General features: G+C 63.1%; 215 protein-coding genes and 4 tRNA genes (1 of these 219 only partly in view). 129 read left to right on the top strand and 90 right to left on the bottom strand.

The annotated features are described in order from the left end of the window. Together ileS and FJ973_RS18515 are read left to right on the top strand one after the other, a co-directional pair. A protein-coding gene (gene ileS, locus FJ973_RS18520) for an isoleucine--tRNA ligase (RefSeq protein ID WP_140557102.1) crosses the window boundary here: on the top strand, positions 1 to 2,958 show its 3' portion. Its footprint begins 6 nt before the window's first position; the window shows 2,958 of its 2,964 coding nt (coding positions 7-2,964); its start codon lies beyond the left edge, outside the window; its stop codon occupies positions 2,956 to 2,958. Positions 2,959 to 3,159: 201 nt separating this feature from the next. Continuing rightward, positions 3,160 to 3,837, top strand: coding sequence for a hypothetical protein (locus FJ973_RS18515; protein WP_140557101.1), 678 nt, complete (start codon positions 3,160 to 3,162; stop codon positions 3,835 to 3,837). 43 nt (positions 3,838 to 3,880) lie between these two features. Here FJ973_RS18515 and FJ973_RS18510 read toward each other — a convergent pair whose 3' ends face one another. Then, a complete protein-coding gene (locus FJ973_RS18510; RefSeq protein ID WP_140557136.1) occupies positions 3,881 to 4,330 on the bottom strand; it encodes a nucleoside deaminase in 450 nt (149 codons plus the stop codon). A gap of 182 nt (positions 4,331 to 4,512) precedes the next feature. Between FJ973_RS18510 and FJ973_RS18505 the strand changes: the two genes are divergently transcribed. From FJ973_RS18505 to FJ973_RS18485, 5 genes are all read left to right on the top strand, one after another. Continuing rightward, positions 4,513 to 6,537: a pseudouridine synthase gene (locus FJ973_RS18505; RefSeq protein ID WP_140521657.1), complete on the top strand. Its 2,025-nt coding sequence runs from the start codon at positions 4,513 to 4,515 to the stop codon at positions 6,535 to 6,537. Further along, positions 6,534 to 7,088 (top strand): 16S rRNA (guanine(966)-N(2))-methyltransferase RsmD, encoded by a 555-nt coding sequence (gene rsmD, locus FJ973_RS18500; RefSeq protein ID WP_140557099.1) that lies wholly within the window; start codon positions 6,534 to 6,536, stop codon positions 7,086 to 7,088. The genes FJ973_RS18505 and rsmD overlap by 4 nt, the downstream gene beginning before the upstream one ends. A 140-nt stretch (positions 7,089 to 7,228) precedes the next feature. Beyond that, positions 7,229 to 8,611, top strand: coding sequence for a pitrilysin family protein (locus FJ973_RS18495; protein ID WP_140557097.1), 1,383 nt, complete (start codon positions 7,229 to 7,231; stop codon positions 8,609 to 8,611). A gap of 2 nt (positions 8,612 to 8,613) precedes the next feature. After that, positions 8,614 to 9,990: a pitrilysin family protein gene (locus FJ973_RS18490; protein WP_181170922.1), complete on the top strand. Its 1,377-nt coding sequence runs from the start codon at positions 8,614 to 8,616 to the stop codon at positions 9,988 to 9,990. After that, positions 9,987 to 10,856 (top strand): patatin-like phospholipase family protein, encoded by an 870-nt coding sequence (locus FJ973_RS18485; protein ID WP_140494217.1) that lies wholly within the window; start codon positions 9,987 to 9,989, stop codon positions 10,854 to 10,856. The genes FJ973_RS18490 and FJ973_RS18485 overlap by 4 nt, the downstream gene beginning before the upstream one ends. A 97-nt stretch (positions 10,857 to 10,953) precedes the next feature. Here FJ973_RS18485 and FJ973_RS18480 read toward each other — a convergent pair whose 3' ends face one another. Together FJ973_RS18480 and efp are read right to left on the bottom strand one after the other, a co-directional pair. Next, positions 10,954 to 11,496: a dihydrofolate reductase family protein gene (locus FJ973_RS18480; protein ID WP_140557094.1), complete on the bottom strand. Its 543-nt coding sequence runs from the start codon at positions 11,494 to 11,496 to the stop codon at positions 10,954 to 10,956. Positions 11,497 to 11,686: 190 nt separating this feature from the next. Continuing rightward, a complete protein-coding gene (gene efp / locus FJ973_RS18475) occupies positions 11,687 to 12,256 on the bottom strand; it encodes an elongation factor P (protein WP_140494213.1) in 570 nt (189 codons plus the stop codon). Positions 12,257 to 12,379: 123 nt separating this feature from the next. Between efp and epmA the strand changes: the two genes are divergently transcribed. After that, positions 12,380 to 13,426 (top strand): EF-P lysine aminoacylase EpmA, encoded by a 1,047-nt coding sequence (gene epmA / locus FJ973_RS18470; protein WP_140557092.1) that lies wholly within the window; start codon positions 12,380 to 12,382, stop codon positions 13,424 to 13,426. 26 nt (positions 13,427 to 13,452) lie between these two features. Here epmA and FJ973_RS18465 read toward each other — a convergent pair whose 3' ends face one another. Then, complete coding sequence (locus tag FJ973_RS18465; protein ID WP_140494209.1) at positions 13,453 to 13,869, bottom strand: VOC family protein; 417 nt, start codon at positions 13,867 to 13,869, stop codon at positions 13,453 to 13,455. A 157-nt stretch (positions 13,870 to 14,026) separates the two neighbouring features. Between FJ973_RS18465 and FJ973_RS18460 the strand changes: the two genes are divergently transcribed. The 6 genes from FJ973_RS18460 to lpxK all read left to right on the top strand — a co-directional run bounded on the left by FJ973_RS18460 (position 14,027) and on the right by lpxK (position 19,625). Then, positions 14,027 to 15,370 carry a TldD/PmbA family protein gene (locus FJ973_RS18460; protein WP_140557090.1) on the top strand — a complete coding sequence of 448 codons (1,344 nt, stop codon included), beginning with the start codon at positions 14,027 to 14,029 and terminating at the stop codon, positions 15,368 to 15,370. Beyond that, positions 15,357 to 16,160: a 3'(2'),5'-bisphosphate nucleotidase CysQ gene (locus FJ973_RS18455; protein WP_140557088.1), complete on the top strand. Its 804-nt coding sequence runs from the start codon at positions 15,357 to 15,359 to the stop codon at positions 16,158 to 16,160. Before FJ973_RS18460 ends, FJ973_RS18455 begins: the two co-directional genes overlap by 14 nt. A gap of 76 nt (positions 16,161 to 16,236) precedes the next feature. Then, complete coding sequence (locus FJ973_RS18450) at positions 16,237 to 16,482, top strand: DUF4170 domain-containing protein (protein ID WP_140557087.1); 246 nt, start codon at positions 16,237 to 16,239, stop codon at positions 16,480 to 16,482. A gap of 5 nt (positions 16,483 to 16,487) precedes the next feature. Continuing rightward, a complete protein-coding gene (locus tag FJ973_RS18445) occupies positions 16,488 to 17,279 on the top strand; it encodes a lysophospholipid acyltransferase family protein (protein ID WP_140521674.1) in 792 nt (263 codons plus the stop codon). Beyond that, positions 17,276 to 18,592, top strand: a complete 1,317-nt coding sequence (waaA, locus tag FJ973_RS18440) for a lipid IV(A) 3-deoxy-D-manno-octulosonic acid transferase (RefSeq protein WP_140557085.1) — start codon at positions 17,276 to 17,278, stop codon at positions 18,590 to 18,592. Before FJ973_RS18445 ends, waaA begins: the two co-directional genes overlap by 4 nt. Before the next feature lies 1 nt (position 18,593). Further along, complete coding sequence (gene lpxK / locus FJ973_RS18435) at positions 18,594 to 19,625, top strand: tetraacyldisaccharide 4'-kinase (RefSeq protein ID WP_140515566.1); 1,032 nt, start codon at positions 18,594 to 18,596, stop codon at positions 19,623 to 19,625. Positions 19,626 to 19,717: 92 nt separating this feature from the next. Here lpxK and FJ973_RS18430 read toward each other — a convergent pair whose 3' ends face one another. Then, positions 19,718 to 19,951: a DUF2093 domain-containing protein gene (locus FJ973_RS18430; RefSeq protein ID WP_140494196.1), complete on the bottom strand. Its 234-nt coding sequence runs from the start codon at positions 19,949 to 19,951 to the stop codon at positions 19,718 to 19,720. A gap of 127 nt (positions 19,952 to 20,078) precedes the next feature. Between FJ973_RS18430 and FJ973_RS18425 the strand changes: the two genes are divergently transcribed. After that, positions 20,079 to 20,666, top strand: coding sequence for a hypothetical protein (locus FJ973_RS18425; RefSeq protein ID WP_140557083.1), 588 nt, complete (start codon positions 20,079 to 20,081; stop codon positions 20,664 to 20,666). A 116-nt stretch (positions 20,667 to 20,782) separates the two neighbouring features. On the opposite strand, the gene FJ973_RS18420 is transcribed toward FJ973_RS18425, so the two are convergent. Beyond that, positions 20,783 to 21,709 carry a LysR family transcriptional regulator gene (locus FJ973_RS18420; protein WP_140557082.1) on the bottom strand — a complete coding sequence of 309 codons (927 nt, stop codon included), beginning with the start codon at positions 21,707 to 21,709 and terminating at the stop codon, positions 20,783 to 20,785. 93 nt (positions 21,710 to 21,802) lie between these two features. On the opposite strand from FJ973_RS18420, the gene FJ973_RS18415 reads away from it, so the two are divergent. Continuing rightward, positions 21,803 to 22,696 (top strand): EamA family transporter, encoded by an 894-nt coding sequence (locus tag FJ973_RS18415; RefSeq protein WP_140521678.1) that lies wholly within the window; start codon positions 21,803 to 21,805, stop codon positions 22,694 to 22,696. A 909-nt stretch (positions 22,697 to 23,605) separates the two neighbouring features. Here the strand turns inward: FJ973_RS18415 and mutL are convergent. Next, positions 23,606 to 25,483 carry a DNA mismatch repair endonuclease MutL gene (gene mutL / locus FJ973_RS18410; RefSeq protein ID WP_140557080.1) on the bottom strand — a complete coding sequence of 626 codons (1,878 nt, stop codon included), beginning with the start codon at positions 25,481 to 25,483 and terminating at the stop codon, positions 23,606 to 23,608. 67 nt (positions 25,484 to 25,550) lie between these two features. Further along, positions 25,551 to 26,453 (bottom strand): LysR substrate-binding domain-containing protein, encoded by a 903-nt coding sequence (locus FJ973_RS18405; RefSeq protein WP_140557078.1) that lies wholly within the window; start codon positions 26,451 to 26,453, stop codon positions 25,551 to 25,553. Positions 26,454 to 26,545: 92 nt separating this feature from the next. Between FJ973_RS18405 and FJ973_RS18400 the strand changes: the two genes are divergently transcribed. The 5 genes from FJ973_RS18400 (at position 26,546) to FJ973_RS18380 (ending at position 33,113) form a co-directional block, all read left to right on the top strand. Further along, positions 26,546 to 28,093: a trimethylamine methyltransferase family protein gene (locus tag FJ973_RS18400; RefSeq protein ID WP_140515574.1), complete on the top strand. Its 1,548-nt coding sequence runs from the start codon at positions 26,546 to 26,548 to the stop codon at positions 28,091 to 28,093. 39 nt (positions 28,094 to 28,132) lie between these two features. Continuing rightward, positions 28,133 to 29,782 carry an ABC transporter substrate-binding protein gene (locus tag FJ973_RS18395; protein WP_140557076.1) on the top strand — a complete coding sequence of 550 codons (1,650 nt, stop codon included), beginning with the start codon at positions 28,133 to 28,135 and terminating at the stop codon, positions 29,780 to 29,782. Positions 29,783 to 29,900: 118 nt separating this feature from the next. Next, a complete protein-coding gene (locus FJ973_RS18390) occupies positions 29,901 to 31,883 on the top strand; it encodes an FAD-dependent oxidoreductase (RefSeq protein ID WP_140557134.1) in 1,983 nt (660 codons plus the stop codon). Positions 31,884 to 32,023: 140 nt separating this feature from the next. Beyond that, positions 32,024 to 32,503, top strand: a complete 480-nt coding sequence (locus FJ973_RS18385; protein ID WP_140557074.1) for a DUF3828 domain-containing protein — start codon at positions 32,024 to 32,026, stop codon at positions 32,501 to 32,503. A gap of 4 nt (positions 32,504 to 32,507) precedes the next feature. After that, positions 32,508 to 33,113, top strand: a complete 606-nt coding sequence (locus FJ973_RS18380) for a hypothetical protein (protein ID WP_140557072.1) — start codon at positions 32,508 to 32,510, stop codon at positions 33,111 to 33,113. Positions 33,114 to 33,122: 9 nt separating this feature from the next. Here FJ973_RS18380 and queF read toward each other — a convergent pair whose 3' ends face one another. Continuing rightward, positions 33,123 to 33,584 (bottom strand): preQ(1) synthase, encoded by a 462-nt coding sequence (gene queF / locus FJ973_RS18375; protein ID WP_140557070.1) that lies wholly within the window; start codon positions 33,582 to 33,584, stop codon positions 33,123 to 33,125. 141 nt (positions 33,585 to 33,725) lie between these two features. Here queF and FJ973_RS18370 point away from each other — a divergent pair, with 141 nt between their 5' ends. After that, positions 33,726 to 35,771 carry an NADH:flavin oxidoreductase gene (locus FJ973_RS18370; RefSeq protein WP_140557069.1) on the top strand — a complete coding sequence of 682 codons (2,046 nt, stop codon included), beginning with the start codon at positions 33,726 to 33,728 and terminating at the stop codon, positions 35,769 to 35,771. A gap of 126 nt (positions 35,772 to 35,897) precedes the next feature. Here the strand turns inward: FJ973_RS18370 and FJ973_RS18365 are convergent, their stop codons facing one another. Then, positions 35,898 to 36,305 (bottom strand): hypothetical protein, encoded by a 408-nt coding sequence (locus FJ973_RS18365; protein ID WP_140521694.1) that lies wholly within the window; start codon positions 36,303 to 36,305, stop codon positions 35,898 to 35,900. Between the two features lie 146 nt (positions 36,306 to 36,451). Between FJ973_RS18365 and FJ973_RS18360 the strand changes: the two genes are divergently transcribed. Continuing rightward, the gene (locus tag FJ973_RS18360) at positions 36,452 to 36,850 is read left to right on the top strand and encodes a MarR family winged helix-turn-helix transcriptional regulator (protein ID WP_224655784.1); all 399 of its coding nucleotides are present in this window, start codon (positions 36,452 to 36,454) and stop codon (positions 36,848 to 36,850) included. Between the two features lie 67 nt (positions 36,851 to 36,917). On the opposite strand, the gene FJ973_RS18355 is transcribed toward FJ973_RS18360, so the two are convergent. After that, positions 36,918 to 37,652, bottom strand: coding sequence for a polysaccharide deacetylase family protein (locus FJ973_RS18355; protein ID WP_140557067.1), 735 nt, complete (start codon positions 37,650 to 37,652; stop codon positions 36,918 to 36,920). Positions 37,653 to 37,724: 72 nt separating this feature from the next. Further along, a complete protein-coding gene (locus FJ973_RS18350) occupies positions 37,725 to 39,797 on the bottom strand; it encodes an EAL domain-containing protein (RefSeq protein WP_140494180.1) in 2,073 nt (690 codons plus the stop codon). A gap of 307 nt (positions 39,798 to 40,104) precedes the next feature. Between FJ973_RS18350 and FJ973_RS18345 the strand changes: the two genes are divergently transcribed. Both FJ973_RS18345 and tdh read left to right on the top strand, forming a co-directional pair. Beyond that, positions 40,105 to 41,292, top strand: coding sequence for a glycine C-acetyltransferase (locus FJ973_RS18345; RefSeq protein ID WP_140557066.1), 1,188 nt, complete (start codon positions 40,105 to 40,107; stop codon positions 41,290 to 41,292). Between the two features lie 52 nt (positions 41,293 to 41,344). Beyond that, positions 41,345 to 42,379 (top strand): L-threonine 3-dehydrogenase, encoded by a 1,035-nt coding sequence (gene tdh, locus FJ973_RS18340; protein WP_140494176.1) that lies wholly within the window; start codon positions 41,345 to 41,347, stop codon positions 42,377 to 42,379. A gap of 39 nt (positions 42,380 to 42,418) precedes the next feature. On the opposite strand, the gene FJ973_RS18335 is transcribed toward tdh, so the two are convergent. The 4 genes from FJ973_RS18335 to FJ973_RS18320 form a co-directional block, all read right to left on the bottom strand. Continuing rightward, positions 42,419 to 43,066, bottom strand: a complete 648-nt coding sequence (locus tag FJ973_RS18335) for a CDP-alcohol phosphatidyltransferase family protein (RefSeq protein WP_181165122.1) — start codon at positions 43,064 to 43,066, stop codon at positions 42,419 to 42,421. 4 nt (positions 43,067 to 43,070) lie between these two features. Then, positions 43,071 to 44,021, bottom strand: coding sequence for a phosphatidate cytidylyltransferase (locus FJ973_RS18330; protein ID WP_140494172.1), 951 nt, complete (start codon positions 44,019 to 44,021; stop codon positions 43,071 to 43,073). Continuing rightward, entirely contained in the window at positions 44,018 to 44,656 is a 639-nt protein-coding gene (locus FJ973_RS18325) for a lysophospholipid acyltransferase family protein (protein WP_140495013.1), read from the bottom strand. The genes FJ973_RS18330 and FJ973_RS18325 overlap by 4 nt, the downstream gene beginning before the upstream one ends. A 157-nt stretch (positions 44,657 to 44,813) precedes the next feature. Then, on the bottom strand, positions 44,814 to 45,257 hold the full coding sequence (locus tag FJ973_RS18320; protein ID WP_140494170.1) for a MarR family transcriptional regulator: 444 nt from the start codon (positions 45,255 to 45,257) through the stop codon (positions 44,814 to 44,816). A 99-nt stretch (positions 45,258 to 45,356) separates the two neighbouring features. Here FJ973_RS18320 and hmgA point away from each other — a divergent pair, with 99 nt between their 5' ends. From hmgA to FJ973_RS18305, 3 genes are all read left to right on the top strand, one after another. After that, on the top strand, positions 45,357 to 46,670 hold the full coding sequence (gene hmgA / locus FJ973_RS18315; protein WP_140557064.1) for a homogentisate 1,2-dioxygenase: 1,314 nt from the start codon (positions 45,357 to 45,359) through the stop codon (positions 46,668 to 46,670). Between the two features lie 119 nt (positions 46,671 to 46,789). Then, the gene (locus FJ973_RS18310) at positions 46,790 to 47,803 is read left to right on the top strand and encodes a fumarylacetoacetate hydrolase family protein (protein WP_140521711.1); all 1,014 of its coding nucleotides are present in this window, start codon (positions 46,790 to 46,792) and stop codon (positions 47,801 to 47,803) included. 19 nt (positions 47,804 to 47,822) lie between these two features. Continuing rightward, positions 47,823 to 48,359, top strand: coding sequence for a DinB family protein (locus FJ973_RS18305; RefSeq protein WP_140557062.1), 537 nt, complete (start codon positions 47,823 to 47,825; stop codon positions 48,357 to 48,359). A 9-nt stretch (positions 48,360 to 48,368) separates the two neighbouring features. Here FJ973_RS18305 and FJ973_RS18300 read toward each other — a convergent pair whose 3' ends face one another. The 3 genes from FJ973_RS18300 to hppD all read right to left on the bottom strand — a co-directional run bounded on the left by FJ973_RS18300 (position 48,369) and on the right by hppD (position 50,149). Next, the gene (locus tag FJ973_RS18300; protein WP_140494162.1) at positions 48,369 to 48,746 is read right to left on the bottom strand and encodes a type II toxin-antitoxin system VapC family toxin; all 378 of its coding nucleotides are present in this window, start codon (positions 48,744 to 48,746) and stop codon (positions 48,369 to 48,371) included. Then, entirely contained in the window at positions 48,743 to 48,967 is a 225-nt protein-coding gene (locus FJ973_RS18295) for a type II toxin-antitoxin system prevent-host-death family antitoxin (protein ID WP_140557060.1), read from the bottom strand. The genes FJ973_RS18300 and FJ973_RS18295 overlap by 4 nt, the downstream gene beginning before the upstream one ends. Positions 48,968 to 49,036: 69 nt before the next feature. Further along, positions 49,037 to 50,149, bottom strand: a complete 1,113-nt coding sequence (gene hppD / locus FJ973_RS18290) for a 4-hydroxyphenylpyruvate dioxygenase (RefSeq protein WP_140557058.1) — start codon at positions 50,147 to 50,149, stop codon at positions 49,037 to 49,039. A 138-nt stretch (positions 50,150 to 50,287) separates the two neighbouring features. Here hppD and FJ973_RS18285 point away from each other — a divergent pair, with 138 nt between their 5' ends. Then, entirely contained in the window at positions 50,288 to 50,755 is a 468-nt protein-coding gene (locus tag FJ973_RS18285; protein ID WP_140515609.1) for an Lrp/AsnC family transcriptional regulator, read from the top strand. Here FJ973_RS18285 and FJ973_RS18280 read toward each other — a convergent pair. The 4 genes from FJ973_RS18280 to aztA all read right to left on the bottom strand — a co-directional run bounded on the left by FJ973_RS18280 (position 50,752) and on the right by aztA (position 53,914). Next, positions 50,752 to 51,090: a TIGR01244 family sulfur transferase gene (locus tag FJ973_RS18280; RefSeq protein WP_140494156.1), complete on the bottom strand. Its 339-nt coding sequence runs from the start codon at positions 51,088 to 51,090 to the stop codon at positions 50,752 to 50,754. The genes FJ973_RS18285 and FJ973_RS18280 overlap by 4 nt on opposite strands. 144 nt (positions 51,091 to 51,234) lie before the next feature. After that, a complete protein-coding gene (aztC, locus tag FJ973_RS18275) occupies positions 51,235 to 52,176 on the bottom strand; it encodes a zinc ABC transporter substrate-binding protein AztC (RefSeq protein ID WP_140557056.1) in 942 nt (313 codons plus the stop codon). Between the two features lie 29 nt (positions 52,177 to 52,205). Beyond that, complete coding sequence (aztB, locus tag FJ973_RS18270) at positions 52,206 to 53,081, bottom strand: zinc ABC transporter permease AztB (RefSeq protein ID WP_140557055.1); 876 nt, start codon at positions 53,079 to 53,081, stop codon at positions 52,206 to 52,208. Beyond that, positions 53,081 to 53,914 carry a zinc ABC transporter ATP-binding protein AztA gene (gene aztA / locus FJ973_RS18265; protein ID WP_140494152.1) on the bottom strand — a complete coding sequence of 278 codons (834 nt, stop codon included), beginning with the start codon at positions 53,912 to 53,914 and terminating at the stop codon, positions 53,081 to 53,083. The genes aztB and aztA overlap by 1 nt, the downstream gene beginning before the upstream one ends. A gap of 220 nt (positions 53,915 to 54,134) precedes the next feature. On the opposite strand from aztA, the gene FJ973_RS18260 reads away from it, so the two are divergent. Further along, positions 54,135 to 54,479: a RidA family protein gene (locus tag FJ973_RS18260; RefSeq protein WP_056562755.1), complete on the top strand. Its 345-nt coding sequence runs from the start codon at positions 54,135 to 54,137 to the stop codon at positions 54,477 to 54,479. Positions 54,480 to 54,540: 61 nt separating this feature from the next. Here the strand turns inward: FJ973_RS18260 and hutC are convergent, their stop codons facing one another. Together hutC and FJ973_RS18250 are read right to left on the bottom strand one after the other, a co-directional pair. Next, the gene (gene hutC, locus FJ973_RS18255) at positions 54,541 to 55,287 is read right to left on the bottom strand and encodes a histidine utilization repressor (protein WP_140557053.1); all 747 of its coding nucleotides are present in this window, start codon (positions 55,285 to 55,287) and stop codon (positions 54,541 to 54,543) included. A 13-nt stretch (positions 55,288 to 55,300) separates the two neighbouring features. Continuing rightward, a complete protein-coding gene (locus FJ973_RS18250; RefSeq protein WP_140557052.1) occupies positions 55,301 to 56,656 on the bottom strand; it encodes a formimidoylglutamate deiminase in 1,356 nt (451 codons plus the stop codon). 96 nt (positions 56,657 to 56,752) lie between these two features. Between FJ973_RS18250 and hutI the strand changes: the two genes are divergently transcribed. The 8 genes from hutI to FJ973_RS18210 all read left to right on the top strand — a co-directional run bounded on the left by hutI (position 56,753) and on the right by FJ973_RS18210 (position 74,610). Further along, on the top strand, positions 56,753 to 57,988 hold the full coding sequence (gene hutI / locus FJ973_RS18245; protein ID WP_140557050.1) for an imidazolonepropionase: 1,236 nt from the start codon (positions 56,753 to 56,755) through the stop codon (positions 57,986 to 57,988). After that, positions 57,985 to 59,520 (top strand): histidine ammonia-lyase, encoded by a 1,536-nt coding sequence (gene hutH, locus FJ973_RS18240; RefSeq protein ID WP_140557048.1) that lies wholly within the window; start codon positions 57,985 to 57,987, stop codon positions 59,518 to 59,520. Before hutI ends, hutH begins: the two co-directional genes overlap by 4 nt. A 68-nt stretch (positions 59,521 to 59,588) precedes the next feature. Further along, positions 59,589 to 60,404 (top strand): N-formylglutamate deformylase, encoded by an 816-nt coding sequence (gene hutG / locus FJ973_RS18235; protein ID WP_140494141.1) that lies wholly within the window; start codon positions 59,589 to 59,591, stop codon positions 60,402 to 60,404. A 36-nt stretch (positions 60,405 to 60,440) separates the two neighbouring features. Next, on the top strand, positions 60,441 to 62,111 hold the full coding sequence (gene hutU, locus FJ973_RS18230) for a urocanate hydratase (protein ID WP_140521725.1): 1,671 nt from the start codon (positions 60,441 to 60,443) through the stop codon (positions 62,109 to 62,111). 11 nt (positions 62,112 to 62,122) lie between these two features. Further along, positions 62,123 to 62,710 carry a HutD family protein gene (locus tag FJ973_RS18225; protein WP_140557047.1) on the top strand — a complete coding sequence of 196 codons (588 nt, stop codon included), beginning with the start codon at positions 62,123 to 62,125 and terminating at the stop codon, positions 62,708 to 62,710. Between the two features lie 267 nt (positions 62,711 to 62,977). Further along, on the top strand, positions 62,978 to 71,554 hold the full coding sequence (locus tag FJ973_RS18220; RefSeq protein ID WP_140557045.1) for a glucoamylase family protein: 8,577 nt from the start codon (positions 62,978 to 62,980) through the stop codon (positions 71,552 to 71,554). Between the two features lie 354 nt (positions 71,555 to 71,908). Next, a complete protein-coding gene (locus FJ973_RS18215) occupies positions 71,909 to 73,681 on the top strand; it encodes a glucan ABC transporter ATP-binding protein/ permease (protein WP_140494133.1) in 1,773 nt (590 codons plus the stop codon). A gap of 164 nt (positions 73,682 to 73,845) precedes the next feature. Continuing rightward, positions 73,846 to 74,610, top strand: coding sequence for a heme ABC transporter permease (locus FJ973_RS18210; protein WP_140557043.1), 765 nt, complete (start codon positions 73,846 to 73,848; stop codon positions 74,608 to 74,610). Positions 74,611 to 74,634: 24 nt separating this feature from the next. On the opposite strand, the gene FJ973_RS18205 is transcribed toward FJ973_RS18210, so the two are convergent. Next, positions 74,635 to 75,693, bottom strand: coding sequence for a D-TA family PLP-dependent enzyme (locus FJ973_RS18205; protein WP_181170921.1), 1,059 nt, complete (start codon positions 75,691 to 75,693; stop codon positions 74,635 to 74,637). 186 nt (positions 75,694 to 75,879) lie between these two features. On the opposite strand from FJ973_RS18205, the gene FJ973_RS18200 reads away from it, so the two are divergent. Beyond that, on the top strand, positions 75,880 to 76,566 hold the full coding sequence (locus tag FJ973_RS18200) for a D-lyxose/D-mannose family sugar isomerase (RefSeq protein ID WP_140494127.1): 687 nt from the start codon (positions 75,880 to 75,882) through the stop codon (positions 76,564 to 76,566). A gap of 95 nt (positions 76,567 to 76,661) precedes the next feature. Here the strand turns inward: FJ973_RS18200 and FJ973_RS18195 are convergent, their stop codons facing one another. From FJ973_RS18195 to FJ973_RS18180, 4 genes are all read right to left on the bottom strand, one after another. After that, a complete protein-coding gene (locus FJ973_RS18195) occupies positions 76,662 to 77,666 on the bottom strand; it encodes a L,D-transpeptidase (RefSeq protein ID WP_140557132.1) in 1,005 nt (334 codons plus the stop codon). Positions 77,667 to 78,018: 352 nt separating this feature from the next. Further along, positions 78,019 to 78,513: a hypothetical protein gene (locus FJ973_RS18190; RefSeq protein WP_246675898.1), complete on the bottom strand. Its 495-nt coding sequence runs from the start codon at positions 78,511 to 78,513 to the stop codon at positions 78,019 to 78,021. 148 nt (positions 78,514 to 78,661) lie between these two features. Next, positions 78,662 to 78,735: transfer RNA gene (locus tag FJ973_RS18185), tRNA-Gln, on the bottom strand. A 123-nt stretch (positions 78,736 to 78,858) separates the two neighbouring features. Then, positions 78,859 to 79,791 carry a lysylphosphatidylglycerol synthase domain-containing protein gene (locus FJ973_RS18180; RefSeq protein ID WP_140494126.1) on the bottom strand — a complete coding sequence of 311 codons (933 nt, stop codon included), beginning with the start codon at positions 79,789 to 79,791 and terminating at the stop codon, positions 78,859 to 78,861. Positions 79,792 to 80,218: 427 nt separating this feature from the next. Here FJ973_RS18180 and FJ973_RS18175 point away from each other — a divergent pair, with 427 nt between their 5' ends. Both FJ973_RS18175 and FJ973_RS18165 read left to right on the top strand, forming a co-directional pair. Further along, the gene (locus FJ973_RS18175; protein ID WP_140557040.1) at positions 80,219 to 81,568 is read left to right on the top strand and encodes a Ppx/GppA phosphatase family protein; all 1,350 of its coding nucleotides are present in this window, start codon (positions 80,219 to 80,221) and stop codon (positions 81,566 to 81,568) included. 343 nt (positions 81,569 to 81,911) lie between these two features. Further along, the gene (locus FJ973_RS18165) at positions 81,912 to 82,625 is read left to right on the top strand and encodes an RlmE family RNA methyltransferase (RefSeq protein WP_140557038.1); all 714 of its coding nucleotides are present in this window, start codon (positions 81,912 to 81,914) and stop codon (positions 82,623 to 82,625) included. A gap of 56 nt (positions 82,626 to 82,681) precedes the next feature. Here FJ973_RS18165 and FJ973_RS18160 read toward each other — a convergent pair whose 3' ends face one another. Further along, positions 82,682 to 84,103 (bottom strand): MFS transporter, encoded by a 1,422-nt coding sequence (locus tag FJ973_RS18160; protein ID WP_140557037.1) that lies wholly within the window; start codon positions 84,101 to 84,103, stop codon positions 82,682 to 82,684. A 209-nt stretch (positions 84,104 to 84,312) separates the two neighbouring features. Here FJ973_RS18160 and FJ973_RS18155 point away from each other — a divergent pair, with 209 nt between their 5' ends. The 5 genes from FJ973_RS18155 to FJ973_RS18135 all read left to right on the top strand — a co-directional run bounded on the left by FJ973_RS18155 (position 84,313) and on the right by FJ973_RS18135 (position 87,673). After that, positions 84,313 to 84,558: a type II toxin-antitoxin system prevent-host-death family antitoxin gene (locus FJ973_RS18155; RefSeq protein ID WP_140521745.1), complete on the top strand. Its 246-nt coding sequence runs from the start codon at positions 84,313 to 84,315 to the stop codon at positions 84,556 to 84,558. Then, positions 84,555 to 85,004, top strand: a complete 450-nt coding sequence (locus FJ973_RS18150; protein ID WP_140515645.1) for a PIN domain-containing protein — start codon at positions 84,555 to 84,557, stop codon at positions 85,002 to 85,004. The genes FJ973_RS18155 and FJ973_RS18150 overlap by 4 nt, the downstream gene beginning before the upstream one ends. A 137-nt stretch (positions 85,005 to 85,141) precedes the next feature. Further along, on the top strand, positions 85,142 to 86,644 hold the full coding sequence (guaB, locus tag FJ973_RS18145; RefSeq protein ID WP_140494114.1) for an IMP dehydrogenase: 1,503 nt from the start codon (positions 85,142 to 85,144) through the stop codon (positions 86,642 to 86,644). Continuing rightward, on the top strand, positions 86,595 to 87,224 hold the full coding sequence (locus FJ973_RS18140; RefSeq protein WP_140494112.1) for a hypothetical protein: 630 nt from the start codon (positions 86,595 to 86,597) through the stop codon (positions 87,222 to 87,224). Before guaB ends, FJ973_RS18140 begins: the two co-directional genes overlap by 50 nt. A gap of 29 nt (positions 87,225 to 87,253) precedes the next feature. Next, positions 87,254 to 87,673, top strand: a complete 420-nt coding sequence (locus FJ973_RS18135; RefSeq protein ID WP_140557035.1) for an MAPEG family protein — start codon at positions 87,254 to 87,256, stop codon at positions 87,671 to 87,673. A 30-nt stretch (positions 87,674 to 87,703) separates the two neighbouring features. Here the strand turns inward: FJ973_RS18135 and rnd are convergent, their stop codons facing one another. The 3 genes from rnd to FJ973_RS18120 form a co-directional block, all read right to left on the bottom strand. Next, on the bottom strand, positions 87,704 to 88,855 hold the full coding sequence (rnd, locus tag FJ973_RS18130) for a ribonuclease D (RefSeq protein WP_140557034.1): 1,152 nt from the start codon (positions 88,853 to 88,855) through the stop codon (positions 87,704 to 87,706). 75 nt (positions 88,856 to 88,930) lie between these two features. Next, positions 88,931 to 90,175 carry an MFS transporter gene (locus tag FJ973_RS18125; protein ID WP_140557032.1) on the bottom strand — a complete coding sequence of 415 codons (1,245 nt, stop codon included), beginning with the start codon at positions 90,173 to 90,175 and terminating at the stop codon, positions 88,931 to 88,933. 99 nt (positions 90,176 to 90,274) lie between these two features. After that, positions 90,275 to 91,279, bottom strand: a complete 1,005-nt coding sequence (locus FJ973_RS18120) for a DMT family transporter (RefSeq protein ID WP_318012625.1) — start codon at positions 91,277 to 91,279, stop codon at positions 90,275 to 90,277. Here FJ973_RS18120 and FJ973_RS18115 point away from each other — a divergent pair. Together FJ973_RS18115 and aspS are read left to right on the top strand one after the other, a co-directional pair. Beyond that, entirely contained in the window at positions 91,279 to 92,145 is an 867-nt protein-coding gene (locus tag FJ973_RS18115) for a LysR family transcriptional regulator (protein ID WP_140557030.1), read from the top strand. The genes FJ973_RS18120 and FJ973_RS18115 overlap by 1 nt on opposite strands. Before the next feature lie 179 nt (positions 92,146 to 92,324). Beyond that, positions 92,325 to 94,115, top strand: a complete 1,791-nt coding sequence (gene aspS / locus FJ973_RS18110; RefSeq protein ID WP_181165169.1) for an aspartate--tRNA ligase — start codon at positions 92,325 to 92,327, stop codon at positions 94,113 to 94,115. Between the two features lie 123 nt (positions 94,116 to 94,238). Here aspS and FJ973_RS18105 read toward each other — a convergent pair whose 3' ends face one another. Next, positions 94,239 to 95,429, bottom strand: a complete 1,191-nt coding sequence (locus FJ973_RS18105; RefSeq protein WP_140557026.1) for a hypothetical protein — start codon at positions 95,427 to 95,429, stop codon at positions 94,239 to 94,241. Between the two features lie 312 nt (positions 95,430 to 95,741). Between FJ973_RS18105 and parC the strand changes: the two genes are divergently transcribed. Together parC and FJ973_RS18095 are read left to right on the top strand one after the other, a co-directional pair. Beyond that, the gene (gene parC / locus FJ973_RS18100; RefSeq protein ID WP_140557024.1) at positions 95,742 to 97,994 is read left to right on the top strand and encodes a DNA topoisomerase IV subunit A; all 2,253 of its coding nucleotides are present in this window, start codon (positions 95,742 to 95,744) and stop codon (positions 97,992 to 97,994) included. A 243-nt stretch (positions 97,995 to 98,237) separates the two neighbouring features. Further along, the gene (locus FJ973_RS18095; protein ID WP_140515657.1) at positions 98,238 to 99,437 is read left to right on the top strand and encodes an AI-2E family transporter; all 1,200 of its coding nucleotides are present in this window, start codon (positions 98,238 to 98,240) and stop codon (positions 99,435 to 99,437) included. Here the strand turns inward: FJ973_RS18095 and FJ973_RS18090 are convergent. From FJ973_RS18090 to FJ973_RS18080, 3 genes are all read right to left on the bottom strand, one after another. Beyond that, a complete protein-coding gene (locus tag FJ973_RS18090; RefSeq protein ID WP_140557023.1) occupies positions 99,425 to 100,321 on the bottom strand; it encodes a DMT family transporter in 897 nt (298 codons plus the stop codon). The two genes, FJ973_RS18095 and FJ973_RS18090, sit on opposite strands and share 13 nt — an antisense overlap. A gap of 126 nt (positions 100,322 to 100,447) precedes the next feature. Further along, positions 100,448 to 101,212, bottom strand: a complete 765-nt coding sequence (locus FJ973_RS18085) for an arginyltransferase (RefSeq protein ID WP_140494092.1) — start codon at positions 101,210 to 101,212, stop codon at positions 100,448 to 100,450. Positions 101,213 to 101,350: 138 nt separating this feature from the next. Then, complete coding sequence (locus FJ973_RS18080; protein WP_140521755.1) at positions 101,351 to 101,821, bottom strand: RDD family protein; 471 nt, start codon at positions 101,819 to 101,821, stop codon at positions 101,351 to 101,353. Between the two features lie 201 nt (positions 101,822 to 102,022). Here FJ973_RS18080 and sthA point away from each other — a divergent pair, with 201 nt between their 5' ends. Further along, entirely contained in the window at positions 102,023 to 103,411 is a 1,389-nt protein-coding gene (sthA, locus tag FJ973_RS18075; protein WP_140494088.1) for a Si-specific NAD(P)(+) transhydrogenase, read from the top strand. Positions 103,412 to 103,435: 24 nt separating this feature from the next. Here sthA and FJ973_RS18070 read toward each other — a convergent pair whose 3' ends face one another. Beyond that, entirely contained in the window at positions 103,436 to 104,626 is a 1,191-nt protein-coding gene (locus FJ973_RS18070) for a TCR/Tet family MFS transporter (RefSeq protein ID WP_140494086.1), read from the bottom strand. A 79-nt stretch (positions 104,627 to 104,705) separates the two neighbouring features. On the opposite strand from FJ973_RS18070, the gene FJ973_RS18065 reads away from it, so the two are divergent. Next, on the top strand, positions 104,706 to 105,326 hold the full coding sequence (locus FJ973_RS18065; RefSeq protein ID WP_140494084.1) for a TetR/AcrR family transcriptional regulator C-terminal domain-containing protein: 621 nt from the start codon (positions 104,706 to 104,708) through the stop codon (positions 105,324 to 105,326). A gap of 24 nt (positions 105,327 to 105,350) precedes the next feature. Here the strand turns inward: FJ973_RS18065 and FJ973_RS18060 are convergent, their stop codons facing one another. Continuing rightward, a complete protein-coding gene (locus tag FJ973_RS18060) occupies positions 105,351 to 106,010 on the bottom strand; it encodes an alpha/beta hydrolase (RefSeq protein WP_140515667.1) in 660 nt (219 codons plus the stop codon). Between the two features lie 201 nt (positions 106,011 to 106,211). Between FJ973_RS18060 and FJ973_RS18055 the strand changes: the two genes are divergently transcribed. After that, the gene (locus tag FJ973_RS18055; RefSeq protein WP_140557021.1) at positions 106,212 to 107,390 is read left to right on the top strand and encodes an OpgC family protein; all 1,179 of its coding nucleotides are present in this window, start codon (positions 106,212 to 106,214) and stop codon (positions 107,388 to 107,390) included. Between the two features lie 18 nt (positions 107,391 to 107,408). Here the strand turns inward: FJ973_RS18055 and FJ973_RS18050 are convergent, their stop codons facing one another. Beyond that, a complete protein-coding gene (locus FJ973_RS18050) occupies positions 107,409 to 108,485 on the bottom strand; it encodes a substrate-binding domain-containing protein (protein ID WP_140557020.1) in 1,077 nt (358 codons plus the stop codon). 164 nt (positions 108,486 to 108,649) lie between these two features. Between FJ973_RS18050 and FJ973_RS18045 the strand changes: the two genes are divergently transcribed. Together FJ973_RS18045 and FJ973_RS30965 are read left to right on the top strand one after the other, a co-directional pair. Continuing rightward, on the top strand, positions 108,650 to 108,793 hold the full coding sequence (locus FJ973_RS18045; RefSeq protein WP_140494076.1) for a hypothetical protein: 144 nt from the start codon (positions 108,650 to 108,652) through the stop codon (positions 108,791 to 108,793). A gap of 73 nt (positions 108,794 to 108,866) precedes the next feature. Next, the gene (locus FJ973_RS30965; RefSeq protein ID WP_181167406.1) at positions 108,867 to 109,007 is read left to right on the top strand and encodes a hypothetical protein; all 141 of its coding nucleotides are present in this window, start codon (positions 108,867 to 108,869) and stop codon (positions 109,005 to 109,007) included. Positions 109,008 to 109,022: 15 nt separating this feature from the next. Here the strand turns inward: FJ973_RS30965 and FJ973_RS18040 are convergent, their stop codons facing one another. Both FJ973_RS18040 and FJ973_RS18035 read right to left on the bottom strand, forming a co-directional pair. Continuing rightward, a complete protein-coding gene (locus tag FJ973_RS18040) occupies positions 109,023 to 109,388 on the bottom strand; it encodes a DUF423 domain-containing protein (protein ID WP_140521759.1) in 366 nt (121 codons plus the stop codon). A 36-nt stretch (positions 109,389 to 109,424) separates the two neighbouring features. After that, the gene (locus FJ973_RS18035; RefSeq protein WP_140557018.1) at positions 109,425 to 110,678 is read right to left on the bottom strand and encodes a multidrug efflux MFS transporter; all 1,254 of its coding nucleotides are present in this window, start codon (positions 110,676 to 110,678) and stop codon (positions 109,425 to 109,427) included. A gap of 118 nt (positions 110,679 to 110,796) precedes the next feature. Here FJ973_RS18035 and FJ973_RS18030 point away from each other — a divergent pair, with 118 nt between their 5' ends. Together FJ973_RS18030 and FJ973_RS18025 are read left to right on the top strand one after the other, a co-directional pair. Then, positions 110,797 to 111,462 carry a GntR family transcriptional regulator gene (locus FJ973_RS18030; protein WP_140494070.1) on the top strand — a complete coding sequence of 222 codons (666 nt, stop codon included), beginning with the start codon at positions 110,797 to 110,799 and terminating at the stop codon, positions 111,460 to 111,462. Between the two features lie 103 nt (positions 111,463 to 111,565). Beyond that, positions 111,566 to 111,826: a DUF982 domain-containing protein gene (locus FJ973_RS18025; RefSeq protein WP_140494068.1), complete on the top strand. Its 261-nt coding sequence runs from the start codon at positions 111,566 to 111,568 to the stop codon at positions 111,824 to 111,826. Between the two features lie 27 nt (positions 111,827 to 111,853). Here the strand turns inward: FJ973_RS18025 and FJ973_RS18020 are convergent, their stop codons facing one another. Both FJ973_RS18020 and FJ973_RS18015 read right to left on the bottom strand, forming a co-directional pair. After that, on the bottom strand, positions 111,854 to 112,000 hold the full coding sequence (locus FJ973_RS18020; RefSeq protein WP_140557016.1) for a hypothetical protein: 147 nt from the start codon (positions 111,998 to 112,000) through the stop codon (positions 111,854 to 111,856). A gap of 80 nt (positions 112,001 to 112,080) precedes the next feature. Beyond that, a complete protein-coding gene (locus FJ973_RS18015; protein WP_140515679.1) occupies positions 112,081 to 113,124 on the bottom strand; it encodes an aldo/keto reductase in 1,044 nt (347 codons plus the stop codon). A 233-nt stretch (positions 113,125 to 113,357) separates the two neighbouring features. Between FJ973_RS18015 and ppk2 the strand changes: the two genes are divergently transcribed. Further along, positions 113,358 to 114,278, top strand: coding sequence for a polyphosphate kinase 2 (gene ppk2, locus FJ973_RS18010; RefSeq protein ID WP_140494062.1), 921 nt, complete (start codon positions 113,358 to 113,360; stop codon positions 114,276 to 114,278). A 90-nt stretch (positions 114,279 to 114,368) separates the two neighbouring features. Here the strand turns inward: ppk2 and FJ973_RS18005 are convergent, their stop codons facing one another. The 3 genes from FJ973_RS18005 to FJ973_RS17995 all read right to left on the bottom strand — a co-directional run bounded on the left by FJ973_RS18005 (position 114,369) and on the right by FJ973_RS17995 (position 117,188). Next, positions 114,369 to 115,016 carry a dihydrofolate reductase family protein gene (locus FJ973_RS18005; RefSeq protein WP_140557014.1) on the bottom strand — a complete coding sequence of 216 codons (648 nt, stop codon included), beginning with the start codon at positions 115,014 to 115,016 and terminating at the stop codon, positions 114,369 to 114,371. A gap of 221 nt (positions 115,017 to 115,237) precedes the next feature. Then, positions 115,238 to 116,269 (bottom strand): porphobilinogen synthase, encoded by a 1,032-nt coding sequence (hemB, locus tag FJ973_RS18000; RefSeq protein ID WP_140521765.1) that lies wholly within the window; start codon positions 116,267 to 116,269, stop codon positions 115,238 to 115,240. Positions 116,270 to 116,357: 88 nt separating this feature from the next. Then, on the bottom strand, positions 116,358 to 117,188 hold the full coding sequence (locus FJ973_RS17995) for a DUF2066 domain-containing protein (RefSeq protein WP_140557012.1): 831 nt from the start codon (positions 117,186 to 117,188) through the stop codon (positions 116,358 to 116,360). A 195-nt stretch (positions 117,189 to 117,383) separates the two neighbouring features. On the opposite strand from FJ973_RS17995, the gene FJ973_RS17990 reads away from it, so the two are divergent. The 15 genes from FJ973_RS17990 (at position 117,384) to FJ973_RS17920 (ending at position 130,806) form a co-directional block, all read left to right on the top strand. After that, positions 117,384 to 118,427: an enoyl-CoA hydratase/isomerase family protein gene (locus FJ973_RS17990; RefSeq protein WP_140557010.1), complete on the top strand. Its 1,044-nt coding sequence runs from the start codon at positions 117,384 to 117,386 to the stop codon at positions 118,425 to 118,427. Continuing rightward, on the top strand, positions 118,424 to 118,846 hold the full coding sequence (locus FJ973_RS17985) for a DUF6163 family protein (protein ID WP_140557009.1): 423 nt from the start codon (positions 118,424 to 118,426) through the stop codon (positions 118,844 to 118,846). Before FJ973_RS17990 ends, FJ973_RS17985 begins: the two co-directional genes overlap by 4 nt. Positions 118,847 to 119,083: 237 nt before the next feature. Continuing rightward, positions 119,084 to 119,599, top strand: a complete 516-nt coding sequence (locus tag FJ973_RS17980) for a winged helix DNA-binding protein (RefSeq protein WP_013896002.1) — start codon at positions 119,084 to 119,086, stop codon at positions 119,597 to 119,599. 350 nt (positions 119,600 to 119,949) lie between these two features. Then, complete coding sequence (locus FJ973_RS17975; RefSeq protein WP_140557007.1) at positions 119,950 to 121,203, top strand: murein L,D-transpeptidase; 1,254 nt, start codon at positions 119,950 to 119,952, stop codon at positions 121,201 to 121,203. Between the two features lie 163 nt (positions 121,204 to 121,366). Beyond that, positions 121,367 to 123,007: a Na+/H+ antiporter gene (locus tag FJ973_RS17970; protein WP_140557006.1), complete on the top strand. Its 1,641-nt coding sequence runs from the start codon at positions 121,367 to 121,369 to the stop codon at positions 123,005 to 123,007. 181 nt (positions 123,008 to 123,188) lie between these two features. Then, on the top strand, positions 123,189 to 124,502 hold the full coding sequence (glyA, locus tag FJ973_RS17965; protein WP_140557004.1) for a serine hydroxymethyltransferase: 1,314 nt from the start codon (positions 123,189 to 123,191) through the stop codon (positions 124,500 to 124,502). A gap of 81 nt (positions 124,503 to 124,583) precedes the next feature. Continuing rightward, entirely contained in the window at positions 124,584 to 125,174 is a 591-nt protein-coding gene (locus FJ973_RS17960) for a hypothetical protein (RefSeq protein ID WP_140557003.1), read from the top strand. 139 nt (positions 125,175 to 125,313) lie between these two features. Further along, entirely contained in the window at positions 125,314 to 125,793 is a 480-nt protein-coding gene (gene nrdR / locus FJ973_RS17955) for a transcriptional regulator NrdR (RefSeq protein ID WP_010915593.1), read from the top strand. A 2-nt stretch (positions 125,794 to 125,795) separates the two neighbouring features. Further along, positions 125,796 to 126,920: a bifunctional diaminohydroxyphosphoribosylaminopyrimidine deaminase/5-amino-6-(5-phosphoribosylamino)uracil reductase RibD gene (gene ribD / locus FJ973_RS17950; protein WP_140557001.1), complete on the top strand. Its 1,125-nt coding sequence runs from the start codon at positions 125,796 to 125,798 to the stop codon at positions 126,918 to 126,920. Positions 126,921 to 126,931: 11 nt separating this feature from the next. After that, positions 126,932 to 127,549, top strand: a complete 618-nt coding sequence (locus FJ973_RS17945; RefSeq protein WP_140556999.1) for a riboflavin synthase — start codon at positions 126,932 to 126,934, stop codon at positions 127,547 to 127,549. A 49-nt stretch (positions 127,550 to 127,598) separates the two neighbouring features. Continuing rightward, the gene (locus FJ973_RS17940; RefSeq protein WP_140556998.1) at positions 127,599 to 127,901 is read left to right on the top strand and encodes a DUF1778 domain-containing protein; all 303 of its coding nucleotides are present in this window, start codon (positions 127,599 to 127,601) and stop codon (positions 127,899 to 127,901) included. Positions 127,902 to 127,903: 2 nt separating this feature from the next. After that, positions 127,904 to 128,416, top strand: a complete 513-nt coding sequence (locus tag FJ973_RS17935; protein WP_140556996.1) for a GNAT family N-acetyltransferase — start codon at positions 127,904 to 127,906, stop codon at positions 128,414 to 128,416. Positions 128,417 to 128,603: 187 nt separating this feature from the next. Further along, the gene (ribH, locus tag FJ973_RS17930) at positions 128,604 to 129,098 is read left to right on the top strand and encodes a 6,7-dimethyl-8-ribityllumazine synthase (protein ID WP_140494037.1); all 495 of its coding nucleotides are present in this window, start codon (positions 128,604 to 128,606) and stop codon (positions 129,096 to 129,098) included. After that, positions 129,095 to 129,595, top strand: a complete 501-nt coding sequence (gene nusB, locus FJ973_RS17925; RefSeq protein WP_140494035.1) for a transcription antitermination factor NusB — start codon at positions 129,095 to 129,097, stop codon at positions 129,593 to 129,595. The genes ribH and nusB overlap by 4 nt, the downstream gene beginning before the upstream one ends. Then, positions 129,592 to 130,806, top strand: a complete 1,215-nt coding sequence (locus FJ973_RS17920; RefSeq protein WP_140556994.1) for an MFS transporter — start codon at positions 129,592 to 129,594, stop codon at positions 130,804 to 130,806. The genes nusB and FJ973_RS17920 overlap by 4 nt, the downstream gene beginning before the upstream one ends. Positions 130,807 to 130,820: 14 nt before the next feature. On the opposite strand, the gene FJ973_RS17915 is transcribed toward FJ973_RS17920, so the two are convergent. Next, a complete protein-coding gene (locus FJ973_RS17915) occupies positions 130,821 to 131,393 on the bottom strand; it encodes an NADPH-dependent FMN reductase (protein WP_140494031.1) in 573 nt (190 codons plus the stop codon). On the opposite strand from FJ973_RS17915, the gene FJ973_RS30960 reads away from it, so the two are divergent. The 5 genes from FJ973_RS30960 (at position 131,310) to FJ973_RS17890 (ending at position 135,671) form a co-directional block, all read left to right on the top strand. Beyond that, on the top strand, positions 131,310 to 131,519 hold the full coding sequence (locus tag FJ973_RS30960) for a hypothetical protein (protein ID WP_181165181.1): 210 nt from the start codon (positions 131,310 to 131,312) through the stop codon (positions 131,517 to 131,519). The genes FJ973_RS17915 and FJ973_RS30960 overlap by 84 nt on opposite strands. Positions 131,520 to 131,598: 79 nt before the next feature. Next, on the top strand, positions 131,599 to 132,510 hold the full coding sequence (locus FJ973_RS17910; protein ID WP_140556993.1) for an ABC transporter substrate-binding protein: 912 nt from the start codon (positions 131,599 to 131,601) through the stop codon (positions 132,508 to 132,510). Between the two features lie 316 nt (positions 132,511 to 132,826). Next, positions 132,827 to 133,990 (top strand): ABC transporter permease, encoded by a 1,164-nt coding sequence (locus FJ973_RS17900; protein ID WP_140556991.1) that lies wholly within the window; start codon positions 132,827 to 132,829, stop codon positions 133,988 to 133,990. Beyond that, on the top strand, positions 133,987 to 134,925 hold the full coding sequence (locus FJ973_RS17895) for an ABC transporter ATP-binding protein (RefSeq protein ID WP_140515705.1): 939 nt from the start codon (positions 133,987 to 133,989) through the stop codon (positions 134,923 to 134,925). Before FJ973_RS17900 ends, FJ973_RS17895 begins: the two co-directional genes overlap by 4 nt. Further along, positions 134,922 to 135,671, top strand: coding sequence for an ABC transporter permease (locus FJ973_RS17890; RefSeq protein ID WP_140494023.1), 750 nt, complete (start codon positions 134,922 to 134,924; stop codon positions 135,669 to 135,671). The genes FJ973_RS17895 and FJ973_RS17890 overlap by 4 nt, the downstream gene beginning before the upstream one ends. 25 nt (positions 135,672 to 135,696) lie before the next feature. Here the strand turns inward: FJ973_RS17890 and FJ973_RS17885 are convergent, their stop codons facing one another. After that, complete coding sequence (locus tag FJ973_RS17885; RefSeq protein WP_224519177.1) at positions 135,697 to 136,038, bottom strand: hypothetical protein; 342 nt, start codon at positions 136,036 to 136,038, stop codon at positions 135,697 to 135,699. Between FJ973_RS17885 and FJ973_RS17880 the strand changes: the two genes are divergently transcribed. Together FJ973_RS17880 and FJ973_RS17875 are read left to right on the top strand one after the other, a co-directional pair. After that, positions 136,010 to 136,510, top strand: coding sequence for a DUF2165 domain-containing protein (locus FJ973_RS17880; RefSeq protein ID WP_140494019.1), 501 nt, complete (start codon positions 136,010 to 136,012; stop codon positions 136,508 to 136,510). The two genes, FJ973_RS17885 and FJ973_RS17880, sit on opposite strands and share 29 nt — an antisense overlap. A gap of 230 nt (positions 136,511 to 136,740) precedes the next feature. Then, on the top strand, positions 136,741 to 138,882 hold the full coding sequence (locus tag FJ973_RS17875) for a sodium-translocating pyrophosphatase (RefSeq protein ID WP_140494017.1): 2,142 nt from the start codon (positions 136,741 to 136,743) through the stop codon (positions 138,880 to 138,882). Between the two features lie 246 nt (positions 138,883 to 139,128). Here the strand turns inward: FJ973_RS17875 and FJ973_RS17870 are convergent, their stop codons facing one another. Beyond that, entirely contained in the window at positions 139,129 to 139,644 is a 516-nt protein-coding gene (locus FJ973_RS17870) for an outer membrane protein assembly factor BamE (protein WP_140494015.1), read from the bottom strand. 114 nt (positions 139,645 to 139,758) lie between these two features. Between FJ973_RS17870 and FJ973_RS17865 the strand changes: the two genes are divergently transcribed. The 7 genes from FJ973_RS17865 (at position 139,759) to FJ973_RS17835 (ending at position 144,614) form a co-directional block, all read left to right on the top strand. Next, positions 139,759 to 140,307, top strand: coding sequence for a ubiquinol-cytochrome C chaperone family protein (locus FJ973_RS17865; RefSeq protein ID WP_140494013.1), 549 nt, complete (start codon positions 139,759 to 139,761; stop codon positions 140,305 to 140,307). After that, positions 140,304 to 140,852: a DUF177 domain-containing protein gene (locus FJ973_RS17860; protein WP_140556990.1), complete on the top strand. Its 549-nt coding sequence runs from the start codon at positions 140,304 to 140,306 to the stop codon at positions 140,850 to 140,852. Before FJ973_RS17865 ends, FJ973_RS17860 begins: the two co-directional genes overlap by 4 nt. Before the next feature lie 119 nt (positions 140,853 to 140,971). Then, positions 140,972 to 142,042, top strand: a complete 1,071-nt coding sequence (gene plsX / locus FJ973_RS17855; RefSeq protein WP_140494009.1) for a phosphate acyltransferase PlsX — start codon at positions 140,972 to 140,974, stop codon at positions 142,040 to 142,042. A gap of 9 nt (positions 142,043 to 142,051) precedes the next feature. After that, entirely contained in the window at positions 142,052 to 143,023 is a 972-nt protein-coding gene (locus FJ973_RS17850) for a beta-ketoacyl-ACP synthase III (protein WP_140494008.1), read from the top strand. A gap of 100 nt (positions 143,024 to 143,123) precedes the next feature. Then, on the top strand, positions 143,124 to 143,447 hold the full coding sequence (locus tag FJ973_RS17845; protein ID WP_140494007.1) for an integration host factor subunit alpha: 324 nt from the start codon (positions 143,124 to 143,126) through the stop codon (positions 143,445 to 143,447). Between the two features lie 224 nt (positions 143,448 to 143,671). After that, complete coding sequence (locus tag FJ973_RS17840; protein ID WP_140494005.1) at positions 143,672 to 144,211, top strand: MerR family transcriptional regulator; 540 nt, start codon at positions 143,672 to 143,674, stop codon at positions 144,209 to 144,211. Positions 144,212 to 144,311: 100 nt separating this feature from the next. Continuing rightward, positions 144,312 to 144,614: a hypothetical protein gene (locus FJ973_RS17835; protein ID WP_140515713.1), complete on the top strand. Its 303-nt coding sequence runs from the start codon at positions 144,312 to 144,314 to the stop codon at positions 144,612 to 144,614. A 281-nt stretch (positions 144,615 to 144,895) separates the two neighbouring features. Here FJ973_RS17835 and FJ973_RS17830 read toward each other — a convergent pair whose 3' ends face one another. Next, positions 144,896 to 145,078 (bottom strand): hypothetical protein, encoded by a 183-nt coding sequence (locus FJ973_RS17830; protein ID WP_140521795.1) that lies wholly within the window; start codon positions 145,076 to 145,078, stop codon positions 144,896 to 144,898. Between the two features lie 220 nt (positions 145,079 to 145,298). Further along, positions 145,299 to 145,910 carry a hypothetical protein gene (locus FJ973_RS17825; RefSeq protein WP_140521797.1) on the bottom strand — a complete coding sequence of 204 codons (612 nt, stop codon included), beginning with the start codon at positions 145,908 to 145,910 and terminating at the stop codon, positions 145,299 to 145,301. A 285-nt stretch (positions 145,911 to 146,195) separates the two neighbouring features. On the opposite strand from FJ973_RS17825, the gene FJ973_RS17820 reads away from it, so the two are divergent. Together FJ973_RS17820 and FJ973_RS17815 are read left to right on the top strand one after the other, a co-directional pair. Further along, positions 146,196 to 146,480, top strand: coding sequence for a helix-turn-helix transcriptional regulator (locus FJ973_RS17820; protein ID WP_140521799.1), 285 nt, complete (start codon positions 146,196 to 146,198; stop codon positions 146,478 to 146,480). 138 nt (positions 146,481 to 146,618) lie between these two features. Beyond that, complete coding sequence (locus FJ973_RS17815) at positions 146,619 to 147,080, top strand: YbaK/EbsC family protein (RefSeq protein ID WP_140521801.1); 462 nt, start codon at positions 146,619 to 146,621, stop codon at positions 147,078 to 147,080. Positions 147,081 to 147,126: 46 nt separating this feature from the next. On the opposite strand, the gene FJ973_RS17810 is transcribed toward FJ973_RS17815, so the two are convergent. Beyond that, positions 147,127 to 147,203 (bottom strand) — tRNA-Pro (locus FJ973_RS17810). Between the two features lie 389 nt (positions 147,204 to 147,592). Between FJ973_RS17810 and FJ973_RS17805 the strand changes: the two genes are divergently transcribed. The 3 genes from FJ973_RS17805 to FJ973_RS17795 all read left to right on the top strand — a co-directional run bounded on the left by FJ973_RS17805 (position 147,593) and on the right by FJ973_RS17795 (position 150,269). Beyond that, on the top strand, positions 147,593 to 148,990 hold the full coding sequence (locus FJ973_RS17805; protein WP_140556988.1) for a cytochrome B6: 1,398 nt from the start codon (positions 147,593 to 147,595) through the stop codon (positions 148,988 to 148,990). 49 nt (positions 148,991 to 149,039) lie between these two features. Then, positions 149,040 to 149,642 carry a DUF4142 domain-containing protein gene (locus FJ973_RS17800; RefSeq protein WP_140493992.1) on the top strand — a complete coding sequence of 201 codons (603 nt, stop codon included), beginning with the start codon at positions 149,040 to 149,042 and terminating at the stop codon, positions 149,640 to 149,642. A gap of 117 nt (positions 149,643 to 149,759) precedes the next feature. Then, positions 149,760 to 150,269, top strand: coding sequence for a DUF892 family protein (locus tag FJ973_RS17795; RefSeq protein ID WP_140493990.1), 510 nt, complete (start codon positions 149,760 to 149,762; stop codon positions 150,267 to 150,269). Positions 150,270 to 150,349: 80 nt separating this feature from the next. Here FJ973_RS17795 and FJ973_RS17790 read toward each other — a convergent pair whose 3' ends face one another. From FJ973_RS17790 to FJ973_RS17775, 4 genes are all read right to left on the bottom strand, one after another. Continuing rightward, the gene (locus FJ973_RS17790; protein ID WP_140556986.1) at positions 150,350 to 151,624 is read right to left on the bottom strand and encodes an O-antigen ligase family protein; all 1,275 of its coding nucleotides are present in this window, start codon (positions 151,622 to 151,624) and stop codon (positions 150,350 to 150,352) included. Further along, positions 151,621 to 153,156 carry an undecaprenyl-phosphate glucose phosphotransferase gene (locus FJ973_RS17785; RefSeq protein WP_140493986.1) on the bottom strand — a complete coding sequence of 512 codons (1,536 nt, stop codon included), beginning with the start codon at positions 153,154 to 153,156 and terminating at the stop codon, positions 151,621 to 151,623. Before FJ973_RS17785 ends, FJ973_RS17790 begins: the two co-directional genes overlap by 4 nt. 93 nt (positions 153,157 to 153,249) lie before the next feature. Next, complete coding sequence (locus FJ973_RS17780; protein WP_140556984.1) at positions 153,250 to 154,380, bottom strand: glycosyltransferase family 4 protein; 1,131 nt, start codon at positions 154,378 to 154,380, stop codon at positions 153,250 to 153,252. A gap of 9 nt (positions 154,381 to 154,389) precedes the next feature. Beyond that, positions 154,390 to 154,953, bottom strand: coding sequence for a polysaccharide biosynthesis/export family protein (locus FJ973_RS17775; protein WP_140493982.1), 564 nt, complete (start codon positions 154,951 to 154,953; stop codon positions 154,390 to 154,392). Positions 154,954 to 155,206: 253 nt separating this feature from the next. Between FJ973_RS17775 and FJ973_RS17770 the strand changes: the two genes are divergently transcribed. Next, complete coding sequence (locus tag FJ973_RS17770; RefSeq protein WP_140556983.1) at positions 155,207 to 157,456, top strand: exopolysaccharide transport family protein; 2,250 nt, start codon at positions 155,207 to 155,209, stop codon at positions 157,454 to 157,456. 46 nt (positions 157,457 to 157,502) lie between these two features. Here the strand turns inward: FJ973_RS17770 and FJ973_RS17765 are convergent, their stop codons facing one another. Then, the gene (locus tag FJ973_RS17765; RefSeq protein WP_140556981.1) at positions 157,503 to 158,729 is read right to left on the bottom strand and encodes a GNAT family N-acetyltransferase; all 1,227 of its coding nucleotides are present in this window, start codon (positions 158,727 to 158,729) and stop codon (positions 157,503 to 157,505) included. A gap of 88 nt (positions 158,730 to 158,817) precedes the next feature. On the opposite strand from FJ973_RS17765, the gene FJ973_RS17760 reads away from it, so the two are divergent. Then, positions 158,818 to 159,876 carry a polysaccharide deacetylase family protein gene (locus FJ973_RS17760; RefSeq protein ID WP_140556979.1) on the top strand — a complete coding sequence of 353 codons (1,059 nt, stop codon included), beginning with the start codon at positions 158,818 to 158,820 and terminating at the stop codon, positions 159,874 to 159,876. 16 nt (positions 159,877 to 159,892) lie between these two features. Here FJ973_RS17760 and FJ973_RS17755 read toward each other — a convergent pair whose 3' ends face one another. Next, the gene (locus FJ973_RS17755; protein ID WP_140556977.1) at positions 159,893 to 160,108 is read right to left on the bottom strand and encodes a DUF2842 domain-containing protein; all 216 of its coding nucleotides are present in this window, start codon (positions 160,106 to 160,108) and stop codon (positions 159,893 to 159,895) included. A gap of 183 nt (positions 160,109 to 160,291) precedes the next feature. On the opposite strand from FJ973_RS17755, the gene FJ973_RS17750 reads away from it, so the two are divergent. Further along, positions 160,292 to 161,380, top strand: coding sequence for a COX15/CtaA family protein (locus FJ973_RS17750; protein ID WP_140515730.1), 1,089 nt, complete (start codon positions 160,292 to 160,294; stop codon positions 161,378 to 161,380). An 82-nt stretch (positions 161,381 to 161,462) separates the two neighbouring features. Here the strand turns inward: FJ973_RS17750 and FJ973_RS17745 are convergent, their stop codons facing one another. The 3 genes from FJ973_RS17745 to speB are packed head-to-tail and all read right to left on the bottom strand — an operon-like array spanning position 161,463 to position 164,265. After that, complete coding sequence (locus FJ973_RS17745) at positions 161,463 to 162,305, bottom strand: aminoglycoside phosphotransferase family protein (RefSeq protein WP_210239458.1); 843 nt, start codon at positions 162,303 to 162,305, stop codon at positions 161,463 to 161,465. Next, the gene (gene argC / locus FJ973_RS17740) at positions 162,302 to 163,228 is read right to left on the bottom strand and encodes an N-acetyl-gamma-glutamyl-phosphate reductase (RefSeq protein ID WP_140556975.1); all 927 of its coding nucleotides are present in this window, start codon (positions 163,226 to 163,228) and stop codon (positions 162,302 to 162,304) included. The genes FJ973_RS17745 and argC overlap by 4 nt, the downstream gene beginning before the upstream one ends. Positions 163,229 to 163,257: 29 nt before the next feature. Then, positions 163,258 to 164,265, bottom strand: coding sequence for an agmatinase (speB, locus tag FJ973_RS17735; protein ID WP_140493966.1), 1,008 nt, complete (start codon positions 164,263 to 164,265; stop codon positions 163,258 to 163,260). A 123-nt stretch (positions 164,266 to 164,388) separates the two neighbouring features. Between speB and FJ973_RS17730 the strand changes: the two genes are divergently transcribed. The 3 genes from FJ973_RS17730 (at position 164,389) to FJ973_RS17720 (ending at position 168,221) form a co-directional block, all read left to right on the top strand. Next, a complete protein-coding gene (locus tag FJ973_RS17730) occupies positions 164,389 to 165,597 on the top strand; it encodes an acyltransferase (protein WP_140556974.1) in 1,209 nt (402 codons plus the stop codon). A 95-nt stretch (positions 165,598 to 165,692) separates the two neighbouring features. Then, the gene (locus tag FJ973_RS17725; protein WP_140556972.1) at positions 165,693 to 166,751 is read left to right on the top strand and encodes a glycerophosphodiester phosphodiesterase family protein; all 1,059 of its coding nucleotides are present in this window, start codon (positions 165,693 to 165,695) and stop codon (positions 166,749 to 166,751) included. 81 nt (positions 166,752 to 166,832) lie between these two features. Then, positions 166,833 to 168,221: an MFS transporter gene (locus tag FJ973_RS17720; RefSeq protein ID WP_246675026.1), complete on the top strand. Its 1,389-nt coding sequence runs from the start codon at positions 166,833 to 166,835 to the stop codon at positions 168,219 to 168,221. A gap of 60 nt (positions 168,222 to 168,281) precedes the next feature. On the opposite strand, the gene rpsI is transcribed toward FJ973_RS17720, so the two are convergent. The 4 genes from rpsI to FJ973_RS17700 all read right to left on the bottom strand — a co-directional run bounded on the left by rpsI (position 168,282) and on the right by FJ973_RS17700 (position 170,661). Continuing rightward, positions 168,282 to 168,764, bottom strand: a complete 483-nt coding sequence (rpsI, locus tag FJ973_RS17715; protein WP_140493960.1) for a 30S ribosomal protein S9 — start codon at positions 168,762 to 168,764, stop codon at positions 168,282 to 168,284. A gap of 1 nt (position 168,765) precedes the next feature. Continuing rightward, positions 168,766 to 169,230, bottom strand: a complete 465-nt coding sequence (gene rplM, locus FJ973_RS17710; protein WP_010915638.1) for a 50S ribosomal protein L13 — start codon at positions 169,228 to 169,230, stop codon at positions 168,766 to 168,768. A gap of 274 nt (positions 169,231 to 169,504) precedes the next feature. Next, the gene (locus FJ973_RS17705) at positions 169,505 to 170,152 is read right to left on the bottom strand and encodes a LysE family translocator (RefSeq protein ID WP_140556970.1); all 648 of its coding nucleotides are present in this window, start codon (positions 170,150 to 170,152) and stop codon (positions 169,505 to 169,507) included. A 62-nt stretch (positions 170,153 to 170,214) separates the two neighbouring features. Continuing rightward, positions 170,215 to 170,661, bottom strand: a complete 447-nt coding sequence (locus tag FJ973_RS17700; RefSeq protein WP_140493956.1) for a PaaI family thioesterase — start codon at positions 170,659 to 170,661, stop codon at positions 170,215 to 170,217. Positions 170,662 to 170,813: 152 nt separating this feature from the next. On the opposite strand from FJ973_RS17700, the gene FJ973_RS17695 reads away from it, so the two are divergent. The 6 genes from FJ973_RS17695 (at position 170,814) to FJ973_RS17670 (ending at position 175,241) form a co-directional block, all read left to right on the top strand. Further along, entirely contained in the window at positions 170,814 to 171,635 is an 822-nt protein-coding gene (locus tag FJ973_RS17695; RefSeq protein ID WP_140556969.1) for an enoyl-CoA hydratase, read from the top strand. Positions 171,636 to 171,646: 11 nt separating this feature from the next. Continuing rightward, on the top strand, positions 171,647 to 172,069 hold the full coding sequence (locus FJ973_RS17690; RefSeq protein ID WP_140521831.1) for a VOC family protein: 423 nt from the start codon (positions 171,647 to 171,649) through the stop codon (positions 172,067 to 172,069). Then, a complete protein-coding gene (locus FJ973_RS17685) occupies positions 172,069 to 172,851 on the top strand; it encodes an AAA family ATPase (RefSeq protein ID WP_140556967.1) in 783 nt (260 codons plus the stop codon). The genes FJ973_RS17690 and FJ973_RS17685 overlap by 1 nt, the downstream gene beginning before the upstream one ends. Then, complete coding sequence (locus FJ973_RS17680) at positions 172,848 to 173,369, top strand: CoA-binding protein (protein ID WP_140521835.1); 522 nt, start codon at positions 172,848 to 172,850, stop codon at positions 173,367 to 173,369. Before FJ973_RS17685 ends, FJ973_RS17680 begins: the two co-directional genes overlap by 4 nt. Positions 173,370 to 173,526: 157 nt before the next feature. Further along, a complete protein-coding gene (locus FJ973_RS17675) occupies positions 173,527 to 174,807 on the top strand; it encodes an O-acetylhomoserine aminocarboxypropyltransferase (protein WP_140556966.1) in 1,281 nt (426 codons plus the stop codon). A gap of 83 nt (positions 174,808 to 174,890) precedes the next feature. Next, a complete protein-coding gene (locus FJ973_RS17670; RefSeq protein ID WP_181165167.1) occupies positions 174,891 to 175,241 on the top strand; it encodes a cupin domain-containing protein in 351 nt (116 codons plus the stop codon). A gap of 35 nt (positions 175,242 to 175,276) precedes the next feature. Here FJ973_RS17670 and FJ973_RS17665 read toward each other — a convergent pair whose 3' ends face one another. Beyond that, positions 175,277 to 176,527 (bottom strand): cytochrome P450, encoded by a 1,251-nt coding sequence (locus FJ973_RS17665; protein WP_140556964.1) that lies wholly within the window; start codon positions 176,525 to 176,527, stop codon positions 175,277 to 175,279. A 104-nt stretch (positions 176,528 to 176,631) separates the two neighbouring features. Between FJ973_RS17665 and FJ973_RS17660 the strand changes: the two genes are divergently transcribed. After that, entirely contained in the window at positions 176,632 to 177,735 is a 1,104-nt protein-coding gene (locus FJ973_RS17660; protein WP_140556962.1) for an FAD-dependent oxidoreductase, read from the top strand. A gap of 2 nt (positions 177,736 to 177,737) precedes the next feature. On the opposite strand, the gene FJ973_RS17655 is transcribed toward FJ973_RS17660, so the two are convergent. Further along, entirely contained in the window at positions 177,738 to 178,328 is a 591-nt protein-coding gene (locus FJ973_RS17655; RefSeq protein WP_140556961.1) for a hypothetical protein, read from the bottom strand. 338 nt (positions 178,329 to 178,666) lie between these two features. On the opposite strand from FJ973_RS17655, the gene clpP reads away from it, so the two are divergent. The 4 genes from clpP (at position 178,667) to FJ973_RS17635 (ending at position 184,019) form a co-directional block, all read left to right on the top strand. Beyond that, positions 178,667 to 179,296 carry an ATP-dependent Clp endopeptidase proteolytic subunit ClpP gene (clpP, locus tag FJ973_RS17650; protein ID WP_027028064.1) on the top strand — a complete coding sequence of 210 codons (630 nt, stop codon included), beginning with the start codon at positions 178,667 to 178,669 and terminating at the stop codon, positions 179,294 to 179,296. A gap of 295 nt (positions 179,297 to 179,591) precedes the next feature. Further along, positions 179,592 to 180,866 carry an ATP-dependent Clp protease ATP-binding subunit ClpX gene (gene clpX / locus FJ973_RS17645; RefSeq protein WP_140493939.1) on the top strand — a complete coding sequence of 425 codons (1,275 nt, stop codon included), beginning with the start codon at positions 179,592 to 179,594 and terminating at the stop codon, positions 180,864 to 180,866. A 272-nt stretch (positions 180,867 to 181,138) separates the two neighbouring features. Continuing rightward, on the top strand, positions 181,139 to 183,550 hold the full coding sequence (lon, locus tag FJ973_RS17640) for an endopeptidase La (protein ID WP_140493937.1): 2,412 nt from the start codon (positions 181,139 to 181,141) through the stop codon (positions 183,548 to 183,550). Positions 183,551 to 183,746: 196 nt separating this feature from the next. Continuing rightward, positions 183,747 to 184,019: an HU family DNA-binding protein gene (locus FJ973_RS17635; protein ID WP_006201846.1), complete on the top strand. Its 273-nt coding sequence runs from the start codon at positions 183,747 to 183,749 to the stop codon at positions 184,017 to 184,019. A gap of 93 nt (positions 184,020 to 184,112) precedes the next feature. Here the strand turns inward: FJ973_RS17635 and FJ973_RS17630 are convergent, their stop codons facing one another. Further along, positions 184,113 to 185,135 (bottom strand): aldo/keto reductase, encoded by a 1,023-nt coding sequence (locus FJ973_RS17630; protein ID WP_140556959.1) that lies wholly within the window; start codon positions 185,133 to 185,135, stop codon positions 184,113 to 184,115. 208 nt (positions 185,136 to 185,343) lie between these two features. On the opposite strand from FJ973_RS17630, the gene hxlB reads away from it, so the two are divergent. Together hxlB and FJ973_RS17620 are read left to right on the top strand one after the other, a co-directional pair. Next, positions 185,344 to 185,889, top strand: a complete 546-nt coding sequence (gene hxlB, locus FJ973_RS17625) for a 6-phospho-3-hexuloisomerase (RefSeq protein WP_140556958.1) — start codon at positions 185,344 to 185,346, stop codon at positions 185,887 to 185,889. Positions 185,890 to 185,893: 4 nt separating this feature from the next. Continuing rightward, entirely contained in the window at positions 185,894 to 186,637 is a 744-nt protein-coding gene (locus tag FJ973_RS17620) for a creatininase family protein (protein WP_140556956.1), read from the top strand. A 47-nt stretch (positions 186,638 to 186,684) separates the two neighbouring features. On the opposite strand, the gene FJ973_RS17615 is transcribed toward FJ973_RS17620, so the two are convergent. The 3 genes from FJ973_RS17615 to FJ973_RS17605 all read right to left on the bottom strand — a co-directional run bounded on the left by FJ973_RS17615 (position 186,685) and on the right by FJ973_RS17605 (position 190,489). After that, positions 186,685 to 187,602 (bottom strand): carbohydrate ABC transporter permease, encoded by a 918-nt coding sequence (locus tag FJ973_RS17615; RefSeq protein ID WP_140515758.1) that lies wholly within the window; start codon positions 187,600 to 187,602, stop codon positions 186,685 to 186,687. Positions 187,603 to 187,615: 13 nt separating this feature from the next. After that, positions 187,616 to 188,737, bottom strand: a complete 1,122-nt coding sequence (locus tag FJ973_RS17610; protein ID WP_140521848.1) for a sugar ABC transporter permease — start codon at positions 188,735 to 188,737, stop codon at positions 187,616 to 187,618. An 87-nt stretch (positions 188,738 to 188,824) separates the two neighbouring features. After that, complete coding sequence (locus tag FJ973_RS17605; protein WP_140556955.1) at positions 188,825 to 190,489, bottom strand: sugar ABC transporter substrate-binding protein; 1,665 nt, start codon at positions 190,487 to 190,489, stop codon at positions 188,825 to 188,827. Between the two features lie 289 nt (positions 190,490 to 190,778). Between FJ973_RS17605 and ugpC the strand changes: the two genes are divergently transcribed. The 3 genes from ugpC to rbsK are packed head-to-tail and all read left to right on the top strand — an operon-like array spanning position 190,779 to position 193,242. Beyond that, positions 190,779 to 191,828: a sn-glycerol-3-phosphate ABC transporter ATP-binding protein UgpC gene (gene ugpC / locus FJ973_RS17600; protein ID WP_140515762.1), complete on the top strand. Its 1,050-nt coding sequence runs from the start codon at positions 190,779 to 190,781 to the stop codon at positions 191,826 to 191,828. Between the two features lie 27 nt (positions 191,829 to 191,855). Further along, positions 191,856 to 192,308 carry an RbsD/FucU family protein gene (locus tag FJ973_RS17595; RefSeq protein WP_140515764.1) on the top strand — a complete coding sequence of 151 codons (453 nt, stop codon included), beginning with the start codon at positions 191,856 to 191,858 and terminating at the stop codon, positions 192,306 to 192,308. Positions 192,309 to 192,312: 4 nt separating this feature from the next. Continuing rightward, entirely contained in the window at positions 192,313 to 193,242 is a 930-nt protein-coding gene (gene rbsK, locus FJ973_RS17590; protein ID WP_140556953.1) for a ribokinase, read from the top strand. A 25-nt stretch (positions 193,243 to 193,267) separates the two neighbouring features. Here rbsK and FJ973_RS17585 read toward each other — a convergent pair. After that, a tRNA-Val gene (locus tag FJ973_RS17585) sits at positions 193,268 to 193,343 on the bottom strand. Between the two features lie 216 nt (positions 193,344 to 193,559). Here FJ973_RS17585 and FJ973_RS17580 point away from each other — a divergent pair. Next, positions 193,560 to 193,636, top strand: a tRNA-Asp gene (locus FJ973_RS17580). A 46-nt stretch (positions 193,637 to 193,682) separates the two neighbouring features. Here the strand turns inward: FJ973_RS17580 and FJ973_RS30955 are convergent. The 10 genes from FJ973_RS30955 to FJ973_RS17535 form a co-directional block, all read right to left on the bottom strand. Continuing rightward, positions 193,683 to 193,832, bottom strand: coding sequence for a hypothetical protein (locus tag FJ973_RS30955; protein ID WP_181165118.1), 150 nt, complete (start codon positions 193,830 to 193,832; stop codon positions 193,683 to 193,685). 129 nt (positions 193,833 to 193,961) lie between these two features. Then, entirely contained in the window at positions 193,962 to 195,713 is a 1,752-nt protein-coding gene (locus FJ973_RS17575; RefSeq protein ID WP_140556951.1) for a sulfatase-like hydrolase/transferase, read from the bottom strand. Positions 195,714 to 195,749: 36 nt separating this feature from the next. Next, complete coding sequence (locus tag FJ973_RS17570) at positions 195,750 to 197,156, bottom strand: 50S ribosomal protein L11 methyltransferase (protein WP_140556949.1); 1,407 nt, start codon at positions 197,154 to 197,156, stop codon at positions 195,750 to 195,752. After that, positions 197,153 to 197,362, bottom strand: a complete 210-nt coding sequence (locus tag FJ973_RS17565) for a hypothetical protein (protein WP_140495002.1) — start codon at positions 197,360 to 197,362, stop codon at positions 197,153 to 197,155. The genes FJ973_RS17570 and FJ973_RS17565 overlap by 4 nt, the downstream gene beginning before the upstream one ends. 850 nt (positions 197,363 to 198,212) lie before the next feature. Continuing rightward, positions 198,213 to 198,416 carry a CsbD family protein gene (locus FJ973_RS17560; protein WP_140493912.1) on the bottom strand — a complete coding sequence of 68 codons (204 nt, stop codon included), beginning with the start codon at positions 198,414 to 198,416 and terminating at the stop codon, positions 198,213 to 198,215. Positions 198,417 to 198,573: 157 nt separating this feature from the next. After that, positions 198,574 to 199,359: an SDR family oxidoreductase gene (locus tag FJ973_RS17555; protein WP_140522020.1), complete on the bottom strand. Its 786-nt coding sequence runs from the start codon at positions 199,357 to 199,359 to the stop codon at positions 198,574 to 198,576. Next, positions 199,356 to 200,351, bottom strand: coding sequence for an ABC transporter permease (locus FJ973_RS17550; protein ID WP_140556947.1), 996 nt, complete (start codon positions 200,349 to 200,351; stop codon positions 199,356 to 199,358). Before FJ973_RS17550 ends, FJ973_RS17555 begins: the two co-directional genes overlap by 4 nt. Positions 200,352 to 200,456: 105 nt before the next feature. Beyond that, a complete protein-coding gene (locus tag FJ973_RS17545; protein ID WP_140556945.1) occupies positions 200,457 to 201,497 on the bottom strand; it encodes a sugar ABC transporter substrate-binding protein in 1,041 nt (346 codons plus the stop codon). Positions 201,498 to 201,536: 39 nt separating this feature from the next. Then, positions 201,537 to 202,301: an ATP-binding cassette domain-containing protein gene (locus FJ973_RS17540; protein WP_140493903.1), complete on the bottom strand. Its 765-nt coding sequence runs from the start codon at positions 202,299 to 202,301 to the stop codon at positions 201,537 to 201,539. Next, positions 202,301 to 203,464, bottom strand: coding sequence for an ROK family transcriptional regulator (locus FJ973_RS17535; RefSeq protein WP_140556943.1), 1,164 nt, complete (start codon positions 203,462 to 203,464; stop codon positions 202,301 to 202,303). The genes FJ973_RS17540 and FJ973_RS17535 overlap by 1 nt, the downstream gene beginning before the upstream one ends. Before the next feature lie 149 nt (positions 203,465 to 203,613). Between FJ973_RS17535 and FJ973_RS30950 the strand changes: the two genes are divergently transcribed. After that, positions 203,614 to 203,781 (top strand): hypothetical protein, encoded by a 168-nt coding sequence (locus FJ973_RS30950; protein WP_181168489.1) that lies wholly within the window; start codon positions 203,614 to 203,616, stop codon positions 203,779 to 203,781. A gap of 36 nt (positions 203,782 to 203,817) precedes the next feature. Here the strand turns inward: FJ973_RS30950 and FJ973_RS17530 are convergent, their stop codons facing one another. Together FJ973_RS17530 and FJ973_RS17525 are read right to left on the bottom strand one after the other, a co-directional pair. Beyond that, positions 203,818 to 205,122 carry a M23 family metallopeptidase gene (locus FJ973_RS17530; RefSeq protein WP_140556941.1) on the bottom strand — a complete coding sequence of 435 codons (1,305 nt, stop codon included), beginning with the start codon at positions 205,120 to 205,122 and terminating at the stop codon, positions 203,818 to 203,820. Between the two features lie 160 nt (positions 205,123 to 205,282). Continuing rightward, complete coding sequence (locus FJ973_RS17525) at positions 205,283 to 205,750, bottom strand: peroxiredoxin (RefSeq protein ID WP_140493897.1); 468 nt, start codon at positions 205,748 to 205,750, stop codon at positions 205,283 to 205,285. Between the two features lie 95 nt (positions 205,751 to 205,845). Between FJ973_RS17525 and FJ973_RS17520 the strand changes: the two genes are divergently transcribed. Next, positions 205,846 to 209,235 (top strand): DUF3971 domain-containing protein, encoded by a 3,390-nt coding sequence (locus FJ973_RS17520; RefSeq protein ID WP_140556939.1) that lies wholly within the window; start codon positions 205,846 to 205,848, stop codon positions 209,233 to 209,235. On the opposite strand, the gene tyrS is transcribed toward FJ973_RS17520, so the two are convergent. After that, positions 209,210 to 210,496, bottom strand: a complete 1,287-nt coding sequence (gene tyrS, locus FJ973_RS17515) for a tyrosine--tRNA ligase (RefSeq protein WP_140556937.1) — start codon at positions 210,494 to 210,496, stop codon at positions 209,210 to 209,212. The two genes, FJ973_RS17520 and tyrS, sit on opposite strands and share 26 nt — an antisense overlap. 298 nt (positions 210,497 to 210,794) lie before the next feature. Here tyrS and FJ973_RS17510 point away from each other — a divergent pair, with 298 nt between their 5' ends. From FJ973_RS17510 to FJ973_RS17495, 4 genes are all read left to right on the top strand, one after another. After that, a complete protein-coding gene (locus tag FJ973_RS17510; protein WP_140556935.1) occupies positions 210,795 to 211,529 on the top strand; it encodes a glycosyltransferase family 2 protein in 735 nt (244 codons plus the stop codon). Then, positions 211,522 to 211,854 carry a lipid-A-disaccharide synthase N-terminal domain-containing protein gene (locus tag FJ973_RS17505; RefSeq protein WP_140493889.1) on the top strand — a complete coding sequence of 111 codons (333 nt, stop codon included), beginning with the start codon at positions 211,522 to 211,524 and terminating at the stop codon, positions 211,852 to 211,854. The genes FJ973_RS17510 and FJ973_RS17505 overlap by 8 nt, the downstream gene beginning before the upstream one ends. A 43-nt stretch (positions 211,855 to 211,897) precedes the next feature. Continuing rightward, positions 211,898 to 213,547 (top strand): glycosyltransferase family 39 protein, encoded by a 1,650-nt coding sequence (locus FJ973_RS17500; protein ID WP_181170920.1) that lies wholly within the window; start codon positions 211,898 to 211,900, stop codon positions 213,545 to 213,547. A 190-nt stretch (positions 213,548 to 213,737) separates the two neighbouring features. Then, the gene (locus tag FJ973_RS17495; protein ID WP_246675897.1) at positions 213,738 to 214,406 is read left to right on the top strand and encodes a phosphatase PAP2 family protein; all 669 of its coding nucleotides are present in this window, start codon (positions 213,738 to 213,740) and stop codon (positions 214,404 to 214,406) included. A 17-nt stretch (positions 214,407 to 214,423) separates the two neighbouring features. Here FJ973_RS17495 and FJ973_RS17490 read toward each other — a convergent pair whose 3' ends face one another. Together FJ973_RS17490 and FJ973_RS17485 are read right to left on the bottom strand one after the other, a co-directional pair. Further along, the gene (locus FJ973_RS17490; protein WP_140556931.1) at positions 214,424 to 215,074 is read right to left on the bottom strand and encodes an FMN-binding negative transcriptional regulator; all 651 of its coding nucleotides are present in this window, start codon (positions 215,072 to 215,074) and stop codon (positions 214,424 to 214,426) included. 15 nt (positions 215,075 to 215,089) lie between these two features. After that, positions 215,090 to 215,764, bottom strand: coding sequence for an alpha/beta hydrolase (locus tag FJ973_RS17485; RefSeq protein ID WP_140493883.1), 675 nt, complete (start codon positions 215,762 to 215,764; stop codon positions 215,090 to 215,092). A 241-nt stretch (positions 215,765 to 216,005) separates the two neighbouring features. Here FJ973_RS17485 and FJ973_RS17480 point away from each other — a divergent pair, with 241 nt between their 5' ends. The 7 genes from FJ973_RS17480 to sufA all read left to right on the top strand — a co-directional run bounded on the left by FJ973_RS17480 (position 216,006) and on the right by sufA (position 223,248). Then, entirely contained in the window at positions 216,006 to 217,169 is a 1,164-nt protein-coding gene (locus tag FJ973_RS17480) for a cysteine desulfurase family protein (protein ID WP_140557126.1), read from the top strand. 185 nt (positions 217,170 to 217,354) lie between these two features. Then, positions 217,355 to 218,872, top strand: coding sequence for a Fe-S cluster assembly protein SufB (gene sufB, locus FJ973_RS17475; protein WP_140493879.1), 1,518 nt, complete (start codon positions 217,355 to 217,357; stop codon positions 218,870 to 218,872). A 27-nt stretch (positions 218,873 to 218,899) separates the two neighbouring features. Further along, the gene (gene sufC, locus FJ973_RS17470; RefSeq protein ID WP_140556929.1) at positions 218,900 to 219,655 is read left to right on the top strand and encodes a Fe-S cluster assembly ATPase SufC; all 756 of its coding nucleotides are present in this window, start codon (positions 218,900 to 218,902) and stop codon (positions 219,653 to 219,655) included. Between the two features lie 25 nt (positions 219,656 to 219,680). Continuing rightward, positions 219,681 to 220,949 carry a Fe-S cluster assembly protein SufD gene (gene sufD / locus FJ973_RS17465; RefSeq protein ID WP_140556927.1) on the top strand — a complete coding sequence of 423 codons (1,269 nt, stop codon included), beginning with the start codon at positions 219,681 to 219,683 and terminating at the stop codon, positions 220,947 to 220,949. Between the two features lie 183 nt (positions 220,950 to 221,132). Further along, positions 221,133 to 222,368 carry a cysteine desulfurase gene (locus tag FJ973_RS17460; protein WP_140556926.1) on the top strand — a complete coding sequence of 412 codons (1,236 nt, stop codon included), beginning with the start codon at positions 221,133 to 221,135 and terminating at the stop codon, positions 222,366 to 222,368. 5 nt (positions 222,369 to 222,373) lie between these two features. Then, on the top strand, positions 222,374 to 222,766 hold the full coding sequence (locus tag FJ973_RS17455; RefSeq protein ID WP_140548939.1) for an SUF system Fe-S cluster assembly protein: 393 nt from the start codon (positions 222,374 to 222,376) through the stop codon (positions 222,764 to 222,766). A gap of 101 nt (positions 222,767 to 222,867) precedes the next feature. Next, complete coding sequence (sufA, locus tag FJ973_RS17450; RefSeq protein ID WP_006206001.1) at positions 222,868 to 223,248, top strand: Fe-S cluster assembly scaffold SufA; 381 nt, start codon at positions 222,868 to 222,870, stop codon at positions 223,246 to 223,248. 161 nt (positions 223,249 to 223,409) lie between these two features. On the opposite strand, the gene FJ973_RS17445 is transcribed toward sufA, so the two are convergent. Continuing rightward, entirely contained in the window at positions 223,410 to 223,907 is a 498-nt protein-coding gene (locus tag FJ973_RS17445; RefSeq protein ID WP_140556924.1) for a GFA family protein, read from the bottom strand. A 92-nt stretch (positions 223,908 to 223,999) separates the two neighbouring features. Here FJ973_RS17445 and FJ973_RS17440 point away from each other — a divergent pair. After that, positions 224,000 to 224,301 (top strand): TfoX/Sxy family protein (locus tag FJ973_RS17440; RefSeq protein ID WP_140556922.1); only part of this gene is annotated, 302 nt, incomplete at its 3' end.

Genomic DNA, 224,301 nt, shown 5'->3' with positions numbered 1-224,301 from the left:
GATACAGCTGAAACGATCGACTATTCCAAGACGCTTTACCTGCCGCAGACGGATTTCCCGATGCGTGCCGGTTTGCCCGAGAAGGAGCCGGTGCTGGTCAAGCGCTGGCAGGAGATGGATCTCTACCGCAAGCTGCGCGAGGCCTCCGCCGGTCGCCCGAAATACGTGCTGCATGACGGCCCGCCTTATGCCAACGGCAACATCCATATCGGCCATGCGCTGAACAAGATTCTCAAGGACGTCATCAACCGCTCCTTCCAGATGCGCGGCCGCGACGCCAATTACGTGCCCGGCTGGGACTGCCACGGCCTGCCGATCGAATGGAAGATCGAGGAGCAGTACCGCGCCAAGGGCAAGAACAAGGATGAGGTGCCGGTCAACGAGTTCCGCAAGGAATGCCGGGATTTCGCCGCTCACTGGATCGGCGTTCAGGGGGCGGAATTCCAGCGCCTTGGCGTCATCGGCGACTTCAAGAACCCGTATACGACCATGGCCTTCCACGCCGAGGCGCGTATCGCCGGCGAACTGTTGAAATTCGCCATGTCAGGCCAGCTCTATCGCGGCTCCAAGCCGGTGATGTGGAGTGTCGTCGAGCGCACCGCGCTCGCCGAGGCCGAGATCGAATACCAGGACTACGAGTCGGATACGATCTGGGCGAAGTTCCCGGTCGCCAGTCTGGTGCGCCCCGTGGCTGACGGAGAGGCCGCACTGACCGAGGGCGCTCTCGATCTGCTGCAGGCCCATGTCGTCATCTGGACGACGACGCCTTGGACGATCCCCGGCAACCGTGCCGTCAACTATTCGCCGCGCATCGACTACGGTCTCTACGAGGTCACGGCAGCCGAGAACGCCTTCGGCCCGCAGCCGGGCGAAAAGCTGATCTTTGCCGATACGCTGGCCGAAGAGGCTTCGGTCAAGGCCAAAGTCACCTTGAATCGTCTTCGCAGCGTGTCGGCGCAAGAGCTTGGAAGTCTTACGCTTTCGCATCCCTTCAAGGGTCTTGGCGGCGGTTACGAGTTTCCGGTGCCCATGCTTGCCGGCGACCATGTCACCGATGATGCGGGCACCGGGTTCGTTCACACGGCGCCGGGCCATGGTCGCGAGGATTTCGACGCCTGGATGGACGCGGCCCCGGACCTGCGCGCGCGCGGCGTCGACACCGCGATCCCGTTCACCGTCGACGATGCCGGCTTTTTCACCAAGGACGCGCCGGGCTTCGGTCCGGATCGTGAGGGTGGCGCGGCGCGCGTTCTTGACGACAACGGCAAGAAGGGCAATGCCAACCAAGCGGTCATCGATGAGCTGATCAAGCGCAACGCGTTGTTCGCGCGCGGTCGGCTGAAACACTCCTATCCGCATTCCTGGCGGTCGAAGAAACCGGTCATCTTCCGCAACACGCCGCAATGGTTCGTTTACATGGACAAGGACCTCGGCGACGGCACGACGCTGCGCAGCCGTGCGCTGAAGGCGATCGACGACACCCGTTTCGTGCCAGGGGCGGGGCAGAACCGCATTCGCGCCATGATCGAGGAACGGCCCGACTGGGTGCTGTCGCGCCAGCGCGCCTGGGGCGTGCCGATCGCGGTCTTCGCCGACGCCGACGGCAATGTGCTCCAGGACGAGGCGGTCAACCAGCGCATCATGGACGCTTTCGAGAAAGAAGGCGCCGATGCCTGGTTCGACGCCGGTGCCAAGGAACGTTTCCTCGGCAATCACGATGCCTCCAGATGGAAGCAGGTCACGGATATCCTCGACGTCTGGTTCGATTCAGGCTCGACCCACGTTTTCACGCTGGAGGATCGTCCCGATCTCAAATGGCCGGCCGACGTCTATCTCGAAGGCTCCGACCAGCATCGCGGCTGGTTCCACTCCTCACTGCTCGAAAGCTGCGGCACCAGGGGCAGGGCGCCCTACGATACCGTCGTCACGCATGGCTTCACCATGGACGAGGACGGCCGCAAGATGTCGAAGTCGCTCGGCAACACCGTCGTCCCGCAGGACGTGATCAAGCAGTCCGGCGCTGATATCCTGCGGCTCTGGGTGGTGACGACCGACTATTGGGAAGACCAACGGCTCGGCAAGAACGTGCTGCAGACCAACATCGACGCCTACCGCAAGCTGCGCAACACCATCCGCTGGATGCTGGGCACGCTCGCCCATGATGATGGCGAGGAGGTGCCGCTGGAAGGGATGCCGGAGCTGGAACGGCTGATGCTGCATCGCCTCGCCGAACTCGATGAGGTGGTGCGCCAGGGCTACGATGCCTTCGAGTTCAAGCGCATCACCCGTGCGCTCCTCGATTTCATGGTGGTCGAGTTGTCGGCCTTCTATTTCGATATTCGCAAGGACGCGCTCTACTGCGATGCGCCGTCGAGCGCGAAGCGCAAGGCCTCGGTGCAGGTGGTGCGCCACCTTTTCGACTGCCTGGTGAGATGGCTGGCGCCGATGCTGCCCTTCACCATGGAAGAGGCCTGGCTCGACCGCCATCCCGATGCCGTCTCGGTACATCTCGACCAGTTCCCGGCGATCCCGGAAAACTGGAAGAACGAGGCGCTGGCGGAGAAATGGCGTAAGGTGCGGCAGGTGCGCCGCGTCGTCACCGGTGCGCTGGAAATCGCGCGTGCCCAGAAGGTGATCGGCTCGTCGCTGGAGGCGGTGCCGGTCGTTACCATCGACGATGCGGCGCTCGAAGCCGCGATATCGGATGTCGACATGGCCGAAATGGCGATCACCAGCGATCTCGTCATCGCCCATGGCGAGGCGCAACAAGGCGCCTTCACGCTCGAAGACGTGAAGGGCATCGCCGTGGTGATCGAAAAGGCCGAGGACCGCGGCCTGGTCAAATGCGCGCGCTCGTGGCGTTACACCGCCGATGTCGGGCAGGATCCTGCCTTTCCCGATGTCTCGGCGCGCGACGCCGCCGTGCTGCATGAGCTTAACGCGCTCGGCCGGCTTTGAAGGCCAGGCATATCGGTGCACAAATGCCACGCCGGTCGGTGCAAATCCGTCCGCGCGTTGCCCTTAACGAGTGGTTGAGGTAAACACGCGAAACTCCGGAAGACAAATTGTCGCCGGATTTTCGTCGCAGTGCTTGGACACGGGGACCGGACCTTGGGGCCGGCGGCGATCGAGAGGCTGTCTAGAGTGGGACTTTTTGGCATGACCGAGAGATTTAACGCGCGCCTCGCGCTGTTGGCGCCGCTTGTCGCATCGGGGCTCGCTCTGTCCGGATGTGTCGGTTCTCCGACCTACGGCACCGACAAGACCGCCGGCGAACAATTGGCCGGCGATCTCACGGGCGCTTTTTCGTTCGCGCCGAAGCGCAAGGAACACATCGATTACAAGCCGCGTCCGACCCTGGTGAAGCCGGCGCCTGGTCAGAAGGAAGCGCTGCCGGCGCCACAGGATAGCATCGAGAGCGCAAGCGCCGAATGGCCAGAATCGCCCGAGCAGCGCCGTGCCCGCCTGCGCGCCGACGCCACCGCACACCAGGATGATCCGTCCTACCAGTCGCAGATCGTCGACGACGTGCAGACGGATCCCGCCTCGGTGAAGAAGGCGATGGAGGAATCCGGATCGAGTCACCCGCCGCGTTGGACGCCTGCCGATTCCGACAAGGGCCGCGCCGCCGATATCCAGCGCCGCCTTGCCGAAAGCAAGCAGGGCGATCCGAATACCCGCAAATATCTGAGCGAGCCGCCCCTTGCCTATCGCGTCGCATCCGGCACGGCGCCGCAAAACGAACTCGGCGAAGACGAGTACAAAAAGGAACGCCGCCTGAAGAGAGAGGCGGAAGGCAAGAAGGGCGGCTGGTTCGACTGGCTGCCGTCCCTGTAAAAAGCGGGGCGAATTTGCTTTGCTGACGGGTATCGCACCCCGTTCAGTCGCGGCGTTCCCGAAAGAAATCCTTCAGCAGCAGGGCCGATTCGGCCTCCGCGATGCCCGCATAGATGTCAGGCGTGTGATGGCAGGTCGGCGAAGCGAAGAAGCGCACGCCGTTGACCACCGCGCCGCCCTTTTCGTCCGCGGCGCCAAAGTAGAGCCGGCGCAACCTGGCGAAGGAGATGGCGCCGGCGCACATGGCGCAAGGCTCCAGCGTCACATAGAGATCGTGTCCGGTGAGCCGCTCGCTCGACAGCCTTCGGCAGGCTTCGCGGATGGCCAGCATCTCGGCATGGGCCGTCGGATCGGCAAGCTCCCGGGTGCGGTTGCCGGCACTGGCAATGACCGTGCCGGCGCTTGCGATGACGGCGCCGACCGGCACTTCGCCGCGCGAGGCTGCCGCTTGCGCCTCCTCCAGCGCCAGCGCCATGAAATCGGGCCGCTTCACGCGGGTTTCCATTCCGATTATCTCCTCGCCACTCGACGGTGATCCTGTTATTGAGCGCATAACCTCGAAAATCGGGTACGGTTTTCGGAAATGATCATGCGCCAAATCAAAAATGCTACAGCGTTCGTTGCGCGCCCGAAAGGATGCGCCACGCTGTAGCAGCGCAAACGGACAAAGGCCACATGGACGACAACGACAAGAAATCTCCGCGCCAGAAGGGTCCGGGCAAAAGCGGTCCGAAACCGGCGGCCGCGCGTGGGCGCGATGCCGGCAAAGGCGGCAAGCCGGCCTTCGGCGCCAAGAAACCGTTTGCCAAGCGTGGCGACGGCGGCAAGCCCTTCGAAAAACGCGAAGGGCCGCGCAAGCCCTACGCGCCGCGCGGCGAGCGGCCGATGGCCGCCGATGGCGAACGGCCCCAGAAGCGCGAGTACAAACCGCGCGAGGGCGGGCGCTCGGAGCGGCCGTTCAACAACGGTCCGCGTCCGGAAGGCAAACCTTATGAGAAGCGTGAAGGGCCGCGCAAGCCCTACGCGCCGCGTGGCGACCGTCCAATGACCGCCGATGGCGAACGGCCCCAGAAGCGTGAGTATAAGCCGCGCGAAGGCGGCGAAGGCGGGCGCTCGGAGCGGCCCTTCAACAAGGGTCCGCGTCCGCAAGGCAAGCCTTATGAAAACCGCGAAGGCCCGCGCAAGCCGTATGCACCGCGCGGCGAGCGGCCAATGGCGGCTGAAGGTGCGACGGGTGAAAGACGCTTCGATCGTCCTAAGCGTGATTTTGCCGATCGGCCCAAGCCCGACTTCTCTGACCGTCCGAAGCGCGATTTCGCTGCCGACCGGCCGCAAGGCGGTTTCAAGTCCCGTCCGCGTCCTGCGGAGGCGCCCGAGGAAGCCGGCGAGCGGATCGCCAAGCGGCTGGCTCGCGCCGGGCTTGCCTCGCGCCGTGACGCCGAGGAGTTGATCGCGGCCGGCCGCGTCAAGGTCAACGGCCGGGTTCTGTCTTCGCCGGCCTTCAATGTGATGCCGGGCGACATCATCCATCTCGACGGCATGGAGATCCCGCCGATCGAGCGCACTCGGCTGTTCCTGTTCCACAAGCCTGCCGGTGTCGTGACCACCAACCGCGACCCCGAGGGCCGCAAGACCGTCTTCGACGTGCTGCCGGCTGAATTGCCCCGGCTGATGACCATCGGCCGCCTCGACATCAACACCGAAGGCCTGCTGCTGCTGACCAATGATGGCGGCCTGTCTCGCGTGCTCGAACTGCCGGCCACCGGCTGGCTGCGCCGTTACCGCGTGCGCGTCCATGGCAAGGTCGAGGAAAGTGCGCTTGCGGGCCTGCGCGAAGGCATTGCCGTGGACGGCGTCTTCTATGGCGCCATCGAGGCGAGCCTCGACCGCGAGCAGGGCTCGAACGCCTGGCTGACGATCGGCTTGCGCGAGGGCAAAAACCGCGAGGTCAAGAACATTCTCGGCGCGCTCGGCCTCGACGTGACGCGGCTGATCCGCATCTCCTACGGCCCGTTCCAGCTCGACGAGCTCCCCGAAGGCCATGTGCTGGAGATCAAGGGCAAGGTGTTGCGCGATCAGCTCGGCGAACGCCTGATAGAGGAATCCGGTGCCAATTTCGATGCCGAGATAACAAAACCGTTTTCCAACCTGCCGGTGCGGCGGGTCGAGCCGCGCCGCGAGGAGGCCGAGCGGCCGAGATTTTCGCGCGAGGGTGACCACCGGCCGATCGGCGAGGGCGGCCTGATCAAGAACCGCAAGCGCCGCGAAGGCAGCCGTGACGAGGCGCTGGGCAAACTGTCGACCAGCCCCGACAGAGGCGCGAGGCCGGAAAAAAGCTTTGGCGACCGCGGCCCGAGACCCGAACGCGGTGGCTTCGGCGACAAGCCGCGCGGTGGTTTTGGCGGCAAGCCAGGCGGCAAGAAATCCGAGCGCGAGCAGCGGCCGATCGAGCCGCCCGGCCAGCGCAAGGCCAATGTCTGGATGGCGCCGGGCGCGCGGCCGATCGGCAAGGGCAGGGCGGAGGCGGATGCTGCCAAAGCCGCTGAAGCCAAGGCCCGCAAGGCGTCTTTCAAGCCGGCCTATGGCAAGCCCGGCGGCAAGCCGGGCGGCCCAAAGCCGTTCGGCAAGCCGCGTGGCGAACGTCCGGGTGGCGGCGGCGAGCGGCCGCGCGGCGGTTTCAAGGGTCCAAGGGCGAAATGAGGATCGTCGGCGGCGAGTTTCGCGGGCGCCCGCTGGCGACGCCCCGCGGCAGCGCCATCCGCCCCACCACCGACCGCACCCGCGAGGCTGTTTTCAATGTGCTGGCGCATCGCTTTGCCGATCGGCTGCAGGGCGCGCGCGTGCTCGACCTGTTCGCAGGCACAGGCGCGCTCGGGCTCGAGGCGCTGTCGCGCGGCGCGTCCTATGGCGTCTTCATCGAGGAGTCGGCCGAAGGCCGCGGCCTGATCCGCGACAATGTCGAGGCCTTCGGCCTGACCGGCCGCACCAAGATATTCCGGCGCGATGCGACGGCTCTGGGCGAGGCCGGCACGCTGGCGCCGTTCGAGCTCGTTTTCGCCGATCCACCTTACGGCAAGGGTCTTGGCGAACGCGCGCTGAGGTCGGCCAAGCAAGGCGGCTGGCTGCGTCCCGGCGCGCTGTGCGTGGTCGAGGAGGCAGCGGCGGCGCCTTTCGAGCCGGGACCGGGATTTTCAGTTGTCGACGAGCGCCACTATGGCGAGACGCTGATCCGGCTTGTCGAGGCCGCCTGAGTTAAGCTTCATTTGCGGGCGAAGATGGAACGCGAGCCCTCTTCCCAGGGGAGCAGGTCGTGCCATGCCGGTAATCAACAATTCACTTTCACAACATCGGCTCGCCGCCTATCGTCCGTCATGAGAAACCGGAGCCATTGATGACATTTCAGGCTGAATGGCTGCGCAAGACGCTCTTGGCCACATCGCTGGCTTTGGTCATTGCCGGACTGGCCCCGGCGACCTTCGCCGCCGACAAGCGGCCGGCCGAGTTCAAGGTAACGGATTTTCTGCTCGACAATGGCATGGAAGTGGTCGTCATTCCCGACCATCGCTCACCGATCGTCACCCATATGGTGTGGTATAAGGTGGGCAGCGCCGACGAGCCGCCAGGCAAATCCGGCATCGCCCATTTCTTCGAGCATCTGATGTTCAAGGCGACGGCCAATCACGCCGCCGGCGAGTTCGACCGCGCCGTCTCCGACATAGGCGGCTCCAACAATGCCTTCACCTCCTACGACTACACCGCCTTCCACGAGACGGTGGCGCCGTCGGCGCTCGAGCTGATGATGAGCTTCGAGGCCGACCGTATGCGCAACCTCATCCTCACCGACGATGTCATCAAGACCGAGCGCGACGTCATCCTGGAGGAGCGCCGTTCGCGCATCGACAACAGTCCCGAGGCAGTGCTCGAAGAGGAACTCGACGCCACGCTGTGGCAGAACCAGCCCTACCGAATTCCGGTCATTGGCTGGATGCAGGAGATGGAGCAGTTGAACCGCACCGACGCCATCGCCTTCTACAACAAATACTACCAGCCCAACAACGCGGTGCTGATCGTGGCCGGTGACGTCGAGCCCGACACGGTCAAGGCTCTGGCCGAGAAAACCTACGGCAAGATCGCGCGCGGGCCCGACCTGCCGCCGCGCGTCCGCCCGGTCGAGCCGGAGCAGAACACCAGGCGCACGGTGACGCTGTCCGACGCCCGCGTCAGCGTGCCGAATTTCTCCACCCAATGGGTGGTGCCGTCCTACCACACGGCCAAGCCCGGCGAAGCCGAGGCGCTCGACCTGCTGGCGGAAATACTGGGCGGCGGCAACCGCAGCCGGCTCTATCAGGCGCTGGTGGTCAGGCAAGGCATCGCTTCCAACGCCGGGGCCTATTTCCAGGGCACCATGCTGGACGACACCAACTTCACCGTCTATGGCACGCCGCGCGGCGACGCCAGGCTCGTCGATGTCGAGGCGGCCGTCGACGCGGAGGTCGTGCGCATCGCCAGGGAAGGCGTCACCGTCAAGGAGCTGGACAAGGCCAAGGACCGCTATGTCCGCTCGATGGTTTTCGCCCGCGACAAACAGGATTCGATGGCCAATATCTATGGCGCCGAGCTTGCCACCGGCGGCAATGTGCAGGACATCGAGCAATGGCCGGAGCGCATCCGCAACATCACTCCCGGCGAGATCAAGGCCGTCGCCGCGCGCTATCTGGTGCTGGCCCGGTCGACGACCGGCTATCTCTTGCCGCAGCAACAGGCGGGGAATTGATGATGAAGAGCGAGCAACACGGCTCTTTCCCGTCTCCCAAACGGGGAGAAGGGAGGGCACGCGCAGCGCTTGTCACTTTGCTCCTTTCCATCTTCTTCCTGGTCCTGCCGGCGCTTGCCGCCCGCGCCATGGACATCCAGCAGGTCACCTCGCCCAAGGGCGTCACCGCCTGGCTGGTCGAAGACTATTCGGTGCCGATGGTGGCCATCCGTTTCGTCTTTGGGGGCGGCTCGACGCAGGATCCGCCGGGCAAGGAAGGGCTGGCCAATCTGATGACCGGTCTGTTCGACGAAGGCGCAGGCCCTCTGGACAGCGACGCCTTCCAGGTGAAGCTCGACGACGCCGGCGCCGAGATGAGCTTCGAGGAGACCCGCGACGGCATCTACGGTTCCATGCGCATGTTGGCCGAGCAGCGCGACGAGGTGTTCGACCTGCTGCGGCTGGCGGTCAACGAGCCGCGTTTCGACCAGGCGCCGATCGATCGCATCGGCGCTCAGATCCTGTCCGGCATCATCGCCGGAGAGAACGACCCCGACACGATCGCGCAGGACAGATGGGCGCGCGCGCTCTATGGCGATCATCCTTATTCGCGCTCCGATCAGGGCACCAGGCAGAGCATCGCCGCCATCACGCGGGACGATCTGAAGGCGCTGCACAAGGCCGTCTTCGCGCGGAGCGGACTGCATGTCGCGGTGGTCGGCGCCATCGACCCGGAAACGCTGAAGAAGAAACTGGACATGGTGTTCGGCAACCTGCCGCAGAACCAGGCGCTCGCGCCGGTTGCCGACGTCGAGCCGAATCTGGCGCGGCATATCGAGGTCGACTACGACCTACCGCAGACCTCGCTTCAGCTTGCCTGGCCTGGCGTGAAGCGCAAGGCGGCGGATTTCTTCCCTGCGGTTCTGATGAACGAGATTCTCGGCGGCGGCACCTTCACCTCGCGCCTGTTCCAAGAGGTGCGCGAGAAGCGCGGGCTGGCCTACAGCGTCAATTCCTCGCTCATCAACCAGGACCATGCCGACGCTCTGATCGTCACCACCGGCACACGATCGGACCGGGCCGCCGAAACCCTTGGCATCGTGCGGGACGTGGTCAAGCGGCTTGCCGAGGACGGCCCGACCGACGCGGAACTGGCGGCGACCAAGAAATACATGATCGGCGCCTACGCCATCAACAACCTGGATTCCTCCAGCGCCATCGCCGCGACCCTGGTCGAGCTGCAGCTCGACGACCTCGGCGTCGATTACATTCAGCGCCGCACCGGCCTTATCAACGCGGTGACACTCGACCAGGTCAAGGCCGCGGCGAAGAAGCTTTTGTCGGCCGAGCCGACCATCATGGTCGTCGGACCGCCCTTGGCCGGAGCCAACAAGGGATGAGCCTCACCTTCGGCATCGCCTTTGGCGGCGGCGGCGCGCGCGGTCTGGCGCACATCCATGTCATCGAGGCGCTGGACGAACTGGGCATCAGGCCGGTCGCAATCGCCGGCTCGTCGATCGGCGCCATCATGGGCGCCGGGATGGCCTCCGGCATGACCGGCAAGGACATCCATGATTATGCCCGCTCGATCCTCGGCCGTCGCGCCGAGGTGGCGAGCCGCATGTGGCGGGCGCGGCCCGGCACGATCGCCGAGGCCATGCAGGCCGGCATCCGCGTCAGTCAGTTCAATGTCGAACGCATCCTCAAGGCATTCCTGCCCGAAGCCATTCCCGAAACCTTCGCCGAGCTGAAAATCCCGCTGAAGGTGACGGCGACGGACTATTTCGGCCACAAGCTGGCCGTGTTCGCCGAAGGCGACCTGCATTCGGCGCTAGCGGCTTCAGCGGCCATTCCTGCCGTGTTCCGCCCGGTGATGCGCGACGGCCGGCTGCTGATCGACGGCGGCATCTACAACCCCGTGCCCTTCGACCTTATCGAGGATGATGCCGACATCATCATCGGCGTCGACGTGGTCGGCGCGCCGGAAGAGGCCGACCACAGGCGGCCGACCTCCGTCGACCTGATGTTCGGCGCCACGCAATTGATGATGCAGTCGATCATCGCCAACAAGCTGAAGCAGTGCCAGCCCGATATCCTGATCCGCCCGGCGGTGTCCAAATACCGCGTGCTCGACTTCCTCAAGATCGAGGTCCTGATGACCGAGACGGCGGACATCAAGGATCAGCTGAAGCGCGAGGTGGAGAGGGTGGTGGAGGCTAGGGAAAGTGCTGCCGTCGAGCAAAGACGGGGAAAGCAGACCGGGTGACGCGAGGTCCACACGTTGCCTCACGTCACCGCTATAGCTTTGATCCCGAAAACCAGGCGCCCTCCAGTCCTCTCTGGAAGAAGGGCACTCTAACCGACTACGATTTCGCCAGCACCGGCGCATACTCCAGCGCCACCACGCCGTTGCTGAATGGCTTGACGGAAATCAACTCAAGCGACACCGGATCGTCGGCCGGAAACAGCTTTTTGCCTTGGCCGACGGTGCCGGGGTAGCTCAGCAGCCTGACGCGGTCGACCAGACCATGGCGCAACAGTTCCTGCGCGACGTTGAGGCTGCCATGCACATAGATGTTGCCGCCGCTACCTAGCTTCAGTGTCCTGACCGCCTCCGGCAGCGGCCCCCTGAGCAGCTCGGCCGGTTTCCAGTCGAGCACCTTCAAATTGCTGGACGCGACGTATTTCGGCAGCGCGTTGAACCGGTCGGCGAAGTCTCCGGTTTCGCTCGGCCACGAGCCGGCGAAAATCTCGTAGGTTGTGCGTCCCAAAAGCATGGCGCCGCTGTCAGCCAGCTCGTCCTCCTTGAACCTGTTCATCTCGTCGTTCCAGGTCACGCCAGGCAGTTTCTCGACTTCGGCGATGCCATCGACGCTGATGAATTCGGTGACGATAAGCTTTCTCATTGGCGTTCTCCTTTCCACAAGGACGAACGATGATGGCTTTGTGCGACACGCTTCTGGAAATAACGCTGCGCTTGTTGTTTGCCCGGGCAGCGCCGGCCTCGGCCGGCGCCAATTGGCGATGCCGCCGATCATCGTCAGCGGCTAAAAATAGGGTCCGGCTGAGAAGCTGGCGACGCCTGGCGCAGTGCTCTCAGTCCTTCGCGCGCTCCACATAGGACCCATCGGCCGTCATCACCACCACGCGGGTGCCTGGCGCGATATGCGGCGGCACGGCGGTGCGCACGCCGTTGGAGAGCAGGGCGGGCTTGTAGGAAGAGGACGCCGTCTGGCCCTTGGTCGTGGGCTCGGTCTCGACCACTTCGAAGGTGGCCCGCTGCGGCAGCACCAGGGAGATGGCGATGCCGTTGAACTGCGAGACCTGAACCGGCATGCCTTCCTGCAAATAGGGGGCGGCATCGCCGACCACGGCTTCCGACACCGCCACCTGGTCGTAGGTCTCGGGGTTCATGAAGTGATAGCCTTCGCCGTCGGCGTAGAGGAAGGTGTGCTCGCGCTCCTCGACATAGGCGCGCTCCACCTGTTCGGTGGTGCGGTAGCGTTCCGAAACCTTCACCCCGTCGCCGATGCGGCGCATGTCGAGCTGCGTCACCGGCGTACCCTTGCCTGGGTGGATGTTTTCGGCAAAGAGGATCACATAAAGCTTGCCGTCCTTGTCGACGACATTGCCTTTGCGGAGCGAACTGGCGATGACTTTCACCACGGTTTTTTATCCTGCGAGAGTTGACGGGCGTTTGCCGGCTTGCGCGGCGCTGGATGGGGGCCTAGCGCATCTCGGCGCGAACCGCCAGCCCCCAACGCGAACCAGCGCGCCTTCAAACCGCCCATGACCGCCGCTTCGCCCTGGTGGACGCCGCATGTGCATGCCGATCGCCGTTCGCGCCTGATGCTGCGCAACGGCCTTGCCGCCGCCTTGCGCGACTGGTTCGCCCGTCGCGATTTCATCGAGGTGCAGGCATCGGCCCTGCAGATATCGCCCGGCAACGAGGCGCATCTGGCGGCCTTCGCAACCGAGGCGGTCGCGCCGGACGGGCAGCGCAAGCCGCTCTATCTGCACACGTCGCCGGAATTCGCCTGCAAGAAGCTGCTCGCTGCCGGCGAGACCAGGATCTTCAGCTTCGGCCCGGTCTATCGCAACCGCGAGCGTGGCCCTTTGCACCATCCCGAATTCACCATGCTCGAATGGTACAGGGTCGGCGACACTTATGAGAGCCTGATGCGGGATTGCGCGGATCTGCTGGCGCTGGCCGCGACAAGGGCAGGGGCCACGCGCTTCAGCTTTCGCGGCCGCGACTGCGATCCTTTCGCGGAGCCGGAGCGGCTGACGGTGGCGGACGCCTTCGCCCGCCATGCCGGGATCGATCTGCTTGCGACGGTCAGCGCCGACGGCATCACCGACCGCGATTCGCTCCATCAGGCCCTGACCGGTGCCGGCCTGCGTACCGCGCCCGACGACGGCTGGGCCGACCTGTTCAGCCGGGTGATGGTGGAGAAGATCGAGCCCAATCTCGGTATCGGCCGCGCGACCATCCTTTGCGAGTACCCGGTCGCCGAGGCGGCTCTGGCGCGACCGAGCCCACGCGACCCCCGCGTCGCCGAGCGCTTCGAGCTCTATTGCTGCGGCGTCGAACTTGCCAACGGCTTCGGCGAGTTGACGGACGCCGAGGAGCAGCGCCGGCGCTTCATCATGGAAATGGACGAGAAAGAGCGCGTCTATGGCGAGCGCTATCCGCTGGACGAGGATTTTCTCGCGGCACTGGCGGTCATGCCACAGGCCAGCGGCATCGCGCTCGGCTTCGACAGGCTGGCGATGCTGGCCACGGGCGCGCAAAAAATCGAGGATGTGATCTGGACGCCTGTTGCCGGGTCCTGAGTCCGCGCGCCACGGCTTGCACCATGTCAATGCGCGAAAATCTGCTCCAGCGAACGAAAGCCCTTGAATTCCAGCGCGTTGCCCGAGGGATCGCGGATGAACAGCGTCGCCTGTTCGCCGGGCTCTCCCTTGAAGCGGATCATCGGCCGCTCCAGCCAGTCTATGTCGGCGCGTGCTTCCAGCCGCGCGGCAAGCCGCTGCCAGTCATCCATCAAAAGCACGGCGCCGAAATGCGGGATCGGCACCGCCATGCCGTCGACCTTGCCGTCGCTGGCAGCCGGCGCGGCCGGTGGCCGCAGATGCGCCGACATCTGGTGGCCGAACAGGTCGAAATCGACCCAGGTCTCCGAAGAGCGGCCGATGGCGCAACCCAGCACCTCGCCATAGAAAGCGCGTGTTTCATCGAGATCACGGACCGGGAAGGCAAGATGGAAAGGCGTCATTGGAAATGCTCCGTGCTGGCGATGCGGTGCCGCGCTTCGCGATGGGCGGCTGAACCGATGCATTTTGATTGAAGCTTGTGCCATTGCACAAGCCGGACCGGAACAATAGATGGGGGACGGCGGCTCTCGGGCCAGCCGCAACAGCAGGATCACGCGCATGAGCGATATATCGGACGCATCAAGATTGACCGACCGCGTCGCGGCCCTGGTCGAGGCTGCCAAAAAAGCTGGCGCCGATGCCGCGGATGCCGTCGCGGTGCGTGGCCGCTCGACCGGTGTGTCGGTGCGGCTGGGCAAGGTCGAAAACACCGAGGCCTCGGAAGGCGACGACGTTTCGCTGCGTGTCTTTGTCGGCCAGCGGGTGGCAAGTGTTTCCGCTACTGCCGCGTCCGACCCGAAGGCGCTTGCCGAACGTGCCGTCGCCATGGCCATGGTCTCTCCCGAAGATCCCAACCAGGGCCTCGCGGATCCGGCGCTGCTGGCCAGGCAGACGCGCGATCTCGACCTGTTCGATGCAACAGAAGTATCGGCCGACCAGTTGAAGGAAGCGGCACTGGCCGCGGAAGCGGCGGCTCTGGCCGTCAAAGGCGTGACCAATTCGGCGGGCAGCAATGCCAGCGCCGGGCTCGGAGGGCTGGTATTGGCCACCTCGCACGGCTTCCTCGGCCATTATGTCGCCTCGCGCTTCTCGCGCTCCACGAGCGTCATCGCCGGCGAGGGTACCGGCATGGAGCGCGATTATGAATTCTCCTCGCGCCAGCATTTTGCCGACCTGGATGCGCCGGAAGACATAGGCCGCAAGGCCGGGGAACGCGCCGTGCGCCGGCTCGGCGCGCGCAAGGCCGCGACCGGACCGGTCGACGTGGTGTTCGATCCGCGCGTGGCGCGCGGCATTGCCGGCCATCTCGCGGGCGCCATCAACGGCGCTGCCGTCGCGCGCAAGACGTCGTTCCTGCGCGACATGATGGGCAAAAAGGTGGCTGCATCGGCCATTACCGTCACCGACGAGCCGCTGAGGCGGCGCGGCCAGGCCTCGCGTCCGTTCGACGGCGAAGGCGTCGAAGGCGACAAGCTTTTCATGGTCGAGAACGGCGTGCTCAACCACTGGTTCCTGTCCACCTCGGCGGCGCGGGAACTGGGTCTCGTCACCAATGGACGCGGTTCGCGCAGCGGTTCCTCTGTCTCGCCGTCTTCGACCAATCTTGCCATCGAGCCGGGTGAGCGCTCGCCAGAAGAACTGATTGCGTCACTCAAGACCGGCTTCTACGTCACCGAGGTGTTCGGGCAAGGTGTCGACATGGTGACCGGCGAATACAGCCGCGGCGCTTCGGGGTTCTGGATCGACAACGGCCAGCTTGCCTATCCCGTGGCCGAAGTCACGATCGCCTCCAACCTGAAGACGATGTTCCTCAACATGGTGCCGGCAAGCGACCTCGATCGCAATTTCGGCACCGCTGCCCCCACGCTGCTGATCGAAGGCATGACCCTTGCCGGAGCATGATCTGACCACGACCGGCGCCACGGAGGATCTGCCGCTGCTGCGCGATGCTGCCCGCGAGGCGGGTGCCATCGCGATGCGCTACTTCGGCAACAGTCCGCAAGTCTGGATGAAAGGCGGCACGTCGCCGGTCAGTGAGGCCGATCACGCCGCCGATGCGTATTTGCGCCAGACCCTGCTTGCGGCGCGGCCGGATTATGGCTGGCTGTCCGAGGAGACGGTCGACGATCCAGTGCGGCTTTCGGCGCGCCGAACCTTTGTCGTCGATCCGATCGACGGCACCCGCGGCTTCCTGGAAGGCCAGCGCACCTGGTGTGTCAGCGTCGCCGTCGTGGAGCATGGCCGTTCGCTTGCCGGCGTGCTCGAGTGTCCGGCGCTTAACGAGACTTACTGGGCGCTGCCTGGCCAGGGCGCCTTCCGCAACGGTAGCCGCATCGCGGTGCGCCAGCCCGGCGACAAGGCCGAAATTTCCGGATTGAAGCAGTTGCTCGACAGGATACCGGCCGGCTGGCAGGAACGGCTGAAGCGGGCGCCCTACAGCCCTTCGCTTGCCTATCGCCTGGCAATGATCGCCAACGGCACGCTCGATGCCACTTTCGTAAAGCCGAACGCGCACGACTGGGATATCGCCGCCGCCGACCTTATCCTGCGCGAGGCGGGCGGCCAGTTGCTCGACCCGCATGGCCGCGCGCCGCTCTATGCCGGCGAGGTGACCCGCCACGGCGCGCTCGCCGCCGGCAGCGGTGAACTGCTGGCGGTGCTCGTGGGCGTCATTGCCGGACTGGATGATTGAAAGCATTATCGAAGGTTCCAAAGTCGGCGGCTTTGGTCTAGACCTGTCACAAACTCACAATATGTGAAGGACCGAAATGGCCGCGGAAGACGGAAAGAAACAGCTTTTGCACCTGGTGTTCGGCGGCGAACTGAAGAAGCTTGGCGGCACCGAATTCCGCGATCTTGACGCGCTCGACATCGTCGGCATCTATCCCGACTATCAATCCGCCCATTCGGCATGGAAAGCCAAGGCGCAGGCCAGCGTGGACAATGCCCATATGCGTTATTTCGTCGTGCACCTGCATCGGCTCCTGGACCCCGACCACAAGGCTGTCGGTTGACTTCGATGGATAATGATCTGGCGAAAGCGCCGCCCGGCCAGGCTACGCCGACGGGCAGGGGCCGCAGCCGCGCCACCAAGGCCTTCTGGCGCAGGATCCGCAAGCCGCTGGCGCAGTCGCGATTCGTCAAGAACATCATCGTCGGCCTGCTGGCGCAGTTCGTCCGGCTGGTGCGCCTGACCAACCGCGTCGTCGACGGCTCGGCGAAATTGACCGGCGGTGCCTATGCCCAGTTCGAGCCCGGCATCATTGCGCTCTGGCACGGCCAGCATCTGTTGACGCCGGCCTACTACCCCAAGGGCAGGCCGCTCGTCGCCATGGTGTCGCGCAGTGCCGATGCCGAACTCAACGCCCTGATGATCGAGAGATTCGGCATCGAGGCCGTACGCGGCTCCGGCGGGCGCGACAATGCCAAACATCTCGACAAGGGCGGCGCCAAGGCATTGATCGCCCTGAAAAAGTCGCTCGTCGCCGGCAAGAACGTCGCCATGATCGCTGACATCCCCCATGGCACGCCGCGCGATGCGGGGCTTGGCATCGTGCTCCTGGCGCGGCTCTCCGGCCGGCCGATCCTGCCGGCGGCCATTGCCACCAGCCGCCGCAAGGTGCTGGAGAAGAGCTGGGACAAGACGACCATCAACCTGCCGTTCGGCCGCTCGTCCATCATCATCGGTACACCGGTTTTCGTGCCGGCCAATGCCGATGACGCCGAGATGGAGCGCAAGCGCCTCGAAGTGACGGCCTCGCTCAATGCCGCGACCGCCGAGGCCTACCGTCTCGTGGATGCCCCGCGATGAGCGGTCGCTGGGCGCGTACCATGCTGACGGCATATCGTTTGGCGGGCGCTGTCGCCTATCCGCTGGTCGGACCCTATGTTGCCTGGCGCACCTCGCGCGGCAAGGAAGACCGCAACCGCCGCCGCGAACGCTACGGCGTCGCCGGCCGGCCTCGCCCCGATGGGCCTGTTATCTGGATCCACGCCGCGAGCGTCGGCGAAACCATAGCTGTCGTTCCCCTGGTCGAGAGCATACTCGACTACGGCGTCAACATCGTGCTGACGACCGGCACGGTAACGTCGGCCAAGGTCGCCGACGAGAGATTGGGAGACCGCATCATCCACCAGTATGTGCCGCTCGACCTCAAGCCGGCGGTTAGCCGTTTCCTCGACCATTGGAAGCCGGATCTGGCGATCATCGCCGAATCGGAGATCTGGCCGATGACGATTCTCGAGCTTGGCGCCCGCCACGTGCCTCAGGTTCTGGTCAATGGCAGGCTGTCCGACCGCTCCTTCACGTCCTGGAAGAAGCGCCCCAACATTGCCGAGGCGCTGTTCGAGAACCTTGCCCATGTCGTTGCCCAGTCCGATGTCGACGGCGAGCGTTTCCGCGCGCTCGGCGCCCGCCCGGTAACCGTCTCCGGCAATCTCAAGGTCGACACCAACCCGCCGCCGGTCGACGAACGGGCGCTGGCCACCTTGCAGCGGCAGATTGGCGGCCGTCCGACCTGGGCGGCGATCTCGACCCATGACGGCGAGGAAGTGGTTGCCGCCGAGGTCCATGCGATGCTGCACAAGCGTCACCACGGCCTGCTGACGATAGTAGTCCCGCGCCATCCCGACCGCGCCGAGGCCCTGGCCGAGCAGATTTCCGGCATGGGCCTCAAGGTCGCGCGGCGCAGCAAGGCCGACAGGATCGGGCCCGACGTTGACATCCTGCTCGGCGATACGATCGGCGAGATGGGGCTCTATCTCAGGATGACCGAGATCGCCTTTGTCGGCCGTTCGCTCACCTCCGAAGGCGGCCAGAACCCGCTCGAGCCAGCCATGCTCGAGACGGCGGTCCTTGCCGGACGCAACGTGCAGAATTTCCGCGAGGCCTACCAGCGCCTGCTCGACAGCGGCGGCGCCAAGCTGGTGCGCGACCGCGACATGCTGGCCGGTGCGGTCAACTTCCTGCTCACCAACGAAGTCGCGCGCCATGAGATGATGGCGGCCGGCGCCGCGACCGTCGATGAGATGCGCGGCGCGCTGGCGCGCACGCTGAAGTCGCTTGAGCCCTATATCCAGCCGCTGGTCGTCAAGGCGCGCCTGAAGGGCGCGAACGGGCGCTAAAATGGCCTCCGAAGCACCGCCGTTCTGGTGGGAGGAGCCGGACTGGCGCGTTTTCGCGCTGTCGCCGCTGTCGGCCGCCTATGCATTCGTCGCCGGCCGTGGCATGCGGCGGGCCAGGCGCGAGAAGATCGAAGCGCCGGTTCTGTGCATCGGCAATTTCACCGTCGGCGGAACGGGCAAGACGCCGGTGGCGATCGCCATGGCCGAACACGCCAGGCGCATGCGGCTCAAACCCGGTTTCCTCTCGCGCGGCCATGGCGGCTCCTTCGCCGAGCCGCATGTCGTCGACATCAAACACGACAGCGCCAGGCATGTCGGTGACGAGCCACTGCTGCTGGCCGAACACGCGCCCGTGGCAGTGACGCCGCACCGCGCCGCCGGAGCACGGCTGCTCATGGAAAACCATGGCTGCGATTTCCTGATCATGGATGACGGTTTCCAGAGCGCGCGCATCCATATCGACTATGCGCTGGTCGTCGTCGATGCGCGGTACGGCATTGGCAACGGCCGTGTCATCCCGGGCGGGCCGCTCAGGGCCAGGGTCGTCGATCAGCTGGTCTTCACCAGCGGGTTGCTGAAGATGGGTGACGGCACCGCCGCCGACGCGGTGGTGCGCCAGGCGGCGCGCGCCGGCCGGCCGATCTTCGAGGCTCACACCGAGCCGAGCGGCAAGGAACGCCTCGCCGGCAAACGCTATCTTGCCTTCGCCGGCATCGGCCACCCCGAGAAATTCTTCGACACGGTAGAGGAGGCCGGCGGCGAGGTGGCTTTGAAGCGGCCGTTTCCGGATCATCATTTCTACGCCGAGGATGAGCTTGCCGAACTGGCGGCCACCGCGCGCGCCGAAGGGCTCGGCCTCATCACCACCGCCAAGGATGCCGCCCGGCTGCGCCACGGCGCTTCGAAGGACTTTCTCGATCGTCTCGACGTGCTGGAAATCGACGCGGTCTTCGAGCTCGACCACGTTCCCGAACGTATCATCGAGGAGACGCTCGATGCCTGGCGCCAGCGTAAACTTAAGCTTAAGGGCTAAGGCGTTCAGCCTTCGATGGAATCGCCGACCCGCTCTGCTTCTTGGTTTTTACGCAACGGCGGACAGAAACGGCTGCGCATTCCGGGATTTGCTCAGCTTCGCTTGCGCAATTCCGGATGCGCCTCGATCTCGCGGCGCAATGAGGCCGCGGCGTTGATGTAGGGCTCCTGCCTCTCAACGCTCCAGTACTTCAGCTCGTCGAGCGGAATGCTTTCGCCGGTCACCGCGCAGCGCACGAACGCGCCCGGGCTCGTCACCTGGAAGTCGCCGTCGAGATAGCGAATACGGGCTTCCTTGCCGCCGGGGCCTTCGAAACGGTTCATCATGCTTTGGTGCCGAGCTTCATGCCGAGTTCATCGCCACAAATTGCCGGCAAGGTCAAGCATGGGACAAGCTCGAGGCAATGCTGATATCCTATTTGATGAGCCGAAGAGTACCATTGGTGGGGACATGATGGACATTTCTTCCGCTCGGCTGGCTTCCTTGCTCAAGGAGGCGATGACGCCGCAGGCGGTGCCGCCGGCGAAACCCGATGTGCTCAAGGCAGCGCTGGTCAAGGTGGCCTTGCGACCGCCGCTGCCGGCCTTTCGCCCGCAACCGGCCGTGGAAGCGCTGGCGGCCCTGCCGCCCGCGTCGGCCGAGACGTCGCAACAATTGGCCGCACCGCAGATCGTACGGGCCTATCAGGCGGCGATGGAGCCGGACATGGAAACCGCCGGAAAGACCGTTTCCGAGATTTCGGCGCGCAAGCAGGCGTCGCCAGGTGACGAGGCTCAGCGCGGCGTGCCAGTGGCCGTCACAAGAGCCGAAGACGGCGGCGCTGCCCGGCCCGCGCCGCTCTCGTGGCCGGCGTTCGTCTCGCCGCGGGTATCCGTCGTGCAAAAGGCGTCAGCCGACAATGTGGTGCCGGGGCGCATGACCGGCCAACCAAAGGGAGCCGCACCGGGGAATCGCGAACAAGGCGCGGTCGGCATCGGCCCCATCGCAACGGGCCTGCTGGTTGCCGCGCTCATTGCATTTGTCTGGTTGGCCATTCGCTAAAGCAAGTGTGTACGGTTTTCCCGGGAAACGCGCGTAGCGCTTTCCCTATGGAATTGCGCAAAACAAAGACATAGAGCGGTTCGCCGTTTCCGTGAAACGGTGAACTGCTCTGAAACCTACGTGTCGGCTTCGACGAAGTGTTCGATCTTTTCCGCCGACACACCGGCCTGCGCCGCGATGCGGCGCGACAGGTCGGCGGCAGCGGCGCGGGGCCTCCCGGCAGGACGATCGAGCCAGTAGGAAACGGGATTGAGCACAACGCGGTCGTCGACGGCCACGACACGCCCCGACCGTATCTGGTGTTCGGTGAGCGGCGGGCGTGCCAGCGCGATGCCCAGGCTGTGTGCGGCGGCATCGAGCACCAGATTGTAGTCTTCGAAGCGGCGGTCCTGCGGGCGCGGCCGGTAATCCATGTCCTGCGCGGCGAACCAGGCGCGCCAGCCGGATGCGTCGGAATCGTTGATCAGCGGGAATTTGAGCAGCCGGGCCGGGTCGCCGCCACCGATCTCCGGCGCGAGGCTCGGCGAGGCGATCGGAAACAGATACTCCTCGAACAACTGCATCGAAACGCGGCCCGGGATGCGGCCGCGTCCGCAGCGCACCGACAGATCGATGCCTTCATCGGCGAGATCGGCCTGGCGGTGGTCGACATCCAGCACGATGCGCAGGCGGGTGGGATCATTCTCAAGCGCCGCCATGCGTGGCATCAGCCACAAGCCGCTCACCGAAGGGATCGAAGCCAGCCGCACCACTGCGGTGCCGCGCGGTTCAACCCAACGGTCCGAATTGACCGAGATCAACGCGAAGGCTTCTGTGGTCCTGAGATGCAGGCGATTGCCTTCGTTCGTCAGCGTCACGCCGCGCGCCCCGCGTTCGAAAACCTTCAGGCCAAGCCAGTCCTCCAGCTTGGCAATCTGCCGGCTGACAGCGCCATGGGTAAGGTGGAGCCTCTGCGCGGCTGCCGAAAAACTCCCCGTGCGTGCCGCTGCATCGAAGGCGCGCAGTGTCTCGAGCGGCAAGATGCCGTCTAAGCTGTGATCCATAGTCACAACTGACCCTCGATTTGGTCGTTTGTCAATTGGTCCGAAAAAGCGTTTTCTCCCCATCGAGAGGCGAAAGAACGGGAGGACGATGAGATGAGGGCGATGACGAGCACGTTGAATCCAGCACAGCGGATGGACACCACCGCGGCCGTAGCGGTGGCGCTGACGGTGATTGGCTGGGCCTCCGCCTTTCCGGCGATCCGGGCTGGCCTCGCCGCGTTCGGGCCGCTCGAACTCGGCGCCCTGCGCTTTGCCATCGCCGCGGTACCTGCGGCGATCTTCCTTGCTGTCAGGCGGCCGACGCTGCCGCGCATAGGCGAGTTGTGGCGCCTTGCCTTTGGCGGCGCCGTTTTCGTCGCGCTCTACACCGCCATGCTCAATTTCGGCGAACTGACGGTTTCGGCCGGTGCTGCCGGATTCATCATCAATGTCAGCCCGATCTTCACCGCCATCATGGCGATGGCGCTGCTCGGCGAACGATTCTCGACGATGGCCTGGGTCGGCACCGCCATTTCCTTCAGCGGCATCGGCATTATCGCCATGGCCGACGGACAGGGCCTGCATTTCGACACGGGTGCGCTTCTGGTGCTGGGATCGGCGCTCTGTTCGGCCGTCAACACCATCGTGCAGAAGCCGCTGTTCGCCCGCCATCATCCACTGACCATCGCGGCCTCGAACATGGTGCTCGGCGCGCTCTGCCTGGCGCCCTTCCTGCCGGCAGCTTTTTCGCAGGCGGCGGTCGCCGATATGGCGGGGCTGGGGGCGGTCATCTATCTCGGCGTCGTGCCGAGCCTGATCGCCTATGCCGCCTGGGCGACGGCGCTTTCGCGCTTGCCTGCGGCGCGTGCCTCGAACTTCCTTTATCTGGTCTCTCCCATGTCCGCCCTGATCGGCTTCTTCTGGCTGGGCGAAGTCCCGATGCTGCTCGGCCTGCTTGGCGGCGCGCTGGCGCTAGGGGGCGTCATCGTAGTGAATTTGAAACGATAAATCAGAGAGTTGCGGCTGTTTTCCGACTCAAATCCACAAGTCGCGCTGCTTCAACCGGCAACCCCTGTGATACGGGCATAAGGCGCGCTATCCTGATTTGCGCTGATGGAGGGGATCGGGATGGGAAGAGCGTTCGTGGCCGCGTTTTTCTGCTTGCTGCTGCTGAGCCAAAAGGCCGTCGCCGGCTGGTATCACGTGGAGAACTACGAAGGGTCGATAGGGCCCGATCCCGTTCATTTATCGCTTCAGACATATGACAGCTTCGGCAGCGGCATAACGGTCGAGGGGAGCTACTTCTACGACGCCGGGCAGAGTCCGATCGCGCTCTACGGCACGGTCAGCGGCACCAGGCTCTCGCTGTGCGCGATTTCGGACGACCAGGAATTTGAACGCATCATGGTGATGGGATCGAAGACACCAGTCGATACCACGAATTGCCCGCTTTCCCTCGACATCGGCGAAAGCGGTGCGACAGGGACCTGGCGCAAAGGCGCGGACAAATTTCCGGTCACGCTGAAGAAGGTTGCAAGCCTCGACGACACGGGCGAGGCGAAACTCGACGGAACTGTCGAAATTCCCTTTTGGGCTGAAACCGCTGCCGACCGGTTTGCCGGACTTTACACAAACACCGGTTCAGGGATTTGCATGACGAAAATGCAGGTCATCAAGAAGACCAGCGGCAAGGTCGTCCAGCAAATCTCTTTCGATGACGATGGTTGCGATGCGGGCATGCTGATGACGCCTATCTACATGAACGTCCAAAAATGGGTGGAGCACCGTAAGGACATCATCTCCGTGAATTTTCGTGGCGGCGGCAACGGACACAGATGGACTACGTCTTCAATCGTGCCGCTAGAAAATTTCAGCAAAAGAACTGACCGAGGGCATCCGGCCTTGGAGGGCAACACTTTATCGCCGCCCGAACAATCTCTCGATGTCCGCCAGCTTGAGTTCGATATAGGTCGGGCGGCCGTGGTTGCAGGTGCCGGAGCCGGGCGTGGCCTCCATCTGGCGCAGCAGCGCGTTCATCTCCTCGGCCTTGAGCAGGCGGCCGGAACGCACCGAACCATGGCAGGCCATGGTCGCCGCGATTTTGTCCAGCCTTTCCTTCAGCGTGTCGACGGTGTCGTTGTCGGCGATCTCGTCGGCGAGGTCGCGCACCAATTGCTGGACGTTGGTCTCGCCCAGCATCGACGGTGTCTCGCGCACGGCCACGGCGCCCGGCCCGAAACGCTCGATGCCGAGCCCGAAGCGGGCGAGCGTTTCGGAATGCGTGGCGAGCCGTTCGGCATCCTCTTCAGGCAGGTCGACGATCTCCGGCAGAAGCAGCATCTGCGACGGCACGGCGCGCGCGTGCAGCGCGTTCTTCAACGCCTCGTAGACCAGCCGCTCATGCGCGGCATGCTGGTCGACGATGACAAGTGAGTCCCTGGTCTGGGCGACGATGTAGTTCTCATGCACCTGCGCCCGTGCCGCACCGAGCACCGTGCCAAGCAGCGTCTCCGCCGCTTCGCCCTGTCCTGCCCGGGCGTCGGCGCTGGCGATCGGGCCGGCATCGAACGCCGCCTGCTCGTTTTCGCCGAACCCGCCGTTTCGTTCGAATCCTGAACCCTGGAACTCCATGTCGAGTGGCCGTTGCGGCGAGCGTGCGTGGTCGAAACCGGCAGAGCCCGAGGCGCGGTAGGCCGCTTCGTAGCTGCGGTGACCATTGGCCGGGCCGCCATGGGCGTATGACGCCGCTCCCGGCCGGAACGCCGCCATCATGCCGGCGGCACCGGAAGTGGCGGCGCGGATGCCGGCTTCGGCAAGCGCCTGACGGATGGCGCCGACTATCAGCCCGCGCACCAGGCCGGGGTCGCGGAAGCGGACATCGGCCTTGGCTGGGTGGACATTGACGTCGACGATCGCCGGGTCGAGTGTCAGGAAAAGCACCGTGACCGCATGGCGGTCGCGTGGCAGGACGTCGGCGAAGGCGCCTCTGATAGCGCCGGCGATCAGCTTGTCGCGCACTGGCCGGCCATTGACATAGGCATATTGCTGCAGCGCGTTTGCGCGGGTGAAGGACGGGATCGATACATGGCCGGTCAGATGCACGCCTTCGCGCATCGCATCGATGGCAATGGAATTGTCGGGAAACTCGGCCCCCATCACCTGGGCGATGCGGCGCAGGCGTCCGTCCGCGCTGTCATCGGTCGCCGGCAATTCAAGCGTCGAGCGGTCGGAACCGCTGAGCGTGAAGCGAACGGTCGGAAAGGCGATCGCGATGCGCTTGACCACGTCGCTGGTCGCCGAGCTTTCGGCGCGCTCGCCTTTCATGAATTTCAGCCTTGCCGGGGTGGCGAAGAAAAGGTCGCGCACCTCCACGGTGGTGCCGCGATTGGCCGCCGCCGGCCTGACGGGCGAGATCCTGCCGCCCTCGATGCCGATCTCGGCGGCGCTGTCGCTTGCCGCCGTGCGCGAGCGGATCGACAGCCGCGAGACCGAGCCGATCGATGGCAGCGCCTCGCCGCGAAAGCCGAGCGAGCGGATGTCGTGGATGTCTTCGGCAAGCTTGGAGGTGCAATGGCGTGCGATCGCCAGCGAAAGCTCCTGTTCGGGGATGCCGAAGCCGTCGTCGGTGACACGGATCAGGTTCAACCCGCCGCCTGATGTGACGACCTCGACCTTTCCCGCACCGGCATCAAGCGCGTTCTCGACCAGTTCCTTCACCACGCTTGCCGGACGCTCGATGACTTCGCCGGCGGCGATCTGGTTGATCATCGTTTCGGAAAGCTGGCGTATGGGCATGGTGACAGTATAGGCGGATTCGTGCCGAGCGGGCGAGGGTGAAGTACGGTGAAAACAGTGAACGACCTCACGCTTGCGCTGCCAACCAATCCCGTACCTTGCGGGCATTCTCGCTAAGCTCCCGGTTCCTCGGCCAGATGACATAGAACGCCTTGCCGGTCTTGAGCACATGGTCCGTCACCGGCACCAGCAGTCCCGTCGCGAGCATCCGCTCGGCAAGGTGGCGCCAGCCGAGCGCGATGCCTTGCCCTTCCATGACGCCCTGGATTACCAGCCCGTAGTCGTTGATGCGCAGGCCGCGTGCGGTATCGCCGAGACGGGCGCCGGCCGATTCGAACCACTCATTCCAGCTCGCCGCCTCCCGATAGGGCTCCTCAAGATGGATGAGACGGTGCGTGGCCAGTTCCGCGACCGATTTGGGCAGGCCGAACTTCGCCGCGTAGCTGGTGCCGGCGACGGGAAAGATCTCTTCGTCGGCAAGCGGCAGCGAATGATAGTCCTGCCAGTCCCTCGGTTCGCCGCCGCGCACGGCAAGCGGGATGCCCTCTGCGATGATGTCGAGGTCGCGGTCGGCGGTCTGGATGCGCAGATCAATGCCCGGCAGTTCGTCGCGGAACTGCTGCAGCCGCGGCATCATCCAGAAGGAGCCGAACGCAGTCGAGGCGGCAAGCGTCACGTGGCCTCCGGTCGCCTGCAGGCGCAGATCCTCCGCCGACTTTCGGATGTGGGACAGGCCCAGCGAAACGTCGGCGTGGAAACGCTCGCCGGCCTCCGTCAGGCTGACCTGCCGGTGACGGCGCTGGAACAGCTTGGCGCCGAGCTGTTCCTCCAGCCCGCGCACCGCGTAGGAAACGGCGGCCTGGGTCATGCCGAGCTCTCGCCCGGCGGCGGTGAAGCTCGACAGGCGGCCCGCCGCCTCGAAGACGATCAGGCTGCCGGCCGAGGGCAGGAGGTGGCGCAGGTTTCGCATAAGCAGAGCTTATACAAGAGATCAGGATTTTCCAGCGTCACATTCCTGTTTTGTGCGTCTAGGCTGCGAGGTATAAGAGGAATGGAGTTGCCATGAACGCACCGGCCGCTGTGACCGAACACGCCAATCGTCGAGCCGGCGGCCGCCTGGGGCGCAAGGCGCTGCGGGGAGCTCCGGTAACGTCGTTTCCGACACTGGTCCGCCAAATCCCCGTCTATCAGATGGTGCCGGACGAGGCAGTGGAACTCATACACCAGGAATCGCTCGCCATCCTGGAGGACGTCGGATGCGAGTTCCGCGACGATGAGGCCATCGAAATGTGGAAGGCCGCCGGCGCGGACGTCTCCGAGACAAGAGTGCGGATCGACCGCGCCTTGCTGATGGAGCTCGTCTCGAAGGTGCCGTCGGAGTTCACGCTCAACGCGCGCAACCCTGAGCGTACGGTGCGCGTGGGCGGAAAGAATTCCATCTTCGTGCCGATGTATGGCGCGCCTTATGTGCGTGACCTCGACAATGTCAGGCGCTACGGCACGCTCGCCGACCTCAACAATTTCCACAAGCTCGCCTACATGGCGCCGGCCCTGCATTCCTCGAGCTCGATCATCTGCGAGCCGATGGAAATAGCGGTGCCCAAGCGTCACCTCCACATCATCCATTCGGCGCTGAAGCATTCCGACAAGCCGTTCATGGGCATCGTGACGTCGAAGGATCGGGCGGAAGACACGATGGCGATGGCGGGCATCGTGTTCGGTGAGGATTACGTGCGCGACAACCCTGTGCTGGTGTCGATTACCAACTGCAATTCACCGCTGGTATGGGATGCCACCATGCTGGATGCGATGAAGGTCTATGCCCGTCACAATCAGCCGCTGATCCTGGCGCCCTTCGCGCTCTGCGGCGCCTCGACCTCGGCCTCGGCCGTGGGCGCGGTGGCGCAGGTCAATGCCGAGGCGCTTGCCGGTGTAGCGTTCACCCAGCTCCTGCGTCCCGGCTCGCCTCAAATCTACGGCCAGTTCATGGTCACGGTCGACATGAAGACCGGCGCTCCGATGGGCGGCACGCCGGAGGCCGCGCAGATGATGTATCTGATGGGCGCGCTGGCGCGGAAATACGGGCTGCCGTGGCGCACGTCCGGCTTCCATGTCGGCTCGAAGCTGAACGATGCCCAGGCCGGCTACGAGGCGAACATGCTCATGCATGCCGCCATCCTTGCCGGAGCCAACTACATCTGGCACTCGGCCGGATGGCTCGAGGCGGGTCTCACCTGCGGCTATTCGAAGTTCGCGACCGATTGCGAACAGCTCGTCGGCTGGTACAAATATGCCGGCGGGCTGCCGTTCGACGATTTCAAGGAAGCGATGGCCGCCATCCGCGAGGTGGGGCCGCAGGGCCATTTCCTCGGCACCCAGCACACGCTCGAGCATTTCGAGCGGGCCTTCTTCATGCCCAGCATCATGGATTTCAATTCCTATGAACAGTGGAAGGCCGAAGGGGCGAAGGACCACGACACGCGCGGCCGGGAGAAAGCGCGCAACATGCTGGCCGATTATGAGGAGCCGAAGCTCGATGTGGGCATCGCCGACGGTCTCAGGGATTTTATCGCGCTGCGCGAGGAGAAATTGCCGGACAGCGTTAGCTGACGGGACGAAGATCTGACGGGAACCACAAGGGAGGAAAAAATGACGCTTTTCAAAAGCAATGGTGATCGTGTTCCAAGCGCCATAGAGGAGATGGCCAACGAGGCGCGTGCGGGTCGGATCGATCGGCGCGAATTCCTGGCGTTGGCAAGCGCCTTCGGGGCATCGACGGCTCTGGCCTATGGCATGATCGGCCTTGCCGCGCCGACGGACGCCTTGGCCGAGGAGCCGAAGAAGGGCGGAAAGCTGCGTGTCTCGATGTCGGTCAAGGCGCAGAAGGATCCGCGCACCTACGACTGGGTTGAGCTTGCCAACATCTCGCGCACCTGGCTGGAGCCGCTTGTGCGCTATACCAGGCAGTTCACCTTCGAGCCGGTGCTGCTCGAAAGCTGGGACATCAACGACGACGCCACCGAATATACGCTGCACGTGCGCAAGGGCATCACCTGGAACAATGGCGATACCTTCAACGCCGATGATGTGGTGCACAATGTGACGCGCTGGTGCGAGAAGGGCGTCGCCGGCAACTCCATGGCCGCGCGTGTCGGCGCGCTGATCGACGCCAAGACCGGCAAGGCAAGGGACGGCGCGATCACCAAGATCGACGACAACACGGTCAAGCTGAAGCTCTCCGAGCCCGACATTTCGCTGATCCCGAACTTCACCGACTATCCGGCGCTCGTCGTCCACCGCAATTTCGATGCCGATGGCGCCGATCCGATCAAGAAGCCGATCGGCACCGGACCCTTCGAGCTGGTCTCTTACGATGTTGGCCAGAAGGCTGTCGTCAAGCGCCGCGAGAACGGCAAATGGTGGGGCGGCGAAGCTCCGCTCGACGGCGTCGAATTCATCGACTACGGCACCGACTTCAACGCCACGGTGAATGCCTTCGATTCCGGCGAAATCGACCTCAATTTCGAGTCGCCCGCCGATTTTATCGACATCCTCGACAAGATGGGGCTGGAGAAATCGGAGGTGGCGACCGCGACCACCCTGGTTGCGCGCACCAACGTCACGCACAAACCCTACGACGACAAGCGTGTTCGCAACGCGCTCCAGATGGCGGTCGACAACAACGCGGTGCTGCAGCTTGGCTATAGCGGTCGCGGCACGGTCGGCGAAAACCACCATGTCAGCCCCATCCATCCGGAATATTACCCACTGCCCAAGAAGGAGCGTGATGCCGCTGGCGCCAAGAAGCTGATGGCGGGGGCGGGGCAGGCCGATTTCGAGCATGAGCTGATCACCATCGAGGACGATTGGCAGAAGAACACCGGCGATGCCATCGCGGGCCAGCTGCGCGAGGCCGGCATCAAGGTGAAACGGACGGTGCTGCCGGGCTCGACGTTCTGGAACGACTGGACGAAATATCCCTATTCGATGACGATCTGGTACATGCGCCCGCTCGGCGTCCAGGTGCTGGCGCTCGGCTATCGCACCGGCGAGGCCTGGAATGAATCGGCGTATTCGAATCCCGATTTCGACGCCAAGCTCAAGCAGGCGCTATCGCTGATCGACGTCGCCAAGCGCAAGGAGGTGATGAAGGATGTCGAGCAGATCCTGCAGGATTCCGGCGTCATCATCCAGCCGTTCTGGCAGAAGCTCTACAGTCATACGAGCAAGAAGGTGAAGAACTACGGCGTCCACCAGACCTTCGAAATGGACCTCCAGAACGTCTGGCTGGACGCCTAGCTGCAATGGTTGGCGAATGCCGGCACCCCTTTCAGGTGCCGGCTGTCCGGCAAAAATCGATTTTGGCCGCGGGCGCTGGCGCTCGGGTGCTGCCGCTAAGGCTTTTGAGGAGCGGTACATGTCTGGGCAGGTCTTCAACCGGTTGTTCACGCCGATTGCTCTGCGCGGCAAGACCTTACGCAACAGGATCGTGTTCGGAGCCCATACCGCGAACATGGCAGTAGAGGGACTGCCGACAGAACGGCATGTCGGCTATTATGCCGAACGCGCTATCGGCGGCGCGGGCATGATCGTCGTCGAGCCGATGCCGGTGCACCGGGCCGCGGTTCTTACCCGCGGCAACTTCCGTCCTTCCGACGACAGCGTGATCCCCCATTTCCGCAAAGTGACGGAAGCGATCCGCGGCAACGGCGCCGTCGCCATCCAGCAGCTCTATCATGTCGGTCAGCATGCGGACGCGGACAACTCGTTCCATGCCGGCTGGTCCCCTTCCGGACTGCCGAGTTATCACGACTCTGACGGTTCGCATCGAATGTCCGAAGCCGAGATCGAAGAAACGATCGACGGTTTCGTGCAGGCGGCGCGCCGTTGCCGCGAGGCCGGTTTCGACGGCGTCGAGGTCTGGGCGGCGTATCATTCGATGCTGGACCAGTTCTGGACGCCCTGGTCCAACCGCCGCGACGACCGGTGGGGCGGCAGCCTTCAAAATCGCACCCGGATGAGCCGTGAGGTGATGAGCAGAATTCGCCGGGAATGCGGCGATGATTTCATCATCGGCCTTGCGGTCAACGACGAACCGGAAGTGGAGGTGGCGCTGAAGCGCGAAGCATTGGCCGAGATAATCGACCTCCACGACCGCGATTCTTTGATGGATTATGTGACTTGTGGAACGGGCTCCTACTTCGATTTCTACAAAATCATCCCGACCTTTGTTTATCCGGAAAAGCTCGGCGCCGACCTGGCGTCCGTGCTCAAAGCCACCGTGCGCCACGCGTTGGTCACCGCCGAGAGTCACATCCGTACGCCGCAGAATGCCGAAAGTGTGCTGAGCGAAGGCCACGCTGATCTGGTTTCCATCGTGCGGGGGCAGATCGCCGATCCGCACCTGGCCGCAAAGGCCGCCGCCGGACGGCCGGAAGACATTCGCGGGTGCCTGTCCTGCAACCAGATGTGTTGGGGCCGACGCAGCCGCGACTACTGGATCAGCTGCGTCATCAATCCCTCGGCGGGGCGGGAATGGGAATGGGGCGGAGATCGCTTCGCCCCGGCTAGCCAACCCAAGCGCGTACTGATCGTCGGCGGCGGTCCCGCCGGCCTCGAAGCGGCGCGTGTAGCAGCCGAACGCGGTCACCGTGTCACGCTGGCCGAGGCTTCCGACCGTCTTGGGGGGCAGTTCCGCCTTGCGGGGCTGCAACCGCGCCGCGCCCAGATTCTGGATCTGATCGACTGGTACCAGCGCCAGCTCAGCCAGCTTCAGGTCGACGTCCGGTACGGACAATATGTCGAGGCGGAGGATGTCGAGCGCGAAGGCGCGGACCACGTCATCATCGCAACCGGCTCGATGCCTTCAGACGGCGCTTTCCAACGGGCATTGCCGCAGTGGGAAAGCATCCCGGGCGGCGGGCTGGTTCTCTCGGCCGAAGCCGTGATGGCCCGTGAGGCGAGACCAGGCAAAAATGTTATCTTGCTCGACGATGGCGGCAATTGGAAAGGGTGCGGCACCGCCTGGAAACTCGCCGAGGACGGTCACAATGTGACGCTTGTGACACCTGACGCCCTGGTTGGCAAAGAGCTTCAGCGAATGGCCGTCGACGCGCCGCTGCGCCGCGCACTCGCCAGGCTGGGGGTGCGGTTTCTGACCGAGAGCGCCATCGTTCATTGGGAGGGGAAGGCCGCCAGGGTCGCTTCCCTGCTCGACGAAACCGAGCAGGACGTCGAAGCCGATGCGCTGGTCTTCGCCACGACGAGTATGGCAGCCGACATGCTTTCCATCGAACTCGACAGGCGCAAAATTGCCCACACGTCGATTGGTGATTGCACCGCCTCAAGGCAGGCGGCTTTTGCCATCCATGATGGCCGCAAGGTGGCGCTTGGTCTCTGATCGCAGTCTTGGCACGCACGACTGTCGGATGACCTGCATCGGCCGCGACGCGGCCGCGGGCTTCATGAGCCGCAAAAAAGCCGATATGCAGGATGCGTGCTACTGGATTGCGCCAAGCCATCAAAAGCCGGAGATTCTGCATGAGACTGACAGTGCTCCTTGCCGCCCTTGCGACGGCCTTTCCCGCTGTCGCCCTGGCCGGTCCGGCGTCGGACGCCGTGAAGTTCTTCTATGTTCCGGATGTCAAGTTCGAGGCCGACGCAAAATACCGGGATCGCTTCACCGAGCCGGTGACGAGACTGTTCGACCTCAACGATCAGGCAACGAGGAAGAATCCGGACCAGGTCGCCTGCATCGATTTCGATCCGGGCCTCGATGCGCAGGATTTCGACCAGAAGACCGTCTCCAAGACCCTGAAACTGTCCGAGATGGTGGATGGCGATACTGCCCAGGTGGTGGCGAGCTTCAGCCTCTTTCCGGAAGGAGACGATGCACAACGCGAAATGCATTGGTCGCTGAGGAAGATCGGCGGCAAGTGGAGGATATCGGACATCGCATCGAAGACCAGCGATTGGACGCTGAGCCAGCTCGAATGTCTGGCGGGCCAAGATCCGGAGTGATCCGATGGCCCGCCGCCGGTTCCTGGCACTGTCGGCCGTGTGCATTATGGCGGCGGACTTGAGTGGCGGCGCCGCGCAGGGGCTACTCGGCACGCCGCCGGCAAACGCTCCGGCGGCCACCGCGCCCGACGACAACGGGTCGCCGCCAGCGCCTGCACCTCGCGCAGCCGCCGAGCCGGCAACACCACCGGCTGCCTCGCTGAGCGAACCTGCCGCCCCAATTCAGCTGGGCTCGCCGACAGCGGTGGTCCGGCCATTCTACGACCAGGTCGGCTTGGAGGTCGATCCGTCGCAGCGCCGCCATTTCGTCGATCCGGCGAAAACGGTGCTCGACAAGAGCGATGCGCTGCGCAAATCCGGGCAGGGCGAGTGCCTCGACCCCAACATGGCGCTCGACAATGCCGACTATGATAAGGCCGAGATCGACAAGAGCCTGAAGACGCTCGAGGCGATCAATGGCGACCAGGCCAAGGTCATCGTCGCCTTCGTCGTCGCCGGCAACCCGCACCGCCTTGAGTGGAAGTTCAAAAGGGTCGACGGCGAATGGAAGATATCGGACCTGCTATCGGTGACCGGTGAATGGGCGCTCAGCCAGTACCAATGCGAATGATGGTTCGAGCTAGCCTCGCCCGCGATAGGGCGCCACTCCGGTCTCGGGCAGCCAGGCGCCTTCCGGCGGCGCGCCCGTCTGCCAGAATACGTCGATCGGAATGCCGCCGCGTGGATACCAATAGCCGCCGATGCGCAACCATAGCGGGCTCGTTGCCGCCACGATGCGGCGGCCGATCATGACGGTGCATTCCTCATGGAAAGCACCATGATTACGGAACGAGGTCATGAACAGCTTGAGCGACTTCGATTCCACCAGAGCCGCGTCGGGTGCGTAGTCGATGACAATATGGGCGAAATCAGGCTGGCCGGTGACCGGGCACAGCGAGGTGAATTCCGGGCAGGTGAAGCGCACGATGGCCGGCGGGCCGTCGCCGCGCGAAAACGGCACGGTTTCCAGGACCGCCGCTTCCGGGCTCTGTGGCGTCTCGACATGCGCGCCGAGCTGGGTGAGGGTTTTGGTATCGATCATGGACGGCTCCTTGTCTGCCTGTCGCCGGAAGCACGCTTCCATGGCGGTCGGCGCGAACGAAGATTGGAATAAACGCCGCAATCCACTCAGGGGCGGCGCATCTGGCCGCTCAATAACACAATTTGAAACCGCAGGAAGACGATGACCAGCAACGATCCGCTTCTCCAGCCCTATCAGCTCAAGCATCTGACGTTGAAGAACCGGGTGATGTCGACCAGCCACGAGCCTGCCTATTCGGAAGACGGCATGCCCAAGGCGCGGTACCGGCTCTACCACACGGAGAAGGCCAAGGGCGGCATGGCGCTGACAATGACCGCCGGCTCGGCCATCGTTTCACGCGACAGCCCGGCCGCTTTCGGCAATTTGCATCTCTATGATGACGGGATCGTGCCATGGCTCGCGGAACTGGCCGACGCCTGCCACGAGCATGACTGCAAGGTGATGATCCAGATCACCCATCTCGGCCGTCGAACCGGCTGGAACAAGGCCGACTGGCTGCCCGTGCTGTCGGCTTCGCCGGTGCGGGAGCCGGCACATCGCGCCTTTCCCAAGACCATCGAGGATTGGGATATAGAGCGCATCGTTTCCGACTATGCTTCCGCCGCCCAGCGCTGCCAGGCCGCCGGTCTCGACGGCATCGAATTCGAGGCTTACGGCCATCTGATGGACGGCTTCTGGTCTCCGTCCACCAACCATCGCGACGACGAGTTCGGCGGCTCGCTCGACAACCGGCTGCGGTTCACCGACATGGTTCTCGACGCCGTGCGGGCGGCCGTCGGCGAAAAATTCGTCGTCGGCATACGCATGGTCGCCGACGAGGATTTTTCGCAAGGCCTGTCGAAAGAGGAGGGCGTCGAGATCGCCAGGCGGCTGGCCTCATCAGGCAAGGTCGATTTCCTCAACATCATCCGCGGCTCGATCGAGACCGACGCGGCACTGACGAAGGTCATTCCGGTGACCGGCATGCGCTCATCGCCGCATCTCGACTTCGCCGGCGAGGTGAGGGCGGCGACGAAATTCCCGACCTTCCACGCGGCGCGAATTTCCGACGTCGCAACCGCGCGCCACGCCATCGCCGCCGGCAAGCTCGACATGGTCGGCATGACCCGCGCCCACATCGCCGATCCGCACATCGTCCGCAAAGTGATGGAAGGGCGCGAGCACGAAATCCGCCCGTGTGTCGGAGCCACCTACTGCCTCGACCGCATCTACGAAGGCGGCGAGGCGCTCTGCGTCCACAATGCGGCGACCGGCCGCGAGGCGGACATTCCGCATATCATCACCAAGGCCGAGGGACCAAAGCGAAAAGTCGTCGTCATCGGCGCTGGTGCAGGCGGACTGGAAATAGCGCGCGTGGCCGCGGAGCGCGGCCATCAGGTGACGGTGCTGGAGGCATCGGGCCAGGCCGGCGGGCAGGTCAGGCTGGCGACGCAGAACCCGCGCCGCAAGGAATTGATCGGCATCGTCGACTGGCGGCTGGCCGAACTCGACCGGCTCGGCGTCGAGATCCGCTACGACAGTTGGGCCGAGAAGGACGACGTTCTGGCGTTGTCGCCCGATGTCGTGGTGATCGCCACCGGCGGACTGCCGCAGAATCCGCCGCTGACGGCGGGCGACACTCTTGTCACATCGAGCTGGGACATCATGGCTGGCAGCGTCAAGCCGGCTGAAAACGTGCTGCTCTATGACGACAATGGCGGCCATCAGGGAATGGGCGCTGCGGAACTCGTCGCGGCCGCCGGTTCGAAGCTGGAACTGGTTTCGCCGGAGCGATTCTTCGCGCCGGAAATGGGCGGCATGAACCACGTACCCTACATGCGCGCCTTCCAGGAGAAGGGGGTCACCATCACTATCAACACAAGGCTGCGCTCGGTGCGCCGCGAGGGCAATCAACTGGTTGCCGAGCTTGCCTCCGATTTCGCCGACGGCTGGCGCGGCGAGCGGCGGGTCGACCAGGTGGTGGTCGAGCATGGCACGGCGCCGCTAGACGACCTTTATCTCTCGCTGAAGCCATTGGCGACGAACGGCGGCGCCATAGACTATGAGCGGCTGGTGAGTGGCGGCGACATTTTTCCCGAGCGCAATCCGCAAGGATCTTTCGTGCTGTTCCGCATCGGCGATGCCGTCGCCTCGCGCAACATCCACGCCGCCATCTATGACGGCATCCGGTTCGGGCTAAGGATTTGAAAGGCTGCTGTCGCTAACAATTTCGAGGAGGCGCAACGGAACCTCCGCAAGGAGAGCCATCTGCTGCCTTGGTTCGTTGCGCGCCGCGTACGCCGCCTGCTTGCGCCGGCACCGTACGATTCGTGATCAGAACATTCTGGCGGTGGCCATGCAGAGCACGGTGAGAACCAGCAGCCAGGCGGCGATTCGCTCGCCTTGGGCCATCTTCGCGCGCAGGGCAGGTTCGGTGGCCGCGTCGGCGCCAGCAAGCTGCGTGCTGGTGCGGCGGACCATGGTGCTGAGCACTCCAGCCGCGGCGAAAGCGGCAACGATGCCGAGGGCCAGCACCATTTCCATCGAGCCGAAATAGGCACCATGGAAAAAATACCAGAGCAGCGCACCGGTGAGAAACACCATGCCGGCCGCTCCCATTTGCGGTCCAATGAAGCGTTCAGCCCGGATCTCGGGGTCGCGCGCCAGCGTGATGGTGGTGCCGGCCCAGAACACCCCCGCCATGACGTGAAGACCGATGGTGATGATGTAGACATATTGCATACCAGCTCTCCTCTCTTGCCCGCCGTCGCCTAAATAGTTAGATATCTAACTGTTAGATGTCAATGTATAAATGAGTGCCAGTTCCATCCGTGGAAAACACCGTCTAGTGTCTTGCCATGACGCCCTTTGAACGCCCGCCGGTCGGCATGAATCTCGGCCGCACCGCCAAGCTTGTTGCACAGGCCTTCGACACCGCGTTGGTTGAAGCGGGCGGCACGTTGCCCGTCTGGCTTACTCTGCTGTCGGTCAAATCGAGCGAGCTAGCCAACCAGCGCGAGCTCGCCGGAATGATCGGCATACAGGGAGCGACGCTCACCCATCATCTAAACGCGATGGAGGCGCAAGGATTGCTGACGCGCCGCCGCGATCCCGTCAACCGCCGGGTCCATCTGGTCGAATTGACAGAGGCCGGAGAAGCGATGTTCGAGACACTGCGCAAGGCGGCGCTTGCCTTCGACAAGCGGCTGCGCGTGGGCCTGTCAGACGACAGGCTGGCGGAGTTTGCGCAAGTGCTGGCGACCTTGCGGGCCAACGTGGAAAGCTGACGATGTCCAAGGCGCGCCGCGTGAATCTCTTCGACACTACGCGCTGTAGGAAAGCCGGATCACCGCCTCAGTCGTCATAACTCTGGATTGTCCCAAAGGCATAGCCGCGCTGCTTCAGCGCGGTAATCAGCATGGCCAGTTTCGTCTTGCCGTCGAAGCCGTCCTGGAACATCTCGTCATGCATGAGCAGGATCATCTTTCCGTGCTTGACGAAGCGGCCATAGCCGAACAGGTGATCGATCTCGCTGACCAGGTGGTCGACGCTCTGCACCGGCTTGCCTGTGTCGTCATGCACCCACTCATGGTCCCAGCCATAGAGATAGAAGCCGGAAGCGGCGACGAATTCGTAGTCCGGCTCCTCCCGGCCTTCCTGCGCAAGGCCGAGCGAGGTGTCGTTCTTCGACATTGAGGGCAGTCTGAACACGTCGCGCCCAGGCAGCCTCGCATGAACCGCCGGAGCGAGCCCGAGCACGGCGTTGGCCCGCAGCATGTCTGCCACCACGCCTTCCGTATCGGCATAGAAATGTTGGTAGCGGTTGTTGGCGTGGCTGTAGCTGTGATTTCCGACCGTCACCAGCGGCAGAGCTTTTGCGCGTCTGACTAATGCCTTGTTGCCCGCGCTCGCCTGCGCATGCATGCCGACCATGAACAACGTCGCCGGCACCTGCTGCGCTTCCAGCACGTCGAGGATGTTGCTGGTGCCGTTCAGCGGTCCGTCATCGAAAGTCAGATAGATGGTGCGATCCACTGCATAAGCGGGAAATGCGGCGAGCATGGTCAGCAAAGCAAGCAGAAGCGGCATCGGGACTACCCGTTTGCGATCGTCACAGGGCGCCATCTCGGTGATGAGTTGTCAAGCGCGGGTGAGGGCTGCCTACGCCAGGCTTCCCTGCAGCACCGTCAGCCTGGCCTTCTTCGGCATGCGGGCGCTCAGCCAGTCACGGGCTTTGTCCTGCGGCATCGGGAAGGCGATGGAGTAGCCCTGCACCTGGTCGCATCCGATGGCCATCAGTGAATCGAGTTCGGCTTCGGTCTCGGCGCCCTCCGCGACGATCGAGATACCAAGGCCGCGCGCGAGCTCGGTGATGGCGCGCACGATCTTGGAGTTGTCACCGTTCTCATGGATGTTCTGGACGAAGCGGCGATCGATCTTCAGCCGGTCGATCTCGTTGGGATTGACGTGGCTGAGCGACGCGTAGCCAGTGCCGAAATCGTCGAGCTCAAGATGGACGCCGGCGGCCCTGATATGGCGTAGCTTTGCCGCGATGCCTGTCTTCTCGTCATCGAGAATGACGGATTCGACGATTTCCAGCGACAGTTTCTGCGGCGGCAGGCCGGCCTTCTCAAGCGTCTCGAACAGGAAAGCATCGAAGTCGTGCTCGCGCAATTCGGTTCCGGATACGTTGACCGCAAGTCGTCCGAAAGCAATGCCGTCGCGGTTCCATTCGGCGGCTTCGTTGATCGCCTTGCTGATGACGATGCGGCCGATATCAGGCATGAAACCGCATTTCTCGGCGACGGGAATGAATTCGCCAGGCGAGATCATGCCGCGCTCGGCATGGTTCCAGCGCACCAGCGCCTCGATGCCACTGATCGTGCCGTCGCTCAGTGAAACCTGCGGCTGGAAATAGACCTGGAATGCCTGCTGTGAAATGGCAACCTTGATGTCGTGCTCGAGTTGCTTGCGATAATCGAGTTCGCGACGCAATTCCTCGGAGAAGAACGAGAAATTGCCGCCGCCCATCTTCTTGGCGGAGTAAAGCGCCAGATCGGCGTGAACCAGCAGGTCCTGGGCGTTGTCGGCGTCGATCGGATAGACGGCGATGCCGCCGCTGGCGCCCGGTAGAATGGTCGTGCCCTGGAAGACGATCGGCTCGTTGATGTGCGCAAGAATGCGCCGTGCCAGCATGTTGATGTCTTCGCTGCCGCCGGCGCCGTTGAGGATCATCACGAACTCGTCGCCACCGAGGCGCACGCACAGATCCGACGCCCGACAGGAATCGCGCATGCGCTGGGCCGTGATGACCAGCACATAGTCGCCGGCGGCGTGGCCGAGCGTGTCGTTGATCTGCTTGAACCGGTCGAGATCAAGCTGCACCACCGCAAGACGTTCGCGCCGACGATGCGCGCTCTTGATCAGCGTGTCGAAATGGTCGGTCAGGAATGTGCGGTTGTGCAGACCTGTCAGCCCGTCATGAACGGCGATGAAGGCCATCGAATTGCGCGCATCGACGAGTTCGCGCGTCTTGCGCAGGATCGCGTTTGACATGGGCCGGAAGATGAACAGCGCCACCAGAACGATGACGCCGATCGTGGCGTAAAACAGCGTGCGGTGCAGATCGAGCATCTTTTCGGATCGTTCGTCGGCGAAAGCGCTGATGCGCTGGCCCAGCGCCGAATAGCCCGACAATGTTGCGTTGGCGACCGAGGCGTCGAGGGTGACGCGTTCGTAACCGCCCTTGTAGCCTCCATTGTCGCCGAGTGCGAGTTGGGACGAGAAGGCCGATACCAGGCGTTCGCCATTGGCGACCAGCCCGACGGAAAAATAGTCGAGATGAAAAGGCTTGCCGAAAAGGACGTTCTCGATCGTCTTCGGATCGAGCCTGGCCGGCGACTTTGGATCGGCGGCCGTCTGCTTGAGCAGCAGGTCATAGTTGGTTTCGAACTCCGCCGTCGCCTGCTTGAGCGCGTTGACGAGCGCCGGCTGCTTGTCGCGCGAAGCAGCACCGGTCGCACCGGCGAGGAAGACGATGCGCTGCGACAGCGTCTTTTGCGTGCTGACGATATCGAGCAGCGTATGGTTGTGCCGTTGGGTGGCCATCACCTGCTGCAGCAGGATGAAGGAAGCCACCACCATGGCGGCGATGATCAGCAGCGCCAGCCAATAACCAGCCTTGATCAGCAGTATGAGCTTGCCTGAAACGGTTTGCACCGGCTGCTGCGACATCTTGGGGGGCGGCCCTCTCGCCAACGGATTCCTATATGAGCATCATTGAACTGCAAACATTAACAGGACTGGAAATCGACAGCTGGCCGACAAGGGGAAAGGCTTAAAGGTCGCGAAATGGTTATCGGCCTCTTTCGCGGCCGGTCCGCATTTGAACATTCGCCGGCCCCATGTGATCCGGATCGTCCCTCGAGCCATGCCTGCGGCATCCGTTCGACATTACCCAGCCACCTGATCCGGTCGCTTTTGCGGTGGATTTTTTGTGCGTGCGGGACGACAGTCGGCCCACGTCAAACGAGGCACGATCATGACCGCAGCATTTCTCTCCCATATCGACGGCGAACTTGAGGGGCTCAGATCGGCCGGACTGTACAAGTCCGAGCGGGTGATTTCCTCCACGCAGTCGGCTGAGATCGAGGTCGGCGGCGAGAAGGTGCTGAATTTCTGCGCCAACAACTATCTCGGCCTCGCCGACAGCCCCGACCTGCGCGAGGCGGCAAAGCACGCGCTCGACCGCTACGGCTACGGCATGGCTTCGGTGCGTTTCATCTGCGGAACGCAGGAGGAGCACAAGCAGTTGGAAGCGACGATATCGTCCTTCCTCGGCATGGACGACACCATCCTCTACGGCTCCTGCTTCGATGCCAATGGCGGCCTGTTCGAGACGCTGCTGGGCGAGGAGGACGCCATCATCTCCGATGCGCTGAACCACGCCTCCATCATCGACGGGGTCAGGCTGTCCAAGGCCAAGCGCTTCCGCTACGCCAACAACGATATGGCGGATCTCGAGGCGCGGCTGAAGGAGGCGAAGGATTGCCGGTTCCGGCTGATCGCCACCGACGGCGTGTTCTCGATGGATGGTATCATCGCCAATCTCGCGGGTGTGTGCGATCTGGCCGAAAAATACGATGCCATGGTCATGGTCGACGACAGTCACGCGGTCGGCTTCGTCGGCAGGAACGGCCGCGGCTCGGCTGAGCATTGCGGCGTCGAGGGCAGGGTCGACATCATCACCGGTACGCTCGGCAAGGCGCTGGGCGGCGCTTCCGGCGGCTACACGTCCGGCAAGAAACAGGTGGTCGACTGGCTGCGCCAGCGCTCGCGGCCCTATCTGTTTTCCAACACGCTGATGCCGGCGATCGCCGGCGCCTCGATCAGAGTGTTCGACATGATCCGCAATGGCGATGCCCTGCGCGAGCGCCTATATGCCAATGCGGAACGGTTTCGGACACAGATGGGGAAGCTCGGCTTCACGCTGGCAGGCGCCGGCCATCCGATCATCCCGGTCATGCTGGGCGATGCGAGCTTGGCGCAGGAGATGGCGGCGCGCATGCTGCAACGCGGCATCTATGTCATCGGCTTCTCCTTCCCGGTGGTGCCCAAGGGCCAGGCGCGCATCCGCACGCAGATGTCGGCTGCGCATTCCAGCGCCGACATTGATCGGGCGGTCGAGGCTTTCGGTGCGGTTGGCAAGGAACTAGGTGTGATTTCCTGAGCGACCGGCGCCGCAAACCGCTTCCGGATCAAGAGATTCAAGGGACAAAAGAATGTCGAACATGATGAAGGCGCTGGTGAAGGCCAAGGCCGAGCCGGGCATCTGGATGGAAGAGGTGCCGGTGCCGGAAATCGGCCCCAACGACGTCCTGATCAAGGTGAAGAAGACTGCGATCTGCGGCACCGACGTCCACATCTACAATTGGGACCAGTGGGCGCAGAAGACGGTGCCCGTGCCGATGGTGACCGGCCATGAATTCGTCGGCACCGTCGCGGATTTCGGCGCCGCGGTCACCGAATACAAGGTCGGCCAACGCGTGTCGGGCGAAGGCCACATCGTCTGCGGACATTGCCGCAACTGCCGCGCGGGCAGGGGGCATCTGTGCCGCAACACGCTCGGCGTCGGCGTCAATCGCCCGGGCGCCTTCGGCGAGTACCTGGCGATCCCACAGCACAATGTCGTGCCGATCCCGGACGATGTGCCGGACGAGATCGCCGCGATCTTCGATCCCCTGGGCAATGCGGTTCACACCGCATTGTCATTTGATCTGGTCGGCGAGGACGTGCTGGTCACCGGCGCCGGACCGATCGGCATCATGGGCGCGCTGGTGGCGCAATGCGTCGGCGCCAGGAAGGTCGTTATCACGGATATCAATCCGGTTCGGCTGGATCTTGCGCGCAAGCTTGGCGTCCAGCACGTCGTCGACGCCTCCAAGGAAAAACTGAGCGACGTGATGCCGGCGCTCGGCATGACGGAGGGTTTTGATGTCGGCCTGGAAATGTCGGGGGCAGCCCCCGCCTTCCGCGACATGATCGACACCATGAACAATGGCGGCAAGATCGCCATCCTCGGCATTGCGCCGACCGGGTTCGAGATCGACTGGAACAAGGTCATCTTCAAGATGCTGCATCTCAAGGGCATCTATGGCCGCGAGATGTTCGAGACCTGGTACAAGATGATCGCGCTGGTCCAGGGCCCGCTCGACGTCTCAGGCCTGATCACGCACCGCATCGGCATCGATGATTTCCAGGTTGGATTCGACGCGATGCGCAGCGGCAGTTCGGGCAAGGTGGTGATGGACTGGTGATCGATGCGCCGGGAGTCTCAGGCTTCGAGGCTGGCGATGCTAGGGTCGCCTGGTTTTCAGCCATCGCACCTGTCGCCATGCGCGCCGCAACGCAGTTGCGGCGGCGCCGATGGCAATGGCGGCGAGCGCAAGCGTCAAGACTTCGTTGTGGCCATTCCAAAGGAATTCTCCGGTAGATAGCAGTGCCGCGACGGTTGCGACTGCCATGCGATGTGGCTTGGCCATCGGTCCGGTGAAATCGCTCGGCGTCTCGTTGGCCCGCCCCAATTCCCGCACATAGGCGGTGAGAACCGAAAAACAGGCCGCTGCCCAGCCAAGGCCAGGCATGCCGATGCCGTAACCTATGCCGGCCATGATGGCGATATCGGCGAGCCTGTCCGGGAACTCGTTCCAGAACGGCCCGTCGGCCGACGCCTTGCCGCCCTCGACGGCGACCATGCCATCGAACAGATTGCACAGCAGCCGCAGTTGGCAAAACAGCGCCGCGCCCAGCAACAGCAGCGAACGAGAAGTGCCGCCGCTCTGCCCGCCAAGCCAGAAAGCCGTGCCTGCCAGCGCGCCGGCGAGGATACTGGCCTGCGAAATCTGGTTGGGGGTCACGGAGAGTGCGGCGAGACGTCTGGCCGTCGCTTGTGCCCAGCGCGTGTCGCGGCTTGCAAGTGGTCTGCGATCGCCCGTGTTCATCACTGCCTCATCCCGGTGACCAGAAATAACGAGTGAGATGGAAGAAGATCGGAGCGGAGAAAACCACCGAATCCAGCCGATCTATCAGGCCGCCATGGCCGTCGATCAGATGGCCCCAATCCTTCACGCCGCGGTCACGTTTGATGGCGGACATCACAAGGCCGCCGAAAAAACCCATCAGCGTGATCAGGAAGGCCATCGCGCCCGCCTGAAGCGGAGAGAACGGCGTGATCCACCACAGGCCAGCGCCGATGAGGCTGGCGCTTGCAACGCCGCCGAGGAAACCTTCAAGCGTCTTGGACGGCGAAAGCTTTGGTGCGATCTTCGTATGCCCGATCGCCTTTCCCCAGATGTATTGCAGTACGTCGCTCAATTGCACGACGATGACAAGGAAGGCTATCAGAAGCACATTGCGACCCTCGTAGCCGGGAATATGCAACGTCAGAAGAGCCGGGACGTGGGAGGCGCAGAAAACGCAGATCATCAACGCCCATTGCACCTCGGCAATTCGAACGAGGAAGTGCTGGGTGTCGCCCCGTGTGGCTGAGATGATTGGCATCAACAGGAAGGCGTAGACCGGGATGAAAACAGAAAAGATCCCGTAGTCCTCGATCCAGAGCAGCACATACTGTACCGGCAGCACGACGAAAAACGCCGTGGCCAGCGCCCAGTGGTCGGCACGCCGGGTGTTGGTCAGCGTCACGAATTCGCGAAGTGCGGCGAAGGAACAGAAGCCGAAGAGAAGCAGGACGCCGATCCGCCCGGCGATGAATGCTATGGCGATGAGGATCGCCATTACCCACCAGGCATTGATACGGGCGTTGAGGTTCTCGATGGCTGGGTTGGAGCCTTCTGGCGACAGCCGTCGCTCCAGGATATGCCCCACGAAAGAGGCCACGAGCAGGATCCCGCAGACGCCGAGCACGAGAACCATCATATCGAATTGGGTTGAGCTCATTCCGCTGCCTTTTTCGGTGCCAGCGCCAGCAGCGCCCCACGTGCCCGCTCGAGGAATATATCCTTGCTCTCGCCATCAGCCAGGTTCATTGGCTCGCCGAACGTCACGGTGCAGATCAGCGGGATAGGCACGAATTCCCCTTTCGGCATCACTCGGTTGAGATTGGCGATCCATACCGGCACCAACTCGAAATCCGGGTGCGATGCCGCTAAATGGAACAGGCCGGACTTGAATGGCTGCAAGGACGCGTCGGATTGGTTGCGCGTGCCTTCCGGGAAGAGAATGAGCGAAGAGCCTTCCCTCATCGCCTCTCCCATGCTTTCGACAGGATCCATCGTGCGTCCATCGCGATTGCGCTCGATCAGGACGGCATTGAAAACGTCACGGCCGATGAAGGCTCGGACTTTTGATTTCAGCCAGTAGTCGGCACCCGCTACGGGACGCACCCGCCGCCGCAGGCGCGGCGGCAGAACAGCCCAGATCAAGATGAAATCGCCATGGCTGGAATGATTGGCAAAGAAGATCGAGCGACGCCGAGGCAATCTGCCTTCATGCCAAAACGGCCGCACAGCGGTGATGGCTCTGGCAAACAGCAAGACGACCACGGCCACCGGCCTCGCGAGCAGCGACTTCATTCTTCCCCCAATTCGCCCGTCGATGATCACTGGCTGACATACAGCACTGAAAATCCGCCACCGAGCAAGCAGCGATCGAAAATGACCGCCAGACAGTCTCTGCTTCAAGGCGCTGTCGCGTCGAGCCACCGTCTCATATTCTATCGGCCGATAGCCGCTATCTCAGACCCAACGCGCTTTCCAATGACGCAACGCCTTTGACGATGGAGGCTTGCTGGTCGGCGCTCAGCTGGGCCAGCAGTTCCCGTTCGAAAGCCTTCGCCAGTGGCACCATCTCGCTATAGGCCGCAAGTCCGGCTCTGGTCAGCGCCAGGTGCTCGACGCGGCGATCGTTCTCGTCAGTGGTTCGGATGAGCCAGCGGCGACGCTCAAGCTCCGCCACGGCACGCGAAACCTTTGTCTTGTGCATCGCCGACTGCGCGCCGAGTTCCGTCGCGGTCATTGTGCCGCGCTGGCCAAGCCCCGAAAGCGTACGCCATTCCGGCCGTGTGAGGCCGTGACGCTCCTTGTAGATCCGAGAGAATTCGCGGCTCAGCGCATCGGCCAGCCGATACAGCCGGTAGGGCAGAAAGCTTTCGAGTTCCAGGATTTCGGATTCCATGACCAGCCGTCGAGAAATGCCCGCGCACGGCATTGATAGTTACATTTTGGATGGTTACAAATGAAACCAATTTGGTCAAGCATTCGCGAGGAGGAAGCGATGGCCTTTTCCTACATGCCGGGTTTCGGTAACGATTTCGAAACCGAAAGCCTGCCGGGTTCGCTGCCGCACGGGCGTAATTCACCGCAGCGGCCGGCCTACGGCCTCTATGCCGAGCAGCTCTCCGGTTCGCCCTTCACCGCGCCGCGCGGCACCAATGAGCGCTCCTGGCTTTACCGCATCAGGCCGAGCGTCAGACATACCGGGCGCTTCAAGTCGGTGAGCTATCCCTTCTGGAAAAGTGCGCCCAATGTCGGCGATCATGAGCTGGCGCTCGGCCAGTATCGCTGGAGCCCGGTGCCGATGCCGAAGGAGCCGACCGATTTCATCGCCGGCATGCGCTCGATCACCACCGCCGGCGACGTGCTTGGGCAGACCGGCATGGCGGCGCATGTCTATGTCGCCAACAGGTCGATTGTCGACGACCATTTCTTCAACGCCGACGGCGAGCTGCTGGTGGTGCCGCAGGTAGGCGCCTTGCGCTTCGTCACCGAGATGGGGGTCATCGAGCTCAGGCCCGGCGAGATCGCGGTCCTGCCGCGCGGCCTCGTGTTCAAGGTCGAACTGGTCGATGCCGAAGTGCGCGGCTATGTCTGCGAGAACTACGGCGCCAAGCTGACGATGCCCGACCGCGGCCCGATCGGCGCCAACTGCCTGGCCAATCCGCGCGATTTCAAGACGCCCTGCGCCTGGTTTGAGGAGAAGGAGACGCCCTGCCGGCTGATCGTCAAATGGTGCGGACATTTTCATGTCACGGAAATCGGCCATTCGCCCCTCGATGTGGTGGCGTGGCACGGCAACTATGCACCCTATAAATATGATCTGGCGGCGTTTTCGCCGGTTGGTGCGATCCTCTTTGACCACCCCGATCCGTCGATTTTCACGGTGCTGACGGCGCCGAGCGGCGAGGAGGGCACCGCCAATATCGATTTCGTCATCTTTCCGCCGCGCTGGCTGGTGGCGGAGGATACGTTCCGCCCGCCCTGGTATCACCGCAACATCATGAGCGAGTTCATGGGGCTGATTCACGGCCAGTACGACGCCAAGGAAGAAGGGTTCGTTCCCGGCGGCATCAGTCTGCACAATCTGATGCTGGCCCATGGCCCGGATGCACCTGGCTTCGAAAAGGCCTCGCGCGCGGATCTGAAACCGGTCAAGCTCGACAACACCATGGCCTTCATGTTCGAGACCCGGTTCCCGCAGATGCTGACCCGCTACGCCGCCGAACTCGACACCAGGCAGGACAATTACATCGACTGCTGGGCCGATCTGAAGAAGCGCTTCAATGGCACGCCCGAGGGCGATTGGTCCTGAATGGATCGCTGCCGTCGGAAAACTGCCTTCAGGAAAGTTGAGCCGGCGGCTTGACGATTGCCCATAACAGCCTTGTTGTGGGCCAAGCGGCGCAAGGCCGCGTCAGGAGAGGAAACCGCATGAAGCTTGCCACATTGAAGAACGGGACGCGCGACGGAAAGCTCGTCGTCGTCTCGCGCGATCTTACACGCTTCACCGATGCCTCCTTCCTGGTGCCGACGCTGCAGGCGGCGCTCGACGATTGGCGGCGGATTTCGCCGCATCTGGCCGCAATGGCGGAGTCGCTCGAGAGCAATGCGGTGCCGTCGGCGCGCTTTCACGAACATAATGCCCATTCGCCGCTGCCGCGCGCCTATCAATGGGCTGACGGTTCGGCCTATGTGAACCATGTCGAGCTGGTGCGGAAGGCGCGCGGGGCCGAGATGCCGGCGAGCTTCTGGACCGACCCGCTGATCTATCAGGGCGGCTCCGACAGCTTCATCCCGCCGCGAGACCCGATCCGCATGGCCGACGAGGCCTCTGGCATCGACATGGAGGCGGAAGTCGCGGTCGTTGTCGATGATGTGCCGATGGGCGCCAGCCTCGAAAAAGCGCGGGAGGCGATTCGCCTGGTGATGCTGGTCAACGACGTGACGCTGCGTGCGATCACCGGACCGGAACTCGCCAAGGGGTTCGGCTTCTTTCAATCCAAGCCGTCCTCGGCCTTCTCGCCGGTCGCGGTGACGCCGGACGAGTTGGGCGAGGCCTGGGACGGCGGCAAGGTCAGCCTGCCGCTGCTTGCCGACCTCAACGGCAAACCTTTCGGCCGGGCGAATGCCGGCGTCGACATGACGTTCGATTTCCCTGCGCTCATCGTGCACGCGGCGAAAACACGGCCGCTGGCGGCCGGCACCATCATCGGCTCCGGCACCGTCTCCAACAAGCTCGGCGGTGAGCCTGGCAAACCTGTCTCGGCCGGCGGCGCTGGCTATTCCTGCATCGCTGAACTGCGCATGATCGAGACCATCGAGAGCGGCGAGCCGAAGACGCCGTTCCTGCGTTTCGGCGACACGGTGCGCATAGAGATGAAGGACAAGGCCGGGCATTCGATCTTCGGCGCCATCGAGCAGACGGTCGAGAAATATGAAGGGTGAGAGCGCAAGAAGTTGAAGGATGAACCTGCTTGATCATCTGCGCCGAATGGCCCGCAACAACCGCTGGTCGAACGACCGGCTCTACCGCGCCGTGCTTATGCTGGGGCCTGGTGAATTCGAAGCCAATCGCATCAGCTTCTTCCCGTCGATAAGGGCGACGCTCAACCACATCCTTGCGGTCGATCTTCTCTATCTCGATTTTCTGGAGCAGGGCGGTATCGGCGCCGCGGTGTACGATGATTTCGTGCCGTTCGATAACGCAGCCGATTTGTCAGTGGCCCAGATCAAGTTCGACCGCAGGCTGATCACCTTCTGCGATGCCTTGTCGGAAGCCGACCTCGACCGCCATGTCATCACTGACCGGCGTGGAGACGGCATGATCCCGGAAAAGATCGGCGATATCCTCGCCCATGTTTTCCTGCATGACATCCACCATCGCGGCCAGGTGCACGCGATGCTGTCCGGCACGTCGGTCGCGCCGCCGCAACTCGACGAGTTCCTGCTCGATTATGATTTGAAGCTGAGGCAGGAGGAGGTTGGACGGCTGGGTTTGTGAGACCACTGCTTATGTCAGGGCGACGTCGTAGCGGGCGAAATGCGGGTCGGATGTCATGATGGTTAGTTTGTCCATTTGCGCCTGCGCAATCAGTAGTCTGTCGAATGGATCGCCATGGTGGTGGGGTAGGCCAGCGACAGCGTTCGCATGCTGGAAGGTGACGGCGAGCGGCTGAAATTGCATCCTTGGAAGCAGTGTTGGCAGATCATCCGGCGCATCGAGTTTTCTGATTGAGCGCTTGATGGCAATTTCCCAGACGCTTGCCGCGCTGGCGAACACCACCGCTTCCGAAGCCAGGATGGCGCGGTAGTGCTTGCTGAGACGTCGATCGTCCGAAATCGACCAAAGGATGATATGTGTATCGGCGAGAAACGGGCCGATCATCATTTGACGTACTCGTCCCATTCGGGGCCGAGTTCGTCAAAATCGTCCGCAATCCAGATCTTGCCTTTCAACGCGCCGATACGCGGCAAGGGTTCCGCCGTTGCCGGAGGCACGATACGCGCAGCTACCTTGCCGTGGCGCGTGAGTACAATCTCTTCACCGGCTTCCGCGCGGCTGACGAGTTCCGACAATTTGGCCTTGGCCTCGGCGATGGAAACATTCATGGCTCGATCCTTTGTGACCATAATTTAGGTCATAATTTATCGAACCGCAAGCCGCCGGTCGGGATCGATCTACTCCGCGGCCTGCACCTTGATCACGCCGCGCTTGATCTGGTCCTGCTCGATCGATTCGAACAGTGCGCGGAAATTGCCTTCGCCAAAGCCTTCGTCGCCCTTGCGCTGGATAAATTCGAAGAAGATTGGTCCGATCACGGTCTTGGAGAAGATCTGCAAGAGGATCTTCGTCGTGCCGCCGTCGACCACACCTTCGCCGTCGATCAAAATGCCATGCTTCTTCATGCGTTCGAGCGGCTCGTCATGGCCGCTCACGCGTGCATGCGACATCTCGTAATAGGTCTCCGGCGGGCCGGGCATGAATTTCAGCCCGTTGGCGGCAAGCTTGTCGGTGGCCTCGTAGATCGCGTCGGTGCCCACCGCTATGTGCTGGATGCCCTCGCCATTGTACTTCTTCAGATATTCGGCGATCTGGCTGGTGTCGTCCTTGGACTCGTTGAGCGGAATGCGGATCTTGCCGCAGGGCGAGGTGATCGCCCGGCTGACCAGCCCGGTGATCTTGCCGTCGATGTCGAAGAAATGGATCTGCTTGAAGCCAAACAGGTCGCGGTAGAAATCCCACCATTTGTCCATGTTGCCGCGGTAGACATTATGCGTGAGGTGGTCGAGGAAATAGAAGCCGACGCCTTCCGGCCTGGGGTCGCGTTTGCCCAGCCATTCGAATTCGGCATCATAGGCCGAACCCCTCTCGCCATAGGTTTCGATGAAGTAGAGCAGCGAGCCGCCGATGCCAACGATCGCCGGCACGTCAAGCGTCTTGTCGGCGCCTTCGTAAGGCGTGGCTCCTTTCGATACCGCGTGTTCGAAGGCATGCTTGGCGTCCACGACCCGCCACGCCATCGAGGAGGCGCATGGGCCATGCTTGTCGACGAACTTCATCGCATGCGAGCTGGGCTCGGCGTTGACGACATAGTTGATGTCGCCTTGCCGCCAGACGGTGATGTCCTTCGTGCGATGCCTGGCCACGGCTACGTAGCCCATGCGGGTGAACAACTCGGCCAGCTTCCGCGGCTCCGGATGCGCGAATTCGACGAACTCGAAACCGTCGGTGCCGGCGGGGTTGGTCTTGCTGATCTTGGCGGGCGGGGCGTCGTGCGGGAAGGGACCCATGATAATCCTCCGGAAGCTGGCTTGGCCTGCATAGGCCTTCTCAACTCATCATAGCGCGGGCAGGTCGCACGGTGCTTGCATTCAAACGCTTGAAATGTTTATCTGATGCATGAAATGTGCATGGTTTTTGGAAGTATCATGAATGATGCGCGTCTTGATCAGTTTGATCGCAAGATATTGGCGCTGTTGCAGTGTGACGCACGGCTCACCAACAACGACCTTTCGGAGCGGGTGAACCTCTCGGCCTCGCAATGCTCGCGCCGCCGCCAGCGGCTTGAGGAGGACGGCTATATCAAGGGCTATCGCGCCGTGCTTGACCGCGACCGGCTGGGCTTTTCGCTGGTCAACGTCATCTCGGTGACCTTGGCCACCCACAACCGCGACAATGCGCGGCGCTTCGGCGAACTCGTGGCGCGGCTGCCCGAAGTGCAGGAGGCGCACGCGCTGACCGGCGAAATGGATTATATCCTGAAGGTGGTTACGCCCGACCTGAAATCATTGTCGGAGTTCGTCAATGGCGTGCTCTTGCCGCACGAATCCGTGCAGCACGTCAAGACGGCGATTGTGCTCGAGACGCTCAAGGAGACGGGCGCGCTGCCGATCTAACCCTTCGACTGCTGGATTAGCCCGTAGAGATTGGTGCAGCGAGCGCCGGAACGGCAGTAGGCGAACACCGGGCCTTCCAGCTCGTCGAGCGCTTGTCCCTGGTCCTCGACATTCTCCGCGGTGATCTGGCCGCTGATGACGGGAATGTAGCGGAAGGCAAGCCCGGCAGCCTCGACTGCGGCCTTGAGCGTGTCGGCCGAAGGCTGGCCGGGCTGCTCGTCGTCCGGCCGGTTGCAGATCACGCTCTTGAAGCCTGCTGCCTTGATGGCGGCGACGTCCTCGGGCTGGATCTGGCCCGAGACCGAATAGTCCTCGCTGATCTCGCGGTATTCCATTGTGGTGTCCTCGCAATCTGGTTGGGCAGTCTTGCCACTCCCCGGCACGGCCGGCAATCCACGCCGAGGGATTTCTCTGCCAAATAGCGAGTGCTGACCGGAAAATCCAACCGGGCCGCGAGGGCCCGGTTGGGTCGGAGCGGCTCAACTGCCGAGGATCGCGCCTTTGATCTGCGTGATGTTGTTGTGCATCATGTCGATATAGGTCGAGGCCGGGCCGTCGGGCTGCGACAGCGCGTCGGAATAGAGCGTGCCGCCGACTTTGATGCCGGTCTCGCTGGCGATCTGCTCGATCAGTCGCGGATTGGTGATGTTCTCGACGAAGATCGCCGCCGCTTTGTCCTGCTTGACCTGCTCGACCAGCTTGGCGACGTCGGCGGCCGACGGTTCGGAGTCCGTCGAGACGCCCTCCGGCGCTAGGAAGGTCAGGCCGTATTCGTGCTCGAAATAGCCGAACGCGTCATGCGAGGTGATGACAACGCGTTTTGCCTCGGGAATGGACTGGATCGCCGCCTTCACTTCACCTTCGAGCGCGTCGAGCTTCTTTGTGTAAGCCGCGGCGTTGGTCTGGTAGCTGACGCAGCCATCATTGTCGGCCGCACAGAACGCCTCGGCAATGTTCTTCACATAGATCTTGGCGTTGGCGATCGACTGGAAGGCATGCGGGTCGGTGACCGTCTTGCCGCCGCCGGTACCCGCACCCTCCGCCGCGTCCGCATCGGCGAATTCCGGTTTGAAGTCGATCGCCGCCACGCCCTTGGTCAGGGTGACGATCGAGGCCTTGGTGGCGCTGGCATCGACCAGCCGCTGTAGAAAGCCCTCGAAATGCAGGCCGTTGACCAGCACCAGATCGGCGCCCGCCATGGCGACCGCATCAGCCGGGCTCGGCTCGTAGACATGCGCATCGCCGTCGGGTCCCACGATGGTGGTGATGTTGACGCGGTCGCCGCCGACATTCCTGGCGAAATCGGCAATGACGGTGAAACTCGCGACCACTTTCAAGGGCGCCGCAAAGGCCGACGACGCGCCGAGAGCAGTTAATGTTATAACGCTCATCGTGAGGGCGGCGCGGATCGATTTCAACATGGGCGGTCTCCTTGGAGGCTAGGGATAGATCAGGCCGTCCGATGACGGTGATGGACGATGCGGGCGCGCAGCGCGCCGCGCGTGCCGAACAGGATCGAGGCGAAATAGACGACGCCTGCCGACAGGATGATCGCCGGGCCTGAGGGCAGCGAGGCGTGGTAGGACAGAAGCAGTCCGGCGATGCAGGAGGCAAAGCCGATCAGCACGGCCAGCACGCACATCGGTTCGACGCGCACGGTCCAGAAACGGGCCGCGGCGGCCGGCAGCATCATCAGCCCGACCGACAGAAGCGTGCCCAGCGCCTGGAAGCCGCCAACGAGGTTGAGCACGACGAGGCCGAGGAAAATGAAATGCACCGGACTGCCCCACCGGCTGACCGAGCGCAGGAACAGCGGGTCGAGGCATTCGGCGACCAAGGCCCGCCAGAAGACGGCAAGGCTGGCAAGCGTCACCAGCACGATGCCGCCGATCAGCGTCAGCGCTTCATCGTTGAGCGCCAGCACCGTACCGAACAGCACATGCATGAGGTCGACGCTGGAGCCACGGACCGAAACCATCAGCACGCCGACGGCGAGCGAAATTAGGTAGAAGGCGGCCATCGAGGCGTCTTCGCGCTGGATGGTGAATCGCGAGACGGCGCCCGCGCCGAGTGCAACGACGATGCCGGCGATCAGGCCGCCAATCGTCATCGGCAGGATTTCCAGCCCGTAAAGCAGGAAGCCGGCGGCGGCGCCCGGCAGGATCGCGTGCGCCATGGCGTCGCCCGAGAGGCTCATGCGCCGCAACATCAGGAACACGCCGACCGGACAGGCGCCGAGCGACAGCATCAGCGAGCCGAACAGCGCCCGCTGCATGAAGGCGAAATCGGCGAAAGGCGCGATGAAGAGTTCGTAGAAGACGTTCATCATGCAGCCCTTGGTCCGGCGCCATGATGGTGGTGACGATCCTGTGCATGGGCAGGCTCATCATGATTGTGATCATGTCCGTCATGGTCATGATCGGGTCCGCCCGGCTCGCACCATGGCGCGTTCTCTTCCCACGCTTCATGGAAACGCCTGGCCCGCAGGAGATTCTCAGGCCGCAGCGTCTCCTTCGTCTCGCCCCAGGCGACAGGCTGGCGGGCCAGCAGCAGCGTTTCGGGAAAATTCTGCCGGACAAGGTCGAGGTCGTGGACGACGACCATGATTGTGCGTTCCTCGCCATGCCAGCGCTTGATCAGCGCAATAAGATCGCCCATCGTCTTTGCATCGACGGCGTTGAACGGCTCGTCGAGCAGGATGAGATCCGCATCCTGCAACAGCACGCGGGCAAACAAGGTGCGCTGCAACTGGCCGCCCGACAGCGTGTCGATCGGGCGGGTCTCGAAGCCGCCAAGGCCGACCGCCATCAACGCCTCGCTGACGGATTGGCGATCCTCCTTGGTATGGCGGCCGAGCAGCCCGCGTTTCGGCCACAGGCCGAGCGAGACCAGATCGACGACCCGGGCCGGAAAGCTGCGGTCGAGTTCCGACTGCTGCGGCAGATAGGCGGCGCGCACGCCAGGCGCCCGCGTCACAGCGCCGGCCATCGGCTTCAGCACGCCGACGATACCCTTCATCAACGTCGACTTGCCCGAACCATTGGCGCCAACGACGGCGGTCAGCGAGCCTTTGCGTATGATGCCGTCCAGATGATGGATCGCCGGATGGCTGTTATAGCCAAGCGTCAAGTCACGGAATGTCAGGCAGGTTTCGGTCATTTGACGCTCCGTGGGGCGGTAGTGCGGCTGCCGGGCAGCGCCGATTGGATATGTGATGTTATTACATTAGTCAACAAGCCAATCGAGCGGAATTGTGGCTGCCGGCTCAACTTGCCGTGACTCTCCGGCGCCGCTGGTCCAAGGGGATTTGGAACGCTCGGCCTTGCCCGAAGCCGGTGCCAACTTTAAAGAGGCGCGATCACAAAGGAAGGAAACTCCCATGAGCATTCGTCGCATCGATGTTGGCCCACGCATGAGCCAGATCGTCATTCACGGCAATACCGTCTATCTGGCCGGCCAGGTTGGGGAGCCGGGCGGTAATGTCGCCTCGCAGACACGCGATATTCTGGCGACGATCGACGAATTGTTGGCCAAGGCCGGCACCGACAAGACCAAGATCGTCCAGGCGATCATCTGGCTGGCCGACATGGGTACTTTCGCCGAGATGAACTCGGAATGGGACAAGTGGGTGCCCCAGGGCCACACGCCCGCTCGCGCCACCGGCGAAGCCAAGCTCGCCGGTCCGGAATATCTGGTCGAGATCATTATCACCGCGGCGATCTGAGGCGCTGCGCTTTCCCTTCTCCCCTTCCTTGCGAGGCAAAAAGGGGAGAAGGGAAGAGATGCTATCCGTGTGACGGCGTGAATCTTGCCACCAACGTGTGGCTCTCGGCTGCATAGGTGAAGCGCACATGGGTGACCGGGTGCTCGGCACTCCATGTCCGGCGCTCGACCACAAGACAGGCCGCACCAAGGCCGATGTCGAGGGCATCGGCAACACGCTCGTCGGCGGCAACAGCACGAATGCGATGCTCGGCCTCGCTCCACGGCACACGGCCGATCAGCCACGGGCCCGGTGCAATGTCGAGGAACTCTTCCTCGCCGGCTTCCGTGACGGCGGAGAGATTGATCAGCCGCTCTTCGAGCGCGAACGGCCGCTCTCCGGCGAAATGCAGGCATTCCAGCGATAGTACCCAACCCGAGGCAGAAAGCCCGAGCAGCGACCGGTCTTGCGCGCTGCTGCGCCGCTTCAGGCGCGCCAGCCGCTCATAGCGATAGGGCAGGCCGAGCGCTTCGACCTCGATCCTGATGTCGTGGATTTCCAGCACCGCCGCTTGCGATTGCGGCTGACGCACGAAGCTGCCTGAGCGCCGGCGGCGTTCGATCAGTCCTGACTTGGCAAGCTGCGACAGCGCCTTGTTCACCGTCATGCGCGAGCAATCATATTCGGCCGTCAGCTCGTGCTCGAACGGGATGCGATGCCCCGGCGCCCAGGCGCCGGACAGGATTTTCTCGCTTATGTCCGACAGGATGCGCTGATGCAGCGACACCGTCTCGCCGCCCTCCGTCTCCGCTGTCGCCACCATGCTCATGGGCTGTCCCTGATCAGCCTGCCGAAAGCGCGGTCATGACATTGCGGAAACACGCCGCGATGGCGTCGCGCCTGGCGTGCCTGCCGCCGCTGACTTGCTTTTGGCCGTGCACCCAGACGCAATCGACCTTGGTGCCGTTGGCGAAGATCCAGGCGTCGAGGATCGCGTCTCCGGTCTTGCCGGCAAGCGAAGCCTGGCTGTGGTCGAGCGATACGAGGTCGGCGGATGCGCCAATGGCGATCCGCGAGGCGCCGGCGCCAAGGGCGACGCTGCCGCCGTCAAGCGCTGCGTCGAACAGCGCGCGGCCGGTCGAGCCGCCGGCGACCGCCAGCACGTTGCGGGCGCGGTGGGCAAGACGCTGCGAATATTCGAGTTGCCGAAGTTCGTCCGGCAGCCCGATCAGCACGTTGGAATCGGAGCCGACGCCGAAGCGGCCGCCATGTTGCGCGAACAGCGGCGCCGCAAAAATGCCATCGCCGAGATTGGCTTCGGTGATCGGGCACAGCCCAGCGATCGCGCCGCTTTTTGCCATCGCCATGGTCTCGGCATCGGTCATATGGGTGGCATGGATCAGGCACCAGCGCCGGTCGACATTGGCATGGCCAAGCAGAAACTCGACCGGACGCGCCCCCGACCAGGCAATGCAGTCCTCGACCTCCTTCACTTGTTCCGCGACGTGGATGTGGATCGGTCCGTCCGGCGCCATCGCAGCGACTTGTCGCAACTCCTCGACCATCGCGGCACGCAAACTATGGGGGGCGACGCCGATGACCGCTTGATTCAAGGCGCGAACGCATTCGCGACTTTTCTCAACCAGGCGTGAGAACCGGTTAACATCATTGAGAAATCTGCGCTGACCTTCGTTGGGAGCCGCGCCGCCGAAAGAAGAATGTGCATAGAAGACCGGCAGCAGCGTCAAGCCTATGCCGGTTTCTGCGGCGGCGGCCGCGATGCGCTCGGCCATTTCGGCAATGTTGGCGTAGGGCTTTCCGTCGCGGTCGTGATGCAGATAATGAAATTCGCCCACACGCGAAAAGCCGGCCTCCAGCATCTCGACATAGAGCTGGGCGGCGACCGCCTCGACCTGGTCGGGCGTCATCGACAGCGCGAAACGGTACATCACCTCGCGCCAACTCCAGAAACTGTCGGCCGACGGGCCGCGCAACTCGGCAAGTCCGGCCATGCCGCGCTGGAACGCGTGGCTATGCAGGTTGGGCATGCCCGGCAGGACGATGGCGTGGCGTTCGTCGCCGGTGTTCGGCGCAACCCCGGCGTCGATTGCCGCAACGCGGCCTCCGCCCAGGGCGATGCGCACATTGCTTCGCCAGCCTTCCGGCAGAAGCGCCTGTTCCGCAAAGATCGCCGTCACGTTGTTCTCCGAATCCTGGCTTATGATGACAATAGCACTTGCGGTGCTTTTTAATATGTATATACATAACCGCCATCCTTTCAAAGGGAAAATATGATGGCTGGAGAAAGCAGAGGCCGGGCGGCGGCGGTTCGCATATGGCGCAATGCGCGCCTGGCGACTTTTGCCGAAGGGGCAGCAGGGCAGGGCGTCGTCGAAAAGGGCGCCGTCGCCGCGCGTGACGGCACCATCGTCTATGCCGGCGCCGAAGCCGATATTCCGGCGGCGTTCGAGCAGCGTGCCGAGATCGTCGATTGCGAGGGCCGCTGGATCACGCCCGGCCTGATCGACTGCCACACCCATCTCGTCCATGCCGGCGACCGCGCCAACGAGTTCGAGATGCGGCTGGCAGGCGCCACCTATGAGGAGGTCGCCAGGGCCGGCGGCGGCATCGTCTCGTCGGTCAGGGCCTTGCGTGCCGCGGGTGAGGACGAACTGGTCGCTCAGACACTGCCCCGTCTCGATGCGCTGATCGCGGAGGGCGCTACCACCGTCGAGGTCAAGTCCGGCTATGGCCTTGACCTGGAAAACGAGAAAAAGTCGCTGCGCGCGGCGCGCCGTTTGGGCGCCGAGCGCCCGGTGACGATCCGCACGACCTTTCTCGGCGCCCATGCCTTGCCGCCGGAAGCCAAGGGCGACAAGGACGCCTTCATCGATCTCATCACCGCCACGATCCTGCCGGCCATCGCTGCCGACGGGCTTGCCGACGCCGTCGATGGTTTCTGCGAAGGCATCGCGTTTTCGGTCGAGCAGATGGCACGGGTCTTCGAAGCCGCAAAGGCGCTTGGCCTGCCGGTAAAGCTCCATGCCGACCAATTGTCGAACCTGCATGGCGCCGAGCTTGCCGCGCGCTATGGCGCGCTGTCGGCCGACCATCTCGAATATACCGATGAGGCAGGCGCGGCGGCAATGGCTGCATCGGGCAGCGTGGCGACGATCCTGCCCGGCGCTTACTATTTTATTCGCGAGACGAAGAAACCTCCGATCGAATTATTCCGCAGGCATGACGTCAGGATGGCCGTCGCCACCGACAACAATCCCGGCACCTCGCCGCTGACGTCGTTGCTGCTGACCATGAACATGGCGGCTACCTTGTTCGGCATGACGGTCGATGAATGCCTCGCGGGCGTGACCCGCGAAGCCGCCCGCGCACTGGGTCTGCTCGGACAGACCGGCACGCTGGAGGCGGGCAAATCCGCCGATCTAGCGATCTGGAGCATCGAGCGCCCTGCCGAACTCGTCTACCGCATGGGCTTCAACCCCTTGCACGCGCGCATCTGGAGAGGACAATGACCGAACTCGTACTGAAACCCGGCAACGTGACCCTGGCCGACTGGCGCGCCATCTATCGCGGCGCCGTGCCCAGGCTCGACGATGCCTGCCGGCCAAAGATCAAGGCGAGTGCGGAGGCTGTCGCACGCATCGTCGCCAAGGGCGAGCCGGTCTATGGCATCAACACCGGTTTCGGCAAACTGGCCAGCGTCCGCATTCCTGCCCAGGATCTCGAAACGCTTCAGCGTAACATCGTGCTCTCGCACGCCGCCGGCGTCGGCGAGCCGATGCCGGTCGCTGTTTGCAGGCTGATGATGGCCTTGAAGCTTGCCAGCCTGGCGCAGGGCGCCTCCGGCGTGCGGTCGCGCACCATCGAGCTGCTGGAAGCGATGCTGGCCAACGATGTCATCCCGGTGGTGCCGGCGCAAGGTTCGGTCGGCGCCTCCGGCGACCTCGCGCCGCTGTCACACATGACGGCCGTGATGATCGGCGTCGGCGAATGCTTCACGCCGCATGGCCGCTTCCCGGCCAAGGTCGCCTTCGTCTCGCATGGGCTGGAGCCTGTCATCCTTGGCGCCAAGGAAGGGCTGGCGCTGCTTAACGGCACGCAATTCTCGACCGCCTACGCGCTGGCGGGCTTGTTCGAGGCCGAAGTTCTCTACCAGTCGGCACTGGTCGCGGGTGCACTGTCCACCGACGCCGCCAGGGGCTCGGACGCCCCCTTCGATCCGCGCATCCATCTCTTGAGGAAGCATCGCGGCCAGATCGAGACGGCGAATGCGCTGCGCAGTCTGATGGCCGGCAGCGCCATCCGCGAATCCCACCGCGTCGGCGACGAGCGCGTGCAGGATCCCTATTGCCTGCGCTGCCAGCCGCAGGTGATGGGGGCCGCTCTGGACGTGTTGCGCAAGGCGGCCGACACGCTCGGCACGGAAGCCAATGGCGTCACCGACAATCCCTTGATCTTCGCCGAGGACGACACCGCCTTGTCGGGCGGCAATTTCCATGCCGAGCCGGTGGCTTTCGCAGCCGACATGATTGCACTCGCCGTCTGCGAGATCGGCTCGCTGTCGGAGCGCCGCATCGCCATGCTGGTCGACCCTGCGCTGTCGGGCATGCCCGCCTTTTTGACGCCGAAGCCCGGCCTGAATTCCGGCTTCATGATCCCGCAGGTGACGGCGGCAGCGCTGGTTTCCGAAAACAAGCAGAAGGCCTATCCAGCAAGCGTCGATTCGATCCCGACGTCGGCCAACCAGGAGGATCACGTCTCGATGGCCGCACATGGTGCGCGCCGGCTGATCGGCATGGTCGAGAACGCCACGGCCGTCATCGGCATCGAGTTGCTGGCCGCGACCCAGGGCTGCGATTTCCACGCGCCGCTCGCTTCCAGCACCGCACTCGAAGCGGTGCGCAAATTGGTCAGGGCGGAGGTGCCGCATCTCGACAACGACCGGCATTTCCATCCCGACATGGAGAAAGCCATCGCCATGGTGCGCAGCGGTGCAGCGGTGAAGGCGGCGAGCGCGGTGGCGCTGCCGGGAATTGCCTCATGAGAGTGCTTGGCATGGTAGGTTGCGTTCCTTCTCATCCCAGCCGTAGCTCCAACATGCGGAGGCCTCGCATGACACCTCCTTGGCTGACGGTAAAACAAGGCACCGCGCCGCTGCTGGTTTCCATGCCGCACACCGGCATCGATCTCGCCGGTCTCGACAACCGGCTGGTCTCGAGCTGGCTTGGCCAGCGCGACTGCGACTGGTGGATCGACAAGCTCTATGATTTCGCCGCAGGTCTTGGCGCCACCGTCGTGCACACCGCCATCTCGCGCACCGTCATCGACGTCAATCGCGATCCGTCCGGCGCCTCGCTCTACCCTGGTCAGGCGACGACCGGGCTGTGCCCGACCGAAACCTTCGACGGCGATCCGCTCTACCGTACAGGCGAGGAACCGGGACCGTCGGAGATCGACGAGCGCCGCCGAAAATTCTTCATGCCCTATCATGCCGCGCTCCAGGCCGAGATCGACCGGCTGCGCGGATTGCATGGCAAAATCGTCCTCTATGACTGCCACTCGATCCGCTCTGTGCTGCCGCGCCTGTTCGATGGCACGCTGCCGGTCTTCAACCTCGGCACCAATGACGGCAAGAGCACGGATCCGGCGTTGCAGGAAAAGGTCGCCGGGATCCTGGCCGAGACCGGCGAGACGTTCGTGGTCAACGGCCGCTTCAAGGGCGGGTGGATCACCCGCCATTTCGGCCAGCCGCAAAACGGCGTTCATGCGCTGCAGATGGAACTGTCCAACCGCGGCTACATGCGCGAGCCCGAAGGCAAGGGCGCGCCCGACAACTGGCCGGTCCCTTACGACGCCGCCTTCGCCGCGCCGATTCGCGCCACACTGACATCCATCCTCGAGACCGCGATTTCGTGGGTCGAGAGCTGACGCCTCGCCGCGCTCATCTGAAAGGGAAGTGACGACATGACCGATCCTCGCCACAACATCCGCGAAGTGCGCAGCCCCCGCGGCGACAAGCTCAATGCCAGGTATTGGACGACCGAAGCGCCGCTGCGCATGCTGATGAACAATCTCGATCCCGATGTCGCCGAAAATCCCAACGAACTGGTCGTCTATGGCGGCATCGGCCGGGCGGCGCGCACCTGGAACGATTTCGACCGCATCGCCGCTTCGCTGAAGACGCTTGGCGAGGACGAGACGCTGCTGGTGCAGTCCGGCAAGCCGGTCGGCGTCTTCCGCACTCATCCCGACGCGCCGCGCGTTTTGATCGCCAACTCCAATCTGGTGCCGCATTGGGCGACCTGGGAGAAATTCAACGAGCTCGATAGGAAAGGCCTGATGATGTACGGCCAGATGACGGCCGGCTCGTGGATCTATATCGGCACGCAAGGCATCGTGCAGGGCACCTACGAGACCTTCGTCGAAGCCGGACGCCAGCACTATGGCGGCGATCTCAGGGGCAAATGGATCCTGACTGGCGGCCTCGGCGGCATGGGGGGCGCCCAGCCTCTCGCGGCCGTCATGGCCGGCGCCTGCTGCCTGGCCGTCGAATGCGATCCCGACCGCATCGATTTCCGGCTGCGCACCCGCTATGTCGACGAGCGTGCCGATACGCTTGACGAGGCGCTGGAGAAGATCGCGCGCTGGACCAGGGCAGGCGAGGCGAAGTCGGTCGGCCTGGTCGGCAACACCGCCGATATCGTGCCCGAGCTGGTGCGGCGCGGCGTGCGCCCCGATATGGTCACCGACCAGACTTCGGCGCACGATCCGTTGAACGGCTATCTGCCCAAGGGCTGGACGCTGGCCGAGTGGCGCGAGAAGCGCACGTCCGACCCGAAAGCAGTCGAGAAAGCCGCCCGCGCCTCGATGCGCGAGCATGTCGAGGCGATGGTGGCCTTCTGGAACGCCGGCGTGCCGACGCTCGACTACGGCAACAACATCCGCCAGGTCGCCAAGGAAGAAGGCTTCGAGAACGCCTTTGCCTTCCCAGGCTTCGTGCCGGCCTATATCCGGCCGCTGTTCTGCCGCGGCATCGGCCCCTTCCGCTGGGCGGCCCTTTCCGGCGATCCGCAGGACATCTACAAGACCGACGCCAAGGTGCGCGAACTGACGCCCGGCAACACCCATTTGCACAACTGGCTGGACATGGCGCGCGAGCGCATCGCCTTCCAGGGCTTGCCGGCGCGCATCTGCTGGGTCGGCCTCGGCGACCGCCACCGGCTGGGCCTCGCCTTCAACGAGATGGTCGCCAAAGGCGAACTCAAGGCGCCTGTCGTCATCGGCCGCGACCATCTCGATTCCGGCTCGGTCGCCTCGCCGAACCGCGAGACAGAGGCGATGAAGGACGGCTCGGATGCGGTTTCCGACTGGCCGCTGCTCAACGCCTTGCTCAACACGGCATCGGGCGCTACCTGGGTGTCGCTGCACCATGGCGGCGGTGTCGGCATGGGCTTTTCCCAGCATGCAGGCATGGTCATCGTCGCGGACGGCACGCCTGAGGCAGCCAGGCGCCTGGAGCGGGTGCTGTGGAATGATCCGGCGACCGGCGTCATGAGGCACGCCGACGCCGGCTACGACATCGCCATCGATTGCGCCAGGGAGCATCAGCTCAATTTGCCCGGCATTCTGGGATAGTAGGCCGACCGATGCGCGTCCTGCGGGCAGCCGAATACAAATCGATGCCGTGGAAGAACGGCGGCGGCGTGACGACGGAAATCGCCGTCTCGCCGGCCGATGCCGGGCTCGACACCTTCGATTGGCGTGTCTCGATGGCCCGCGTCGAAGGCAGCGGGCCGTTCTCCAGCTTTGCCGGCATTGACCGCACCCTGTCGGTATTGGAAGGCGAGGGGATCGTTCTTGATGTCGCCGGCCAGCCGCCGGCGCGCCTGACCGCCGCTTCAGCCCCGCTTTCCTTTCCGGCCGACCGGCCGACCAGTGCCGAACTGATCGCCGGCCCGATCACCGATCTCAACGTAATGACCCGTCGCGGCCGCATGAGGCATTCCGTCGAACGCCTCGTAATCTCGAACCCTTTGGAAATCGGAACTGAAAGCCGCGCGACCCTCGTCCTGTGTCTGGGTGGGGAGTTCGTGGTTGCCGCCGCTGAGCCTGTTCGCCTTGGCCACCTCGACGCGCTCCTGACTGCCTCAGCCACAACTGGCCTGCGCATCCAGCCGATCGACGACACGACAGTATTCGTGGTCCGGATCGATGGCATTCGAGCCAACGATTAACGCTTGTTTCCAAACATGATCGCGATGCCGGCGAAATATAGGGTAAGCTCCAGCCGGGATCACGAAAAAGCCTGAATCCTTTCCGTCGATCGGTCTCGGCGGGAGTGAGAGGCGTTCGTCTTTGAAACGGTCGAAAAGACGATGCCTTGTCGTGGTGCGGAAACAATTTTCGGCAAAAGCTGGGCATGCAACCAATTGCATTTGAATCGGTTTTAGGGCCATTGCCGTGGCGGTGACGCCGCTGAGTGCCCGCTTACGGAATTTTCAATGAATATTCAGACGAATCCAGCACAAATCGAAAAGACCAGCGCGAGCTTCCCGCCCATCACGGAAGAACCGATAAGATCCATTTTCCTGCCGGAGGAACGCCTTCGGCTGCTCGGTGAAAGCCTGGCCAAGGGCGATCTCGCGGATCTGTTCGGCCTGACGCCATTCGATTTCCAGGCCCGCATCCGCGACAGCGCCAAGAAGATCCTCGAAGTCTACCGTTCGACCAACGCCGCGCAGGCGAGGGGCGAGACCATCACGCCCGCGGCGCAATGGCTGCTCGACAACAACTATCTGGTCGAGGAAACCATTTTCCAGGTCAAGCGCGACCTGCCGCGCCGCTTCTATCGTCAACTGCCGACGCTGAAGCTGCCGGACGGCGGCGGCGTGCCGCGCGCGCTGGCGCTGGCCTGGACTTATGTGGCGCATTCCGACAGTTCCGTCTCCGCGACCATGTTCAAGGCCATCGTCCAGGGCTTCCAGTCGGTCGAGCCACTGAAGATCGGCGAACTCTGGGCGCTGCCGTCGCTGTTGCGCTTCGTTCTGATCGAAAATCTTCGCCGCCTTGCGGTCAGGGTCAACCGCACCCGGCAGATGCGCCAGATCGCCAATGATGTCGCCGACAAGGTGCTGGCGACCGACGATACCCGCGACCGGCAAGCGATCCTGGCCAATTTCAGCGCGCACGCCCAGGACACTACCTTTGCCACGCAACTGCTCTACCGCTTGCGCGACGGCTCGCAGAATGCAGGCAAGGCGCTGGAGTGGCTGGAAGGCGAACTCGAGAAGACCGGCTCGGACGCTGAGGAAATCATCATTTCCGAGCATCATACGCTGTCCAGCGGCAATGTGACGACCGGCAACATCATACGCGGCCTGCGTCTCATCAACGATATCGACTGGACGGTGTGGTTCGAGGGCGTCAGCCGTATCGACACGGTGCTGCGCGAGCGCACCGACTTCGCCGCGCTCGATTTCTTCTCGCGTGACCAGTACCGGACCGCGATCGAAGAGCTGGCCCGCCGCTCGAATCTGTCGGAATATCGCGTCGCCGAAAAGGCGATCGAACTGGCCGGCCAGATCACCAACGAAATTGCATCCGCCGCCGACGGCGCAGATGGCCTTGCGGCTCCTTTAGCGCACACGGATGTCGGTTTTTTCCTTGTCGGGCCACGCCGGCTGGAGCTGGAAAAGGCGATCGGCTACCGACCGACCGTCAGTCAGACCGTCAAGCGCACCTTTGCCAAGACCGGATGGCTGGGCATCGTCCTGCCGGTCTTTGCGCTGACCGTGCTGCTTCTGGTGGTTTCCGGCAATGCCCTTGCCAATCTCGGCCTGTCTGTGCCTTCGATCGTCTTGATGCTGGCGCTATTTGCCGTGCCGGCCAGCGAAGGCGCGCTCGCTTTCTTCAATACCGTTGTCTCGCTGTTCCTCAAGCCGACGCGCCTTATCGGCTATGACTACAGGCACGGCGTGCCGTCCGAGGCACGCACGCTGGTGGTGGTGCCGTCGCTGATCGGCTCGCGCGACGACGTCGAGGAAAACATCCGCAACATCGAAGTGCACTACCTCGCCAATCTGGCGGACGAGATCCACTTCGCCCTGCTGTCGGACTGGCCCGACAGCAAGACCGAGATCGACGCGGCCGACACCGAGATTCTCGAATTCGCCCGTGACGAGATCGCCCGCCTCAACGCCCGCTATCCCGCCGAAGGCGCGCCGCGCTTCTATCTCCTGCACCGGCGCCGGCTCTATAATGCCGCGCAGGGATGCTGGATGGGCTGGGAGCGCAAGCGCGGCAAGCTGCACGAGCTTGACCTGCTGCTGCGCGGCGACAGCGACACCACCTTCCTGCCGCTCGATGTGCCGCTGCCGGAAAAAGTCGTTCACGTAATGACGCTCGACGCCGACACGCGCACCACCCGCGATGCGGTCGCTACGCTTGTCGGCAAGCTTTGCCACCCGCTCAACCGACCGCATTTCGATGCCACCAGGCGCATCGTCACCTCGGGCTACACGATCCTGCAGCCACGTATCACCGCTTCGCTGACCAGCGGCGACGAGGCATCGTTCTTCCAACGGGTCTTCTCGGCCAATCGCGGCCTCGATCCTTATGTCTTTGCGGTGTCCGACCTGTACCAGGACGTCTTCGGCGACGGCTCCTTCACCGGCAAGGGCCTCTACCACGTCGATGCCTTCGAGGCCGCGTTACAGGGCCGCATCGAGGAAAACACCATCCTCAGCCACGATCTGCTCGAAGGCGCGCTGGCGCGTTCGGCGCTCGTCACCGACGTCGAACTGGTCGAGGATTACCCGACCCGCTACTCGGTCGATGCCTCGCGCCACCACCGCTGGGCACGCGGCGACTGGCAGCTCCTGGGCTTCATCCTCGATCCGCGCTCCGGCGTCCCGGCACTGTCGCGCTGGAAGATGGTCGACAATCTGCGCCGCTCCCTGACGCCGATCTTCTGGGTGATGGCGGCGATCGCCGGCTGGACGCTGCTGCCCTTCACGCAGGCAGCACAATGGCAGGCATTGCTGATCCTCAGCCTGTTCATGGCGCCCACTTTCGACGTCGTCAACGCCATACTGCCCAAGAGCGGTGACCAGACGCCGCGCGGCCATTTCTCCGCACTGGCGCGCGACGTCGCCTTCGGCACCGCCATGGTGGCCTTGAAGATCGTGCTGATGGCGCATAACGCCTGGATGATGGGCGACGCCATCGTGCGCACGCTCTACCGGCTGTTCGTCTCCCGGCAGAACCTGCTGGAATGGCGCACCGCCTCGCAGGCGCACAAGGCCGGCGACAACGACATCGGCTCCTACTACGGCATGATGTACGGCGCCGTGATCATCGGCTTCGTCGGCCTCGCCATTCCGGTGCTGGCCGATTCCACCGGCGCCTTCGTCGCCTTTTTCTTCGCTCTGTTCTGGATTGGCTCCCCGGCGATCGCAAGCTGGATCAGCCGCTCGGCCGAGACCGAGGACCGGCTGCGCATCTCGCAGGCCGACATCCATGCGCTGCGCACCGTGGCGCGCCGCACCTGGCACTATTTCGAAACCTTCGTCACGGCGGAGCATCATCACCTGCCGCCGGACAATTTCCAGGAGAGCCCGGCGCCCGTGGTCGCGCCGCGCACCTCCCCGACCAATATCGGCGTCTATCTCCTGTCGGTCGTCTCGGCCCGCGATTTCGGCTGGATCAGCCTGTCCGACGCCATCACCCGCATCGATGCCACCATGACGACCATCGAGAGCATGCCGCGCAACCGCGGCCATCTCTTCAACTGGTACGACACCAGCACACTGAAGCCGCTCTATCCGCTCTACATCTCGGCTGTCGACAGCGGCAATCTCGCCGGCCATTTGGTGGCGGTGGCGGCGGCCTGCGCCGAATGGGCCGAGGCGCCGTCCGTTCATCTCCAAGGCGATTTCGAGGGCATCCTCGACACAGTGACCATCCTCGGCGAGAGCCTGGATGAGCTGCCCGACGACCGCCGTCAGCTGCGGCCGCTGCGCCAGCGCCTTGCCGACCGCCTCGACGGCATGCGGCGCGCCGTCGACACCATCAAGGCGCAGCCGGAAATGGCCTCGATCCGCACCATCAATTTGGCTGTGCTGGCCGGCGAGATCCGCAAGCTCGCCACCGCCATCCACACCGAGGCGGCATCGCCACAGAGCGATGTCATCGTCGACTGGGCGGCCAGGCTCGAAGCCACCTGCGAGGCGCATGTCCACGACGCCCACAGCGACGACAACGCCGTAGAGGCGCTGCGTGCCAAGCTGCTCACCCTGCGCGAGCGCACGCGCCGCTTCGCCTTCGAGATGGAGTTCTCGTTCCTGATGCGGCCGGAGCGCAAGCTGCTGTCGATCGGCTACCGGGTCGAGGAGCACCAACTCGACGAGAGCTGCTACGATCTTCTGGCCTCCGAGGCGCGGCTGACCAGCCTGTTCGCCATCGCAAAGGGCGACCTGCCGACTGAGCACTGGTTCCGGCTTGGCCGGCCGATCGTCGAGATAGGCTTCCAGGGCGCGCTGATGTCCTGGTCCGGCTCGATGTTCGAGTATCTGATGCCGCCGCTGGTGATGAAGGAACCGCAAGGTTCAATTCTCAACCAGACCAGCAAGCTGATCATCAAACGCCAGATCCAGTATGGCCGCCAGAAGAACGTGCCCTGGGGCATTTCGGAAGCGGCCTACAACGCCCGCGACCGCGAGCTGACCTACCAATACACCAATTTCGGCGTGCCTGGTCTCGGGTTGAAGCGCGGCCTTGGCCAGAACACGGTGATCGCGCCTTACGCCACCGTGCTCGCCGCGCAATTTAACCCGCGCGAAGCGGTGCAGAACCTAGCGCGACTGCGGGAGCTCGGCGCGCTTGGCCGCCATGGTTACTACGACGCGGTCGATTTCACGCCGCAACGCGTGCCGGAAGGCACCGATCACGTCGTCGTGCAGAACTACATGGCCCACCATTCCGGCATGTCGATCGCGGCGGTCGCCGATGCCATTTTCGAGGGTCGCCTGCGCGACCGTTTCCACAGCGATCCGGTCATCGAGTCGGCCGAACTTCTGCTCCAGGAGAGGGCGCCGCGCGACATCCCGACCGCGACCGTCAGGACCGAGGCGGACGAACGGGCGAAGGACGAGACCGAAACCGAGAGTCCCGACACACGCATCGTGCTCGATCCTGTGCGGGCGCTGCGTTCGACCAATGTGATGTCGAATGGCCGCTATTCGGTGATGGTCACCGCGACGGGCTCCGGCTACAGCCGGTGGGGCGACCTGTCCGTCACGCGCTGGCAGCCGGATCCGACCGAGGACCGGCTCGGCTCCTACATCTTCCTGCGCGACGCCGGCACTGGTGACTGGTGGTCGGCGACGGCGGAGCCCAGGCGCGCGGCCGAGGAGCGCACCCAGACGCTGTTCTCCGACGACAAGGCGAGCTTCGTCAAACTGGTCGGCACGCTGCGCTCCGAGGTCGAATGCATCGTCATCTCGGAAGGCAACGGCGAAGGCCGCCGCGTGACGCTGTTCAACGAGGGACCGACCGACCGTCACATCGAAGTGACCTCCTTCGCGGAGCTGGTGCTGGGGCTGGAGGTATCCGACAATGCCCATCCCGCCTTCTCGAAAATGTTCGTGGAGACCGAAATTGCTCCCAACAATGGGGCGATCTTCGCCACGCGGCGCAAGCGCGAGACCAGCGAGCCCGACGTGACTATGGTGCATTTCGTCACTGACCCGTCCGGCCCGGCGCGCGACGCCGAAGCCGAGACCGACAGGCGCGCCTTCATCGGCCGCGGCCGCACCATCGTCGACGCTGCGGCTTTCGATCCGGGCGCCCGGCTTGGCGGCCATTCCGGCTTCACCCTCGATCCCGTCGCCTCGCTGCGCCGCCAGGTGCGCGTGCCCGCCAACAAGAAGATATCGCTGACCTTCTGGACCGTCGTCGGTTCCAACCGCGCGGAGCTGGAGGAGGCCATTGCCCGACTCGACCACCCGGAGAGCTTTGCCCGTCAGGCCATGCTCGCCTGGACCCGCAGCCAGGTGCAGACCCGGCATCTCGGCCTCAGCCTGGCCGACGCCGCCAACGTACAGAAGCTGGCGCGCTATCTGATCTATCCGGATCCATTCCTGCGCCTGCCGGCCGAATCCATCGCTTCGGGACTGGGCAAGCAGTCGAGCCTGTGGCCGACCAGCATCTCCGGCGATTTCCCGATCTTCCTGGTCAGGATCGGCGACGTCGCCGATCTCGAAATCGTCGCCCAGGCGCTCCGTTTCCAGGAGTACATGCGCACCCGTGGCATGATGATCGATTTCGTCGTCGTCAACGAACAGGCCTCCTCCTATGTGCAGGACCTGCAGCGAGCAGTCGAATCCCTGTGCGAGAACAGCCGCTTGCGCGGCAAGGAGCTCGGACCGCGCCAGCACATATTCGCCGTGCGTCGCGACCTGATGGACGAGACCACCTACAAGACGCTGCTTGCGGTTGCGCGCGTGGTTCTGCACACGCGCAACGGCACCATCTTCGATCAGATCGAGCGGGCCGAAGTGGCGGCCTTGCAGGCGCGCGATGCCCAGCAGCCGGCGGCATTGCCCGAATTGGCGTCTATGACGCATTCCTTTGGCTCGCAGGCCTTGGCGGCGGACGGGCACGGGCTCAGCCAATGGAACGGGTTCGGTGGTTTCGAGGGCGACGGGCGGCACTATGTCGTGCGCCTGGCCGGTCGCAGCACCACGCCCCAACCCTGGATCAATGTTATTTCCAACGCCTCGTTCGGCTTCCACGTCTCCGCCGAAGGCGCTGCCTTCACCTGGAGCCGCAACAGCCGCGACTACCAGCTGACGCCGTGGTCGAACGATCCGGTTTCGAACCGGCCCGGTGAGGGCATCTATATCTATGATCACGCCAGTGGCCGGGCATTCTCGCCGCTCGCCGCCATGGTGCGCGATCCGTCGATGACTTACGAGACGTGGCACGGCCAAGGGTTCTCCACCTTCCGGTCGAAGCGCGGCTCATTGTCGATGGACCTCACCCATGTCGTCGACCCGGTCGACCCGGTGAAGATTTCCCGCCTGCGCATCCAGAATGCCGGCCCGGCGCCGGCCAGGCTGCGCGTCTATGCCTATGCCGAATGGGTGCTGGGCGGACATCGCTCGCGGACGGCGGCGACCATCGTTCCGTCGCGCGATGCCGCCACCGGCGCCTTGCTGGCACAGAACCCCTACGGGCTCGATTTCGGCGAGCGCGTCGCCTTCCTCGCCGCCGATGACGGCGTGCATTCGGTGACAGCAGACCGGACTGAATTCCTGGGCCGGCACGGCACCAGCGAGTTTCCGCAGGCGGTGCTGAGCGGCGCGGGACTGTCGGGCCGCGTGGAAGCCGGCGACGATCCCTGCGCTGCAATCGCCCGCGACATCGATGTTCCGGCCGGCGGCGACGTCACGCTGTTCTGGCTGCTCGGGGACGCTGGCTCGGCCGCGGAAGCGAGCGCCCTGGTGCGCAAGCATCGGGGCAGGGATTTCGACCAGCGTCTGGCCGACAACGAGCGCGAGTGGCGCGGCTTCCTCGACACCATCCAGGTCGAAACGCCGGACAAGGCGCTCGACGCCATGGTCAACCACTGGCTGCCCTACCAGAGCCTCGCCTGCCGCATCCGCGCCCGCTCTGCCTTCTATCAGGCCAGTGGCGCCTTCGGCTTCCGCGACCAGTTGCAGGACACGCTGGCTCTGCTGGCGCACGATCCCAAACTGGCGCGAGACCAGATCCTCAACGCGGCGCGTCGGCAGTTCCCTGAAGGCGACGTGCAGCATTGGTGGCTGCCGCGCACCGGGGCGGGCGTGCGTACGCTGATCTCCGACGACGTAGTCTGGCTCGCCCATGCCACCGCGCGCTATCTGCTGGTGACGGGTGACGCCACAATCCTGAAGGAGCAGCTGCCCTTCATCGATGGACAGCCGCTGGGCGAGGGCGAGCACGATGCCTTCTTCACGCCCGAAATTTCGAAAAAGACGGCGTCCCTCTACGAGCATTGCGCGCGTGCGCTCGATCTTGCCATTACGCGCAGCAGTCCCGCCGGGCTGCCGCTGATCCTCGGCGGCGACTGGAACGACGGCATGAACCGCGTCGGCGAGCAAGGCAAGGGCGAGAGCGTCTGGCTCGGATGGTTCCTGCTGCGGACGCTGGGCGACTTCGCCGCCGTGGCCAAGACCGAGGGTGATGCCAAGCACGCGCAGGCCTGGGCAAAGCATGCCGACGCGCTGAAACGCGCGCTGGAGAGCACGGCGTGGGACGGCGAATGGTATCGGCGCGGCAGTTTTGACGATGGCACGCCGCTCGGTTCGCGCTCATCCCAGGAGTGCAGGATCGACTCCATCGCCCAGTCCTGGAGCGTGCTCTCGGGCGAGGGCGATCCGGCGCGTTCGACGACGGCGATGCAGCAGGCGACCAAGCTGCTCGTCGACGACGAACTCAAGATCCTCAAGCTGTTCACGCCGCCCTTTTCGAAGACGAAGAAGGACCCGGGATACATCAAGAGCTACCCGCCGGGCGTTCGCGAGAATGGCGGCCAGTATACTCATGCCGCCACCTGGTTCGTCATCGCGCTGGCCGAAATGGGGCTGAACGACGAAGCCTATCGCTGCTTCTCGATGCTGAACCCGGTCAACCACGCATTGGACGAGGCCTCGGCAGAGCGCTACCGCGTCGAGCCCTACGTGGTTGCGGCCGATATCTACGCCGGCGACGGCAATGCCAGCGACAACAAGGGCGGCCGCGGTGGCTGGACGTGGTACACGGGCTCGGCGGGCTGGCTGTACCGGGCGGCGGTCGAAGGCATTCTCGGCATCGAGCGGCGTGGAAAGCAGATCACGTTTAGGCCGAAACTGCCCAGCCATTGGGATGGCTACGCCGCCACGCTCAAAATGCTGGGGGCCGAAGTCACGGTGCGTGTCGTCCGCGACAAAAAGACCAAGTCGATCTCGCTTGAAGTTGATGGTTCGAAGACGAAATCCGCGTCTTTCCAACCGAAGGCTGGTAGCAAGGTCGAAGTTGTCGTGAAGATACCCTCGTAAAATCAACAGCTTCAACCCTGTCCCGCGCATCCTCCGGAATGCGCGGGATAGTCTTTTGTCTATTTGCAGATCTCCGCTTGGGCAGCCGGCGGATCCGGTCGGGCCATGCCGGGCAAGATCGCCGTGATTAAAAATGTGGCAGCGCTCAGCGGCTGCCATGATTTTGCCGCAAGGCTGACATTTCACCTTTTATCTCAACCCGTTAGGTGATCACGTGAGATTTCGCATCGTCGTCATCTTTTGTTCGCTAAACGGGAACGGAAGGGATAGACGGGCATTGTTTTGCGACGCGTTAACCGATACGTGTCAAGAAATGGTGCGGTGCACAATAAATGTTTTGGCGGAGTAGCTGAAGTGTCCCTTCTGCAAATCTACTGGCGAGCGCTCGGTTATTTGGCAGCTGACAGGAAACGCGTGGCGCTGATCTGCTCAGCCAATGTCGCGCTGGCCATCATCGCCATCCTGGAGCCGATCATGTTCGGTCGCGTGATCGACGCGATTTCCGCACACGGCTCCGTCTTTTCGACCCTCGCCCTCTGGGCCGGCCTGGGCGCCTTTAACATCATCGCGTTCGTTCTTGTGGCGCGCGGCGCCGACCGCTTCGCCCACGCCCGGCGCAGCGAAGTGCTCTGCGACTCCTTCGAGCGCGTCATCACCATGCCGCTCGCCTGGCATCATCAGCGCGGCACGTCCAATTCCCTGCACACGCTGCTGCGTGCCGTGGAGACCTTGTTTAGTCTCTGGCTCGAATTCATGCGCCAGCATCTGTCCACGGCCGTCGCGTTGTTCCTGCTGATCCCGACCGCGCTCAGCATGGACGTGCGCATGTCGATGGTGCTGCTGGCTCTCGGCGTGCTCTATGTCGGCATCGGCCGGCTGGTGATGAAGCGGACCAAGGCAGGCCAGGCCGCCGTGGAGCGCCACTATCACACCGTATTCGCCCATGTGACGGACTCGGTCAGCAACGTCGCCGTTTTGCAGAGCTACAACCGCCTCGGCCATGAGGCCGATACGCTGCGCCGCTACGTCAAGAACCTGCTCGATGCGCAGAACCCTGTGCTCGACTGGTGGGCCATGGCCAATGCGCTGCATCGTCTGTCGTCGACGATTTCGATGATGGTGGTGCTTTTGATCGGCGCCTATCTGGTCACCCACGGCCAGCTGCGCATCGGCGACGTCATCGCCTTCACCGGTTTTGCAACGCTGCTGATCGCACGTCTCGACCAGATGTCGGCATTCGCCAACCAGATTTCGGAAGCCCGCGCCAAGCTCGAGGATTTCTACCATCTCGAGGACTCGGCGGCCGACGCCGCCGAACCGGACGGGCTGCGCGATCTCACGAACGTCACCGGCCATGTCCGCTTCGAGAATGTCGGCTTCGAATTCGCCAATTCGGGGCAGGGCATCCACGACGTCTCCTTCGAGGTCCAGGCGGGCCAGACCGTAGCCATCGTTGGGCCGACCGGCGCCGGCAAGACCACGCTCATCAATCTGTTGCAGCGCGTCTTCTCGCCGTCCACCGGCCGTATCCTGATCGACGGCATCGACACCCGCACCGTGACCCGCAAGTCGCTGCGCCATTCGATCGCCACCGTGTTCCAGGATGCAGGCCTGCTCAACCGCTCGATCGAGGACAACATCCGCGTCGGCCGCTCCGATGCGACCAACGACGAGATCCATGCCGCCGCCAACGCGGCTGCCGCACAGGACTTCATCCTGGCCAAGAGCAATGGCTACGACACGGTAGTCGGCGAACGTGGCGGCCAGTTGTCTGGCGGCGAGCGCCAGCGCATCGCCATTGCCCGCGCCGTGTTGAAGGATGCTCCGATCCTGGTGCTGGATGAGGCGACCAGCGCGCTCGACGTCGAGACAGAAGACCGCGTCAAGGAAGCGATCGACGAATTGCGCCGCGACCGCACCACCTTCATCATCGCCCACCGCCTGACCACCGTCCGCGACGCCGATCTGGTCGTGTTCATGGACAAGGGCAGGGTGGTCGAAATGGGCGGCTTCGCCGAGCTGTCGCTGCGCAACGGCCGTTTCGCCAGCCTGCTGCGCGCCGGCGGCCTGCTCAACGACGAAGAGGTCCGCCGCCTCAGCCGCTCGATACAGGGCGAGGCCGCCTAGCGGGTTCTTTTACCTCCCCCCGTGGGAGGTCGGACTGAAGGTCCGGTCGGGGAGCGCCGCCGTCCTCACCCCGCTGCTTCGCAGCAACCCCCCAAGGGGAGGTGACAAGGCCTGCGACACTCCCTCGATTGCCCCAGACGCATAGCCGGGCTATTTAAAGCGGCATGAGCGACAGCACTTCACGCCTGAGCGGCTGGACCGATCTTGCCAACCCGACACGGTTCGTGGCGCTTGCCGACCGGGTGGTGCCGTGGCTGGCGACGATTGCGGCGCTGACCCTTGCCGCCGGCCTCTATATGAGCTTCACCGCGCCCGAGGACTTCCAGCAAGGCATCACCGTCCGCATCATGTACATCCATGTGCCTTTCGCCTGGTTGGCCATGATGTGCTACACGCTGATGGCGCTCTCGGCGCTCGGCACATTGGTCTGGCGCCACCCGCTGGCCGATGTCGCACTGAAATCGGCGGCCCCCATAGGTGCCGTCTTCACCGCCCTGGCGCTGATCACCGGTTCGATCTGGGGCAAGCCGATGTGGGGCACCTGGTGGGTATGGGACGCGCGGCTGACTTCGGTTTTCGTGCTGTTCCTGATGTATCTCGGCATCATCGCGCTGACCCGCGCGCTCGATGATGCCGGCCGCGCCGCCTGGGCCGCCGCCATCATCACGCTGGTCGGCTTCATCAACATCCCGATCATAAAATTCTCGGTCGATTGGTGGAACACGCTGCATCAGCCGGCCTCGGTGTTCCGCATGGGCGGATCGACCATCGACCCCTCGATGCTCTGGCCGCTGCTGGTGATGGCCATCGGCTTCACGGTGCTGTTCTTCGCGCTGCACCTGATGGCGATGCGTACCGAAATCCACCGGCGGCGGGTGATTGCGATGCGCAGGGTCGCGGCCCGGCAGGCTGAGCGTCAGCCGGCTTGAATCACCCGCGCCTGGCCAAAGAAGTCATCCCATCCCCCCACGTGCGGCCACCGGCAGGGTTTCCAGCACCGTCTCGCCGTCGATCAAATTGACCTCATTGAACAGGTTGGTGACGACGCAGCAATGGTCGGGCACCACGCGCACGCGCTCGCCGATGCGAAGCTTGCCATCGCCTGAGAGCGTGACCGTGCCGTGTTCCTCGCTCAGGCCCGTCACCCGCGCTCCCGCAACGCCGAGCAGCTCGCCGAAATCGGCGAGCCCCAGCGTATCGCTCGACAGCGCCTTGCTGCCGGCGTCGAGGATGGCACGCGTCCGCGTCGGATGGCTGACCACGGTCGACAGCACGCTCAGCGCGCAATCGTCGAGGCTGCCGACGCCCTTGGCGACCTGGTAGCGGTCGAGATAGATGTAGGTGCCGGGGCGGTATTCCGTGACGACGCTGTCTTCGCCCGAGCGCCACATGTCGGGCGTGCCGCCGCTGGAGATGCGCGCGCAGGCGAGACCGCAGGCGGCCAGCGCCTGCCTGGCGCCGGCGAGCCAGGCCTCGGCCTCCCCCGCACGGCCCGCGGCCGGATAGGTCATCAGCCCGCCGAAGGCGAGGCCCTTTGCCGTCTCGATCTGTCTTGCCAGGCCAACCGCTTCACCGGCCGTCTGCACGCCGCAGCGCCCCATGCCAGTGTCGCATTCGACCAGCACCGGCAGGGGATGGCCGGCATCGGTGAAGGTGGCGGCCAAGCCTTCGATCGTCTCCACGCTGTCCGCCGTCACCGATAGGGTAACGCGCCCATGCAGCGCCTTCAGCCGCTCCAGCTTGGCCCGGCCAAGGATGTTGTAGGGGAGAAAAATGTCGGTCAGCCCGGCATCGGCCATCACCTCGGCCTCGCCGATCTTCTGGCAGGTGATGCCGACCGCGCCCGCCGCCACCTGCTTCTTCGCCCAATAGGGCAGCTTATGCGTCTTGATGTGGGGCCTGAGCTTCAACCCGTGACGGTCGGCATGCGCCTGCGCGCGGGCAATATTGGCTTCGGCGCGCGCGGCGTCGATCAGGATCGATGGCGTATCGAGGTCGTGAATGGTCGGCATCATCTGTCACCCTGTGGAATCCGCAGGGGTTATGGCCCTGAAAGCGCCTTATGTCACGCGGCCAGCCGAGCGGATCCGTGGTTCCATGCGTCCGCGCTGCAAGCCGGGGCGAGGCAATACGGATCGACACCGCATCGTCGTTCGGCTATGCGATTTGTCGGAAAAGTCGACACGAGGACCACGATCATGAAACGCTCCGCCATCAACGACATCATCCGCGAAGCCGACGCTTTCATCCGCTCGTTCGGCTACATCATGCCGCCCTTCGCCTACTGGTCGCCGGAAGAGATGAAGGCGCGCCAGGTCGATTCCTCGGCCATTTTCACCTCGCGGCTCGGCTGGGACATCACCGATTACGGCCAGGAAAAATTCAAGGAGCTCGGCCTGTTCCTGTTCACAGTGCGCAACGGCCGCTACGAGGACATGAAGAAGGGCATGGGCATGCTCTATGCCGAGAAGATCATGATCTCGCGCAAGGACCAGTTGTCGCCGATGCACCGCCACAACATCAAGGCCGAGGACATCATCAACCGTGGCGGCGGCAAGCTGGTGCTGGAACTGTTCATGCACGATCGCGACGGCGGCATCGATCCCAAGGCCGAGGTGTCGGTGCCTGTCGACGGCACCATCCACCGGTTGCCGGCGGGCGGGCTGCTGAAGCTCGATCCGGGCCAGAGCGTCACGCTGCTGCCCGGCGTCTGGCATGCCTTCTGGGCCGAAGGCAAGGACGTGCTGATCGGCGAGGTGTCGACCGTCAATGACGATCTCACCGACAACGTTTTTCGCGAGCCGATCGGCCGCTTCTCCAACGTCGACGAGGACGTCGCCCCGCTGCACCTGCTGGTGTCCGACTATGAGAAGTGGCTGGGGTAAATCAGCCGTGAATTGAGGCACCGGGCGGCTGACGGTCAAGGCTGGCAGCCTCGATGGCAGCAGCCAAGTCGAAAGTGAGTCGCCCCCGGTTGCCGCTACGGCGATCCCTGGTCGATCGATCCCACCGCTTCGCCGGTGAAGATGACCTTCGTGTCTTCGTGCACTTCGGAGGCGAGGTCCTCGGCGTCCCAATTGGTCAGCCTGATGCAGCCATGCGAGAAGGTTTTCCCGATCTTGCTCGGGTCCGGAGTCCCGTGAATGCCGTAACTTTCGATGGACAAATCGATCCAGACCGATCCCACCGGATTGTTTGGCCCGGCGGCGATCTTGAAGGGGCGTTTGGTCCTGACTCCCTTGAAGGCGAAGTCGGGATCGTAGTGATAGGTGGGGTTGTGCACCACGCGTTTGACCTCTGCCTGGCCGCTCGGCGCCGGCTTCTCCTGGCTGCCGATCGAGGCGGGGTACACCGCAAGCACTTTGCCGGACGGGTCGAGCACGCGAAGCTGGCGCGCGCCCTTGTCGACCTCGACCTCAGCAACACCCGCGGGCGGATCGCCTCGGGTGACGGCAGGCACCAGCACCTTTTGCCCGGCCTTCCTGAAGCCGACGCCAGGGTTGAGCCGTTGAAGCAACTGTTGGCTGACGTGGAAGCGCTCCGCTATTTTTTCCGCCGCGTTGTGGTAGCCGAGCCTGCGCAGGCGGGCCATTTTCTCCATGCGCGCCGGAATTCGCCTGGTAAACGGTCCGCGCACATCCTTGCGCGTCAGCTCGTACGTCTCGAGCGCCGGGCTCGGGGAGGTCGCGACCAGCTTGTCCCAGGTCTGGCGGGTGAGCTTACCATCGGCGGGCAGCCCGTTGGCTGCCTGAAACGCCCGGACCGCCTTGGCGAAGTTCTCTGCTGCGCGGCCGTCGATCAGGCCCGGCGAGAAGCGCGCGCGATCCAGAAGGATCTGTGCCTTCAGCACGGTCGCACTGACGCCTTTTGCTTCGCTGTCGTCGAATTGCGTGTTGTTGACGGTTGCGACGTCCAGCTTTGCCGCCGCCGATACGTCACATGCCATGGCGAGCACGACAGCCGCGACGAGAAGGAGCCTGGTCATCGACGTCACACTCCTGCATGAGCACCTGCTTCTATGACGTTGCAGGGCCGATCTGGTTCCATTCCCCCTGCATTTGAGCCGCGATCACCGACCGCCAGTATGAGGAATACGGATCGGGACGTCCGGCAGTCGCGCGGATGCATGTGATGATAGACTTAACGGGAAGAACTCGGCGCCGGCTGCACGCTCGTCCTGCACACAGGCATGACGAGCTGATTGGTACATCCGTCTTGGCCAACCTTGCTTGCAGCGCCGGCAACGCCTCGCTCTCGCCGCGCCGTGTCAGGCATTCCAGCAGCCCGTGCAGCGCCTATGACAAAGCCGGGCTCACCCGCATCGGTGCCGAACGCCCTTAACTGCCAGGCCTGCCCTTGTTTTGTTTGCGCGCATAGACGACGCATGCGTCGACGGCGCTGACACACAGCCCATCGCGGCGGTTTGGAAGGTTGTTGTCGCCCGCATAGGCGACCTCCGCCACACGGCCATCGACGATGCGCACCTGTGTGTTGCAATAACCGCCCGGAGCGACATTCACCGAACCGCCGACGGAAGGGATAGGGCCCACCGCGAAGGTGGGAAGCACGACATTGACATTGCCCCGCTGCACCGCGCGCTCGTAACTCCAGATTTGCCCCGATGCTCCTTCGTCGGCGGTGGCGGTGGGGAACCCCGCGCACATTCGCAGATCCGCTTCGCTGAGACCGACCATTTCCTTTTGGGCGGCCGCCGTCGTGGGATCCTCTTTCGCAAGCTTGGACGTATCGTCGGGAACGACGCAGGACCAGAGCGTGACCGTGCCGGTGAGAAGAAACAGAATAGCCGGTAGTCGAATCCCGCGAGACGCCAAAACCGCTCTCCGATCTGCTGGATTGTTCGCCCGCCCTTCACCGAGGTAAGAGGCCGTCCCGATATTTCAACCCGCGATCGGGCTGCCTGTTCGATCGCGAGACGGCGGATCAGGCTGGTTGGTCTGGTGCGGACGGTGGGAGTGAAGCTGGCTGGGGAACCTGGATTCGAACCAGGACTAACGGAGTCAGAGTCCGTGGGTCTACCGTTAACCTATTCCCCAGCAGGCGAGGTCATAAACCGCGCGGGCCGAGCGGGCGAACCGCTGTGAGCGCTGCCTTGTAGCCGCCAGCAGAAAATAGTCAAGCCTGCCGGTGTTTCAATTGTGATGTTTCGGCGCGGCTTTTCAATTGCCTGTCCGCCCGAACTGCGAGCGCTCGAAATAGAGCACGATGCCCAGGCCCAGAAACAGCGGGACGATGAGATAAAACAGCCGGAATACCAGCAGGGCCGCCAGCACGCCCACGGGGTCCATGTCGGAGAGCCCGGCCAGGAACACCACCTCGAACACGCCCAGCCCACCCGGCGCGTGCGAGATCTGCGCGATCGAGAAGGAGACGAGGAACACGCCGAGCACCACGAAATAGCCGGGGTTATGGGTCCCGGGGAGGGCAAAGAAGATGATCGCGGCTGCCGCCAGGAGTTCGATCGGGCCGATCAGTAATTGTCGCGCCACGATCGGCAGGGCCGGATAGTGAATCTGAAAGCTGCCGATCTTCAGCGGCCGCAGATGCAGCCAGCTGCCGAAGATATAGGCGGCGACGACGGCAAGCATGACGATGCCCGCAGCCCGCGACAGGCCGTGATGTGCTATGCCGGAGAAGCGGTCGATGATCTGCGGTTCGAGCACCAGAACGAGGCCGGAGGCAAGTACCGTCGACAGCACGAAGGTAATCCAGCAGATCGCCACCAGCACGCCGACGTCCTGTCCGCTCAATCCCCTCGTGCCATAGGCGCGATAACGGATGACGGCGCCCGAAAACACCGAGCCGCCGATATTATGCGACAGCGCGTAGGTGGTGAAGGAGCACAGCGTCACGAACAGCCACGACACGCGTTTGCCGATATGCAGGAGCGCGATGTGGTCGTAGCCGGCGAGCGAGGCATAGGCGACAACCGAGCTCAGCCCCGCGAGGATCCAGCCGCGGGCCGGGATCGCCGCAATACCGTCCCAGACATCATCCAGCGAAATGCCGCGCAATTCGTGCCAGAGCAGCAGGAGCGAGAAAATCACCGCCCCGACGCCGACGACCGGCCAGAAATAGCGTCTCCAGTTCATTGCCTGACTGCCATGCGTTGCGGGCCCGTTGCCTTCGCTGTCATTGCGGGAAAGCGGTCGGCGATTCCGATCGCTTTGCCCCCTCTATTTCAGAGATGCCTCATCGAAGCCGGCTATTCAACCGCCGGCCCTTGCCGCCATGGCAAGCCGCAATCGTTATCGTCGTCGAGAGGCGGAAAATCGACAGCCGAGCGGGAATATCGGCCCGGCCATGCGACCGTCCCCACACGCATTTGTGCCGAAAGTCGCTGTTTATCCCCACTTTGCGTAAGACGCGGCAGCGGGCGGTTTGCGGACAGCCCGGCAAAATTCGTGCCACGCGGCACTTGGTGATCCGGGCCGGCGCTGTTAGTCTGGCGGCAACTTGAAACAAAGAAGCGCCTGCTGCGTCCGTTCGCCGGTTCGCGCGGCGCCGGAAGGAACGACAGTGGAAGACCGCGACACCGGCGCCGGCGCGCCGGAGGTGGGCGCGTCCAGCGCTTCCCCGAGGCCGGCAGGCCCGGGGACCGCCAAATGGCAGCAACGCCGCCCGACGGAGCCACGCTCCGCCGACGGGCAGGCGAGCGACGCGAACCACCACCAAAAGGGCAAGGCCAAGAAAAGGCGCAAACGCCGGCGCGGGCGCAAGGTTTTTGCGCGCGACGATATCCGTCCCGCGGCGAATGGGGCGCCGGCGCCACGCGCCGCCGCGGCTGGCGCGGCGCCTGCAGGCATAGCCACACCGCCCATCGCGGTGGCTCGGCCCGAACCGGGGGCCCGTCGCCCGACGATGCCGGAATTGCCGGTATTTGCCGCGCTCGATCTCGGCACCAACAATTGCCGGCTGCTGGTCGCCGTGCCGGCGCGTCATGGCCAGTTTCGTGTCATCGACGCCTTTTCGCGCATCGTGCGACTGGGCGAGGGGCTCACGGCCAGCGGCCGCCTCGGCCAACCGGCGATGGACCGCGCGGTCGAGGCCCTGAAGGTCTGCGGCGAGAAACTGCGCAACCGCAAGATCAGGAAGGCGCGGCTGATCGCCACCGAGGCCTGCCGCTCGGCGGCGAACGGCGTCGAGTTCCTGGAGCGCGTCGAGCGCGAGGCTGGCCTCAAGCTCGAAATCATCGACCGACAGACCGAAGCGCGGCTGGCGGTGTCCGGCTGCGGTTCGCTGGTCGAGCGCGACACGCAGGGCGTCGTGCTGTTCGACATCGGCGGCGGCTCCTCCGAGATCGCGCTGATCGATCTCACCGGCCGCCGCTCGCCGCGGCTCGCCAACCATATCGTGTCGTGGACGTCGCTGCCGGTCGGCGTCGTCTCGCTGGCCGAGCGTTTCGGCGGCCGCACGGTGACGCGCGAGATTTTTGGCGCCATGGTCGACGACGTCGCCGCCCGGCTCGCCGCCTTCGATGGCCGCGATCGGCTTAGCCACCTCAAGGCCAGCCCGAAATTTCATCTGCTGGGCACTTCCGGAACGGTGACGACGCTGGCTGGCGTCCATCTCGATCTCGAGCGCTACGACCGCCGCCGCGTCGACGGCCTGTGGATGGACAGGGACAGCGTCGACCGCATGGTGGAAAAACTTGTCGGCTGGGATTTCCAGCAGCGTGTCGCCAATCCCTGCATCGGCGCCGACCGCGCCGACCTGGTGCTGGCCGGCTGCGCCATCCTGGAAGCGATCCGTGCCGTGTGGCCGTCGGAGCGGCTGCGCGTCGCCGACCGCGGCCTGCGCGAGGGCATATTGAGCGAGCTGATGGCCGATGACGGCGTCTGGCGCAACGATGGGCGCGGCAGAGCATGATCCCGAACCGCAGAACCGCGTCAGCGAAAAGTGGCGACCGGTTTTCGCGGACAAACGGCTCCGTTTGTCCAGAAGTCACGCTCGGGCAAGCTGGCGCAAGCGTTGCTCCGGTGAGCAGTCGACCCCCACTCCGTCGAGCTTCGCTCGACACCTCTCCCCCGATCGACGGGGGAGAGGAATGGCGCGAGCTAGCCAATCTTGGCGCCCTTCCTCTCCCTCCGGAGGGGGGAGAGGTGGCGCTGCGAAGCAGCGACGGAGTGGGGGAAGCCGTTTGCCAAACGCGCTGCCGCCGAAAAACGGCCACAACCCGGCAAGCGAGAAAACTTGGACAAGAAGTCAACCAATGACCAAGAAACCGGAAAAGCCGGGCTCGGCCGGCATTCGCGTGCTGAAGACGCGGATCAAGAAGAAAAGCGGGCTGAAGGAATCGTCGCGCCGCTGGCTGCAGCGCCACATCAACGATCCCTACGTCCAGCGCTCCAAGGCTGACGGCTACCGCTCGCGCGCGGCCTACAAGCTGATCGAGATCGACGACAAGCACCATCTGCTGAAACCCGGCATGAAGGTGATCGACCTTGGTGCGGCCCCCGGCGGCTGGTGCCAGGTCGCGGCCGCGCGGACCAAATCGACCGCGGAAAATCCGCATGTCGTAGGCATCGACTATCTCGAGATGGATGCGGTGCCCGGCGCGCCGGTGCTGTTGATGGATTTCCTCGATCCCGAGGCGCCGCGGAAGCTGGCCGAGGCGCTTGGCGGCGATCCCGATGTCGTGCTGTCCGACATGGCAGCGCCCACCACCGGCCACAAGCGGACCGACCACATCCGTACCATGCATCTGTGCGAGGTGGCCGCCGACTTCGCGCTGTCGGTGCTGAAGCCGGGCGGACATTTCCTGGCCAAGACGTTCCAGGGCGGCGCCGAAAACGAGCTGCTCTCGATGCTGAAGAAGAATTTCCGCTCCGTCCACCACGTCAAGCCGCCTGCGTCGCGCGATGAATCGGTGGAGCTGTATTTGCTCGCGAAGGACTTCAAAGGGCGTGAGTCCGATCGGGGATAGCGCCTCCCTTCTGCCCTTGCCCGTCCTTTGGACCCCGCAAGGGGAGAAGGGCTGCATCACTCCCCCGGCGACCTCACCGGTTCCAGGGGCTTGGGCATGGTCAATCGGCCGTGGCCGGAGACGGCGTTGCCTGCATCGGGCGCCAGCCGCATGAACGACAGCGATGCGGCGGCGGAAATTGCCGCGACGATGAAGAAGGCGGTATGGAAGTCCGGCAATGTCAACGGGCCGCCGTGGATACTCGTCGATATCTCCAGGATGCCGCCGGCAACCGCCACGCCCAGCGCGATCGACAGTTGCTGGAACACGGCGGCGATCGGCGTTGCCTTGCTCGTGTCCTCGGCTGAAACCTCGGCGTAGGCGAGGGCGTTGATGCCGGTAAAGAACATCGAGCGGATAAAGCCGCCCACCAGCAGCATGGCCAGCATCAGGAGATAGGGCGTATCGGGCGTGAACAGGCCGTTGACGGCGATCGACGCGGCGGCCACCAGCGAGCCGACGATCAGCACGCGACGAAAGCCGACGACGCGGAAGATCAGCGCTGTGACGAATTTCATGCCGATGGCGCCGATCGCGGAGACGAAGGTAATCATGCCGGACTGGAACGGCGTCAGCCCGAAACCGATCTGGAACATCAGCGGCAGCAGGAACGGCACGGCGCCGATGCCGATGCGGAAAAGTCCGCCGCCAAGCACGGAGGAGCGGAATACCTGGTTGCGGAACAAGTCGAGCGCCAGCAGGGGGTTCCTGGCACGGCGCGCATGCATGAGGTAGAGAGCGCCCGACACCAGCCCGACGCCCACGGTGATGAAGCCGGTCGCCGGCGGCAGATAGGGCAAGCTGATCACTGACAGGCCGAACACGACGCCGGACGCCGCCAGCCCGCTCAGCACGAAGCCGACGAAATCGAGCGGCGGCGTCTCCATCGATTCGGTTTCCGGCAGGAAGCGGGTGGCCAGCCAGATGCCGATCAGGCCGATCGGCACATTGATCAGGAAGATCCAGTGCCAGGTGAAGTAGGTGGTGATGAAGCCGCCGATCGGCGGTCCGACCAGCGGGCCCACCAATGCCGGCACGGTCAGCCAGGACATCGCCGCGACAAGTTCGCTCTTGGGCGTGGCGCGCACCAGCACCAGGCGCCCGACCGGCGTCATCATGGCGCCGCCTATGCCTTGCAGGAAGCGCGACACCACGAAGGCCGGCAGCGAGCCCGAAACGGCGCAGGCGACCGAACCGACGATGAACACCGCGATCGCGGCGCGGAAAACGTTCTTGGCGCCGAAGCGATCCGCCATCCAGCCGCTGATGGGAATGAAGATCGCCAGCGACACAAGATAGGAGGTCAACGCCAGCTTGAGCGCGATCGGGCTGGTGTGGATGTCGAGGGCGATCGCCGGCAGCGATGTGGCGATGACGGTCGAATCCATGTTTTCCATGAAAAGAGCGACCGCCAATATGAGCGGAATGGTTCGGTTCAAAGGAACGCGTCCGGGCTTGATTCCAGATGTTGCCGACCGGGAGTTTGCCGGCAGGCAGGGCGGTTATCACGGCTGGACACCAATGTCGTGTTAAATTGCTGTCACTTTTATGCGACCGCAACCTCCGGTGGCGGCTGCGATACACGATTGCTTGCAAAAAGCGGACACTATCCCTATTGTAGTGAAAATAACTACAGGACATTATGATCATGGAAGAGGCCGTTTCGGCAGCCGATGCCAATCGCAGATTTTCTCGCATCCTGCGTGAGGTACGCGAGGGCCAGAGCTACGTCGTGACAAGCCATGGTCGGCCGGTGGCACGGATCGTGCCTGCGGAGAGGCACGAGGGTGTGGCCTCCCGCTCGCGCGCGGCATTGCTGTCGCGACTCGAACGGCAGCCAGTTGCCGATGCAGGACGCTGGACCCGCGATGAGCTCTACGAGGATGACCTGTGAGGGTCGCGCTCGACACCAACATTCTTGCCTACGCAGAGGGCGTTAACAACGTAGACAAACGCGACCACGTTCTCGAACTGCTGCGCAAGGTTCCACAAGACGCTGCCATTGTTCCGGTCCAGGTGCTGGGTGAACTGTTCAATGTCCTCGTCCGCAAAGCCGGAAGGTCGCGCCAGGAGGCTCGGGATGCGCTGCTTAGCTGGCGCGACGCGTTCCCGGTTGCTGGGACGACGCCGGAGGTGATGACGATGGCTGTCGATCTTGCGGCGGACCATCGCTTCGGCATCTGGGATGCCGTCATTCTTTCGGCTGCATCCCAAACGGGTTGCCGGCTGCTTCTGTCGGAAGACCTGCAGGACGGCTTCACCTGGGGCGGTGTAACCGTCGTCAACCCCTTTGCATCGCCGCGTCACGCTTTGCTGGATGCTTTCCTTGGTTCGCAATAGAAGCTGAAGCGTCCGCAACGATCGGCTTTTCTTCCGTGCCGGGACGTGGTACCAGCCACCGCCAATCCTGAAAGGGAAGAAGAGAGTCGCGCTGTCCATCCCGGTCCAGCGCTTTTCCCGCATTCAAAGGGCTGGCCATGGCAAAAATCATCGAAACGTCCACCGGCGCGCTGGCGCTGACCTTTGACGACGTGCTTTTGCAGCCCGGCCATTCCGAAGTCATGCCCGGCCAGACCGACATCCGCACCCGGATTGCCGGCGACATCGACCTCAACGTGCCGATCCTGTCGGCGGCCATGGATACCGTCACGGAGGCAAGGCTTGCCATCGCCATGGCGCAGGCCGGCGGCATCGGCGTCATCCACCGCAATTTCTCGCCGGCCGAGCAGGCCGAGCAGGTGCGGCAGGTGAAGAAATTCGAATCCGGCATGGTGGTCAACCCGGTCACCATCGGTCCCGACGCGACGCTGGCCGACGCGTTGTCGCTGATGCGCACCTACTCGATCTCGGGTATTCCGGTGGTCGAGAATGGCGGCTCCGGCGGCCACAAGAGCGGCCGGCTGGTCGGCATCCTGACCAATCGCGACGTGCGCTTCGCCTCCGATCCGGCGCAGAAGGTCTACGAATTGATGACCCGTGAGAACCTGATCACGGTCAAGGAGAATGTCGACCAGGACGAGGCCAAGCGGCTTCTGCATCAGCACCGCATCGAAAAGCTCGTCGTCGTCGACAAGCAGGGCAATTGCGTGGGGCTGATCACCGTCAAGGACATCGAGAAATCGCAGCTCAACCCGCACGCCACCAAGGACGCGCAGGGGCGTCTGCGCGCCGCGGCCGCCACCAGCGTCGGCGACGACGGTTTCGAGCGCGCCGAGCGCCTGATCGAGGCGGGCGTCGACCTTCTGGTCATCGACACCGCGCATGGCCATTCGCAGCGTGTCCTCGATGCCGTCACGCGGGCGAAAAAACTCTCCAATTCGGTGCGCATCCTGGCCGGCAACGTCGCCACCGCCGAGGGCACCCAGGCGCTGATCGATGCCGGCGCCGATGCCGTCAAGGTCGGCATCGGCCCCGGCTCCATCTGCACCACCCGCATCGTCGCCGGCGTCGGCGTGCCGCAGCTGTCGGCCATCATGTCGGCGGTGGAAACTGCGCACAAATCGGGCGCCTCGGTGATCGCCGATGGCGGCATCAAATATTCCGGCGATCTGGCCAAGGCGCTTGCCGCCGGCGCCAGTGCCGCCATGATCGGCTCGCTGCTTGCCGGCACCGACGAAAGCCCGGGCGAGGTCTATCTGCACCAGGGCCGCTCCTTCAAGGCCTATCGCGGCATGGGTTCGGTCGGCGCCATGGCGCGCGGCTCGGCCGACCGATACTTCCAGGCGGAGGTTCGCGACACGCTGAAACTGGTGCCGGAAGGCATCGAGGGGCAGGTCCCCTACAAAGGACCTGTGTCTGGCGTGCTGCACCAGCTTGCAGGCGGCCTGAAAGCCGCTATGGGTTATGTTGGTGGCCGCGACCTTGCCGATTTCCGCGAACGCGCCACCTTTGTGCGCATATCCAACGCCGGACTTCGTGAAAGCCACGCCCATGACGTCACGATCACCCGCGAAAGCCCCAACTATCCCGGCGGAGCCTGATCGGCCCGACCAGTACACGTTCTGGCGCAATCTGGCCGCGACCATCTTGCGGCTATCGCGCCACGCTGCCGCCCTTTGCACCGCATCGGTGGCGGTTTTCATCGCCATGACGCTCATGGAGTTCTTCTATTTTCGCCAGTTGAGTGGCGGTTTGCCGTCGCTCGACATGCGCGTTTTTGGCTTCACGCCGGATGAAGGCATGGCCTGGCTGACGGCGCTCGGCCGGCGCGGCGGCGAGATCATCCTGGTCTGGCACTATCTGACCTTCGATCTTCTGTTCCCCGCGCTGTTGTCGGTGACGCTGGTCAGCCTGATCCTGGCAACGGGAAGGCGGTTGAGGAATTTCCGCGTGCTTCCGGGCCAGATGCAATCGATCTTCGCACTGATCCTGGTGCTGCCCTACACGATCGCCAACTACGCCCAGAACATCGCCGTGGCCCGCCTTCTGTCGGATTTCCTGTCGGCCAATCCCGATTCCCTGGGTCTCGCCTCGGCGCTGATCGTCACCAAATTCGCGCTGCTCGCAATTCCGGTGATCGTCATCGCCGTCTTCTGGCTGGCAGGTCAGAAACAGAATTGATCTGACCCGGCACCGGGCGGGGAGGGTTCATGAACCAGACATCGATTTTCTGGCCTATTCTGGCGCACGTGTTGCTGGTCTACATCGTCTATAGCGCCATGGCCCGGCGCAGGTATGTCGCCATCCAATCGGGCGAAGCCAAAGTCAGCCAGTACAAGGCGCGCTCCACCGAGCCGGCCTCCTGCGTGACGGTTGCCAGCAACCTCAGCAACCAGTTCGAACTGCCGGTGCTTTTTTATGTGCTGTGCCTGATGCTGCACCTGACCAACGGCGTCAACTATCTGACCTTGGCCCTGATGTGGATCTTTGTCGCGACCCGCTATTTTCATGCCTGGGTTCACCTGACCAGCAACAATCTGCTCCTGCGCAGCCGGTCTTTCTCCCTGGGGGCAGTGATTCTTTTGCTGGGCTGGATCTGGTTCGCGCTGCACCTGCTCCGGGTGGTTTGAGCAGTACTCCCCTTCGTTGGGGCGCTCCGCCTACAAATCGAACACCGCTATTTTGCGCTTGTCGAACTTGATGCCGATCTCGCCGCGCACCAGCTTCAGCGCCGCCTCGCCGAACACGGCGCGGCGCCAGCCCTGCAGCGCCGGCACGTCGGCGGCTTCGCCTTCGGCGGCGATGCGGTCGATGTCGTCGCTGGAAGCCAGGACCTTCGATGCGACGCCTTGCTTTTCGGCCACGATCCTGAGCAGCACCTTCAACAGTTCCGCCGCGGCGCTCGAGCCTTCGGGCGGCTGAAAACTCTTCGGCAGCTTCGGCAATTGCTCCTTGGGCAGAGCTAGTGCGGTGTTGACCGCGCCAAGCAGCGCCGTCGCAGTCGAGGAGCGCTCCCAGCCCTTCGGTATCGTGCGCAGCTTGGCCAGCGCGGCCGCGTCGCGCGGCGCCTGCTGCGCCACCTCGTAGATGGCGTCGTCCTTGAGCACGCGGCCGCGGGGTACGTCGCGTTCGCGCGCCTCGCGCTCGCGCCATGCCGCCACGGCCTGCACGATCGCCAGCTCCTGCGGCTTGCGCAGCCGCATCTTCAGCCGCTTCCAGGCATCCTCGGGGTGCGGATCGTAGGTTTCGCGCGAGGTCAGGACGTCCATCTCCTCGTTCAGCCAGTGGGCGCGGTTCTCCCGCTCCAGTTCGGCGCTGAGATACTGGTAGACCTCGATAAGATGGGTGACGTCGGCAAGCGCATAGTCGAGCTGCTTTTCGGACAGCGGCCGGTGGCGCCAGTCGGTGAAGCGCGAGGACTTGTCGAGCCGCGCGCCGGTGACGCGCTGCACGAGCTGATCGTAGGAAACGCTGTCGCCGAACCCGCAGACCATCGCCGCAACCTGGGTATCGAACACCGGATGGGGAACGAGATCGCCCAGATGGACGATGATTTCGATGTCCTGCCGCGCGGCATGGAAGACTTTGACGACAGATTCATTGGCCATCAGCCTGAAAAACGGCTTCAGGTCGATGTCTGGCGACAGCGGATCGATCAGCGCCGTTATTCCGGGCGCCGCCATCTGGATCAGGCACAGGATCGGCCAGAAGGTCGTTTCCCGGATGAATTCGGTGTCGACGGTGACGAAATCCGATTTTTCGAAAGCGGCGAGAACGGTCTCGAGTTCTTTTTGGGTGGTGATGACGTGCATCAAATCGCTTTTGGCAGGAGTAGGGTCTTCCTAGATTTCAGCCGGGAAGGCTTTCGTCAAGCGTTGGCGCTCGCATCACGGCCCGTCCGGCCCGTCCGGATCGCCGTTTCTTCTCGCCAGCCGGGCGAAAACCGTCGAGGTGCGCAACAGCGCGGTGAAGCGGCTGCGCTTGCCAGCCGGCACGCCCGATCGTGCCCGCATCCGATAGAGGATGACGGCGATGAAGATTGCATAGACCAGCGCGCTGAACACGAACAGCGCGCTTGGGCCAAAATACTGCATCGCCGTCGATGCGGCGAAAGGGCCGCCAATGGCGCCGAAGGAATAAAACAGCATCAAGGCGGCGTTGATCAGAACGAACTCGCCCGCGCCGGCGCGGTCGTTGGAGTGCGCCGCCGACAGCGAGTAGAGCGGCATGGCGAAACAGCCGAAGATGAAGATGATGAGGAAGTTGAGAAACGGGTCGGCTCCCGCCACGAACGCAAGCGCCAGCGCTGCCAGCATGGCGCAGCATGTCGTCGCCAGCAGCACCGAGCGCCGGTCCCAGCGATCGGAGAGATAGCCTAGCGGGTATTGGATGAGTGCGCCGCCGAAGATACCGACGCTGACGAAGGTGACGACATCGGCGACAGACATGCCGATCTGCTCGGCATAGACCGGCGACAGCGTGCGGAACGCGCTGTTGGTGACGCCGACGGCGATGCAGCCGAAACAGCCGAGCGGCGAGATGCGCCAGACCCGCGCCAGGTCGAGCTTGACGTCTTCCGGCGGCGTCGGGTTGGAGCGATCGCCCAGCGATACCGGCACCAGCGACAGCGTGATCATCATCGATATGATGGCGAATATGGCGAAGCCGCCCGCTCCGAAGATCGGGATGAGGAACTGCGCGCCGGTGACCGAGCCGATGTCGACCATGCGGTAGATGGCAAGCACGCGGGCGCGGTCCTTGTTGCTGACCCCGGAGTTGAGCCAGGCCTCCATCACCGTGAACAGGCCGGCGAAGCAGAAACCGCCGGCAAAACGCACCGCGCACCACATCACCGGGTCGATGACCAGAACCAGGAGCAATGTGCCGGCCGAGGCGGCCGCGGCCAGCGCCGAGAAGGTCCTGACATGGCCGACCGCCTTCAGGATGCGGGTGACGGCCAGGCAGCCGAGCAGGAAGCCGGCGAAATAGAACGTGCCCATCAGGCCGATGTCGGAAGCCGAAAAACCTTCCTGCGCGCCGCGCAGCGCGATCAGCGTGCTTTGCAGCCCATTGCCGCCGAGCAGGATGCCTGCGGCGATGAGGAGCGGGATCAGCGGACGGATGGAGGACATTAAGAGGCGATCACATGTCTGTGATCCCTTCTTGAACCATCGCTTCCGTCAATACCAGCGGCAATTCCCCGCGCCAACAGGATGTGTCCGCCTTTCCGTTCAAGGAAGTCGGCGCCTGCCTCCTCGACGTCCCACGGCGAACCGCCCGGCTGCTCCCGACGCGATGGCTATTCCCGCGAGGACAGCGATGAGCCCGACAATTAGGTTTGCATTGATTTGCTCACCGAGAAAGACGGCGCCGAAGATCGATGCCGTCACGGGGTTCACGGCAACTGAAACGGCAACCAGCGTTGGCGGCGCACGTTCAAGCGCGAACGCCCAGAGGAAGAAGATCAGGGCGCCGCAAATTACGGCCAGGTATCCGCTGGCAACCCATTGCGACGCCTCAAGCGCGGCAAGTCGCGTCAGGCCTCCAGTCAAAGTCGACAGCGCCAACAGGCAGGCCGTGCCGACGGCCATGCCAAACGCGGCGAATGATGTCGGCGCGCAGCGGGTGAGAAAAGGTCGCGACCAGACATTGTAGAGCGCCATGCAGAATGCCGCCGCGATCATCAGGAGGTCTCCGCGCCAGGCGCCCTGGGGAGCTGTCGTCAGGCTGCTGCCAAGCGCGACAGCCACTCCGGCCATCGCGACCAGGACGCCGACGATCTTGCGCGTCGTCGGCGGTTCGATCCCTAGAACCGCGCCTGCGAGCATTGTGAGCACAGGCAGCGTCGAAAGCGCCAGAGCTCCTCGCGCCGCCGTCGTGTAGACAAGGGCTCCGTTGAAGAGCACCGGGAATAGGCCGAAGAACAGCAGGCCCAATGCGGCGGCGCCCGGCCAATCGCTTTTCGCAGGCCACTTGTCCCGCCGCAGAAGCGCTACGGCGGCGAGCACTAGAAAACCACCCCCGAACCGGATCGCGCCGATGGTGAGCGGATCCAGCGAACGCGCGAGATAGCGCGTTGCACCGACAGCGGTGCCGCCAAAGGCGCTGGAGAGAATCGCCGCGAGCACGCCTCCAGTTTCCATCGCTTCCCCTCTGCCAGTTCGGAGTCCAGCGGTATCGGGCAAACCGGGTAAAAGGAATCGAATAAATGCAATGAGCTTGATAAGCTTGCGCAATGAGCAGTCGGAGTCTCGATCCGGAATTGTTGCGGACTTTCGTCGTCGTTGCCGAGCGGCTCTCTTTCACGCGAGCCGCCGAGCAGCTCAATCGAACGCAAGCCACCGTCAGCTTGCAGGTGAAGCGCCTTGAAGAGCGCCTCGACATTTCGCTGTTCCGTCGATCGACGGCCCATGTCGAGCTTACGGCCGCCGGCGAGGGGTTTCTGATCGACGCACGCCGCATTCTTGCACTTAACGAGCAGGCGATTGCCCGTGTCTCCAACCAACGGGTAGCGGGACGCATCCGGATAGGCGTCATGGAGGACTACGGCACCAAGATCCTGCCACGCCTCCTCGCCGATATCGCCGTGCGATTTCCGCTCATGCAGGTCGAAATGGAGATCGGCCTCACGGCGCGGCTGCTGAAACGGCTCGGCTCATCATTTGACGCGGTCATCGCCATGCATCCGGAAGGTGTGGCCGAGGGCGATCTGATATGCCGCGAAAGAGCGATATGGGCGGCGGCGAGGACCCACTCTGTCGAAGAACTCGATCCGCTGCCCGTCGCGTTGTCGGACCCCGATTGCTTGTTTCGCGCATGGGCGATTGACGCGCTCGACAGAGCGGGCCGGCCGTGGCGACTGGCCTATGTCAGCCCGAGCCTTGCCGCGACGGAGGCGATCGTCGAGCAGGGCCTTGCGGTTACCGTGGTCAAGGGCAGCATGCTCGCGCCCGGCCTGCGCGATGTCCATCCTGGCCCTTATGTGCCGCCGCTGCCCGGGGCGGAGATCCGCCTTCATCGGGCCACAACGTCTTCCGCAAGCGCCGCATTGGTCGTCGATCACCTCGCGCATCGCCTGCGGCTGTCAAGCCTTGGTTCATAGGGCGACCTGCGCGCCGGCGAATGCTCCGAAAGAACCCGTCAACCCGGGTTCGTTGCCCTGGCCCTCCGCCCACTCGCCTTGACAAACCGGGCCTCCCATGCGCTTTTCGCGCAAATTTTTCAGGCCGGGCCGCGATGCTTCGGCCGGCAACCCAACATCCCGGACTTTTGCCCATGACAATGCACCGTTACCGCAGCCATACCTGTGCCCAGTTGAGAAAGAGCGACGTCGGCGCTTCCGTTCGCCTGTCGGGCTGGGTGCATCGCGTGCGCGACCATGGCGGCCTGCTGTTCATCGACCTGCGCGACCACTATGGCCTGACCCAAATCGTCGCCGATCCCGATTCGCCGGCCTTCAAGATCGCCGAAACAGTGCGCGGCGAATGGGTGATCCGCGTCGACGGCGAGGTCAAGGCGCGCCTGCCTGAAACCACCAATGCCAACCTGCCGACCGGCGAGATCGAGATTTTCGCGCGCGAGATCGAAGTGCTTTCGGCGGCCAAGGAATTGCCGCTGCCGGTCTTCGGCGAGCCGGACTATCCCGAGGACATCAGGCTGAAATACCGCTTCCTCGACCTGCGCCGCGAGACGCTGCACAGGAACATCGTGGCGCGCACGAAGATCATCGCCGAGATGCGCAAGCGCATGGGCGAGGTCGGCTTCACCGAATTCTCGACGCCGATCCTCACCGCATCGTCGCCCGAAGGCGCGCGCGACTTCCTGGTGCCGTCGCGCATTCACCCCGGCACTTTCTATGCGCTGCCGCAGGCGCCGCAGCAATATAAGCAGCTGATCATGGTCTCGGGTTTCGATCGTTATTTCCAGATCGCGCCCTGCTTCCGCGACGAGGATCCGCGCGCCGACCGCCTGCCCGGCGAATTCTACCAGCTCGACCTCGAAATGAGCTTTGTCGAGCAGGATGACGTGCTTTCCACCATGGCGCCGGTGATGACATCGGTCTTCGAGGCCTTTGCCAACGGCAAGCCCGTCACGAAGGACTGGCCGCGCATTCCCTATGATGTTGCGATGCGCAAATACGGTACCGACAAGCCGGATCTGCGCAACCCGATCGAGATGCAGGCGGTCTCTGACCATTTTCGTGATTCCGGCTTCAAGGTCTTCGCCAACATCCTGGCCAACGATCCCAAGGCCGAGGTCTGGGCCATTCCGGCCAAGACCGGGGGCAGCCGTGCCTTCTGCGACCGCATGAACAGCTGGGCGCAAGGCGAGGGGCAGCCCGGATTGGGCTACATCTTCTGGCGCAAGGAAGGCGAGAAACTCGAAGGCGCGGGTCCGCTTGCCAAGAACATCGGCGAGGAGCGCACCGAGGCGATCCGTCTTCAACTGGCCCTTGCCGATGGCGATGCCGCCTTCTTCGTCGCCGGCGATCCCAAGAAATTCGTCTCCTTCGCGGGTGCTGCGCGCACCCGCGCCGGCGAGGAACTGAACCTGGTCGACCGCGACCGTTTCGAGCTGTGCTGGATCGTCGACTTTCCGTTCTTCGAGTGGAACGAGGACGAGAAGAAGATCGATTTCGCCCACAATCCGTTTTCGATGCCGCAGGGCGGCATCGACGCCCTCAACAACCAGGAGCCGCTCGGCATCAAGGCATTCCAGTACGACGCCGTGTGCAACGGCTTCGAGATTGCCTCGGGCGGCATCCGCAACCATTTGCCCGAAACCATGGTCAGGGCCTTCGAGATGGTCGGACTGGATCGCCAGACCGTCGAGGAGCGCTTTGGCGGCCTTTACCGTGCGTTTCAGTACGGCGCCCCGCCGCACGGCGGAGCGGCATTCGGCATCGACCGCGTCGTGATGTTGCTGGTGGGCGCCAAGAACCTGCGCGAGATCACCATGTTCCCGATGAACCAGCAGGCTTACGACCTGTTGATGAATGCGCCGTCGGAAGCCACGCCGCAGCAGCTTCGCGACTTGTCGCTGCGTGTCGCACCGATCAAGAAAGAGGCATGATGGCGCTTCGGACGGCGCTTTAAAGAAGCCTCCGAAGTGACTCGTTCGATTGAGAATCGCAGACAAAAGCCCGGCATCGCTGCCGGGCTTTTCGTATCTTGAAGCAAGTCGAGGTCGCTTCGATCAGTCTTCGTTGGCCTTGACGGTGACGCCGAGCGTCTTCGGCAGGTCGGTCGGATTGGACATGGCGCCCGCCATGATCAGTGCGAACGGCACCGACGCCGGCGGCTTAGCCGAGATTTCGAGGCTCTTCGGATCGTCGAGATATTTGCCGACCGCCGCCGTTACCTGCGCCGTCAGCTCGGGATTGTTGAGCTGCGCCATGCCGAACGGCACGATCGCCTTGGCCTGGTTGGCGATATCCTTGCCCGACATGCCTTGCTGCTTGCCGACATAGTCCAGCACCTTGCCCGTCAGCGAATCGTCGTCGAAACGGATCGAGGCGCTGTTGAAGGAAAGCTGCTGCAACAGGCCGAGCATGGCCATGCCTTGCGCCGAGTTGTCGGCCCCTTCGGGCTGCGCGGCCATCTTCTTCTGCATTTCCTGCAGCGACTTGATGAAGTCGAGCGTGTAGCCGCCGAGATCGAAGGTCATGCCGAGCGTGCCGGCATTCTCGACCGAAATGTTGTATTTCGACAGCTCCATCTTGCCGTCAGTGGGCTGCCAGGTGCCGGCCATCTCGAAATTGCCCGCAATGTTCTGGTAGCCGAGTGCGTTGATGACTTCCTTCGACTTGGGATCCTCGACCAGCGTCAGGTCGGCATTGAACTTCTCGGTGGTGCCGGTGAATTTCATCGCTTGGCCGTCGGCCGGCGGCGTGATTTCGATGGCAAGCCCGTCCATCGAGAAAGCGGTCTTGTCGGCGATCTTGACCCTCATGTTCGAGAGTTCGGCGGACTTGTACATCATCAGCGAGCCCAGCGGGCCGCTGGCGCCGCTGGCCGGAACCATCATGTCGTGGATGACGAGGGGGCTTAAATTGAGGGTGACGCCGTCCTTGCTATGTTCGAATGCCGAGGTCGACACGGTTGCGATATCATAGCCGCCATTGGCTTCGGTCACGCCCTCGAGTTTGACGTCGCCGATCGCAAGGGCTTCTTTTTCCGCGCCCGGTTTGATGGATACGCCCTGCAACACCATGCTGGCGTTGTCGCCGGTCACGCCGGTCCAGGAGATGTTGACGCCCTGCGCGGCAAGTGCCGCCTTCAGCCGGTCGGCGACCGCGGTGTCCTGGGCGAGCGCCGCGTTCAGCGGCAATGTGAGCAAGAAGGTCGAAAAGGCGAATTTCCTGAGAGTCGAGCGTTTGATTGTCATCGCGAATGCCCCTGCGAGTGTCCTGAAAATTATTTTTCAATTTTTGGCGCCATCACCCTTCAGTGACGAACTGGACGGGAAAAAGGCGCATCCCGCCACAATGGTCAAAAATCGCGGCGAAAGGCAAACTCGATCCGAACATGCTGGAGACCGGGCCGCCGGGCGTCGTCGCGCTTCGCAATAGAGACGGCATGTAACAGATTGATGTTGGCTGGCGGGCTTGCCTGCGGCTTCGTGTTGCAGGGCAGGGCATGCACCCACTTCAAGGCTTGCCCTCTTGCCGCGAATCACCCGCTCGGCTAGTTCCAGCCCATGGGAAAAAGGCTTTTGCCGCCTGACAATGGTGGCGGCGATCATATCGAACCGGTCGACCTGAAGAAGGCGCTGGAAGAGCGCTATCTTGCCTATGCGCTGTCGACCATCATGCACCGGGCGCTGCCCGATGTCCGCGACGGGCTGAAGCCGGTCCATCGCCGCATCATGCATGCCATGCGCCTGCTGCGCCTCAACCCCGACCAGGGCTTCGCCAAATGCGCCCGTATCGTCGGCGAGGTGATGGGCAAGTTCCACCCGCATGGCGACCAGTCGATCTACGACGCGCTGGTGCGATTGGCGCAGGATTTTTCGATGCGCTACCCCTTGGTCGACGGCCAGGGCAATTTCGGCAACATCGACGGCGATAACGCCGCCGCCATGCGCTACACCGAAGCGCGCATGACCGATGTGGCGACCGAGCTGCTCGCGGGCATCACCGAGGATGCCGTCGACTACCGGCCGACCTACAATGAGGAGGACGAGGAGCCGGTGGTGCTCCCGGGCGCCTTCCCCAATCTGCTGGCCAATGGCTCGTCCGGCATCGCTGTCGGCATGGCGACATCGATCCCGCCGCACAACGCGGCCGAACTTTGCGACGCCGCCCTTCACCTGATCGAGCATCGGGACGCGCCGGTGGCCAAGCTGATGGATTTCGTCCAGGGCCCGGATTTCCCGACCGGCGGCATCATCGTCGATAGCCGAGCCTCCATCCTCGAATCCTATGAAACCGGCCGTGGCGGCTTTCGCGTGCGGGCAAAATGGAGCCAGGAAGACCAGGGCAGGGGCACCTGGAGCATCGTCGTCACCGAAATCCCCTATGGCGTGCAGAAGGCGCGGCTGATCGAGAAGATCGCCGAGCTCCTGATGGCGCGCAAATTGCCGCTGCTCGAGGACATCAGGGACGAGAGCGCCGAGGACATCCGCGTCGTGCTGGTGCCCAAGAGCCGTTCCGTCGATCCCGGCATCCTGATGGAATCGCTGTTCAAGCTCACCGAGCTTGAAAGCCGTTTCCCGCTCAACATGAACGTGCTGTCGCGCGGCAAGGTGCCCAATGTCCTGTCGCTGAAGGGCGTGCTGCAGGAATGGCTCGAGCATCGCCGCGACGTGCTGATCCGCCGCTCGAAACATCGCCTCGGCGAGATCGAAAGACGGCTGGAGATCCTTGCCGGCTACCTGATCGCCTATCTCAATATCGACGAGGTGATCAAGATCATCCGCGAGGAGGATGAGCCCAAGCAGGTCATGATGGCCCGCTGGTCGCTCACCGACACCCAGGCCGAAGCCATTCTCAACATGCGCCTGCGCGCCCTGCGCAAGCTGGAAGAATTCGAGATCCGCAAGGAATTCGACGGCCTCACTGCCGAAAAGAAGCAGATCGAGGCGCTGCTTGCGTCCGAAGCCAAGCAATGGGGGACGATCAAGTGGGAGGTTGCGAGCCTGCGGGACAAATTCGGCCCCGAGACCGAGCTCGGTAAGCGCCGCACCCAGTTCGCCGATGCGCCCGAGCATGACCTGACCGACATCGCACATGCCATGATCGAGCGCGAGCCGGTCACCGTGGTGGTCTCGGAAAAGGGCTGGCTGCGTGCGATGAAGGGTCATCTGACCGATCATTCGCAGCTTGCGTTCAAGGAAGGCGACAGCCTGAAACTCGCCTTCCATGCGCAGACGACCGACAAGATCCTGGTGTTCACCACCGGCGGCAAATTTTACACCATCGGCGCCGATCGGCTGCCAGGCGGGCGCGGCCATGGCGAGCCGATCCGCATCATCGTCGACATGGACAATGACCAGGACATCGTCACCGCCTTCGTTCACGATCCGAAGCGCAAGCTGCTGCTGGTCTCGCATGACGCCAACGGTTTCATCGTGCCGGAGGAAGAGGTCGTCGCCAACACCCGCAAGGGCAAGCAGGTGATGAACGTCAAGGCGCCCGACGAAGCCAAGCGCTGCGTGCCGGTCGGCGGCGATCATCTGGCTATCGTCGGCGAGAACCGAAAGATGCTGGTGTTTCCGCTGTCCGACATTCCGGAAATGAGCCGCGGCAAGGGCGTGCGGCTGCAGAAATACAAGGATGGCGGGCTTCTCGATCTCAAGCCGTTTACGCTGGAGACCGGCCTTTCCTGGCAGGATTCGGCCGACCGCACCTTTACAAGGTCGCGCGAGGAATTGGCCGAATGGATCGGCGCCCGCGCGTCGGCTGGCCGCATGGTGCCGAAGGGTTTCCCGAGGACCGGGAAATTTGGGTAATCTCCCCCCTCGAGGGGGAGATGCCGCCGAAGGCGACAGAGGGGGTCGGTTCGACTGGACGCAACCTCATTGCTTTGAACAAAGAATGCTAGCGCCTTACGCGCGGCTACCCCCTCTGGCCTGCCGGCCATCTCCCCCTCGAGGGGGGAGATCCGCAGCTTCACCATCACCTTTTGAACTATCGTCACGATTGCTGCACTATATCAGAGCATAAGCAGCGGGATGGCCGGGAGAGACGAGCGTTTGAAGGAAGCGAAGATCCAGAAACCGGGGCAGCGCCTGTTCGGCCTGTCGACGCCGCTCAGAGCCGCCGTCATCCCCCCGCTCTCGGCGGCGCGCTGGCTGCTGGTGCTGATCGTTGCCGCCGGCGTCTATTTCTTCCACGGCTTCCTGTTCCCGGTGCTGGCCGCGCTGGTCATCGCCTTCGCGAGCTGGCCGCTCTACCGGCGGCTTTTGGCCGGTGTCGGCGGCAACCGCACCATCGCCGCCACCTTCGCCATATTGTTCATCCTTGCCTTCCTGGTCATACCGATCGCGCTCGCGGGCACCTACGCCATCAACGAGGTGCGCGAATGGGTCGGCTGGGCGATCGAGACCAACCGGCACGGCGCCCCGACACCGCACTGGATCGCCACGCTGCCTATCGTAGGAGAATGGCTGAACCAGCAATGGACGACCAATCTCGGCCATCCCGGCGGCATCGGCGAACTGATCCAACTGGTCAGCGGCGCCAATATCGGCAGCATCTATCGCGGCGTCCTTGCCGCTGGCGGCAGCGCCTTCGGCCTGCTTTTGACGCTTTTGTTCATGATGATCGCGCTGTTCTTCGCCTATCGCGACGGCGAGCATTTCGCGGGCCAGGTCGATCGCCTGGGCGAGCGCATCCTGCCGACGAGGTGGGAGCGCATCTCGCGGGTCGTGCCGGCGACCATTTCCTCGACCGTGACCGGCATGACCGTCATCGCCATCGGCGAGGGATTGGTGCTCGGCATCGCCTACTGGCTGGCCGGCGTGCCGTCGCCCGTGACGCTTGGCGCGCTCACCGGGGTCATGGCGCTGATTCCCGGCGGGGCACCGCTGTCCTTCACGCTGGTTTCGATCTATCTCGCTGCCAGCGGCTCACCGGTGGCCGGCCTGGCTTTGTTCATCTGGGGGACGGTCGAACTGTTCATCGTCGACAAGACCTTGCGACCGAAGCTCGTCGGCGGGCCGATAAAACTGCCCTTCCTGCCGACCTTTTTCGGCCTGATCGGCGGCGTCAAGACGATGGGCTTTCTCGGCCTGTTCATCGGCCCGGTGCTGATGGCACTGCTGGTGGCGATCTGGCGCGAATGGCTGCGCGAGGTGGAAATGATGGACGAGATGCCTGCTTCCCCTGAACAGGAAGGCTCGCCGTCGCTGATCGAGATCGACGGCGAGGCGAAGAAGATTCAGGCCGGATGACGCACCGCAAGGGCGGCGCGGCGCCTGCGTCCGTCATGCAACTGCCACACCGAATGGACCACCAATGTGACGATCAGGATCGCGCCGCCGATCAGGCTGTTGCGTGACGGCGTTTCGGAAAAGATCAGCCATACCCACACCGGTGCCAGCACGGTCTCCAGAAGGTAGAACATCGCCACTTCCGGTCCGGAGATGTATTTGGGGCCGGCCGCCAGGCAGAAGAACGAAATCGGCATGATCACGGCGCCATTAAAGATGATCCACCAGGGCGCGCTCACATGGATGCCTTCACCTGACACCATGAAGGCCGCCAGCACGAGCGACGGAACCACCCCGACGAGCGCCGTGAAGCCCATGTCCTTGCCGCTGGCCCGCGAAATGGTGATGGCCACGGAAATGAAGAAGGCCGAACACAGCGCCATGAAATTGCCGAACAGGTGTCCGGTGCCGACAGATCCGCCGACGATTACCAGCACGCCGAGGATCATGACCAGCATCGCCGCGAACGTCACCGCCCGCGGCTTTTCCTGGAGAAACAACCAGGACAAGAGCGCGGCGAACACTGTGTTGAAGGCCAGGATGAACACCAGGTCGGCGGTCGAGGTGTAGAAGACGGCGGTGACGAAGGTGATCGAGGTCAGCCCGTAGCATATCGCGGCCGCCAGTCCCGACCAGCCTGGAATGAGCTGAGGCGCGTTTCGGCTGAGCGCCCGCCAGACAGCCCAGATGATCATTGCGGCGATGAAGGTGGCGGCCCCGCGCAAGAGCAGGATCGTCCATGCGCCGCCATCGGCGAGGCGGATCAGCGGAATGTCGAGGGTCAGCGTCAGGCCGCCAATGGCGGTTATCAGAAGGCCCTTCTGGTGGTCGCTGTGGGACGTCATTTGCAAACTTTCGTAATGAAATACAGATGGGACAGCCGATCGGCGCAATGATGCACTCTCCCGCCAAGCGGCTGAAAGACCAGCATCCCCTGCGTTGAAACAGTTAAACGTGGATCTTGGAAAAACTCAGCGTGAGACCGCTTCGTTGGTGTAGCGCTCCCAGCCCTTCGGGCCGAGATGCTCCTGCGGCATGAAGCGCATCTTATAATTCATCTTGCGCGAGCCGTTGACCCAGTATCCCAGGTAGACATGGGGCAGCCCCATCGCCCTGGCGCGAGCGATGTGATCGAGGATCATGAACGTGCCGAGAGACCGCTCCTCGAAGTCGGGATTGAAGTAGGAATACACCATCGACAGGCCGTCGGCCATCTTGTCGGTGAGCGCCACCGCGATCAGCTCGCCCTGTCCCTTGCCGGTGATGAAAGTATCGGGCCCGCGCCGGCGATATTCGATGACCTTGGTGTCGACATGGGTGTCCTCGACCATCATGGCGTAGTCCAGAACCGTCATGTCCGACATGCCGCCGCGGCGGTGGCGGGCATCGAGATAGCTGCGGAACAGCGAATATTGTTCGGTCGAGGGCTCGGCATTGTGCATGGCGCCGACGAGATCGGAATTGTGCTGCAGCACGCGCTTCATGTTGCGGCTGGCGACGAATTCCTGCGCCAGGATGCGCACGGAGACGCAGGCGCGGCAGGTTTCGCAGGCCGGCCTGTAGGCGATGTTCTGGGAGCGGCGGAACCCGCCTTGGGTCAGGAGATCATTCATCTCTGACGCCTTGTCGCCGACCAGATGCGTGAACACCTTGCGCTCGAACTGGCCGTCGAGATAGGGGCACGGCGACGGCGCGGTCAGGAAGAACTGCGGCGACTGGGTCGGGTGCTGCGTCATCGAGTCTCGGAAACACTCCTTCGAATCGCTCTACCTTTGGCGCGGAAAGCGAAAAATTCAACAGGATTGTGAAGGCGTGGCCATGCGGACGCCTTCACATTTGTGCCGACGCCGCGGCGATGCTTGCGAAAATGCGCCTCAGCGGCCGGTGCGGCTGACCACCGTGCCGAGCAGCAGGTCGTGCAGCGTGCGCTTGCGATCGGAAAACAGCGTCACCAGCAGCACCAGCGGCGACAGGATGACGTTGCCGGCCCAGAACAGCACCGAATGGACCACTGCCGTGAGCCCGTCGATCGGCCTGCCGTCGAGCCGATCGAGCCGGATGCCCATCATCTTCATGCCCGTGGTCGCCTGGTTGGCGCTGCCAAGCGTGTTCCAGATGTAGAGAATCGCGACGGCCGGGACCAGGACGCCGAACAGCATCCAGCCAAGGCCGAGGGTCAAAAGCCCGAGGAAGAACACTAATATGGCGACAGGGATGATGAGCAGCGCGACAATGACATAGTCGATCATGACCGCCAGGACACGCCGCGTGCGTACGCCTTCATAGGCCCTCACGTCGTCGAGCCTGGTATTGATGATTTCACCGTCGAGAACGCGAGCGTTCATGTAATTTCCTCGTAACAGGGGCCTGCTTAGCCTGCGCCCCACCTGCTGGGAAAATGGTAAAGGCTGATGGCGGAATCAAGATCGAGCCTTTCCCGGTGCGCAAGGCGGGGGAAGCGGCCGGCGGGCCGGTTGAATTCGCGCCTGACATGGCGTTAGCTTGTTGCGGCGCACCAAAAGCGCCAAGGGGCAGGGACGGGCAGGATGGATTACGACATGCTGGTCATTGGCAGCGGCCCTTCCGGCCGTCGTGCCGCTGTACAATCGGCCAAACTCGGCAAATCGGTACTGGTCGTCGACAGGGGGCGGCGCCTGGGCGGCGTTTCCGTGCACACGGGCACCATTCCGTCGAAGACGCTGCGCGAAACCGTGCTCAATCTCTCGGGCTGGCGTGAGCGCGGCTTCTATGGGCGCGGCTATCGGGTTAAGCAGGACATCTCGGTCGGAGACTTGGTCGAGCGCCTGCACAAGACGCTCGACCACGAGGTCGAGGTGCTGCAGCACCAGTTCATGCGCAACACGGTCAAGAGCTCCCGCGCCGCGGTGAAATTTCTCGGGCCCAACAGGGTCAGCCTGACATCGGACAATGGCGATTACAGCGAGGTCGGCTTCGCCAATGCGCTGATCGCCGTCGGCACCAGGCCGCACCGGCCGGGCGACGTGCCGTTCGACAAGAGCCGCGTGTTCGACAGTGACGAAATGCTCGAGCTCGACCGCTTGCCGCGCACGCTGACGGTCATCGGCGCCGGGGTCATCGGCGTCGAATACGCGACGATCTTTTCGGCACTCGACGTGCCGGTGACGCTGGTCGAGCCGCGCAACACGATCCTCGATTTCGTCGACCGCGAGATCGTCGACGATTTCATCCACCAGATGCGCGACCGCGGCATGACCATCCGGCTGGGAAGCGCCGTGAAGGAGATTGCCTCCAGGCCCGACCATGCAGAGGTCACGCTGGCCGACGGGCGCACCATACGTTCCGAGATCGTGCTCTACGCCGCGGGCCGCACCGGCAATGTCGGTAGCCTCGGCCTCGATGCGGTCGGCATCGAGGCTGACTCCAGGGGACGCATCAAGGTCGATCCGCACACCTTCCAGACCAGCGTGCCCAACATTTACGCCGCCGGCGACGTGATCGGCTTTCCGAGCCTGGCCTCCACCTCGATGGAGCAGGGCCGGGTAGCCGCGTGCCATGCTTTCGGCGTGACATTGCCGCCGCCGCCGGAAACCTTTCCTTATGGCATTTACGCGGTGCCCGAGATCTCCACCGTCGGCCAATCCGAGGAACAGGTGCGCGAGAGCGGCGCCGCCTACGAGGTTGGCGTGGCCCGTTTCCGCGAGACCTCGCGGGGCCACATCATGGGCGTCAACACCGGCTTCCTGAAGCTTCTGTTCTCGATCGAGACACGCCGCTTGCTCGGCGCGCATATCGTCGGCGAGGGCGCCACCGAACTGATTCACATCGGCCAGGCGGTGATCAATCTGGGTGGCACGGTCGACTTCTTTGTCAACAATACATTCAACTATCCCACGCTGGCCGAGGCCTATAAGATCGCCGGGCTGGACGCCTGGAACAGGATGGGGCAGGGATAACCCTGTCGCCGGCCACTATTATCCTCACTCCGCCGCCTCCCGTTTGGCCGTGGGCGATCCGGTTGCGAGCAGCAGGGGCAGGCAGAGGACATAGAGCGTCGCGCCCGCGACCCACACCATGCCTGGGAAGACCATTCGAGTGCGAAAATAGAGCATGGCGATGACGAGTGGTCCGAGCACCGAGACCAGGCTCGTCATGCTGGTGAGCACACCTTGCAATCGCCCCTGGTGATCTGCCGCGACACGTGACGTCAGCAACGATTGCAGCGCCGGGGCTCCGATGCCGCCGAGACAGAAAAGCGGCAACAGCGCGAACGCCATCCAGCCTTGCCAGGCCAGCGCGATCGACACATAGGCCGTGCTGTCGGCAAGGATGGCGACCATGAGCGCTCGCCTTTCGCCCCAGCGCTCGGCGATCGGTCCGGCGACGAAACCCTGGGCTCCGGCATGGAAGAGGCCGAACAATGCCAGCGAGATGCCCACAGTGAAAAGGCTCCAGCGGAATTTGTCCTGCACGTAGAGAACCCAGACGGTGCCGCCGACTTCGCCGACAAGGCCGAGCACGGCAAAGGCGCCGAGCAGCGGCAGGAGGGCCGGAAAAGTCAGGGCCCAACGCAGCGGCGCCAGCGGGTTGAACGACAGCGGCTCGCCTGTGCCGCCGACCCGCTCCGGCTCCGGCAGCAGAAGGAAGGCCAGCACCAGATTGATGCCGGTGAACCCTGTCGCCGCCAGGAACGGCGCGCGCAGCCAGACATCGCCGAGCAGGCCGCCGAGCGCCGGACCGGCGATGAACCCGACGCCAAAAGCGGCGCTCAGATGGCCGAAGGCGCGGGCGCGCCGCTCTTCGCTGCTGATGTCGACCATATAGGCGGAGGCCACCGCCATGCTGGCGCCCGTTAGGCCGGCGATCAGTCGGCCGACGAACAGCAGCGGCAGCGACGGCGCGAAGGTCATGAACAGATAATCCAGCATCGACCCGGCAAGCGACAGAAGCAGCACCGGCCGGCGGCCGTAGCGGTCGGACAACGCGCCGAGCAGGGGCGAAAACAGCACCTGCATTGCGGCATAGGCGGCGAGGAACGCGCCGAAAATCCAGCCAATGTCCTCGACATGGCCAACCTCGCGCAACAGCCCCGGCAGCACCGGCATGATCAGCCCGATGCCGGCCGCGTCCAGCGCCATTGCCGTCAGCACGACGAGATAGGCCCTTTTCATCGAGATGCTTCTTTCCTAAGTTTATCGGTGATAAGGTAGCGTTTATCACCGATAAATTGGCTGGGCAAGCGAGGTGCATATGAAGCTGGACAAGGCGCTGATCGTGGCGCAGGCGCTCGAGCTGTTGAACGACGTCGGCATCGATGCGCTCTCGACCCGGCTGCTGGCGCAGCGGCTCAAGGTCCAGCAGCCGGCACTCTACTGGCATTTCAGGAACAAGCGCGCCCTGCTCGACGCAATGAACGAGGAGATCCTGCGGCGCGGCCATGGACATCAGGTACCGCTGCCGGGCGAGAGCTGGCAGGAATTCGTACGCAACAACGCCCGCAGCTTCCGCGGCGCCTTGATGGCCTATCGCGACGGTGCGCGCGTCCATGCCGGTACCGAGGCCGATCCGGGCGATCTCGAACATGTCGAACGGTTGCTCACTTTTCTGCGCGAGGCCGGCATGCCTTCCGTCATGGCCATGCGGTTGCTGATGATCGTCGGGCGCTACACGGTGGGCTGCGTCCTCGAGGAACAGGCAGAATATCCGGCCGGCCCGGGTCGAGGTGCAGCGCTCGATGCCAAGGCAAGCGGTTACCCGCTGCTCAGCCAGGCCCTGGCCGATTATCGTGCGGGCGGTCACGAGGCGCTGTTCGAAAGCGGCCTCGACTTGCTGATTGCCGGGGCGCAGGCCGGCATCGCTGAAGGAGGCTGAGCGCGGCGATCCGCGTCTTGCCCGTCAGGCGGCAGGAGCGGGCGGGGCAAGCCATTGCCGCACGATCGCGGCATCGGGGTCGCCGATTTCATGGCCCGAAGCGACGATACGCGCGTCGACCTCGGCGCCGCGCTGGCTGAGCAGCGTTACCAGGGCCGGCGCGAAGGGTCCGTAGGTCAGGTCGGCGGCGCCGGCGACAATCAGCGCCTTGATGCCGGTCAGATCGGTTGCCGGCGTCTCGTCCAGCACCGGCATCGGCCGCAGCAGTGCCGCCCGTCCGACAAGGCCGGGATGGAGCAGCATCAGGCTGGAAACCAGATTGGCGCCGTTGGAATAGCCGAGGAAAGCCGCGCGCTTCGGATCGATCCGGTGCCGCTTCATGGCCTCGGCCATGAAGCGTGCGAAAGCGGCCGTCTCGCGGCGGATGCTGGCCTGCTCGAAGCTGGTCGGCGTGATCCGCTCGAACCAGCGGAAGCCGTCGTCCTGGACGATGCGGCCACGCACGGCGACCAGGCAGGCATGCGGTGCGATCTGCCTCGCCAGCGGCACCAGGGTCGTCTCGTCGACACCTGATCCATGCAGCAGGAACAGGCATTCGTCGCTGGCCCCGCCGGATCCGAAGAAGCGATAGGGAAAGGCCAGATCCAGCCGCGGCAGGCTGTTTTCGACGCTTGTATCGCTCATGCCGTATCCTTTTGATTACATTTCGTTTCACTCAATTTGCCGGCTTCAAAACGCAATATTTTCATGCTCCGCGAAAGTTGATTGAACCGGGCGCATTTCAGTCCGTTTCTGCGCCGATATACTCCATCGCGGAGGAATCGAAGCGGTGCGCCGGGGGTCGCATTGCTGGGCATGAACAACCAGCTTTGAGGCCTTTTGTCGATGACCACCCCAGTTCCAACCGAGCGCGATACGCGTATCGATGTGCTGCGTGCGCTCGCGCTGCTGACGATCTTCGTCGACCATGTGCCGGGCACGGCTTTCGAGACCCTGACCTACAAGAATTTCGGCTTTTCGGATGCGGCCGAGGCTTTCGTGCTGATATCGGGCATTTCGGTCGCGCTCGCCTATGGTACGAAGTTCCGCCCGGGAGGCCGGCTGCTCGCGACGCTGAAAATGTGGCGGCGGGCAGGCGTGCTCTATATCGCCCATATCGTCACCACGATGGCGGTAATGGCATTGTTCTGTGCCGCGGCGGTGTTCGGCCGGCGGCCGGAACTGCTGAAGCTGATCAACATCGAACCGCTGATGAAGGACACGCCCGAGGTGCTGGTCGGCATCGTCACGCTCGGCCACCAACTCGGCTACAACAACATCCTGCCGGTCTACGCGGTGCTGCTTTTGCTGGCGCCGGCCTTCTTGCTGTTCATCAGCTACAGGCCGCTTGCAGCGCTGACCGTGTCCGGCCTGCTGTGGCTTGTAGCCGGCATCTGGCAGATCGCCCCGCCGAACTATCCCGAGCCCGGCCTGTGGTTCCTCAATCCGCTGTCCTGGCAGTTCCTGTTCAACATCGGCCTTGCCGCCATGCTGCATGTCAGGCGCGGCGGCGTCATTCCAGCCAACCGCTGGCTGATCGGTGCCGCCGCGGCCTATGTGCTGGCCGCGTTGGCATGGGTGCATAGTCCGCTTTGGGGCCAGGTGACCTGGTTCGACCTGCCGGTGGTGCTGACCGGCTTCGACAAGACATTCCTGTCGCTCCCGCGGCTGCTGCACATCCTGGCGGTCAGCTATCTGGTGGTGGCACTGCCTGCGGTCTCGAACCTGTTCCGCACCGGCCCCGACCATCCGCTGGCGATACTCGGCAAGCGTTCGCTTCCGGTGTTCATCGCCGGCACGCTGATCGCCATGGTTGCCCAGGTGATGAAGCTGATCAATCCCGGCGGCCTCGCTTATGACAGCCTGTTGCTCGCCGCCGGCATTGCCATGCAGTTCGCGCTCGCTTTCTATCTCGAATGGTTGTCGACCATCGGCGGTTCGGGGAAAGCCAGGACGACGCAAAAGGAAGCCAAGCCCGTCCAGCCGTCTTTCGGTATCTCGGCCGTAGCAAGAGCCAACCACTGAGGGTCAGCGAGCCCGGTTTCAGCGGCGCGGTGGAGCCGAGGAGGCGCGCACGATCAGTTCGACCGGCAGCAACTGCCGGCTGACCTTGCCGTCGCTTTCCAGGATTGCCTTGACGGCAAGCCGGCCCATCTCGGCGATCGGCTGTGCGACCGTGGTCAACGGTGGCTCGGACAACTCTGCTTCGGGAACGCCGTCGAAACCGATGACCGAAACATCATCGGGGACATTCAGCCCGCGCGCGCTCAGCCATTCAAGCGTTGCCAAGGCCATCCTGTCCGACATCGCCAGGATGGCCGTGGGTGGTTCGCCGGAAGCAAAGATCGTTTCCAGCCCCGCCTTTGTGGTGGCGGCATCGTTGGCGGTTTCGTAGACGGGCACTTTGGATGTATCGATGCCAACCCGCGAAAGCTCCCGGAAGTAGCCGGTGAGGCGATCGCGTGTCCCCGCATAGGCCGCGGCGCGAAGCTCCTCGGGCGAAATGATGCCTGTCCTGCCGTCGGCGAAAGGCAGCGCCAGCACGGCAAAGCGGCGATGCCCGAGTTCCGTCAGATGGTGCGCCGCCAGGCCGGCGCCGGCGATGTTGTCGACGCCGATCGCCGCGACGGATCCATCCTCCGAATCCAGGTCCAGCGCCACGAAGGGCAGTTTGCGCTCACGCGCCAATTCGACAAGGCGCGAGCCGCCTTCGATACAGAAGACGATGAAGCCGTCGACAAGGGCGCTCTGGATATTCCAGGCAAGCTGTTCGGTGTTGGCCGCCGAGACTAACGAGATACCGGCCCCGGTCGCATCGCAGGCCTGCGAAATACCGGCCATCATCACGCGCGCGAAGGGATCCTCGAAGAAATAGGAGAGGGGCTCCGCGGTGGCCACGCCGATGGCGTTGACCTTGCCGGCCCGCAGCAGGCGGCCCTTGGGATCGGGGCCGGCATAGCCCATCGCCTCGGCCGCCGCACGGACCCGTTCGCGGACTTCTTCGCGCACGATCTCGGGGCGGCTGAAAACGTTGGAGGCGGTGCCGTGCGAAACACCGGCTGCCTTGGCGATGTCGGCCAGCCGGACGGGTCGTCGATTGCCTGCGGTGAGTGACGCCATTTGCGCGTGCCTCCTGACATGCATTTAGCACGTTCCCGATTTGCATCTAGCACTTTCGTTGGATCGATTCAAATTTTGCTTGACCGGCGGCTTCCATAGGCCTATCTTTGAATCGATCCAACTAAGATCTGCCTGCTGGATTAAACCTAGATGGGAGGTGCGCCATGCATCCTGTTAACTATCTGTTCGAAGACATCTACCGCAACGACTGGAGCATCGGGTCGGCCGCCAACAAGTCCAAGCGCCGCGGCGGAACAAGCCCGTGGATTCGCGATCTGCGCTTCCTGGTGGCGCGCAAGCGGAGCTGACTGGCGTGAATTTTTTGCGTCGGCCTATTGGATCGATTCAATTCAAATCAAGAGGAGAAGAGCCATGCATCCCATGAAGCATCTGTTCGACGACATTTATCGCAATTATTGGGGCATCGGCACGGCCGCGGAGCGGCCAGAGGCGCCGCGCCGCGCGACGCTCTCGGCGCGCAACCGCGATCTTTGGATCCGACTTGAACGTCGCCGGGATTGAAACCGGCCGCGCATCTCAGGGTCGCCGACGCACCACGGCGGAGACAGCTATGGTCAGCCAGCCTGCGATGAGCAGGGTGCCTCCGATCGGCGCCGACATCGGAAACAGCCTCGATCCGAGAAAATCACGGGCGAGAAGATCGCCCGTGAAAAGCACGAGCCCGACGAGCAGCACCAGGCTGGCTAACCGCAGCGGGCGATTCGCGTCGAGGAGACCGACGGCGAGAAACACCGGTGCGTGCATCAGCAGGAACGATGCCGCCGTACCGGTGAAGGCGCCGCCGAGATGTGCGGCGGCCGCCGACAGCGCCACGCCGGCCGCGCCCACGATGCCGGCGGCGAGCACAAGCAGACGGCTGCCGGTCGTTTCGGTCAGGTTCATGTCGACGCTCCTTCGGTTGATCAGCTGGGCAGTTCGTCAGGGCTTGCCCGCTTCCATCAACATATGCCGCGTCCGCCGCGCCTGGACAATCCAGTTGTAGACCGCGCCGAGCGCCATCAGCACCGACGTGCCGAGAAACACCGCCCGCATGCCGAAATGGCCGCCGACGAAACCGCCGGCAAGCGGTCCGGCGACCTGGCCGACATATTGGGCCGAGATCGAAAGACCGAGCACGTTGCCGCCGACGCCGTCGGGAATGTTGTGGCGGATGACGCTGGTGATGCAAGGCAGCAAACCGCCGAGCGCCAGGCCCATCAGGAAGCGCAGCCCGATCAGTTGCCAGCCGTCGGTGACGAAGGCCTGCGGAATGAGCAGCAGCGCCGACACGGCCAGCGCGCCGACGACGACGTTCCAGTGACCGACGCGGTCGGCGAGCCTGCCAAGCCATGACGCCGACAGGATTGCGCCAAGGGCGGCCGCCGACATCACCACGCCGGCAACGAGCGTCACCCGGCTCTGGTCCTCGATCAGCTGCTGCACATAGACGGTGATGATCGGCTCGATCGACATGGTGGCGAAGGCCAGCAGCATGCCGGTCGTCAGCATGGCCACGACCGGACGCTTGTCGGCAATTTGCGACCAGCCGCTCTTCGGCTTTGCCGCCGTCGCGGCTTTGCTTGCTTGCGGGCGCTGGTTCTCCTTGATCAGGAATGTCGTCGCCAGAAAGGCAAGGAAGATGACGCCGCCGGACAACAGAAAGGTCGCGCGGATGCCGATTACCGGCGGCAGCGCGCCGCCGAGCAAGGGGCCGACCAGCGAACCTGCCGTGATGCCAGCGGACAAGACACCGAGCGCCCAGCCGGAGCGGTCCTTCGGCGTCTGCATGGCCACCAATATGGTCGAGCCGGAGGAATAGCCGCCGGCAAAGCCGATCAGCAGGCGCAGCAGCACCAATTGCCAGACCGTCTCGACCATTCCGGTCAGCGACATGCAGATCGCCATGCCGAAGGAGGCGCGCACCAGCATCAGCTTGCGGCCGTAGCGGTCGCCGAGCCGTCCCCATAACGGCGCAACGAGCGCCGCCGCGAAGAAGGTCGCCCCATAGGCGATGCCCGACCATTGCACGATCGCCGCATGGCCCTCGACGCCCAGTTGCTCGACATAGAGCGGCAGGAACGGCAAGAGCAGGGTCATGGCGATGAGCGTGCTGAACGAACCCGCGAAGCAGACGGCGAGATTGCGCCGCCAGTGGATATTGTAGCCGCCCTGTTCCGTATCGTTCTGCGTCATGCCGTGCCTGCGTGTGCCAGGGATTGTTGTGGATACCATTTTGGGATACCAAGTCGGTATCCGTCATGGACCCACAGCCCGACCGCTGTCAATGCGGGCACGTGAAAAGGCAACAACGATGTCGCAGATGCACAACGTCGAACGGCAGCTCCGCGAGATGATCCTTGGACTTGAGATCGGCCCGGGTGAGAAACTCACCGAGCGCTGGATCGAAAGCCGCTTCGGCGCCTCGCGCACGCCGGTCAGGGCTGCGCTGCTGCGGCTCGAAACCGAAGGGCTGGTCGGCAGGGACGGGCGCGGCTGGACGGTCTCGCCCATCAACCTGGCCGAACTCGAGCAGATCGCGGTCTACCGCGAAGCGGTCGAGGTCGCGGCCTTGCGGCTGACATGCGGGCTTGCCGACAGAAGTGCCGTCGATGTCATCGAGGCTATGCTCGTCTCCTGCGACGACGACACTCCGCGCGAGGAATGGCATCGCGTCGGCATGGATTTCCACATCGAGCTGGCGCGACTGTCCGGCAATGAATTCCTGTTTCGGGCCGTCCGCGACGCGATGACCAGGCTTTCGCGCGCCCGTTGGCTGGAGGTACGCGATGGAGCGGCCCTTGGCCGCGCGTGGGCCGAACATCATGCCATCCTGGCCGCCGTGCGGAGCGGCGATGCACAGGAAGCCGCGCGCTTGCTCTCGCAGCATATCGTGGGCAGTCGCGACCGTCTGTTGACGTCGCTGGCCAATGATCGCCGCGGCCTTCGCGCCAGGGGATTTGCCGTCGTGGCGGCATAATGCGGCCTGCAGGGCAGGCCACTCGCCGCCGAAAAAAGGACCACCGGCCCCGAGCCCCACTTTCGGCCTCGCTTCGCGGACGCCGATGGCGTAGGACCGGGCGATGGAAAACAACCGATTTGAAGTACCCGTGACCGTCAAATCAGTCACGGCGGGAAGTACACAGCTCTTACGCTCGGCCCGCGAGGCTTCCGACTATCTCATGAACAGCTGGCCCGGCAAGCGCACCCCCAAGCATCGCGCGGCGCTGCAGGCCTGCCACGATGCGCTGGCCGGCGACAAGCCGGCCATGAACGCAAGGCGCGCCTTTATCGCGGCGGCGCGTGAAGTGGACGTCTTCGTCAGCGACAAGGCGCCGGCCTGATCCAGGCCGGATTGCCGCCGCGCGCCGTCATTCCTCTGTTTCAATCTCGGCTTCAGTCTCGGGTTTCTGACGCTCCCGCGCCGCAGCCTTGGCCGCCAGCTTTTCGGCCTTCTTGGCCGCCTTCTGGCGATCGCGTTCTTTGCGTTCCTGATCGTAATTTGGTGCTCGTGCCATAGCGGCTCCTTTTTTGCTGTTCTTGTGGGCTGACTACGCGTCGTTCGCCTTCCGACGTCTCGGAGCCGGCACCAGGGTTCCTATAAGCTGCTTCGGTCGATCACAAGGTCGGCGGCGCCGAAACGCTCCTTTGCCGTCAGCTGCTGATGCCAATAGGGATAGAGCAGGGGCGGGCGGCTGACCGCGTCGAGGCGATCACGTTCCTCGCCGGCCAGCGTCAGGCTGGCCGCCGCGATATTGTCCCTGAACTGGGCCTCGTTGCGCCCGCCGATCACAAGCGAGCTGATAGCCGGCCGGCCAAGCAGCCAGGCAAGCGCCACCTGTGCGGCGGACACACCGCGGGCCTTACCGATTTCGACCAGCACATCGACGATCCGCCACAGCCGGTCCTCGTCGCGGATTGGCGGTTCGGACCAGCCGGCGACCTGGCGCGCGGTCGGGCTGTCACGGTGATACTTGCCCGACAGCAGGCCTCCCGCCAGTGGGCTCCACACCAGCACGCCCAATCCCTGGTCGACCGAGATCGGCAGCAGCTCGTATTCGGCTTCGCGTGCTTCGAGCGTGTAGTGGATCTGCTGGGTGACGAAGCGCGGCTGATGGCGGGTGTCACTGATGGAGAGCGCCTTCATCACCTGCCAGCCGGAATAGTTGGAGCAGCCGATATAGCGGATCTTCCCCTGGCCGACCAGCGTGTCGAGCGCGGCGATGGTCTCTTCGAGTGGCGTCACGCCGTCCCATTCGTGCAGGAAATAGATATCGATGACGTCGGTCTTGAGCCGCTTAAGGCTTTTCTCGCATTCGCGGATCAAATGATGGCGCGACAGGCCTTCGTCATTGGGACCGTCGCCGATGCGCATGCGCGCCTTGGAGGCGATCAGCACGTCGTTCCTGCGCTTGCCGCCGAGTGCCTCGCCGATGATCTCCTCCGACAGGCCGTCCGAATAGACATTGGCCGTGTCGATGAGATTGATGCCGGCATCAATGCACAGATCGATCATGCGCTTCGCCTCGGCGAGATCGCTGTTGCCCACAGCCGCGAACGGGCCGGCGCCGCCAAAGGTCATGGTGCCCATCGTCAGCGCCGAAACCTTCAGGCCGGAACGGCCGAGAGTGCGGTATTCCATGTCAGTCCTCGCGATTGAGAAGAATGGCCCGATCAGGTTGCTGGATTTGTAGGACAATCCGTGCGGCTTGTCGCCCTCCGGCCCCAGCACACCGATGAGCGGCCGTGGCGTGCCCCTGCAATAAAACCGTCATTGCCGGCCTATACTCAGTCGATCAGGGCGTTGCGCGCCGCCGTCAGGACGCGACGCCCGGTCGTTGCCGGAGGCGGCAGCTTGCAGATGGAGGAACACCGATGAATGAATCCATACCCAAGTCCGGCGCCCGGGACTGGCTGGAAGCCGAACTCGCCGACACGCTCGACGAGGACTATGAACTGGAGATGTCGGAACCGGCGCTGTCGCTGGAGATCGCCAGGATCTACAAGAACGCGCATCCGCCTTCTATCGACCGCATGCAGTATTTTCGCGACCTGATCGGGCTGCAATCCGAGCTGATCAAGCTGCAATCCTGGGTCGCCTACCACAAGAAGAAGCTTGTGGTGATCTTCGAAGGCCGCGATTCGGCTGGCAAGGGCGGCGTCATCAAGCGCATCACCCAGCGGCTCAACCCGCGGATCTGCCGCGTCGTGGCGCTTCCGGCACCGACCGAGCGAGAGACGTCGCAATGGTATTTCCAGCGTTATGTGCCGCACCTGCCGGCCGGCGGCGAGATCGTTCTGTTCGACCGCTCCTGGTACAACCGTTCCGGCGTCGAGCGGGTGATGGGTTTCGCTGGGCCCGATCAGGTGGAGGAATTCTTCCGTGACGTGCCGGAGTTCGAGCGCATGCTGGTCCGTTCGGGCATCACGCTGGTCAAATACTGGTTCTCGATCACCGACGAGGAACAACAGATGCGCTTCCTGATGCGCATCCACGATCCGATGAAGCAGTGGAAGCTGTCGCCGATGGACCTGCAGTCGCGGGTGCGCTGGGAACAGTACACCAAGGCCAAGGAAGAGACCTTCGCCCGTACCAACATTCCGGAGGCGCCCTGGTTCATCGTCGAGGGCAACGACAAGAAGCGCGCCCGGCTGAACTGCATCGACCACCTCTTGCAGCAGGTTCCCTATGAAGAGGTGCCGCACGAGGAGATCACGCTGCCCGAGCGGGTCTTCAATCCCGAATACGAGCGCCAGGTGCTGCCGCGCGAGCTCTACGTGCCCGAGAAGTATTGAACGAGAGTTTGTCCTTCTCCCCGTATAGTGACGGGGAGAAAGGATCTGCACCAAGGGTTGCCAATTCCCACTGTCGCAGACAACTAATTCCTAAGTCCGCTTGATGACGACATGCGTGGCAAGCGGCGTCGCTACTTGTTCGCTGCACGCGTAGCCGAGCTTCGGCATATCAATCCCGGCGAAGAGGTGCTCGCCGGAGCCGAGCAGCACCGGCGAGATCGCCAGATGCATCTCGTCGATGAGCCTCTCCTGGAGGTACTGCCGGATGGTGGCGACGCCGCCGCCGACCCGCACATCGCTGCCATTGGCCGCTGCCCTTGCCTGCTCGAGCGCCGAATGGATGCCATCCGTAATGAAGTAAAAGGTCGTGCCGCCCTCCATGACGATCGGCTCGCGCGCATGGTGGGTCAGCACGAAGACCGGCACATGATAGGGCGGGCTGTCGCCCCACCAGCCCTTCCAGTTTTCGTCAGGCCATTCGCCGCGGATCGGCCCGAACATGTTGCGGCCGAGGATCCAGGCGCCGACATTCTCGAAGCTGCGCGCCGCGAACGCCTCGTTGGTATCGGTTGTGCCGCCGTCGTCTCCGAGCACCATCTTGCGGAAGGTGCGGGTACCGATCATCCATTTGTGCAGGGCTTCCCCGCCGACCCCGAGCGGGTTTTTCAAATCCTGGTCGGGACCGGCGCCGTAACCGTCGAGCGACAAGGTGAATGCGTTGACGCGAAGTCTGGACATGGAAAGCCTCCTCAGACCAGTTGTATTGTGCAAGCAGTTACTTTCTAGCAAACCGATTGCAAATTGCAAGTAGTATTTTCAGCGATCGAGAAGATGCATATCCGTACTTCGCCCATGCGATGTCCAGAGTGAAAGTGGCGGCTGCCGAGACAGCCGCCATACCGGCTCATTCGCCGGTGAGTTCCATGAAGAGCATATGGTTTGAAGGCGCTGGGAGGAAACTATGCTCTCAGCATCTCCGCCACCTCAGGGGCGAAATAGGTCAAAATGCCGTCGCAGCCGGCGCGTTTGAACGCAAGAAGCGATTCCAGCATAGCCTTTTCGCCGTCGATCCAGCCATTGGCGCCCGCCGCCTTGATCATCGAATATTCGCCCGACACCTGATAGGCGAAGGTTGGCACCGCAAATTCGTCCTTCAGCCTGCGGATGATATCGAGATAGGGCAGGCCGGGCTTGACCATCAGCATGTCGGCGCCTTCGGCCAGGTCCTGCTCGGCCTCGCGCACCGCTTCGTCTGAATTGGCGTGGTCGATGTAATAGGTCTTCTTGTCGCCTTTGAGCAGGCCGGCCGTGCCGACCGCCTCGCGGTACGGCCCGTAGAAGGCGGAGGCGAATTTCGTTGCATATGACATGATCGCCACGTCCTGGAAACCGTTTGCGTCGAGCGCGTCGCGGATGGCGCCGATGCGGCCGTCCATCATGTCGGACGGCGCGATGATGTCGGCGCCGGCCGCTGCTTGTATGACGGCCGCCGCGGTTACCTGTTCCACCGTCTCGTCATTGACGATGAGGCCGTCGCGCAGGATGCCGTCATGACCATGGCTGGTGAACGGGTCGAGCGCGGCGTCGGTGATGACGCCGATCTCAGGCACCGCGTCCTTGATCGCGCGCGTGGCGCGGTTGATGACGTTGTCGGGGTCGAGGATATGCGAGCCGGTCTGGTCGCGCAGCGAAATGTCCACATTGGGAAAGGTGGCGAGCGCGGGGATGCCGAGCTTCGCCGCGCGTTCGGCCTCCTTGACGGCAAGATCGATCGACAGGCGGAAGACGCCCGGCATGGCGGCGATCGGCTCGCGCACTTGTCTGCCGTCGACGACGAAGATCGGCCAGATCAGGTCGTCGACGGAAAGCCTGTTCTCCTGCACCAGGCGCCGCGACCAGTCGGCCTTGCGCATGCGTCGCAAGCGGCGGCTGCCGGTGATGTCGTCGACGCTGCGCGCGCCGGCAGGTTTTGCGGGGGTGAATCTGTTCATCGCCAAAACTCTCGTTTGGCCGGCTTTTATCACGCACCCGTGGTGCTGACCAATGCGACACGTTTGTGCCAGCAATCCGATCGGGTCTCTATTCGGGTTGCCCATTGCCCGAAAGGATCTGCGCCGCACCGCGCATGCCGACGCGGAACGCCTCGTCGAAGCCGACGCCGCGCACTTGCCAGGCGTAGGTCTTGCCGGCCTTCGCCAGCCGCCAGTCGGCGATCCAGCCCAACTCCTTACCGCTCCAGACGATGCTGCCGGAAAGCGCTTGGTCGGCGCCGGCCATTTTCGCAACCGTGTCCAGCTTCGCCATGTCGGCGTCGCGCATGATCCTGTCGTCCAGCCCCGCCTTCGACAGCAGCGCTGCCGTTGGGAAGGTTACCTGCATGGCAACCGGCGCGGCGGCATTGCCGAACGACTCGCGCATCAGCACGCCGCGCTCGTCATCGGCATCGAGCGCGAAATGCCTGACCCCGCGCTCGGTCGACAAGAATACCGCCAGCCCTGGGCGTTCGGTCAGCCACGGCCTGCTGCCGAGCGAAGCCAGCACCGGATCGATCATCGCCGGGCTGTACTGGCAGTAGAGATTGTGAGGCCGATCATACGTGCCCTGATCGTCATGGTTGGGAATGCCTTCCATGCGATCGCGGTAGCGAAAGGCCGCCACGAAGCTGCCGGCCTTGTCGCGCAGCGCCGCCATCTCCGGTTTCGCCGGCAGGCGCTGGTCGCCGGAAACCCGGACCAGAACCGCGTCGAGACAACGTTTGAAGCCGGCCTGGCGGTTCTTCTCGTACCGACCGTTGACGATGGTCTGCGACTGGTAAAGATCGGCGAGGCTGGCCGCCAGGGTCGGTTGCAAAACCAGGCAAATGACGATCAGCCCGATCGTCATCGGCACGAGGCGCGCAAATCCAGCCATGAGCCACACCCATTGGAAAACTTGCTACAGCTGCGCAGTCGCCGTGCGGTTCCCGGCCTTGCGGCGACAACGGCTCTTTTAGCACTAGGCTCCGGCCCGAGCCAAGACGCGCTGCCGGCATGCCGGCATTGACGCGGCCATGCGCCACGCTTTAGCACTTCAGTCCCGGCGGAGCGGGCGAGGGATTCTTTCACGATGGATTTTGGCGGAGGCGACGAGATCCGCTTCGAACATCTGGGCCGGGCCGGCATCGTCACGTTGACGCGGCCGCGGGCACTCAATGCGGTCACGCACAGAATGGTCAACGCGCTCGCCAAGGCATTGCACGCTTGGGAGCGGGACTGGAGCGTCGATGTCGTCGTCGTCAAGGCCGAGGGCAGGGCGTTTTCGGCCGGCGGCGACATTCTCCACATCTACGAGGCCGGCCGGGCCGGCAAGCCGCCCGTCGAGTTCTTCGCCGACGAGTATCGGCTGAACGCCCAGATCGCGCGTTTCAAAAAACCTTATGTGGCGCTGATCGACGGCATCGTCATGGGCGGCGGCGTCGGCATCTCCTTTCATGGATCGCACCGGGTGATGACGGAAAATGCGCAGTTCGCCATGCCGGAGGTGGGTATCGGCTTTTTCCCGGATGTCGGCGCCAGCCATCTGCTGCCCGATCTTGGAGGTTCCTTCGGCATGTACCTGGCGCTGACCGGCAATCGTATCCGCTATGGCGACGCGTTGTGGTCCGGGCTGGCCACGCATACGATCAAGGCGCAGGACCAGGCTGGCTTTCTCGACCAGCTCGCCGCCACCGGCGATCCCGAATCGGTGCTGCGCGGCTTCTTCATCCCGGCGAAGCGCGAGACGGACAGGCAGGTGCTGGAGGCGATCGCCCACCACTTCGCGCAGGCGTCGCTTGCCGATATCATCGGCAGCCTGGAGCAGGCGGCAGGGAGCGATGAGTTTGCGGCAAGGACGCTGGCGACGATCCTGACGCGCTCGCCGACCAGCCTTCGTGTCGCCTGGCGCCAGATCACTGCCGGCCTGACGCTGCCGATGGATCAATGCATGAAGATGGAGTTCCGCATCCTCAACCGGATGCTCGCGGGCCACGATTTCTACGAAGGCATACGCGCCACCATCATCGAAAAGGGTTCCAAGCCGCAATGGCTGCCGGCAACCCTCGATGCGGTCGACGACGCGGATGTCGATGCCTATTTTGCCTCGCTCGGTGAACGGGAACTCGCGCTATGAGTGAGGTGACGTCCAGACGCGTCGTGCTTCAGCCTTCAGGGGTGGAGGTTATCTTCGCCTGGTTCCAGCGAATCATATCAGGATACTGCCTGCTGTTCGGTATCCTGTACTGGATCAGGCTTATCGGCTTCTATCCCGGCTCGCTGTGGCGCTTCGACCTGATGCCGGTCCACTGGCAGGTGACAGCGGTGATGCTCGCCGTGTTTTTTCCCTTTGCCGCAGCCGGCCTATGGATGCTGGCTTCCTGGGGGCCGGTGATTTGGTTCATCTGCGCCGCGACGGAGATCGTCATGTATGCCGGCTTTCCCGAACTCTTCGGCCGCCGCCCGCTCATCGTCGTCTCGCATGCGGGGGTGGCGCTGCTCTATGTCGTTTTCCGCCTCGTCATCTATCTGCAGAAGCGGTCGCCCCGGACCTGAAGCCGGCACGCGCCGCCGGCGATCCGGCGGATCGGATTTCGCCCTGAAATCATTGGCTAAATCTTTAGGTTAATTATCCTTGCTCGAGTGACCGTTCGTTAAGCGTCTTGCGAAACCTATTACCGGTAAGCTCTTGTTAGCCTTGGCGTTTAAGTCGAATTTTATGAGTATTCGATAGTGTCGCGATCAAGGTGAAAAACAAAAAATCACCAGGGCGACAAACGAGAGGCAAAGACAATGATCAATTCGCGTCCGGCGGCAAAGACCGCCAACGTTTCCGACGATCGCCGCGAGGCAATCCGTTCCCTTTACATGGAATCGCTCCAACTGGTCGAGCGCCTGCACCGCCGTCTGCTCGACGTGATCAAGGACGAGTTCGACCGCAATGGCCGTTCCGACATCAACGCCATCCAGGCGCTGCTGCTCTTCAACATCGGCAATTCGGAGCTGACTGCCGGCGAGTTGCGCTCGCGGGGCTACTATCTCGGCTCGAACGTCTCCTACAATCTCAAGAAGCTTGTCGATCTCGGCTTCATCAACCACCAGCGCTCGCGCATCGACCGTCGTTCGGTCCGCGTCTCGCTGACGCCGAAGGGCAACGAGGTGGCGGACGTGGTCGCCGGTCTCTATGAGCGCCATGTCGGCTCGATCGAGCAGGTCGGCGGCATCAACACCGACGAATTCAAGCAGATGAACCGCGCCCTCCAGCGCCTCGACCGCTTCTGGAACGACACCATCGCTTACCGGATGTAAGCCACATCCCCAATCAGAAGCCGCGCCACAGAAGCGCGGCCGCAACAGCGACCTCCAGTCAGGGCCGGTGCCGAAGAGCATCGGTCTTTTCTTTTCGTTGCGCTGGCCGAAGCAAATTGGGGGCCAAGGCCACGTTGCCGCCATATTCCAATGGAACCGAAGATGGCAGTGATGCTGTGGTGAAGACCATGAGTTCACCCGCAGCCGCGGTAGCCTTGCGCGTTTTCACACCGAGGTGATGCGGACCATGGTTGGCTAATTGTTAAGATTGCCAATTTTAGAGTGCGGGCGAGATCGCCCGATGATCAACGCAGCAAGTGTTCGAACTGCTACAAATGTCTGGAACGTCCATGAGAACCAGCCGCCGTTTCTTCCTTTCCGGAGCCTCCGCGCTCGCAGCCGCCGTTGTTGCCGGCCGCGCCAGCGCGCAGGACGTGATCGGGGACATCCTGAAGTCCTCGGCGCGCGGCAACTGGGACGATCAGTTCGACGCCCGCGCCAGCGCAGGCGGCAAGGTGGCCTCGACGCTGCCGATCTTCAGCCCGCAGACCGTCGCCTTCACCGAGCAGGCTGTGGCGCAGTACCAGAACATTGTCGGGCAGGGCGGCTGGGTCGAGGTTCCCGCGACCAAGAAACTGCAGCTCGGCGTCGACGATCCCGATGTCGTGCCGCTGCGCAAGCGCCTGATGGTCGCCGGCGACCTGTCGCAGAGCGCCGGCATCTCGACGGCCTTCGATTCCTATGTCGACTCGGCGGTCAAGCGCTTCCAATTGCGCCACGGCCTGCCGGCCGACGGAGCGCTGGGCAAATATACCTACGCGGCGATGAACGTTTCGGCGCAGATCCGGCTCGGCCAGTTGCAAACCAATCTCCAGCGATTGAAGGAGAAGGCGGGCACGCTTGGCAGCCGTTATGTGCTGGTCGATATTCCGGCAGCGCAGGTCGAGGCGGTCGAGAACGATCGCGTCGTGCTTCGCCATACCGCGATCGTCGGCAAGATCGATCGCCAGACACCGATCGTCAATTCCAAGATCAACGAGATCATCGTCAATCCATATTGGAACGCGCCGGTGTCGATCGTGCGCAAGGACATCATCCCATTGATGCGCAAGGACCCCGATTATCTCAAGAACAGCCATATTCGCCTGTTTGCGCCAGATGGCAGCGAAGTCGATCCGATGAATGTGGACTGGTCGACCGACGACGCGGCCAAGTACCGTTTCCGCCAGGATCCCGGTTCGGACAACGCCATGGCGTCGGTGAAGATCAATTTCCCGAGCCCGGACGGCGTCTACATGCACGATACGCCGCAGCAGAGCCTGTTCGGCAAGATGATGCGCTTCGATTCCTCGGGTTGCGTACGCGTGCAAAACGTGCGCGACCTCGTCACCTGGATCCTGCGCGACACGCCCGGCTGGGACCGCCAGCATTTTGAGGCTGCGATCAAGACCGGCGAAAACACGCCGATCCAGGTCACCAACCCGGTGCCGGTGCATTTTCTCTATCTCTCGGCCTGGTCGACGGGCCCCGGCGTTGTCCAGTTCCGCGACGACATATATGGCCTCGACGGAAACAACGAGCTGCAGATCACTTCGTCGCTCTAAGCGATTGATTATTCAGGGAAAAGGCCGCTCTTGAGCGGCCTTTTTCTGTCGCCGCCGCTAGGCCGTTCACACCGCCGCTGACCTCCAACTCTGCGTAGGCGCGCTCCGGCTGGACGAAGCGCGGGCGATTGCGCATGGTCGGCAAAACTGCCGGAATCGGACTATGCAAGTTGCCGTCTTCATCCTCGTCGTGCTCGTCCTAGTGGCGCTTTCCGGTGCATTGGTGCGGCTGGTGCGGGTGCCGCTGCCGGTGCTGCAGATCGCCATGGGTGCTGCGCTGGCCTGGCCGGCGCGCGGGCTGCATGTCGAGATCGATCCGGAACTGTTCCTGCTCGTATTCATTCCGCCGCTTCTGTTCGCCGATGCCTTTGCTGCGCCCAAACGCGAGCTTGTCGTCTTGCGTGGCCCCATCCTCGACCTTGCCATTGGACTGGTCTTCTTCACCATCGTCGGATTTGGCTACGCCTTGCATTGGCTCGTGCCCAGCATCCCGCTCGTCGTCGCTTTCGCGCTCGCCGCGGTGCTGTCGCCGACCGACGCGGTGGCGGTGTCTTCCATAGTCGACAGGAACATCGTTCCGGCGCGGCTGATGCACATATTGGAAGGCGAGTCGCTGCTCAACGACGCGTCGGGTCTGGTCATGTTCCGCTTTGCCGTGGTGGCGGCATTGACCGGCAGCTTTTCCTTTGCCGCGGCCTCGCTGAGCTTTCTCTATGCCGTGGCTGCCGGCATCCTCGCCGGCATGGCGGCGCTGTTCGTTGCCGCCAAGGCGCTGCAACTGCTCAACCGCATCGGCGGCGTGCCGGCGGAGGCGCAGGTTCTGGTCATGATCCTGGTGCCTTTCGTCTCCTATCTCGGCGCCGAGCATATCGGCGCCTCGGGCATCCTGGCGGCGGTCACCGCCGGCCTGTTGACCGGAGTTTCCGGCATGTTCCGCTTTCTCGGTGTCTCGGCACGCATGCAGACGATGTCGCTGTGGTCGACGCTGTCCTTCGTCTTCAACGGCGCGCTCTTCATCCTGCTTGGCCTGCAATTTCCCGATATCATCCGTAAGGTGCCGCCGGAGTTGTCCAGCCGGCACTGGATCATCGAGCCGGTGCTGACAGTCCTGCTGCTGACCCTTTGCCTGATCGGCCTGCGTTTCCTGTGGATATGGATCGGCGACATGGCGGGCGCCATGGCGGCGCGGCTCGGCAAGCGAAAGGCCGAGCCGTTCGGCCTGCGCGTGCGGCTCGCCGGATCGGTCGCCGGCGTGCGCGGAGCGATCACGTTGGCCGGTATCCTGTCGCTGCCGCTCACCTTGCAGGACGGCTCGCCGTTCCCGGCCCGCGACGTGGTGATCTTCCTCGCCGCCGGGGTCATCATCTGCTCGCTGGCCATCGCCAGCCTCGCGCTGCCGAAGATCGCTCGCGGGCTGGTCGAACCGGGCGAGGACCCGGCAGCGGCCGAGGAGCGCCGGGCGCGGGTCGGCGTAGCCAATGCGGCGATCGCCAGGATCGAGAGCATCGCCAATGAGGCAGGCGAGGGCGGGGCCGTCGAGGCACGGCTCGCTGTTGCCGACAGCATCGTCGCCGGCTACCGGCGCCGCATCGCCGCCTCCGACGAGGCCGACGAAGCGCGTGCCGAGGCGCGCGAGGCGAGCCGTCTGGAGCTTGAACTCAGGGCGGCCGGCATAGAAGCCGAGCGCGCCGCGCTACGCGCCATGTTTCTCAGCCGCGAGATCAATGACCATACGATGCGGGCGCTGTTTTCCGAGATCACCTTGACCGAGGCTCTTCTGAAGCAGCGGCGCGACAGGAAATAACGGTTCGCCGCTCTGCTTGCCGCAATCCGGCCAGCAAATTTCGCGCCGCAAACGTGGCGAGGCGAAAACAACTGTGTTAATGGCGCGGCGAACCCAATCCTGTCACACAACAATGTGCAGGGGTTTGGGACAACGGCATGCGCAAGACAAAACCGACCTCCGGACCTAAGGAATTCAGGCCATGGCAACAGCAGCGGCAGCGTCGAACAAATTCGAATCCTTCTTCGAAACCACGCTGGAAGATGCCGATCCGGAAATTTTCGGCGCGATCCGCAACGAACTCGGACGCCAGCGCCACGAGATCGAACTGATCGCGTCTGAGAACATCGTCTCGCGCGCCGTGCTCGAAGCGCAGGGTTCGATCATGACCAACAAATACGCCGAGGGCTATCCGGGCAAGCGCTACTATGGCGGCTGCCAGTTCGTGGACGTCGCCGAGGAGCTGGCGATCGAGCGCGCGAAAAAACTGTTCGGCTGCAACTTCGCGAACGTGCAGCCCAATTCCGGCAGCCAGATGAACCAGGCGGTATTCCTAGCCCTCCTGCAGCCGGGAGACATCTTCATGGGCCTCGACCTCAATTCCGGCGGGCATTTGACGCACGGCTCGCCAGTCAACATGAGCGGCAAATGGTTCAAGGTCGTGTCCTACGGCGTGCGCAAGGACGACCACCTGCTCGACATGGACGCCATCGAGAAGACGGCGCATGAGACGAAGCCGAAGCTGATCCTGGCCGGCGGCACCGCCTATTCGCGCATCTGGGACTGGAAGCGCTTTCGCGAGATCGCCGATGCGGTCGGCGCCTACCTCATGGTTGATATGGCCCACATCGCCGGCCTCGTGGCAGGCGGCGTGCATCCCTCGCCGCTGCCGCATGCCCATGTCGTGACGACCACCACGCACAAGTCGCTGCGCGGCCCGCGCGGCGGCATGATCCTGTGCAACGACGAGGAGATCGCCAAGAAGATGAACTCGGCGGTGTTCCCCGGCCTGCAGGGCGGACCACTGATGCATGTCATCGCCGCCAAGGCGGTTGCCTTCGGCGAGGCGCTGAAGCCGAGCTTCAAGCTCTATGCCGAGAGCGTCGCCGCCAACGCCAAGGCGCTGGCGTCCAGCCTACAGGAGACTGGCCTCGACATCGTGTCGGGCGGCACCGACAACCACCTGATGCTGGTCGACCTGCGCCCCAAGAATGCCACCGGCAAGCGCGCCGAAGCAGCGCTTGGGCGCGCCAACATCACTTGCAACAAGAACGGCATCCCCTTCGACCCGGAAAAGCCCTTCGTCACCTCCGGCGTGCGGCTCGGCACGCCCGCCGGCACAACGCGCGGCTTCGGCCAGGCCGAGTTCCGCGAAATAGGCAAGCTGATCGCCGAGGTGCTGGATGGCCTCAAGGCCGCCAATTCCGATGAGGGCAATGCCTCGGTCGAGGCCGCGGTCAAGGCCAAGGTCGTGGCGCTGACCGATCGATTCCCGCTCTACCCTTATCTCGGTTGACCTCGCGCCACGCGTCATCTCTTATCCGCCAGCGGCGCGCCGACCCCCGATCGGTCGACGCGCCGAACTGGAGACCAGACGATGCGTAATTTCCGCCCCGCCATCCTTGGCGCCCATGGCTTGCTGGCCGTTTTCCTGACATTGCCCGGCGCTGCCCTTGCGCAGACCCAACCCGCCCCAGAAATGCCCGCCACCGCTACGTTCGGCAGATGGACAACCATCGTCGATACGCTCGACACCGGGCAGGATGCGCGCAAGACCTGCGCCGCTTCGACTGCCTTTTTCGATGCCAGCGGCAATTCGGGCACGCTGACGCTGTCGATCTCGAACGGCGACGCCATGCCGCCGGACGCCTACCCGGCCATCATGCTTATTGTCGACAACCGGAACCTGCCCACTGGCAAGAAGATCGCCGCGACTTTTGGTGATCCTGGCGTCAAGGTTTCCGCCATCGTCTATTCGAACGATGCCGTCAACGGCCGTCCCAGTTGGACGGTCGACAACCAGCCCAAGACCGGTCTCGCGCTCTTGCGAGCCATGCGCAAAGTCACCTCGCTCGATGTCGCTTTCGGCAAAGAGGCTTTCGCCAGCATTCCGATGGACGGCTTCACCAAGGCCTACCGCAACCTCGGCACATCATGCGGCTTTCCGACCAAGGACGTTGCACCCTAGCCAAGCGCGCGAAGGCGGGTGCTGGCAATCTGCCTCGCGGCTCGCTATCTCTGACGCGAAAGGGTCTGCGTGCCTTGCCATCGTGGCAAAAGGCTCTAAGCCTTTTCGCCTCACCAGATTCGTGAACCCAAGGCTCTCAATGCGCTGTCCCTATTGCCAGTCCGAAGATACGCAGGTGAAGGATTCGCGCCCCGCCGAGGATGGCGCGGCGATCCGCAGGCGTCGCGTCTGCCCCGATTGCGGCGGCCGTTTCACCACCTTCGAGCGCGTGCAGTTGCGCGATCTCGTCGTGGTCAAGAAGTCGGGGCGAAAAGTGCCTTTCGACCGCGACAAGCTCTTGCGCTCCGTCGAGATCGCGGTGCGCAAGCGCAATGTCGATCCCGAGCGCATTGATCGTGCCGTGACCGGCATCGTGCGCCAGCTGGAAAGCTCCGGCGAGACCGAAGTGGCCTCGGGCGAGGTTGGGCGGCTGGTCATGGAAGCGCTGAAATCGCTCGACGACGTCGCCTATGTTCGCTTCGCCTCGGTCTACCGCAATTTCCGCGAGGCCAAGGATTTCCATGAACTGCTGGGGGAATTGAAGGGCGACGAGGACAAGAGCGAAGAGGACGCCGGCTGAGCATGGCGGGACGCAGCGAGGCCGAACAGGCAGCCCTTGACCGCCGTTTCATGGCGGCCGCACTCAGATTGTCGCGCAGGAATGCGGGCCGGACCTCAACCAATCCTTCCGTTGGCACACTCATCGTGCGCGACGATGGCTTGGGCCCGATGATTGTCGGCACCGGCGTCACCGCTGTCGGTGGCCGCCCTCATGCCGAGACCGAGGCGCTCGCCGAAGCGGGCGAACTGGCGTGCGGCGCCGCCGCCTATGTCACGCTGGAGCCTTGCGCGCATCACGGACGCACGCCGCCTTGCGCCAACGCTCTGGTCAATGCCGGCATCGCGCGCGTCGTTGGCGCCGCCAGCGACCCCGATCCGCGCGTGTCGGGCCAAGGCTACGCGATCCTGCGCACCGCGGGCGTCGATGTTGTGGAGAATGTCCTGGCGGCGGAGGCCGCCGAGCAGATGGCCGGCTATCTCATTCGATCGCTTAGGAAACGGCCGGAAGTGACTCTCAAGCTAGCGCTTTCCAGCGACGGCAAGATCGGCATGGAAGGTGTTGGGCAGGTGTCGATCACAGGCGACATTGCGCGCCGCGAAGTCTATTTGATGCGCGCCGAGGCTGATGCCATCCTAGTCGGCATTGGCACGGCGCTGGAAGACGACCCGGCGCTGACGGTGCGTCTGCCGGGATTGGAGAACCGGTCGCCGGCTCGCATTGTGCTGGACCGCCAGATCAGGCTGCCTGAGACTTCGAAACTGGTATCCGGTGTCGACCGGGTGCCGCTCTACGTCGCGGCTTGTCTGGAAGCGGATCCTCTGCGGCGGGCAACGCTCGAACGCGCCGGCGTGCGTTTCATCGGCACCGAGACGCATGAAGGCGGCGTGGCGCTGCCGGAACTGCTCGAGGATCTTGCCGCGCTCGGCATGGCCAGCGTGCTGGTCGAAGGCGGAGCCAGGGTGGCCAGCGCCTTCCTGTCGGAAGGCCTGGTCGACCGCATCGTGCTGTTCCGGGGGCCGGCGGCGATCGGCAAGGGGGGCATTGCATCGCCCATCGATGCCAACCATGTCCCAGCGGGATTTCGCAAACTGCGCGAGATGCGGTTCGGCGAGGACAGCTACGCCGAGTGGATAAGAGACTTTTAGGATCAACACCGATGTTTACCGGCATTGTTACAGACATAGGTACCGTCGCGGCCGTCAAGCCGCTGCGGGAAGGCGTGGGATTGCGTATCGACACCGCCTATGATCCCGAAACCATCGCCATCGGCGCCTCGATATCATGCGGCGGCGTTTGCCTTACCGTGACGGCCTTGCCCGACAGCGGCTCGAACGCGCGCTGGTTCGAAGTCGAGGCCTGGGAGGAGGCGCTCCGGTTGACGACGGCGATGGGCTGGAAATCGGGCACGCGGATCAATCTGGAGCGGGCGTTGAAGATCGGCGACGAGCTTGGCGGCCACATCGTGTCGGGCCATGTCGACGGTACCGCCGAGATCGTCGAGCGCAAGGACGAGGGCGATGCGGTGCGCTTCACGCTGGAAGCGTCGCGCGAGCTGGCGAAGTTCATCGCGCCGAAAGGCTCCGTCGCGCTCGACGGCACCTCGCTCACCGTCAACAAGGTGGAAGGCACCCGCTTCGACGTGCTTCTGATCCACCATTCGCTGACCGTCACCACCTGGGGTGAGCGCAAGGTCGGCGACCGCGTCAATCTCGAGATCGATACCATGGCCCGCTATGCGGCGCGCCTGGCGGAAGCGGCGAAAGAGGGGCTTTGAGCCACTTGAAATTGCCGGCCATTGGCCGTACACTGTCTTCGGGAGAAAGATGATGACAGCACATGCTCACCCGACTCGCAGCCGTGTCCGTGGCGAACGCCTGGAGGCACGTATTACGGCCGACCAGAAGAGTCTTATCGAACACGCCGCCGCCCTTCAGGGCCGGACAGTGACCGATTTTGTGCTGACCAGTGTCCAAGAAGCAGCCACCCGAGCCATCGAGGAGCATCAGCGCCTCGATCTTTCCGTCCGCGACAGTCGCGCCTTCGTCGATGCTTTGATCAATCCGCAACCCGTGAATGATCGTCTGCGCGAAACGGTGCGCCGCTATCGTCAAGCCACTGGTACCTGAAGGTGAGCAGTTCGGCCGGAAGTACTCTTCGGGTCGAAGTGCTTGGTCTCCAGCACGACAGGGCATCCTTCGAGAGCGGCGTAGAGGCGCTCGATCGGTATCTCAGGGTGCAGGCCGGGCAGGATGCGCGCAAGAACATCGCGGCACCCTTTGTTCTTGTTTTGCCGGACGGAACTGTGGCCGGGTATTACACGCTGTCCGCAACCGCCGTAGCTATCGGCGATTGGCCTGCCCAAACCGTTCGCAAGCTGCCCCGCTACCCACTCATTCCGGCCACGTTGCTGGGACGTCTTGCCGTCGACCGGCGGTATCGGGGACAGGGCTACGGTCGCTATCTCCTGGCCGACGCTCTGTCGCGTTGCCTCAAGAACGAGATAGCTTCGTTTGCCGTTGTGGTCGATGCCATGGATGAAGACGCACGCGGTTTCTACCAACGCGAAAGTTTTCTGCCATTCCCGGATCAGTCGATGAAGCTCTTTCGGCCGATGGCCGACATCGCAGAGCTGTTCGAATGAGATGACTGGGGTGGAAAGGAGAAACTCCAAACAGCAGGAGCGCCTCCGCGGGAAGCCTTGGTCGATATAGATGCAGGCCGTTGGTAGATCACGAAGCCATTGTTGTCTGGACTGAGAGCCTGAGGCAATCTTGTGCTTGCGATCAATCCGGCTTCGGCCTAAGTCACCGGCGATCCCGGAGACATTTATGGCTGGCACATCCCAACACGGCAAAGCGTTCATTCGCCCGAAGAAGAAGGCCCACCTTCTCGTTATCGAGGCACGCTTCCACGACGATCTTGCCGACGCGCTGCTCGAAGGCGCGACGAGCGCGCTTGACGAAGCGGGTGCGACCTACGACGTCGTCACCGTTCCAGGTTCGCTCGAAATTCCCGCCGTCATTACCTTCGCGCTGGACGGCGCGGCGGAAGGCGGCATGAACTATGACGGCTTCGTCGCGCTTGGCACCGTCGTCCGCGGGGACACCTATCACTTCGATATCGTCGCCAATGAATCCAGCCGCGCACTGATGGACCTGTCCGTGCAGGACTCGGTCTGTATCGGCAACGGCATCCTGACCACGGAAAACGACGCGCAGGCCTGGACGCGAGCCAAGCGTTCGGAGGGCGACAAGGGTGGCTTTGCCGCGCGCGCGGCGCTGACCATGATCGCGCTCAAGGAACGACTGGGAGCGCGATCGTGAGCGACCCCGCTTCGCCCGGACAGCCCACGGTGCGCCACGCCAACAAGCGCGGCGCGGCGCGGCTTGCCGCCGTGCAGGCCCTCTATCAGATGGATGTCGCCGGCAGCGGCGTCTTCGAGATCACTGCCGAATACGAAGCGTTTCGCCTTGGCAAGGAAGTCGATGGCGCGCTTTACCGCGAGGCGGATGCCCAATGGTTCCGCGCCATCCTCACCGGTGTCGTCGAGGACCAGAAAACCATCGATCCGGTTATCCGCCAGGCGCTGACCGATGACTGGCCGCTGTCGCGCCTCGATTCGACACTGCGCGCAATCCTGCGCGCCGGTGTCTACGAACTGATGAAGCGCGAAGACGTGCCGGTGGCGGTGATCGTTTCCGAATACGTCGATATCGCCAAGGCTTTCTACGAGGAAGACGAGCCGAAGCTGGTCAACGCCGTGCTCGATCGCGTCTCCCGTCGGGTGCGTGGCGAGGGACGCGGCAAGGACGCTTCATGACGGCGGTCGCCATCGAGGCGGCCAGGGAGGCGCGGCGCACCGCGTTGATCCTCGCCGCCTCGCAGGCGATCATCGGTTCGGCAGCGCCCATCGCCATCTCCATGGGCGCGCTTGCCGGTCAATATCTGCTCGGCCCGGACAAGTCGCTGGCGACGGCGCCGATCACCGGCTTCAATCTCGGCGTGGCACTCGGTGCGCTGCCGGCGGCGGCCATCATCCGCGCCATGGGCCAGCGCGGCGGCTTCGTGACCGGTACGATCATCACCGCGCTTGGCGGTCTGGTCGCGACGCTGGCACTCTTCCATGGCAGTTTTTGGCTGTTTGCCTTCGGCCTGACGGTGATCGGTGTCGGTGGCGCCTTCGTCCAGCAGTTCCGCTTTGCCGCCGCCGACAATGCGCCGCCGCAGTTCAAGGCGCGCGCCATCTCCTTCGTGCTGGCGGGCGGCATCATCACCGCCATTCTCGGACCGCAGATCGTCATCTTCACCCGCGAGTTGTTCGCACCGGTGATGTTTGCCGGTTCGTTCGCATCCATCCTGGTGCTAGCCGCCGTCGGCGCGGCGATCCTGTCATTGCTGCGCCTGCCGGCGAGGGCCGCCGCCGGCGGAACGGAAATTGCCGGCAGCGATGCCCGGCCCTTGGCCGAGATCGTCACGCAGCCGCGTTTCGTCGCGGCACTCTTCTGCGCGGTCGGCAGCTATGCCCTGATGAGCTTCGTCATGACCGGCGCGCCGCTCGCCATGGTCGGCTGCGGCCTGTCGGAGGACGATGCGACGCTCGGCATTTCGTGGCATGTCATGGCAATGTTCGGGCCGAGCTTCTTCACCGGATCGCTGATCCATCGCTTCGGTGCTGAACGCATTGTCGCGGTCGGCCTCCTGCTGCTGATCGGCTGTGCGGTCGTCGCGCTGTCCGGCTTGGCGCTATGGCAATTCTGGACGGCGCTGATCCTGCTCGGCCTCGGCTGGAATTTCGGCTTCATCGGCGCCACGGCCATGGTCGCGGCAAGCTACCGGCCTTCCGAAAAGGGCAAGGTGCAGGGGTTCCACGACTTCGTCCTGTTCGGCTCCGTGGCCTGCGCCTCGCTGATGTCGGGCATGGTCTACAATGCCTGGGGCTGGACCATGCTGAACTGGATGATCTTTCCCGTCACCGTGCTATGCTTCGTCGCGCTCGGCGCGCTGAGGATTGCGAGCTTGCGTCTGGCTTGACGCCCAATTTGAATCTATGCGTCCGGCGGCAGAACCTGAAGCACTCGCGCTATGAACATGTGAAACTCAGCCATGTAGTTGCGCAGGAAGTCCTCAGTGGATTCGACCGTCACCTCGCCGTCGTCGGTGATCAGCCCCGGCGTGAACTGTATGTAGGCTTCAGGCGCGTTCATCTGGGGCGAATTGCAGAAACTCAGAACGCTTCGAAGGCTTTGTTGGGCGACGGCGGTCGCGATGGCGCCCGGCGATGTTCCGATGACAGCCGACGGTTTGCGCGCGAACGAATTCTTGCCGTAGGGCCGACTGGCCCAGTCGATTGCGTTCTTCAATCCACCAGGGATCGAGCGGTTGTACTCCGGGGTGACGAACAATACGGCCTGGACGGAGGCGATCGCCTTTTTGAAATCCCGGGCTGCCGGTGGGAAGTCGGCGTCATAGTCGTAGCTGTACAGTGGCAGATCCTTGAAGGCGATTTCGGTCATGTCGAGTTCGGGAGGGGCAAGTTGAACGAGCGCCTTCGCGAGCTTGCGGTTGATGGATTCCCGGGCAAGACTGCCGATGAGGTAACCGACTTTGTGTATGGCCATGACACGCTCTCCGTGTTTGCCACCCGCACCCTCACCGCATTATCCGCCAGATGGCAGCAGATCGCCAGCGTCGCGTCGCAATTGGCCTTCCGAACAAAAATATTGCGTCTGTACCACTTGTTATGAAACCGTGTGCCCCGACGAGACGTTGGAGCCGTGCTCATATGCGGCACCGAATTCCGGTTCACAGCAAGGGATTTTCACAATGTTTTCAATCAAGCTTCTGGCTGGCGCGGCGCTCGCGCTCGGTATTGCGATAGCATCGGCGAATGCTCAGGTGGTCGTCTCCTCGAAGATCGACACCGAGGGCGGCGTGCTCGGCAACATCATCCAGCTCGTCCTCAACGCCAACAACATCAAGACCACTGACCGCATCCAGCTCGGCGGCACGCCGGTGGTGCGCAAGGCGATCACCGCCGGCGAGATCGACATCTATCCCGAATACACCGGCAATGCCGCCTTCTTCTTCGAGAAGGCCGACGACCCGGTCTGGAAGGACGCCGCCAAGGCCTATGAGACGGCCAAGAAGCTCGATTACGACGCCAACAAGATCGTCTGGCTGTCGCCGTCGCCGGCCAACAACACCTGGGCGATCGCACTGCGCAAGGAGGTGGCCGAAACCAATAAGCTCGCCACCCTGTCCGACTTCGGCAAATATGTCGCCGGCGGCGGCAAGGTGGTGCTCGCGGCCTCGGCCGAGTTCGTCAATTCAGCCGCGGCCCTGCCGGCGTTCCAGACCACCTACGGCTTCACGTTGAAGCCTGACCAGTTGATCACGCTCTCCGGCGGCGACACGGCCGCGACCATCGCGGCGGCAGCCAACCAGACCAATGGCGCCAACGCCGCCATGGTCTACGGCACTGACGGCGGCATCGCGCCCTCCGGGCTGGTCGTGCTCGACGACGACAAGGGCGTGCAGCCGGTCTACCAGCCGGCGCCGATCATCCGCGAGGCGGTGCTGAAGGAGCATCCCGAGATCGAGACGTTGTTGAAGCCGGTCTTCGCCAAGCTCGACCTCATCACGCTGCAGGAACTCAACGGCCGCGTCCAGGTCGGCGGAGAGCCGGTCAAGGGTGTGGCGGAAGACTTTTTGAAGAAGAATGGGTTCTTGAAGTAGTCAGCGCTTAGCTGACCGTGATGCTGGTGCGAGGCGCCCCCCTCTGGAAGCTGCCGATCTCCCCCCTTGCGGGGGAGATGTCCGGCAGGACAGAGGGGGGTGCTGTCCCGCCGACCTCTCAACTCGTCACAGCTGCGCGCTCGGACAGGACCGTTTTCGAACAAGCCGACGCTCGAAAGTTGGCGATCCTTCACACCCCCCTCTGGCCTGCCGGCCATCTCCCCCGCAAGGGGGGAGATCGGAAATCGCGTCGGCTTTCGCCAGTCGCCAGCCAACTGTGTACCTCGTGGCAGATTTCCCCCTTTGAGGGGCAGCCATGACCCTCCGCTTCGACAAGCTCGGCGTGGTCATCGCTGCGATCGCTGCCTATGCGGCTTTCGTAGCACCCTTCGCCACGTTCCGCGCCAATCGCATCGTGCCCGGCCAGGCGCGCTCGATCGTAGAGGCACTTCCGGCAATGGCCGGCCCGCTGCTTTTGGCCATCGTTGTCGCAGCCGCGCTTGTCGCGCTGCTGAAAACGCCGCTCGTCCTGCGCCTTGCCGCCAGCGTGATCACGCTGGCGGCTCTCGCGCTGTTGATCGGCGTCACCGGGACATTCCTGACCCCGGCAGGCAATACCTTCGCGCGCGTTTCGCCGGCCTCCGGGTTTTGGCTGCTGATCTTTGCCTTTACCCTCCTGCTGGCCGACGTGCTGACGAGAATGAACCTGTCTCCCTGGTCACGTGTCGGCGTGCTTGTCGTTGCCGCGCTCGCCATCGGGCTGCTGCTCATATCGGGATCCTGGGACAGCCTTTCGATCCTCAAGGAATATTTCAACCGTGCCGACAGTTTCTGGGCCGAGGGCGCCAAACATGTCACGCTGGCGCTTGGTTCGCTGGCGGCGGCGGTGATACTGGGCCTGCCGCTTGGCATCCTGTGTCATCGCGTCGAGCGCCTGCGCGCCGGCGTGCTCAACGTGCTCAACATCGTCCAGACCATTCCCTCGATCGCGCTGTTCGGCCTGCTGATCGCACCGCTCGGCTGGGTGGCGGCGCATGTGCCGGGAGCGGCCGCGCTCGGTATCCGCGGCATCGGAACGGCACCTGCGTTCGTGGCGCTGTTCCTCTATTCGCTGCTGCCGGTCGTCGCCAATACCGTGGTCGGCCTTGCCGGTGTGCCGCGTGCCGCCAATGACGCGGCGCGCGGCATGGGCATGACCGATCGCCAACGCCTGTTCGGCGTCGAGTTTCCGCTGGCCTTCCCGGTGATCCTCACCGGCATCCGCATCGTGCTTGTGCAGAACATCGGCCTCGCCACCATCGCTGCCCTGATCGGCGGCGGCGGCTTCGGCGTGTTCGTGTTCCAGGGCGTCGGCCAGACCGCGATGGACTTGGTGCTGCTTGGCGCCGTGCCGACGGTCGCGCTCGCCTTCGCTGCTGCCATCATTCTCGACGCGGTGATCGAAATGACCTCAACCAAGCGCAGGGCGGACCCCGCATGATCGAGATCGAAGGCATTACCAAGCGCTACGATGCGACCACGGTGGTCGATGAAGTCTCGATGATCATCGAGCCCCGCACCCTTTGCGTCATCGTCGGCACCTCGGGCTCCGGCAAGACGACGCTGCTTCGCATGATCAACCGGCTGGTCGAGCCGACTTCCGGCGTCATCAAGCTCGACGGCGCCGACAACCGCTCGGTGCCCGGCTACGAGCTGCGGCGCAGCATCGGCTACGCCATCCAGGGCCACGGCCTGTTCCCGCACCGAACGGTGGCGCAGAACATAGCCACCGTGCCGGTGCTGCTTGGCTGGGACAAGGATCGCATCAAGGCCCGTGTCGACGAACTGATGACGCTCTACCAGCTCGACCCGCAGGCCTACGGGCCGCGCTATCCGCACGAGCTCTCCGGCGGCCAGCAACAGCGCGTCGGCGTCGCCCGCGCGCTCGCGGCCGAACCCAACGTGCTGTTGATGGACGAGCCGTTCGGCGCGCTTGACCCCATAATCCGCACCAAGGCGCAGGAAGACCTTCTTGCGATCCAGAGGCGCTTCGGCACCACCATCATCCTCGTCACCCACGACATGGAAGAGGCCGTGCATATGGGCGACAAGATCGCCGTCATGGATGCCGGCAAGTTGGTACAATATGCCAGGCCGGCGGAGATACTGGCGAGGCCGGCCAGCGGCTTCGTCGAGACCCTGGTCGGCGCCAGCGAAAAACCGTTTCGGCTGCTGTCGCTCGGCCGCGTGCGCGACGCAGTCGAAAAGGGCGCGGCGGAAGGTGAGGCGATTCCTGGCGACGCCAGCCAGCGCGACGCGCTGGCCGAACTTCTCTGGTCCGGCCGCCCGGCGCTGCCGGTCAAGGATGCCGACGGCAAGCCGCTCGGTCGCGTTACCGTCGACGGCTTGGTGAAGCGTGCGGCGAGGCCGGCATGAAAGCCTGGCTGCCGTTGCTGCTCAGGCTTGCGCTGGTGGTGCTGCTGGTCGCTTTCGTCACCAGTCCCGGCTGGTTCGAGCCGCTGCTCAAGCCGCTGACCGAGAACGGCGCGCCGGTGATCTACAATCAGGGTAGCCTGCTGACGCTGATGCTGCTGCACCTGCGCACCGTGCTGATCGCCACGCTCGCCGCCACCATCGTGGCGGTCGCGCTCGCCATCCTGGTCACCAGGCCTGCCGGCGCCGAATTCCTGCCGCTGTCACGCAGCCTGGTCAATATCGGCCAGACTTTCCCGCCGGTGGCGGTGCTGGCGCTTGCCGTGCCGGCGGTCGGGTTCGGCGAGAAGCCGACGCTGATCGCATTGTTCCTCTATGGTCTGCTGCCGATCTTCGAGAACGCGCTGACCGGCCTGACGACGTTGCCCGGCAATGTCATGGAAGCGGCGCGCGGTGCCGGCATGACCGGTTGGCAAAGGCTGCTGAAGGTCGAATTGCCGCTCAGCGCGCCGGTCATCCTCGGCGGCATAAGGCTGTCGGTGGTTATCAGCCTGGCCACCGCCACCATTGGCTCGACGGTTGCAGCGAAGACATTGGGCGAGGTGATCATTGCCGGGCTCTTGTCCAACAATCTCGCTTTCATCTTGCAGGGCGGCCTGATCGTCGCCGCTTTGGCCGTGCTGATCTATGACGGATTGTCGGCGGTCGAACGCTATGCCGCGCGGCGCATGGGGCGTCAGGCCGAGTAGGCTTCTGTCCCGGTGCTCCGATCTTTCAACGTCCACTTGAACGGGCAGGGTGGTCGAGCGTCAGTTCGAGTTCGATGCCTTGCTCTTTGCAGATCCAGCGGCGGCAGATGACGGCAAAGTCGTGTTGTGTGCCGGCTTTCACGAGCGAGACAAGATCACCCACGGCGCAATCGCTGCCGAGCTGGAGCGCCTCGATGGGTTCGGCGATGACTTGCTTGCCGGCATAATGTCTTGCGCTGGCCGTGAGCGTAATCAACACCCGCCTGCCAGTTGCGCGATCTTCGGGACTCGGCGATTGATTGGGCCGATGCCCCGATCCTTCAGCAGGAGTTCTTGCCATGACCTTGCGCTTCTCCAAGATCGTCATGTGTCTCTGTCTGGCGGCTTTCGCCTTTCTTGTCGCTTTCGGCAACGTCACCGATTACGGCTCAAACTTCGCCTTTGTCCAGCACGTGCTGAGCATGGACACGACCTTTCCCGGCAACGCGCTGATGTATCGCTCGATCACCAACCCCTCGCTATGGACGACGGGCTACTGGCTCATCATCGCCGGCGAGGCGCTGACCTGTCTGCTCTACCTGATCGCGGCCTGGAACCTGTGGCAAGCGCGCAATGCCAGCGGAGAGGTTTTCAACGATGCCAAGAAATTCGCCGTTATCGCCGCGACGATGGGATTCCTGATCTGGTATCTTGGATTTATGGTGGTGGGCGGCGAGTGGTTCGCCATGTGGCAATCGAGCATCTGGAACGGCCAGCAGAAGGCATTCATGTTCTACATGACCATGCTGGCGGTGCTGATCTTCGTCATCCAGCCAGACGGTGATCTGCGCCAAACCTGAGTGCTGATCCGTGATTTCAATCGATATAAAGCAGCAGCGGCATGGCGACACCTGCCGCCGTCTGGCTCTTTTGGGCGAAAGCCGGGCAAAAACCGAACAATATCTTGACGTTCGCGGCCCTGTTTCGCATACACCGCTGCGAAGAGGGGGATTCCGCGCACGGGATTCCGTCTTTGTCTCAACGGCCCAGGGAGGGGTTCTTTTGGGCCAGCAATCGAGGAAAACCCGGCATGACCATAATTTCCGCCGTCATCGCCTGCGGCCTGCTTTCTGTCCTTTACGCCATCTGGGCGACACGTTCGGTCCTCGCGTCGGACCAGGGCAATGCACGCATGCAGGAAATCTCCGCCGCCATCCGTGAGGGCGCGCAAGCCTATCTGGCGCGCCAGTACACCACCATCGCCGTCGTCGGCGTGGTCGTGCTGCTGCTCGCCTGGTGGCTGCTGTCCATCACCGCCGCGATCGGCTTCCTGATCGGGGCCGTGCTTTCGGGCGCGGCCGGCTTCATCGGCATGCATGTTTCGGTGCGGGCCAATGTTCGCACGGCACAGGCCGCTTCCAACAGCCTTGCCGCCGGCCTCGACATCGCATTCAAGTCGGGCGCCATCACCGGCATGCTTGTTGCCGGCCTTGCCCTGCTTGGCGTGTCGATCTACTACCTGATCCTCACCCATTTCATGGGGCTTCAGCCCAATGACCGTATCGTCATCGACTCGCTGGTTTCGCTCGGCTTCGGCGCCTCGCTGATCTCGATCTTCGCCCGTCTCGGCGGCGGCATCTTCACCAAGGGTGCCGATGTCGGCGGCGATCTGGTCGGCAAGGTCGAAGCTGGTATTCCCGAGGATGATCCGCGCAACCCCGCCACCATTGCCGACAATGTCGGTGACAATGTCGGCGACTGCGCCGGTATGGCGGCCGACCTGTTCGAGACCTATGCGGTGACAGTCGTCGCCACCATGGTGCTGGGCGCCATCTTCTTTGGCGGCACCGCGGTTCTGAGTGCCGCGATGCTCTATCCGCTCGCTATCTGCGGCGCCTGCATCCTGACCTCGATCGTCGGTACTTTCTTCGTCAAGCTCGGCTCCAACGGTTCGATCATGGGCGCGCTCTACAAGGGGCTGATCGTCACCGGCCTGTTGTCCATCGTGGGCTTGGGCGTCGCCACCTCGGCCACGCTTGGCTGGGGCGAGGTCGGCACTGTCGCCGGCATGGTCATCACCGGCAAGAACCTGTTCATCTGCGGCCTGATCGGCCTCGTGGTGACCGGTCTCATCGTCGTGATCACCGAGTACTACACCGGCACCAACAAGCGTCCGGTCAACTCGATCGCCCAGGCGTCGGTGACCGGGCACGGCACCAACGTCATCCAGGGCCTTGCGGTCTCTCTGGAATCGACGGCACTGCCGGCCATCGTCATCGTCGGCGGCATCATCTCGACCTATCAGCTCGCCGGCCTCTACGGCACGGCGATCGCCGTCACCACCATGCTCGGCCTTGCCGGCATGATCGTCGCGCTCGATGCCTTTGGCCCGGTCACCGACAATGCCGGCGGCATCGCCGAAATGGCCGGCCTGCCCAAGGAAGTGCGCCACTCCACCGACGCGCTCGACGCGGTCGGCAACACCACCAAGGCGGTGACCAAGGGCTATGCCATCGGTTCGGCGGGCCTCGGCGCACTGGTGCTGTTCGCGGCCTATTCGAACGACCTGAAATTCTTTGCCGCCAATGGCGACAAATATCCCTACTTCCAGGGCATGGGCGAGGTCTCCTTCGATCTTTCCAACCCCTACGTCGTCGCCGGCCTGATCTTCGGCGGCTTGATCCCGTATCTGTTCGGTGGCATCGCCATGACGGCCGTCGGCCGCGCGGCGGGCGCCATCGTCGAGGAGGTGCGCAAGCAGTTCCGTGACGACCCGGGCATCATGGCCGGCACGTCCAAGCCGAACTATGCGCGCGCGGTAGATCTTCTGACCAAGGCGGCGATCCGGGAAATGATCATCCCGTCGCTGCTGCCGGTGTTGGCGCCGCTCGTCGTCTATTTCGGCGTGCTGCTGATCTCGGGCTCGAAAGCGTCGGCCTTTGCGGCTCTCGGCGCCTCTCTGCTCGGCGTCATCGTCAACGGCTTGTTCGTCGCCATCTCGATGACTTCGGGCGGCGGCGCCTGGGACAACGCCAAGAAGTCGTTCGAGGACGGATTCACCGACAAGGACGGCATCAAGCACCTGAAGGGTTCCGAGGCGCACAAGGCCTCGGTGACCGGCGATACGGTCGGCGATCCCTACAAGGACACGGCCGGCCCGGCGGTCAACCCGGCGATCAAGATCACCAATATCGTGGCGCTCCTGCTGCTGGCGGTGCTGGCGCACGGCTGAGCGGCAAAGCTCGACATTGAAAACACCCGCGGGGAGCAATCCCCGCGGGTTTTTATTTGACGGCGGTTTTGGAAGGCGGAAAACGAATTTCAACGGCTGCGTCCGCGTCCTGCCGTCGCTGTCTGCCCATCGCCGACGAGCCGGCCTCTCCCGCCCCATGATAACAAAAACCCGTGGGATCGCTCCCACGGGTTTTTGGTCGCCTGAGATGGTGCTGCCATCCCCAAGGGGAAGGCGGGTCTGAGATCAGGGAGTGCCGCCGCCGGGAATGCCGGGCGCCAGCTTGCTGGCGCCGTTGATGATCTGGCTGAGGAAGTTCTGGTCCTTGCCGCCAGTCGGCGTGGTGCGCGAGATGAAGTCGAAGATCTTGCCGTCCTTCAGGCCGTAATTGGCGATCTGGGTGACCCGCCCATCGGCCCCGAAATAAACCGCCAGCACATGCTGATCGATCAGCCGGGGCTTGTCGAAGGCGACATAGCGCTTGCGAGTCTGCGAGATGTAGTAAAAGGCTTCATTGTCGAAGGTCGCCGTCGTCGAGGGCGTGCCGAGCGCGAGCAGCACCTGCTCGCGGCTTGAGCCGACCGGCACCGAATCGATCGCCTGCTGATCGATGACATACCCCTGCGTCAGCGTTTCGCTGGGGTTCAGATCACCGATCATCTTGGAACTGTTGCAGGCCGAAAGCGCCGCAATGATGGCCAGCAGCGAGATCGCGCCAGCGGGCCTGGAAGAGAAGGTCGACTTGAAATTCAGCGCGCGCAACAACAATTCTCCATTATATCGCCGCAACTTGCGCTGGGCCGCAAAACCGGTAAACCAGCTTGCTTGCCGATGCAACAAGGCCAATTCAACAAACGGTCCCCGGAGACCATCCCCATGTTCCAGCGCCTTTTTGGTCGCGAACGCCACGCCAACCGCGCCATCACCGACGCGCTTTACGCACAAATCGTGGCGGCCGCGCGGCAGACCGTATTTTATTCCCACTGGAATGTGCCGGACACGCCGCTTGGGCGTTTCGAGATGCTGTCGCTGCACATGTTCCTGGTCCAGCACCGGCTGCGTGGGGAAGACGGCGTGGCGCAGGAGATCGCGCAGGTGCTGATCGACGAGTTTTTCCTCGACGTCGACCATTCGCTGCGGGAACTCGGCATTGGCGATGTCGGAGTGCCCAAGCGCATGAAAAAGCTGGCGAAGATGTTTTATGGCCGCACCGCCGCCTATGACGACGCATTGGAGCGCAATGATCATGATGGGCTCACCGCCGCCCTTGCACGCAATGTCCGGCCCGACGCCGCGGCCTGGGCGGAAGCGTCACGACTGTCCGACTATGTCGCCGATGCCCGCAACCGGCTGGCCACGCAGCCGTGCCGGGCGATCGTCTCCGGCACGGTGACCTTTCCGCTCGCCCAGGAGGCAGATCGATGAAGCACGCCGATCCGCAAAGTCCGGTATCGTTTTTTGCCAACGTCGCCCGCCTGCCGCAGAAGGGCTTGCCGGTGGTCATCGAGGCCGACGCCACCCAGCGCGCGACACTCGCCGAAGAGCACAGCTTGCTCTCGGTCGAAGCCTACCGTGCCGAATTCCTGGTGACGCCGTGGAAACGCAATGGCGTGAAGGTCAGCGGCCGGGTCGAGGCCGACATCACCCAGGCCTGTATCGTCACGCTCGATCCGGTCGGGGCGCATATCGACGAATCATTCGAGGCTCTGTTCCTGCCCGAGGATTCCAAGCTTGGACGACAGGGATTCGAAGGCGGCGGCGAGATCCTGCTCGACGCGGATGGACCTGACAGTCCCGAAACATTTTCAGGCGACACGATCGATGTCGGGGCACTCGCCGAGCAGTTCTTCGGACTGGCCATCGATCCTTATCCGCGCAAGCCGGGTGCGTCGCTTGATGCCGGCCGCGAGGCCGACCCGGTGGAGAATGAATTTCAGCAGAAACTGCGGTCGCTGTTGGGAAAATCCTGAAAACCTCACCCGCGACGGAAAAGTCGGTTGTGCGAATGTCCAAAACCGCTATTTTCGCCGAACCTTCGCGATCACTAAAACGATCCGCCGCCTAAGCAAAACCGTGAGATGAATACCGCGTGATCAGGATTTCCATCGATGCCATGGGCGGCGATCACGGACCAGCCGTGGTCATTCCGGCGCTCATGACGGTCGCGACCCGCCGTCCCGACGTCCGCTTCGTCATCTACGGGCGGGAGGAGGCCGTACGACCCGAACTGGCCAAATTTCCCAAGCTGGCCGGTGTGAGCGAATTCTTCCACTGCGAGGTGGCCGTCAGGATGGACGACAAGCCGAGCCAGGCACTGCGCCATGGCCGCTGGAAATCGTCGATGTGGAAGGCTGTCGAGGCGGTCAAGTCGGGTACGGCGGACGCCTGCGTCTCGGCCGGCAACACCGGCGCGCTGATGGCGATGTCGAAATTCTGCCTGCGCACCATGGCCACCATCGACCGCCCGGCGATCGCGGCACTTTGGCCGACGCTGCGCGGCGAAAGCGTGGTCCTCGACGTCGGCGCCACCATTGGCGCGGATGCGCACCAGCTCATTGATTTTGCCATCCTTGGAACCGGCATGGCCCGATCGGTCTTCGGCGTCTCGCGGCCCAGTGTCGGCCTGCTCAATGTCGGCGTCGAGGAGATCAAGGGCCAGGAAGAGGTCAAGGAGGCTGGGCGCATGCTGCGTGAAGCCAATATGGCCTCGATGAACTATCACGGTTTCGTCGAGGGCGACGATATCGGCAAGGGCGTGGTCGACGTCGTCGTCACCGAAGGCTTCGCCGGCAACATCGCCCTGAAGACGGCGGAAGGCACGGTGCGCCAGATTGGCGGCTACCTGCGGGCGGCGATGAGCCGTACGCTGATGGCCAGGATCGGCTATATCTTCGCCAAGGGCGCGTTCGATCGCCTGCGCGAAAAGATGGATGTCGGCCGCTCCAATGGCGGCGTTTTCCTGGGGCTGAACGGCATTGTGGTGAAAAGCCACGGCGGCGCCGATTCGGATGGTTTCGCCGCCGCCATCGAACTCGGCTACGATATGGTGCGCAACAATCTGCTCGACCGCATCGAGGCCGACCTGGACTTGTTCCATGCGCGCAATCCGCATGCCCAGACATCTAGGAAATCCGACGTCGTCAGCGACGCAAAGGAATAGGAAAGAACTTTGATCAGATCAGTCGTGCGCGGCATGGGCGCCGCGCTGCCCCGCCGCATCATGAAGAATGCCGACTTTGAAGGCATGGTCGAAACCTCGGACGAGTGGATCGCCCAGCGCACCGGCATCCGCCAGCGCCATATCGCGGCCGACGACGAGACCACCGCTTCGCTGGGTGAGGCGGCGGCGCGCGCAGCGCTCGCCGATGCCGGCCTGACACCCGGAGACATCGACCTGATCGTGCTGGCGACCTCGACACCCAACAATACTTTTCCGGCCACGGCCGTCGAAATCCAGAACCGGCTCGGCATGCATCACGGCTTTGCCTTCGACCTGCAGGCGGTATGCTCGGGCTTCGTCTATGCGGTAACCACGGCCGACCTCTATATTCGCGGCGGCTTGGCCAAGCGCGTGCTGGTGATCGGCTCGGAGACCTTCTCGCGCATCCTCGACTGGACCGATCGCTCGACCTGCGTACTGTTCGGCGATGGCGCCGGCGCCCTGGTTCTTGAAGCCGGCGAAGGGGGCGGCAGTATTGCCGACCGCGGTGTGCTAGCGATGAGCCTGCGCTCCGACGGCGCGCACAAGGACAAGCTCTTTGTCGACGGCGGGCCTTCGACGACAGGAACGGTCGGCTATCTCAGGATGGAAGGCCGCGAGGTCTTCAAGCATGCGGTGGGCATGATCACCGACGTCATCGAGGCGACGTTTTCGCAGGCCGGCATCACCGCCGACGACCTGGACTGGTTCGTGCCGCATCAGGCCAATAAACGGATCATTGACGCTTCCGCCAGGAAGCTCGGGATAGCTGAGGAAAAGGTGGTGGTGACGGTCAATCTGCACGGTAACACCTCGGCTGCTTCCGTGCCGCTGGCGCTTTCCGTGGCTGTTGCCGATGGCCGCATCAAAAAGGGCGACCTTGTGCTTCTGGAAGCGATGGGCGGCGGCTTCACCTGGGGCGCGGTTCTGCTTCGCTGGTAAGTGCCGAACGGTCCGGTTCGGTCCTTGACCTTGCCGGATCAATTACTTAGGCTCTGCCGCTGTTGTGTCGATTTTATGTTTGAGCTGATGGGACGGTCGCATGGGGGGAAAGACACTTACGCGCGCCGACCTTGCCGAAGCCGTTTACCGCAAGGTAGGTTTGTCGCGCACTGAATCGGCCGAACTCGTCGAGGCGGTGCTGGACGAGATCTGCGAGGCGATCGTCCGTGGCGAGACGGTGAAACTGTCGTCTTTCGCGACGTTCCACGTCCGCTCCAAGAACGAGCGCATCGGGCGCAATCCCAAGACCGGCGAAGAGGTGCCGATCCTGCCGCGCCGGGTGATGACCTTCAAGTCGTCGAACGTGCTGAAGAACCGCATCTTGCGCTCCCACCAGAGCGGCAAGGCAAAGGGCGGCAAGTAGGCTCGCTGCAAATGCACGGTTGAAAACAGGCCTTGCGATGATGCCGGGCTTGAATATTGCCTCACAAACCGCTGAAATGAGACCCGATTCGGCAACATGGCCGGATTGGTGTTCCGCGTGATCGTTACGCGCAGCCGGAATGAGCTCCCCTCCTGTCGAGGGAATCTCGTTCGAACGCCGGTTCCCATGTCCCGGGATCATGCTCCAGTGTGAGGATTTCGCCCATGGACAAGAGCCCTGACGCCTTTCGCACCATCAGCGAGGTCGCCGAAGACCTCGATCTGCCGCAGCACGTGCTGCGCTTCTGGGAAACGCGTTTCAACCAGATCAAGCCGATGAAACGCGGCGGCGGCCGCCGCTACTACCGGCCGCAGGATGTCGAACTGATCAAGGGCATTCGCCATATGCTCTACGACCAGGGCTACACCATCAAGGGCGTGCAGAAGCTGTTGCGCGAAAACGGCAACCATTTCCTGGTTGCCATCGGCAATGGCGATATGGCCGCCGTCGAGGCGATCTCGCAACGAAAGCAGGCCGACCAGGTGCCGTTGACGGCGGCAGCGCAGCCGCGCGGCGGAGATGACGAACTGGTTGGCCAGCCGAGGGTCAAGCCCAGCCGCCGTTTCTTCGGTCTTGGCAAGAGCGACGAGGAAGGCCCGGTCCAGCCGGACGCTTCGAAACTGTCGCGGGACAATCGCGCGCTGTTGCAGGAAGCGTTGTTCGACCTCCTCGAATGCAAGCGCCTCCTCGACCAAGTGCGCTGACGGGCAACCGGCCGGCGCCTGAAGAACGGGAACCCGCCTTTGGGTGATGCGTTACGTTTTCTTGAGCAAGACAAGGCTTGAGCAGACAAGGAAACGCATCATGGCATTATTCTCGACCCTCTCGGACGTCGATCTCGACAGGCGGGTCGCTGCACTCTCCAGGGAATTGGCGGCCCTGAAGAAGGCTGCGTCCAGGCGGGGCGGCGCCTATTACGAAGACGGTCGCGACGCGGCGCTTGACACGTATTCCGACCTTGCGGAACGTCTGCACGATGCGTTGCCGGCGATCCGCGAGCGGGGCAGGGCGATCGAGAAATCCGCCCGCGAGCATCCGGCGACGGCCGCGGCGATCGGCTTTGTGGTGCTTGGTCTGGTCGCCAGTCTGCTGTTCAGCCGGCGCTGACCTTTATTTATTCCTCGGTTCCGCTGGATCGGTGCGCGGGCGATTCATGTTGCCCGAAAGTGCACCCGGTTTAGGACAGCGGCACCTGTGGGTGCCACGAAAAAAGGCCATAGCCCCAGCTTGTCGGTCTGCAGCACGAACAGGGGTTTTTTCGTCAGAGCAGGCGCTCGTTGTAGCGCTGCGAGATCGCGCTGATACGGCGCGTATCCGGAGGAAACCAGGAGAAGACCGGCTTCGAACAAGAAGCCAAAGCCGGTCTTCTCATTGGCAGTCGGTTAAGCTCAGGCCTTCTTGCCCATAACCTTGTGGTGGTGATGATGGTAGTGGTGGCTGCGATGGTGCTTGCGATGATGACGATGATGCTTGTGCATCGGCGCGGCATCAGCGCTGGTCGCGCCGAGGATTGGCATGGTGAATGCAAGTGCAACTGCAAGCCCGAGGGCCGAGAGGAGGGACTTCTTCATGGATATCTTCCTTTTTTCGCAGGCAATCTGAATCAGGCCAACAGCCTGTTCGCCGCGAGCGGGATTACGCTCCCGATTTTTTTCGTCAGTATTTCCCGAATATAGAATTTTGTTTCTGGAATGTGTCTGGCGGCGCAGGCTGTGGGCTCCGCCGACAGGCTGAGCCCACAGCGCCGATGAGCGGGAGAAATTTCGATACGGGGCCGCAGACGCAACCGGCTTACATGGGCGGGACCACGCCATTGTTGCCGACCACGACGCGGTTGGCACTCAGCGTGCCGTCGGCGCCGCGCGTCGCGGTGACCACGACGGGCGCGCCGGGCTTGAGATCGCCCGGCGTGGCCGGCGCGAAGGTGACGACCGGCGTCTTGTCGGGGATTGAGATCTTCTTTGTCTGGCCGTTGTCATAGGTCAGCGTCACCGCGCGGCCATTCACGTCGGTCACGTCGGCGACGGTGCCGTTGGTCATGCGGCTGTTGGGCTTGAGGTCCCAGGCGCGGTCGCCTTCGCCCGTGCCTTTCAAGGCTGCGGGAAACACCACGACCTCGAGCGCGCCGCTGCCGCCATCGGCCTTCGACAGGGATGCTATGCCGAGGAAATCGCCGAGCTTGATGTCCTTTACCGACGCGCCCGCGACGCCCGATATCTTCCATCCGGCAGCGAGCTTGATCTTATCCATGCCACCCTGGCGGTTTTTCACCGTCAGCTGGGATTGGTCGGAACTGGCCACGACGCCGCGCACCCGCACCGTGTCTGCCGCCGGCGCGCTGGTTGCAGCAAGGCCAAGGCTGGAAAGCGTGCCGAGCACGATCATGATTGTCCGCAATTTCATCGCATCGATCCTTTCAGGAAAATGACAGCCGCGCCGGCAACGTCTTGGGTTTCGCGCCGGCGCAATTGAACCAACGAACGGGGTCGTAAAAATCATCGAGGGACGAGGTGATCAGGTGTTCAAAAGAACTTGATCGAGAGCGGTTGCGAGCGGCGTCCGCCAGGCATGGTTCACGATGCTGTGACGGCCAGTTTGTGACTTGGCAAATCACCCGCAAGCGGGCATGTTCTCGCCGTCTCAGGCAACACCATTTTCATCAAACTCTTTCAGCCAACGGAGTTGCCAATGCCATACAGTGCAAAGCGCGAACCCCTCCCGGAACTGGTTGCCAGCGAAGCCGGGCAAGGCCATAGCGCCCTCAGAACGATTCGGGAAACCAAGGGATACAGTGTCGAGGAGCTTTCCCTGACAACCGGTCTGTCGGTCGACGAAATCGAGGATATCGAGAACGGCAGGACGGCCGATCCGTCGCAACTGCGCCGTATTGCGTCGGCGCTTCGGCTTCCTCAGGAGGCGCTGCTCGGCACGGCCGTGCAGGCGCGGGCCGCGCAAGACCGCCCCGCGCTGTAGCGCCAGTGCCATGCATGTTCGAAAACCCGCCGGGGACCTTGGCGGGTTTTCTGTTTGCCGTGACTGAAGGCTTCGGCACGTGTTTATGGACGCGCCGGCCTAGCTTGCTGCTTCGTCATTTCGATCCGCGGGGTTTCGATGAGCTTGGAATCCGTTCGTGCCTTCTTTGCCAGCAAGGCGCCTGACATCGACGTGATCGTGACTGACGCGAGTTCGGCAACCGTAGCATTGGCTGCGCAGGCGCACGGCGTGTTGCCGGCACAGATCGCAAAGACGATCTGCCTTCGCGTCGGCGAACGCACCATGCTGGTCGTGACCAGCGGCACCGCCAGGCTGGACAATCGCAAGTTCAAGGATCGGTTCGGCAGCAAGCCGCGCATGCTGGAGGCCGCTGAGGTTATCGAGGCAACCAGCCATCCGGTCGGCGGTGTCTGCCCGTTCGGCCTGCCGGCGCCGCTGCCGGTCTATTGCGACGTGTCGCTGCGCGGTTTCGAAGAGGTGGTGCCCGCCGCCGGCGCCACCAACGCGGCGGTGCGCATCGCACCGCAACGCATGGCTGATCTCACCGGCGCCGAATGGGTCGATGTGTGCCAGGGGTAGATGGCGATAGATGAGACGGACTTTGGGGGTAAGTCCTTGTTTAAAATGGTCGGAGTGGCCGGATTCGAACCGACGACCCCTTGACCCCCAGTCAAGTGCGCTACCGGGCTGCGCTACACTCCGGACCGCGCAAAGCCATATATATTCGAGGCTTGGCGCGCAAGCGCTAAAACCGCCTCCGGAAGCAGAACCAACCATCGCCGATAAATCGCGTCAAACCTGACCGGAAGTCCCACGGGCGTTCGCGGGTCCCTCCATGGACCATGCCACGAGCAAGGCTTCCTTCAGAGTAAATGCCTCCACCTGTCGGGGCCCTCTTGGCCGGGAATTGCTTTCCAAACGTGGCGTCGCCGTTCGAGGCGGCGAAGATGTCGCCCTGCATTCAGAGATGACGAGCCCGGCGATGGCTCAATCCGGTGGCGGAAACAAATTCCCTCTCGCCAACTCCCGCCTTGGAACAAACCGCCCCCGGTCCGGTTTGGCAACCGTCCGGGGAACTTAGGAGGGACGAAATGACCGGCAAACTCCATATCGGCCTTCCGTGCGCGATCATCGTCGCGGCGGCCAGCATCAGTGCGTTCTCGGATCCGCTGCCTCCTGACATCACCTATCGGCCATTGCCGAGCCAGCCCTTTTCCGCGGTGAAAGCCGATGACGAGGCGCAGAAGCCTGGCGTGATGGAGCGTCAGAAGAAGCTTTTGGAGCAACGTTATGATCTGGCTGACCGTCCGATACCGGGCGTGATGATGACCGACGGCAAGAAGCCGGTCCAGGGTGGCGTCAGGGTCAAGCTGGCGGGTGGCTCGACCTGGGACAGGCTAAGCTCGATGAGCCCCGGCGATATTCGTGACCAGGGTCTTCTGCCGGCTGGCTTCCTGCCGCTACCTCATGTCAAGCAGGCTGCCGGAGGCCAAGTGTTTCCCGAGAAGGAAATCCGCGAGATCGGCCGCCAGGAAGGCCGTGATCTGCGCCGCTTCGACGTCGATTTCGATCTTCCCGATCACCTGACGCCCGAATTCCCGCCACCGATTTTCCTGACCACCCACCCTGAACTCGGCGATGTCTCGCGCGGCGAACTGCTTACCATCCGCAATTACTACGAGATCATGAACGGCATCATCACCCCAGTACAGATGGAGGGTTTGCGGCTTCTGCTGACGCCATTCCCGCAGGAAGAGTTCAATCAGACCGAGGACCGCAAGGTCGCTGGCCAGAGCATGGGTGTCGCCTGCCTTGATTGCCATTCCAATTTCAACACTAACGCCGCCTTCCATCAGACACCCGACATCAGGCCGCAGGCGGCGCGCTTCCGTCTCGACACCACCAGTCTGCGCGGCCTCTTCAACCAGCAGATACATGGATCGAAGCGCTCATTGCGGTCCGTGGAGGATTTCACCGAATTCGAGCAGCGCACCGCGTATTTCAATGGCGATCATGTCAGTGCCACCCGCAAGGGCGTCAACCTGCCTGACCGCCCGAACCAGGTGGCGATGATGGCACAGATGCAAAACATCATCGATTTCCCGCCGGCGCCTAAGCTCGATCCGTTTGGCCGCCTCGATCCGGCACTGGCGTCAGCAGAGGAATTGAAAGGGGAAGCGGTGTTCATGGGCAAGGGCCGCTGCTCCCAATGCCACAATCCGCAGACGTCCTTCATGGACAACAACATGCACGATCTGAAGCTCGATCGTTTCTACAAGCCAGGACAGACCGTCAACGACATGGTCGAGCTTCCCGACGGTCCGATCAAGACGTTCACGCTGCGCGGCATCAAGGACACGCCGCCCTATTTGCATGACGGCCGCCTGATGACGCTCGCCGACACGGTCGAGTTCTTCAATCTGGTGCTGGGCACCAAACTCGACCAATCGGAAAAGGACGCGCTGGTCGCCTATCTGCTCGTGCTCTGAGAAAGCGCGCCGTGATATCCGGCGCGATACGCTTCCCGAGGAGGTTCGCATGCGTCTACTCGCAACTGTCGTGGGGCTTGCGCTTCTGCCTGCCGCCACCGCCTTCGCCCAGTTCGGCAATCCGGCTGGCATGGCGCCGGACACGATGAAGGAATCTCCCGGCAAGCCAATGCCTCACCAAACCAACTATCAGGACCGGCTGTTCGCGCAGCTTACCGCTGCTGGCGGTCTGGCCGAGGTCCGCTTCGGCGAGCTTGCCGGAAAATCCGAAAATGCCGCGGTGAAAGACTTTGCCCGCAGGATGGTTGACGACCACCAGAGGGCGAACGACAGGCTGAAGTCGCTCGCCGAAGCGGCCAAGATGCCGCTTCCGCCTGGGCTGGATGCCGAGCACGAGGAGATGCGTACCAGGCTGGAAAAGCTTACAGGCGTCGAATTCGATCTGGCTTACATCAGCGGCCAGATCGTCGAGCATCAGAAGACTGTGCAACTCCTTGAATGGGAGATCGGCTCCGGCCAGGATCCGGATGTCCAGCATTTCGCCTCGGATATCCTGCCGGCCGTACTGGAGCATCTGCGAATGGCGCGGGACGTCCGCAGCAAGCTGGTGAACCCGGCATTGGCCGATGCCTCGGGCCAGAGCAAGAAGTGACCGTCGCGTCGGCGGCCAATCCGCGCGTTGGCAGCGCCTCTGGCCGAACCTGCCATAGCCCGGGCGGAACAATGCTCTCCACTCGCGGTTTGGGCGAGCAACCCAAGGGAGACCTTCATGACACAATCGCGCGACTGGTTGATACAGTGGCTGAGAGACGCTCACGCCATGGAGGAGCAGGCCGAGACGATGCTCTCCGGGCAACTGTCACGCCTCGAAAGCTATCCGGAACTCGGCGACCGCATCCGTCAGCATCTCGACGAGACGCGGCAGCAGGCCTCGCGCCTCAAAAGCTGTCTTGACCGGATCGGAGAGGGATCCTCCGCGATGAAAGACGCAGGCGGCAAGCTCACCGCCATGGCCCAGTCGATCAGCGGCGTGTTTGCCGGCGACGAGGTGATGAAGGGCTCGCTCGCCAGCTATACTTTCGAGCATATGGAGATTGCCTCCTACACGATGCTCATCGCCGCGGCCAACGCCGAAGGGGAGGCCGAGGTGGCGCGTGTGTCTGAGCAGAATCTGCGCGAAGAGGAGGCGATGGCGGATTGGCTCAAGAGCCATCTCGCCGAGACGACGCAGATGTTCCTGTCTCGCGCCGCGGCCGACAGCGATGCCGCAAAACGATAATCGGGCCTGTCATCGCGTCGAATTTCGCCGGCCATGATCGTGCGACAGCGGCAGCGCGCGCTGCCTGTCGGCGGCGGCGACTATCGAGCCGATAGCGCTCCGCGGTCACGTGAAGCTTTCGGCATCGCCAGCCGTAATTGCCGCTGATGACGGTGTTCCAGCGCGATCGCGCCCCAGACCAATCCGAGCAGCAGGTAGACGTGGCGCCAATGGTCGATATCGATGAAGGTGCCGAGCCCGACATTGCCGATGAAGGCGACATAGGCGCACAGGAGATAAGGCTGCCATGGCCGGTCGCGCAGCAGGATGCGGAATCCGGCACATATCGTCCAGATGACGAGCGTCAGGAACGACACGAAGCCGAGCCAGCCATAGTCCATCAGCATCTTCAGCCAGATATCGTGGGTGTCCTCGCCGAAGATGGTGCCGAACACCAGAGGCCCGATGCCGAACGGATGCTCCATCGCCATCTGGAAGCCGATCGCATAGCGGGCGAAGCGGCCGAGGCGGGCGGTGTCGTAGCTCTGTTCGAGATGGGCACGGTTGGAGAACATCTCCGCCACGCCGGGCAGCTGCAGGATGACGATCATGGCGATCGTCAGCAGCGACAATGCCGCGATGGTCATCACCACTACGCGCAGCCGGAACATGCCGCTGTTGCTCTGCAGGAACAGGCAGCCGGTAAGCAGAACGGCAGAGACGGCAAACATGCCCCACGCGCCGCGCGAGAAGGAAAAGAAGATGCCTGATGTGATGATGAGCAGCGGCACCGCCAGCAGCGGCATGCGCGAGACCGGCCCGGTCAGCAGCAGATAAAGCAGATAGATGCCGGGCAGCACCAGGAACGGCCCGAACACGTTCGGGTCCTGGAAGGCGCCTGCGGCGCGGTCGTATTTGGTGAACATCTCCGCGCCCGGGAAGGCATGGAAATACCCTGCTATGCCGAGCAGCGAAGTCATCACCGCGGATACGACATAGGCAATGAAGATCAGCCGGTAGAGGCTCGGCTGCGTGGCGGTGACCGATGCGAAGAAGACCGCGCTGAAGGCGAGAAACAGCGACACTGCAAGGTAGAGCGGCGTGTTGGCGAGGTCTGACATCTGCGTCATGGCGATCATGCCGCCGATATTCATCGTCACCAGAAGCACCAGCAGCGGCGCGGCCGCGTGCGAAATCCTCAAACCGAAAAGCGCCCAGATGGCGATCAGGCCGGCCATGTAGATCTCGTAAGGAGCCGGCTCGCTGATGACGAAGCCGGAAAGCAGGATGCCGAGCCCGACCGCGCCCGAGGAAATCAGCGCGATCAGCTTCGCATTGACCGCCGCGCGCGGCAGGTCATGGGTGACCGCGCTCAATAGGCGTTTTCCGTGTTGAGCAGCCGAATCGGCGTCAGGAACAGGATCCGCAGGTCGAACAGCATCGACCAGTTCTCGATATAATAGAGGTCGTATTCCGTCCGCATGCGGATCTTCTCGTTGGTGTCCATCTCGCCGCGCCAGCCATTGATCTGCGCCCAGCCGGTAACGCCGGGCTTGACCTTGTGGCGCGCGAAATAGCCGTCGACCACTTCGTTGTAGAGCAGGTTGTGCGACTGCGCGGCAATCGCGTGCGGCCGCGGGCCGACCAGCGACAGCGAACCCAAGAGCGAATTGAAGAACTGCGGCAGCTCGTCGATCGAGGTCTTGCGGATGAAGCGGCCGACGCGGGTAACGCGCGGGTCGTTCTTGGTGACCGTCTGTCTGGCGGTCGGGTCCGACCGGTCGGCATACATCGAGCGGAATTTGTAGACTTCGATCACCTCATTGTTGAAACCATGCCGCTTCTGGCGAAACAGCACCGGTCCCTTGCTGTCGAGCTTGATGGCGATAGCGGTCGCCAGCATCACCGGTGAGAACACGACGATGCCGATCAGGCTGAAAACGATGTCGAAGGCGCGCTTGGCCACCGAATCCCAGTCGTTGATCGGCTTGTCGAAGATGTCGAGCATCGGCACCGAGCCGATGTAGGAATAGGCGCGTGGACGAAACTGCAGCGCGTTCGAATGCGCCGACAGCCGGATGTCGACCGGCAGCACCCACAGTTTCTTCAGCAATTGCAGCACGCGCGATTCGGCGGTCAGCGGCAGCGACACGATCAGCATGTCGATGCGGGCGATGCGGGCGAATTCGATCAGCTCCGAGATTGTGCCGAGCTTGGGATAGCCGGCGACGATAGGCGGCGAGCGTTTGTCGCTGCGATCGTCGAAAATGCCGCAAATGCGGATGTCGTTGTAGGGCTGCCTCTCGACCGAGCGGATCAGGACCTCCGCTGCCTTGCCGCCGCCGACGATGACGGCGCGCCGCTCCATGTGGCCGTCGCGCGCCCAGCGCCGGATCAGCTTCGACATCACCAGCCGCAGGCCGAAGATGAGAATGAAACCGACGGCGAACCAGGTGCCGAACAGCAATCGTGAATAGTTTTCAGATATCTTCATCACGAATGCCGTCAGCGCCATGAGGGCGAACGTGCCGGCCCAGACCAGCAGCAAACGTCCAAAATTGGCGATCGGCCGCATGAGCGAGACGATCTGGTAGCAATCGGTGACGTCGAGCAGCACCACTGCAAGGAACGACGCGGCGGCGATCGTCAGCGGATATTGCCAGGCGAAATAGTTGAAGAAGCCGACAAAGTAGAAATAGACGCCGAGGCCGGAAAGGAACAGCACTGCGAACTCGACCATCCGCAGGACGCCGCTGACCATGATCGGCGACATCGTATCGCGCCGGTATTGCGAGGCGACCTGACGGGCGACATCATTCATGCCGCCCGGCATGCCGCCATCGGTCGGGGTGTCGAGTTTGCGCACAGCCTCTGCCGAAAAGCGGTGCACGGGATCGATCTCGTTCATGGGATTTCCGCAAGCTTCCCCCAGGCAATAGCAAAAGAGAGCTAAGAAACCCTTGAAACAACGCGTGGCTTTGGAAGGGCTTGGGCCGGTGGTTTATTTGGCCAGCGCCGCGAAATACGCTTTCTCGATCTCGGCAGCCATGACATCGGCTCCGAAGCGTGCCTCCAGATCGGCGCGATCGGGCATCAGTTTTCGATAGGCGGCGGGATCGGCCAGCGCTTCGGCGATCTTGTCGGCAAGCTGCAACGGATCAGGTCTGATCAGGGCAGGGGAATCGGCGCCGAAGATCTCCGGTATGCCGCCAACGGCCGTGGCGATCATCGGTTTTCCCGCCGCCAGCGTCTCGAGCACGACATACGGCAAGGCTTCGGCGCGCGAAGGAACGACGACCAGCGCGGCCAGCGCAAAGGCATCCCTGGCCGGCATCGGCGGCAGGAAACGCACATTGCCGTCAAGCCCGAGCCGCCTCACTTGCGCGCGGTACCGAGGCAGGTTGTCGCCGTCGCCCACCATGACCGCGCCCAGCGGGCGTCCGAGCCGTGTCCCGGCAAGGGCCAGCGCGTCGATGAAGATGTCGGGTCCCTTGAGGTCACGCATCATGCCGATGTAGAGCAGGTCCACCATTCCGGGCTTCTCCGGAACGGGGTCGAACTCAGCCGCGCGCAGGCCATTGTAGACCAGCGCGTTCGGAATGGGCGCCTCGCCGACCTTCCTGCGATAGGTGCGTCGCTCATAGTCCGAGACGAACAGCAGACAGTCGGTGAAGTGAGCCATGGATTGCTCGAGCGCGAAGAACAGCTTTCCCGTGAACGTGCTCTCGTCATAGTGGAGAGAACCGCCATGCGGCGAATAAAGGCGGGCTACGCGAGACCTTGATACCCGCAACAGTGAGCCGAACAGACGGGCATAGGCGCCACCCTTGGCGCCGTGCCCGTGCAGCACGTCCGGCCGCAATTCCTTGATGATTCCGTAGGTGCGCCAGGCCGAGGCGAGATCGCCCAGTCCGACATGGCGCTGCATCGGCGTGCGATGGATGCCGAGCGCCAGCATGGCCTTCATCCGCTCGAACAGGCGCTCCTCGTATTCCCCGCCTGTGGTCGAATCGCACACGATGCCGACCGAATGGCCGGCGGCGACCTGAGCTTCCGCGAGGTCCCGCACATGCCGAAAGATCCCGCCGACAGGTGAACGAAAGCAATGGACGATCCTGAGTTTGTCCGCCACGTGTGTTCGTCAGAACAGACGTTCACGCACATAGACAGTATCTCCGGGCAGCAGCGGGTCTGACGTGACAACCCGGCCGGTCATCACCTTGCCGTTGATATCTCGGGTGATGTCGACGCTTTCCTGGTTGGCGCGCGGCGTGAAGCCGCCGGCAATGGCGACGGCTTTCTGAACGGTGAGGCCGGGCACATAGGAATACTGGCCGGCGGCGCCCACTTCGCCCATGACGAAGATAGGCCTGTAGCGGTCGATCTCGACGGAAACGTCAGGATCGCGCAGATAGCCTTGGCGCAATTTGTCGGCGATTTCCTTTTCCATCTGCTGGGCGGTGTGGCCACGGGCCGGCACGGCACCGACCAGCGGGAAGGAGAGATAGCCGGACTGGTCGACACTATAGGTGTTGGTCAGCCCGTCCTGCTCGAACACGGTGACGCGGACGCGGTCGCCGGCGCCCAGGCGATAGGGTTGATCGAGCACCTCGTGGAAGGCGGCCGGCGTCGGCCGGTAGCTGGAGCAGCCGGCAAGCATCGACACGGCAAGCAGCGCGCGAAAAAGGGAAGCAGTGCTTTTCATGACAGGACACATACCTTCGACTGGCCGCTGCGGCGTCGCAGCAAACATCTGAGAGCGCGTCCGTTATCGTCCTGTTAGGGTTAATGGCCGGTAAAGGGTACGACCGATACGGCATCGATCGACAGGAGTTTTACAACTTTGGCGATTTTGCTTGGCGCCTCCCAGTAAGTCCTAGCGGAAGCTTGCTGTGATCTTAACGGCTGAGTTACCATAGTTGTTTACGGTGCACGCGATCCGTATCGGAGTAGGATGCATGTCCGTTCAGTCCACGGCCGCAGACGTTGACGTCGATCTTGGGCAGCTCTTCGCCAGCCTGGCGAGGAACTGGCTGCGAATATTGGTCGTCTCCCTGGTGGTCACCGGGTTGGCGTTTGCGCTCGCTTCGCTGGCAACCAAGCACTACAAGGCCCAGACGCAGGTTCAGATCGATACGCGTGAATCCGTCTACACGCGCCCCGCCGGCAGTAATGACAGCGACAAGCCGATCCTCGATGAGCAAGGCGTCGCCACCCAGGTCCAGATCATTTCGTCCAACGAAATCCTGAAGCGGGTGGCGCAGAAGCTTGATCTGTCGCGATTGCACGAATTCGATGAAACTGTCGATATGTCGCCTCTCAGCCGCCTGCTGATCCTGGTGGGGTTGAAGAACGATCCCCTGGATATCCCGGTCGATGAGCGCGTCCTGAAGAAGATGCGCGAGAAGCTCAACGTCTATGGCGTCGAAAAGACGCGTATCATCGCCATCGAGTTCTCCTCGGAAGATCCCAAGCTCGCGGCTGCTATCCCCGATGCCATTGCCGCCGCCTACATTGCCGGGCAGGGCGCGGCCAAGCTCGAATCCAACACGGCCGCGGCGGACTTCCTGGCTCCCGAGATCGCCGATCTGCAGAAGCAGGTCAGGGATGCCGAGGCCAAGGTCGCCGCCTATCGCGCCCAGTCGGACCTTCTGGTGGGCGGCAACAATTCTGTGCTCGCCACCCAACAACTGGCCGAACTGTCGACCGAATTGTCGCGGGTGCGGGCCAACCGCGCCGCCGCCGAAGGCACCGCCGACAGCGTGCGCAAGGCGCTGCAGAATGGCGGCTCGCTGGATTCGCTGCCCGAGGTACTGTCATCCGATCTGATCCAGCGCTTGCGCGAACGGCAGGTCGAACTGCGCGCCAACATCGCCGACCTGTCGACGACGCTGCTCGACAATCATCCGCGCATCCGCGCGGCAAAATCGCAGCTGGCCGATCTCGACGCGCAGATCCGCAGTGAAGCTCAAAAGGTGATGAAGGGCCTGGCGATGCAGGCCGATGCCGCCAAGTCACGTGAGAGCCAGCTCGTCGCCGACGTCAACACGCTGAAGGCGGCTTCCGCGGAGGCAGGCGAACAGCAGGTCGGTCTCGATGCGCTGCAGCGTGACGCTGCCGCCAAGCGCCAGCAGCTCGAACTTTACCTGACCAACTACCGCGAGGCGGCTTCGCGCCAGGATCGCAATTACGTGCCGGTCGACGCGCGTGTCATCTCGAAGGCCGTAGTGCCTTCCGAGGCCTACTTCCCCAAGATCGGGCCGATCGTCGGTGCTGCTTTTGCCGCCTCGCTTTTGCTCATGTCGGTGTTCACGCTGCTGCGCGAACTCTTTTCCGGCCGCGCCATGCGCCCGGCCAGCGGCGCTCGCTTCGAGCCGATCGACGAGGTGGCGATGCCGGTCGCGGCCAGGGAAACGACGATCATTCCAGAGTCCGGGCCTGAGCACCACGCTGAGAAAGCGGTGGAACCGGAGATGATGGTGGAACCGGATCTGCCCTCGCCGGCGGAATCTGCCATAGAGGTCGAACCCGCCGCCGGCCCACCGGTCGCCGAAACCGTCCCTGTTGCCGAGGCCGTCCCGGTCGCCAAAACCAGGCCGCGTTCGGTGCTGGGCGAGATCGACGTTGAAAAAGCGGCGGAAAAGCTGATCGCAAGCGGCGCCGCGCGCGCCATCTTCGTGTCGCCCGAAGGTGACGAGGCGGCCGCGTCCGCGATCCTGGTGGCGCGTGAGGCCTCCGACGCCGGCCTGCGCGTGCTGCTGCTCGACCTCACGGCTTCCGGCGCCGCCTCGCGACCGATGCTCGACAGCGGACTGTTCCCGGGCATCACCAATCTGCTCGCGTCGCAGGCGCAGTTCAGCGAAGTCATCCACCCCGACCTCTATTCCGACTGCCATGTCATTCCTGTCGGCACCGCCGATCCGGTTCGCGCCATGCGCGCCGCCGACCGGCTGCCGATCATCATGCAATCGCTGACCACCGCCTATGACCTGGTGGTGGTCGAATGCGGTCCCGCCGACGCCCAAGGCATCAGCCGTCTGGGTGGGGATGCGACCGAGGTGTTCCTCTCCATGCTGGAGCCGGATGATGAGGTGACGCAGGCCGCCGTCAAGCTGATCGAGAATGGCTGTCCGGAGTTGACGCTGGTGACCCCGCTCGGCCACGAACCGCCGGGCACCCCGGTGCCGGGAAGGCGCTCGGCGGCTTGAGTCCGATGAGCGGCGCTTGTGGTCATCACGTTGGAAGGTGGGCGGGTTAGCTACCGTCCTCGGCGGGCGCCGGCGCCTGGCCAGCGGCCTTGCGACGCAGCAGCTTGGTCAGCTTCCAGATCGTCGGACTGTTCTTGACGACGGCTTTCAGCCTGGCGCTTTGCCGCAGCCCCAGCGCCAGTGCGCGGCCTTTCGACGTCAGCGGAACCAGCACCTCGAAGTGCTGCGTTTCGATATCGCACCATAAACGCTTGTACGGCTCGTCGCCGACCGAGAAATCATAGACGTCGAAACCCGCCTCGCAGGCTTCCTGGATATTGTCGAAGAACAGGAAGTCGCCGGGGCTGGTGTGGGCGAGGTCATCCTCGGCGATCGCGCCGAACTCGCAGATCAGCCGTTTGCCCGAGCGGCTCGATCCGGTCACGGCGCGAAGCTTGCCGGCGACCTCGAGCCCGTGCAGCACGAAGGAGGGCTTATCCTCGGCAAGCGCCTCGGTGAACAGAGCACGGAAGAACGCGCGCACTTGATTGTCGCCGAAGACGTTGGCGATGCCCATCCTGCGGAAGCGGGATTCCTTCATCTCGAAAAAGCCGTCGAGCAGCCGGCCGACCTCGTCCACGGTCCGCGCCTCGATGCGCCGATGGCTGCCGATGGCCTCGAACTTGCGCGTCTGCGAGCGGTGCTTCTTGCGTTTGCGCTTTCCGTTTGCGCGAGAGAGCAGTGCATCGAAACCGCCGACCAGGTCGACGGCGAGCGACAGGTTCGGGCTGTCGAAATAATCGAACGAGGCGAGTGGGTTGGCTACGCCATCGAGGTCGGGCAGCAGGCGTTCGAAGGCGACGAGATCGATGTCGGGGCGAGCCTCGGCTATGGCCGCCAGGGTCGAACGAATAGCCGCACTGTCCGCCCTGGCAAGCCATTGCGGGTCGGCGGCGACGAAATTGCCATTGGCGTGGCGGCCGCCCATGAAGCGGGCAACACGGAATGGCCCATGGCCGACGACCTCCAGCGCCAGTGCGAAAACCGGTCTGCCTTCGCAATTCAGCATCGCCACGACCGGGTCCGGCTCGACCTGCGCGGCCCAGTTGCGGATCCAAGCCGCGCTCTGCGCCGGCGCGAACACGGCGGAGCGGCAGAACGCGGCATAGGCCGCGAGCCCATCGGCGGAAGCGGTGGAAACCGACAGCCCAGCCGGCTCTATTGGCGGCACACTGGGCGGGGCTTCGATTGCCGCCAGGCGATTGCCGTCAAATGACGCGGCCGCGTCAACCATACCTCAATCCTTAGGGCGTATTGCTGCCGATTTGGGGGCGCTCAGGCGTATCCGTGCTTGGTTCAGCCTAGGCGCAAAAGGTGAAGGAATGATCGACGGCGGGGAGGCAATCCGAAAGCTGGCGCTCAACGTCGCCCGCTATACCGGCCTCGCACCGCTGGCCAAACCGCTGGTCGGCGGTATTGGCGCCATCCTCATGCTGCACCGCGTTACGGCAAAGCCCGAAAAGCCCGACAGCGTCAACCGTCATCTCAACATTGCGCCCGACTTCCTCGACGCCATGATCGCCGGCCTGAAGGCGGATGGCTACGCCTTCGTCTCGATGGACGAGGCGGTGGAGCGTATCGCGGCGCGCGGCAAGGGCGGCCAGTTCGCCGCCATCACCGCCGACGACGCCTATCGCGACAACATGACCGAAGCCTTGCCGGTGCTGGAAAAGCACGGCGCGCCGATCACCATCTATGTGGCTCCGGGGCTGATCAACGGCACTGCGGATCTGTGGTGGGACGTGGTCGAGGATCTCGTCAACGCGGGCGATCGCCTGACCCTGACGACGTCCGACGGGCAAACGACGATCGACTGCACCAGCCCGGCCAAAAAGCTCCAGGCCATCGCACGGCTGCACACCTATCTCACCACCGAGGTTCGCGAGGAGGACCTGCGCGCCGTGCTGCGCGAACTGGCGCATGCGAAAGGCGTCGACGCCGGCCGGCCGCGCGTAGACACGCTGATGACCTGGTCGGAGATCCGCGCGATCGCAGCGCATCCGCTGGTAACGATCGGTGCTCATACGATCAACCACAGCAATCTGAAGCGGCTTTCAGAAGCCGACGCGCGGCACGAAATCGTCGGGGTGAAGTCCATCCTGCGAGCCGAGCTGGGCGAGGAGCCGCGCCATTTCGCCTATCCCTACGGCTATGCCAGCGCCGTCGGCTGCCGCGAAGTGGGCTTTGTCCGCGATGCCGGCTACACCTCGGCCGTGACCACCCGTCATGGCGTGCTGCGCGCCGAACACGCCGGCTTCCTGCACGCATTGCCGCGCATCTCGGTCAACGGCCGTTATCAGAACCTCGCCCACATCCGCACCATGCTGTCTGGCGTGACGACGCCGCTCGCCAATGCCGGAAAGATGGTGGTCACCATCTGAGGCCGACCGGCAACGGTCAGCGCTTGGGCCGAGGCTCCAGCATCAGCCATTTGATGATGCCCATGGCCGGCAGCACCCAGAGCAGGCCGCTTAGCAGGAAGAACAGGAAATGCGTCCACGGGCCCGCCTCGGACAGCCGGGCGACCGCGAAGATCGATGCGACCAGCGCGTAGATGACGACAAGCGCCACCAGCAGGAACATTCCGATCAGCTTTTTCAGGCGCACGGGCATGGTTGGCCTCCTGGAGCCGGGGTAAAGTGCGGCCCAGCTCAATGTGTCGGCTTGGCCATAGGCCTTGACGCGAAGCTGTGCAACCCGACAGACGCGGCGCGACGGCGTGCCGCGCCGCCCGGTCTTGCATGCGGGAATGCGATGGTCCACCAATCCGCGACTTCAACCTGCCGGGATAAATCCATGGCCGCCATTACTGCCGCGCCTTACGAGGCGCGTGACCGCGATCTGCACAACCGCGCGCTGGTGCGCGGCTGGCTCTACGTGGTGCTTCTGGTGCTGTTCGCGCTGGTGCTGGTCGGCGGCGCCACAAGGCTCACCGAGTCCGGCCTGTCGATCACCGAGTGGCAGCCGATCCACGGCGTCATCCCGCCGCTCAACGACGCCGAATGGCAAGAGGAATTCCAGCGTTATCAGCAGATCCCGCAATATGCCGAGCTCAACAAGGGCATGAGCATCGAGGCATTCAAGTCGATCTTCTGGTGGGAGTGGGCGCATCGGCTCCTGGCGCGCAGCGTCGGCCTGGTCTTTGCCTTGCCGCTGCTGTTCTTCTGGGCGGCGCGCCGCATCGAGCGCGGACTGGGGCCGAAGCTGGTCGGCATCCTGCTTCTCGGCGGTCTGCAAGGCGCCATCGGCTGGTGGATGGTTGCCTCGGGTCTGGTCGACCGCGTCTCGGTCAGCCAGTACCGGCTCGCCACCCATCTGACGCTTGCCGCCCTGATCTTCACGGCGACCATGGTCGTCGCGCGCGGCCTGGCGCCGCATTCGGAACCTGCGGCCGATCGTTCGACCCAGAAACTGGCTGGTTTCATAGTGCTTCTGGCGCTGATCCAGATCTATCTCGGCGGTCTGGTCGCCGGGCTCCACGCTGGCCTGAGCTACAACACCTGGCCGCTGATGGACGGCAAGATCATTCCCGGCGATCTGCTGATCCTGGAGCCGGCATGGCGCAATTTCTTCGAAAGCCCCAAGACGGTGCAGTTCGTGCACCGGATCGGCGCCTACACGGTGTTCGTCGTCGCCCTGTGGCACATGATCGCCACGCGTCGCCGTCTGCCCGGTTCAACGCATGCTCGTCGCGCGACGCTGTTGTTTGCCCTGGTGCTGGTGCAGGCCTCCGTCGGCATCGGCACGCTGTTGATGCATGTGCCGCTGCACATGGCGCTGACCCACCAGGGATTCGCGTTGATCGTGCTGGGGTTCGCCGCCGCGCATTGGCGCGGCACCAAGGGCGCATATCCCTTGCCCCACGAGATCGCCCTCGGACGCTGAGTCTCTCCGGTCACATCCAGAACGTTCGACTGCGCCATCGTCTTGTCGCCGTCGAATTCCGCCTGACGCAAGGCGGCACGGATCAGAAGCCGAGCCGTACCGTTCGGATCGCTGCTGCGACCGACAGTTCGCGGTTCTCCTCGATCGCGTTGTCGTCCTCATGGTGCCAGGAAGCCGACAGGCAGCCATAGGCGATGGCGTGATCCAGTATTGCCGCCGGCGTCTGGCTCAGCGTTCGCGCAAAAACTTCAGCCATCCCGGCAATCCGTGGGGGATCGAGACAAAGGTCGTCGCGATCAAGAGGATTGTAGAACATGTTCGCGGCATCGAATCCCGGGTCGCCGAGAACGCCCTTCGGATCTATCGCCAGCCAGCCGCGTGCTCCGTGCATGATGTTGTCGTGATGGAGGTCGCCATGCAGCGGCCTGATATCATGCGGACCACCCAGCAGCCGGTCGGCGATTTCCGCCGCTTCGACATAAAGGCTGTTCCGGCCAACGACACGGTCGGCCTCCGCTTTCTTGAACAGGCTGGAAAATCGTTCCCGAAGCGGCTGCAGGTCGGGCGGAGCGGGGTGATCCGATGGCGAAAACAGCTTTGCCATCACCTCCGCCGCGATTTCCGTGGCGGCCAAATCTCCCTGCTCGGCAAGAACATGCGACAGCATGGTCTCCCCGGCATATTCGAGCAACATGGAATGCCCGTCGCGGCCCAGCAGCCGCACGGCGCCTTCGCCGCGCCGCCAGGCAAGGAAATGCTCGCCGCGCAACTCGTCTGCGACGTCATCGAATGGCTTCAGCGCCTTGACGATCGCCGGCGAGCCGTCCTCGCGCCGCACCTTCCAGATGCGGCTCGAAAAGGTCTCGGCGATGAGCTCGGGCGCGCTGATCTTCCAACGGTCCGGAAATGCCGGTGCCGCCATCAGAGGCCGAGCATCAGGTCCATGTTCTGTACGGCAGCCCCCGATGCCCCTTTGCCGAGATTGTCGTAAACGGCGAGCAGCAGGGCCTGCGCGCGCTTGTCATTGGCAAAGACGTAGAGCTTCATGCGGTTGGTGCCATTGTAGATTTCCGGATCGATCTCCGGAATGCGCTCCAGATGCGCATAGGGCGCCACTTCGACCACGCCGCCCTTGATGGCGGCGAAATGGTCGGCGATGGCTGCATGGAGTTCCGCACCGGTCGGCACATGGTCGAGGCCACCGAGCTGCAGCGGCACCACCGTGATCATGCCTTGCGCGAAATTGCCCACCGCTGGCTGCATGATCGGATCGTGCGACAGTTTCGCATAGGCCCTGAGCTCCGGCACGTGCTTGTGCTGGAGGGTGAGCCCGTAGGGTAGAAATTCAGAGGCGTCCTCGCCCTTGGCGACATAGTCCTCGATCATCGGGCGGCCGCCGCCCGAATAACCGGAGATGCCGTTGACGGTGACCGGGAAATCCGCGGGCAGAAGGCCGGCGGCGACCAGCGGCCGCAGCATCGCGATCGGTCCTTGCGGCCAGCAGCCGGGATTGGCGACGCGTTTTGCCGCCCCGATCTTCTTCGCCTGCTCCTTGTCCATCTCGGCAAAGCCATATTCCCAGCCTTGCGCGACGCGATGCGCGGTCGAAGCATCGATGACTCTGGTGGTCTCGTTGGAGATCAGCGACACGCTTTCCTTCGCCGCATCGTCCGGCAGGCACAGGATCGCAACGTCGGCGGCATTGAGGAATTCGGCTCGCGCCGCCGTTTCCTTGCGGCGCTCGGCGGGAATTGAAATGATCTCCAGGTCGCCGCGCTCGGCAAGCAGCGCCCGGATCTGGAGACCGGTGGTGCCGTGCTCGCCGTCGATGAAGATTTTCGGTTTCATTGGCTGATCAAATTCCCTGATATCGAAAACTATATGCCGTTGCCTTGGTTCACCGCGGCACCGTTGTGGCTGCCGTTGTTCAGCTCTTCGAGCCGTGCTTTCCGCTCGGCCAGCAGGCCGAGATACTGCATGGCGATCATCGAGCCGGCAATCGCCGTTATATCGGCGTGATCGTAGGCCGGCGCAACCTCCACGACATCGGCCCCGACAATATCGATCTGGTTGAGCTGGCGCAGCGTCGACAGGATCTTTGCAGAGGACGGCCCGCCGGCGACCGGCGTGCCGGTGCCGGGTGCATAGGCGGGATCAAGGCAGTCGATATCAAAGGTGAGATAGGTCTTCTTGCCGCCCGTCCTGTCGACGATGGCGTAGGCGATGTCGGATGCACGCATCTCCTCGATCTCGTGACCGTAGAGGATCTTGATGCCGAACGTGTCGGGCGCGTGGGTGCGGATGCCGATCTGGATCGAGCGGTCGGGATCGATAATGCCTTCCTTGACCGCGCGGCCGACGAAGGATCCATGGTCGATGCGTTTGCCGTCATCCTCCCAGGTATCCTGGTGCGCATCGAACTGCACCAGAGCGAGCGGGCCATGGATTGCGGCATGTGCCTTGAGCAGGGGCCAGGTGACGAAATGGTCGCCGCCCAGCGACAGCAGGAAGGCACCTGACTTCAGGATCTTGGCCGCCTCGCGTTCGATCGTCCCCGGCGTCTTCTGGTGGTTGCCGGTATCAAGCAGACAATCGCCATAGTCGACCACCGCGAGGTGCTCGAACAGATCGCGCGAAAAGGGATATTGCGGATCGTTGTCGAGGATTGCCGAGGCGCGGCGGATCGCCTGCGGCCCGAAACGCGCGCCGGGCCGATTGGTGACGGCGGCATCAAAAGGGATGCCCCAAACCACAGCGTCCGCGCCCTTCACATCCTTCGTGTATTTGCGTCGCATGAACGACAGCGCGCCGGCATAGGTCGGCTCCAGCGAAGCGCCCGTCTTCGAGCGGGCTGTGAAGGCATGGTCGATGTTCTTGTTCGCCATTACGGATCCTTGGTTTTCATCGGGGTGCAACAACTACAGAACCGGCACGCAACATGCCAGTCACAGCTTGGGGAAACGAAACGGCGCGGGCGCGGTGCCGCCGCGAGACAGGATTGTATCATCATGACACAGACCGCGTTTCTTGATTCTCCCCATGGCGCGGCGTCGATCCAGTCCGGCACGGTGGCGGGTGAGCGGTTCCTGGTTCTCGATTCGTGGCGCGGCATCTGCGCCCTGCTGGTTGCGCTGTTCCACTTCCCGACCGCTTCGACGATCTCGCAAAGCGCCTTTGTCGGTTCGTCCTATCTGTTTGTCGACTTCTTCTTCGTTCTCTCCGGTTTCGTCATCGCCAGCTCCTATGGCTGGCGGCTGAACCAGCCGCGGGAGGTCGCACGCTTTGCGGTGGTGCGCTTCGGCCGCATCTATCCGCTGCATTTTCTCATGCTCGCCGCCTTTGCCGGATTCGAGCTGCTGCGGCTGATGCTGCCGCAGGTGCATGGCGCCGGTGCCGCTCCCTTCACCGGCGGCTTCAGCCTCCAGAGCCTGCTTGCCAACCTGCTGCTGCTCCAGGGGGTCGGCTTCGAGGACCAATTGACTTGGAATGCGCCAAGCTGGAGCATTTCGGCGGAGTTCTTCGCCTACCTGTTGTTCGCGGGAGTGGTCTTCACCGCCGGGGCACGCGCCTGGGTGTGGTTCGTCGCCGCCGCCATCACCGCGCCGCTGTTTCTGCTTGGCTTCTCGACCCACCATATGGATGTGTCCTTCGATTTCGGCTTCATACGCTGCCTGTACGGCTTCTCGCTCGGCGCCTTGCTTGCCTGGTTCCAGCATGATTCCATTGCAGGCGCGCGACAGGCGCTTGCCCGGACCGGCCCGTTGCTGAGCTGGACCCTTGCCGAAATCGTCATGGCGGCTGTCATTGTGCTTTTCGTCGCACTGGCGGGCGACAATGATGCCGGGATCGCAGCACCGCTGGTGTTTGCACTGGCATTGTTTCTCTTTGCTCATGAGGGGGGCTGGATCAGTGTCTTTCTGAGAACCCCACTCATTCTGACGCTCGGCGCGCTGTCCTACTCGATCTACATGGTCCACATCTTCGTCCAGGCGCGCATGATCAATGTCGCCAGCCTGGTCGAGCGCAAGCTCGGCCTCGGTCTTGTCGGCGACATCGTCTTGCGCGGAGAGCCGGCGACCGGCTTCGGCGCCGGCTGGGCGGGGGACGTTGCGATCCTCGTCATGCTTCTTGTCACGATAGGTGTCTCCTGGATCACCTGGCGTTGTGTCGAGATGCCTGCGATGGCCTGGTTCCGCCGACTGTCGAAACGCATCTGAGGCGACATATCGCGGCAACCGCTAGCCGGCTTCGTTCACCTAGATGTCACGGGCATCGCCTATTCCCGGTTTGATCCGGAATGGAGCGATTCTCGATGCGGACCTTCTGGCCGAGCCTTCTGCTTTCCGTCACGCTGGCGGCTTCCGCCAGCCAGTCAATGGCGGGCGAAACCCGCGCCAGGCAGATCCTCGACCGCTTCGAACATGCCAACCATTGGCGCGACCACGTCATGGTGGCCGCGCATCGCGCCGGCAGCATGCAGACCGGCAAGAGGCTGTATGCGGAAAATTCGCTCGCCGCCGTCGAAGGCTCGATCGCGATTGGCGCCGAGATCGTCGAGGTCGACATCCGGCGCTCGAAGGACGGCGAGTTTGTCGTCATGCATGACAGCTGGCTTGATCGCACCACGACCTGCAAGGGTGAGGTGGTTAAGTACACGCTGGCCGAACTGGAGAGCTGCCGGCTGGTGATCGAAGGCACGGGCGCCGTCACCGACGAGACAGTCTCGACGCTGCGCGAGATGCTGCTGGCGACCCGGGACAAGATCCTCATCAATCTCGACAACAAGCTCGAGGTTGGGGACCTGGCGGGTATGGTCGCGGTGGCGCGAGATCTCGGCATGGCCGACCAGGTCATCGTCAAGGAAAACCTGTGGAGCCAGACCAGGATCGCTACGGTGAAGGCTGCCATGGAAGCGGTCGGCAGCGGCTTCCAGTTCATGCCGATCATCGCCGACGACGCAGTGCATGACGCCGGTTTCGTCGCGACGGTCGACCATGCTTTTGCGCCGCGCGCGATCGAGCTGATCAACTGGCGCGCCGGCGCGGAGACGTTGACCGAGACTGGCGGAGCGCTGTTCAGCACGCGCATGCGCGCGGCCGCGGTGAGGGGCGACTGGCACATCTGGGCCGACACCTACGCCATCGTCAACAAGCCCGGCGGCTTCCTTGCCGGCGGTCGGGGCGATGAACTGGCGGTTCAGGCCAGCCTGCCGCGTGAAGCCTGGGGCTTCTGGGCCGATCGCGGCGCCACAATCATCCAGACCGATGAGCCGAAGGCGGCGATAGGCTGGCTGGCAGCAAATGGGTTTCGCGTGCCCTATGCGGGGACGGGCGAACGCGTCGAACCTGCCGCGACCGCCAGCATCAATTGATTTGCCGCGGCTGAAGTTCCGGCCTGGTTGTCGCAGGCCGGCGCCTGCTGACGCAACGGTGTCAGGGGAAACCCGTTATCCATGGGCATGCCCGATACCATCGTTATCAAGCGCCCTGCCGCCTATGCCGCCACCGTTGCTGCGACCAGCCTCGGCTTCGTGGTCGTGCAGCTCGATGTCTCCATCGTCAACGTCGCGCTGAACAGGATCGGTACTGGGCTGTCGATGGGGGTCGGCGGCCTGCAATGGGTCGTCGACGCCTACACGCTTGCCTTCGCCTCGCTGCTGCTCGCCGGCGGCGCCCTCGGCGACAGGGTCGGCGCTCGCCGCGTTTTCGTTGGCGGCATGGCGCTGTTCAGCATTGCTTCGCTGGCTTGCGGCCTGGCTCAGAGTGCCTGGTTGCTAATTGCGGCGCGCGCTGCACAAGGCGCGGGTGCCGCCTTGCTGATGCCGTGTTCGCTGGCACTCCTCAATCGCGCCTACGCATCCGACAAGGCGCGCCGGGCACGCGCCGTTGGGCTGTGGACGGCGGCGGGCGGCATCGCGCTGTCGGCAGGGCCGGTGCTCGGCGGCTTCATGGTCGCGTCGCTTGGCTGGGCCAGCATCTTTCTGGTCAACCTGCCCATTGGCGCTCTCGCCATCTGGATGGCTTATCGGTTTCTGCAGGAAACGCCGCTCAAGGCCGAGCGGCCGCCGATCGACTGGGTGGGGCAGGGACTTGTCGTGCTGGCGCTGTTTTCGCTGACCGGCGCCTTTATCGAAACCGGTTCATCGGGCTGGACCTCGATGCCGGTCATCGGCGGACTGGTATTGGCGGCGGTGGCCGCAAGCCTGTTCCTGCTGGTCGAGAGCCGGACGAGGGCGCCGATGTTTCCGCTCGGTCTCTTTGCCAGCCGCGTGCCGGCTGTGACGAGCCTTGTCGGACTGGCCGTCAACCTGACGCTCTACGGCACGATCTTCATGCTCAGCCTGTATTTCCAGCAGGAAAGGCATTTTTCTCCCGAGATGACAGGGCTCGCCTTCCTGCCGTTCATGGCGGCGGTCACCCTGTCGAACATTGCCGCCGGGCGCATTGCCGCAAACCATGGCCCACGATTGCCTATGGCGGTTGGCCTGTTCGTCGGAGCAGCCGGTTTCGGACTGATGGCGCTGATCCAGGCCGATACATCCTACCTGTCGCTGCTGTGGCGCCTGCTGTTCCTGCCGGTCGGCATCGGCCTTGCCGTACCGGCCATGACCACCGCGCTCTTGTCTTCCGTTCCGGCGGAGATGTCGGGAACGGCATCGGGCGTGCTCAACACCGTGCGCCAGTCGGGTGGCGCGATCGGGGTGGCGCTGTTCGGGTCCGCCTTGGCGCTGGGCACGATCGATGGCATGCAATTGGCATTCCTGGCCTCGGCGCTCGCGGTGGCCGGCTCGGCACTTTGCGCGTTCCTGTTCATCCGCGACGCCGACCATTCCGCTCAATAGTGATGCGCAACGCAAAAAGGCCGCCCGGAGGCGGCCTTTCGATTGTGAAGCTGCCTGCGCCTAGCGCTTCGAGAACTGGAACGAACGACGGGCCTTCGCCTTGCCGTACTTCTTGCGCTCGACGACGCGGCTGTCGCGGGTCAGGAAGCCGCCCTTTTTGAGCACGGCACGCAGCGCCGGCTCATAATAGGTCAGCGCCTTGGAGATGCCGTGACGCACAGCGCCGGCCTGGCCCGAAAGGCCGCCGCCGATGACCGTGGCGACGATGTCGTACTGGCCCGAGCGGTTGGCGGCGATGATCGGCTGGTTGAGGATCATCTGTAGGACCGGACGCGCGAAATAGGTCGCGAATTCCTTGTCATTGACGACGATCTTGCCCGAACCTGGCTTCACCCAAACACGCGCGATGGCGTTCTTGCGCTTGCCGGTGGCATAGGCGCGGCCCGACTTGTCGAGCTTCTGGACATGGACGGGTGCCGCGGCCTGCGTATTGGTGTTGCCGGTAGCGGCGCCCAGTTCTGCGAGCGAGGAAAGCTCAGCCATCTTATGCGACCTTCTTGTTCTTGGAATTCAGCTTGGCCACGTCGAGCACTTCTGGCTGCTGGGCGACATGCGGATGCTCGGCACCTGCATAGACGCGCAGGTTCTTCATCTGGCGACGGCCGAGCGGGCCACGCGGCACCATGCGCTCGACGGCCTTCTCGACGACACGCTCGGGGAAACGGCCTTCAAGCAGTTGGCGCGCGGTGCGCTCCTTGATGCCGCCGGGGTGCCCGGTGTGCCAGTAATAGACCTTGTCGGTGAACTTCTTGCCGGTGAACACCACCTTGTCGGCATTGATGACGATGACATTGTCGCCGTCGTCGACATGCGGGGTGAAGGTCGGCTTGTGCTTGCCGCGAAGATGATTGGCGATAACGGTGGCGAGACGGCCGACGACGAGACCTTCGGCGTCGATCAGGATCCACTTTTTCACCACATCCGCAGGCTTCTGCGAAAAGGTTGTCATGTTTTCTGCTTTCGGTTCGGACCTTCCCCAATCCACAAACGATAAGGAAGGCGTTTCTTGTTGCTTGGATTGGCGAAAAGCGCTTGCCCGCCGCCAATAACAAAACGGCGGCCTTTGCGGGCCGCTGCTTCGTGAGGGCTTATAGGGGAGAAGGGTAGCCCTCGTCAAGCATCATTGGGAGTCAACGAAAACGAAAAACCGTTAAATTTCAATGGCTAAACTATGTGGTATTATTTTACAACACGGCCTACCGCCAAAACGGCTGGTATTTCGCTCACCGCCGGCCACTCGTCACTGCAAGCAGGAGTCTGATGCCAACGCCGACCATAATGGCTCCGGCTAGCCTTCCCTGCCACACGACGAAGCTGCTTCGGCGCGACAGCCAGCCGCCGACCGCGCCGGAGGTCAGCGCGATGGCGCCGAGGACAACCATTCCCATCATCTTCATAGTCGTGCCGAGAATGACGAACTGCAACGCCGCTGGACCGGCCCAAGGGTGAACGAATTGCGGCAGCATCGCTAACAGGAAGGCAAGCGTCGTCGGATTGGTGAGATTGCAGATCATGCCCTGCCGGAAAGCGGCAGCAGTGCCACCGGTGTTGGCAAAGGCAGAGGTACGACTTTCATCCTGCCGGCGCGCCAACAGGAATTTGACCCCGATGGCGATCAGATAGATGGCGCCGACGATTTGGAGAAAGCTGTAAAGAGGCGGCGAGGATGTGATCAGCGTGGCAAGTCCCATCGCAAGTAATGGAATTTGTACGACGCCGGCCGATACGCAGCCTGTCGCGGCCGCCAGCGCGTGGCGCCAGCCCTGTCCGACGCCGCGACTGATCACAAGCATCATATCGGGCCCGACGCCGGAAAGCTGGTAGGCAAGCACGGCGCCGAGAAAGGCAAGGTATGTGGTCAGATCGGGCATGCCGCAAAACGGACGTGTCGATCGGGAGTTCCGGCCAGGATGCCGGATCGGCCTTCTCCGTGTCAGCGTTTCGGCGGGATCGAATAGGTTCCAGTGGCGTGCGCCACTGTCTGCCCCTCCGGGCCAGCGACGATGTCGATGTCGAAGACCATCAGGTTCTTTCCGAGCTTCAGGATGCGGCAATGGCCATCGATCGGTCCTGCCTCGGCCTTGCGGACGAAATTGATGTTGAGATTGGTGGTGACCGAGAGCGCATCCGGCCCGGCATGGCTGAGCACGCAAACATAGCCGCCAATGTCGGCCAGCGTGAACAAGGCGGGGCCGGACACCGTACCGCCGGGACGCAAATGCCGTTCGCCGGCATTAAGCCGCACGGTGCAGCCGCCGGGGAACACGTCGGTTGCCTCAAAGGCCGCGCCCTTTTCGTTGAGCTGCGGAAACACGGTCTCCATCAGCGCATTGACCTGGGCTGCTGTCAGCACCGGCTCGAGCTTGGTCTGGGCGGGCATCTCGGTCCTCATTCTGCGCCAAGCCTGTATGGGCGAAGCGGCGCGTTTCTGGCAACACCTTCATCCTACTGGCGCAAGCGATACGGTGTTGATGAAACCCCAGCCGATATTAGATACCTTGCCAGCGGAACGGAATCGCGGAGACCTTAGCCATGGCCGAAATCCTTGCCATCAAGCCTGTCGCAGTTGAAGGGCCGGTTGCGGCTAGGCGCGACGAGGGCGTGCTGCGCCTGACGCTTGCCAATCCCCCCGCGAACGCGCTTTCCCTGGCGGCGATGACGGCGCTGACGGAGGAACTGGACCGTGCCAGGGCCGACAAGGCCGTTCGCGTCATAGTGCTGTCGGCGGCCGGGAAGGTATTCTGCGCCGGCCACGATCTCAAGGAGATGACAGCGCGCCGCGCCGACGCCGATCGCGGCAAGGCCTTCTTCGAAGAGACGTTTGCCGCCTGCGCTACGCTGATGCAGGCGATCGTGCGCCATCCCAAGCCGGTGATCGCCGAAGTCGATGGCCTGGCCACCGCCGCCGGCCTGCAGCTTGTCGCCAGTTGTGACCTCGCCATCGCCTCGCATGAGGCGACGTTCTGCACGCCGGGCGTCAATATCGGCCTGTTCTGCTCGACGCCGATGGTGGCGCTGTCTCGCAACGTCTCGCGCAAGCACGCCATGGAAATGCTCCTGACCGGCGAAACCATCGATGCCGCGACCGCCAAGGAGTTCGGCCTGGTCAACCGCATAGTGCCGCGCGAGTACCTGAATCAGATTGTCAACAAATACGCGCAAACCATTGCTTCAAAATCACCTTTGGTGCTGAAGACCGGCAAGGAAGCGTTTTATGCGCAGGCCGAGATGGGGCTGGCGGATGCCTATGCCTATACCGGCCGGGTCATGGTCGAGAACATGCTGGCGCGTGACGCCCAGGAGGGCATCGGCGCCTTCATCGGCAAACGCAAGCCGGAATGGATCGACGAATAGGGACGAAAGTCATGGAGCCGCGCATCTCCATCATCACCATCGCCACCGACGATCTCGATCGTGCGGTGCGCTTCTACGAGACGATGGGCCTGAAGCGTCATGCCGGCATCACCGATGGCGTCGCCTTCTTCCAGATGGGTGGTGTTATACTCGGCCTGTTCCCGCGCGTCAGCGCCGAGGAGGATTCCGGCATCACCTTCGCCAAGGCGCCTTCCGCCGTCTATCTCGCCTACAACACCCGCTCCGATGCCGAAGTCGACGCGGTGCTTGCGATGGCTGAAGAGGCCGGCGGCCGCATCGTCAAGCCGGCAGGCCGTGCCTTCTGGGGCGGCTGGTACGGCTATTTCGCCGATGCCGACGGACATGTCTGGGAAGTGGCGCACAACCCGGCCTTTCCGATCGCGGAAGACGGTACGATCTCGCTGCCCGATTGATGGCTCACCGCAGGCAGTTGACGCGGCTCAAGGCGCCCTATCTCAAGCGCATTCTGCTCGATTCCGAGCGGGTGACCAATTGGGAAAAATACCCGTGGAACCTGCCGCTGTTTCGCGGTCACGCCTTCGAACTCGAATTCACCACACCAATTACCATCATCGTCGGTGAGAACGGCACCGGCAAATCGACATTGCTCGAGGCGATCGGCGCGCTCGCCGGTTACGACGAAGCCGGAGGCGGCAAGGGCTACCGGCCTGTCGACCATTCCGGCGCCATCGACAGGAGTGGTGCCGCGCTGGCAGATACCTTCCGTGGCCATTGGTTGCCAAAAGTCACCGCCGGCTGGTTCTTTCGCGCCGAATCCTTCTACTCGGTGGCTCGCTATCTTGACCAGGTGGCCCTGGAAGATCCGTTCAAGCCACCTCCGCCCGACTTTCTGTCCTGGTCGCATGGCGAAGGGTTCATCCGCTTCTTCGAGGAACGTTGCCGCAGGCAAGGCATCTACATCCTCGACGAGCCCGAAAGTGCGCTGTCTCCATCGCGCCAGATCGAACTTCTCAAGATGCTGCGGCGCATGGATCGGTCGGGCACTGCGCAAGTGATCATGGCGACGCATTCGCCGCTGCTGATGGCCTGTCCAGGCGCGCGGCTGTTCCGCATCAGCCGGTTCGGGCTAGATTCGACCGATTTTCGTGATACGGACCACTTCCGCATGATGCGCGATTTCAGCAGTGATCCTGATGGCTTTCTCGCCGAGGCGTTGTATGAGGACGAGCCATGAATCACGATAGCTATGACAACGCCTACATCGCCGGCATCCTCAATTCGGTGAAGACCATCGCCATGGTCGGCGCGTCCGCCAACGACGTTCGTCCAAGCTATTTCGTGTTGAAATACCTGCTGGCCAAGGGGTTTGAGGTGTTCCCCATCAATCCGGGCCATGCTGGCAAGGAGATACTCGGCCGTACGGTCTATGGCAGCCTTGCCGAGATTGCGCAGCCCATCGACATGGTCGACATCTTTCGCGCCTCGGCGGCGGTGGCCGGCGTTGTCGACCAGGTACTGAAGCTCGATCCCCTGCCGAAAGTGATCTGGATGCAACTCGGCGTGCGCCACGACGAAGCCGCCGCACGCGCCGAAGCCGCCGGCGTTAAGGTGGTGATGAACCGCTGCCCCAAGATCGAATATGGCAAGCTGTCCGGCGAGATCGGCTGGACCGGGGTCAATTCCGGTGTGCTGTCGTCGAAGAAGCCGCTGATGCGGTCGGGATTCCAGAGTTTCGGCGTGCGGCAAAAATAGACAAGGGGAAGGCGCAAAATTATTCCGGCAGGAGCCGTATTTTCCTGCTGCCTGGTCGAAGATGACACGCCGAAGGGTATTTTCTTCTTTGCATTCGTGGTTGAGCTTGGCCAAGAATGGCCGGCGAATTTCAGAAGTTTTTTCGAGGGAGGTTTCAGTGACCCGCACGCCCGGTTTCAACACGCTCGCCGTCCATGCCGGCGCCAAGCCCGATCCGGCCACCGGCGCACGCGCCACGCCGATCTACCAGACGACCTCCTTTGTTTTCGACGACGCCGATCATGCTGCCTCGCTGTTCGGGCTGAAGGCCTTCGGCAACATCTACACCCGCATCATGAACCCGACGCAGGCGGTGCTCGAAGAACGCATAGCGGCGCTCGAGGGCGGCACGGCCGCCCTTGCGGTGGCGTCCGGCCACGCCGCCCAGGTAATCGTGTTCCACAATCTGTTGCAGCCGGGCGACAATTTCGTTGCCGCCAACAAGCTCTATGGCGGTTCGATCAACCAGTTCGGCCATGCCTTCAAGAACTTTGGCTGGGAGGTGCGCTGGGCCGAAGCGAACGATCCGTCAACCTTCGAGAGCCAGATCGATGACAAGACCAAGGCGATCTTCATCGAGAGCCTGGCCAATCCCGGCGGCACCTTCGTCGACATCGAGAAGATCGGCGACATCGCGCGTAAGCATGGCCTGCCGCTGATCGTCGACAACACCCTGGCCTCGCCCTACCTGATCCGGCCGATCGAGCACGGCGCCGACATTGTCGTCCATTCGCTGACCAAGTTCATTGGCGGTCACGGCAACTCGATCGGCGGCGCCATCGTCGATGGCGGCACGTTCGACTGGTCGAAATCAGGGAAGTACCCGATGCTGTCGGAACCGCGCCCCGAATATGGCGGCCTGGTGCTGCACGAAACCTTCGGCAATTTTGCCTTCGCCATCGCCGCGCGCGTGCTTGGCCTGCGCGATCTCGGCCCGGCGATTTCGCCGTTCAACGCCTTTCTCATTTTGACAGGCCTCGAAACCTTGCCGCTGCGCATGCAGCGCCATTGCGACAATGCGATCACCGTCGCGGGCTGGCTGTCCAACCATCCCAAGGTGGCCTGGGTCAACTATCCCGGCCTTCCCAGCGACAAGAACAACGCCCTGCAAAAGAAATACTCGCCGCAAGGCGCCGGCGCGGTCTTCACCTTCGGCCTCAAGGGCGGTTACGAGGCCGGCGTCAAATTCGTCGAAGCGTTGGAGTTGTTCTCGCACTTGGCCAATGTCGGTGACACCAAGTCGTTGGTCATCCATCCGGCGTCGACCACGCACCGACAGCTGTCCGACGAGCAGAAGGTCAAGGCGGGTGCGGGACCGGACACGGTGCGGCTGTCCGTCGGCATCGAGGACGTCACCGACATCGTCGCCGATCTCGAACAGGCACTCGCCAAAGTTTGATCTATCCTCCCCCTCGTGGGAGGGTCGGCGCAAAACGCCGGGGTAAGGCGAGCCGGCCCGAGGCCGGTTCTTCATGGAGGCAAATCCTGTCCGAGCATTACCTGACGATATCGACGGATTCTGTCGACGCCGAAGAAGGCGCGCCGGCGCCCGATCGCCTGATCTCGGGCGATCCGAAATTCCGCACCTGGAACGTCGAGGAGCGCGAAGGCGGCCTTTATGCCGGTATCTGGGAATCGACCCCGGGCAAGTGGCGCATCGTCTACGATGAATGGGAATTCTGTCACATCCTTTCCGGCGTTTCGGTGATCGAAGAGGAGGGTGGCGAAGCGCGCACCGTCAGGGCCGGCGACAGCTTCGTGCTGCGGCCTGGCTTCAAGGGAAGCTGGGAAGTGCTTGAAACCACCCGCAAGGAGTATGTGATCAGGCTGTGAGCTGCGCGCAGCTCACAGCTCAGGCCTGCGCTCCTTCAGAAGCCGACGGTGAGCGCTTCCAGCCCATGGAAATGATACGTGTCACGGAAGCTTGGGCTTTGGGCAAGACGGAGCTTTGGGTGCCGCTCGAACAAGGTTTTCAGCGACACCTGCAATTCGAGCCTGGCCAGGGGCGCGCCGATGCAGAAATGGATGCCGGCGCCGAACGACACGTTCTTCTGGTCGACACGACCCGGCCGGAAGGCCCGCGGCTCGGCAAAGGCATGAGGGTCATGGTTGGCCATGCCAAGCAGCAGACCGATCGTCTGGCCGGGCTGCACGACGATCCCGGGTGCGATTTCGATCTCCTGGTAGGCGTAGCGGGTGAACATGTGCAGCGGCGCGTCGAAGCGCAGGCATTCCTCGACAGCGGCCGCTGTTGCCTCGGCTGAGGTGAAGAAACGGCGCGGGTCGCCGCCTTGCGCCAAGATCGAGCGCACCGCATTGCCGGTCTGGTGCACAGTCGCTTCGTGGCCGGCATTGAGAAGCAGGATCGCGGAGGACACCATTTCGTCTTCCGACAATTTTTGGCCGCCCTCCTGCGCCGAGATCAGCAGCGACAGCAGGTCGTCGCCGGGATTTTTGCGCCGTTCGGCGATGGTGCCGCGCAGGAAATCGGCGAAATCCTGCGCCGCGCGATTGGCCGTCTCCTCGATCTCGCGAGTGCGGCCATGCACGTACATGGCGACCATTCGATGTGACCAGTCGAGCAGTTGCGGTCCCATTTCGATCGGCACGCCGAGCATCTCGGCGATGATGGTGATGGGCAGGGGAGAAGCGAAGGCGGGCAGCAGGTCGACTTGCTTGCCCGGCTCGAAACGATCGATCAGTTCGTTGGCGAGTGCCTCCACACGCGGCCGCAGCCGCTCGACCTGGCGCGAGACGAAGGCGCGGTTGACCAGTGTTCGAAGCCGCGTGTGCACCGGCGGCTCCAGTTCCAGCATGGAATTGGCTTCGATGCCGTCGAATGCCTTGAGATGTGTTCTATCCCGGCCGATGCCACGACTGTCGGGAATGCCCGCCGGGTTCTGGCGGCCGAAGCGGCGGTCGCGCAACAGCTTGTTGACGTCGTCGAAGCCGCCAAAGCACCAGAATCCGAATTCTTCCCAGAAAAAGGCATTCGATGCATCGTGCAGGAACGAATAGGCCTCGTACGGATCCTGGAAGAAAGCGCGCTCGTGCGGGTCAAGCCTCAGGTGACGGGTCGCTGGATCAAAGGCGAGGTAGGATGGCGTCGATTTGGTCATGCCAGACCAATAGCGCGGCTTGCCAGCCTGGTTCCAGACCGTATGTTGGCGCCCGCAATCCAATGCGTTGAGCCAGCCGCAACGGCTGCGGAAAGTCTGATTTGATGAATGTGATCGTTGTCGGCGCGGGCATCGCCGGTCTCTCCACCGCATGGTCGCTGGTCAAGGCCGGCCATAGCGTTTCCATCGTCGAGCAGGGGCCGATCCCCAATCCGTTGGCGGCATCCGGCGACCATCACCGCATCATTCGCCGTGCCTACCGGGCCGGGACCGGCTACGGCCGGCTGATCGGCGAGGCCTATGAAGCCTGGGACGAGATGTGGGCCGACCTCGGCGAGAACCATCTCGATTCCAGGGGCTTCCTCTGCGTCTCGCGCGAGCCGGGCGACGAAGCCGAGGAATACCGGGAAGGGCTGGAGGAGGGAAACTATCCGTTCGACCTGCTGGAACCTGATGCCGCGGTCGAACGCTGGCCTTTCCTGGAGCCGGGCTCGTTCCGCTACGCCTATTTTTCGCCGGAAGGCGGCGCGCTGCATTGCCGCAAGATCGCGTCCGGCCTGGCCAAGTGGCTGCGCGCCAACGGCGCCAACGTCTACGAGAACAGCAAGGTGACGGCAGTTGACGCCGAGGCAGGGCATATCGTGCTCGCGTCCGGCGAGACGATGCAGGCCGACCGCATCGTCGTCGCTGCGGGCGCCTGGGTGCTGAAACTGTTCCCCGAACTCGGCGGCGAACTGAAGACGTACCGAACCGCGCTCGCCTATGTCGAACCGCCGGCGGACCTCAAGGCCGTCTGGGAAGTTGCGCCCGTGGTCCTCGATGTAGGTGGCAAGACCGACGGTTACATGATCCCGCTGACCCGAGGTGCCGGCATGAAGTTCGGTTCAGGCCTGCACAGGGTGCCGACCAGCGACGCCGACTGGAACCGGCAGCCGGTGCCGGGCGAGGGCGAGGCGATTCGCAACCTGTTTTCGCCGCCGATCGCCCGCATCGAGGAGTATGAGGTGACCGAAGTGGTCACCTGCGCCTATACATTCACGGACGATGAGAAATTCCTGGCGCATGAGACGGGCAAATGCCTGATCGTCTCGGCCTGCTCGGGCCATGGCTACAAGTTCGGCGCGGCGGTCGGCCGGCGCGTGGCGGCGGCTGTCGATGATGGCGATATTGCCGGCCTGAAACGTTGGTTGCGAGCCGAAATCGCCTGAATTCAGTCCTGGCAATGCCTGGGAATATGCACGCGCCGCCAGCCGGATGAGCCTTCGCGCACCAGCACGCGCCGCGCGACGGTCTGGTAGGCGGCGGGAATGCCGATGACGCGCCGCTGCTCCGGTCGCACCAGCACCTCCTCGGCGATCCTGTCATATTGCGCCGGGATGACGGTGCGCCTCGTGCGCTCCGGCCGGATCACCACCGTTTCGGCGACGCGTTCATAGCGCGCCTTGTGCCGTACCTTGCACAGCACCTTGCGGCCGTGGATGACGCGCCATTCCCAGGAATAGCCGCCATCGTCGACCTTGACTGTGTGGTAGACGGTGCGGGTGATTGCGGGCACCACCTCATAGGTCACCTGTGCCGGAACCGTCATCACCACGCGCTCGCGCGTGCCGTAGATCGGCGCTTCATAATCGACCTGCTGGCTGGGCGGACTGATCATCACGTCCTCGTACACGGTGTCATAGACATCAGGCGTTTGGACCGGCTCATAGCATTCGACGGCGCGGCCGCCGGCCGCCGTCTGCGAAATCGAGCCGAGCATGGTCAGCCCGGCCATGGCGAAGCATGCGGTTTTCCTGGACATAACGTTCCCCCTGTTGAACCGTGGACACAAGTTCAACGTTGAATTGTAGGGGAAGCGGTCCGCGAGAAAAGCAGTTTCGGCGCATTTCGTTAAGTGATGCGGTTAAGAAACTGCTACCTGTCTTCGGCCGCAGGTGCCGTCGCGAGCCGGCGGAAGCGCCCGCCGCTGCGAATCTCGCCTGGAAAGCTTGATTCGACTTACCCAGATGGCTAGGAGGGGTCGGCCTTGCACAAGGATGAGCCGGCATCCTATTTACACAATAACGATCCAGAACCGATTCTGCCCGAGTTGCCAGCATGTCCGGCGCCGGAATCCCACCGCGAGACAAGAGATAACGAATGAAGAACCCCGTCGAAACCTACATGAACCTCGTTCCGATGGTGGTCGAACAGACCAATCGCGGCGAGCGGGCCTACGACATTTTCTCGCGCCTCCTCAAGGAGCGCATCATTTTCATCACCGGTCCGGTCGAGGACGGCATGGCGACGCTGGTCTGCGCGCAGCTTCTGTTCCTGGAAGCCGAGAATCCGAAGAAGGAAATCAACCTCTACATCAATTCGCCCGGTGGCGTCGTCACCTCGGGCATGGCCATCTACGACACCATGCAATTCATCAAGCCGGCCGTGTCGACGCTGTGCATCGGCCAGGCGGCCTCCATGGGCTCGCTGCTCCTGACCGCCGGCCACAAGGACATGCGCTTCGCCACGCCGAACGCCCGCATCATGGTTCACCAGCCGTCCGGCGGCTTCCAGGGCCAGGCGTCCGACATCGAGCGTCATGCCCAGGACATCATTAAACTGAAGCGCCGCCTCAACGAGGTGTACGTCAAGCACACCGGCAAGAGCTACGACGAGATTGAAAAGACGCTCGACCGTGACCATTTCATGACCGCGGACGAGGCCAAGGACTTCGGCCTGATCGACAAGGTCATTTCGTCGCGCGAAGCGGCCGAAGGGGCGCTGGCATAACGGCATATTGGCAGTTGGATGGCGGCATCACGCGCTTTTGGCGCGTCTTGCGGCATTTCGGCCACAATTGGCTGTTCCCTCGACGATCGGGATTGCCTACGTTAAGGCTATGTTGATTTTCGACGGCTTAGCTTTGTGTGGGGTTGCTGCGAATCATTGCCACGTTTTCTGATTTGTGTTTCGTACGGAATACGTTGCGGGAGCCGGGATACTGGCGGCGGCGGATTCCCGCGATAAATAGAGTATGCGCCCTTTCAGCCAGACCATCGGCGGGCGGCCATGAAAGGACATGAAAATGAGCAAAGTCGGCAACAACAGCGGCGATTCCAAGAACACGCTTTATTGCTCGTTTTGCGGCAAAAGCCAGCATGAGGTGCGCAAGCTGATCGCCGGCCCGACGGTCTTCATCTGCGACGAATGCGTCGAGCTGTGCATGGACATCATCCGCGAGGAGAACAAGACCTCGATGGTGAAGTCGCGCGAGGGTGTGCCGACCCCGCAGGAGATCCTCAAGGTTCTCGACGACTACGTTATCGGCCAGCCCTACGCCAAGCGCGTGCTCTCGGTGGCCGTCCACAATCACTACAAGCGCCTCGCCCATGCCGGCAAGAACAACGATGTCGAACTGGCCAAGTCCAACATCCTGTTGATCGGCCCGACCGGTTGCGGCAAGACGCTGCTGGCGCAGACGCTCGCCCGCATCATCGACGTGCCCTTCACCATGGCCGATGCCACGACGCTGACCGAGGCCGGCTATGTCGGCGAGGACGTCGAGAACATCATCCTGAAGCTGTTGCAGTCGGCCGACTACAATGTCGAACGCGCCCAGCGCGGCATCGTCTACATCGACGAGATCGACAAGATCTCGCGCAAGTCCGATAACCCCTCCATCACCCGCGACGTGTCGGGCGAGGGCGTGCAGCAGGCGCTGTTGAAGATCATGGAAGGCACTGTCGCCTCGGTACCGCCACAGGGCGGCAGGAAACATCCACAACAGGAGTTCCTGCAGGTCGACACCGCCAACATCCTGTTTATCTGCGGCGGCGCCTTCGCCGGGTTGGACAAAATCATATCGGATCGTGGCCGCAAGACCTCGATCGGCTTCGGCGCCACCGTGGCATCGCCCGAGGATCGCCGCACCGGCGATGTCTTCCGCCTTGTGGAGCCAGAGGATCTCTTGAAGTTCGGCCTCATTCCCGAGTTTGTCGGCCGTCTGCCGGTCCTGGCGACGCTGGAAGACCTCGACGAGCCGGCGCTGATCCAGATCCTGACCGAACCGAAGAACGCACTGGTCAAGCAATACCAGCGGCTGTTCGAGATGGAGAATGTCGACCTGACCTTCCACGAGAACGCATTGTCTGCGATCGCCAAGCGCGCCATCGAGCGCAAGACCGGCGCGCGTGGCCTGCGCTCCATCATGGAAGCGATCCTGCTCGACACCATGTTCGAACTGCCGGCGCTCGAAGGCGTGCGCGAAGTGGTGATTTCGGAAGAAGTGGTGACCGGCAGTGCCCGGCCGCTCTACATCTATTCCGAACAGAAGGAAAAGAAGGGCAATGTCAGCGCCTGACATGCCACTTGAACCCATATTTTTGTGGAACGGCGCCCTCGGGGCGCCGTTTTGCCATGAGAGGCATGCGACCTTCGCGAGGGAATGGAACGCCGGCGATGTTAACTCTTGATCTTTGGCCCTCCTGCATCCACCTAACACGAGAAGGCCGAGGTGCCCGATTTCTGTGCTGTAAAACTCCCGTCACAACGGTGGTAGGCGGAACGATCCCCGGTCGTTAATATAAGATTCGCGGTTGGCCGATTGGCGGCCGCGACATGAAAGGTTGGACAATGGCCAAAATAACCAAGGCTCCCAGCGACGGCGTCTTCGCAGTCCTCCCACTGCGCGACATCGTGGTGTTCCCGCACATGATCGTTCCGCTCTTTGTCGGGCGTGAAAAGTCGATCAAGGCGCTGGAAGAGGTGATGGGTCAGGAAAAGCAGATCCTGCTCGCCACCCAGATGAATGCCGCCGATGACGATCCGGAGCCCGATGCCATCTTTGATATCGGCACGCTCGCCAACGTGCTGCAATTGCTGAAGCTGCCCGACGGCACCGTCAAGGTGCTGGTCGAAGGCGCCTCGCGCGCGAAAATCACCGCCTTCACCGACCGTCCCGACTTCCATGAGGCCCGCGCCACCGCGCTGGTCGAGCCGGAAGAGGAAGAGGTTGAGGTCGAGGCGCTGGCTCGTTCGGTCGTCACCGACTTCGAGAACTACGTCAAGCTCAACAAGAAGATCTCGCCCGAGGTGGTTGGTGCCGCCAGCCAGATCGACGACTATTCCAAGCTCGCCGACACGGTCGCTTCGCACCTCGCCATCAAGATCCCCGAAAAGCAGGAGATGCTGGCCACGCTCTCGGTCAAGGAGCGGCTGGAAAAGGCGATGGGCTTCATGGAGGCCGAAATCTCCGTCCTGCAGGTGGAGAAGCGCATCCGCTCGCGCGTCAAGCGCCAGATGGAGAAGACGCAGCGCGAATACTACCTCAACGAGCAGATGAAGGCGATCCAGAAGGAGCTCGGCGAAGGCGAGGATGGCCGCGACGAGGCCGCCGAGATCGAGGCCCGCATCAAGAAGACCAAGCTCTCCAAGGAGGCTCGCGAAAAGGCGGAAGCCGAATTGAAGAAGCTGAGGACGATGTCGCCTATGTCGGCGGAATCCACCGTGGTGCGTAATTATCTCGACTGGATCCTGTCGATTCCGTGGGGCAAGAACTCCAAGGTCAAGCAGGACCTGGCGTTCGCGCAGAACGTGCTCGACACCGACCATTTCGGTCTCGACAAGGTCAAGGACCGTATCGTCGAGTATCTCGCCGTGCAAAGCCGCCAGAAGAAGCTCAAGGGGCCCATCCTGTGCCTCGTCGGCCCTCCCGGCGTCGGCAAGACCTCGCTCGGCAAGTCGATCGCCAAGGCGACCGGCCGCGAGTTCATCCGCATGGCGCTGGGCGGCGTGCGTGACGAGGCCGAGATCCGCGGCCACCGGCGCACCTATATCGGCTCGATGCCCGGCAAGGTCATCCAGTCGATGAAGAAGGCGAAGAAATCCAATCCGCTCTTCCTGCTCGACGAGATCGACAAGATGGGCCAGGATTTCCGCGGCGATCCGTCGTCGGCTTTGCTGGAGGTGCTCGACCCCGAGCAGAACTCGACGTTCATGGACCACTATCTGGAGGTCGAGTACGACCTGTCGAGTGTGATGTTCGTGACGACGGCGAACACGCTGAACATCCCTGCGCCCTTGATGGACCGCATGGAAATCATCCGTATCGCCGGCTACACCGAGGACGAGAAGATCGAGATCGCCAAGCGGCATTTGCTGCCGAAGGTGGTGCGCGATCACGCGCTGCAGCCGAAGGAGTTCTCCGTCAGTGAGGACGCGATCCGCGCCATCATCCAGACCTACACCCGTGAAGCGGGCGTCAGGAGCCTGGAGCGCGAGCTGATGAAGCTCGGGCGCAAGGCGGTGACCGAGATCCTGAAGACGAAGAAGAAGACTGTGAACATCACGGCGGACAATCTCGCCGATTATCTCGGTGTTCCGCGCTTCCGCTTCGGTCAGGTCGAGGCAGACGACCAGGTCGGCGTCATCACCGGACTTGCCTGGACGGAAGTCGGCGGCGAGCTGCTGACGGTCGAAGGCGTCATGATGCCCGGCAAGGGCCGCATGACGGTGACCGGCAATCTGCGCGACGTGATGAAGGAATCGATTTCGGCGGCGGCCTCCTATGTCCGCTCGCGCGCTCTCGATTTCGGCATCGAGCCGCCGCTGTTCGACAAGCGCGACATCCACGTCCACGTGCCGGAGGGTGCCACGCCCAAGGATGGGCCGTCGGCCGGTGTGGCGATGGCGACCGCGATCGTCTCCGTGCTGACCGGCATTCCGGTCAGGGCCGATGTCGCCATGACCGGCGAGATCACGCTGCGCGGCAGGGTGCTGCCGATCGGCGGTCTGAAGGAGAAGTTGCTTGCCGCACTGCGCGGCGGCATCAAGAAAGTGCTGATCCCGGAAGACAACGCCAAGGATCTGGCGGATATTCCTGACAACGTGAAGAACGGTATGGAAATCATCCCGGTCTCGCGGGTCGGCGAGGCGTTGCGCCACGCGTTGGTGCGTATGCCGGAGCCAATCGAATGGGTCGAACCGGTCAATCCTCCTGCCGCGACGGATACTGCGGATGACGCCGGAAAGTCGCTTGCGCATTAGTTCTTGCTAAAGTTGCAGCGCACAAACAGAAAGCCGGGCCTCGCGCCCGGCTTTTTCATGTGAAAAACCCCGGAATTCCGGGCTTTTTTCCATTCTTTCCCGGCTTTTCGACTTGGTTGCGCGAGCGCTTCTTTCTAAAGTCCGTTTCCTGCCGGATGAGTCGAGAGTTCCGGTGTTCTCATGGAAGGGAATTTTTATGAACAAGAACGAACTGGTGTCCGCTGTCGCCGACGCCGCGAGCATTTCGAAGGGTGACGCGCAGTCGGCTGTCGATGCGGTATTCTCCGTCATCACCGGCGAACTGAAGAAGGGCGGCGATGTCCGGCTTGTCGGCTTTGGCAATTTCACCGTGTCAAAGCGCGCAGCCTCGACCGGCCGCAACCCTCAGACTGGCGCCGAAGTAAAGATCCCGGCGCGCACCGTGCCGAAGTTCTCGGCCGGCAAGGGTCTCAAGGACGCCGTCAATTAAGCGCCTTTTTTAAATTTCAAAATATCAGAAAAGCCGGGCAAGCCCCGGCTTTTCTTTTGCGCTCGTGCCGGTCGATAGGTTCGCGATTGCGAGCTACCCGGTTGGCGCGTCCGCCCGCATCAGGCCGGCCTTCTTCAGGTCGGCCCAGAGTGCCGCCGGCAGTTTTGCATCGAGCAGTGACCGATTGCTTTCGACCTCGCTTGGCCGCTGGCCACCGGGGATCACCGACACGACGGACGGATGCAGCAACGGAAACTGCAACGCTGCCTCGATCAGGCGCACGTCATGCCGCCGGCAGACCGCCTCGATGCGCGCCACCCGGTCGAGCACGTCCCGCGGCGCTTCGGTGTAGTTGTAGAAGGCACCCGGCTTCGGCCCCGTGGCCAGGATCCCGGAATTGTAGGGGCCGCCCAAAACGATGCCGATGCCGCGCTTCTGGCAGAGTGGCAGGAAGGATGTCAGCGCCTCCTGCTCGAGCAGCGTATAGCGGCCGGCAAGCAGGAACAGATCGAAATTACCGCGCTCGGCCAATGTCTGGGCAACCTGCCATTCGTTGATGCCGCCGCCGAAGGCCTTGATGACGCCCTGGTCGCGCAAGGCAAGCAGTCCGTAATAGCCGGAGCGCATAAACTCCTCTATGCGCTGGTCGGACGCTTCCTTGCTGCCATGGGTGAAGATGTCGACGTCGTGCACGAACAGAATGTCGATGCGGTCGACGCCGAGCCGTTCCAGGGACGCTTCGAAGGAGCGCATCACGCCGTCATAGCTGTAGTCGTAGACCTCCTTACGCGACGGCGTGTCGAAGAACTTGCCGATGCCGGTGCGCTCCTGCGGCGGACAGGCGCGCATGATGCGGCCGACCTTGCTCGACAGCACGTAGTCGTCGCGTTTCTTGCCGCGCAGGAAGGGGTTGAGCCGCGTCTCCGACAGGCCAAGCCCATAGAGCGGCGCGGTGTCGTAGTAGCGGCAGCCGGTCGCCCATGCAGCCTCCAGCGTCGCATTGGCGTCCTCGTCGGAGACGGCGCGGTAGAGGTTGCCAAGCGGCGCCGTGCCGAAGCCGAGTTCGGTGAAGCTGATACCGCCATTGCCGATGCGGTCGAAATGCCGTGTCTTCATATCCTGCCGTTTGCCTCATTGACTTGTCTGACATGACACTATCATGCTCGTGGCACAGCAAAAGCGCGCAGGGGGCGTTGGACACGGATTTTCGCGGTGGTAGCATCAATAAAAACAAGCTGTTCGGGAGAGACGTGACCGGGAATTTCCACTCTTCTTCGACCTCGGATCGTTGGACGGCACCGTCGTGGGCGATGCGGGCTCGCAGATGTTCAGGACCGCTCTGGACGAGCTCGGCACTGTGCTGGCGCGCGTTGACGACGGCCGGATCGATGCCGTCTGCGAGATGCTCGCAGGAGCACGGCAGATCGTCGTCTATGGCTGCGGCCGCGAGGCCTTGCAGGTCAAGGGCTTCGCCATGCGGCTCCATCATCTGGGCCTGCCGGTGTCGGTGGTCGGCGACATGACCACGCCGCCCGTGGGGCAGGGCGATGTCTTCCTGGTCAGTTCCGGGCCTGGAGAAACCGCGACCGTGCTGACCCTGATGCAGGTGGCGCGCCAGGCCGGCGCGACGGTTCTGCTTCTGACCGCCCAGCCGGGCGGCAGTGCAGCGCGCTTGGCCGACTTCACCCTGCTCGTGCCGGCGCAGACCATGGCCGACGACCAGGGTCCGCAAAAAACATCGGTCCTGCCGATGGGATCGGTGTTCGAAGGCGCGCTGTTCCTGCTGTTCGAGGTCATGGTGATGAAGCTCAGGGGGTTGACCGCGGCCTCGCCGGAAGCGATGCGGGCCCGTCACACCAATATGGAGTAGTGCGATGCGCTATGTGCTGATGCTGCCGCACCAGATCCGCAAGGCGATCGCCCAGAACTGGCCGGTCGCGCTGCCGCTCGGCGTGCTCGAATACCATGGCGAGCACATGGCGGTGGGCATGGACACGCTGGCGGTCGTCAAGACGCTGGAGCTGTTTGAGAAGGAGCGGGAGATCGTCATCCTGCCGCCCTTCTACTACGGCGCAGCGAGCTACGCCGTGGCGCCGCCGGAGGGCACAGGCTCGGTGCAGGTTGGCGGCAATCAACTGGCGCCTTTCGCGGAGGAACTGTTCTATAGCCTTCTGCGCATCGGTTTTCGCAACGTCCACGCCATCATCCACCATCAGACCGAGAATTTCGCCGCCGGCATGCCGACCGATCTCGCCTTCAAGGCCGCCGGACGTCAGGCGATCTTCCGTTTCCTTGAGAAGGAACGAGGTGAAGGCTGGTGGGGCTCCGAGGCGATGGCCGCCTACTATGCCGAGCATGCCGAGGGCAGCAATTTTTTCAACTGGGTGCAGGTGCATCCGCTGATGCCGGCCGAGATGAACGGCAAGTACCCGTTCGACCATGCTGGGATCGGCGAGACTTCGCTGATGCTGGCGCTATGCCCTGAGGCTGTCGATGCCGGCCATTTCGCCGACAATACGAGCTGGTATACGGCCAGTGCTCCGGATGCCTCGGCTGCGCTCGGAGCAGAGGGCGTTGCCATGATCATGGATCACCTGCGCACGATCCTGAGGGGCTAGCGCGGTTCTTCCTTCTCCCTTGTGGGAGAAGGTAAGGACGGCGCCGCCTATTTCACCGCTCCCGCGGTCATGCCCATGATCAGATAGCGCTCCAGCGCGATGCCGATGACGGCCAAGGGCGCGATTGCCGCCGTGGCAAGCGCTGCCATCGACCACCAGTTGATGCCTTGCGAACCGGTCTGGCTCGCCACCATGACCGGAATTGTCTTGGCGTCGGTCGAGGTCAAAAGGGCGGCGAAGAAATACTCGTTCCAGCACAGCACCATCGCCAGGATGAAAGCGGCGACCATGCCGGGCAGGGCGATCGGCATGACGATGCGAAAGAACGCGCCCCAGATCGACAACCCGTCGACGAGGGCCGCTTCCTCAAGCTCGACCGGGATGGAATTGAACTGGTCGCGCATGATCCAGATGACGATCGGCAGCACCATCAGCGTGTAGAGCAGGATCAGCCCGATGCGCGTGTCGAGCAGTCCGACTTCGCGGTAAAGCACCAGGAACGGCAGTGCGAGCACGACTGGCGGCAGGATGAGCTGCGACAGGAAGAAGAAGGAAATGTCCTCGTTCTTGAACCAGGCGAAGTGATAGCGGTAGCGCGTGAGGCCGTAGGCGGCGAGGCTGCCGATGACGATGGCGAGGCTCGACGCGCCGACCGAAGTGATGACCGAATTCATGAAGCGCTTGAAGAATTCGTCGCGGACGGTCGACGTCTGGAAGATCGAATCCGGCGACAGGCCAAGCGATCGCCAGCCCTTCCAGTCCGGCTGGAAGTCGACGAAGGGGATCAGATGCCCCTGGGTCACGTCTACCGCCGACTTGAACGAGGTCGTGATCGTCCAGTAGATCGGAAAGAGGCAGATGAAGGCCCAGAACACAAGCGCGCCATAGATGAAGACGCGGCTGGTGATGAAGCTCGCCGGTGAGCGGATTTCGGAGACGGTATAGTCGGTGGTCTGAACGCTCATGATCCCTGCCGCACTAGTTCACATTGCGCACGAAGCGGTTGGCGACCTTCAGCAGCCAGGTCACGAACACCACGATGATGACGAGATAGGCCATCGCCAGCATCGTGCCGTAGCCGACATTGGAACGGTCCCGGTACTCGCGATAAATAAAGCTCGACACGGAATCGGTGGCGCCGCCCGGACCACCCGAGGTGACCGTGATGATGATGTCTGCCAGTTTCAGCTTGAAGATGATGCGCAACACGACGGCGGTCACCGACACCGGCAGCATCAGCGGGAAGGTGACCTGCCAGAAGGTTTGCCAGGCCGTGGCGCCGTCGACGCGCGCGGCCTCCAGCACCTCGCGCGACATCGCCTGCAAGCCGGCAAGCAGCATGATCATCATGAAGGGGATGAAGGTCCAGGCGTCGAGCATCATGATCGAGATACGGGCGGTGATCGGGTTGGAGAAGAAGGCGGGGTTGTCCCAGCCGAGGTGGCGGGCCAGTGTCGCCGCCGGCCCGAACCGGTACTCCATCAGCGATTTGCCGATCATCCACGAGACCGCGACCGGTGACAGCATCAGCGGCATCAGGAAGACGACGCGGAAGAATTTGCGCGCCCGGATCTGCGCGTTGAGCAGCAGCGCCAGGCCGAAGGCGATGACATATTCGACCAGCACCGCCAGCACATAGAGCACCATGTTGAACAGCGCGTTGCGATAATAGGGATCGCCGAGCATCTGCCAGAAATTGTCGAGCCCGTTGAACTTGCGGCCCGAGAATGAACTCAGGTTCCAGTCGGTCAGCGCGATGTAGAAGCCGAACAGGGTCGGGAAGATCACCATGGCGATGGTGAACAGCAGCGCCGGCAGCAGGAACAGCGCCCGCTGGCCGTCTTCGCCGCGCGTCAGCACCTGGCCGACGCCGAGCGCCACGCCCCACAGCACATAGGCGTAGACCACGGGCCGCCATGTCTCGAAGCCGATCGTGTCGACCTCGCTCTTGTAGAGGATTTGCACCAGGATCGTTGCCAGAAGGCCGAGCGTCGCGACGGCCATCAGGGCCCAACCAAGCCGTTTGCGGCCGGGCGGGATCAGATCGGTCGGTACGGAATTTGCCGGCCACGCATTCGTGGTCGAAGTCTGGTCAGCCACGCCTCTTGCCTCTTTTGCGCAAATGACCGGCCGAAGCCGGCCGAGATACGGCCCGGCGAACAGGTTCCGCCGGGCCATAACGCCTGCCTACAGACCGAGCGAGGCCTTGTAGAGCTTGATCTGGTTGTCACGGCCGATCTGGTCGGTCAGCTTCTCCCAGGCCGCGGCAATGGCATCTGCGCCCTCCTGGGCCTTCATCTTGCCGGCGAAGGTGTTAGCCAGAATGTCCTCGGCGGCTGAATAGTATTGGAAGATGCCGGGAATGCGTGGCTCGATCGCCGCGTTCGGGTGGTTGTAGCTGTCCGATTCCGACTTGAGATAGGAGGTGATGAAGGCTTCGTCATAGCCCGCCGCCACCCACTCCGGAATGTCGAAATGTGAGTTGCGGTAGGGCTGGAAGCCGGACGGGTACATCGCCGTCCAGATCGACAGGTCCTTGCCGCCGAGATGGGCGGCGGCGGACCATGCCGCCTTCTTCTTCTTCTCGTCGCTATCGACGCGGGCCATGACGTATACGCCCCAGCCGAGATAGGCGCAGTTCGGCGCATAGTTCGGTCCGCTGGCGAGTTTGTCCCACTGCCCGGTCTTGGAGTTGTAGACATCGTCGGAGCCGGGCAGGATCGAGAAGCCGGTGACGTCGCCCACGACGGAGGAGTCGTTGGTCTTGACGTTCGAGCCGACATCGCCCCACCAGGTGACCATCGAGCCGGTGCCGGCCAGGAACTGCTGGAAGGCGGTGGTGTTTGGATCGGCGTTGATCTGGTCGGCAGGCTCCGAAGGCAGCGCGTCGATCACGTCCTGTATGGCGCGCACCCAGGCCGGATTGTTGATGCGCGGCTTCATCGTGTCGGCGTCGAACAGCCAGGCCTTGTCGTCGGGGTGCTTGGCGTAGGCGGTGGCGCGGCTGCCGAGGAAATAGAAGCCGAATCCGCCCCAGGGTTTCGGCGCGTCGAGATAGCCGTAGACGTCCTGACCCTTGACCTGCTTGCCCTTGAGGAACTTGGTGACCGCCTGGACCTGCTGCCAGGTCTTCGGCACGCCCCATTCACCGCCGCCGCCGCCGTCCTTCCAGGCCTTGGCGAGGTCGGCATCGGAAAACACATCGGTGCGGTAATTGAAATTATGCGCGTCGCCGTCGACGGTCACGCGGTACTGCTTGCCGTTCCAGGTGCCGACAGGCGGCTTCAGATAATTGACGAGGTCGTCGAAATCGATCTGGGTCTTGACCCAGTCGGGCATCTCGGACGTGAGGCCCTTGCCGCAGACGTCGCCCTCGAACGGCGCGCCCATCTCGATGATGTCGAAGTCGACCGTGCCGGTGGCGATCGACTGCTGCAGGCGGGCATTGTAGTCGGCCTGCGCCAGATCGATCCAGTTGATCTTGGCGCCGGTATAGGTTTCCCAGGGCTTCAGGAAGCCGCGGAATAGCACATTGTGCAGGTTCTGGTTGTTGAGACCCATGAAGGTAAGCTCGACGCCGGCGAATTCGGCTTCCTTGACATTGGCCTTGGTCGCCTCGAGACAGAGCTCGCCGACCTTCTGGAAGTCGGCGTCGGTCGGCTGACCCTTGCCCACGCCGGGGATCTGCAGGATTTTCGAGCGCAGCTCACTGGCGGCGGAGGCCGGGCGCGTGAGGGCGCCGAGCCCGGCGCCGGATGCGGCAGCGATCGCGGCCATCGAGGCCGCGCCCTTCAATATGTCGCGTCGGGTTGCCCCCGCGCGGACCAGCGTTTCGTAGAGACCTGTTTTCATCGATGTTCCTCCCAGAATATCTGTTGTGAATGCGGCCAAATTTCTCAGGCGCTGGAGCGCCAAACGATTCTCCCGGTTCGGAAACGAACGATGCAGGACCCCACCTGCTCGATTGAAGTTCCGTTTTTTTGGTTCGGGCAACCGGTATTCGGACCAGCGCCCGTCACTATTCTCGCAACCAAACGCCGTGTCAACGAGACCGGGTTTTTGTCGGGAAGAGACCGGCTTGCCCTGGCAGGTCGCGTTGGTTAGCTTCTGCGCATACGGCAATGGAGCCGATGGGGGAGATATGGCTCAAGTCGCGATCAGCAAAGTGGCCAAGGCGTTTGGAACCGTCAAGGTTCTGCACGAAGTCAGCGTCGATATATCTGACGGCCAATTCGTGGTGCTGGTCGGTCCTTCGGGTTGCGGCAAGTCCACGCTGCTGAGAATGGTGGCGGGGCTGGAGACCGTCTCCGGCGGCACGATCGCCATCGGCGACCGTGTGGTCAACCACTTGCCGCCGGCCAAGCGCGACATCGCCATGGTGTTCCAGAACTATGCGCTCTATCCGCACAAGACAGTCGAGCAGAACATGGCCTTTGCGCTCAAGCTGCGCAAAACCGATCCGGCCGTGGTTGCCGAGCGGGTCAAGCGCGCCGCCGACATCCTCGACCTCAACCCTTATCTGAAACGCTATCCCCGGCAGCTTTCCGGCGGCCAGCGCCAGCGCGTCGCCATGGGCCGCGCCATCGTGCGCAACCCGCAGGTGTTCCTGTTTGACGAGCCGCTCTCAAATCTCGACGCCAAGCTGCGTGTGCAGATGCGCACCGAGATCAAGGAACTGCACCAGCGGCTGAAGACCACCACCATCTATGTCACGCATGACCAGATCGAAGCCATGACCATGGCCGACAAGATCGTGGTGATGCGCGACGGCCGCATTGAACAGGTCGGCGCACCGCTGGAACTGTTCGACCGGCCTGCCAACTTGTTTGTCGCCGGCTTCATTGGCTCTCCGTCGATGAACCTGCTCAAGGGCGTCGCGCGCAAGGGCGGTGTCGACATCGCCGGCGCTCTGTTCCCGGTCGCGCCCGGCAGCGCTGCGGAGGAAGGGCGCGCCGTCGTCTATGGCGTGCGGCCGGAGCATCTCGAGATTCATGCCGATGGCGTGCCTGCCAAGATTTCGGTGGTCGAGCCGACTGGCTCGGAAACCCTGGTCTTCCTGCGTTTCGGGGACGGCGAGATGGTGGCGCTGTTCCGCGAACGCCACGACTTCAAGCCCGGCGATACGCTCAAGCTCAGGCCGCGGCTCGACCACATCCATCTGTTCGATGCCGAGACCGGCAAGCGTCTCTGATCTCAAACTCATTTCACGAGGAATATCATGCTCAAAGGGATCAATCCGCTCCTCAATGCCGACGTGCTCCAGGCATTGCGGGCGATGGGACACGGCGACGACCTGATTATCGCCGACACCAACTTCCCCTCCGATTCGGTGGCGCGCCAGACGGCGCTCGGGCGGCTGCTGCGCATCGACGCGCCGGCGGCGCAAGTCGTGAAGGCGGTGCTGTCGCTCTACCCGCTGGATACGTTCGTCGACGATTCAGCCGCGCGCATGGAGATCGTCGGCAAGCCGGACGAGATCCCGCCCGTTCAGCAGGAAGTGCAAAAGGAGATCGACGCCGCCGAGGGCAAGCCATGGCCGATGCTGCCGGTCGAGCGCTACGCTTTCTACGAGCGCGCCAAGCAGGCTTACTGCGTCATCCAGACCGGCGAGCGCCGGTTCTACGGCTGTTTTGCCTTCCGCAAGGGCGTGGTCCCGCCGGATGCGGAGTAGCGGCATGGTGGCCGGCAAGCCGATCGTCATCCTCGGAGTCTTCGTCGCCGACACGGCCTATCGCGCCGCGCGGCAGCCGCGCATGGGCGAGACGATCCTTGGAACGTCCTTCACCCTCGGTCCCGGCGGCAAGGGTTCGAACCAGGCGGTTGCGGCCGGTAAGCTCGGCGCCGAAGCAACCTTCCTCACGCGCCTCGGCGTCGATGCCTTCGCCGACATGGCCAAGCGCACCTGGAAGGACGCCGGCGTGAAGAATGCCGTGATCGACACGCCCGACAGCTATACGGGCGCTGCCTATATTTTCGTCGAGGAGGGCACCGGCAATAACGCCATCATCGTCAGCCCCGGCGCGGCGATGCTGATCTCGCCCGACGACATCGAGGCCAATGCCGCCCTGATTCGTGGTGCCGGCGTCTTCGTGACGCAACTCGAACAGCCCATCGAGGCGGCGCTGCGGGCGTTGGAGATCGCGCGCGGGGCAGGGGTGACGACCATCCTCAACCCGGCTCCGGCGGCCAGGCTCCCCGACCGCATCTATTCGCTCTGCGACTACCTCACGCCCAACGAGACCGAGACGGAGGAGTTGACCGGCACGAAGGTCGCCTCGGTCGATGACGCCCGCGCAGCCGCCGGCAAGCTGCTCGAAAAGGGCGCCGGCGCCGTCATCGTCACGTTGGGAGAGAAAGGCGCATTGCTGCACACGAGGGATCGGTCCGAACATGTCGCCGCCGTCAGCGCCGGCCCGGTGGTCGAGACCACGGGAGCCGGCGATGCCTTCAATGGCGGCCTGGCCGCCGCGCTGTCGCGTGGGATGGAGCCCCTGCAAGCCGTGCGCTTTGCTTGCGCCGTTGCGGGCATTTCGGTGACGAGGCCAGGCACCGCGCCGTCCATGCCGGACTTGCACGAGGTCGAGGCGCTGCTGGCGAGGGGCTGAGGCGTTTGAATGAAAGGCGCCTGAATGGTGGGCGATGACGGGCTCGAACCGCCGACATCTTCGGTGTAAACGAAGCGCTCTACCAACTGAGCTAATCGCCCGCTCCGGGCCGGACCTTTAAGCGGTCGGGGCCAGCTTCGCAAGGCCAAATGAGCGTGGGACGCCGTCGTTGCGGGCCGTATTTGCGAACAACACGCCGGCTGTCAAAAAACCTTCTCCAGTTTGATGTTATGATGGTTTCGTGCGCTTGACACCCGGTGGCGAACCCCTTATCCAGCGCCCAACGACGAACACGGCTGACACGTGCTCGTCAATGCGCGGGTGTAGCTCAGTTGGTTAGAGTGCCGGCCTGTCACGCCGGAGGTCGCGGGTTCGAGCCCCGTCACTCGCGCCATTAGTTTCAAGGGGTTAGCTACCGCCCCTTGAAAAAGTTTCAACTCTCATTTTCCGGAGAGTTTCAACTTTTCGTATTCATTCCGTTCCTGGCCGAGCAGTTTCCTGCCCCTACGTCGGGCTGCGCAGACGGCTACCAGATTGACCGGCATGTACGTCTTCTGGAGCGCCTTGTTCTGGTCGATTGAATTGGCCATCTTGGCCGAGATCGCCTCGATCGAAGCGCCGCTGGCGCGGCGTTGGCCTCGACCGCACCGGAACGCCCAACGTCCATGAACCGGGCGGGCCGAGGGGGGACGCATCGCGATATTCAAGCGGTTCAACCGCTACGGCACCGGTATAGTCTCGGTTTGTGTGAAGACTGCATGTCCGGCCGTGAACACTACGGTATTGGCTAGCAGCGGAGAAATGCCCCCATCGTGCGGATAGACAAAGAATTTTTGCGGGCGCACGCGGATGCTTTCACAGGATCCTGTTAGGCAGGGCAACAAACTCAGACCATCGTGAGGTCGGTTAGGCTGGTGCCCGATCGCGTCCATTATTGTGGGATAGACGTCGATCAACTGCGATTCTCCGTCAGATACCGCAAAATCAGAGTCCGATTGAGAGGGCTTAATCATGAGGGTTGCCATCGACCTGCTTTCAAATGCTGCGGTGGTGCCTCCAAATGCGGTGATGCCGGAGTGATACGGCGGACTCATCTCTGAGCCACCGAGTCCATTCAAAAAGCCTGCCCACCCGGACCCGTGGTCAGATTGTATGACGATAATGGCGTCGTCATAGCGGTCCAGTCGCTTGAGCTCTTGCAAGAACTCCACAACAAGCTTCATGGCGCAACTGGCCTGAGACCTATAGGCAGCCTGGACCCCGACCGCCGCACGTTCGGGATCGACCATGCAATTTGCATCGAGCACGTAGGGGCCATGAGGAAGGATCGCTTGGAACAATGTGTATCTACCGCGTGCGGCAAACCGCTGTTCATTCGCGATCAGATATTTCATCCCCACAACAGCCTGAAATGGATGGACGCCTTGTTCTACGGTCTTCGGGATGTAGCTTTCCGCTTTGCGCTCAAATACTGCGCTAATCCGCTCGCCGGCCGAGTGTCCCCACCCCAAGGCCTCATTTGTCAAGAAATTTGGAAACAATTTTGCAAACAATAATCCAGAAAATTCGACAATTTGCGGGTGTTTGAGCGAGTATTGGTACTTGGTGATCTGCTCTGGCGTGAAAAATACATCTGCAACATTTGTCTGCAATATCTCCGGAAGCCCCACAACATCAACTGCGTAACCATCCGTCCGAAGATCTTTCAGCAATCCTTGATCGAAGGCTGCTCTCCAGGCGGGAAAGCTTCCGCTCCGAAATATGGTACCGGTCAGATAGCTCGCAACCGACGATAACGTATACGGATAGTTTGAAATATTCCGGCGCATAAACGTAAACCCGCGAAAAATGCTCCGGTCATTCATCTCTTCGATGGCGGCAAGTGCAAAATCTGACTGCATCTCATCGAGATGAAAGTGATATATATTTGGAAGGTCCGAGCGGCCATTTATAGACAAGCCGGATTTAGGAGAGTTTTCGGTTTCAGCCGGTGGCACTGGCAGGCCCGCAGCAACAGTGGCCAATCCGGCAATTAACGCGATCGATAGGATGGCAAAAACCCGAACCAGCGTGCCTAGAGTCGTAACTGCACCCACCGCCAACAGCGCGACCAAGATGGCAACTTCTACCGCAGTGATGGAGATGGGCTCCGGGCTTGCGAATGATGCGCCATCTAAGCGACTCAGCTGAACGGGGGCAAAAACGTCGGCGAGTAATACGAAGGCCCCTAGAAGCAAATACGCCTTTTTTACGAAATCCCGAATTCCGAACAAGGTTAGAGTGGATACAAATATCAAAATAAATGCGCCACCATAAATGAAAATAGTGGGGAGCCAAATATCATACCCCAATTCCTTGGCGTTTTTCGCATAAAGTTCCAATGGAAAAAATACGAAAAGAACTAATATTGGAAACAGTAAGGCGAGAAATGCAGTCGAAATTCTAACAATGCGATTGGCGTTAATACTCATTCGAAAATACCCGATAAAGTACCATCTCTTTTTATTTCATCGCCTATCGAATTGATAAAGTGTACGGCCGGTGGCCGACACTGTTTGTTTCTTCGCAATGCGGGAAACGGACGTGAGTGCGCATTCGAACGAAGAAGGGTTATAATCGGGGAAGATATCCTCTCGAAGAGCAAGCATGTGTCGAATTGTTGGATCATCCTTAGGGACGAACTCGATTATGCCGGTGGGAGCAACGTCAACAATCCATTTGACGGCCTGGTGCAAAGGCACGTTTCTGCCAATGGCAAGATGGTGCTCAAAAGCGAGAGCAAGAACCGCATCAGCTCTGAATCTGGACGAGAAACCCTTTCGTTCCTTCTGAGCCCATCCTTGATCAGGGCTGGGGTTCGCAGCATCCAGCCACAACGGAAGAAAGTTCATTTTAGCTGACGCGGCCCGCGAAAATCCGATGTCGACTGCGGTCTGATCGAAATCGAAGCCAACTACCGCTTTCGCGCCACCCTCCAAGGCGGCGACCGAAAAGTCGCCAGTATTGCAGCCCAGATCGATTGCGGTGGCGACTTGGCCGGATGCCGCGAAATCGTGGATCATTTGCCGCTTTGTCGAGGCCTCTTGACTGGAGTAGGTGTTCATACTCGCGTATGCGCCCCACACAGTCTTGCCGGTGTCGGCCGGCTCTAGGCGTGCGATCCACCGGCGCAATTGGGATAAAATGCCGTGATACCCCGCCCGCGGTAGCTTTCTGCTTCGGCTAACCCTTTTGACAGCGTTGCTGGGATCATTCACGGAGCTCTGTTCAAGGCGACTTTGCAGCGTGACGTGGGTCAACATGTTCCACGAAAATCGCTCAGAAAATGTGAGCAAGCGAGCAAAATCGCGGGTGGAAATGCCCTCCAGCGCACCCCTGAACCATGAATTGTGGGCGACTCCCTTCACAGCTCGGAGAAGCAGCGGATTAAGAAACTGCTCGCAGAATTGTCTGTGACCCGTCCAATACTCCCCGTCCCGATATGGCCTAACAGAGAGGATATCGATGAAGATGGGCTTGGAGCCAACGAACTGCACATTGTAGGCGCTTGCGTCAGAAAGGACAAAATTCTCGGCCAATAGTTGTATTTGCAGGTCAAGATGATGCAGTGCTGCTGCCTTCAACGCACCGAAAGACCATTCGTAGGGATAGCTCAAGAATGGTATCGCTCCGTGTTCCAACACGTAAGCTGGTTTTCCTACGACCTCGGGCCAATCTGCGGGGGCAACCTCACTGGTCCGGACTATTTTATCCAGCTCGGCGTAACGTAGCAGGATGCCCGCATCCCGGGCGGCCTCATAGCTCGCTTTGCCCTGGTCGGTCACTGTGCGGAAAACCCGGCCATCGGAAACAAAGACCGACCCGGAAGGATCTCGGAACGATCCGTCCTCAAAAACTAGTCCTGAACCTTTCATTTCCGGTCTGTACGATTCTTACCGAAAATGCGCGCCAACAGCAGTTTGAGGCGATTGTAATAGATGGTTAACACGGTGGTGCCCGCCGCGACACCTGCAATCAAGCCCTGCAGCAGCATGCTCCCGGTGCCCGGGTCGAGATATGCGTGAGCCGACACCGTCAGACTCAATAAATATAGCATCCCAAGTGAAGCTGTCAGTCTCATCTTGTACAAAGGCCCATACTCCCCATCGGCTCTGCGCGCGGTTGCTGTTTAATGCGCCTTTAATGCGATCCAACGCGTTTGACCAGACATTTGTCACAAATCTTTCACACTTCGAGAAACTTGTGGTGACGGAAATGGCCGCGACAGCGTGTCGCTAGTGAGCCACTCTGTCGCTGTGCGGCGCCAAACATTTCGGATTTTTGCGATCGAACATGTCTCCGCCAAAATGGTCAACGAACGCCTTCGTCGCGGCGGGTCGGCGAAGTGAAGGCGATAGTCCTCATTATTTGCCGCTCTACCATATCGACGGCACGTGCCCGTTCGATGAGTGATGGCGCCGGGGGTTAACACGATTACGTTTGGCATCAGTGGGAGGTCGGCTTCTCGGTTGTTGCCGCTTGGGCGTCGATTGCGTCGCTCCTTGACCTGCAACATCATGGCGTGGGGCTGCTTGAATAACGATGTACTTGGCGCCGTGCCGAGCCAAGGTGGCCGGCGCCCTTTTTTGGGGGCGGGTGGGGTAAACCCGACTTGCAGGACGCCGGCCAGGCGGGTTGGGGTCCGCCAAGAAGTATAATGCCAGAAAACCTTCTGGTTCGATATTCCGCGATAACGGAACATCTGCGCGACATGCGCGAGTTCCAGCCGATCTCAAGGGGCTTGTGGTTCGGCTGTTCATCCCTAGCGTAGATAGCGCATATCGGCTTTCTGGCCGCAGATATTGAAGGTGTAGACGTTGTGCTTCTTGTGCGCCGCGCGCCATCATGCGGACGGCCGGGAGAGGCGGGGAGCCCGTCGACCGTAGGCATAACGGCTCTCGGGAAGACGCCTTTTATGGCAGCTCTGCTATCTACCAGCCCTGCCGACTATACCAGTCGTCGACGTCTCGGCGTACGCGATCCTTCTCGATGCCGTAGCGTTCCTGGATAATGCCCTCAAGCTGATCGCGTTTGCCGGCGATGCGGTCGAGATCATCATCAGTGAGCTTCCCCCACTGCTCCTTGACTTTACCCTTGACCTGCTTCCAGTTTCCTTCGACGCGGTTCCAATCCATTGTGGCTATCTCCTGAATCACACATGGAAGAACGGGTGTATCGCCATGAGGTTCCGGTGGGCCAAATCCCCGTCGATTACCGCCAGCGGGAACGCTGCGGTTGCGCTTGGCATCAGTGATGATGTGCGCCGGCTTTCTTGTTCCCCTCACGCGTTGTTCACGGCGGCGCCAGCCTGAAGTCGCTCCCCTCCGGCAGCAATTGCCCGCCATCGACGACAATCGTGGTGCCGGTGATGTAGCTGGCATCGTCGGAGGCCAGGAACAGGAAGGCATTGGCGACGTCGCGCGGACTGCCCAGCCGGCCGAGCGGAATGGCGTCTTCCATGTTCTTGATGAAGGCAGCACCCCGGTGAAGCTCCATTCCCTCGGTGAGAATGTTGCCGGGTTCGACGCCGTTGACGGTTATGCCGTAGCCGGCGAATTCGAGCGCCGCCGAACGGATCAGCCCGTTTATGCCTGCCTTGGTCGCGGAATAGTGGCCGTGGCCGGGACTGGTGACGTGCGGTCCGGTGATCGAGGAGGTGAACAGCATGCGCCCGCGGCGCTGCGCCTTCATCGGCACCAGTGCGGCGCGGGCGGCATTGAAACTGCCGCGCAGATTGACCGCCATGACGCGATCCCAGTCGTCCGGGCTGGTGTTCTCCAGCAATTGCCAGGGATAAATGCCGGCATTCTGGACGATGATGTCGAGGCGGCCATGGTGCGCGAGCGCCAGCGCGACGGCGGCCTCGACATCGGCCAAAAGCGAGATGTCCGTGCCGATGAAGGCGGCGTCAAGTTCACTGGCGGTCGCTCGCCCCACCTCGATCTCGGTGTCGGCAAGCACAAGCCTGGCGCCTTCTTCGGCGAAACGTTGGGCGATGCCCTTGCCGATGCCGCGCGCGGCGCCGACGATCAGCGCTACTTTGCCCGACAGTCTTCCGGTCTCTGGCCGTACGGTCATGCGAGCCTCTGGCGAATGGTTTGCTTGAAGGCGTCGAGCAGAACCGCCGCCAGCACCAGCAGGCCGTGAATGACCTGGGTGAAGTTGGCGGGCAGGCCCATCAGATTGATCGCCGTGTTGATTGCCGACAAAAGCAGCACGCCGGCATAGACGCCGGGTAAGGTGCCGACGCCGCCCTTCAGGCTGACGCCGCCGATGACGACGGCGGCAAAGGCGTTGAACAGCAGGCCGACGCCGAGATTGGCGGTGGCGCCCGATGTGCGGATGGCGAGCAGCCAGCCGGCAAGGCCGGCTATGGCGCCGGCAAGCACGAAGGCGATGATCAGGTTGCGGTTGACGCGAATGCCGGCGCGGAAGGTCGCCGTCTCGTTGCCGCCGATCATCACCAGATGCCTGCCGAAAGGCGTCTTGGCCATGATCAGCGAGAAGACGACGAAGCAGGCGATCGCGATCCAGGCGGTGAGCGGCAGGCCGATCAGCCGCTGGATGCCGAACCAGCGGATGGCAGGCGCCAGATCCTGCGCCGAGCGGCCGCCCGAAATGACCAGCACCAGGCCGCGCACCCAGATGTAGGAGGCCAGCGTGATGATGAAGGCGCTCATCTTGACCTTGACGACCAGGAATCCGTTGAAGGCGCCGATGACGCCGCCGACGGCAAGCGCCAGCAGCAGCGAGACCGGCACCATCAGCCAGTCCGGATGCAACTGCACGCCGAAGCCGATGCCCGAAGAGCAGAACAGGATGCCGACCACCATGGCGCTGAGCGCAGCCACCGATTCGACCGACAGGTCCATGTGCCCGGCGATGATGACCAGCGCCAGGCCGATCGACATCACGCCTAGCACGCTGGAGGCTTCGATGATGTTGGCGAAAATACCGAGCTGGAAATAGTTGGGAATGAAAAGGGAGAACACCACCAGCACGAAGACCAGCATGAACCAGACGAGATTATCGAGGACGAACTCGAGGATTTGACGGGTGCGGGGGCTCATGGGCTGATCCGGTTTGGGTTCGAATGCCGCGGCGGCTCTATGCCGGGCAATTCTGCCGGGCAGGGCGGCTCCGGGCGGGTGGCCCGGAGCCGTTCTGGGGAAGGTTTATTCGACGGACTTCACGGTGTCCTTCGGCGGCTTCTGGTTGCCCCAGAAGGCCGGGTTGTCGACGTTCTCCTTGGTGATCGCGGCACCCGGGATCTTGATGTTCGGGCCCCAGGCCTCCTTGGTCACCACCGATTTCAGGCCAAGCACGTCATAGTCGCCGGGCTTGATCTCCTGCTTGTTGACGACCTTGTCCATGAACATGGCGACCGCCGCGGCCTGCGCGTAGAGCGGCTGTTCGACTTCGACGTTGAGCCAGCCCTTGCGGATCAGGTCGAGGCCGACCGGCGCGCCGTTCGAACTCATCAGCATGACGTCGCCCGGCTTCTTGCCGGCGGCCTCGAGCGAGGCGACGGCGGCGACCGAAAGATGCGCGGCGTGGCTGAAGATCAAGTCGATGTCGGGGTTGGCAAGCATCTGGTCGGCGACGATGGTGCCGGCGTTGCTGGCCTCCCATTGCATGGCCGGCAGCGAGATGATCTTGACGTCCGGGAACGCCTTCATCTTCTCTTCAAAGCCTTTCTGGATGTCGAGCGTGTAGGGATCGCCGGGGTCGCCGAGCACCTGCAGGATCTTGCCCTTCACAGCGCCGTTCTTGGCCTTCAGCAGCGCTTCGGCCTGTTCGGCGGCGACGTGGCCGATCTCGACAGTGCCGGCTACCGAGGTGAAGTCGGACGGAGTGGAGGTGATCTGGCGATCGAATTCCACGACAGGTATGCCGGCCGCGCGCGCGGCCTCGATCGACGGCTTCAGCGCGTTGAAGTCGACGGCGGCCAGGATGATCGCCTTCGGTTTCAGCGCGATGACGTCGTTCATCTGCGATTGCTGGGCGTCGGTCTTGTTGTCGGCGTTCAGCGTCTTCATCTCGTAGCCGACCTGTTTCAGGAACAGTTCCAGCGCGCTCACCGAGCCGGTCTGGAACTCATCGAGCAAGGTCGGCACCATGTAGTAGACGGTACCCTTGGACTGGGCGAATGCCGGCGTGAGCGTGGCAACTGCCAGTGCCAGGATACCGAGGACAGAAAGAAGTATTCGTTTCATGTCGTTGGCTCCTCTAGTGCCGGACCCCTCTTTTGTCCCTCAGCCCGCCGGTCCGGCACCGGCAAGCGTCTCCCCGGTGATCATGTTGATCACCGCATCGGGACTTGTTTTGTTGCGTGCGACATCGCCGGCCACGACGCCTTGCCGGATCACTACGATCCGGTCTGCGACCTGGAAGGCCTGCTGCATGATGTGGGTGATGATGACGACGCCGATGCCCTGGTTCGCCACCTGGCGGATCATGTCGAGGCCGCGCCGCGTCTGTTCGACGCCAAGCGCTGCGAACGGCTCGTCGAGCAGCACCAGCTTGCCGCCCCAGTGCACGAAGCGGTTGAGCTCGATGGCTTGCCGCTGGCCGCCCGAAAGATGCTCGACATTGGTGCGCAATGACGGAATACGGGTGCCGGCGCTGGCAAGCGCCTTGCCGACCACGGCCTCCATCGCCCGCTCGTCGAGCACTGGAATGCCAAGCACCTTGCGCGTGATCTCACGGCCCATGAAGAAATTGGCCACCACGTCGACATTCGTGCACAGCGACAGGTCCTGATAGACGGTCTCGATGCCCGCCGCCTTGGCCTCGGCGGGGGATTTGGCAAGGAACTCCTTGCCTTCGAACAGCATGCGGCCGGAGGTGGGCTCCAGGCCGCCGGCGATGATCTTGACCAGCGTCGACTTCCCGGCGCCGTTATCGCCCAGCAACGCGACCACCTCGCCCTTGCCGATCGAGAAGCTGATACCCTTCAGCGCCTGGATTGCGCCGTAGTTCTTGGTGACGTTGTCGAGCACCAGCAGGGGTTCGCTCATCAGGCAACCTCCCCGGCTATCAGAATATCGCGGCCGCGTTCGCGCTCGGCGGTGAACATCTGGCCGAAGCGTGGCGACAACACGCCAGAGACGGCCAATGCGGCCGCGCCGCGCAGCACGGCTTGCTGGCCGCCGCCGGCGACGACGATGCGTGGCGTCTTGCGGTCCTTGCGGGCCGAAACCGAATTGTGCAGAGGCGCAGCCGATCTCGCCAGGCGTTCGAGCAGGTCCGGCGCCGCCAGCCCGCCGAGCACGACCGTCTCGGGGTCGAAAAGGTTCTCGATGATGGCAATGGCGTTGCGGAAGATCGGGCCGACCTCGGCGACCCAATCGGCATCGCTGCCCTTCCAGCGCCCTCGCGCTTCGAGCGAGACATAACGTTCGAGGCAACCGCGATTGCCGCACGGGCAAAGCTCGCCATTGGGAACGACGGGAATATGGCCGATCTCGCCGGCATTGCCCCAGGCGCCGCGCAGCACGCTGCCGTCATGCATCATGGCGCTGCCAAGTCCGACGCCGAAATAGAGATAGTAATATTCGGAATGCTGGGCGCCGATGCCGTAGAGGCGCTCGCCCATGGCGGCCGCAGCCATGTCGCCGTCGAAAAAGGCCGGCAATCCTGTCGCCGCCGTCAGCCGCTCGCGCAGCGCCACGTCCTTCCAGCCGGCCATTGTGGTCGGCCCGATGAAGCTCATCGTGTCCACGCCGAACGGGCCGGGAAGCGCCATGCCGATGCCGATGACGCGGCCCGCGGCGCGCGTTCCGGTCAGGTCGCGGACCATGGCGCGGACCTGGTCGAACGCATGATCGGGCGTCGCGTTGGGGGCCCCGCGGTGCAAGCTGTCGATCACGTCACCGCTGAGATTGATCAGCGCCGCGTCGATCCCCAGCGGCGTCAGGTGGATGCCGACGGCATAGCCGCCCTCGGGATTGATGCGCAGCGTCGCCGGTGGCAGGCCACGGCCCTTCGGCTCCTCGCGTACGGACAGGACGTAACCCTGCTCCTCCAGTTCGCGAACGATGGTCGATACGGTTTGAACGGTGAGGCCGACATGCCTGGCGATATCGCCCCTGGCGATGGGACCGTACCGGCGGATCGATTCGAGCACGATGCGTCGGTTGTACGGCCGCCCGAACTCCTGATTGGTCCCTCGCAATGCCATGCCTTGCGTCCCCGGTTGAGGCAAGGTTGGCACCAAATATTTATTCAGTCAAATGGAATTCAAAAATGCACCGCATTTGAGCGACGCGCCCGCTACGGCGGAAAAGCCGGCCGGTGTCCGGCTGATCACCGCGCCCTAGATGGCGGTACATGGATAAGATTTATGTCTTGCTGATCTTCGCCGCGGCCATTGCCATCATCTGCCTGGGCGGCAGATGGAACACATCTGATACCGACCACTATATGGGCTTCGACAATTTGCGGTCGCCTCGAAAGGGAAAAGCCCTGAACGGCGACAAGGATGCGAAAAAGCAATGAGGACGGCGCGGGATGGCGGCGGCCTGGGCCCGTGCGTTAGAGATACTGCGCGACCTTCTTGCCGACCGTGAGGAAACGCAAAGGATCGATCGCTTCGCCATTGTGGCGGACTTCGTAATGCAGATGCGGGCCGGTCGAGCGACCGCTGCTGCCGGTCTTGCCGATGACAGCGCCGGCATCCACTTTTTCGCCCACGGTCACGTCGATTTCGCTGAGATGTCCATAGCGCGTGGCAAACCCATTGCCGTGATCGACTTCGACCATGCGGCCATAGCCGCCATTCCAGCCCGCCTTGATGACCACGCCTGGCGCGGTGACCTTGGCCGCCATGCCGATCGGCGCCCTGAAGTCCATTCCCGAATGCAGGGCGGCCGTGCCGAGGATCGGGTCGGTGCGCACCCCGAACGGGCTGGTGACGGAATGACCGGGTGCGGGATTCGCGAGCGGCAGCCGGCGTGCTTCCTTCTTGAGCTGGTCGAGCGTGTCCAGCGCCTCGTCCAGTTCCTTGACCTTGCTGTCGAAAAACATCGAGCTGTCAAGCGGGATCAGCGGTCCGCCGACATCGCTTTCGTTCTTGCCGAAGTCGCTGTCGACCGGCAGCCCGGCCGCCTCGAGCGCCTGGGTTATGGCGTCGGCATTCTTGTAGGCGTTGTCAGCAAGTATGCTGATGCGCGTGAGCTGGTCATTCTCGATGGATTTCAACGACTTGTTGATCGAAATGAACAGCTTGTCGGCACGATCGGCGGCTGAATCGTTCGGCAGCGGATCGGAGCGGGTCGCCCACAGGGAGAACGGCCTGGTGTCGGCGGCGCCAGGGGCGGCGCCGAGGCTGGCCAGCGCGTAGCTTTGAGCAGGCTGGGCGATGCTGCCGGTCACTTCGGCGTGTTTGTCAGGCTTTGCCGGCACTGCCGGATCTTCGGCCGTCGCTGCGCCGACTTCATTTTCGGCGCGGTCGAGCAGCGGGCCGAGGCGGCCGTGGCGCTGGCTGAGTTGCGTCTGGCGCTCCAAAAGCTCGCTCACCTTGGTTTCCATCAATTGCTGGTCAAGCAACTGCCGGCTGGTGATGCGGTCGACCTGGGCGCGAAGCGCCGAGATGCGGTCTTCGTAAGCCTGCTGCATGCGCGCCTGGCGCGCGGTGGTGGCGCCGATCAGGTCGTCGCGCAGCACGAGATAGGAGGTGGCCAGCAGGTAACCGATGGCGATCGCCGCCAGCGCCGAACCGAGAAATACAACCAGCCAGGGCCGGATCGTGAAGTGCCTGATCTCGCTGCCGCGGGCGATGATGACTGTATGCGGTTCCTTGCGCCTGCCAAAGATCGCGGACTGACCGGTTGCGTTCACGGGACCAAGCTTTCGTTTACGACACCACGACAGCCCGACTACACATTATTAAGGTTAACAAAGCTTTGCCGAAGCAAGACGCCGGCAAGAATTGCCCGCAAAGCGAGCATGGGGTTGCTTCGCATCGCTTTCTGAAAACAAGGGCGCGGAGGCGCCCCCCTCAAATCGCCCGCACAGCTTCCAGCACCTCCTCGGCATGGCCCTTGACGCGCACCTTGCGCCAGATCCTGGCGATGCGCCCGTCGCGGCCGATCAGGAACGTCGCGCGCTCGACACCCATGTATTTGCGGCCATACATCGATTTTTCGACCCAAAGGTGGTAGGCCTCGATCACCTTGCGCTCCTCGTCGGAGGCAAGGTCGATGGTAAGATCGTATTTCGACTTGAACTTGTCGTGCTTCCTGGCGCTGTCGGGCGACAGGCCGATCACGACGGCGCCGGCCTTCTCGAACTCCGGCTTCAGCTGCGAAAAGCTGATCGCTTCGGCGGTGCAGCCGGTGGTGTCGTCCTGTGGGTAGAAGTAGAGGACGACAGGTCTGCCGGCAAAGCCGGCCAGGCTGAGCGAACCACCGCCGTCCCGCGGCAACTCGAATTGCGGCGCGGGATCGCCCACATTGAGGTCAGCCATATCCATGCCCTTGTTTGAGGTTACGCGCGAAGCCACACCGATATAGTGTCGAGCGGGGATTCGTCCACGAGCGAGTTCGTAGAACGGAAAATTGCGTGGATCAGGAGCAACCGCAGCACGAGAAGATCAGGTTCAGGCGGGATGAAATCACCGACCTGGGCGCCTTGCCATCGGCTTGCCGCGTTCCGCCGCTCGGCCAGGCGGCGATCGGCCGCGGCTTTCGTATCCTATCGCGGCTGTTTGCCGGCGCCGTTGCGCTGGTGCTGCTGGCGGCGGTGGCTGTCTATCTCATCGGTGTCTCCGGAATAGGGGCCGACCGGCTGCGCGTCGAGGCGGAGGCCGCCATCGAGAAGCTTGCGGGCGTCGATGTCGATGTTGCGGTCGGGCCCGCCCGCATCACCCTCGACAGTTCGAGCTTCGTCGCGCTCCAGGTGAGCGACGTCAGCCTGAAGGCCAGCGACGGTAAACCCATGGCCGATGCGGGCAGGGTGCGTTTCGGCATCCGCCTGCTGCCGCTGCTTCGAGGCGAGGTGCGGCTGACCAGCGCCAGGATTTCCGATGCGCGCATCGTTACCGCGGCGATGCCGTCGGGCGGCGACTGGACGGCCGAGCTGCGCAATCGGGACGGGCTGATCGATCCCGAAAAACTGTCCGATGCGCTCTTTGCCAACATCAATCACGCTCTCGATGCGGTGCGCGAGGAATCGCTGCACCGTATCGATCTTCACAATGTGGCATTCGTTTTGCCCGACACCGAGGCGGTCAGGTTGATCACAGTCGCCGACGCGGTCGTCCTGCAGTCGGGGACAGGCGGCATGGAGTTCTCCTCGCAGGCAAATGTCGACGGCAAGGCGGTGACCGTCGCCGCATCCGCCAGCCGCGATGCCGAGACCCGGCGCGTGATATCGCTGGATGCCACCGTCGGCATCGCCGAAGACGGCGGCGAGAGCGGCGCCACGGCGTCCGGCGGCAAGTTGGGGGCGCTCAGCGTGACGCTCAAAGGGTCGCAAGGAGCCGGCGACACCGCGTCGCGGCTGACGGCTGCCCTGTCGTCCAGGGGATCGGTGCTTGATCTCGGCACGCGTGGCCTGCTGTCGGCCGATGTCGATCTCGGCGCCACGCTCGTCCGCGGCAGCAACAAGATCCAGGTGGACAGGCTGTTGCTGAAGACCGGCCGCTCGACCTTCGATTTCGCCGGCTCGATCGGGCCCAGGCCCGCGACCGGCGCCGCCGGAGAGGAGCCGGCCTACCGATACGATCTGACCAGTGACGGCTCGACACTGGCGCCTTCGGAATCGCCGGAGCCAGCGCTCACCTTCCTTGCCCGCATCGCCGGCGTCTACCAGACCAAAAGCCATAAATTGGTAGCCGATCAGATCGCAGTCCGGTCGGCCGCTTCCAGCGAGGTCCTTGGAACCGCGGCCGTGCAGTTCGTTGATGGCAAGGCTCCAGGCATCAATCTGGCGCTCAACGTGCATGACATGCCGGTCTCGCACGTCAAGCAGCTTTGGCCATGGTTTTCGGCGCGCAACGCGCGGCTCTGGGTATTGGACAATCTGTTCGGCGGCCGCGTCGTCGATGCCAATCTTCAATTTCAGGTGGTGCCTGATCGCCTCGGCAATGGCGTGCCGCTTTCCGCCGACGAGGTGTTCGGCCGCTTCCAGATCGAAGGATCGCGTTTCGACACGGCTGGCCGCATTCCGCCGATACGCGATGCCGTCGGTGTCGTCGCCTTCCACGGCAATGACGTCGATATCTCCCTGTCCTCTGGCACCGTCTTCATGCCCAGCGGCCGCACCGTGGCGGCCAGCAACGGCACGCTGACCGTCAAGGCGGCCAACCGCCCGCCGGTCGTCGGCGCGCTCGACATCGACGTTGCCGGCGAAGCGTCCGCGGTCGCTGAACTTGCCTCCTACGAGCCGATCAATGCCATGCGCCATGTCGGCTTCCTGCCCGAAGACCTGTCCGGCAGCGTCACCGGCCATGTCAGGGCCGATATTCCGCTGCAATCTGGTGTCGACAGCTCGAAGCTCGATTGGCTGGTATCGCTCGACTACAGCGGGCTTTCATTGGCCAAGCCGTTCGAAGGCCAGACCGTGACGGATGCCGACGGTTCCGTCACGGTCGACCCTGAAAAGGCTGTCATTTCCGCCAAGGCATCCCTGAACGGCATTCCCGCCGAACTCGACCTGATCGAGCCGCTGGAGGATGGCGGACCAGCACGCAGCCGCAAGGTGGCCCTGGTGCTCGACGACAAGATCCGCGCCGCCGCCATGCCGGGGCTGGCCCCGTTGTTGGGCGGAACCGTGAAGGTCGCGATCGACAAAAGCGGCGACGGCAACCAGAACGTCTCGGCCGACCTGACCAATGCCAGGCTCGACATCCCCTGGGCCGGATGGAGCAAGGGGGCAGGGATTCCCGCAAGTGCTACATTCGTCATGACCACGTCCGGCGATACCACGACGCTGTCCGACTTCGACCTCGGCGGCAAGACATTTTCCGTCGACGGCAACATCGTGCTGGTCAACGGGGCCCTGTCGTCGGCAAAGTTCAGCAAAGTCGCGCTGAACCGGGGCGACGACGTGGCGGTATCCGTCAAGCGATCGGGCAGGGGCTATGCAGTCAACATCAGCGGCAACGCCCTGGATGCCCGCTCGCTGATCAAGCAGTTCACCTCCGACGTCGACACCGCGACCAAGACGACGGGCGCCGACGCGATTTCCGTCAGCGCCGACGTCGATCGGCTGACCGGTTTCCACGACGAGCAACTGTCCAACCTCAAGCTCGACTACAGCGCGGCCGGTTCGAAGGTGAACGGGCTGAAGGTCAGCGCCACTGCAAGTTCGGGAGCCGCCATAGCCATCAGCAACACGAGCAGCGCCGGCCGACGCTCGCTCAACGTACAGTCGGCGGACGCCGGTGCGATACTGAGATTCCTCAACATCTACGAGCACATGGAAGGTGGGGCGATTGCCCTGGCCTTGTCGGGAGCGGGCGACGGGCCGATGAAGGGCAAGGTGGACACGACGAACTTCTTCGTCGTCAACGAACCGAAGCTCGCGTCCATCGTCTCGACCACCCCGGCAGGCGATAGCCGCAGCCTCAATCAGGCGGTCAAGGGCAAGCTCGATACCTCGCGGGTACAGTTCGAACGCGGCTACGCCGAGATAGAGAAGGGCAGCGGCTATCTCAGGCTGGCCAATGGCGTGCTGCGCGGTCCCCGCATCGGCACGACGTTCCAGGGCACGCTCTATGACCAGAACAACAACATGGACATGACCGGCACCTTCATGCCGGTCTACGGCCTCAACCGCATCTTCGGCGAACTGCCCATCGTCGGCGCGCTTTTGGGCAATGGCCGCGACCGCGGCCTGATCGGCGTGACCTACCGGCTCAAGGGCAACGCCAACAAGCCGCTGCTCGACATCAACCCGCTCTCGGTGATCGCGCCGGGGATATTCAGGTCGATCTTCGAGTACCGGTGAAGGGGCCTGAGATCGGCCGCACCAAAATGTGTTTTTTCCTGCCGAGTGAAAGCTTTACGACGTTTTCCGGACTCAAATCCTGAAGCGTGACCGTGCGACGGTCATCGCTGACAGGCTGATCATTGAGCCGCACCGCACCGCCTTGCACATGCCGCCGCGCTTCGCCGTTGGACGCCGCCAGCCCGGCGGTCACCAGCAGCGCCAGGATGCCGACGCCGGCTTCGAGCTTTGCGTTTTCAACCTCGACGCTCGGCAGCGTCTCGGCGAGGGCACCTTCCTCGAAGGTCTTGCGTGCGGTTTCGCTGGCCTGTTCGGCGGCGCCGCGACCATGGAGCAACGCGGTGATCTCCGTGGCGAGGATCTTTTTCGCCTCGTTGATCTCGGACCCACCGAGCTTCTCCAGGCGCGCCACCTCGTCCAACGGCAGCGTCGTGTAGAGCTTCAGGAAACGGCCGACATCGGCGTCCTCGGTGTTGCGCCAATACTGCCAGAATTCGTAAGGCGAGAGCATCTCGGCATCGAGCCAGACCGCGCCCGTGGCGGACTTGCCCATCTTGGCGCCCGACGAGGTGGTGAGCAGCGGCGTCGTCAGCGCATAAAGCTGCGCGTCCTCCATGCGGCGACCGAGATCGATGCCGTTGATGATGTTGCCCCACTGGTCGGAGCCGCCCATCTGCAGACGGCAGCCGAGGCGCTTGTAGAGCTCGACGAAGTCGTAGGCCTGCAGGATCATGTAGTTGAATTCGAGGAAGGACAACGACTGCTCGCGGTCGAGCCGCAGCTTGACGGAATCGAACGCCAGCATGCGGTTGACCGAAAAGTGACGGCCGACGTCGCGCAGGAAATTGACGTAGTTGATCTCCATCAGCCAGTCGGCGTTGTTGACCATGATCGCGTCATTCGGGCCGCTGCCGAATTTGAGATACGGCATGAAATTACGGCGGATGCCGGCGAGATTGTCGTCGATGTCGCGCGGGGTCAGAAGCTTGCGCGCCTCGTCCTTGAAGGAAGGGTCGCCGATCATCGAGGTGCCGCCGCCCATCAAGGCGATCGGCCGATGGCCGGTCTGCTGCAGCCAGTGCAACATCATGATCTGGATCAGCGAGCCGGCGTGCAGGCTCTTGGCGGTCGCGTCGAAGCCGATATAGGCCGTCACCGTCTCCTTGGCGAAGAGATCGTCCAGCCCGGCATCATCCGAAGTCTGGTGGATGAAGCCGCGCTCGCTCATCGTGCGCAGGAAATCGGATTTGAAGGCAGGCATTTTTTCTTTCCCGAAGCGTCCGCCCGTCCGGCGCGGGCGTATGTGAAAGCGCGCGTTTAGCACCCAAGCGCGATCAGCAAAAGTGGATTCCGGTTTTGCGCCCGATCGCACTTCGACCAGGGGCTTGGCAATCACTTGTTGTTGAAACGCCGCAAGCCGCCTCTCGCGCGGATGCTTGCTTCATTGTTTGTGCTGGCGTAATGAGGCGCGCGCCAAAAGGTCCTTGCAGCCCACGACCTCAAGCGGCACCGCACGGCATCCACCCAATGCCATATCCGACGACAGAGCCCCACGCGACATGCCGGACGCATTGATATCCATCGTCATTCCTTGCAGGAACGAGGCGGCAAACCTGCCGCTGCTGATCGATGAGATCGAGGCGGCGATGACCGGGCGCGACTTCGAACTGATCATCGTCAACGACGGCTCGACCGACGAAACCGCAGCCGTTCTCGCCAGGCAGGCAGCACTTCGCCCGTTTCCCGTCAGGGAATTGCGGCACGAGAAATCCGCCGGCCAGAGCCTCTCGGTACGCTCCGGCGCCTGGGCGGCGCGCGGAAACATTGTCGCCACGATCGACGGCGATGGCCAGAACGATCCTCAGTACATTCCCATGCTGGTCGACGCCTTGCGGCGGGCCGGGCCCGGCTACGGTGCCGCGCAAGGGCAACGCCTGAAGCGCCGCGACAGCAAGGTCAAGCAACTGGCATCGCGGTTCGCCAACTGGCTGAGAAACGCCATCCTGCATGACGAGACGCGCGACACAGGCTGCGGCCTGAAGGCGGTCCACACCGAGATCCTGCGCAAGCTGCCGTTCTTCGACGGCACCCATCGTTTCGTTCCGGCGCTGGTCATCCAGGAAGGATACCATGTCGTGCATTGCGACGTCGTCGACCGCTCCCGCCGCCACGGCAAGTCGAACTACGGAATTTTCGACCGCGGCCTGCAGGGCGTGCTCGATCTCTGCGGCGTCTGGTGGCTGCGCCGCAGGCGTCGCCGGATGCCAAAAGTAGAGGAAATCACGCATGGTTAACGTGCTTCAGGAACTGGTGACCTGGATCCACCGGGTCTTCATCGAACAGTTCAACGCGTGGATCCTGCTCGGCTTCGTCGCCCAGTTCTTTTTCACCATGCGCTTCGTCGTGCAGTGGCTCGCATCGGAAAAGGCCAAGCGAAGCGTCGTGCCGATCGCCTTCTGGTTCTTCTCGCTGTTCGGCGGAGGTCTGTTGCTGATTTATGCGATCAAGCGGCAGGACCCGGTGTTCATCGCCGGCCAGGGCATGGGCTTGTTCATCTACATCAGAAATCTCTGGCTGATCGCCAATGAACGCAAGGCGGCGATGACGAAGGTCGATTGAGCGGCTTTGCGCATCAGGGAAGAATGGTCGGAGAGGCTGGAATATGGCGCTGAACAGGAACTACATCCTTCTTTTCCTGTTCAGCCTGGTGATGACGGTGTCGGGACTTGCGTCCATGCCGCCGCTGGACCGTGACGAGCCGCGCTTCGTCCAGGCCACCAAGCAGATGGTCGAGAGCGGCGATTATGTCGACATCCGCTTTCAGGACGCTTCGCGCTACCAGAAGCCGATCGGCATCTATTGGCTGCAATCCGCGGCCGTGGCTCTGAGCGGCAAGGGCGCCGCCGCACCAATATGGGTCTACCGCCTGGTGTCGACGCTGGGCATCGCCCTGGCCGTTCTCGGCATCGCCTGGACGGGCACCAGGCTTTTCGGAGCCAGTGCCGGCATCGCCGCCGGCCTGGTGATGGCGGCGATCTTCGCCACCGCCTTCGAGGGCCGCGACGCCAAGACCGATGCGATGCTGCTGGCCTGCTGCGTGGCGGCGCAGGGCGCGCTGGCGCAGATTTACCTGGCATCGCGCCGCAACGAGCCCGTCGCCGGCCATCTGTGGTGGATATTCTGGCTGGCGCAAGGGGTCGCGATCCTCATCAAGGGGCCGATCGCCCCACTGCTGTCGGCGCTCACCATCGCTGTCTTGTTTGCATTCGAACGCGACGGGCGCTGGCTGTCGAAGCTCAAGGTGGGGCGCGGCCTGCTGCTCGTCGTCCTGATCGTGTTGCCCTGGCTCGCCCTGATCACCTGGAAAAGCGACGGCGCCTTCCTCCAGCAGGCTGTCGGCAAGGATATGCTCGGCAAGGTCGCCCAGGGCGAGGAATCGCACGGCCTGCCGCCCGGCTTCTACATGTTGACCTATTCGCTATTCATGTGGCCGTTCGGCCTGATCGCCGTCGGCGCCGGCCTGCAAGCCCTCAACCGGCTGCGCGACGATGTCAGGCTGCGCTTCTGCCTCGCTTGGTACATCCCCTTCTGGCTGGTATTCGAACTGATTCCGACCAAGCTGCCGCACTACGTGCTGCCGGCCTATCCCGGCATGGCGCTGCTGATCGGGTGGCTTTTGACATTGCAGCCGCAGGAAGCCAATGCGCCGCTCCGGCGCTGGCAGCAATGGTTGTGGTGGTCGACTGCCTTCGGCCTGGTCGTGGTCAGCCTCGGCTTGGCCGCGGTCTGTGTGGGCGCCCCGATCTATCTCACCCATGCTTTCTCGTGGTGGAGCATTCCGGCGGCCGCATCAGCGCTCGGCGCCGGCTACCTGGCCTTCTCGCGACAGCTGCAAGTGCCGCTTGCCCGTATCGGCGCCGTCGCCGCCTGTGCGGGCATCACCTACGGGCTGCTGTTTGGTGTCATCGCCCCGTCCCTGACGCCGATATGGCTGAGCCCGGCGATCAACGAGGCTGTGCGTGCCTACAAGCCCTGCGACGACTCGGTGCTGGCGTCGGCGCGGTATCACGAGCCGAGCCTTGTGTTCCTGGTGGGCACGAAAACGATACTGACCGACATCGATGGCGTGGCAAAGCATCTGCTTGCCGACCCCGCCTGCGCGCTGGGGCTGGCGCCGGTCGAGGATGAGCAGAAACTCAATGGATTGCTGGCGGGGCAAGGCAAGGCGGCGAGCCATCTTACGACGATCGACGGGCTCAACTTTTCATCGGGAGACAAAATGTCGCTCGGCCTCTACCGTATCGCCCAATGAGTTCGACAATGGGATCCGGTTTTCAATGCTGGTGAAACCGCGCCCTTCCGTTTCCATTGCGCCCGCTGCGGTGGTGCGTCGGTCCGTTGGAAATTTCCGCGACACGCTGCGGATCGTCAGAGGGCGCTTCGCCGCTCGTTCCGCCTCGTATCCCAAGGTCCTATGGCCGCTCTGGATCTCAACCTGGATTTTGCTGACGGCAGCGGCATTCGTCGGCCTCGACACCCCGGCGGGACTGCTGCACGGCAGGTGGTCGGCGGGCTTCGGCCGGCTTGCCGAGTTCCTGACGCAGTTCGGCCTAGGCGGCTGGTATCTCATCCCTCCGGCACTCTTGCTCATAGGGGCCAATCTGACGGACTGGCGAAGCCTGTCGCGGCGGTCATTGATACTCGTCTACAATTGGACCTGCCTGGCGTTCCTTGCGTTGAGCGCCATCGGCCTGTCCGGCCTGCTGGTCAATGTCCTGAAATATGCGATCGGCCGCGCGCGCCCGCTCTATTTTCAGGATCTTGGTGTGCTGTCTCTGCGTCCCTTCGCCTTCGATGCGCGCTTTGCCGGTTTTCCGTCCGGTCACGCCACGACGATGGGGGCCGTGTTCGGCATCCTGCTGCTTTTGTTCCCGCGGCGCTGGTACATCGCCTTGCCGATCACGGCCTGCATCGCCTCGACGCGGGTCTTCGTCGGCGCGCATTATCCGAGTGATACCGTCGCCGGCTTTGGTCTTGGCTTTGCCTTCGCGCTGGTTTGCGGACTGGTCTTTGCCCGGCTCGGCTTCATCTTCAGCCCGACACGATCGGGATTGCCGGTGCGCAAGCAGACGTTTCGGCTGATCGGTCGAACAAGCCGAACGGCCGTCTGATTCATCGAGCCTGGGATTTAGTCGCCGTTCAGTCCGCCATAGGACCTTACCAGGTTCACCATGTCGGACGAATTTGCCGTCTCGCTTTCAAGCCCGTGCGCAACGCCTGCGCGATCCGCGACGGGACGGTTCTGGCTGACCTTCCATTTGCCATGGATTTCGCCGATCTCGATCTCCAGCCCGATGATGCCCTTGATCTGCGACTGAATGAACGGGGCAGGCGCATCCGTTACCGCCCATGGCGCCTCACGCGTGCCTTCCTGCGAAGCCGTCAGGTCGGCGATCTGCCGCGCCAGCCAGTCCTGATCATCGATCACCTTCGCGGTGCCGCGCACCTGCACGATGGCATAGTTCCAGGTTGGCACCACCTTGCCGGTCTCGCGCTTGGTCTCGTACCAGGACGGCGTCACATAGGCGTCGGTACCCTGGAAGACGATCAGCACCGTCGAGGCCGGATTGTCGGCGATAAGCCGCCATTGCGGATTGGCTCTAGCCAGATGTGCGCGCAGCCTGCCGTTTGGCCCGACATCGGCGTCGATCAGGAACGGAATGGCGTCGGCGACCGGCCCCTCGGGTCCGCTGGAAACCAGCAGGCCGAGTGGATGTGCCCGGATCAGCCCGTGCAGCACGTCCGGCCGTGTTTCCTGGAAATGAGGAGGCTGGTACATTGCGATTATCCGTCCTTAGCGCAGCCGCTTCGGGCGCGGATCCGACAATTCGCCGGCCAGCCGGCGATCGAGATAATCCGCGCATTCCTCGATCAGCAGTTCGGCATCGTTGGCGAAGAAATGATTGGCGCCGGGCAAGGTCTTCTGCGTGATGGTGATGCCCTTTTGCGTGTGCAGCTTGTCGACCAGGCCTTGCACGTCCTTCGGCGGCGCCACCTTGTCAGCGTCGCCATGGATGATGAGCCCCGAGGAGGGGCAGGGCGCCAGGAAGGAAAAGTCGTAGGTGTTGGGTTGCGGCGCGACCGAGATGAAGCCTTCGATCTCGGGCCGGCGCATCAAAAGCTGCATGCCGATCCACGAGCCGAACGAATAGCCGGCAACCCAGCAACTCTTGGAATCCGGATGCAGCGACTGCACCCAGTCGAGTGCGGCGGCCGCATCCGACAATTCGCCGGTGCCGTGATCGAATTCGCCCTGGCTGCGCCCGATGCCGCGGAAATTGAAGCGCAGCGTGGTGAAGTCGCGCTTCTGGAACATGTAGAAGAGGTCGTAGACGATTTTGTTGTTCATCGTCCCGCCGAATTGCGGGTGCGGATGCAAGACAATGGCAATCGGCGCGCTCTTTTCCTTCGAGGGCTGGTAGCGACCCTCCAGACGGCCGGCCGGACCGGTGAAAATGACCTCAGGCATGAAATACTCCAACTTGGGTAATAAGAATGCGCGGCGCCCGGAGAACCTTCCTCTGGCCTTGACGCAGGGCGAGCGTCTTCATAGAAGCTAGTTTAGAATTGTTCAAAACTGGGTGGCCGGAACGCAATCGTCCGGCTGCCCGCGCCGCAAGCCGCGTAAATAGGACGGCTTGCCTTGGAATTTCAAGGAAATAACGCGATATCTCGGTGGAATGGCTTCTGACGGGACCAACTGGAAGAAAATGGCCGGAATGCGCGCCTATCTCGACTACAATGCCAGTGCGCCGCTGCTTGCAGCGGCACGCGAGGCTATGGTCGCGGCGCTCGATGTGGCCGCCAACCCATCATCGGTCCATGCCGAGGGGCGTGCGGCGCGTCGCCTGATCGAAACTGCAAGGCGTGATGTGGCGGAATTGGTGAAGGCCAAGGCTGGGCATGTCGTGTTCACGTCAGGCGCCACGGAAGCCGCCTCGACGCTGCTGACGCCCGATTGGCGGATGGGGCGCGGGATCATCCGCATGAGCCATCTCTATATCTGCGAAGCCGACCACCCCTGCCTGTTGAACGGCGGGTCCTTCCCGGCCTCGCAGGTGACGCGGATCGGCGTCGACGCCAATGGAATTGTCGACCTCGAAGCAATGGCAAACGCGCTTGCCGCGCACGATAAGGCCGCCGGCCTGCCGCTGGTGGCAATCCATGCCGCCAATAATGAGACTGGTGTCATCCAGCCGGTCGATCGTATCGCCGAAATCGTAAAGTCGGTCGGCGGTGTCCTCGTCGTAGACGCGGTTCAGGCGGCAGGGCGCATTTCAATCGACATTTCGGCGGGTTACGCCGACTATCTGATACTGTCGTCGCACAAGATCGGCGGCCCCAAGGGCGTCGGCGCCATCGTCGCCGCTGCCGATCTGATGATGCCGAAGCCGCTCATCAACGGCGGTGGCCAGGAAAAGGGCCATCGCGGCGGCACCGAGAACCTGCCCGGCATTGCGGGATTTGGCGCGGCGGCGCGGGAGGCTCTCATCGGATTGGAGGCCATCGACGCCCTGCGTCGGTGCCGCGACGAGATCGAGGCCATCGTTAAAATGTTGATACCGGACGTGGAAATCTTCGGAACCGGCGCACCGAGGCTTGCCAACACGACATTCTTCGCTATTCCCGGCGCCAAGGCCGAAACGGTACAGATCGCCTTCGACCTGGCCGGTGTGGCGCTGTCGGCGGGTTCCGCCTGCTCGTCGGGTAAAGTCGGTCCGAGCCATGTGCTGAAGGCCATGGGTCAAGGTGACAGTCCGGGTGCGTTGCGCTTGTCGATCGGCGCGGCGACCGGCGCGCAGGACATCGAGGCGTTCCGCCTGGCGTTGGCAGAAATCGCCGCACGTCGGGTGGGCAAGGAGAAGGCCGCGTAGCGGTTGGACGAATTTGGGCCTTTCGGCCTGGTAGAGCCGTGCGTTTCATGCTGGCCGGGTGAATTTCCGGCCGAGGCGCACTATATGAAACTTACGCCGCCGCGGGTGCTCCTTGGGTGCTTATCCGGCGGTGCCATAGTTTGAAAACTGTCGGGCCTTGACCCCGGCGTGGATGGAGAACGCATATGCCTGCTGTGCAGGACACGATCGATCGGGTCCGAAAGATCGACGTCGACCAATACAAATACGGGTTCCAGACCGAAATCGCTGTCGACAAGGCCCCCAAGGGCCTGAGCGAAGACATCATCCGTTTCATTTCAGCGAAGAAGGACGAACCGTCCTGGATGCTGGAATGGCGTCTGGAAGCCTATCGGCGCTGGCTGACGCTGGAAGAGCCGACCTGGGCGCGCGTCAACTATCCCAAGATCGATTTCCAGGACATCTATTACTACGCGGCGCCGAAGAGCACGCCCGGACCGAGCTCGCTCAGCGACGTCGATCCGGAGATCTTGAAGGTCTACGAGAAACTCGGCATTCCGCTGAAGGAGCAGGAGATCCTGGCCGGCGTGCAGAAGACCGATGCGTCCGAGCTCGAGGAAGCCAGCGACAACGTCTACAAGTCCGGCCGCGTCGCCGTCGACGCCGTGTTCGATTCGGTATCCGTCGTCACCACGTTCAAGAAGGAACTGGCGCAGGCGGGCGTCATCTTCTGCTCGATCTCGGAAGCCATCCGCGAGCATCCGGAACTGGTGAAGAAATATCTCGGCTCGGTCGTGCCGACGTCGGATAATTTTTATGCGACGCTGAATTCGGCCGTCTTCACCGACGGCTCGTTTGTCTTCGTGCCCAAGGGCGTTCGCTGCCCAATGGAACTGTCGACCTATTTCCGCATGAACGAGAAGAACACCGGCCAGTTCGAGCGCACGCTGATCATCGCCGAGGAGGGGGCCTACGTCTCCTATCTCGAAGGCTGCACGGCGCCGCAGCGCGACGAGAACCAGCTCCATGCCGCAGTCGTCGAACTGGTGGCGCTAGACGATGCCGAGATCAAATATTCGACGGTGCAGAACTGGTACCCCGGCGACGCCGAGGGCAAGGGCGGCATCTATAACTTCGTTACCAAGCGCGGCGATTGCCGTGGCCACCGCTCGAAGATCTCGTGGACGCAGGTCGAGACCGGCTCGGCGATCACGTGGAAATACCCGAGCTGCATCCTGCGCGGCGACGATTCCAGCGGCGAGTTCTATTCGATCGCCGTGTCGAACGGCTACCAGCAGGTCGACAGCGGCACCAAGATGATCCATCTCGGCAAGAACACGTCGAGCCGCATCATCTCCAAGGGCATCGCCGCCGGCTTTTCGCAGAACACCTATCGCGGCCAGGTTTCGGCGCACCGCAAGGCGACCAACGCGCGCAACTTCACCAACTGCGACTCGCTGCTGATCGGCGACCAGTGCGGCGCCCACACGGTTCCCTACATGGAAGCCAAGAACGCGACGGCTCAGTTCGAGCATGAGGCGACGACGTCGAAGATTTCCGAGGACCAGAAGTTCTACGTCATGCAGCGCGGCATTCCGGAGGAGGAAGCGATCGCGCTGATCGTGAATGGCTTCGTCAAGGACGTCATCCAGCAGCTGCCGATGGAATTCGCCGTCGAGGCACAGAAGTTGATCGGGATTTCGCTCGAGGGCTCGGTCGGCTGACCGGACAGATATTCAGGAAACAAAAGAATGCTTGAGATCAAGAACCTGCATGCCCGCATCGTCGATGACGGCACCGAAATCATCCGCGGCCTGAACCTCTCGGTGAGAGCCGGCGAGGTCGCGGCCATCATGGGGCCGAATGGCTCGGGCAAGTCGACGCTGTCCTACATTCTCGCCGGCCGCGAGGACTACGAGGTCACCGAGGGCGATATCCTCTACAACGGCCAGTCGATCCTCGAAATGGATCCGGCCGAGCGCGCGACGTCGGGGATTTTCCTGGCCTTCCAGTATCCGATGGAGATACCGGGCGTGGCGACTATGGAGTTCCTGAAGGTTGCCATGAACGAGCAGCGCAAGGCGCGCGGCGAGGAGCCGCTGAAGATCCCCGAATTCCTGAAGCGGGTGAAGGAAGCCGCCGGCTCGCTCAACATGGACATGAACATGCTGAAGCGGCCGCTCAATGTCGGCTTCTCCGGCGGTGAGAAGAAGCGCGCCGAGATCCTGCAGATGAAGCTTTTGGAGCCAAAGCTCTGCGTGCTTGACGAGACCGATTCCGGGCTCGACATCGATGCGCTCAAGATCGTTTCCGATGGCGTCAACGCGTTGCGCTCGCCCGAGCGCGCCATTGTCGTCATCACGCACTATCAGCGGCTGCTCGAACACATCGTGCCCGACACCGTGCACGTGCTCTACAAGGGCCAGGTCATCAAGTCCGGCGACAAATCGCTGGCGCTCGACCTCGAGGCCAATGGCTATGCCGGCGTGATCGGTGAAGCCGCGTGAGATGCCAGAAGGCAAGGTCAAACTGATGAACATGCACACACAACCCCAGCGGACACCGGCCGAAACAGCGTTGATCGACGCTTTCGGCGAACGGTTGTCGCTGCTGCCGGGCGACGGCGCGGTGATGTTGAAGCGCGACGACGCCATCGAGGCGGTGAAGCACGGACTGCCGACCCGGCGTATCGAATCCTGGCACTACACCGACCTGCGCCGGCTGCTGAATGCGGTGCCGGACTTCGACCCGACGGCCGTGGCCAAAGCCATCGCGCCAGTCGTTGAAGGTTCCACCGTGTTGCCGCTTCTCAACGGCGTGTCGAGCGCCAAAACGCCCGCAATCGAAGGCGTCAGCGTCCAGTGCCTGTCGGAGAAACTGACCGACGGCAGCATCGCGCCTGGGCTCGAGCCCTACGGCAGCGACGATGCCATCGGGGCGTTGAACACGGCTTTCGTCGCCGACGGTTATTTCGTCGACATCGCCGATGGCACCCAAGTGGAAAAGCCGATCGAATTGCAAAACCTGCTGGCCGGCGGCCAGGCGCATGTACGCCTGGCCGTGCGCGCCGGCGCCGACGCCAAGGCTGTGATCGTCGAACGCCAGGCCGGCGAGGGCGCGGCCCTTGTCAGCTCGGTCAGCCAGCTCGTGCTCGGCGAAGGCGCCGAGGTGACGTGGCTGATCATCCAGGAGCAGCCGGACACGGCAACGCATCTGGCGCAGTTCAAGGCTCATATCGGCAAGAATGCGAAGCTGACGCTGTTCGTCATGAACGCCGGCGGCAAGCTCGTGCGCCAGGAGGTCGTGGTGAAGACGACGGGCGAGGGCGCCGACTTCCAATTGCGCGGCATCAACCTGCTGGCCGGCGACGCCCACACGGACACCACCATGGTGCTCGATCATGCGGTGCCGCACACCACGTCGACGGAAGTGATCCGCAATGTCGTGACCGGCAAGGCGCGTGGCGTCTTCCAGGGCCGCATCAACGTCCATCAATACGCGCAGAAGACCAACGCCAAAATGGCTTGCAACACGCTGCTTCTGTCGGACGACGGCGAGTTCTCGACCAAGCCGGAACTCGAAATCTTCGCCGACGACGTGGTCTGCGGTCATGGCGCCACCGTCACCGAGATCGACCACAACCATCTGTTTTACCTGATGGCGCGCGGCATCGACGAGAAGAGCGCCCGTGGTCTGCTGGTGAAGGCCTTCATCGCCGAGGTGATCGAGGAACTGGACGACGAGGTGATCGTCGAGGCCCTGGAGACCAGGCTCGACGGCTGGTTTGCGGCGCATGGATGAGTGGATAGGGCTCGCTCCGGCGAACACCCCTGATCCGGCCGCTTCGCGGCCACCTTCTCCCACAAGGGGAGAAGGAAGAGCGCCTGACCTTCTCCCCTTGTGGGAGAAGGTGGATCGGCGCGAAGCGCCGAGACGGATGAGGGGTGTTGGACGGAATGGGGCGGTGCCTCAAGAGAGCTTATGATGGACCAGAAAGTCGAAACCTACGACGTCGAGGCGATCCGCCGCGATTTCCCGATTCTGTCGCGCGAAGTCTACGGCAAACCTCTCGTTTATCTCGACAATGGCGCCTCGGCGCAGAAGCCGCAGGCGGTGCTCGACGCCATCCAGCACGCCTATGCCCAGGAATACGCCAACGTCCATCGCGGCCTGCATTTCCTGTCCAATGCCGCGACCGACGCTTATGAGAAGGCGCGGGAGACGGTTCGCCGCTTCCTCAATGCGCCGAGCACCGACAATATCGTCTTCACCTCGAACACGACATCGGCGATCAACACGGTCGCCTATGGCTATGGCATGCCCAATATCGGCGAGGGCGACGAGATCGTGCTGTCGATCATGGAGCACCACTCCAACATCGTGCCATGGCATTTCATCCGCGAGCGGCAGGGCGCCAAACTGGTCTGGGTGCCGGTCGACGATCTCGGCGTCTTCCACATCGAGGAATTCGAGAAGCGACTGACCGACCGCACAAAGCTGGTCGCTATCACGCAGATGTCGAACGCGCTGGGCACGGTGACGCCGATCAAGGAGATCGTGCGCATCGCGCATTCGCGCGGCATTCCCGTGCTCGTCGACGGCAGCCAGAGCGCTGTCCATATGCCCATCGACGTGCAGGACCTCGACTGCGATTTCTTCGTCTTCACCGGCCACAAGGTCTACGGTCCCTCCGGCATCGGTGTGCTCTATGGCAAGAAGGACATCTTGCAGCGCATGCGTCCGTTCATGGGCGGCGGCGAGATGATCGAGGAGGTGACCGAAGACATCGTCACCTACAACGACCCGCCGCACCGCTTCGAGGCCGGTACGCCGCCGATCGTCCAGGCGATCGGGCTCGGCGCCGCGCTCGATTACATGGAAAAGATCGGCCGCGAGCGCATCGCCGCGCACGAGGCCGATTTGAAGGACTATGCGCACGAGCGGCTGCGCGCCATCAACTCGCTGCGCATCTTCGGCGACGCGCCCGGCAAGGGCGCCATCATCTCGTTCGAGCTGCAAGGCATTCATGCCCATGACGTGTCGATGGTGATCGACCGGCAAGGCGTGGCTGTGCGCGCGGGCACCCATTGCGCCCAGCCCCTGTTGAAACGCTTCGGCGTAACCTCCACATGCAGGGCGTCGTTCGGCATGTATAATACGCGAGCCGAAGTCGATGCTTTGGCTGATGCGTTGGAAAAAGCGCGCAAGTTTTTCGGGTGACGATAATGGAAGATGCCAGCACAGCCACCGATGCTGTTCCCGAAGCGGCCGCCAATGCGGTGGTTTCCGCGTCCGCCATTCCCGCCGACGAACTGGCGCGGCTGACCGACGACATCGTTTCGGCGCTGAAGACGGTCTACGACCCGGAAATCCCGGCCGATATTTACGAGCTTGGCCTCGTCTACAAGATCGACATCGAGGACGACCGCTCAGTCAAGATCGACATGACGCTGACCGCGCCCGGCTGCCCGGTGGCCGGCGAGATGCCGGGCTGGGTTGAGAACGCCGTCGGCGCCGTCGAAGGCGTGTCGGGCGTCGAGGTCAACATGACATTCGACCCGCCCTGGTCGCCCGATCGCATGTCGGAAGAGGCGCAGGTGGCGGTGGGCTGGTACTGACGTCGAGTCCGGCACACTTGCGCCAGTGGTAAAACTTCACCATTTTAGGTGAGGAATCATTCGGCAGGCCTTGAACCTGCATGGAATGGAGAAGGAAAAAGATGGGACGCTTTGCCGTCATCACGATGACCGAAAAGGCCGCCGACCGGGTGCGCGAGATCGTTGCCACGCGTGAGAATGCGCATGGCATTCGCCTCGGCATCAAGAAGGGCGGTTGCGCCGGCATGGAATACACGGTTGACCTGGTGACCGAACCCAATACCAAGGACGACCACATCGAGCGCGACGGCGCCCATGTCTATGTCGCGCCGGAAGCAGCACTTTTCCTGTTCGGCACCGAGATGGATTTCGAGCAGACGACGCTGCGCACCGGCTTCACCTTCCGCAACCCGAACCAGAGCTCGGCCTGCGGCTGCGGCGAATCCGTCGAACTGAAGCCGGCCGACCTCAAGGCGCTGGCAGAAGCACGCGCCTCCGCCTGACCTTCCTTCGTCCCGTTTACGGGGAGAAGGTGTCCCCCAGGGCCGGATGAGGGGCAGCGATAGCCCCGCTGCCGGCGTTCGTCATTCGAAAAGCCGCGCAATTGGCTTCCCGCCTGCTGCGCAGACCACTCCTCACCTCCCTTAGAACGCAGCGAAGACACTCACTCCACCCACGTCCCGGTCCGCTTATGCCAGTCGGCGATCGATTCCTCGGGATAGACGTCGAACACCTTGTCGCTCGGCCCGACATCGGGCTCGACCCAGTTGGCCTTGTATTTCAGCATCAGATGCACCTTGCTCGGCGGTTTCGGCAGGTCGCTGTCGATCGCCGAGGCGAAGGGATGGACGAGTTCCGGCCAGGTCGGGTCGTAGAGCCACAGCGCCGATCCGCATTTGCGGCAGAAATTGCGCTCTCCGGTCGAGATCTCGCAATGCGGATGTTCGTCGTCCTCGATCTCGGCCCAATAGACGCCGAGGCTCCTCTTGCCGCGGATGGTCATCGTCTCGTAGTTGGCGCCGAGATTGATGGCAAAACCGCCGCCGCCCTGCTGCTTGCGGCAGATCGAGCAGTAGCACAGCATGAACGGCACGGGCGTGTGGCTTTCCACCTCGAAACGAACGGCATTGCAGCGGCAGGAGCCTTTGAGCAGGACAGGCATGGCGGGAAACTCCGATCGGCCATCCTTCAACCTGTCAGCATGGTTTTGGTTGCGCCGATGACAAGGCCGAATCGCGGTGACATGATCCGCGCATGGACAATGAACGCATAGAAGAACTCTTCCAGAGCCTGGGCCCGGTCAGCATCCGCAAACTGTTCGGCGGCAAGGGCATCTATGCCGACGGCGTCATCGTCGCCATCGTGTTGCGCGGCGAATTGATGCTGAAAGCGGACGAGCAAAGCGCGCCCGACTTCGAGGCCGCCGGCTGCGCGCAGTGGACCTACACCGGGTCTCGCCACGGCAAGCTGGTGGCGATGCCCTATTGGAGTATTCCCGATAGTGCCTTCGACGACCCCGACGAGATGGCGGTATGGGCGCGGCGGGCCTATGAGGC

The sequence above is a fragment of the Mesorhizobium sp. B2-1-3 genome (genome assembly GCF_006442495.1).
Taxonomy (GTDB): Bacteria; Pseudomonadota; Alphaproteobacteria; order Rhizobiales; family Rhizobiaceae; genus Mesorhizobium.
The sequence above is the reverse complement of the archived record's forward strand: the minus strand, read 5'-3'. Positions and strand labels throughout refer to the sequence as shown.

What these genes read in the sequence shown, in the direction of transcription:
- FJ973_RS18515 (WP_140557101.1), top strand. Translation starts at nt 3,160, where the DNA reads ATGACCGAGAGATTTAACGCGCGCCTCGCGCTGTTGGCGCCGCTTGTC.
- FJ973_RS18505 (WP_140521657.1), top strand. Translation starts at nt 4,513, where the DNA reads ATGGACGACAACGACAAGAAATCTCCGCGCCAGAAGGGTCCGGGCAAA.
- rsmD (WP_140557099.1), top strand. Translation starts at nt 6,534, where the DNA reads ATGAGGATCGTCGGCGGCGAGTTTCGCGGGCGCCCGCTGGCGACGCCC.
- FJ973_RS18495 (WP_140557097.1), top strand. Translation starts at nt 7,229, where the DNA reads ATGACATTTCAGGCTGAATGGCTGCGCAAGACGCTCTTGGCCACATCG.
- FJ973_RS18490 (WP_181170922.1), top strand. Translation starts at nt 8,614, where the DNA reads ATGAAGAGCGAGCAACACGGCTCTTTCCCGTCTCCCAAACGGGGAGAA.
- FJ973_RS18485 (WP_140494217.1), top strand. Translation starts at nt 9,987, where the DNA reads ATGAGCCTCACCTTCGGCATCGCCTTTGGCGGCGGCGGCGCGCGCGGT.
- FJ973_RS18480 (WP_140557094.1), bottom strand. Translation starts at nt 11,496, where the DNA reads ATGAGAAAGCTTATCGTCACCGAATTCATCAGCGTCGATGGCATCGCC.
- epmA (WP_140557092.1), top strand. Translation starts at nt 12,380, where the DNA reads ATGACCGCCGCTTCGCCCTGGTGGACGCCGCATGTGCATGCCGATCGC.
- FJ973_RS18465 (WP_140494209.1), bottom strand. Translation starts at nt 13,869, where the DNA reads ATGACGCCTTTCCATCTTGCCTTCCCGGTCCGTGATCTCGATGAAACA.
- FJ973_RS18460 (WP_140557090.1), top strand. Translation starts at nt 14,027, where the DNA reads ATGAGCGATATATCGGACGCATCAAGATTGACCGACCGCGTCGCGGCC.
- FJ973_RS18450 (WP_140557087.1), top strand. Translation starts at nt 16,237, where the DNA reads ATGGCCGCGGAAGACGGAAAGAAACAGCTTTTGCACCTGGTGTTCGGC.
- FJ973_RS18445 (WP_140521674.1), top strand. Translation starts at nt 16,488, where the DNA reads ATGGATAATGATCTGGCGAAAGCGCCGCCCGGCCAGGCTACGCCGACG.
- waaA (WP_140557085.1), top strand. Translation starts at nt 17,276, where the DNA reads ATGAGCGGTCGCTGGGCGCGTACCATGCTGACGGCATATCGTTTGGCG.
- lpxK (WP_140515566.1), top strand. Translation starts at nt 18,594, where the DNA reads ATGGCCTCCGAAGCACCGCCGTTCTGGTGGGAGGAGCCGGACTGGCGC.
- FJ973_RS18430 (WP_140494196.1), bottom strand. Translation starts at nt 19,951, where the DNA reads ATGATGAACCGTTTCGAAGGCCCCGGCGGCAAGGAAGCCCGTATTCGC.
- FJ973_RS18425 (WP_140557083.1), top strand. Translation starts at nt 20,079, where the DNA reads ATGGACATTTCTTCCGCTCGGCTGGCTTCCTTGCTCAAGGAGGCGATG.
- FJ973_RS18420 (WP_140557082.1), bottom strand. Translation starts at nt 21,709, where the DNA reads ATGGATCACAGCTTAGACGGCATCTTGCCGCTCGAGACACTGCGCGCC.
- FJ973_RS18415 (WP_140521678.1), top strand. Translation starts at nt 21,803, where the DNA reads ATGAGGGCGATGACGAGCACGTTGAATCCAGCACAGCGGATGGACACC.
- mutL (WP_140557080.1), bottom strand. Translation starts at nt 25,483, where the DNA reads ATGCCCATACGCCAGCTTTCCGAAACGATGATCAACCAGATCGCCGCC.
- FJ973_RS18405 (WP_140557078.1), bottom strand. Translation starts at nt 26,453, where the DNA reads ATGCGAAACCTGCGCCACCTCCTGCCCTCGGCCGGCAGCCTGATCGTC.
- FJ973_RS18400 (WP_140515574.1), top strand. Translation starts at nt 26,546, where the DNA reads ATGAACGCACCGGCCGCTGTGACCGAACACGCCAATCGTCGAGCCGGC.
- FJ973_RS18395 (WP_140557076.1), top strand. Translation starts at nt 28,133, where the DNA reads ATGACGCTTTTCAAAAGCAATGGTGATCGTGTTCCAAGCGCCATAGAG.
- FJ973_RS18390 (WP_140557134.1), top strand. Translation starts at nt 29,901, where the DNA reads ATGTCTGGGCAGGTCTTCAACCGGTTGTTCACGCCGATTGCTCTGCGC.
- FJ973_RS18385 (WP_140557074.1), top strand. Translation starts at nt 32,024, where the DNA reads ATGAGACTGACAGTGCTCCTTGCCGCCCTTGCGACGGCCTTTCCCGCT.
- FJ973_RS18380 (WP_140557072.1), top strand. Translation starts at nt 32,508, where the DNA reads ATGGCCCGCCGCCGGTTCCTGGCACTGTCGGCCGTGTGCATTATGGCG.
- queF (WP_140557070.1), bottom strand. Translation starts at nt 33,584, where the DNA reads ATGATCGATACCAAAACCCTCACCCAGCTCGGCGCGCATGTCGAGACG.
- FJ973_RS18370 (WP_140557069.1), top strand. Translation starts at nt 33,726, where the DNA reads ATGACCAGCAACGATCCGCTTCTCCAGCCCTATCAGCTCAAGCATCTG.
- FJ973_RS18365 (WP_140521694.1), bottom strand. Translation starts at nt 36,305, where the DNA reads ATGCAATATGTCTACATCATCACCATCGGTCTTCACGTCATGGCGGGG.
- FJ973_RS18360 (WP_224655784.1), top strand. Translation starts at nt 36,452, where the DNA reads ATGAATCTCGGCCGCACCGCCAAGCTTGTTGCACAGGCCTTCGACACC.
- FJ973_RS18355 (WP_140557067.1), bottom strand. Translation starts at nt 37,652, where the DNA reads ATGCCGCTTCTGCTTGCTTTGCTGACCATGCTCGCCGCATTTCCCGCT.
- FJ973_RS18350 (WP_140494180.1), bottom strand. Translation starts at nt 39,797, where the DNA reads ATGTCGCAGCAGCCGGTGCAAACCGTTTCAGGCAAGCTCATACTGCTG.
- FJ973_RS18345 (WP_140557066.1), top strand. Translation starts at nt 40,105, where the DNA reads ATGACCGCAGCATTTCTCTCCCATATCGACGGCGAACTTGAGGGGCTC.
- tdh (WP_140494176.1), top strand. Translation starts at nt 41,345, where the DNA reads ATGTCGAACATGATGAAGGCGCTGGTGAAGGCCAAGGCCGAGCCGGGC.
- FJ973_RS18330 (WP_140494172.1), bottom strand. Translation starts at nt 44,021, where the DNA reads ATGAGCTCAACCCAATTCGATATGATGGTTCTCGTGCTCGGCGTCTGC.
- FJ973_RS18325 (WP_140495013.1), bottom strand. Translation starts at nt 44,656, where the DNA reads ATGAAGTCGCTGCTCGCGAGGCCGGTGGCCGTGGTCGTCTTGCTGTTT.
- FJ973_RS18320 (WP_140494170.1), bottom strand. Translation starts at nt 45,257, where the DNA reads ATGGAATCCGAAATCCTGGAACTCGAAAGCTTTCTGCCCTACCGGCTG.
- hmgA (WP_140557064.1), top strand. Translation starts at nt 45,357, where the DNA reads ATGGCCTTTTCCTACATGCCGGGTTTCGGTAACGATTTCGAAACCGAA.
- FJ973_RS18310 (WP_140521711.1), top strand. Translation starts at nt 46,790, where the DNA reads ATGAAGCTTGCCACATTGAAGAACGGGACGCGCGACGGAAAGCTCGTC.
- FJ973_RS18305 (WP_140557062.1), top strand. Translation starts at nt 47,823, where the DNA reads ATGAACCTGCTTGATCATCTGCGCCGAATGGCCCGCAACAACCGCTGG.
- FJ973_RS18300 (WP_140494162.1), bottom strand. Translation starts at nt 48,746, where the DNA reads ATGATGATCGGCCCGTTTCTCGCCGATACACATATCATCCTTTGGTCG.
- FJ973_RS18295 (WP_140557060.1), bottom strand. Translation starts at nt 48,967, where the DNA reads ATGAATGTTTCCATCGCCGAGGCCAAGGCCAAATTGTCGGAACTCGTC.
- hppD (WP_140557058.1), bottom strand. Translation starts at nt 50,149, where the DNA reads ATGGGTCCCTTCCCGCACGACGCCCCGCCCGCCAAGATCAGCAAGACC.
- FJ973_RS18285 (WP_140515609.1), top strand. Translation starts at nt 50,288, where the DNA reads ATGAATGATGCGCGTCTTGATCAGTTTGATCGCAAGATATTGGCGCTG.
- FJ973_RS18280 (WP_140494156.1), bottom strand. Translation starts at nt 51,090, where the DNA reads ATGGAATACCGCGAGATCAGCGAGGACTATTCGGTCTCGGGCCAGATC.
- aztC (WP_140557056.1), bottom strand. Translation starts at nt 52,176, where the DNA reads ATGTTGAAATCGATCCGCGCCGCCCTCACGATGAGCGTTATAACATTA.
- aztB (WP_140557055.1), bottom strand. Translation starts at nt 53,081, where the DNA reads ATGAACGTCTTCTACGAACTCTTCATCGCGCCTTTCGCCGATTTCGCC.
- aztA (WP_140494152.1), bottom strand. Translation starts at nt 53,914, where the DNA reads ATGACCGAAACCTGCCTGACATTCCGTGACTTGACGCTTGGCTATAAC.
- FJ973_RS18260 (WP_056562755.1), top strand. Translation starts at nt 54,135, where the DNA reads ATGAGCATTCGTCGCATCGATGTTGGCCCACGCATGAGCCAGATCGTC.
- hutC (WP_140557053.1), bottom strand. Translation starts at nt 55,287, where the DNA reads ATGAGCATGGTGGCGACAGCGGAGACGGAGGGCGGCGAGACGGTGTCG.
- hutI (WP_140557050.1), top strand. Translation starts at nt 56,753, where the DNA reads ATGGCTGGAGAAAGCAGAGGCCGGGCGGCGGCGGTTCGCATATGGCGC.
- hutH (WP_140557048.1), top strand. Translation starts at nt 57,985, where the DNA reads ATGACCGAACTCGTACTGAAACCCGGCAACGTGACCCTGGCCGACTGG.
- hutG (WP_140494141.1), top strand. Translation starts at nt 59,589, where the DNA reads ATGACACCTCCTTGGCTGACGGTAAAACAAGGCACCGCGCCGCTGCTG.
- hutU (WP_140521725.1), top strand. Translation starts at nt 60,441, where the DNA reads ATGACCGATCCTCGCCACAACATCCGCGAAGTGCGCAGCCCCCGCGGC.
- FJ973_RS18225 (WP_140557047.1), top strand. Translation starts at nt 62,123, where the DNA reads ATGCGCGTCCTGCGGGCAGCCGAATACAAATCGATGCCGTGGAAGAAC.
- FJ973_RS18220 (WP_140557045.1), top strand. Translation starts at nt 62,978, where the DNA reads ATGAATATTCAGACGAATCCAGCACAAATCGAAAAGACCAGCGCGAGC.
- FJ973_RS18210 (WP_140557043.1), top strand. Translation starts at nt 73,846, where the DNA reads ATGAGCGACAGCACTTCACGCCTGAGCGGCTGGACCGATCTTGCCAAC.
- FJ973_RS18205 (WP_181170921.1), bottom strand. Translation starts at nt 75,693, where the DNA reads ATGCCGACCATTCACGACCTCGATACGCCATCGATCCTGATCGACGCC.
- FJ973_RS18200 (WP_140494127.1), top strand. Translation starts at nt 75,880, where the DNA reads ATGAAACGCTCCGCCATCAACGACATCATCCGCGAAGCCGACGCTTTC.
- FJ973_RS18195 (WP_140557132.1), bottom strand. Translation starts at nt 77,666, where the DNA reads ATGACCAGGCTCCTTCTCGTCGCGGCTGTCGTGCTCGCCATGGCATGT.
- FJ973_RS18180 (WP_140494126.1), bottom strand. Translation starts at nt 79,791, where the DNA reads ATGAACTGGAGACGCTATTTCTGGCCGGTCGTCGGCGTCGGGGCGGTG.
- FJ973_RS18165 (WP_140557038.1), top strand. Translation starts at nt 81,912, where the DNA reads ATGACCAAGAAACCGGAAAAGCCGGGCTCGGCCGGCATTCGCGTGCTG.
- FJ973_RS18155 (WP_140521745.1), top strand. Translation starts at nt 84,313, where the DNA reads ATGGAAGAGGCCGTTTCGGCAGCCGATGCCAATCGCAGATTTTCTCGC.
- guaB (WP_140494114.1), top strand. Translation starts at nt 85,142, where the DNA reads ATGGCAAAAATCATCGAAACGTCCACCGGCGCGCTGGCGCTGACCTTT.
- FJ973_RS18140 (WP_140494112.1), top strand. Translation starts at nt 86,595, where the DNA reads ATGACGTCACGATCACCCGCGAAAGCCCCAACTATCCCGGCGGAGCCT.
- FJ973_RS18135 (WP_140557035.1), top strand. Translation starts at nt 87,254, where the DNA reads ATGAACCAGACATCGATTTTCTGGCCTATTCTGGCGCACGTGTTGCTG.
- rnd (WP_140557034.1), bottom strand. Translation starts at nt 88,855, where the DNA reads ATGCACGTCATCACCACCCAAAAAGAACTCGAGACCGTTCTCGCCGCT.
- FJ973_RS18125 (WP_140557032.1), bottom strand. Translation starts at nt 90,175, where the DNA reads ATGTCCTCCATCCGTCCGCTGATCCCGCTCCTCATCGCCGCAGGCATC.
- FJ973_RS18115 (WP_140557030.1), top strand. Translation starts at nt 91,279, where the DNA reads ATGAGCAGTCGGAGTCTCGATCCGGAATTGTTGCGGACTTTCGTCGTC.
- aspS (WP_181165169.1), top strand. Translation starts at nt 92,325, where the DNA reads ATGCACCGTTACCGCAGCCATACCTGTGCCCAGTTGAGAAAGAGCGAC.
- FJ973_RS18105 (WP_140557026.1), bottom strand. Translation starts at nt 95,429, where the DNA reads ATGACAATCAAACGCTCGACTCTCAGGAAATTCGCCTTTTCGACCTTC.
- parC (WP_140557024.1), top strand. Translation starts at nt 95,742, where the DNA reads ATGGGAAAAAGGCTTTTGCCGCCTGACAATGGTGGCGGCGATCATATC.
- FJ973_RS18090 (WP_140557023.1), bottom strand. Translation starts at nt 100,321, where the DNA reads ATGACGTCCCACAGCGACCACCAGAAGGGCCTTCTGATAACCGCCATT.
- FJ973_RS18085 (WP_140494092.1), bottom strand. Translation starts at nt 101,212, where the DNA reads ATGACGCAGCACCCGACCCAGTCGCCGCAGTTCTTCCTGACCGCGCCG.
- FJ973_RS18080 (WP_140521755.1), bottom strand. Translation starts at nt 101,821, where the DNA reads ATGAACGCTCGCGTTCTCGACGGTGAAATCATCAATACCAGGCTCGAC.
- sthA (WP_140494088.1), top strand. Translation starts at nt 102,023, where the DNA reads ATGGATTACGACATGCTGGTCATTGGCAGCGGCCCTTCCGGCCGTCGT.
- FJ973_RS18070 (WP_140494086.1), bottom strand. Translation starts at nt 104,626, where the DNA reads ATGAAAAGGGCCTATCTCGTCGTGCTGACGGCAATGGCGCTGGACGCG.
- FJ973_RS18065 (WP_140494084.1), top strand. Translation starts at nt 104,706, where the DNA reads ATGAAGCTGGACAAGGCGCTGATCGTGGCGCAGGCGCTCGAGCTGTTG.
- FJ973_RS18060 (WP_140515667.1), bottom strand. Translation starts at nt 106,010, where the DNA reads ATGAGCGATACAAGCGTCGAAAACAGCCTGCCGCGGCTGGATCTGGCC.
- FJ973_RS18055 (WP_140557021.1), top strand. Translation starts at nt 106,212, where the DNA reads ATGACCACCCCAGTTCCAACCGAGCGCGATACGCGTATCGATGTGCTG.
- FJ973_RS18050 (WP_140557020.1), bottom strand. Translation starts at nt 108,485, where the DNA reads ATGGCGTCACTCACCGCAGGCAATCGACGACCCGTCCGGCTGGCCGAC.
- FJ973_RS18045 (WP_140494076.1), top strand. Translation starts at nt 108,650, where the DNA reads ATGCATCCTGTTAACTATCTGTTCGAAGACATCTACCGCAACGACTGG.
- FJ973_RS30965 (WP_181167406.1), top strand. Translation starts at nt 108,867, where the DNA reads ATGAAGCATCTGTTCGACGACATTTATCGCAATTATTGGGGCATCGGC.
- FJ973_RS18040 (WP_140521759.1), bottom strand. Translation starts at nt 109,388, where the DNA reads ATGAACCTGACCGAAACGACCGGCAGCCGTCTGCTTGTGCTCGCCGCC.
- FJ973_RS18035 (WP_140557018.1), bottom strand. Translation starts at nt 110,678, where the DNA reads ATGACGCAGAACGATACGGAACAGGGCGGCTACAATATCCACTGGCGG.
- FJ973_RS18030 (WP_140494070.1), top strand. Translation starts at nt 110,797, where the DNA reads ATGTCGCAGATGCACAACGTCGAACGGCAGCTCCGCGAGATGATCCTT.
- FJ973_RS18025 (WP_140494068.1), top strand. Translation starts at nt 111,566, where the DNA reads ATGGAAAACAACCGATTTGAAGTACCCGTGACCGTCAAATCAGTCACG.
- FJ973_RS18020 (WP_140557016.1), bottom strand. Translation starts at nt 112,000, where the DNA reads ATGGCACGAGCACCAAATTACGATCAGGAACGCAAAGAACGCGATCGC.
- FJ973_RS18015 (WP_140515679.1), bottom strand. Translation starts at nt 113,124, where the DNA reads ATGGAATACCGCACTCTCGGCCGTTCCGGCCTGAAGGTTTCGGCGCTG.
- ppk2 (WP_140494062.1), top strand. Translation starts at nt 113,358, where the DNA reads ATGAATGAATCCATACCCAAGTCCGGCGCCCGGGACTGGCTGGAAGCC.
- FJ973_RS18005 (WP_140557014.1), bottom strand. Translation starts at nt 115,016, where the DNA reads ATGTCCAGACTTCGCGTCAACGCATTCACCTTGTCGCTCGACGGTTAC.
- hemB (WP_140521765.1), bottom strand. Translation starts at nt 116,269, where the DNA reads ATGAACAGATTCACCCCCGCAAAACCTGCCGGCGCGCGCAGCGTCGAC.
- FJ973_RS17995 (WP_140557012.1), bottom strand. Translation starts at nt 117,188, where the DNA reads ATGGCTGGATTTGCGCGCCTCGTGCCGATGACGATCGGGCTGATCGTC.
- FJ973_RS17990 (WP_140557010.1), top strand. Translation starts at nt 117,384, where the DNA reads ATGGATTTTGGCGGAGGCGACGAGATCCGCTTCGAACATCTGGGCCGG.
- FJ973_RS17985 (WP_140557009.1), top strand. Translation starts at nt 118,424, where the DNA reads ATGAGTGAGGTGACGTCCAGACGCGTCGTGCTTCAGCCTTCAGGGGTG.
- FJ973_RS17980 (WP_013896002.1), top strand. Translation starts at nt 119,084, where the DNA reads ATGATCAATTCGCGTCCGGCGGCAAAGACCGCCAACGTTTCCGACGAT.
- FJ973_RS17975 (WP_140557007.1), top strand. Translation starts at nt 119,950, where the DNA reads ATGAGAACCAGCCGCCGTTTCTTCCTTTCCGGAGCCTCCGCGCTCGCA.
- FJ973_RS17970 (WP_140557006.1), top strand. Translation starts at nt 121,367, where the DNA reads ATGCAAGTTGCCGTCTTCATCCTCGTCGTGCTCGTCCTAGTGGCGCTT.
- glyA (WP_140557004.1), top strand. Translation starts at nt 123,189, where the DNA reads ATGGCAACAGCAGCGGCAGCGTCGAACAAATTCGAATCCTTCTTCGAA.
- FJ973_RS17960 (WP_140557003.1), top strand. Translation starts at nt 124,584, where the DNA reads ATGCGTAATTTCCGCCCCGCCATCCTTGGCGCCCATGGCTTGCTGGCC.
- nrdR (WP_010915593.1), top strand. Translation starts at nt 125,314, where the DNA reads ATGCGCTGTCCCTATTGCCAGTCCGAAGATACGCAGGTGAAGGATTCG.
- ribD (WP_140557001.1), top strand. Translation starts at nt 125,796, where the DNA reads ATGGCGGGACGCAGCGAGGCCGAACAGGCAGCCCTTGACCGCCGTTTC.
- FJ973_RS17945 (WP_140556999.1), top strand. Translation starts at nt 126,932, where the DNA reads ATGTTTACCGGCATTGTTACAGACATAGGTACCGTCGCGGCCGTCAAG.
- FJ973_RS17940 (WP_140556998.1), top strand. Translation starts at nt 127,599, where the DNA reads ATGATGACAGCACATGCTCACCCGACTCGCAGCCGTGTCCGTGGCGAA.
- ribH (WP_140494037.1), top strand. Translation starts at nt 128,604, where the DNA reads ATGGCTGGCACATCCCAACACGGCAAAGCGTTCATTCGCCCGAAGAAG.
- FJ973_RS17920 (WP_140556994.1), top strand. Translation starts at nt 129,592, where the DNA reads ATGACGGCGGTCGCCATCGAGGCGGCCAGGGAGGCGCGGCGCACCGCG.
- FJ973_RS17915 (WP_140494031.1), bottom strand. Translation starts at nt 131,393, where the DNA reads ATGGCCATACACAAAGTCGGTTACCTCATCGGCAGTCTTGCCCGGGAA.
- FJ973_RS17910 (WP_140556993.1), top strand. Translation starts at nt 131,599, where the DNA reads ATGTTTTCAATCAAGCTTCTGGCTGGCGCGGCGCTCGCGCTCGGTATT.
- FJ973_RS17900 (WP_140556991.1), top strand. Translation starts at nt 132,827, where the DNA reads ATGACCCTCCGCTTCGACAAGCTCGGCGTGGTCATCGCTGCGATCGCT.
- FJ973_RS17895 (WP_140515705.1), top strand. Translation starts at nt 133,987, where the DNA reads ATGATCGAGATCGAAGGCATTACCAAGCGCTACGATGCGACCACGGTG.
- FJ973_RS17890 (WP_140494023.1), top strand. Translation starts at nt 134,922, where the DNA reads ATGAAAGCCTGGCTGCCGTTGCTGCTCAGGCTTGCGCTGGTGGTGCTG.
- FJ973_RS17880 (WP_140494019.1), top strand. Translation starts at nt 136,010, where the DNA reads ATGACCTTGCGCTTCTCCAAGATCGTCATGTGTCTCTGTCTGGCGGCT.
- FJ973_RS17885 (WP_224519177.1), bottom strand. Translation starts at nt 136,038, where the DNA reads ATGACGATCTTGGAGAAGCGCAAGGTCATGGCAAGAACTCCTGCTGAA.
- FJ973_RS17875 (WP_140494017.1), top strand. Translation starts at nt 136,741, where the DNA reads ATGACCATAATTTCCGCCGTCATCGCCTGCGGCCTGCTTTCTGTCCTT.
- FJ973_RS17865 (WP_140494013.1), top strand. Translation starts at nt 139,759, where the DNA reads ATGTTCCAGCGCCTTTTTGGTCGCGAACGCCACGCCAACCGCGCCATC.
- FJ973_RS17860 (WP_140556990.1), top strand. Translation starts at nt 140,304, where the DNA reads ATGAAGCACGCCGATCCGCAAAGTCCGGTATCGTTTTTTGCCAACGTC.
- FJ973_RS17845 (WP_140494007.1), top strand. Translation starts at nt 143,124, where the DNA reads ATGGGGGGAAAGACACTTACGCGCGCCGACCTTGCCGAAGCCGTTTAC.
- FJ973_RS17840 (WP_140494005.1), top strand. Translation starts at nt 143,672, where the DNA reads ATGGACAAGAGCCCTGACGCCTTTCGCACCATCAGCGAGGTCGCCGAA.
- FJ973_RS17835 (WP_140515713.1), top strand. Translation starts at nt 144,312, where the DNA reads ATGGCATTATTCTCGACCCTCTCGGACGTCGATCTCGACAGGCGGGTC.
- FJ973_RS17830 (WP_140521795.1), bottom strand. Translation starts at nt 145,078, where the DNA reads ATGAAGAAGTCCCTCCTCTCGGCCCTCGGGCTTGCAGTTGCACTTGCA.
- FJ973_RS17825 (WP_140521797.1), bottom strand. Translation starts at nt 145,910, where the DNA reads ATGAAATTGCGGACAATCATGATCGTGCTCGGCACGCTTTCCAGCCTT.
- FJ973_RS17820 (WP_140521799.1), top strand. Translation starts at nt 146,196, where the DNA reads ATGCCATACAGTGCAAAGCGCGAACCCCTCCCGGAACTGGTTGCCAGC.
- FJ973_RS17815 (WP_140521801.1), top strand. Translation starts at nt 146,619, where the DNA reads ATGAGCTTGGAATCCGTTCGTGCCTTCTTTGCCAGCAAGGCGCCTGAC.
- FJ973_RS17805 (WP_140556988.1), top strand. Translation starts at nt 147,593, where the DNA reads ATGACCGGCAAACTCCATATCGGCCTTCCGTGCGCGATCATCGTCGCG.
- FJ973_RS17800 (WP_140493992.1), top strand. Translation starts at nt 149,040, where the DNA reads ATGCGTCTACTCGCAACTGTCGTGGGGCTTGCGCTTCTGCCTGCCGCC.
- FJ973_RS17795 (WP_140493990.1), top strand. Translation starts at nt 149,760, where the DNA reads ATGACACAATCGCGCGACTGGTTGATACAGTGGCTGAGAGACGCTCAC.
- FJ973_RS17785 (WP_140493986.1), bottom strand. Translation starts at nt 153,156, where the DNA reads ATGAACGAGATCGATCCCGTGCACCGCTTTTCGGCAGAGGCTGTGCGC.
- FJ973_RS17775 (WP_140493982.1), bottom strand. Translation starts at nt 154,953, where the DNA reads ATGAAAAGCACTGCTTCCCTTTTTCGCGCGCTGCTTGCCGTGTCGATG.
- FJ973_RS17770 (WP_140556983.1), top strand. Translation starts at nt 155,207, where the DNA reads ATGTCCGTTCAGTCCACGGCCGCAGACGTTGACGTCGATCTTGGGCAG.
- FJ973_RS17765 (WP_140556981.1), bottom strand. Translation starts at nt 158,729, where the DNA reads ATGGTTGACGCGGCCGCGTCATTTGACGGCAATCGCCTGGCGGCAATC.
- FJ973_RS17760 (WP_140556979.1), top strand. Translation starts at nt 158,818, where the DNA reads ATGATCGACGGCGGGGAGGCAATCCGAAAGCTGGCGCTCAACGTCGCC.
- FJ973_RS17755 (WP_140556977.1), bottom strand. Translation starts at nt 160,108, where the DNA reads ATGCCCGTGCGCCTGAAAAAGCTGATCGGAATGTTCCTGCTGGTGGCG.
- FJ973_RS17750 (WP_140515730.1), top strand. Translation starts at nt 160,292, where the DNA reads ATGGCCGCCATTACTGCCGCGCCTTACGAGGCGCGTGACCGCGATCTG.
- argC (WP_140556975.1), bottom strand. Translation starts at nt 163,228, where the DNA reads ATGAAACCGAAAATCTTCATCGACGGCGAGCACGGCACCACCGGTCTC.
- speB (WP_140493966.1), bottom strand. Translation starts at nt 164,265, where the DNA reads ATGGCGAACAAGAACATCGACCATGCCTTCACAGCCCGCTCGAAGACG.
- FJ973_RS17730 (WP_140556974.1), top strand. Translation starts at nt 164,389, where the DNA reads ATGACACAGACCGCGTTTCTTGATTCTCCCCATGGCGCGGCGTCGATC.
- FJ973_RS17725 (WP_140556972.1), top strand. Translation starts at nt 165,693, where the DNA reads ATGCGGACCTTCTGGCCGAGCCTTCTGCTTTCCGTCACGCTGGCGGCT.
- FJ973_RS17720 (WP_246675026.1), top strand. Translation starts at nt 166,833, where the DNA reads ATGGGCATGCCCGATACCATCGTTATCAAGCGCCCTGCCGCCTATGCC.
- rpsI (WP_140493960.1), bottom strand. Translation starts at nt 168,764, where the DNA reads ATGGCTGAGCTTTCCTCGCTCGCAGAACTGGGCGCCGCTACCGGCAAC.
- rplM (WP_010915638.1), bottom strand. Translation starts at nt 169,230, where the DNA reads ATGACAACCTTTTCGCAGAAGCCTGCGGATGTGGTGAAAAAGTGGATC.
- FJ973_RS17705 (WP_140556970.1), bottom strand. Translation starts at nt 170,152, where the DNA reads ATGCCCGATCTGACCACATACCTTGCCTTTCTCGGCGCCGTGCTTGCC.
- FJ973_RS17700 (WP_140493956.1), bottom strand. Translation starts at nt 170,661, where the DNA reads ATGCCCGCCCAGACCAAGCTCGAGCCGGTGCTGACAGCAGCCCAGGTC.
- FJ973_RS17695 (WP_140556969.1), top strand. Translation starts at nt 170,814, where the DNA reads ATGGCCGAAATCCTTGCCATCAAGCCTGTCGCAGTTGAAGGGCCGGTT.
- FJ973_RS17690 (WP_140521831.1), top strand. Translation starts at nt 171,647, where the DNA reads ATGGAGCCGCGCATCTCCATCATCACCATCGCCACCGACGATCTCGAT.
- FJ973_RS17685 (WP_140556967.1), top strand. Translation starts at nt 172,069, where the DNA reads ATGGCTCACCGCAGGCAGTTGACGCGGCTCAAGGCGCCCTATCTCAAG.
- FJ973_RS17680 (WP_140521835.1), top strand. Translation starts at nt 172,848, where the DNA reads ATGAATCACGATAGCTATGACAACGCCTACATCGCCGGCATCCTCAAT.
- FJ973_RS17665 (WP_140556964.1), bottom strand. Translation starts at nt 176,527, where the DNA reads ATGACCAAATCGACGCCATCCTACCTCGCCTTTGATCCAGCGACCCGT.
- FJ973_RS17660 (WP_140556962.1), top strand. Translation starts at nt 176,632, where the DNA reads ATGAATGTGATCGTTGTCGGCGCGGGCATCGCCGGTCTCTCCACCGCA.
- FJ973_RS17655 (WP_140556961.1), bottom strand. Translation starts at nt 178,328, where the DNA reads ATGTCCAGGAAAACCGCATGCTTCGCCATGGCCGGGCTGACCATGCTC.
- clpP (WP_027028064.1), top strand. Translation starts at nt 178,667, where the DNA reads ATGAAGAACCCCGTCGAAACCTACATGAACCTCGTTCCGATGGTGGTC.
- clpX (WP_140493939.1), top strand. Translation starts at nt 179,592, where the DNA reads ATGAGCAAAGTCGGCAACAACAGCGGCGATTCCAAGAACACGCTTTAT.
- lon (WP_140493937.1), top strand. Translation starts at nt 181,139, where the DNA reads ATGGCCAAAATAACCAAGGCTCCCAGCGACGGCGTCTTCGCAGTCCTC.
- FJ973_RS17635 (WP_006201846.1), top strand. Translation starts at nt 183,747, where the DNA reads ATGAACAAGAACGAACTGGTGTCCGCTGTCGCCGACGCCGCGAGCATT.
- FJ973_RS17630 (WP_140556959.1), bottom strand. Translation starts at nt 185,135, where the DNA reads ATGAAGACACGGCATTTCGACCGCATCGGCAATGGCGGTATCAGCTTC.
- hxlB (WP_140556958.1), top strand. Translation starts at nt 185,344, where the DNA reads ATGTTCAGGACCGCTCTGGACGAGCTCGGCACTGTGCTGGCGCGCGTT.
- FJ973_RS17620 (WP_140556956.1), top strand. Translation starts at nt 185,894, where the DNA reads ATGCGCTATGTGCTGATGCTGCCGCACCAGATCCGCAAGGCGATCGCC.
- FJ973_RS17615 (WP_140515758.1), bottom strand. Translation starts at nt 187,602, where the DNA reads ATGAGCGTTCAGACCACCGACTATACCGTCTCCGAAATCCGCTCACCG.
- FJ973_RS17605 (WP_140556955.1), bottom strand. Translation starts at nt 190,489, where the DNA reads ATGAAAACAGGTCTCTACGAAACGCTGGTCCGCGCGGGGGCAACCCGA.
- ugpC (WP_140515762.1), top strand. Translation starts at nt 190,779, where the DNA reads ATGGCTCAAGTCGCGATCAGCAAAGTGGCCAAGGCGTTTGGAACCGTC.
- FJ973_RS17595 (WP_140515764.1), top strand. Translation starts at nt 191,856, where the DNA reads ATGCTCAAAGGGATCAATCCGCTCCTCAATGCCGACGTGCTCCAGGCA.
- rbsK (WP_140556953.1), top strand. Translation starts at nt 192,313, where the DNA reads ATGGTGGCCGGCAAGCCGATCGTCATCCTCGGAGTCTTCGTCGCCGAC.
- FJ973_RS30955 (WP_181165118.1), bottom strand. Translation starts at nt 193,832, where the DNA reads ATGGCCAATTCAATCGACCAGAACAAGGCGCTCCAGAAGACGTACATG.
- FJ973_RS17575 (WP_140556951.1), bottom strand. Translation starts at nt 195,713, where the DNA reads ATGAGTATTAACGCCAATCGCATTGTTAGAATTTCGACTGCATTTCTC.
- FJ973_RS17570 (WP_140556949.1), bottom strand. Translation starts at nt 197,156, where the DNA reads ATGAAAGGTTCAGGACTAGTTTTTGAGGACGGATCGTTCCGAGATCCT.
- FJ973_RS17565 (WP_140495002.1), bottom strand. Translation starts at nt 197,362, where the DNA reads ATGAGACTGACAGCTTCACTTGGGATGCTATATTTATTGAGTCTGACG.
- FJ973_RS17560 (WP_140493912.1), bottom strand. Translation starts at nt 198,416, where the DNA reads ATGGATTGGAACCGCGTCGAAGGAAACTGGAAGCAGGTCAAGGGTAAA.
- FJ973_RS17555 (WP_140522020.1), bottom strand. Translation starts at nt 199,359, where the DNA reads ATGACCGTACGGCCAGAGACCGGAAGACTGTCGGGCAAAGTAGCGCTG.
- FJ973_RS17550 (WP_140556947.1), bottom strand. Translation starts at nt 200,351, where the DNA reads ATGAGCCCCCGCACCCGTCAAATCCTCGAGTTCGTCCTCGATAATCTC.
- FJ973_RS17545 (WP_140556945.1), bottom strand. Translation starts at nt 201,497, where the DNA reads ATGAAACGAATACTTCTTTCTGTCCTCGGTATCCTGGCACTGGCAGTT.
- FJ973_RS17540 (WP_140493903.1), bottom strand. Translation starts at nt 202,301, where the DNA reads ATGAGCGAACCCCTGCTGGTGCTCGACAACGTCACCAAGAACTACGGC.
- FJ973_RS17535 (WP_140556943.1), bottom strand. Translation starts at nt 203,464, where the DNA reads ATGGCATTGCGAGGGACCAATCAGGAGTTCGGGCGGCCGTACAACCGA.
- FJ973_RS30950 (WP_181168489.1), top strand. Translation starts at nt 203,614, where the DNA reads ATGGATAAGATTTATGTCTTGCTGATCTTCGCCGCGGCCATTGCCATC.
- FJ973_RS17525 (WP_140493897.1), bottom strand. Translation starts at nt 205,750, where the DNA reads ATGGCTGACCTCAATGTGGGCGATCCCGCGCCGCAATTCGAGTTGCCG.
- tyrS (WP_140556937.1), bottom strand. Translation starts at nt 210,496, where the DNA reads ATGCCTGCCTTCAAATCCGATTTCCTGCGCACGATGAGCGAGCGCGGC.
- FJ973_RS17510 (WP_140556935.1), top strand. Translation starts at nt 210,795, where the DNA reads ATGCCGGACGCATTGATATCCATCGTCATTCCTTGCAGGAACGAGGCG.
- FJ973_RS17505 (WP_140493889.1), top strand. Translation starts at nt 211,522, where the DNA reads ATGGTTAACGTGCTTCAGGAACTGGTGACCTGGATCCACCGGGTCTTC.
- FJ973_RS17500 (WP_181170920.1), top strand. Translation starts at nt 211,898, where the DNA reads ATGGCGCTGAACAGGAACTACATCCTTCTTTTCCTGTTCAGCCTGGTG.
- FJ973_RS17490 (WP_140556931.1), bottom strand. Translation starts at nt 215,074, where the DNA reads ATGTACCAGCCTCCTCATTTCCAGGAAACACGGCCGGACGTGCTGCAC.
- FJ973_RS17485 (WP_140493883.1), bottom strand. Translation starts at nt 215,764, where the DNA reads ATGCCTGAGGTCATTTTCACCGGTCCGGCCGGCCGTCTGGAGGGTCGC.
- FJ973_RS17480 (WP_140557126.1), top strand. Translation starts at nt 216,006, where the DNA reads ATGGCCGGAATGCGCGCCTATCTCGACTACAATGCCAGTGCGCCGCTG.
- sufB (WP_140493879.1), top strand. Translation starts at nt 217,355, where the DNA reads ATGCCTGCTGTGCAGGACACGATCGATCGGGTCCGAAAGATCGACGTC.
- sufC (WP_140556929.1), top strand. Translation starts at nt 218,900, where the DNA reads ATGCTTGAGATCAAGAACCTGCATGCCCGCATCGTCGATGACGGCACC.
- sufD (WP_140556927.1), top strand. Translation starts at nt 219,681, where the DNA reads ATGAACATGCACACACAACCCCAGCGGACACCGGCCGAAACAGCGTTG.
- FJ973_RS17460 (WP_140556926.1), top strand. Translation starts at nt 221,133, where the DNA reads ATGGACCAGAAAGTCGAAACCTACGACGTCGAGGCGATCCGCCGCGAT.
- FJ973_RS17455 (WP_140548939.1), top strand. Translation starts at nt 222,374, where the DNA reads ATGGAAGATGCCAGCACAGCCACCGATGCTGTTCCCGAAGCGGCCGCC.
- sufA (WP_006206001.1), top strand. Translation starts at nt 222,868, where the DNA reads ATGGGACGCTTTGCCGTCATCACGATGACCGAAAAGGCCGCCGACCGG.
- FJ973_RS17445 (WP_140556924.1), bottom strand. Translation starts at nt 223,907, where the DNA reads ATGCCTGTCCTGCTCAAAGGCTCCTGCCGCTGCAATGCCGTTCGTTTC.